General features: G+C 72.8%; 158 protein-coding genes. 42 read left to right on the plus strand and 116 right to left on the minus strand.

The window, feature by feature from the left end; translation table 11 throughout:
• Both M1L56_RS12910 and tyrS read right to left on the minus strand, forming a co-directional pair.
• Positions 1–1,620: CoA transferase (locus M1L56_RS12910; RefSeq protein ID WP_248599543.1), on the minus strand; the 1,620-nt coding region annotated here is incomplete at its 3' end.
• A gap of 6 nt (positions 1,621–1,626) precedes the next feature.
• Positions 1,627–2,928, minus strand: coding sequence for a tyrosine--tRNA ligase (tyrS, locus tag M1L56_RS12915; protein ID WP_248599544.1), 1,302 nt, complete (start codon positions 2,926–2,928; stop codon positions 1,627–1,629).
• A 123-nt stretch (positions 2,929–3,051) separates the two neighbouring features.
• Between tyrS and M1L56_RS12920 the strand changes: the two genes are divergently transcribed.
• Both M1L56_RS12920 and M1L56_RS12925 read left to right on the plus strand, forming a co-directional pair.
• Positions 3,052–3,735, plus strand: coding sequence for a DNA-binding protein (locus tag M1L56_RS12920; protein ID WP_248599545.1), 684 nt, complete (start codon positions 3,052–3,054; stop codon positions 3,733–3,735).
• Between the two features lie 60 nt (positions 3,736–3,795).
• On the plus strand, positions 3,796–4,392 hold the full coding sequence (locus M1L56_RS12925; protein ID WP_248599546.1) for a hypothetical protein: 597 nt from the start codon (positions 3,796–3,798) through the stop codon (positions 4,390–4,392).
• 39 nt (positions 4,393–4,431) lie between these two features.
• Here M1L56_RS12925 and M1L56_RS12930 read toward each other — a convergent pair whose 3' ends face one another.
• The 18 genes from M1L56_RS12930 to infC form a co-directional block, all read right to left on the minus strand.
• Complete coding sequence (locus M1L56_RS12930; protein WP_248599547.1) at positions 4,432–5,064, minus strand: DNA-3-methyladenine glycosylase; 633 nt, start codon at positions 5,062–5,064, stop codon at positions 4,432–4,434.
• Between the two features lie 65 nt (positions 5,065–5,129).
• A complete protein-coding gene (argH, locus tag M1L56_RS12935; RefSeq protein WP_248599647.1) occupies positions 5,130–6,572 on the minus strand; it encodes an argininosuccinate lyase in 1,443 nt (480 codons plus the stop codon).
• A gap of 2 nt (positions 6,573–6,574) precedes the next feature.
• The gene (gene argF, locus M1L56_RS12940) at positions 6,575–7,504 is read right to left on the minus strand and encodes an ornithine carbamoyltransferase (protein WP_248599548.1); all 930 of its coding nucleotides are present in this window, start codon (positions 7,502–7,504) and stop codon (positions 6,575–6,577) included.
• 34 nt (positions 7,505–7,538) lie between these two features.
• Positions 7,539–8,744 carry an acetylornithine transaminase gene (locus tag M1L56_RS12945; RefSeq protein WP_374256751.1) on the minus strand — a complete coding sequence of 402 codons (1,206 nt, stop codon included), beginning with the start codon at positions 8,742–8,744 and terminating at the stop codon, positions 7,539–7,541.
• On the minus strand, positions 8,741–9,703 hold the full coding sequence (argB, locus tag M1L56_RS12950; RefSeq protein ID WP_248599649.1) for an acetylglutamate kinase: 963 nt from the start codon (positions 9,701–9,703) through the stop codon (positions 8,741–8,743). Before argB ends, M1L56_RS12945 begins: the two co-directional genes overlap by 4 nt.
• A 17-nt stretch (positions 9,704–9,720) precedes the next feature.
• On the minus strand, positions 9,721–10,878 hold the full coding sequence (gene argJ / locus M1L56_RS12955) for a bifunctional glutamate N-acetyltransferase/amino-acid acetyltransferase ArgJ (RefSeq protein WP_067949185.1): 1,158 nt from the start codon (positions 10,876–10,878) through the stop codon (positions 9,721–9,723).
• Complete coding sequence (gene argC, locus M1L56_RS12960) at positions 10,875–11,918, minus strand: N-acetyl-gamma-glutamyl-phosphate reductase (RefSeq protein WP_248599549.1); 1,044 nt, start codon at positions 11,916–11,918, stop codon at positions 10,875–10,877. The genes argJ and argC overlap by 4 nt, the downstream gene beginning before the upstream one ends.
• A gap of 252 nt (positions 11,919–12,170) precedes the next feature.
• On the minus strand, positions 12,171–12,584 hold the full coding sequence (locus tag M1L56_RS12965; protein WP_067949189.1) for a DUF1801 domain-containing protein: 414 nt from the start codon (positions 12,582–12,584) through the stop codon (positions 12,171–12,173).
• Between the two features lie 114 nt (positions 12,585–12,698).
• Positions 12,699–15,224 carry a phenylalanine--tRNA ligase subunit beta gene (gene pheT / locus M1L56_RS12970; RefSeq protein ID WP_248599550.1) on the minus strand — a complete coding sequence of 842 codons (2,526 nt, stop codon included), beginning with the start codon at positions 15,222–15,224 and terminating at the stop codon, positions 12,699–12,701.
• Between the two features lie 4 nt (positions 15,225–15,228).
• The gene (gene pheS / locus M1L56_RS12975; protein WP_248599551.1) at positions 15,229–16,269 is read right to left on the minus strand and encodes a phenylalanine--tRNA ligase subunit alpha; all 1,041 of its coding nucleotides are present in this window, start codon (positions 16,267–16,269) and stop codon (positions 15,229–15,231) included.
• Positions 16,270–16,336: 67 nt separating this feature from the next.
• Entirely contained in the window at positions 16,337–17,242 is a 906-nt protein-coding gene (locus M1L56_RS12980; protein WP_248599552.1) for an amino acid ABC transporter permease, read from the minus strand.
• Positions 17,239–17,886, minus strand: coding sequence for an amino acid ABC transporter permease (locus M1L56_RS12985; protein ID WP_067949198.1), 648 nt, complete (start codon positions 17,884–17,886; stop codon positions 17,239–17,241). The genes M1L56_RS12980 and M1L56_RS12985 overlap by 4 nt, the downstream gene beginning before the upstream one ends.
• A gap of 103 nt (positions 17,887–17,989) precedes the next feature.
• Positions 17,990–18,856: a glutamate ABC transporter substrate-binding protein gene (locus tag M1L56_RS12990; RefSeq protein ID WP_248599553.1), complete on the minus strand. Its 867-nt coding sequence runs from the start codon at positions 18,854–18,856 to the stop codon at positions 17,990–17,992.
• A 58-nt stretch (positions 18,857–18,914) separates the two neighbouring features.
• On the minus strand, positions 18,915–19,703 hold the full coding sequence (locus tag M1L56_RS12995; RefSeq protein WP_067949200.1) for an amino acid ABC transporter ATP-binding protein: 789 nt from the start codon (positions 19,701–19,703) through the stop codon (positions 18,915–18,917).
• A 69-nt stretch (positions 19,704–19,772) separates the two neighbouring features.
• Positions 19,773–20,576: an RNA methyltransferase gene (locus tag M1L56_RS13000; protein WP_067949201.1), complete on the minus strand. Its 804-nt coding sequence runs from the start codon at positions 20,574–20,576 to the stop codon at positions 19,773–19,775.
• A 148-nt stretch (positions 20,577–20,724) separates the two neighbouring features.
• Positions 20,725–21,111, minus strand: a complete 387-nt coding sequence (gene rplT, locus M1L56_RS13005; protein WP_067949203.1) for a 50S ribosomal protein L20 — start codon at positions 21,109–21,111, stop codon at positions 20,725–20,727.
• Between the two features lie 32 nt (positions 21,112–21,143).
• Complete coding sequence (gene rpmI, locus M1L56_RS13010) at positions 21,144–21,338, minus strand: 50S ribosomal protein L35 (protein WP_067949205.1); 195 nt, start codon at positions 21,336–21,338, stop codon at positions 21,144–21,146.
• A 55-nt stretch (positions 21,339–21,393) separates the two neighbouring features.
• A complete protein-coding gene (infC, locus tag M1L56_RS13015; RefSeq protein ID WP_157356816.1) occupies positions 21,394–22,011 on the minus strand; it encodes a translation initiation factor IF-3 in 618 nt (205 codons plus the stop codon).
• Positions 22,012–22,277: 266 nt separating this feature from the next.
• Here infC and M1L56_RS13020 point away from each other — a divergent pair, with 266 nt between their 5' ends.
• Complete coding sequence (locus M1L56_RS13020) at positions 22,278–22,670, plus strand: DUF1844 domain-containing protein (protein WP_067949207.1); 393 nt, start codon at positions 22,278–22,280, stop codon at positions 22,668–22,670.
• A 13-nt stretch (positions 22,671–22,683) separates the two neighbouring features.
• Here M1L56_RS13020 and M1L56_RS13025 read toward each other — a convergent pair whose 3' ends face one another.
• The 4 genes from M1L56_RS13025 to M1L56_RS13040 form a co-directional block, all read right to left on the minus strand.
• Positions 22,684–23,460 carry a DNA-formamidopyrimidine glycosylase family protein gene (locus M1L56_RS13025; protein ID WP_248599554.1) on the minus strand — a complete coding sequence of 259 codons (777 nt, stop codon included), beginning with the start codon at positions 23,458–23,460 and terminating at the stop codon, positions 22,684–22,686.
• 1 nt (position 23,461) lies between these two features.
• Positions 23,462–28,111 carry a DEAD/DEAH box helicase gene (locus tag M1L56_RS13030; RefSeq protein WP_248599555.1) on the minus strand — a complete coding sequence of 1,550 codons (4,650 nt, stop codon included), beginning with the start codon at positions 28,109–28,111 and terminating at the stop codon, positions 23,462–23,464.
• A 45-nt stretch (positions 28,112–28,156) separates the two neighbouring features.
• Positions 28,157–29,611, minus strand: coding sequence for an aminotransferase class V-fold PLP-dependent enzyme (locus tag M1L56_RS13035; RefSeq protein WP_248599556.1), 1,455 nt, complete (start codon positions 29,609–29,611; stop codon positions 28,157–28,159).
• Between the two features lie 81 nt (positions 29,612–29,692).
• Positions 29,693–31,237, minus strand: coding sequence for an alpha/beta hydrolase (locus tag M1L56_RS13040; RefSeq protein WP_248599557.1), 1,545 nt, complete (start codon positions 31,235–31,237; stop codon positions 29,693–29,695).
• A gap of 244 nt (positions 31,238–31,481) precedes the next feature.
• Here M1L56_RS13040 and M1L56_RS13045 point away from each other — a divergent pair, with 244 nt between their 5' ends.
• From M1L56_RS13045 to M1L56_RS16130, 5 genes are all read left to right on the plus strand, one after another.
• A complete protein-coding gene (locus tag M1L56_RS13045; RefSeq protein WP_248599558.1) occupies positions 31,482–33,365 on the plus strand; it encodes an Hsp70 family protein in 1,884 nt (627 codons plus the stop codon).
• Complete coding sequence (locus M1L56_RS13050) at positions 33,362–35,935, plus strand: helix-turn-helix transcriptional regulator (protein WP_248599559.1); 2,574 nt, start codon at positions 33,362–33,364, stop codon at positions 35,933–35,935. The genes M1L56_RS13045 and M1L56_RS13050 overlap by 4 nt, the downstream gene beginning before the upstream one ends.
• A 228-nt stretch (positions 35,936–36,163) precedes the next feature.
• Positions 36,164–37,252 (plus strand): IniB N-terminal domain-containing protein, encoded by a 1,089-nt coding sequence (locus tag M1L56_RS13055; protein WP_248599560.1) that lies wholly within the window; start codon positions 36,164–36,166, stop codon positions 37,250–37,252.
• A 110-nt stretch (positions 37,253–37,362) separates the two neighbouring features.
• On the plus strand, positions 37,363–39,231 hold the full coding sequence (locus tag M1L56_RS13060) for a dynamin family protein (RefSeq protein WP_248599561.1): 1,869 nt from the start codon (positions 37,363–37,365) through the stop codon (positions 39,229–39,231).
• Positions 39,228–40,892: a dynamin family protein gene (locus M1L56_RS16130; RefSeq protein WP_248599562.1), complete on the plus strand. Its 1,665-nt coding sequence runs from the start codon at positions 39,228–39,230 to the stop codon at positions 40,890–40,892. The genes M1L56_RS13060 and M1L56_RS16130 overlap by 4 nt, the downstream gene beginning before the upstream one ends.
• Positions 40,893–41,321: 429 nt before the next feature.
• Here the strand turns inward: M1L56_RS16130 and M1L56_RS13070 are convergent, their stop codons facing one another.
• The 6 genes from M1L56_RS13070 to M1L56_RS13095 form a co-directional block, all read right to left on the minus strand.
• On the minus strand, positions 41,322–42,128 hold the full coding sequence (locus tag M1L56_RS13070; RefSeq protein WP_248599563.1) for an SseB family protein: 807 nt from the start codon (positions 42,126–42,128) through the stop codon (positions 41,322–41,324).
• Positions 42,112–42,858, minus strand: coding sequence for a bifunctional 1-(5-phosphoribosyl)-5-((5-phosphoribosylamino)methylideneamino)imidazole-4-carboxamide isomerase/phosphoribosylanthranilate isomerase PriA (gene priA / locus M1L56_RS13075; RefSeq protein WP_067949224.1), 747 nt, complete (start codon positions 42,856–42,858; stop codon positions 42,112–42,114). The genes M1L56_RS13070 and priA overlap by 17 nt, the downstream gene beginning before the upstream one ends.
• A 102-nt stretch (positions 42,859–42,960) precedes the next feature.
• Complete coding sequence (gene hisH / locus M1L56_RS13080; RefSeq protein WP_067949226.1) at positions 42,961–43,599, minus strand: imidazole glycerol phosphate synthase subunit HisH; 639 nt, start codon at positions 43,597–43,599, stop codon at positions 42,961–42,963.
• A complete protein-coding gene (gene hisB / locus M1L56_RS13085) occupies positions 43,596–44,210 on the minus strand; it encodes an imidazoleglycerol-phosphate dehydratase HisB (RefSeq protein WP_248599564.1) in 615 nt (204 codons plus the stop codon). Before hisB ends, hisH begins: the two co-directional genes overlap by 4 nt.
• Positions 44,211–44,254: 44 nt before the next feature.
• Positions 44,255–45,352 (minus strand): histidinol-phosphate transaminase, encoded by a 1,098-nt coding sequence (locus M1L56_RS13090; RefSeq protein ID WP_248599565.1) that lies wholly within the window; start codon positions 45,350–45,352, stop codon positions 44,255–44,257.
• Between the two features lie 68 nt (positions 45,353–45,420).
• Entirely contained in the window at positions 45,421–45,759 is a 339-nt protein-coding gene (locus M1L56_RS13095) for a LysM peptidoglycan-binding domain-containing protein (protein ID WP_248599566.1), read from the minus strand.
• Positions 45,760–46,053: 294 nt separating this feature from the next.
• Here M1L56_RS13095 and lexA point away from each other — a divergent pair, with 294 nt between their 5' ends.
• Positions 46,054–46,746: a transcriptional repressor LexA gene (lexA, locus tag M1L56_RS13100; RefSeq protein WP_369798143.1), complete on the plus strand. Its 693-nt coding sequence runs from the start codon at positions 46,054–46,056 to the stop codon at positions 46,744–46,746.
• A 96-nt stretch (positions 46,747–46,842) separates the two neighbouring features.
• Here lexA and metE read toward each other — a convergent pair whose 3' ends face one another.
• The 3 genes from metE to hflX form a co-directional block, all read right to left on the minus strand.
• Positions 46,843–49,188, minus strand: a complete 2,346-nt coding sequence (gene metE, locus M1L56_RS13105) for a 5-methyltetrahydropteroyltriglutamate--homocysteine S-methyltransferase (RefSeq protein ID WP_248599567.1) — start codon at positions 49,186–49,188, stop codon at positions 46,843–46,845.
• Complete coding sequence (locus tag M1L56_RS13110) at positions 49,185–50,171, minus strand: methylenetetrahydrofolate reductase (RefSeq protein ID WP_248599568.1); 987 nt, start codon at positions 50,169–50,171, stop codon at positions 49,185–49,187. Before M1L56_RS13110 ends, metE begins: the two co-directional genes overlap by 4 nt.
• A gap of 283 nt (positions 50,172–50,454) precedes the next feature.
• Positions 50,455–51,984: a GTPase HflX gene (gene hflX / locus M1L56_RS13115; RefSeq protein WP_067949235.1), complete on the minus strand. Its 1,530-nt coding sequence runs from the start codon at positions 51,982–51,984 to the stop codon at positions 50,455–50,457.
• Between the two features lie 41 nt (positions 51,985–52,025).
• On the opposite strand from hflX, the gene M1L56_RS13120 reads away from it, so the two are divergent.
• Complete coding sequence (locus M1L56_RS13120) at positions 52,026–52,637, plus strand: class I SAM-dependent methyltransferase (RefSeq protein WP_248599569.1); 612 nt, start codon at positions 52,026–52,028, stop codon at positions 52,635–52,637.
• A 49-nt stretch (positions 52,638–52,686) separates the two neighbouring features.
• On the opposite strand, the gene dapF is transcribed toward M1L56_RS13120, so the two are convergent.
• From dapF to M1L56_RS13200, 16 genes are all read right to left on the minus strand, one after another.
• Entirely contained in the window at positions 52,687–53,571 is an 885-nt protein-coding gene (dapF, locus tag M1L56_RS13125) for a diaminopimelate epimerase (protein ID WP_248599570.1), read from the minus strand.
• An 83-nt stretch (positions 53,572–53,654) separates the two neighbouring features.
• Complete coding sequence (gene miaA / locus M1L56_RS13130; protein WP_248599571.1) at positions 53,655–54,575, minus strand: tRNA (adenosine(37)-N6)-dimethylallyltransferase MiaA; 921 nt, start codon at positions 54,573–54,575, stop codon at positions 53,655–53,657.
• A 1-nt stretch (position 54,576) separates the two neighbouring features.
• Positions 54,577–56,178: a tRNA (N6-isopentenyl adenosine(37)-C2)-methylthiotransferase MiaB gene (miaB, locus tag M1L56_RS13135; protein ID WP_248599572.1), complete on the minus strand. Its 1,602-nt coding sequence runs from the start codon at positions 56,176–56,178 to the stop codon at positions 54,577–54,579.
• A 22-nt stretch (positions 56,179–56,200) separates the two neighbouring features.
• Positions 56,201–56,956 (minus strand): regulatory protein RecX, encoded by a 756-nt coding sequence (locus tag M1L56_RS13140; protein WP_248599573.1) that lies wholly within the window; start codon positions 56,954–56,956, stop codon positions 56,201–56,203.
• Between the two features lie 17 nt (positions 56,957–56,973).
• A complete protein-coding gene (gene recA, locus M1L56_RS13145; protein WP_067949300.1) occupies positions 56,974–58,044 on the minus strand; it encodes a recombinase RecA in 1,071 nt (356 codons plus the stop codon).
• 260 nt (positions 58,045–58,304) lie between these two features.
• Entirely contained in the window at positions 58,305–58,535 is a 231-nt protein-coding gene (locus M1L56_RS13150; protein ID WP_067949246.1) for a DUF3046 domain-containing protein, read from the minus strand.
• Positions 58,536–58,608: 73 nt separating this feature from the next.
• Positions 58,609–58,923 carry a helix-turn-helix domain-containing protein gene (locus M1L56_RS13155; RefSeq protein ID WP_067949248.1) on the minus strand — a complete coding sequence of 105 codons (315 nt, stop codon included), beginning with the start codon at positions 58,921–58,923 and terminating at the stop codon, positions 58,609–58,611.
• A gap of 145 nt (positions 58,924–59,068) precedes the next feature.
• Complete coding sequence (locus M1L56_RS13160) at positions 59,069–59,608, minus strand: CinA family protein (protein ID WP_248599574.1); 540 nt, start codon at positions 59,606–59,608, stop codon at positions 59,069–59,071.
• Complete coding sequence (gene pgsA, locus M1L56_RS13165; protein ID WP_248599575.1) at positions 59,605–60,207, minus strand: CDP-diacylglycerol--glycerol-3-phosphate 3-phosphatidyltransferase; 603 nt, start codon at positions 60,205–60,207, stop codon at positions 59,605–59,607. Before pgsA ends, M1L56_RS13160 begins: the two co-directional genes overlap by 4 nt.
• A gap of 54 nt (positions 60,208–60,261) precedes the next feature.
• Entirely contained in the window at positions 60,262–63,168 is a 2,907-nt protein-coding gene (locus M1L56_RS13170; protein ID WP_248599576.1) for a DNA translocase FtsK, read from the minus strand.
• A 97-nt stretch (positions 63,169–63,265) separates the two neighbouring features.
• Positions 63,266–63,757 carry a GNAT family N-acetyltransferase gene (locus M1L56_RS13175; protein ID WP_248599577.1) on the minus strand — a complete coding sequence of 164 codons (492 nt, stop codon included), beginning with the start codon at positions 63,755–63,757 and terminating at the stop codon, positions 63,266–63,268.
• Between the two features lie 82 nt (positions 63,758–63,839).
• Entirely contained in the window at positions 63,840–65,516 is a 1,677-nt protein-coding gene (locus M1L56_RS13180; RefSeq protein WP_248599578.1) for a ribonuclease J, read from the minus strand.
• 102 nt (positions 65,517–65,618) lie between these two features.
• On the minus strand, positions 65,619–66,593 hold the full coding sequence (gene dapA, locus M1L56_RS13185) for a 4-hydroxy-tetrahydrodipicolinate synthase (RefSeq protein ID WP_082847209.1): 975 nt from the start codon (positions 66,591–66,593) through the stop codon (positions 65,619–65,621).
• 10 nt (positions 66,594–66,603) lie between these two features.
• The gene (locus M1L56_RS16135) at positions 66,604–67,560 is read right to left on the minus strand and encodes an endonuclease domain-containing protein (RefSeq protein WP_248599579.1); all 957 of its coding nucleotides are present in this window, start codon (positions 67,558–67,560) and stop codon (positions 66,604–66,606) included.
• Between the two features lie 237 nt (positions 67,561–67,797).
• Positions 67,798–68,334 (minus strand): dihydrofolate reductase, encoded by a 537-nt coding sequence (locus M1L56_RS13195; RefSeq protein ID WP_248599580.1) that lies wholly within the window; start codon positions 68,332–68,334, stop codon positions 67,798–67,800.
• Positions 68,331–69,140, minus strand: coding sequence for a thymidylate synthase (locus M1L56_RS13200; protein WP_248599581.1), 810 nt, complete (start codon positions 69,138–69,140; stop codon positions 68,331–68,333). Before M1L56_RS13200 ends, M1L56_RS13195 begins: the two co-directional genes overlap by 4 nt.
• 134 nt (positions 69,141–69,274) lie before the next feature.
• Between M1L56_RS13200 and M1L56_RS13205 the strand changes: the two genes are divergently transcribed.
• The 4 genes from M1L56_RS13205 (at position 69,275) to M1L56_RS13220 (ending at position 71,617) form a co-directional block, all read left to right on the plus strand.
• Positions 69,275–69,736 (plus strand): thioredoxin family protein, encoded by a 462-nt coding sequence (locus M1L56_RS13205; protein ID WP_248599582.1) that lies wholly within the window; start codon positions 69,275–69,277, stop codon positions 69,734–69,736.
• A complete protein-coding gene (locus tag M1L56_RS13210; protein WP_248599583.1) occupies positions 69,717–70,208 on the plus strand; it encodes a DUF4395 domain-containing protein in 492 nt (163 codons plus the stop codon). Before M1L56_RS13205 ends, M1L56_RS13210 begins: the two co-directional genes overlap by 20 nt.
• A 75-nt stretch (positions 70,209–70,283) precedes the next feature.
• Entirely contained in the window at positions 70,284–70,709 is a 426-nt protein-coding gene (locus M1L56_RS13215) for an OsmC family peroxiredoxin (RefSeq protein WP_248599584.1), read from the plus strand.
• A 2-nt stretch (positions 70,710–70,711) separates the two neighbouring features.
• Positions 70,712–71,617 carry a TIGR01777 family oxidoreductase gene (locus tag M1L56_RS13220; protein WP_248599585.1) on the plus strand — a complete coding sequence of 302 codons (906 nt, stop codon included), beginning with the start codon at positions 70,712–70,714 and terminating at the stop codon, positions 71,615–71,617.
• Here M1L56_RS13220 and M1L56_RS13225 read toward each other — a convergent pair.
• Both M1L56_RS13225 and dapB read right to left on the minus strand, forming a co-directional pair.
• Positions 71,589–72,032: a tetratricopeptide repeat protein gene (locus tag M1L56_RS13225; protein ID WP_067949269.1), complete on the minus strand. Its 444-nt coding sequence runs from the start codon at positions 72,030–72,032 to the stop codon at positions 71,589–71,591. The two genes, M1L56_RS13220 and M1L56_RS13225, sit on opposite strands and share 29 nt — an antisense overlap.
• Entirely contained in the window at positions 72,029–72,778 is a 750-nt protein-coding gene (dapB, locus tag M1L56_RS13230; protein ID WP_248599586.1) for a 4-hydroxy-tetrahydrodipicolinate reductase, read from the minus strand. Before dapB ends, M1L56_RS13225 begins: the two co-directional genes overlap by 4 nt.
• Before the next feature lie 88 nt (positions 72,779–72,866).
• Between dapB and M1L56_RS13235 the strand changes: the two genes are divergently transcribed.
• The gene (locus tag M1L56_RS13235; protein WP_248599587.1) at positions 72,867–73,349 is read left to right on the plus strand and encodes a GNAT family N-acetyltransferase; all 483 of its coding nucleotides are present in this window, start codon (positions 72,867–72,869) and stop codon (positions 73,347–73,349) included.
• Between the two features lie 4 nt (positions 73,350–73,353).
• Here the strand turns inward: M1L56_RS13235 and M1L56_RS13240 are convergent, their stop codons facing one another.
• The 3 genes from M1L56_RS13240 to M1L56_RS13250 are packed head-to-tail and all read right to left on the minus strand — an operon-like array spanning position 73,354 to position 76,513.
• Complete coding sequence (locus M1L56_RS13240) at positions 73,354–73,959, minus strand: histidine phosphatase family protein (protein ID WP_067949273.1); 606 nt, start codon at positions 73,957–73,959, stop codon at positions 73,354–73,356.
• Positions 73,960–73,985: 26 nt separating this feature from the next.
• Positions 73,986–75,371: a pitrilysin family protein gene (locus M1L56_RS13245; RefSeq protein ID WP_248599588.1), complete on the minus strand. Its 1,386-nt coding sequence runs from the start codon at positions 75,369–75,371 to the stop codon at positions 73,986–73,988.
• A 47-nt stretch (positions 75,372–75,418) separates the two neighbouring features.
• Positions 75,419–76,513, minus strand: coding sequence for an aldo/keto reductase (locus M1L56_RS13250; protein ID WP_248599589.1), 1,095 nt, complete (start codon positions 76,511–76,513; stop codon positions 75,419–75,421).
• A gap of 206 nt (positions 76,514–76,719) precedes the next feature.
• Here M1L56_RS13250 and M1L56_RS13255 point away from each other — a divergent pair, with 206 nt between their 5' ends.
• From M1L56_RS13255 to M1L56_RS13265, 3 genes are read left to right on the plus strand one after another with little or no spacing between them, the layout of a single operon-like run.
• Positions 76,720–77,478 (plus strand): TetR family transcriptional regulator, encoded by a 759-nt coding sequence (locus M1L56_RS13255; RefSeq protein ID WP_248599590.1) that lies wholly within the window; start codon positions 76,720–76,722, stop codon positions 77,476–77,478.
• A gap of 41 nt (positions 77,479–77,519) precedes the next feature.
• Entirely contained in the window at positions 77,520–78,512 is a 993-nt protein-coding gene (locus M1L56_RS13260; RefSeq protein WP_248599591.1) for an ABC transporter ATP-binding protein, read from the plus strand.
• A complete protein-coding gene (locus tag M1L56_RS13265) occupies positions 78,509–79,306 on the plus strand; it encodes an ABC transporter permease subunit (RefSeq protein WP_067949281.1) in 798 nt (265 codons plus the stop codon). The genes M1L56_RS13260 and M1L56_RS13265 overlap by 4 nt, the downstream gene beginning before the upstream one ends.
• Before the next feature lie 61 nt (positions 79,307–79,367).
• Here M1L56_RS13265 and M1L56_RS13270 read toward each other — a convergent pair whose 3' ends face one another.
• The 6 genes from M1L56_RS13270 to M1L56_RS13295 all read right to left on the minus strand — a co-directional run bounded on the left by M1L56_RS13270 (position 79,368) and on the right by M1L56_RS13295 (position 86,377).
• The gene (locus M1L56_RS13270; RefSeq protein WP_248599592.1) at positions 79,368–80,189 is read right to left on the minus strand and encodes a CoA ester lyase; all 822 of its coding nucleotides are present in this window, start codon (positions 80,187–80,189) and stop codon (positions 79,368–79,370) included.
• Positions 80,186–80,731, minus strand: coding sequence for a MaoC family dehydratase (locus M1L56_RS13275; RefSeq protein ID WP_067949285.1), 546 nt, complete (start codon positions 80,729–80,731; stop codon positions 80,186–80,188). The genes M1L56_RS13270 and M1L56_RS13275 overlap by 4 nt, the downstream gene beginning before the upstream one ends.
• Before the next feature lie 54 nt (positions 80,732–80,785).
• Positions 80,786–81,952, minus strand: a complete 1,167-nt coding sequence (locus M1L56_RS13280) for an acyl-CoA dehydrogenase family protein (protein ID WP_067949308.1) — start codon at positions 81,950–81,952, stop codon at positions 80,786–80,788.
• A 164-nt stretch (positions 81,953–82,116) separates the two neighbouring features.
• Positions 82,117–84,075, minus strand: a complete 1,959-nt coding sequence (locus M1L56_RS13285) for a biotin carboxylase N-terminal domain-containing protein (protein ID WP_248599593.1) — start codon at positions 84,073–84,075, stop codon at positions 82,117–82,119.
• Between the two features lie 4 nt (positions 84,076–84,079).
• Entirely contained in the window at positions 84,080–85,687 is a 1,608-nt protein-coding gene (locus M1L56_RS13290) for a carboxyl transferase domain-containing protein (protein WP_248599594.1), read from the minus strand.
• A 108-nt stretch (positions 85,688–85,795) separates the two neighbouring features.
• Positions 85,796–86,377, minus strand: coding sequence for a TetR/AcrR family transcriptional regulator (locus M1L56_RS13295; RefSeq protein ID WP_067946721.1), 582 nt, complete (start codon positions 86,375–86,377; stop codon positions 85,796–85,798).
• A gap of 56 nt (positions 86,378–86,433) precedes the next feature.
• Between M1L56_RS13295 and M1L56_RS13300 the strand changes: the two genes are divergently transcribed.
• From M1L56_RS13300 to M1L56_RS13310, 3 genes are all read left to right on the plus strand, one after another.
• Complete coding sequence (locus M1L56_RS13300) at positions 86,434–87,162, plus strand: MBL fold metallo-hydrolase (protein ID WP_248599595.1); 729 nt, start codon at positions 86,434–86,436, stop codon at positions 87,160–87,162.
• A 103-nt stretch (positions 87,163–87,265) separates the two neighbouring features.
• Positions 87,266–87,862, plus strand: a complete 597-nt coding sequence (locus tag M1L56_RS13305) for a TetR/AcrR family transcriptional regulator (RefSeq protein WP_067946717.1) — start codon at positions 87,266–87,268, stop codon at positions 87,860–87,862.
• A complete protein-coding gene (locus M1L56_RS13310; RefSeq protein WP_248599596.1) occupies positions 87,841–88,326 on the plus strand; it encodes a GNAT family N-acetyltransferase in 486 nt (161 codons plus the stop codon). The genes M1L56_RS13305 and M1L56_RS13310 overlap by 22 nt, the downstream gene beginning before the upstream one ends.
• Positions 88,327–88,357: 31 nt before the next feature.
• On the opposite strand, the gene M1L56_RS13315 is transcribed toward M1L56_RS13310, so the two are convergent.
• The 5 genes from M1L56_RS13315 to pdhA form a co-directional block, all read right to left on the minus strand.
• Positions 88,358–88,687, minus strand: a complete 330-nt coding sequence (locus M1L56_RS13315) for an Lsr2 family protein (RefSeq protein ID WP_248599597.1) — start codon at positions 88,685–88,687, stop codon at positions 88,358–88,360.
• 145 nt (positions 88,688–88,832) lie between these two features.
• On the minus strand, positions 88,833–89,141 hold the full coding sequence (locus tag M1L56_RS13320) for a 4a-hydroxytetrahydrobiopterin dehydratase (protein ID WP_067946712.1): 309 nt from the start codon (positions 89,139–89,141) through the stop codon (positions 88,833–88,835).
• 107 nt (positions 89,142–89,248) lie between these two features.
• The gene (locus M1L56_RS13325) at positions 89,249–90,706 is read right to left on the minus strand and encodes a dihydrolipoamide acetyltransferase family protein (RefSeq protein WP_248599598.1); all 1,458 of its coding nucleotides are present in this window, start codon (positions 90,704–90,706) and stop codon (positions 89,249–89,251) included.
• Positions 90,703–91,722 carry an alpha-ketoacid dehydrogenase subunit beta gene (locus M1L56_RS13330; RefSeq protein ID WP_067946708.1) on the minus strand — a complete coding sequence of 340 codons (1,020 nt, stop codon included), beginning with the start codon at positions 91,720–91,722 and terminating at the stop codon, positions 90,703–90,705. Before M1L56_RS13330 ends, M1L56_RS13325 begins: the two co-directional genes overlap by 4 nt.
• Positions 91,719–92,840: a pyruvate dehydrogenase (acetyl-transferring) E1 component subunit alpha gene (gene pdhA, locus M1L56_RS13335; protein ID WP_248599599.1), complete on the minus strand. Its 1,122-nt coding sequence runs from the start codon at positions 92,838–92,840 to the stop codon at positions 91,719–91,721. Before pdhA ends, M1L56_RS13330 begins: the two co-directional genes overlap by 4 nt.
• Before the next feature lie 167 nt (positions 92,841–93,007).
• Between pdhA and M1L56_RS13340 the strand changes: the two genes are divergently transcribed.
• The 3 genes from M1L56_RS13340 to M1L56_RS13350 all read left to right on the plus strand — a co-directional run bounded on the left by M1L56_RS13340 (position 93,008) and on the right by M1L56_RS13350 (position 94,478).
• The gene (locus tag M1L56_RS13340) at positions 93,008–93,466 is read left to right on the plus strand and encodes an Lrp/AsnC family transcriptional regulator (protein WP_067946704.1); all 459 of its coding nucleotides are present in this window, start codon (positions 93,008–93,010) and stop codon (positions 93,464–93,466) included.
• A gap of 152 nt (positions 93,467–93,618) precedes the next feature.
• A complete protein-coding gene (locus tag M1L56_RS13345; protein WP_248599600.1) occupies positions 93,619–94,269 on the plus strand; it encodes a transcriptional regulator in 651 nt (216 codons plus the stop codon).
• On the plus strand, positions 94,266–94,478 hold the full coding sequence (locus tag M1L56_RS13350) for a hypothetical protein (protein ID WP_248599601.1): 213 nt from the start codon (positions 94,266–94,268) through the stop codon (positions 94,476–94,478). Before M1L56_RS13345 ends, M1L56_RS13350 begins: the two co-directional genes overlap by 4 nt.
• Before the next feature lie 64 nt (positions 94,479–94,542).
• On the opposite strand, the gene M1L56_RS13355 is transcribed toward M1L56_RS13350, so the two are convergent.
• Positions 94,543–96,825, minus strand: coding sequence for a polyribonucleotide nucleotidyltransferase (locus M1L56_RS13355; protein WP_248599602.1), 2,283 nt, complete (start codon positions 96,823–96,825; stop codon positions 94,543–94,545).
• Positions 96,826–97,122: 297 nt separating this feature from the next.
• On the minus strand, positions 97,123–99,150 hold the full coding sequence (locus M1L56_RS16140; protein ID WP_308198879.1) for a glycosyltransferase: 2,028 nt from the start codon (positions 99,148–99,150) through the stop codon (positions 97,123–97,125).
• A 238-nt stretch (positions 99,151–99,388) separates the two neighbouring features.
• Here M1L56_RS16140 and M1L56_RS13370 point away from each other — a divergent pair, with 238 nt between their 5' ends.
• The gene (locus M1L56_RS13370) at positions 99,389–99,595 is read left to right on the plus strand and encodes a dodecin family protein (protein ID WP_067946693.1); all 207 of its coding nucleotides are present in this window, start codon (positions 99,389–99,391) and stop codon (positions 99,593–99,595) included.
• Positions 99,596–99,669: 74 nt separating this feature from the next.
• On the opposite strand, the gene M1L56_RS13375 is transcribed toward M1L56_RS13370, so the two are convergent.
• From M1L56_RS13375 to M1L56_RS13405, 7 genes are all read right to left on the minus strand, one after another.
• A complete protein-coding gene (locus M1L56_RS13375) occupies positions 99,670–100,299 on the minus strand; it encodes an FMN reductase (RefSeq protein WP_248599603.1) in 630 nt (209 codons plus the stop codon).
• Entirely contained in the window at positions 100,296–101,519 is a 1,224-nt protein-coding gene (locus M1L56_RS13380) for an LLM class flavin-dependent oxidoreductase (RefSeq protein WP_248599604.1), read from the minus strand. The genes M1L56_RS13375 and M1L56_RS13380 overlap by 4 nt, the downstream gene beginning before the upstream one ends.
• 111 nt (positions 101,520–101,630) lie before the next feature.
• Positions 101,631–102,383, minus strand: a complete 753-nt coding sequence (locus M1L56_RS13385; RefSeq protein ID WP_248599651.1) for a fructosamine kinase family protein — start codon at positions 102,381–102,383, stop codon at positions 101,631–101,633.
• An 81-nt stretch (positions 102,384–102,464) separates the two neighbouring features.
• Positions 102,465–104,075, minus strand: a complete 1,611-nt coding sequence (locus M1L56_RS13390; protein ID WP_248599605.1) for a M28 family metallopeptidase — start codon at positions 104,073–104,075, stop codon at positions 102,465–102,467.
• A 132-nt stretch (positions 104,076–104,207) separates the two neighbouring features.
• Positions 104,208–104,831, minus strand: coding sequence for a hypothetical protein (locus M1L56_RS13395; RefSeq protein ID WP_248599606.1), 624 nt, complete (start codon positions 104,829–104,831; stop codon positions 104,208–104,210).
• 47 nt (positions 104,832–104,878) lie between these two features.
• Positions 104,879–105,766 carry an LLM class flavin-dependent oxidoreductase gene (locus tag M1L56_RS13400; protein WP_248599607.1) on the minus strand — a complete coding sequence of 296 codons (888 nt, stop codon included), beginning with the start codon at positions 105,764–105,766 and terminating at the stop codon, positions 104,879–104,881.
• Between the two features lie 9 nt (positions 105,767–105,775).
• Positions 105,776–106,789, minus strand: a complete 1,014-nt coding sequence (locus tag M1L56_RS13405) for a DMT family transporter (protein ID WP_248599608.1) — start codon at positions 106,787–106,789, stop codon at positions 105,776–105,778.
• A gap of 93 nt (positions 106,790–106,882) precedes the next feature.
• On the opposite strand from M1L56_RS13405, the gene M1L56_RS13410 reads away from it, so the two are divergent.
• Complete coding sequence (locus tag M1L56_RS13410) at positions 106,883–107,425, plus strand: CGNR zinc finger domain-containing protein (protein ID WP_248599609.1); 543 nt, start codon at positions 106,883–106,885, stop codon at positions 107,423–107,425.
• A 55-nt stretch (positions 107,426–107,480) separates the two neighbouring features.
• Here the strand turns inward: M1L56_RS13410 and M1L56_RS13415 are convergent, their stop codons facing one another.
• Positions 107,481–108,044: a type 1 glutamine amidotransferase domain-containing protein gene (locus tag M1L56_RS13415; protein ID WP_067946680.1), complete on the minus strand. Its 564-nt coding sequence runs from the start codon at positions 108,042–108,044 to the stop codon at positions 107,481–107,483.
• A 218-nt stretch (positions 108,045–108,262) separates the two neighbouring features.
• Positions 108,263–108,532, minus strand: coding sequence for a 30S ribosomal protein S15 (gene rpsO / locus M1L56_RS13420; protein WP_067946678.1), 270 nt, complete (start codon positions 108,530–108,532; stop codon positions 108,263–108,265).
• Between the two features lie 154 nt (positions 108,533–108,686).
• Between rpsO and M1L56_RS13425 the strand changes: the two genes are divergently transcribed.
• Positions 108,687–109,055 carry a DUF488 domain-containing protein gene (locus tag M1L56_RS13425; RefSeq protein WP_248599610.1) on the plus strand — a complete coding sequence of 123 codons (369 nt, stop codon included), beginning with the start codon at positions 108,687–108,689 and terminating at the stop codon, positions 109,053–109,055.
• Between the two features lie 7 nt (positions 109,056–109,062).
• Positions 109,063–109,527: a hypothetical protein gene (locus tag M1L56_RS13430; protein WP_248599611.1), complete on the plus strand. Its 465-nt coding sequence runs from the start codon at positions 109,063–109,065 to the stop codon at positions 109,525–109,527.
• A gap of 13 nt (positions 109,528–109,540) precedes the next feature.
• Here the strand turns inward: M1L56_RS13430 and M1L56_RS13435 are convergent, their stop codons facing one another.
• The gene (locus M1L56_RS13435) at positions 109,541–110,386 is read right to left on the minus strand and encodes a CPBP family intramembrane glutamic endopeptidase (protein ID WP_248599612.1); all 846 of its coding nucleotides are present in this window, start codon (positions 110,384–110,386) and stop codon (positions 109,541–109,543) included.
• Between the two features lie 100 nt (positions 110,387–110,486).
• Between M1L56_RS13435 and M1L56_RS13440 the strand changes: the two genes are divergently transcribed.
• Positions 110,487–111,599: a M4 family metallopeptidase gene (locus M1L56_RS13440; protein WP_248599613.1), complete on the plus strand. Its 1,113-nt coding sequence runs from the start codon at positions 110,487–110,489 to the stop codon at positions 111,597–111,599.
• A gap of 39 nt (positions 111,600–111,638) precedes the next feature.
• Entirely contained in the window at positions 111,639–111,935 is a 297-nt protein-coding gene (locus M1L56_RS13445; protein WP_067946673.1) for a protealysin inhibitor emfourin, read from the plus strand.
• A gap of 47 nt (positions 111,936–111,982) precedes the next feature.
• On the opposite strand, the gene M1L56_RS13450 is transcribed toward M1L56_RS13445, so the two are convergent.
• From M1L56_RS13450 to M1L56_RS13495, 10 genes are all read right to left on the minus strand, one after another.
• Positions 111,983–112,879, minus strand: a complete 897-nt coding sequence (locus M1L56_RS13450; RefSeq protein WP_248599614.1) for an anti-sigma factor — start codon at positions 112,877–112,879, stop codon at positions 111,983–111,985.
• The gene (locus M1L56_RS13455) at positions 112,857–113,519 is read right to left on the minus strand and encodes an RNA polymerase sigma factor (RefSeq protein WP_248599615.1); all 663 of its coding nucleotides are present in this window, start codon (positions 113,517–113,519) and stop codon (positions 112,857–112,859) included. Before M1L56_RS13455 ends, M1L56_RS13450 begins: the two co-directional genes overlap by 23 nt.
• 48 nt (positions 113,520–113,567) lie before the next feature.
• The gene (locus tag M1L56_RS13460) at positions 113,568–114,257 is read right to left on the minus strand and encodes a class F sortase (RefSeq protein ID WP_248599616.1); all 690 of its coding nucleotides are present in this window, start codon (positions 114,255–114,257) and stop codon (positions 113,568–113,570) included.
• A gap of 5 nt (positions 114,258–114,262) precedes the next feature.
• Positions 114,263–115,096, minus strand: coding sequence for a DUF4397 domain-containing protein (locus M1L56_RS13465; protein WP_248599617.1), 834 nt, complete (start codon positions 115,094–115,096; stop codon positions 114,263–114,265).
• Between the two features lie 169 nt (positions 115,097–115,265).
• On the minus strand, positions 115,266–115,637 hold the full coding sequence (locus tag M1L56_RS13470) for an FKBP-type peptidyl-prolyl cis-trans isomerase (protein WP_067946666.1): 372 nt from the start codon (positions 115,635–115,637) through the stop codon (positions 115,266–115,268).
• 169 nt (positions 115,638–115,806) lie between these two features.
• Positions 115,807–116,223: a DUF779 domain-containing protein gene (locus M1L56_RS13475; protein ID WP_248599618.1), complete on the minus strand. Its 417-nt coding sequence runs from the start codon at positions 116,221–116,223 to the stop codon at positions 115,807–115,809.
• Positions 116,224–116,228: 5 nt separating this feature from the next.
• Positions 116,229–117,752 carry an aldehyde dehydrogenase family protein gene (locus M1L56_RS13480; RefSeq protein ID WP_248599619.1) on the minus strand — a complete coding sequence of 508 codons (1,524 nt, stop codon included), beginning with the start codon at positions 117,750–117,752 and terminating at the stop codon, positions 116,229–116,231.
• 121 nt (positions 117,753–117,873) lie between these two features.
• Positions 117,874–119,169 (minus strand): GAF domain-containing protein, encoded by a 1,296-nt coding sequence (locus M1L56_RS13485; protein WP_248599620.1) that lies wholly within the window; start codon positions 119,167–119,169, stop codon positions 117,874–117,876.
• Positions 119,170–119,251: 82 nt separating this feature from the next.
• Positions 119,252–120,403, minus strand: a complete 1,152-nt coding sequence (locus M1L56_RS13490; RefSeq protein ID WP_248599621.1) for a PrsW family intramembrane metalloprotease — start codon at positions 120,401–120,403, stop codon at positions 119,252–119,254.
• A 10-nt stretch (positions 120,404–120,413) separates the two neighbouring features.
• Positions 120,414–121,820, minus strand: a complete 1,407-nt coding sequence (locus M1L56_RS13495) for an FAD-binding oxidoreductase (RefSeq protein WP_248599622.1) — start codon at positions 121,818–121,820, stop codon at positions 120,414–120,416.
• A 77-nt stretch (positions 121,821–121,897) separates the two neighbouring features.
• Between M1L56_RS13495 and M1L56_RS13500 the strand changes: the two genes are divergently transcribed.
• Positions 121,898–123,445: an AlkA N-terminal domain-containing protein gene (locus M1L56_RS13500; RefSeq protein WP_282573644.1), complete on the plus strand. Its 1,548-nt coding sequence runs from the start codon at positions 121,898–121,900 to the stop codon at positions 123,443–123,445.
• Between the two features lie 89 nt (positions 123,446–123,534).
• On the plus strand, positions 123,535–124,410 hold the full coding sequence (locus M1L56_RS13505; protein ID WP_248599623.1) for a fumarylacetoacetate hydrolase family protein: 876 nt from the start codon (positions 123,535–123,537) through the stop codon (positions 124,408–124,410).
• A 70-nt stretch (positions 124,411–124,480) separates the two neighbouring features.
• Here M1L56_RS13505 and M1L56_RS13510 read toward each other — a convergent pair whose 3' ends face one another.
• Positions 124,481–126,013 (minus strand): aspartate ammonia-lyase, encoded by a 1,533-nt coding sequence (locus M1L56_RS13510; RefSeq protein WP_082846943.1) that lies wholly within the window; start codon positions 126,011–126,013, stop codon positions 124,481–124,483.
• Between the two features lie 155 nt (positions 126,014–126,168).
• Between M1L56_RS13510 and M1L56_RS15985 the strand changes: the two genes are divergently transcribed.
• Positions 126,169–126,303, plus strand: coding sequence for a hypothetical protein (locus tag M1L56_RS15985; RefSeq protein WP_282573607.1), 135 nt, complete (start codon positions 126,169–126,171; stop codon positions 126,301–126,303).
• Here the strand turns inward: M1L56_RS15985 and M1L56_RS13515 are convergent.
• Both M1L56_RS13515 and M1L56_RS13520 read right to left on the minus strand, forming a co-directional pair.
• A complete protein-coding gene (locus M1L56_RS13515; protein WP_248599624.1) occupies positions 126,294–127,679 on the minus strand; it encodes an adenylate/guanylate cyclase domain-containing protein in 1,386 nt (461 codons plus the stop codon). The two genes, M1L56_RS15985 and M1L56_RS13515, sit on opposite strands and share 10 nt — an antisense overlap.
• A gap of 106 nt (positions 127,680–127,785) precedes the next feature.
• Positions 127,786–128,163, minus strand: a complete 378-nt coding sequence (locus M1L56_RS13520) for a DUF4190 domain-containing protein (RefSeq protein WP_248599625.1) — start codon at positions 128,161–128,163, stop codon at positions 127,786–127,788.
• Positions 128,164–128,319: 156 nt separating this feature from the next.
• On the opposite strand from M1L56_RS13520, the gene M1L56_RS13525 reads away from it, so the two are divergent.
• Positions 128,320–129,666: a uracil-xanthine permease family protein gene (locus M1L56_RS13525; RefSeq protein ID WP_248599626.1), complete on the plus strand. Its 1,347-nt coding sequence runs from the start codon at positions 128,320–128,322 to the stop codon at positions 129,664–129,666.
• A 73-nt stretch (positions 129,667–129,739) separates the two neighbouring features.
• Here the strand turns inward: M1L56_RS13525 and M1L56_RS13530 are convergent, their stop codons facing one another.
• The 7 genes from M1L56_RS13530 to M1L56_RS13560 all read right to left on the minus strand — a co-directional run bounded on the left by M1L56_RS13530 (position 129,740) and on the right by M1L56_RS13560 (position 137,681).
• A complete protein-coding gene (locus M1L56_RS13530; protein ID WP_248599627.1) occupies positions 129,740–131,215 on the minus strand; it encodes an NCS2 family permease in 1,476 nt (491 codons plus the stop codon).
• Between the two features lie 106 nt (positions 131,216–131,321).
• Entirely contained in the window at positions 131,322–131,663 is a 342-nt protein-coding gene (locus M1L56_RS13535; RefSeq protein WP_231878523.1) for a peptidase, read from the minus strand.
• A complete protein-coding gene (locus M1L56_RS13540) occupies positions 131,660–132,835 on the minus strand; it encodes an inorganic phosphate transporter (RefSeq protein ID WP_248599628.1) in 1,176 nt (391 codons plus the stop codon). The genes M1L56_RS13535 and M1L56_RS13540 overlap by 4 nt, the downstream gene beginning before the upstream one ends.
• Positions 132,836–132,926: 91 nt before the next feature.
• Entirely contained in the window at positions 132,927–133,424 is a 498-nt protein-coding gene (locus M1L56_RS13545; RefSeq protein ID WP_248599629.1) for an 8-oxo-dGTP diphosphatase, read from the minus strand.
• Between the two features lie 4 nt (positions 133,425–133,428).
• The gene (locus M1L56_RS13550) at positions 133,429–134,460 is read right to left on the minus strand and encodes a 6-phosphofructokinase (RefSeq protein ID WP_248599630.1); all 1,032 of its coding nucleotides are present in this window, start codon (positions 134,458–134,460) and stop codon (positions 133,429–133,431) included.
• 136 nt (positions 134,461–134,596) lie between these two features.
• On the minus strand, positions 134,597–136,720 hold the full coding sequence (locus M1L56_RS13555) for a DEAD/DEAH box helicase (RefSeq protein WP_067945945.1): 2,124 nt from the start codon (positions 136,718–136,720) through the stop codon (positions 134,597–134,599).
• A gap of 229 nt (positions 136,721–136,949) precedes the next feature.
• Positions 136,950–137,681, minus strand: a complete 732-nt coding sequence (locus M1L56_RS13560) for a ZIP family metal transporter (protein ID WP_067945947.1) — start codon at positions 137,679–137,681, stop codon at positions 136,950–136,952.
• An 86-nt stretch (positions 137,682–137,767) separates the two neighbouring features.
• Between M1L56_RS13560 and M1L56_RS13565 the strand changes: the two genes are divergently transcribed.
• A complete protein-coding gene (locus M1L56_RS13565) occupies positions 137,768–137,995 on the plus strand; it encodes a hypothetical protein (protein ID WP_067945949.1) in 228 nt (75 codons plus the stop codon).
• A gap of 21 nt (positions 137,996–138,016) precedes the next feature.
• Here the strand turns inward: M1L56_RS13565 and M1L56_RS13570 are convergent, their stop codons facing one another.
• On the minus strand, positions 138,017–139,921 hold the full coding sequence (locus M1L56_RS13570; protein WP_248599631.1) for a DUF2207 domain-containing protein: 1,905 nt from the start codon (positions 139,919–139,921) through the stop codon (positions 138,017–138,019).
• Between the two features lie 108 nt (positions 139,922–140,029).
• Between M1L56_RS13570 and M1L56_RS13575 the strand changes: the two genes are divergently transcribed.
• Both M1L56_RS13575 and M1L56_RS13580 read left to right on the plus strand, forming a co-directional pair.
• Entirely contained in the window at positions 140,030–140,308 is a 279-nt protein-coding gene (locus tag M1L56_RS13575; RefSeq protein ID WP_067945954.1) for a metal-sensitive transcriptional regulator, read from the plus strand.
• 3 nt (positions 140,309–140,311) lie between these two features.
• Positions 140,312–140,863 carry an O-acetyl-ADP-ribose deacetylase gene (locus M1L56_RS13580; protein WP_248599632.1) on the plus strand — a complete coding sequence of 184 codons (552 nt, stop codon included), beginning with the start codon at positions 140,312–140,314 and terminating at the stop codon, positions 140,861–140,863.
• 25 nt (positions 140,864–140,888) lie between these two features.
• Here M1L56_RS13580 and M1L56_RS13585 read toward each other — a convergent pair whose 3' ends face one another.
• From M1L56_RS13585 to M1L56_RS13615, 7 genes are all read right to left on the minus strand, one after another.
• Positions 140,889–141,767, minus strand: coding sequence for a glycerophosphodiester phosphodiesterase family protein (locus M1L56_RS13585; RefSeq protein WP_248599633.1), 879 nt, complete (start codon positions 141,765–141,767; stop codon positions 140,889–140,891).
• Positions 141,768–141,860: 93 nt separating this feature from the next.
• Complete coding sequence (locus M1L56_RS13590) at positions 141,861–143,357, minus strand: SDR family oxidoreductase (protein WP_248599634.1); 1,497 nt, start codon at positions 143,355–143,357, stop codon at positions 141,861–141,863.
• 84 nt (positions 143,358–143,441) lie between these two features.
• Positions 143,442–144,302 (minus strand): aldehyde dehydrogenase family protein, encoded by an 861-nt coding sequence (locus M1L56_RS13595; protein WP_067945962.1) that lies wholly within the window; start codon positions 144,300–144,302, stop codon positions 143,442–143,444.
• Positions 144,299–145,855 carry an aldehyde dehydrogenase family protein gene (locus M1L56_RS13600; protein WP_082846945.1) on the minus strand — a complete coding sequence of 519 codons (1,557 nt, stop codon included), beginning with the start codon at positions 145,853–145,855 and terminating at the stop codon, positions 144,299–144,301. The genes M1L56_RS13595 and M1L56_RS13600 overlap by 4 nt, the downstream gene beginning before the upstream one ends.
• Positions 145,856–145,872: 17 nt before the next feature.
• Positions 145,873–146,880, minus strand: a complete 1,008-nt coding sequence (deoC, locus tag M1L56_RS13605; RefSeq protein WP_067945964.1) for a deoxyribose-phosphate aldolase — start codon at positions 146,878–146,880, stop codon at positions 145,873–145,875.
• 41 nt (positions 146,881–146,921) lie between these two features.
• Positions 146,922–147,866 carry a sugar-binding transcriptional regulator gene (locus tag M1L56_RS13610; RefSeq protein WP_067945965.1) on the minus strand — a complete coding sequence of 315 codons (945 nt, stop codon included), beginning with the start codon at positions 147,864–147,866 and terminating at the stop codon, positions 146,922–146,924.
• 129 nt (positions 147,867–147,995) lie between these two features.
• On the minus strand, positions 147,996–148,586 hold the full coding sequence (locus M1L56_RS13615) for a TetR/AcrR family transcriptional regulator (RefSeq protein WP_248599635.1): 591 nt from the start codon (positions 148,584–148,586) through the stop codon (positions 147,996–147,998).
• Positions 148,587–148,666: 80 nt separating this feature from the next.
• Here M1L56_RS13615 and M1L56_RS13620 point away from each other — a divergent pair, with 80 nt between their 5' ends.
• Complete coding sequence (locus M1L56_RS13620; RefSeq protein ID WP_248599636.1) at positions 148,667–150,130, plus strand: DHA2 family efflux MFS transporter permease subunit; 1,464 nt, start codon at positions 148,667–148,669, stop codon at positions 150,128–150,130.
• A gap of 51 nt (positions 150,131–150,181) precedes the next feature.
• Here M1L56_RS13620 and M1L56_RS13625 read toward each other — a convergent pair whose 3' ends face one another.
• On the minus strand, positions 150,182–151,405 hold the full coding sequence (locus tag M1L56_RS13625) for a CynX/NimT family MFS transporter (RefSeq protein ID WP_248599637.1): 1,224 nt from the start codon (positions 151,403–151,405) through the stop codon (positions 150,182–150,184).
• A gap of 22 nt (positions 151,406–151,427) precedes the next feature.
• Between M1L56_RS13625 and M1L56_RS13630 the strand changes: the two genes are divergently transcribed.
• Positions 151,428–152,102 carry a hypothetical protein gene (locus M1L56_RS13630; RefSeq protein ID WP_248599638.1) on the plus strand — a complete coding sequence of 225 codons (675 nt, stop codon included), beginning with the start codon at positions 151,428–151,430 and terminating at the stop codon, positions 152,100–152,102.
• 26 nt (positions 152,103–152,128) lie between these two features.
• On the opposite strand, the gene M1L56_RS13635 is transcribed toward M1L56_RS13630, so the two are convergent.
• Genes M1L56_RS13635 through truB form a run of 4 tightly spaced genes read right to left on the minus strand, consistent with a single transcriptional unit; the run spans position 152,129 to position 154,834 of the window.
• The gene (locus M1L56_RS13635) at positions 152,129–153,058 is read right to left on the minus strand and encodes a bifunctional riboflavin kinase/FAD synthetase (protein WP_067945895.1); all 930 of its coding nucleotides are present in this window, start codon (positions 153,056–153,058) and stop codon (positions 152,129–152,131) included.
• Positions 153,055–153,549 (minus strand): hypothetical protein, encoded by a 495-nt coding sequence (locus M1L56_RS13640; RefSeq protein WP_067945897.1) that lies wholly within the window; start codon positions 153,547–153,549, stop codon positions 153,055–153,057. The genes M1L56_RS13635 and M1L56_RS13640 overlap by 4 nt, the downstream gene beginning before the upstream one ends.
• 26 nt (positions 153,550–153,575) lie before the next feature.
• Positions 153,576–153,944, minus strand: a complete 369-nt coding sequence (locus tag M1L56_RS13645) for a hypothetical protein (protein WP_248599639.1) — start codon at positions 153,942–153,944, stop codon at positions 153,576–153,578.
• On the minus strand, positions 153,941–154,834 hold the full coding sequence (gene truB, locus M1L56_RS13650; protein ID WP_374256824.1) for a tRNA pseudouridine(55) synthase TruB: 894 nt from the start codon (positions 154,832–154,834) through the stop codon (positions 153,941–153,943). Before truB ends, M1L56_RS13645 begins: the two co-directional genes overlap by 4 nt.
• A gap of 58 nt (positions 154,835–154,892) precedes the next feature.
• On the opposite strand from truB, the gene M1L56_RS13655 reads away from it, so the two are divergent.
• Positions 154,893–155,945: a 2-dehydropantoate 2-reductase gene (locus tag M1L56_RS13655; protein ID WP_248599640.1), complete on the plus strand. Its 1,053-nt coding sequence runs from the start codon at positions 154,893–154,895 to the stop codon at positions 155,943–155,945.
• Here the strand turns inward: M1L56_RS13655 and M1L56_RS13660 are convergent.
• Positions 155,884–156,492 (minus strand): hypothetical protein, encoded by a 609-nt coding sequence (locus tag M1L56_RS13660; protein WP_248599641.1) that lies wholly within the window; start codon positions 156,490–156,492, stop codon positions 155,884–155,886. The genes M1L56_RS13655 and M1L56_RS13660 overlap by 62 nt on opposite strands.
• A 133-nt stretch (positions 156,493–156,625) precedes the next feature.
• Here M1L56_RS13660 and M1L56_RS13665 point away from each other — a divergent pair, with 133 nt between their 5' ends.
• Complete coding sequence (locus tag M1L56_RS13665; protein WP_248599642.1) at positions 156,626–157,537, plus strand: A/G-specific adenine glycosylase; 912 nt, start codon at positions 156,626–156,628, stop codon at positions 157,535–157,537.
• Between the two features lie 32 nt (positions 157,538–157,569).
• On the opposite strand, the gene M1L56_RS13670 is transcribed toward M1L56_RS13665, so the two are convergent.
• The 3 genes from M1L56_RS13670 to M1L56_RS13680 form a co-directional block, all read right to left on the minus strand.
• The gene (locus M1L56_RS13670) at positions 157,570–158,973 is read right to left on the minus strand and encodes an adenylate/guanylate cyclase domain-containing protein (protein ID WP_248599643.1); all 1,404 of its coding nucleotides are present in this window, start codon (positions 158,971–158,973) and stop codon (positions 157,570–157,572) included.
• Positions 158,970–160,685 (minus strand): FAD-dependent oxidoreductase, encoded by a 1,716-nt coding sequence (locus M1L56_RS15990; protein WP_282573609.1) that lies wholly within the window; start codon positions 160,683–160,685, stop codon positions 158,970–158,972. The genes M1L56_RS13670 and M1L56_RS15990 overlap by 4 nt, the downstream gene beginning before the upstream one ends.
• A gap of 129 nt (positions 160,686–160,814) precedes the next feature.
• Entirely contained in the window at positions 160,815–162,179 is a 1,365-nt protein-coding gene (locus tag M1L56_RS13680; protein ID WP_248599644.1) for an MFS transporter, read from the minus strand.
• A 125-nt stretch (positions 162,180–162,304) separates the two neighbouring features.
• On the opposite strand from M1L56_RS13680, the gene M1L56_RS13685 reads away from it, so the two are divergent.
• Positions 162,305–163,237: a LysR family transcriptional regulator gene (locus M1L56_RS13685; RefSeq protein WP_248599645.1), complete on the plus strand. Its 933-nt coding sequence runs from the start codon at positions 162,305–162,307 to the stop codon at positions 163,235–163,237.
• 5 nt (positions 163,238–163,242) lie between these two features.
• Here M1L56_RS13685 and rbfA read toward each other — a convergent pair whose 3' ends face one another.
• Both rbfA and infB read right to left on the minus strand, forming a co-directional pair.
• Positions 163,243–163,710: a 30S ribosome-binding factor RbfA gene (rbfA, locus tag M1L56_RS13690; RefSeq protein ID WP_067945915.1), complete on the minus strand. Its 468-nt coding sequence runs from the start codon at positions 163,708–163,710 to the stop codon at positions 163,243–163,245.
• A 77-nt stretch (positions 163,711–163,787) separates the two neighbouring features.
• The coding region (infB, locus tag M1L56_RS13695; RefSeq protein ID WP_248599646.1) for a translation initiation factor IF-2 at positions 163,788–165,755 on the minus strand (1,968 nt) is incomplete at its 5' end.

A 165,755-nucleotide genomic window follows, 5' to 3' on the forward strand; every position in this document is an offset into this window, starting at 1 on the left:
CCCGGTCGCTCGAGGCGGACCGATCAGCCGGGGCTGTTCTGTTCTCCATCCGGTGATCCACTGGGGACCGTTCCGGACGCTTCGAACCCGGACGATCGAGTCGTCATCAGGTTCGGGATTGTTCGTGCCGCTTGAGGAGGAGAAGCTCTCTCGCTTCTCTCGCTCCTGTGGGGCAACGAATGAATACTTTACGTATCTCCGGGGGCTGCTGCAACTCGGCCCTGCATCCCGGGCGTGTCGCCCGTCATTCGGCCCATTCCGGGGCATCCGAGCCCCACGCATGCGGTGGGCTCCCCCACTCCATCGGCCCCGCCGGGGAGGCGATCGCGGGCACCGCGATCCGCTGGGTGCCGGCCGGCCCTGCGAGGTCGACGGCGAGGGCCTCGCGGGCGGCGTCGTCGAATGACCGCGCGCTGGCGGAGCCGTTCCGTCGCGGAAGGCGCAGCAGCTCGGCCGCGGTCCGGCGGAGGAGAGTCGCGCGAGGAGGCTGCCGCCCTCGAGCCGGCGGCGGTCGAGCAGCGAGCAGATCGCCGCGGCGAGCAGGTACCCGGAGGCGTGGTCCAGTGCCTGGGCGGGCAGGGCGCCGGGGGCGCCGTCCGTGCCCTCGATCAGGGCGATGCCGCTCGCCGCCTGGACCAGGCTGTCGAATCCGCCTCGGCGTGCCGCGTCGCCCTCGTGACCCCAGGCCGAGAGCTGTCCGACCACGAGACCCGGATGGCGCGCGGCGAGGCTCGCCGGGTCGAGGCCGATCCCGGCCAAAGAGTTCGGCCGGTACCCGAGCACGACCACGTCGGCTTCGGCGACGAGTGCGTCGAGTCGCGCCGCGCCGTCGGCCGTGCGCGCGTCGAGGAGCGCCGTCCGCTTGCCGGGCCCGCCCTCGAGGTGCTGCCAGCCGAGCTCGGCGGGCTCGGGCGGGTCGATGCGGAGCACCTGGGCACCGAGCAGCGCGAGCGTGCGCGTCGCGACCGGTCCCGCGATCACGCGCGTGAGGTCGAGGACCCGGATCCCCGCGAGGGGCAGCGGGCCGGCCTCCGATCCGGTCGGTGGCCGAACGGGCGCGTCGCCGAGCTGGACGAGCTCGATCAGCGGCCCGGACGCCAGGCGCGCGTCCGCGGCCGGATCCTCGGGCTCGACGACGACGCACATGCCGCCCGCCTCGGTCACCTCGGCGGCGAGCTCGCGGGCCCCGCGCTCGGCGACGGCCGCGTCGACCAGCGCCGGCACCGCGGCATCCGCGTTCGACAACCCGAGGACGCGGCGCAGTGCGGCCGCATGGTGCGGGTAGTTGCCATGCGTGCGCACCCAGCCGTCGCGCGCACGTCGGAACCCGGAGAGCGGTGACCAGACTTCGGGCGCGACGCCGTCGAACCGCGCCACCCGCTCGCTCTGGAAGACGCCGGCGATCCGGTCCCCGTCGAGCCGGATGGATCCCGGCGTGGCGGCGTGCGCCCATCCGGCGAGACTGGCGGCGGCGACGGAGGCCACGGCGAGGGCCGACACGTCGAGCCGCGCGGGGAGCGGCGCGTCGGGCAAGGGCGCGAGCAGCGCCAGTTCGCCCTCGTCGCGGCCGAGCTCGGACCACACCCGTGCGAGAAGGCGATCGGCGGCTTCTCGCGTCATGGCTGCCTACCGGACGAAGACGCCCGCGAGGGTCTTCTTGCCGCGACGGAGCACCGCCATGCCGCCGGACGCGACGCGGTCGGCGATGGTGGCGGCATCGTCGTCGATGCGCGCGTTGTCGAGCGAGACGCCGCCCTGCGCGATCGCGCGCCGGCCCTCGCTGAGGCTCGACACGAGCCCGGTGTCGACGAGGAGCTGCGCGACGGAGGCGCCGGGCTCGGCCTCGACGTGCGGCAGCTCCCGGAGCGCGGCCTCGAGCGTGCCCCGGTCGAGCGCAGCGAGGTCGCCCTGGCCGAACAGCGCCTGGGATGCGGCGACCACGGCCGCCGTGGCATCCGCCCCATGCACGAGCGTCGTCACCTCGTGCGCGAGCACGCGCTGGGCCTCGCGACGGAACGGCTCGGTCGCGACCTTCTCGGCGAGTTCCTCGATGCGTTCGCGCGTGAGGAACGTGAACACCTTGAGCCGCGAGATCACGTCGGCGTCGTCCGTGTTGAGCCAGAACTGGTAGAAGCGGTAGGGGCTGCACATGTCGGCGTCGAGCCAGATGGCGTTGCCCTCGCTCTTGCCGAACTTGGTGCCGTCGGAGTTCGTGATGAGCGGCGTGCCGATGGCGTGGACGTGGACGCCCTCGACGCGATGGATCAGGTCGGTGCCGCTCGTGAGGTTGCCCCATTGGTCGCTCCCGCCCGTCTGCAGCACGCAGCCGTACTGGCGGTAGAGCTCGAGGAAGTCGTAGCCCTGGAGGATCTGGTAGCTGAACTCGGTGTAGCTGATGCCCGCCTCGGAGTTGAGGCGCGAGGCGACCGCATCCTTCTTCAGCATCGTGCCGACGCGGTAGTGCTTGCCGATGTCGCGGAGGAAGTCGATGGCGGAGAGGTCGGCGGTCCAGTCCAGGTTGTTCACCATGCGGACCGCGTTCTCGCCCTCCGCCGAGAGGAACCGGCTCACCTGCGCCCGGAGCCGTTCGACCCACTCGGCCACGGTCTCCTTGGTGTTGAGCGTGCGCTCGGCCGTGGGACGCGGATCGCCGATGAGTCCCGTGGAGCCGCCGACGAGGCCGAGCGGCTTGTGCCCCGCGAGCTGGAGGCGTCGGAGCGTCAGGATCTGCACCAGGTTGCCGAGGTGCAGGCTGGGCGCGGTCGGGTCGAAGCCGCAGTAGTAGGTGATCGGGTCGCCGGCCAGCAGCTCCTTGAGGGCCGCCTCGTCGGTGGACACGTGGACCAGTCCGCGCCAGCGCAGTTCCTCCCACACGTCGTCGAACGTCGGGTCGTTCTGCTGCTCGGCGAGGATGGCGGGGTCGGACACGACTGCAAGGGTAGCAGCGCGGCTCTCCTCGTCCACGAAGCCCCTGGGCTTCACTCGACTCGGTGAAGTCTGCATCCTTGATTGGATCAGTTGAAGTCTGGTACCTTCGGGTAAGGAGGCGCCATGTTCGTGATCACCGCAGACCAGATCGGCAGCCGAGCCGACATCGACCGCTCGGCGGCGATGCAGGAGGAGCTCCAAGCCGAATACGGCGACCGCCTCGCCCTCCCCGTCGACCAGACCGCCGGTGACGAGGTGCAGGCGATCACGGCCGATCCCGGCACGGCGCTCGAGCTCGTCCTCGCCCTGCACCGAGCCGAGCGGTGGAGCATCGGCCTGGGCGTCGGCGACGTCCGCGAGCCGCTGCCCGACGCCGTGCGCAAGGCCGCCGGCCCCGCCTTCATCGCCGCGCGCGAAGCGGTCGACGCGGCCAAGCGAGCCGACGCGCGCTTCGCGCTGCGTGCCGCCGACGATCGACCCGGCACGCTCGACGCCGCCCAGGTCGAAGCGCTCGTCCGGCTCCTGCTCCTCCTCCGCGACCGGCGCACGCCGCAGGGCTGGGAGGCGGTCGACCTGGTCCGCGACGGCCGCACGCAGAAGGACGCCGCGCGGCTCCTCGGCATCTCGGATGCCGCGGTCAGCCAACGCCTCCGGGCCGCGCAGTGGAACGCCGACGGCGACGCGCTGCCCGCGCTCGTCCGCCTGCTCGCCGAGCTCGACCGCCGCGGCGCCGGAGCCGACGGTGACGGCGACGGCGACGGCGACGCTCCGCTCGCGGAGGCCCGCCATGACGGACCGGCTCGCTAGGCTCGTCGGGCGGCCGTCGACCCATCCCGTCCGGATCCGGACGGCCCAGGAGGAGGACCCGTGAACCTCGTCGAGGCGATGTCGGCGCTCGGCTGGGCCGTGATCATCGCGGCGCTCGCCGGCGCCGGCGTGCTGTCCGTGCTCGCGTACCTCCGGCCGCGGCCGATCCTCCTCTGGCCCGCCGCGGGCGCGGTCGTCGTCTCGATCGTCGCCGCCGCAACCGTGCCCGACCCGGTCCCGACCGTCGCGGCGCCCCTCGTCGCACTGCTCGGCATGGTCGTCGCCGTGTTCGGCGGCAGCCCGGCAGCCGCCACCGCGCTGCAGCTGGCCATGGGTTCGAGCGCGCCGCCCGGCGCGCACGGCGGCATCCTCGTCGCGGTGAAGTCGGATCAGCCGGCCGTCGCGGGCGTTGCCGCGCCCCGCCGCGAGGTGCTCCGCGGAGGCCTCACGATCGGCGTGCTCGAGCGCCTCGGCGCGGCCGGCTCGATCATCGCCGGCTTCCCCGAGGGACTGGCCATCGTGGTGGCGGTCAAGGGCGTCGGCCGGTTCACCGAGCTGGAGGCACCGGAGGCGCGCGAGCGGTTCATCATCGGCACCTTCGCGAGCCTCATCTGGGCGTGCGCGGCAGCGCTCGCCGTGCATCTGGCGACCCGCTGAGCGGCGACCCGGTCATCGGCGGGCGAACGGCGTCCGAGGTCAGTGCGACCGCGGATGGCGTCGGTACACCGAGACTCCGGGGTCGCCGGGGAGCCAGAACCGCCACGGGTAGTCGACCGCTCCCCCGGCACCGCTGATGCCCGTCCGCGGGCCGGTCTCGTGCGGCAGCGCCGCCGCCGGCACGCGCAACTCGAACGGCGGTGCGAGCAGGTCGGCACCGTTCCGGGCCAGGGGCACGCCGAGGGCCTGCGCCAGACGTGCCGGGCCGCGAGCGAGATCACGGTCGGTCGAGCGGCCGCGACGAGCGCGCGCGAGCTCGACGCCCTCGACGATCGTGCCGCCGCGCAGCAGTACGCCGGCGGACCGCCCGGCCCATCCCGCGACGATGTTGATGCACACGTGCATCCCGTAGGTGAAGTACGCGTAGAGGTGCCCGCCCTCGCCGAACATCACCGCATTGCGCGCGGTCATGCCGCGGAACCCGTGCGACCCGGGATCCTCGCCGACGCCCCGGTAGGCCTCCACCTCGGCGAGCCGGACGGCGACGCGCCCCTCGTCCGTCTCGTGCGCGAGCACCGCACCGAGCAGCAGCGGGGCGAGCTCGACGGAGTCGCGGGCGAACCACTCCCGGTCGGGTCGCACGAGGTGGTCGCCGCCGACCGGCGCCGACATCCGCTCACCCGAGCCCGAGCCCGAGCCCGCACCCGAGCCCGCGCCCGATCGATCCGGCGACACGATCAGGCGTCGCCGCCCGGCAGGGCCTGCACGAGGTGGCGCACCCGATCGGCGAGCGCGGCGAACTGCGCGTCGACGCGGACCGGCGCGGTGCCGCCGACGCCGTCGCGGCTCGCCACGGAGCCCTCGATCGTCAGCACCTGCCGGACCTCCGGCGTCAGATGCGGCGAGACCGCCGCGAGGCCCGCATCGTCGACCTCGTGCAGTTCGAGCCCGTGCTGCTCGGCGTGCCGCACGAGGGCGCCGGTGATCTCGTGGGCGTCGCGGAACGGCACGTGGCGCTGCACGAGCCACTCCGCGACATCCGTCGCCAGCGAGAAGCCGGCGGGGGCCAGCTCGGCCATCCGGTCGGTGTGGAACGTGAGCGTCTCGACCATGCCCGTGAACGCCGGCAGCAGGACCTCGAGCGTCTCGACCGAGTCGAACACGGGCTCCTTGTCCTCCTGCAGGTCGCGGTTGTAGGCGAGCGGCAGGGCCTTGAGCGTCGCGAGCAGGCCGGTGAGGTTGCCGATGAGTCGGCCGGACTTGCCGCGCGCGAGCTCGGCGATGTCGGGGTTCTTCTTCTGCGGCATGATCGACGACCCGGTCGAGTACGCGTCGTCGAGGGTCACGAAGCCGAATTCGCGCGTGTTCCAGAGGATGATCTCCTCGGAGATGCGCGACAGGTCGATGCCGATCATCGCGGCGACGAACGCGAACTCGGCCACGACATCGCGGCTCGCCGTGCCGTCGATGGAGTTCTCGGCCGGTGCGGCGAGTCCGAGGTCGCGGGCGACGGATGCCGCATCGAGCCCGAGCGTCGATCCGGCGAGCGCGCCGCCGCCGTAGGGCGAGACGTCGGCGCGCTTCAGCCAGTCGACGAGGCGCTCGAGGTCGCGCGACAGCGCCCAGCCGTGCGCCAGGAGGTGGTGCGCGAGGAGCACGGGCTGCGCGTGCTGCAGGTGGGTGCGGCCGGGCATGATCGCCGTGCGATGGGCGTCGGCCTGGGCGGCGAGCGCGTCGATGAGGTGCACGAGCTGCCGACCGATGGTCGCGGCGTGGTCCTTCAGGTAGAGGCGCACGAGGGTCGCGATCTGGTCGTTGCGGCTGCGCCCGGCGCGGAGCTTGCCGCCGAGCTCGGGGCCGACTTCGGCGATGAGCGCGGCTTCGAGCGCGCCGTGCACGTCCTCGTCGGAGTCGGCGGCGACGAGCTCGCCCGCGAGGAAGCGGGCCTCGAGCGCGTCGAGTCCGGCGAGCATGCGGTCGAGCTCGCCGGGGTCGAGGTAGCCCGCGGCGGCCAGCGCCCGGGCGTGGGCGCGCGAGCCGGCGAGGTCGTAGGGCGCGAGCTGCCAGTCGAAGTGCGTGGACTTCGACAGCCGCTGCAGTTCGGGCGACGGTCCTCCGGCGAAGCGGGCGCCCCAGAGCGATCCCTCGTTGGTGCCCTGCGTGCCGTGCGCGTCGGCCATGCTCACGCGTCCTTCCTGGCGAGGAGCCAGACGAGCAGCGCCTTCTGCGCGTGCAGCCGGTTCTCCGCCTCATCCCAGATGATCGATTGCGGCCCGTCGATGACGTCGGCGGTGACCTCGTAGCCGCGGTCGGCGGGCAGGCAGTGCATGAAGACCGCGTCGGGCTTGGCGAGCGACATCAGTTCGCGATCGACCCGGTAGCGGCCGAACGTCGCGACGCGGTGCGCCTTCTCGTCCTCCTTGCCCATCGAGACCCAGGTGTCGGTCACGACGACGTCGGCACCGGCGGCGGCCTCGGCCGGGTCGGTGTACAGCGTCACCGAGCCGCCGGTGCCGGCGGCGATGCGGTCGGCGTCGGCGACGACGGATGCCGCGGGCGCGAACTCCTCGGGCGACGCGACGCGCACGTGCATGCCCGCGGTCGCCCCGGCGAGGACGTACGACTGCGCCATGTTGGAGGCGCCGTCGCCGAGGAAGGCGACGGTGAGGCCGTCGAGCCGGCCCTTGTGCTCCCGGATGGTGAGGAGATCCGCGAGGAGCTGGCACGGATGGAAGTCGTCGGAGAGCGCGTTGACGACCGGCACCGTGGTGCCGGCGGCCATCTCGTCGAGCCCGGACTGCGCATAGGTGCGCCAGACGATCGCCGACACCATCCGCTCGAGCACGCGGGCGGTGTCCGACGGGGTCTCCTTGCCGCCGAGCTGGCTGGACGCCGTCGAGATGACCAGCGGCGAGCCGCCGAGGTCGGCGATGCCGACCGCGAACGACACGCGCGTGCGCGTGGAGGACTTGTCGAAGATGACCGCGACCGTCTGCGGCCCGGCCAGCGGCTGCTCCGACCAGCGGTCGGCCTTGAGGCGCACGGCGAGATCGAGGATCTCGGACTGCTCGGCGGGCGTGATGTCGTCGTCGCGGAGGAAGTGTCGCGTCATGTGGTCTTCCGTTCGTGCGCCTCGGCGCAGGTGGTCAGCGGCGCGGTTCGGACACCGTGGCGAGGGCCCGGGCGAAGCGCGCCTCGAATTCGTCGAGTTCGCCGTCGCCGATGATGAGCGGCGGCGCGAGGCGGATGGTGGAGTCGTTGGCGGCGTTGACGATGAGTCCGGCATCGAGTGCCGCCGCCGACAGGGCCGGGGCGACCGGTTCGGTCAGCGCGATGCCGAGGAGCAGTCCGCGGCCGCGCACGCCCCCGACGAGCGGCGATCCCATGGCGAGCACGCGCTCGCGCAGTTCGGCGCCGCGGCGGGCCGCGTTGCCGACGAGGTCGGCGCGTTCGATCTCGTCGAGCACGGCGCCGGCGACGGCGGTCGCGAGCGGGTTCCCGCCGAACGTCGACCCGTGCTGTCCCTTCGAGTACAGCTCGGAGGCGTCGCCGAACGTGACGAGCGCTCCGATCGGGATGCCGCCGCCGATGCCCTTCGCGACGGTGATCGCATCGGGCACGATGCCGGCGTGCTGGAACGCGAACCAGGCTCCGGTGCGACCGGCACCGGTCTGCACCTCGTCGATGATGAGGAGCGCCCCGTGCCGGCGGGTCAGGTCGCGAGCCGCCTGCAGGTAGCCGTCGGGCAGGTCGAGCACGCCCGCCTCGCCCTTGATCGGCTCGAGGATCAGGGCCGCGACCGACTCGTCCATCTCGGCCTCGAGCGCACCGATCGTCGACGGCAGGTGCTGGACGCCCCCGGGGAGCGGCTCGAAGCCGTCGCGCATGGCGGGCTTGCCGGTCAGCGCGAGGGACCCCATCGTGCGGCCGTGGAAGGCGTCGACGAGCGCGAGGACGCGCGTCCGGGCCCCGCCGGAGTTGTTCAGCCGTGCCAGCTTGAACGCGGCCTCGTTGGCCTCCGCGCCGGAGTTGCCGAACCAGACCCGGCCGGACTCCCCCGCGCCGCTCAGCCGGACGAGCCGGTCGGCGAGTTCGAGCGCGGGCGCGGTGGCGAAGTAGTTCGACACGTGCGCGAGCGTCGCGGCCTGCCGCGACACCGCCTCGACGAACACCGGGTGGGCGTGGCCGAGCGAGTTCACCGCGATCCCGGCGAGGAAGTCGAGGTAGCGGTTGCCCTCATCGTCCTCGACCCAGCAGCCCTTGCCGCGCTCGAGCTTGGCCAGCGGCATCCCGAGCGTGCGCATCATGCGACGGCCGAAGCGGTCGCGCCAGTGCTCCGTCGCCGCGCTCACGAGCGTGCCCCCGTGGCATCCGTCGTCGTGCCGGCAGCGGATGCCGCGGCATCCGTCGCCGCGACCACCTCGGTGCCGATGCCCTGCTGCGTGAAGATCTCGAGCAGGATCGAGTGCGGGACGCGGCCGTCGATGATCGCCGCCTTCGGCACGCCGCCCTCGACCGCCTCGAGGCACGCGGCCATCTTCGGGATCATGCCCGACTCGAGCGAGGGCAGCAGCGCCTCGAGCTCGGGCGCCGTGATCTCGGAGACGAGCGAGTCGCGGTTGGGCCAGTCGCGGTACAGCCCGGCCACGTCGGTGAGGATCACGAGCTTCGCCGCGCCGAGCGCGACCGCGAGCGACGCCGCGGCCGAGTCGGCGTTGACGTTCAGCGACAGGCCCGGCTGGTCGAGATCCGGGGCGATCGAGGAGACGACGGGGATGCGCCGGGCCTCGAGCTGGGCGAGCACGCCCTCCGGGTCGACCTCGACGACGTCGCCGACGAGCCCCAGGTCGACCTCCTCGCCGTCGACGACCGCGCCGCGGCGGCGGCCCCGGAAGAGGCCGGCATCCTCGCCCGAGAGGCCCGCGGCCAGCGGCCCGTGCTCGTTGATGAGGCTCACGAGCTCGCGGTTGACCTGGCCCGACAGCACCATCCGCACGACGTCCATCGTCTCCGGGGTGGTGACGCGGTAGCCGCCGCGGAACTCGCTCGGGATGCCGAGCCGCTCGAGCATGGATGAGATCTGCGGGCCGCCCCCGTGCACGACGACCGGCCGGATGCCCGCGTACCGCAGGTAGACCATGTCCTCCGCGAAGGCGCGCTGCAGCTCGGGACTCACCATCGCGTTGCCGCCGAACTTCACGACGATGATCTCACCGTGGAAGCGCTTCAACCACGGCAGCGACTCGATCAGGGTCTCGGCCTTGCGGGCGGCGGCAGCGGCATCCGCTCGGGCGTCGCCGTCGGGGGTCATCTGCTCCTCGCTCATGCTCAACTCGAGTACGCGCTGTTCTCGTGCACGTAGTCGTGGGTGAGGTCGTTCGTCCAGATCGTCGCGGAGGCCTCGCCGGCGTGCAGCTCGACGAGCACGTGCGTCGCGCGCGGCGTGAGGTCGACGGCGTCGCGCGGCCGGTCGGGGCGACCGGCGTGGCAGACCCGGACCCCGTTCATGGTGACGTCGACGAGGTAGGGATCGAACGGCGCCCGCGTCGTGCCGATCGCGGCGAGCACGCGGCCCCAGTTCGGGTCGTTCCCGAAGATCGCGGCCTTGAACAGGTTGTTGCGCGCGACGGACCGGCCGACCTCGACCGCGTCCTCCTCGGTGACCGCGCCGCGGACCTCGATGGCGATGTCGTGGCTCGCGCCCTCGGCATCGGCCTGCAGCTGCAGCGCGAGGTCGCGGCAGGCGGTCGTGAGCGCCTCGGCGAACGTCTCAGGATCGGGGACGACGCCCGACGCCCCCGAGGCCAGCAGCGTGACCTGGTCGTTCGTCGACATGCAGCCGTCGGAGTCGAGGCGGTCGAAGGTCACCCGCGTGGCCTGGCGCAGCGCGGCATCCAGCTGCGGCGACGGCACCTCGGCGTCGGTCGTGAGCACGACGAGCATGGTCGCGAGGCCCGGCGCGAGCATGCCCGCGCCCTTCGCCATGCCCCCGATGCGCCATCCGTCGACCTGGAGCTCGACCGTCTTCGGGCGGGAATCGGTGGTCATGATCGCACGGGCCGCATCGGCGCCCGCCGCGGCGTCGGCCGCGAGCCGGTTCGCGGCCGACAGCACGCCCTCCTCGAGCACCTCGCCGTCGAGCTGGTCGCCGATGAGCCCGGTCGAGCAGACGAGCACGTCGCCCGCCGAGACGTGCAGGGCGGATGCCGCGGCCTCGGCCGTGCGATGCGTGACCTGGAACCCCTCGGGCCCGGTGAAGCAGTTCGCGCCGCCGGAGTTCAGGACGACCGCGGCGACGGTGCCGTCGGCGATGACCTGCTCGGACCACAGGATCGGGTTCGCCTTGGCGCGGTTCGAGGTGAACACGGCGGCCGCGTGCTGCTTCGGACCCCGGTTGACCACGAGTGCGAGGTCGAGCGCGCCCGTGCGCTTGATGCCCGCGGCGATGCCCGCCGCCTCGAAGCCCGCCGGCGCGGTGACCGTCACGGCGCGACCCCGTTCACGGGCAGGCCAGTCGTCTCGGCCAGGCCGAGCGCGATGTTCGCCGACTGGATCGCGGCGCCCGCGGTGCCCTTCACGAGGTTGTCGACGGCGGTGACGACCACGACCCGGCCCGCCGCCTCGTCGACGGCGAGGCCCATGAGCGCCGTGTTCGCCCCGAGGACGTCGGCCGTGCGCGGGAACTGCCCGGCCGGCAGGACCTGCACGAACGCTTCGCCGGCGTACGCGTCCTCCCACGCCGCCCGCACCGTGGCGGGATCCGTGCCCGGCACGATGCGCGCGGTCGACGTCGCGAGGATGCCCCGCGACATCGGCACGATCACCGGGGTGAACGACAGCGTCGGTTCGGCGGCGCCCGCCCAGCGCAGCGCCTGCCGGATCTCGGGGAGGTGACGGTGGGTGCCGCCCACCGCGTACGGGTTCGCCGAGCCGAGGATCTCGGACCCCAGCAGGTGCGCCTTCAGCGCACGCCCGGCGCCCGACGGCCCGACCGCGAGCACCGCGACGATGTCGCGATCCTCGATGACGCCCGCACGGATGCCGGGGGCGAGCGAGAGCGACACGGTCGAGGCGTTGCAGCCCGGGGCCGCGATGCGGCGCGTCTTCGCGAGGCGCGTGCGCTGCGTGCCCGACAGCCGCGGCAGCTCCGGCACGCCGTACGCCCAAGCGCCGTGGAAGTCGCCGCCGTAGAACGCGGCCCAGTCGGACTGCTCCTCCAGGCGGTGGTCGGCACCGCAGTCGATGACGAGCGTCTCGTCGGACAGCTGCGCCGCGATCGCGCCGGACGCGCCATGCGGCAGTGCGAGGAAGACGACGTCGTGCCCGCCGAGCGTCTCGGCCGACGTCTCCTTCAGGGTGAGGTGCGTGTAGCTGCGCAGGTGCGGCTGCACCGCCGTGAGCGGCTGTCCGGCGTTGGAGTGCGCCGTGACCGTGCGCACGTCGAACTGGGGATGGTCGGCGAGCAGGCGCAGCAACTCGCCGCCCGCGTAGCCGGACGCGCCGGAGACGGCGACGGTATACGTCATGGATTCCACCTTATGGGCTGATCGGTCGGGTGAGACGGCTCCGGCGACGCCCGGGACGGCGGGATCAGCCCGTCGCGGGGGTCGCCTGGATTCGGCGCTCGCCTCGCCGTCGACCGCGCACCGCAGCGGCACGCCCGAGGCGTGCGCGGGTGACGGGGCGACCGGTGGACATGCAGCGACCCTACCGACCGGTCCGCGACCGTCGCAAACCGGATGACGCCGGATGCCGGTCGTCGCGCCCCGGCTGGCCGCTCAGAGGTCGTCGCCGCGGGTGCGCACCCACGCCCGATCCACGAGGGACTCCAGCACGTGGCGGTCGATCGTGTCCAGGCGGCCGATCCAGAGGCAGCCCGCGCCGACCTTGACCTTGCCGAGGCGATCGATGAGCTCCTCGGCGCCGGGCGTCTGGAGCCCGTAGAGCGAGATCGACGCCTTCCGCGGCGAGAACCCGACGACCGGCCAGTCGCCCTCGCGACCCGACGCGTAGCGATAGTGGTGCAGGCCGTAGCCGACGATCGAGGGCCCCCACATCACCGCGTCGGTGTCGGTGACCCGATCGAAGAGCTCGCGCAGCTCGAAGCCGTCGTCGCGGCGCCCGGCGGGTTCGACGGCGGCGAGGAACTCGGACACCGATGCGCCGGTCGGCTGGGTCTTCGCTTCGGCCATGCCCCACGGTACCGCCGCGGCTGGCGTCGCGGCACCCCCTCATCCCGCATCGACGGCGACGGGGCGCCCGGCGCTACCGCCGTGACGCCCCGTCGCGTGGGTCGTCGGATGCCGCTACTCGCGGATCGCCGCACCCGTGCGCTCGGCGGCGACCGCCGCGCCCGCGAGCTTGGCGTCGCTGGCCTCCGCCGCCGTCAGCGTGCGGTCGACGGCGCGGAAGCGGAGGGCGAAGGTGAGGCTCTTGGCTCCCTCGGGCACCCCGGTGCCGCGGTAGTCGTCGACGAGGCGCAGCTCCTCGAGCAGCTCACCGGCGCCCTCGCGCACGGCGTCGGCCACCGCGGCGGCGGGCACCTCGGCGTCCACCACGAGCGAGAGGTCCTGCGTCGCGGCCGGCAGCGTGCCGATCGTCCGGGCTTCGACGGCCGGGTCGGTGAGCGCGATGATCGCGTCCAGGTCGACCTCGGCGACGGCGACGACGCGCGGAAGGTCGGCCTCGGCGGCGAGCGCCGGGTGCAGCTCACCGGCGTAGCCGACGACCTGCCCGGCCACCCGGACCTCGGCGGTGCGTCCGGGGTGGAGCGCGTGGTGCGCGCCCTGGGCGAACTCGACCCGGGCGCCGGCGGCGTGGGCGACGCGGCGCACCGCGTCGAGCGCGTCGGCGATGCCGGCCGGCTCGGCCGGTCGGCCGGGCTGCTTCGGGGACCGGTCGCCGGTGAGGAGCACGGCGAGGTGCCGCGGCTGCGCCGGGATGCCGGCGTCGAGCCCGCTCAGGACGTCGTCGGCCGGACGCTCCCAGCCGATCGGGAGGTCGGCGACGCCGTACTCGCGATCCTCCTCGGGGAGGAAGACGAGTCCGAATTCGAACACGTCGAGGTCGGTGAGCCCGCGCGAGAGGTTGCGGCGGGCGACCCCGATGAGGCCGGGCAGCAGCGAGCGGCGCAGGAACGGCGTCGAGGCGTCGAGCGCGTTCGCGAGCTTCACGCTCGCCACGGCCGAGCCGTCCGTCGAGCCGAATTGCGCGTTCTCGGCCTCCGTCACGAAGGGGAAGGCGAGCACCTCGGTTGCTCCCGCGGCGGCGAGGGCGTCCGCGACCGTCCGGCGCACCCGCTGCGACCGCGTGAGGCCGCGCCCGGGCGGGGCGACCGGCAGCACCGACGGGATGCGGTCGTAGCCGAGCAGGCGCGCGACCTCCTCGGCCAGGTCGGCCTTCGCGGTGAGGTCGGGACGCCAGCTCGGCGGTACCACGGCGAAGCCGCCGTCGACGCGGGAGACGCGACCGCCGATCTCGGCGAGGGCGTCGTGCACCTCCGCCTCGGTGTACTCGACGCCGATGAGCCGGGTGACGTAGCCGTCGGGCAGCAGGATCGCCTCGCGCTCGGGTGCCGCGTGGATGAGCGACCCCGCCTCGTCGGCGGTGCCACCGGCGAGGTCGACGAGGAGCTGGGCGACCCGCGCCGCCGCCGCCCCCGCGATCGCCGGGTCGACGCCGCGCTCGAAGCGCTTGGACGCCTCGCTCGGCAGCTTGTGCCGGCGGGCGGTGCGGGCGATGGACACCGGGTCGAAGTTCGCCGCCTCGATGAGGACGTTGCGGGTCTCGTCGCCGATCTCCGTGTCGGCGCCGCCCATGACGCCCGCGAGCCCGATGGCGCCCCGGTCGTCCGTGATGAGCAGGTCCTCGGGGTCGAGCGTGCGGACCTTCCCGTCGAGCGTCTCGAGCGTCTCCCCCGGTTGCGCGCGACGCACCACGATGCCGCCCTGCAGCGCGTCGAGGTCGTAGCCGTGGATGGGCTGGCCGAGCTCGAGCATCACGTAGTTGGTGATGTCGACCGGCAGCGACAGCGAGCGGATGCCGGCGAGCTTGAGCCGCGCCACCATCCACGCCGGCGTCGGTCTGGTCGCGTCGATGCCGCGCACGATTCGCGTCGCGAAGACGCTCGCGCCGACGCGGCCGCGGATGGGCGCGTCGTCGCTGATCTCGACCGGGAACGCGTCGGCCGCGCCATCCGCTGCCGCCACCTGCTCGGCCGGGTCGCGGAAGACCGCACCCGTCGCGTGCGCGTACTCGCGCGCCACGCCGCGGATCGAGAACGCGTAGCCGCGGTCGGGCGTCACGTTGATCTCGACCGCCGCGTCGTCGAGGCCGAGCAGCGCGATGGCGTCGGTGCCGACGGGCGCGTCGATGCCGAGCGTCGACAGGCGCAGGATGCCGTCGTGGTCCTCGCCGAGGCCGAGCTCGCGCGCCGAGGCGATCATGCCGTCCGAGACGTGGCCGTAGGTCTTGCGGGCCGCGATCGGGAAGGGTCCCGGCAGCACGGACCCGGGCAGGGTCACGACGACCTTGTCGCCGACGAAGAAGTTCCGGGCCCCGCAGACGATGCCGTGCACGGCGTCGCCGCCGTCGGCCGCCGGCTCGCCGTCGGGTGCCACGCGCACCTGGCACCACCGGATGGTCTTGCCGTTGGACTGCGGTTCCTCGACGAACTCGAGGACCTCGCCCACCACGATCGGGCCCTGGAGGTCGAACGTGTGCACGTCCTCCTCCTCGAGCCCCACGCGCACGAGCGCCGCGTGCACCTCCTCGAGGGAGGTGCCCGGGGGCAGGTCGACGTACTCGGCGAGCCAGCTGAGCGGCACTCGCATATCTCTAGACCACCATTCCGAACTGCTGCGAGAAGCGGATGTCGCCCTCGGCCATGTCGCGCATGTCCTGGACGCCGTTGCGGAGCATGAGCCCGCGCTCGATGCCCATGCCGAAGGCGAAGCCCGTGTACTCCTCGGGGTCGATGCCGGCCGCGCGGAGCACGTTGGGGTGCACCATGCCGCAGCCGCCCCACTCGATCCAGCGGGCGCCGCCCTTGAAGGTCGGGTGCCAGAAGTCGAGCTCGGCCGACGGCTCGGTGAACGGGAAGAAGCTCGGGCGCAGGCGCACCTTGGCGTCGTCGCCGAAGATCGACTTCACGAAGTGGTCGAGCGTGCCGCGGAGGTGCGCCATGGTGAGGCCCTTGTCGACGGCGAGACCCTCGAACTGCATGAAGACGGGCAGGTGCGTCGCATCGAACTCGTCGGTGCGGTACACCCGGCCCGGGGCGAGCACGTAGATCGGCACCTCCCGCTCGAGCATCGAGCGCACCTGCACCGGGCTCGTGTGGGTGCGCAGCACGAGGTGCGACTCGGGCGGGTCGACGAAGAAGGTGTCCTGCATCGCGCGCGCCGGGTGGTCGGCGTCGAAGTTCAGCGCGTCGAAGTTGAACCACTCGCTCTCGAGCTCGGGGCCCTCCGCGATCTCCCAGCCCATGCCGGTGAACACGTCGCACACGCGGTCCTGCAGCAGGGTGAGCGGATGGCGCGCACCGGGCGTGAAGCGCGACGGCAGGGCCGTGACATCGACTGACTCGGCGGCGAGCTGCGCCTCGGCCTCGGCGGCGACGATCTCGGCCTCGCGCGCGGCGAAGGCCTGGTTGACGCGGCCTCGGGCGGAGCCGACCAGCTTGCCGAGTGCGGCCTTCTGGTCGTTCGGCACGCTGCGCAGCGACGCGTTGAGGCGCGCGAGCGCGGACTTCTCGCCGGTGTGGTCGGCGCGGACGGCCTTCAGCGCGGCGGAATCGCCGGCCGCCGCGATGGCGGCGAGGGCCGCGTCGACGGCCGCGTCGACCGCGGCTTCGGTGATCTGGAGGGGCTCGGACACGAAGAACGAGTCTAGTCGTGGCCCGCGGATGTCGTGTCCCGCCGGAGACGCGGTCGAACGCCGACGCCTATGCGCCCTGCCCGCTCTGCTGGGACTCGGCGATCGCCTTCGCCCGCAGCAGCTCCTGGTCCTCCTGGTCGGGGTCCGGCGCGGGACGACCCGTCTTGCTCGCGGTGCGACGCGCGACCCACCGCGCGAACCACGACAGGAGCAGGTTCATCGTGAGGTAGAGCACGAGCGCCACGACGAAGAACGAGAAGAGGTAGTAGTTGCCGTAGAACGTCGCGAGCTGGTTCATGGTCACGCGCAGCAGCTCGACGTACCCGACGATGTAACCGAGCGAGGTGTCCTTCAGGAGCACCACCAGCTGGGCGATGATGATCGGCAGCATCTGGCGGAACGCCTGCGGGAACTCGATCAGCATCTTGGACTGCATCGGCCGCATCCCGAGGCTGAGGCCCGCTTCGCGCTGGCCCCTCGGCAGTGACGCCAGTCCCGCACGGAGCGCCTCGCCGATGAGCGCCCCGTTGTAGAGCGTGAGCGCGGCCACGACCGCCCAGAACGTGCCGGTGTTCAGCACGAGCAGGATGAACAGCATCATGAGCAGCACGGGCATGCCGCGCACGAACTCGAGCACCACCGCAGTGGGGATCCGGATCCAGGCGGTCTGCGCGCTGCGAAGCAACGAGAAGACGATCCCGAGGATGATCGCGAGCACCGAGGCGGTCAGTGCAGCGCTCAGCGTGCCCCAGACCCCGACGGTCAGGATGCGCTGCCACACGATCGGCTCGGCGAGCGGCTCCCAGCGCGTCGGGTCGAAGTACCCCGGCAGATTGCCCTTCGGCGCGGCGAGCGTCAGCACGACCCACGCGAGCCCGGCGAGGATCACCGCAGCACCGATGACGGAGCTGATCAGGGACCGACGGCGGGCGACGGGGCCCGGAGCGTCGAAGAGGACGGACGAGCCGGTCATCGCTGCACCACCCAACGGCGTTCGAGGCGCGCCGCGAGCAGCCCGAGCGGCACGGTGATGAGCAGGTAGAAGGTCGCGACGCCGAGGAGGATCGGAATCACCGCGTCGCCCCGCGCATTCGCGAGGATGCGGCCGGTGGCGAAGAGGTCGACGACGAAGAAGCCGCCCGCGACCGACGTGTTCTTGGTCAGCGCGATGAAGACGTTGATCAGGGGCGGCACCGTCATCCGGAACGCCTGGGGCAGGACGATGAGGCCGACCGTCTGCGCGAACCCGAACCCGACGCTCCGTGCCGCCTCGGCCTGGCCGACCGGGACGCCGTTGATGCCCGAGCGCAGGGCCTCCGCGATGAAGGGCGACGTGTAGACGGAGAGCCCGATGATCGCCGCCGTCACGTAGTCCAGCCGCGAACCGAGCAGGGGCAGCACGATCGCCGTGAAGAACAGGACGAGGGTGAGCGGGGTGTTGCGCACCAGGTCGGTGTAGCCGGTGGCGAACCAGCGAAGCGACGGAACCGGCGAGATTCGCATCGCCGCGATCACCGTGCCGATGATCAGCGCGGCGATCCCCGAGACGCCGAGGAGCAGCAGCGTCATGCCGAAGCCCCTGAAGTACGCGGGGAGGTTCTCGATGACGGCGTCCACGCTCCTCCTTCTCTCAGTGGACGGGCGCCCGACGGCCGCTCCGGGCGGTCAGGCGGTCGTGGCGGGGTCCGGCTGCACTTGGCGCCGGACCCCGCACGACGGATCAGTACCGGTCGACGGCCGGCGGATCGCGGAACTCGAGGACGGCTCCGGCGGTGGAGTTCCAGGCCTCCTCGTACGTGCCGTCGTCGTACGACTCCTCGAGCACGTCGTTGATGAAGTTGCGGAAGTCGTCATCGCCCTTCTGCAGGCCGATGCCATACGGCTCCTCCGTGAAGGGGTCGCCGACGACCTTGAACTCGCCCGGGTTCTGGTCGACCAGGCCGGCGAGGATGACGTTGTCGGTCGAGACGGCGACGACCTGACCGCTGCGCAGCGGCTCGAGGCAGTTGCTGTACGTGTCGGTCTCGAACACCTCGGCACCCAGGTCGCGCAGGTTCGCCGCGGGGGTCGATCCGCTCACCGAGCAGACCGGCTGACCCACGAGGTCCTCTTCGCTCTGGATGTCCTCGTTGCTCTCGAGCACGAGGATGGACTGGCCGGCGAGGAAGTACGGGCCGGCGAAGTCGACGACCTGCTTGCGGTCGTCGTTGATCGTGTACGTCGCGATGACGATGTCGACCTCGCCGTTCTCGATGAACGGCTCGCGGTTGGCCGAGACGGTCTCGACCCACTCGATGTTCTCCGGTGCGATTCCGAGCTTGCCCGCGATGATCTTGCCGATCTCGACGTCGAAGCCGACGGGCACGCCGTCGGGGCCGACGAGGCCGAACAGGGGCTGGTCGAACTTCGTGCCGATCGTGATCGAACCCGCGTCGGCGAGCTCGGCCATGGTCGTGCCCTCCTCGAACTCGGGAGCCTCCTCGACCGTCGGCTCCGCCGCGTCGTCTCCGCCGTCGCCGGCGCAGCCGCTGAACAGGAGTGCGCTCGCGGCGGCCGCCGCGACGAGTGCGATTCTGCTGCGTCTCATGTCGTGCCTCATCTCTCGTGGTTCGTTCGGGTTCCCCGCAGCTCGTGGCCGCAGAGGCTCAATGCTCGAGGATCTTCGAGAGGAAGTCCTTCGCGCGATCGGTCTTCGGGTGGTCGAAGAACTCGGCCGGGGTCGCCTCTTCGACGATGCGCCCGTCGGCCATGAACAGGACGCGGTCAGCCGCCTTGCGGGCGAACCCCATCTCGTGGGTGACGACGATCATCGTCATGCCCTGCTCGGCGAGGCCGACCATGACGTCCAAGACCTCGTTGATCATCTCCGGGTCGAGCGCGCTCGTCGGCTCGTCGAGCAGGATCAGCTTGGGGTTCATCGCGAGCGATCGCGCGATGGCGACGCGCTGCTGCTGGCCGCCGGACAGCTGCGCGGGCATCTTCTGCGCCTGGTTCGCGACGCCGACGCGCTCGAGCAGCTCCATCGCCTTCGCCTCCGCTTCCTTGCGGGGGATCCGGCGCACCTTGATCGGTGCGAGCGTGACGTTCTCGAGCACGGTCTTGTGCGCGAAGAGGTTGAAGGACTGGAAGACCATGCCGACGTCGGCGCGGAGCTTCGCGAGGCCGGCGCCCTCCTCGGGCAGCAGGTCGCCGTCGATCGTGATCGTGCCGGAGTCGATGGTCTCGAGCCGGTTGATCGCGCGGCACAGCGTGGACTTGCCGGACCCCGACGGACCGATCACCACCACGACCTCACCGCGATTCACCACGGTGTTGATGTCGTTCAGGACGTGGAGCTCGCCGAAGTGCTTGTCGACATGCTCGATCACCACGAGCGGTTCGCCGCGGCGGACCGAGATGTTCGACGTTCGAGGTGCGGTGTCGGCCGGAGGCATACCCATCAAACTAGGGCCCGCGGGCATCACGCGGCCACCCGCGCGCCCGCGGGTTTACCGATTCGTGACCTACCGGTCGCGCTGCGCGAACGCGCTCTCGTAGAGGCAGACGGATGCCGCGGTCGCGAGGTTCATCGACTCCGCGTGACCGTAGATCGGAACCGTCACGACGCGGTCGGCGAGCGCGAGCTTGTCGTCGGGCAGCCCCCGGGCCTCGTTGCCGAACAGCCACGCCGTCGGTCGCTCGAGCAGGCCCTCACGGCGGGCCGACAGGAGGTCGTCACCCTTGACGTCGGCCGCCAGGACGGTGAGCCCCGCTTCCCGCGCCCGCGCGAGCACGTCCTCGAGCTCCGCGCCGACCGCCACGGGCAGGTGGAAGATCGACCCCGTCGAGGACCGGACCACCTTGGGGTTGTAGAGGTCGACCGCGCGGCCGGTGAAGACGACGGCGTCGGCGCCCGCGGCATCCGCTGCCCGGACGATCGTGCCGGCGTTACCCGGGTCGCGCACCTCCTCGAGGATCGCGACGAGCGTCGGCTTCGACGCGAACACGTCCTTCACGGCGGTCGGGAACTGATGGCACACGGCTACGAAGCCCTGCGGCGTGACGGTGTCCGCCATCGCGTTCAGCACCTCTTCGGAGACGTACTCGACGTCGACGCCCGCATCGATGGCGGTGTCGCCGATGTCGCTGTACCGCTCGAGCGCCGTCGGCGTGGCGTAGAGTTCGACCACGAGTTGCGGGCGGAACGTCAGCGCCTCGGCGACCGCCTGCGGCCCCTCGAGGAGGAACATGCCCGTCTCGACGCGTGCGGGCTTCTTCGCGAGCTTCGCGACGGCCCGCACTCGCGGCGACCTGGGGTTCTCGAGCATGCGGCAAGTCTACGGACCGCGGGCCCGGCCGACGGCCGCCCCGCCGAGCGGGGCCGCGCGCGCGAGTCGAGCCGGCGGCATCCGCCCGCAGACGGCGAACGGCCCGGCATCCGCAGGATGCCGGGCCGTTGCAACCGGAGGACGAGGCCTAGGCCGCGTTCTTCGGGGCGTTCACGTCGCTCGGGAGGGCCTGCTTGGCGCTCTCGACGAGGGCGGCGAACGTCGCGGGCTCGTTGACCGCGAGGTCGGCGAGGATGCGACGGTCGACCTCGATGCCGGCGAGGCCGAGGCCCTGGATGAGGCGGTTGTAGGTCATGCCGTTCTGGCGCGCAGCGGCGTTGATCCGCTGGATCCAGAGGCGACGGAAGTCGCCCTTCTTCGCACGACGGTCGTTGTACGAGTAGACGAGCGAGTGGGTGACCTGCTCCTTCGCCTTGCGGTAGAGGCGCGACCGCTGACCGCGGTAGCCCTCGGCGCGCTCGAGGATGACCCGACGCTTCTTGTGCGCATTGACTGCGCGCTTCACTCTTGCCATTGCTCTGTTACTTCCTTATCGGGTCTCGTCGCTCAGCGACCGAGCAGCTTCTTGATGACCTTGGTGTCGGGCGCCGAGGCGACCTTGTCCTGGTTCAGACGGCGGGTGCGCACCGAGGACTTGCCCTCGAGGTTGTGACGCATACCGGCCTGCTGCTTCTTGATCTTGCCGCTGCCGGTGACCTTGAAGCGCTTCTTGGACCCGGAGTGGGTCTTCTGCTTCGGCATCTCGTGTTTCTCCTTGGTTCTGCCGCCACTCGGGGATGACGGACGTCGTACTGGCCTAGGCCTCGGTGGCCTCGGCCGACTGCGGCTCGTCGCCCTCGGACTCGGCCGAGGGGCGCTGCTTCGCCGCAGCACGCTGTGCGTTCGCCTCGGCCTTGGCCTCGGACTTGTTCTTCAGGGGAGCGATGACCATCACCATGTTGCGGCCGTCGATCGTGGGGTTGTGCTCGACGGTGCCGTACTCGGCCACGTCTTCCGCGAAGCGCTGCAGGAGGCGGACGCCCATCTCGGGACGCGACTGCTCGCGACCACGGAACAGGATCATGGCCTTCACCTTGTCGCCGGCCTTCAGGAAGCCGACGGCGCGCTTCATCTTGGTCTCATAGTCGTGCTTGTCGATCTTGAGGCGGAACCGGACCTCCTTGAGGATCGTGTTCGCCTGGTTGCGCCGAGCCTCCTTGGCCTTCTGCGCAGCCTCGTACTTGTACTTGCCGTAGTCCATGATCTTGACGACTGGCGGACGGGAGTTCGGCGCGACCTCGACGAGATCGAGGTCGGCCTCCTGCGCGAGCCGCAGTGCCACCTCGATCTTCACGACGCCGACCTGCTCTCCGCCAGGGCCCACGAGGCGGACCTCGGGGACGCGGATACGGTCATTGGTACGCGGATCGCTGATGCGTGTCTCCTCTACTCGAACTGGTTCCAGCTCATCGGGAGACGGATGCCGCCCGACGACGAGAGCGGAAATCCACGCGATGACTCCCGCGGAATCGAATCCGCGGGCCCATGCGGCACCCTTGCTACTCCCCCGCCGGAGCGGGGAAGCGGAGTGCGAACGACCCGGTAACCTTGATGAAGCGGTATGCGCGGGTGGGAGTCTCTCCACTTTCGTACCGGGGACTGGCCCCGGAGCCCGCAGTAGTCTAGCAGAGGAATCCCCCGGTGAGCGACACTTCGCCCGAGCCCACACGTGCGTCCGAGCACGCCCCCGCCGACGAGCACGTCGAGGCCGTCGCCGACGCGACGCGCGACATCGCCGAGGTGCCCGCGGTCGAGGTCATCACGACCGCGGCGGTGCACCTCATGAGCGCGGCGGCCGTCAAGGTCGGGCTCGCCGACGACCCCGAGTCGCAGACCGACCTCGACGAGGCGCGCAAGCTCATCAACTCGCTCGCGGGGCTCATCACCGCCGGGGCGCCGGAGATCAGCGACATGCACGCTCGGTCGCTGCGCGACGGTCTGCGCTCGCTCCAGCTGGCGTTCCGCGAGGCCTCGACCATCCCCGACCCGATCGGCCAGGGCCCGGGCGAGAAGTGGACCGGCCCGGTCACCTGACCCGCTCAGCCGGTCACGGCTGGCAGTGCGGACACCAGTACGTCTCGCGAAGCTCGACGTCGTTGCGTCCGAAACGGCCGTGCACGATGCGCGTGCCGCACCGCCGGCACGGCTCGCCCTCGCGACCGTAGACCCACAGCCGGCGTCCCGGCCGGGTGTCGCCCGTCGTGGTGCGTTCCAGCCGCTCCCGGTTGGCGAAGATCACCCTGCGCGCGAGGTCGAGCGTCGGTGCGAGGTCGACCTCGCCGATCGGGCGGTCGGGGCGGATGCCGCGGAGGAAGCACACCTCGTTGACGAGCACGTTGCCGAGCCCGGCGAGGTTGCGCTGGTCGGCGAGCGCGACCACGGCGGGCACCTCGGGCGTCGAGGCGAGTCGCCGCGCCGCCTCGGTCGCATCCCAGTCGGCACCCAGCAGGTCCGGCCCGAGGTAGCCCATGCGATCGGCCTCCTCGTCCGCCGGGAACAGCTCGACGAGACCGAGGTCGAAGCCGATGGCGGTGGCCTCGGCGGTCTCGACGATCGCGCGGGCGCGGTGCGCCGGGCGCGGCCACTTCTGCCCGGGGCGGAGCAGTCGCCATTCCCCCTCCATCTTGAGGTGCGTGTGCAGCACGGCGTCGCCGATGCGCATGAGCAGGTGCTTGCCGCGGCTCCCGACGGAGTGCACGACCTCACCCGCGAGGTCGACCGTGGCGAAGGCGGGCACGCGCAGGTCGGTCCGCGTCACCACGCGGCCGGCGAGCGCGTCGTCGAGCCGCCTCGCCGCGCGGAACACGGTGTCGCCCTCGGGCATCTCAACCCCTCGCCTCGAACCGGAGCCCCTGCGGGGTCTCGCGGAACCCGGCCGCGCGCAGCGGCGGGTCGAGCACGGAGCCGTGCACGCCCGCGCCGTTCACCGACTCGACGCGGAACCGGGCGCCACGAGCCCGGCCGAGGGCCTCGGCGAGCGCGGTCGCGCCCGCGCCGAGCGCCTCGGCGTCGTCGGTGAAGACCAGGGCCGTCCGCCCGCCGCGTTCGAGGTAGAACACCGCCTCGCCGTCGACGACCGCGACGAGCGCGCCGCCCTTTCGCGCCGGGCGGTGCGTGATCTCCGTGGTGGGCTCGGGCCAGTCGAGGGCCGCGCCGAACGGGTTGGCCGGATCGGTCGCGGCGAGCACGACCGCCCCGCCCGTGGGCGCCTGCCGGAGCCGGTCGACTGCGGCGCTCGTCGCGAACTGGGCGCCGCCCTGTCCGTCGATGAAGTAGCCGCGACGAACTCGTCCCGTCTCCTCGAAGCCCGCGAGCGTGCGGTAGGCGAGCGCGAACCCGCCGAGGTGGTCCTCCGCGACGACCGAGCCGCGGGTCACGACGCCGTACCGCTCGAGCAGCGTCTCGCCGAGCGCGTGCGCGCGCGGCGTGGCGGCGTCGCTGGCCATCGGCAGCACCGACCAGCGGCCCGCGGCGCGGGGCGGCGCCGATCGCGGCGTGCGCGCGCCCTCCGCGGCGGCCGCGGCCGACGCGAGCGCCCTCCGCGAGAGGGAGCGCCCGCGCAGGCGCGCGCGCGGCGCCGAGGCCTTGGTCTTGTGCGCTCCGCCGCCGGTGAGCAGGCCGCGGACCGGTGCGAAGGTGTCGTTGGTGACGAGTCCGGCCCACACGAGTCGCCACAGCGCGTCGAGCACCGGCGCGTCGTCGGTGCCGCCGACCGCGTCGACGAGCTGCCGGAAGAAGTACGCCCCGCCCCCGCCGAGCACCGCGAGCAGCTCGGTCTCGATCGCGTCGAGCGGCTGGTCGGCGGGGGCCGGCATGGTGAGCTTGACGGTGTCGGCCAGGTGCAGGCTGACCCATCCGTCGTCGCCGGACAGCGAGCCCTGCCCCACCCAGAGCACCTCGCCGCTCGCCGTGAGTTCGTCGAGCATGTCGGGACGGTAGTCACCCACCCGGGCGGGCAGGACGAACGTCTCCCAGGCGGATGCCGGGATGCGCACGCCCTCGAGCTGCTCGATGACCGCTGCGACGCCGTCGACGCCCCGCAGTCGGCCGCCGACGTGCTGCCAGTCGGGCAGGAACCGCGCGAACTCCCGCGGCGCGACGGGCTCGACCTCCTCTCGGAGCGCGGCGAGCGAGCGTCGACGGAGTCGTCGGAGCACCTCGGCGTCGCACCACTCGGTGCCGGAGCCGTGGGGCAGGAAGGCGCCCTCGACGATGCGGCGATCGCCGGCGAGGCGCGCGAGCGCGGCCTGCGCGATCGCGACGCCGATGCCGAACCGCTCGGCGACCGCGGCGGTCGTGAACGGCCCGTGCGTGCGCGCGTAGCGGCTGACGAGGTCGCCCAGCGGGTCGGGCACCGCCTCGCCGAACACCTCGGGCAGCCCGGGCGGGATCGGCACGCCGAGGGCGTCGCGGAGCCGGCTGAGGTCCTCGACCGCGACGACCCAGTCGCCGCCGCCGAAGCGGACCCGCGCGGCGCGCCGGGCGGTGACGAGCGCATCGACGGATGCCGCGGCATCCGTCTGCTCGTCGACGCGCTCGGCGATCTCGGCGACGGTGATGGGCCCGAGCTCGCGAAGCAGGTCGGCCACGCCCTCCTCGCCCTTGGCGAGCCGGTCGGGATGCCGCCGCTGCAGCATCCGCTCGGTATCTTCGACCACGGCCGGGTCGAGGAGCTCGCGCAGCTCGACGGTGCCGAGCAGCTCGGCGAGGAGGCCGGGGTCGAGGGACAGCGCCGCGGCGCGCCGCTCGGCGAGCGGCGCGTCGCCCTCGTACATGAATGCGCCCACGTAGCCGAAGAGGAGGCTCGCGGCGAACGGGCTCGCGGTCTCGGTGGCGACGTCGACGAAGCGGATGCGGCGCGCCCGAATGCGCTCGGCGATGGCCGTGAGCGCGGGCAGGTCGTAGACGTCCTGCAGGCACTCCCGCACCGCCTCGAGGACGATCGGGAAGTCGGGGAAGTCGCGCGCGACCTCGAGCAGCTGCGACGCCTTCTGCCGCTGCTGCCAGAGCGGCGACCGCTTGCCGGGGTTCTGCCGGGGCAGCAGGAGCGCCCGGGCCGCGCACTCGCGGAACCGCGACGCGAACAGCGCGGAGTCGCCCACCCGTTCGGTCGCCAGTTGCGCGAGCTCGGCCGGCTCGAACTCGAACAGCTCGCTGCCCGGGGGCTCGTCGGCCGTGTCGGGCAGGCGGAGCACGATGCCGTCATCGCTCGCGACGGCGTGCGACTCGAGGCCGAACCGCTCCTGCACCCGCGCATCCACCGCGAGCGCCCACGGGGCGTGCACGCGCATGCCATAGGGCGAATGCAGGACGATGCGCCAGTCGCCGAGCTCGTCGCGGAAGCGCTCGACGACGAGGCTCTGATCGTCGGGCACGACCCGCGTCGCCTCTCGCTGATCGGCGATGAAGCGGACGAGGTTGGCGCCCGCCCGCTCGTCGAGACCCGCGGCGGCGCACCGCTCGAGCGCCGCGGACGCGTCGGCGCCGGCGAGTTCGCCGATGAACCCGCCGATCGCCTCGCCGAGCTCGGCGGGACGGCCGATGCCGTCGCCCTTCCAGAACGGCAGGCGGCCCGGTTCGCCGAACGCGGGCGAGACGAGCACGCGGTCGTGCGTGATCTCCTGGATGCGCCAGCTCGTGGCGCCGAGCGCGAACACGTCGCCCACGCGCGACTCGTAGACCATCTCCTCGTCGAGCTCGCCAACCCGGCGCCCCGGACCGGCGTCGCCGATCATGAAGACGCCGAACAGCCCGCGATCGGGGATGGTGCCGCCCGAGGTGACGGCCAGACGTTGCGCGCCACGGCGACCCGTGATGGTACCCGCGTCGCGATCCCAGACGATGCGCGGCCGCAATTCGCCGAACCGGTCGGACGGGTACCGGCCGGCCAGCAGGTCGAGCGTCGCGTCGAACACGGAACGCGGGAGGGCGTGGAACGGCGCCGCGCGTCGGACCACGTCGAACCAGTGCTCGACCTCCCACTCGTCGACGGCCACCGCGGCGACGGTCTGCTGGGCGAGCACGTCGAGCGGGTTCGCCGGGATGCGGAGCGGTTCGATGCCGCCCGCGACCATGCGCTCGGCGACGACGGCGGAGTGCAGGAGGTCGGCCCGGTGCTTGGGGAACATGAGTCCCTTGGAGACCTCGCCCACCTGGTGGCCGGCTCGGCCGATCCGCTGCAGGCCGCTCGCGACCGACGGCGGCGACTCGACCTGCATCACCAGGTCGACCGCGCCCATGTCGATCCCGAGTTCGAGGCTCGACGTGGCCACCACGCACTTCAGGCGACCGCCCTTGAGATCCGCCTCGACGAGCGCGCGCTCCTCCTTGCTGACCGAGCCGTGGTGCGAACGGGCGATGACCGGTTCGGCGCCGGCCGTGAGCCCGGATGAGCCCACGAGCTCGGCCGGCGGGCGCCGCGGCGTCGCCGGGGCCGGGCCGAGTGACGAGGCCGCGCCGGTCGAGGCCACGGCGACGGATGCCACTGGGACCTCGGCACCGACGAGCCCGTCGCCGGCCGCCCCGTCGTCGCCCTCGCCCTCGGGCGGCGCCGTGCGCTCGGCCCAGAGTTCGTTGAGCCGGGCCGTCAGCCGCTCCGCGAGTCGGCGGGAGTTCGCGAACACGATGGTCGAGCGATGCGCGAGCACCTCGTCGAGGATCGCCTCCTCGACGTGCGGCCACACCGAGCCGCCGTGGTCGCCGGAGAGGTCGGCGAGGTCGTCGACGGGCACGGTCACGCGCAGGTCGAACCGCTTGCCCGACGGCGGCGCGACGATCGACACGGGCCTGGTGCCCGAGAGGAAGCGCGCCACCTCGTCGTGCGGCCGGACCGTCGCCGACAGGCCGATGCGCTGCACCGGCCTGGCGAGCAGCTCGTCGAGGCGCTCGAGCGACAGGGCGAGGTGGGCGCCGCGCTTGCTGCCGGCGAGCGCGTGGATCTCGTCGATGATGACCGTCTCGACGCCGGCGAGCGTCTCGCGCGCCTGCGAGGTGAGCATCAGGAACAACGACTCGGGCGTCGTGATGAGGATGTCGGGCGGACGCTTCACGAGGGCCCGCCGATCGGCCGGCGAGGTGTCGCCCGACCGGACCCCCACGGTCACCTCGGGCACGTCGACGCCCATCGCGGCGGCGGTGCGCGCGATGCCGACGAGCGGGGCGCGCAGGTTGCGCTCGACGTCGACGCCGAGGGCCTTGAGCGGCGACACGTAGACGACGCGCGTGGCGCGGGGCGCGGCATCCGTCACCTCGCCGGTCGCCGCGTCGACCGCCGGCAGCGGGGCGTGGTGGAGTCGGTCGATGGCCGAGAGGAACGCCGCGAGCGTCTTGCCCGACCCGGTGGGCGCCACGACGAGCGCGTGCTCGCCGCGGGCGATCGCCCGCCACGCCGCATCCTGCACGGCCGTGGGCTCGCGGAACGACTCGGTGAACCACGCCCGCGTCGCAGGCGCGAACTCGTCGAGTGCGCCGGTCATCCCACCATTCAAGCGGATGCCACCGACACCGTCGCCGGGTTGCGCTCAGCCCGACGCGCGCACCTCGGCGAGCGCGCGCTCCACGGCCGCGACCGTGCGGCGCGCCTGCGCGGCATCCGTGCCCCAGTTGCTGACCGAGAAGCGGACCACAGCGCGGTCGTGCCACCGGGAGGTCATCGCGAGGACCTCGCCGTCCAGGAGCAGTCGCGCGCTGAGCGCCTGCGTCGCCGCGTCGTCCTCGAGGGCGATGCAGACCTGGGTGAACGCCACCTCGTTCAGCACCGAGACGCCCGGGAGCCGCGCGACGCCCTCGGCGATGATCCGGGCGGAGCCGGCCAGTCGGTCGATGAGGTCGGCGACGCCCTCGCGACCGAGGTGGCGCAGCACCGCCCACGTCGGAACGCCGCGCGCCCGCCGCGACAGTTCCGCGACCTTCTCGTGCGGGTCGGCGCCCTCGGTCGTGGCCTGCAGGTAGCTCGCGTGCATGGTCAGCGCGTGCCGCATCGCGGCGCCGTCTCGCACCATCGCGATGCCGCAGTCGTACGGGACGTTGAGCGTCTTGTGCGCGTCGGTCGACCACGAGTCGGCGTCGGCGAGCCCCTCGGTGAGCGGGCGCAGCCGGGGGGATGCCGCAGCCCAGAGGCCGAACGCCCCGTCGACGTGCACCCACGCGCCCGCCTCGTGGGCGACGCGGCACGCCTCGGCGAACGGGTCGAACGCGCCGGAGTGGATGTTGCCCGCCTGGAGGCACACGATCGCCGGTCCCTCCCCCGAGGCGAGCACCTCGCGGAGCGCCTCCGGCCGCATGCGACCCTGCTCATCGGCGGCCGCCTCGATCGGCGAGCCGAGACCCAGGTACCGGCCCGCGAGGTCGATCGTGCCGTGGCGTTCGGCGCCGACCACGAAGCGGACGCGCGGACCTCCCGCGAGCCCGTCGCGCGCGACGTCCCAACCGGCGCGCCGGAGCACCTCGTCGCGCGCCGCGGCGAGGCACGCGAACTGCGCCGTGGTCGCGCCCGTCGCGAAGCCGACCTCGCTCTCCGCGGGGAGGCCGAGCAGCTCGAGGACCCAGGCCGCGGCGATCTCCTCGACGGCGGCGGTGCCGGGCGTGACGTTGCGGAGGCCGTTGTTCTGGTCCCAGGTCGAGACGAGCCAGTCCGCCGCGAGCGCCACGGGCTGCGTGCCGCCGATGACCCACCCGAAGAATCGCGGCGAGCCCATCGCCATGAGGCCCGGCTCGATCCGATCGGCGAGGCGTTCGATGACCTCCGCGGCCGGTTCCCCGTGCTCGGGGAGGTCGCGTCCGAGGGCGTCGCCGATCTCGTCGACCGTCGCCCGCGGAGGGATCGGCCGCTCGGCGAGCCCGTCGAGCCAGTCGGCCGCGCGTCGGTGCGCGAGGGCGAGGAGCGCCTCGTCGTACGGCCGGTGCGCCGCTCCGCCCGCTCCGTCGGACGGCGTCGTCCGGGCAGTCGCGGAGGTCTCGTCGAGTCGATCGGGCATGGTCCACCTGGATTCCGCGCGTACCGCGCACCCCGATCATGCTCCCGGTCGCCGCGCGAGTCAACGCCGGTCCGGGCCGCCTCAGGCCGCGGGGCAGGTGACGTCGGCAGGCGGGACGACGCCGTCGACGAGGTACTGCTCGACCGCGGCATCCACGCACGTGTCGCCCTTGTTGAAGGCCGTGTGGCCCTCGCCGGTTCGCGTGACGAGGACGCCGCTCTCGAGCTGCGACGCCACCGCGACCGCCCAGGCATGCGGGGTGGACGGGTCGCCGGTCGTGCCGAGGACGAGGATCGGCGCGGCGCCCGGTGCGGTGATCGCGACGCGTTCGAGGTCGGACTGGTACGGCCACGACAGGCAGGACACGTCCCCGAACGAGAAGTAGACGCCGATGTGCGGCGCCGCCTTGCTCAGCTGCCGTGCCTCCTCTTTCATCACCTCGACGTTGTTCTGTGCCGTGTGGTCGAGGCAGTTCACAGCGCGGATCGCCTCGGGCAGATTGCCGGAGTACTCACCCTCCGGAGTCCGCCCGAAGTACCCGTCCACGACGGTCAGCGCGACCTCCGCCTGTCCCGCCAGCACCGAGGTGAAGACGGTGTCGAGTATCGGCCAGGTGTCCTTCAGGTAGAGCGGCGCTGCGATCGCGATCAGCAGCGTGTCGACGCTGAGGACTCGCCCGTCCGTCGATGGGATCGGGTTCTTCGCGACCGCATCCAGGATGTCGCGGACGATCGGCAGCGCGTCATCGGGGGTGCCCTGGAACGGGCAGGTGGCCGCGGGGATGCAGGCCGACAGGTAGGACCTCAGCGCCGTCTCGAAGCCGGTGGCCTGAGCGAGCGTGATGGCGGCTCGGTTCAGCGTCGGGTCGATCGGTCCGTCGAGCACCAGCCGTCCCACCCGATCCGGGAACAGCCCGGCGTACACCGTGCCGAGGTAGGCGCCGTACGAGTACCCGAGGTAGGTGAGCTGGTCGTCGCCGAGCGCCGCCCGCAGCATGTCGAGGTCTCGCGCGGTGCTCGCGGTGTCGACGTTGGCGAGGAGATCACCGGTGTTGCGCAGGCACGCCTGTCCGAATCGGTGGGTGAGCTCGTTCTGCGACGTCAGCCATTCGTTGGTCCCCCGCACGCCGCGCGCCGGTGCGTAGAGGAGCTGATCGAGTTCCTTCGGCGTGAAGCAATCGACCGCAGAGGATCGTCCGACGCCGCGTGGGTCGAACCCGACGACGTCGTAGCGCTCCTGCAGCGTCTCGCTCACGGCGACGTCGAGCGAGGTCGCCACTGCGTCGTATCCGGAGACCCCCGGACCGCCGGGGTTCATGAGCAGCGAACCGAGGCGTTGGCCGCTGGCGGGCTGGCGGATGAGCGCCAGTTCGATCTCGCCCGCCGATGGGGTGTCCCAGTCGAGTGGAGCGGTGGCCGTCGCGCACTGGAACTCGCCGCACTCCTCCCATTGGAGGACCTGGCCGTAGTACGGCTCCAGCGCGGCATCCACCTTCTCGCCGGTCGGCGTCGACTCGTCGACCACGGGGAAGAACGTCGACATCCCGCACCCCGCCACGCCCAGGGCGATGCCGACGGATGCCGCCACGGCGGCCGCGAGCACGCCCCCCTTCGGTGCTCGACCCATGGCCGCTAGTATCCACGGAAACCGTCGCGCTGATGACCCCCGTACTGGGGTGATCGTCGGAACCCGCCGCTGTCCCCCGGCCGAATCCGCGCGAACTCGGGGATCTGGGGCGAGCGCACGCGAATGTCCCCCGAACCGGGGCGTCCCCGGCTGTTGCCGCTGCCGGAAGCGAAGAGGACAATCGACCCGTCGCGGCACGGACTCGGACGGCTGACACCGGTGTCGCGCAGGGGGGTAAGAGTCATTGAACTCGTACGCGCTCGGAATCGACATCGGAACGACCTACACCGCCGCCGGCATCGCCCGGCGGGGCACCGGCGGTGCGCTCAGCACCTCGACGCTCGAGCTGGGCTCGCGCAAGGCGGCGATGCCCACGGTGGTCTACCTCGCCGAGGACGGCGCCGTGGTGGTCGGTGAACCTGCGGAGCGTCGGGCCATCGATGCGCCCGACCGCGTGGTCCGCGGGTTCAAGCGGCGCATCGGCGACGAGACGCCGCTCATCGTCGGCGATCTCGCCGTCGCACCCGAGGAGCTGTTCGCGCTGCTGGCCCGATGGGTCGTCGAGCGGGCCGAGGCGCAGGAGGGCGAACCGCCGGCCTCGGTCACGCTGTCGCACCCGGCCGCGTGGGGAACGCACCGCGTCGAATCCATCCGCAGCGCACTCGACGCCGCCGGACTCGGCCACGCGGAGCTCGTGAGCGAGCCCGAGGCGGCCGGACTCAAGTACCTGTCCGAGCACCACCTCGATGACGGCCGCGTGATCGGCGTCTACGACCTCGGCGGCGGAACGTTCGACGTCGCCCTCCTTCGGCGCGGGGAGGATGACGGGCTCGAGCTCGTCGGCACGCCCCGGGGCATCGACCGTCTGGGCGGCACCGACTTCGACCAGGTCGTCTTCGACCACGTCCGCTCCGCGGCCGACGACGCCTTCTCGGGTGCCGATGAGGACGCCCCTGACGCCGTGGTCGCGCTCGCCCGGGTGCGGCGCGAGTGCACGGAGGCGAAGGAGGCGCTGTCGTTCGACGCCGAGACCGCCGTCCCGGTCGTGCTCCCCAACGGCCACGCCCGGGTGCGGCTCATCCGAGCCGAGTTCGAGCAGATGATCGAGACCGACCTGCGGCGCACGGTCGACACCCTTCGGGAGGCGATCGACGCGGCCGGGCTCGGCGTCGACGACCTCGAAACCGTCCTCCTCATCGGAGGATCGTCCCGCATCCCCGCCGTCACGCAGCTCATCACAGCCGAACTCGGCCTTCCGGTCGCCATCGACGCCGACCCGAAGGCCTCCATCAGCCACGGTGCCGCCATCGCGGCGGCGCGACACCTCGAGACCGCGCCCGAGGACACCGCGACGTCGGTCGCCGAGGCCGACGGCGACGTGACCCCCGCGGATCCGGCCGAGGACCGGCTCCGAGCGCTCCCGGCCTGGTTGCGGCGTACGCCGGATGCTCCCGGACTCTCCATGGGGCTCCGCACCACGCTGCTCGCCGGCGCGGCCGCGGCGCTGCTCGGCATCCTCGTCCCGATCACGCCGTTGGGTGCGGGCGGGGAGCAGGGCGAGGCCGCCGACGGCGCGGCCGAACTCGAGGCGTCCGGCACCTACGCCGCGGGTCGATACGTGGCGGGCGACGGCGCGACGGGGCAGCCCGGATCGACCGCCCGGCCCCCTGCGGACGACCCGTTCACCCGGGTCGACGAGTCGGAGCTCGAGCAGTCGACCGGCCCGCTGAAGCCGGGCAAGTCGACGAGTAGCGGTTCGAAGGCGCCGTCCGGGTCGACCGGATCCAAGGGCAGCCCGAGTGGCGACACCACCGCCTCGGGTGCCTCGCCGGGTGGCTCCTCGACGCCTCCCACGACCGGTTCGTCACCGTCACCGTCCCCGTCACCGTCCCCGTCCCCCTCACCGTCCTCGGACCCGGATCCGTCGCCCTCCCCCAATCCCGCACCGTCACCCGAACCCTCACCGGACCCGTCGCCCGCGCCCGACCCCGCACCGGACCCGTCGCCCGCGCCCGACCCTGCACCGGACCCGTCGCCCGCGCCGTCACCGGACCCGAGCCCGGAGCCCGCGCCCGAACCCCAGCCCACGGCGACGTCCGAGCCCACGGAGCCCCCCGCGACGCCATGAGTCCTACCGCGCACCGCTCCCACGATCCGCACCCGTCGCGCAGCATCGGCTGGTCCGACGGCGACGCGCTGGTCCGGCGCATCCTGCACGGCTCCGCGCGCGTGCTGGCGGGGATCAGCGGGCCCGGGGGATCCGGCAAATCCACCCTCCTCGAACGGATGGCGGACGAGCTGCGTTCCGGCGGGGCAAGGGTGGTGCGCGATGCCGATGTCCCGTCGCCGTCCGGCGGTGACGCGTCTAGGCCCGTCGTCGTCCTCGTCGACGACGCGGAGCAACTGTCGCCTGGTGAGGTCGCGACGATCGAGCGGATCATCGCCGACGATGTCGCGCACCTCGTCGTGGCGTTCCGCCCGTCGCCGGGTGCCCCGGTCGTGGAGGCCCTCGACGGCGCCGGGCGTCGGCACACGACCGTCACGCTGCATCCGCTCTCGGACGCCGGAGTGAGCGCACGCGCGGGCGAGGTGCTCGGCGTCGTGCCGGAGGACGACCTCGCCTCCCGCATCCTCGAGTTCACCGGCGGCAACCCGCGACTCGTCGACCTCGCCCTGTACGCCCTTCGCGACGACGACTGGGACCTCGACGCCGACCGACTTCCCTCGACCATGCTCACGCGCATCACTGACGAGCTCGACGCCTTGGACCGGCGGACCCGTCAGTTCGCGCTCGCCCTCGCGGTCGGGTTCTCGGCATCCGGACCGGCACTCGCGACGGCACCGCGCTTCGCGGACACGGACACCCTTTCGCTCATGCAGGCCATCCGAGCCGCGGGCCTGGCGCACCCCGACGGGCGACTCGCGGCCGTCGTCCGTACGGCCGTGCTCCGTGCCGCGATGCCCGACGAGGCGTGGTCTCTGCGTCGAGAACTCGTCGACGCCCTCGAGTCGGCGGGGATGCCCCTCGACGAACCGGCGATGTCGCTGGCCGAACAGGGGTTCCGCGATCCTCGGATCGCATCGGCGCTGGAACGCGCCGGTGACGAGCTGCTCGCGGTCGACGCGACCCGCGCTGTCCTGCGCTACCGCGCGGCGGTCGACGCGGGAGCCGACCGCGTCGCCCTGGAGGCCCGTCGCGCCCACGCCGCGTGGGCAGCAGGAGACGTCCGCGACGCCGAGCGACTCGTCGACCGATTCCTCGCCCGTCCTGACGCTGCCGACGTCTGCCGCGGCGTCGCGGTGGCCGCCGCCGTCTGGGCGCGACAGGGGCTCCTGCGCCGCAGCGCCGACGCGTATGAACGCCTCGCCGGCGAGGAGTGCGCCCTCGCTCCGCTCGCCGTGTTCGCCCTCGCCGCGACCGGCGAATCCGCCCGTGCGCGGGCGCTCCGGGCGGGCGGGCGGCGCATCGCGTACCCGACGTCGTCGCACATGGCGGTCGACCTCATGGCGGACGGCTTCCTGCAGATGCTCGACGGCGACGCCGACCGAGCTCTCGGGACCCTGCTCACGGCGTCGAGCGTCATGTCGGAGGCCGGTGCGGCGATCCCGCTGCCGGAGGTCCCAGCGGTGCTGGCCGCGCAGGTCGCGCTCTCCACCGGCGAGCTCCGCATCGCCGACGAGGTGCTCTCGTCGGCGATCGCCGCGGGCCAGGGCGGTCCGGCCTTCTCAGCGCGGCTCCAGCTCATGCGTTCCCTCGTCGCCCTTCGCGCCGATCGACCGCTGCACGCGCGCGAGCACCTCGCCGCCGCGAGGGCGGATGCCGCCACGCGCCCGACGGGGCTCCGCGACGAGTTGCTCGCGAGCGCCGTCCGGGTGGGCCTCGCACGCCACCAGGGCGACATCCCGGACCTGGTGCGGGCCTGGGAGGCCGCGCGCCACGCCATCGCCGGCATGCAGCCGGATGTGATGACCCTGCCGGCCCTTGCCGAACTCGTCGTCGCGGCCGCCCGCTTGGGCGAGCCCCACCTGGTGGCCCCGCATCTCGCCGCGGCTTGGGAGTTGCTCGACCGCGTCGGCGACGCCGCACCGCTGACGACCGGGCTGCACTGGACGGAGATCGAGTCGGGCCTGCTGCGGAACGATCCCGCCGCGGTGCGACGCCACGCCGAGGCGCTCGAGGCACGGGTCGGAGACCGCACGGCGCAGCGCCTCGGGCACGCCGCCCGGGTGTGGGCTGCAGCGCTCGCCGGCCAGGTGGTCGTCGAGGCGGTCGAACGCGCGGCGCGGGATCTCGAGGCCGCCGGATATCCGTGGGATGCCTCGCGCATGGCCGGCCACGCTGCGGGTCGCGCCGCCGAACATCAGGATTCGCTCCGTCTGCTCGCCCTCGCGCGGAGCCTCCATCCCGATGAGGTGAGATCGGCCGGGGTCCCGTCGCCGGCCGATCGCATCGATGCGGAGGCCGGTGCGGCGCCGTTCGCCTCGCGTGACGACAGCCGCCTGAGCGCCCGCGAGAGCGAGGTGGCGCGGCTCGTCCTGGAGGGCAAGACCTACGCGGAGATCGGCCAGGCCATCTTCATCTCGCCGCGCACTGCCGAGCACCACATCGCCCGCATCCGGCGACGCCTCGGCGCCACCAATCGCTCGGACCTCATCGCGAAACTCCGGGCGGCCCTCGAGAGTGACGACTCGCGGTGAATCCCCGCCGGTGGGACGGGTGCCACGGGCCTGGCCCGGGCTCCCCCGACGCGGCCTTCGACGAATCCCCTAACGCTCCCCGGCCGCATCCCCTAATCCCCCATCGGACCGACCGGAAGAGCGGGGATCCCCCCCGATGCCCGCGGGCTCGACCACGACGAAGCTTGTTGACGGGGGGCCGACGCGGATGTCGGTCATCGCCATCTCAACGTATGGAGGAGATCGATCATGTCGAACATCACGACCGCGCTGCTGGACTTCCTGATGGGCCTGCTGCGCGACCCGGAGGCCGCTTCGGAGTTCCGGGCCGACCCGGACAGCGCGCTGACCAACGCCGGCCTGAACGGGATCTGCGCGGCTGACGTCGACGCCGTCCTGCCCGTCGCGCTCGACTTCTCGCCGGTCGGCAACCGCGAGTACAACACCGGCGGCAACAGCATCGACAGCGGCGCCTCCGGCGGAGCCTGGGGCGGCGGCTGGGGCGGCGGCGGCGGCGGCGGAAGCTGGGGCGGCGGCGGCCACCACGGCGGCGGCCACCACGGCGGGGGCGGCCACCACCACGGCGGCGGCGACGGCGACTACTACTCGGCCGTCCAGAAGATCATGAGCGTCGTGAACAACTACTCGTACATCGACGACCGCGACGTGATCAACGACCAGTCGGTGAACACCAACGTCTGGGCGAACGACAGCCTGGTCGCCGTCGAGAACAACGTGGAGAACAACTCGACCACGGCTTCCGGTGACGGCGCCATCGCCGCCAGCGGCAACGCCGTCGTCGACGCGTACAACACCGACATCGACGTCGACATCGAGGACTCCTTCAACGAGGAGACCGAGATCGACATCGAGGACTCGTTCAACGACAACTCCGACAACTCGGTCGACAACTCGACGACCAACATCGCGGTGGACTCGTTCAACACCGAGAACGAGCTCGACGTCGAGATCGAGGACTCGTTCAACACGGACAACTCGGTCGACAACTCGGTCGAGATCGAAGACTCGTTCCAGGACAACTCGACGGACATCGACGTGGACATCGAGGACTCGTTCAACGAGGACAACTCGGTCGACAACTCGATCGACAACTCGATCGAGGTCGACATCGAGGACTCGTTCAACGACAACGAGATCGGCAACACCGACAACTCGGTCGAGGTCGAGGTCGAGGACTCGTTCAACGACAACGAGATCGGCAACACCGACAACTCGACCGAGGTCGAGGTCGAGGACTCGTTCAACGACAACAACCTCGAGGTCGGCCCCGGCGACCTGACCGATGTCGACGTCAACGTCGAGGACGTCGCTCTGTGACGACCATCTGAACCGGTGATTCGGCCCGGCGCGAGTACCTTTCGCGCCGGGCCGAATCCGCCCGTCAGCCAGGGGAACCAACCGAAGATCGTCGAACGGGAAGTGCAACGGTGCAGCAACTCATCGAACTCGTGGACCGGGGCATCGCCCTCGCCGGAACCGGAGAGCGGCCCGACCTGCGCCGCCGCCTCGAGCAGACCCGTGATCGACTGCAGGACCCGAACATCCGCGTCATGGTGGTCGGCGAGTTCAAGCAGGGCAAGAGCCAGCTCATCAATGCCCTCGTGAACGCCCCGGTGTGCCCGGTCGACGACGACATCGCGACCGCGGTGCCCACGACGGTGCGCTACGGCGAGCGCGCCTCGGCCTCCGTCCTCTCCACCAGCGCGATCGGCGGAACCCTCGAGGCGGACGGCCGGTCGCAGCGCACCGAGATCCCGATCACCGAGCTCGCGAAGTACGTGTCCGAGCGGGGCGGGCGGGGCACCGAGACGGATGTCGCCTCGGCCGAAGTCGTGCTTCCACGCAAGCTGCTGAAGAGCGGGTTGACGCTCATCGACTCCCCGGGTGTCGGTGGACTGAACTCGGCGCACGCCATCACGACGCTCGCGACCCTGCCCTCGGCGCACGCGATGCTGTTCGTCTCGGACGCATCGCAGGAGTTCACCGAGCCCGAGATCCAGTTCCTCCGCCACGCGATGCGGATCTCGCCGAACGTCGCGTGCGTCCTCACGAAGATCGACCTGTATCCGCAATGGCGCCAGGTGGAGGAGCTCGACCGCGCGCACTTGGCCTCCATCGACCCGGACATCCCGATCTTCCCGATCTCGTCGAACCTGCGACTCACGGCGCTGCAGGGTTCGGACGCCGAACTCAACGCCGAGTCGGGCTTCACCGAGCTGATCGCCTACCTCCGGCGCGACGTCGTCGGCAAGGCGGAGCTGCTCCAGCGTCGCTCGGCGGCCGCAGACCTCGTCTCGACGACCGAGCACCTGCGGCTGTCCATCGACTCCGAGCTGAGCGCCCTGCTGAGCCCGGAGAAGACGCCGGAGATCGTTGCGAAGCTGGAGACGACGAAAGCGCGGGCCGATGAGCTGCGGCGCAATTCGTCGCGCTGGCAGACGACCCTCAATGATGGCGCCACCGACCTCATCGCCGACATGGAGCACGACCTCCGTGACCGGCTCCGCACGATCCAGCGCGAGGCCGAGGAGGCCATCGACGAAGGCGATCCGGGTCCGATCTGGGACGAACTCGTCGACTGGTTCGAGCAGCGCGTCTCCTCAGCCGTCACCGACACGTTCGTGTGGACCCAGGAGCGCGCGCAGTGGCTCTCCGCGAAGGTGGCTCGCCACTTCAACGAGGAGGAGGTCACGCTCCCCCAGATCCACGTCGACGACACGCATGAGGTGCTCGACGCCGTCGACGACATGTCGCAACTCGACCCGGGCCGGCTCGGCCCGATGCAGAAGTTCTACATCGGGCTCCGCGGTTCGTACGGCGGCGTGCTGATGGTGGGCATCATCACGAGCATCGTCGGAATGTCGCTCATCAACCCGCTCTCGTTGGCGGCCGGTGCGGTCATCGGCCGGAAGGCGTACAAGGAGGACGTCGAGAACCGGCTCCAGCGCCGCCGTGCCGAAGCCAAGACGCTCATCCGGCGGCAGGTCGACGAGATCATCTTCCAGGTGGGCAAGCAGCTGCGCGACCGCCTCCGGCTCGTTCAGCGCATCACCCGCGATCACTTCACCGCGATCGCCGAGGAGCACCATCGCTCCCTGGCCGACTCGGTGCTCGCGGCGCAGAAGGCGGCGAACATGTACGCGAGCGACCGCGAACGACGCATTCAGCAACTGCGCGCTGACCTGAAGCAGGTCGACGCCCTCTCGAGCAAGGCGAGGTCGATCGAAGGCGTCACCGACCCGAGTCGCGCGCGGCATGCGACGTCCTCCGCCGCGGCCGGAGGTGGCCCGGCGTGAGCGCACGCCTCCTCGATCAGGCGGACGACCTCCTCGACCTCGCGGCGGAGCACTACGCGGGGGACGCGGCGGCACTCGCCCGCATCGGGGAGCAGCGGTCGCGGCTGCACGAACCGCTGCGCGTGGCGATCGCGGGCATGGTCAAGGCAGGCAAGTCCACCCTGCTGAATGCCGTGATCGGCGAGGAGATCGCTCCCACGGATGCCGGAGAGTGCACGAAGGTCATCGTCTGGTACCGGCACGGGACCGCGCCCAGCATCACGGTGCACCTCCGAGACGGAGGCGTCCGCTCCCTCCCCGTCCGGCGGGTGGACGGGCGGCTGCTGATCGACCTCGAGCCGTCCACGCCCGACGAGGTGGATCGCGTCGTCGTCGAATGGCCGTCCGGCCGGCTGGAAGACGTGACGCTCATCGACACGCCCGGCATCGCCTCGCTCTCGTCGGACATCTCGGCTCGGTCGGCTGCCTTCCTCACGCCCGAGTCCACGCCGTCGGAGGCCGATGCCATCGTGTACCTGACGAGGCACATGCACTCGGCGGACGTCGGTTTCCTGTCCGCATTCCACGACACCGCGGTGGCGCGGTCGCGCACGGTGAACGCGATCGCGGTGCTCTCGCGCGCCGACGAGATCGGCGCCGGACGCATCGACGCGCTGCTGTCGGCGCGCTCGATCGCCGAACGCTACCGAAGCGACGGATCACTGCGCTCGCTGGCGCTCGACGTGGTGCCGATCGCCGGGCTGCTCGCCCAGTCGGCCCGGACGCTCCGCGAGCACGAGTTCGACGCGCTCCGCCGTCTGGCGCGGCTCGGCCGGAGCGACCGGGAGCGGATGCTGGTGTCGGTCGATCGCTTCGTCCGCGACGACGCCCCCATCGACGTGACGGCGGACGAGCGGCGCAACCTGCTGCAGCGCTTCGGGATGTTCGGAATCCGCATGGCCGCGGTCTCGATCCGCGCCGGCCACCACGATGCGACCGCGCTGGCCGATGAGCTCTACCGACGTTCCGGGATGGACGACCTCGTCCACCTGGTCGGCGGGCAGTTCCGGTCCCGCGCCGACGCGCTGAAGGCCAGCTCCGCGCTGGCTGCCCTTCGGGCTCTGATCGGAGAGCGCCCGCCCACCGCGGCGTCCCTCATCGAGCGTTCGATCGAACGGCTCGAGTCGAATGCGCACGAGCTCCGCGAGCTCGCCCTGCTCTCGGCGGCCCGAACCACGGGACTCGGCCTGGGACCGGCGGAGTCGGCCGAAGCAGAACGCCTGATCGGTGCCGCCGGCACGAGCGTCGAGGACCGCCTGGGACTGCCGCCCGACGCACCACGTGAAGACGTCCACCGGGCGGCGGTCGCCGCGCTGCAGCGCTGGCGGGCCCTCTCGGGCAGCCCGCTGCTCGACGGCGCGGCCGCGGAGGCCTGCGATGTCGTCACTCGCAGCTGCGAAGCGCTCGTGATCGCGGCCGGTCCGACCTCAGTGGAGCGTCGCCGGTTGCACCTCGCCCGCAGTGCGGAACCAGTGGGCGGCGCTGGGGAACAAGCCGGCGATCCACCCGGCGAGGGCGCATCCGAAGCCGCCGATCAGCAGCACCTCCACGAGGAGCCCGAACTCCGTCACCGTGAGGAAGGCACTGCCGACGAGCGCCACGCCGGCGTGCACCAGGAGTAGCACCAGCTGACCCCAGCGAGCCCCGCCACGACGGTTCAGGATCATCGCGAGGAGGATCGCCTCGAGGGTCACCACCACCCCGAGCCCGGCGATGCACGCCCAGTAGATCACGTCGACCAGGGTCGAGATCCGTGATTCGTCGTACCCCGGGGAGAGCCGTAGCAACGTCTCCTCGAGCTCCGCCGCGATCGACTCGTGGGAGAGGAACGCGATCAGCATGGCGGCGGCGGCGGCCGTGAAGCTGATCAGCCACAATGCGCGCGAGACCCGCACCGATCGCGGCGGCGGCACGGCCTTGAGCACCGGCGGGCGCCGTTCGTCGACGAGCGGCGGACGTTCGGGCGGAGCCGGCTCGTCGGCGCTGCCGCGCGCATCGTCGGTCTGCGGTGGACGCTCGTTCCCCCCGGAGGCGTCGGTCATGTCGTCAGCCTACGGCAGGCTCCCCGGCGACGGGGGCTCCGCCACGTCGCCCGTCAGTCGCACGGTGAGCGAGTCCACGCCGGTGGCGATCGCGTCATCCGCTGCCCATCGGCGCGCGAGCCGCGTGGTGACGGCGTCGAGCTCGGCGCGGGTGAGGCCGGCCACGAGCCGCAGCCTGACGACCAGCTCGGGGCCGCGCAGCCGCGCGTCCGCGTCGCCGGCCAGGAGGTCGACCCCGACCACGGCGAGTTCCCCGGACACCGAGCGCTCGAACGCCTCGCGCACGTCGGCCGATTCGAACGGCGGCCGCCACGGCTGCTGCTGCGCGACCGCCCAGACGGCGGGTCGGCGCAGGACGAACTCGGTGGGGCTCCCCGGGTCGAGCACGACGAGCTCGGTGCCGTCGTCGGCGGCCGCCAGCGCGACGCGAACGCCGTCCGCCGGGACGGGCCGGGCCTCGGGATTCCAGCGCGACATCGCCTCGACGGACCCGAACACGGGAAGGACGCGCCGACCGTCGGGGCCCTCGACCGTGACGATCGAGAGCTCCTGGCTCTTGTCGACCGCATGGCCGTGGGCGCCGACCTCGGTCCCGCCGTCGCCGAGCTCGGCGAGCAGCGGGATCAGCAGGCGCGAGCCGCCGAACGCGGCGACCACGTCGGCCTGCCCCCCGTCGCCCGAGCGGAAGCGCTCGAGCGCGGCCCCGAGTTCCGGCGGCATCCGCCCGTCATCGCCCGCATGCGGGTTCGACTGGAACGACCGGCCGGCCCACGGGCGCCCGGCCGAGTCGGCGGCAGGGTCAGTGGGATGCGACATCCAGCGCCTCGGGCAGCGTGAACGCGCCCGCGTAGAGGGCCTTGCCGATGATGGCGCCCTCGAGGCCCTGCGGCACGAGCTGGCGCAGCGCGGCGATGTCGTCGAGGCTCGAGACGCCGCCCGACGCGATGACGGGCCGGCGCGTGCGCTCCATGATCTGCTGGAGCAGCTCGAGGTTCGGCCCCTGCAGCGTGCCGTCCTTGGTGACATCCGTCACGACGTAGCGCGCCGCGCCCGCCTCCTCGAGGCGATCCATGACGTGCCAGAGGTCGCCGCCGTCCTTGGTCCAGCCGCGCGCCGCGAGCGTGTGCCCGCGAACGTCGAGGCCGATCGCGATGGCCTCGCCGTACTGCGCGATGACCGACGCCGCCCACTCCGGGTTCTCGAGGGCGGCCGTGCCGAGGTTGATGCGCTTGGCACCGATCGCGAGCGCGTGCTCGAGCGACCGGTCGTCGCGGATGCCGCCCGAGAGCTCGACGTTCACGCCGCGGACCTGCTTGATCACCTTCTTCAGGACCGAGGCGTTCGACCCGCGACCGAACGCGGCGTCGAGGTCGACGAGGTGGATCCACTCGGCGCCCTGGTCGGCCCAGTCCGCCGCGGCGTCCACGGGGTCGCCGTAGCTGGTCTCGGTGCCCGCCTCGCCCTGCGTCAGGCGGACCGCCTTGCCCCCTGCCACGTCGACTGCGGGAAGCAGTACCAGGCGGGGGCTCTTGCTGAACTCACTCATCACTGTCCTCGAATCGGATGCCGCGAGAATCGCGACTTCGGCACAGTCACAGCATCCTAGCCCGCTGCGTGCCGGTCATGACGAACCGAAGGCCCACCGCCGTCAGGCGAACGAGCCGATCCAGTTCGCGAGCAGTCGGATGCCGGCATCCGACGACTTCTCGGGATGGAACTGCGTGGCCGACAGCGGGCCGTTCTCGACTGCGGCGAGGAACCGCCCGCCGTGCTCGGCCCAGGTCAGCCTCGGCTGCGGGAACGGCGGCATGACGTCGAGGTGCCACTCCTGCGCGGCGTAGGAGTGCACGAAGTAGAAGCGCTCGCCCTCGAGTCCGCGGAACAGCACGGACCCCTCGTCGGGTCGGACCGTGTTCCACCCCATGTGCGGCAGCACCTCGGAGGGCAGCTCGCGCACGGTGCCCGGCCACTCGCCGAGCCCCTCGGTGTCGACGCCGCGCTCGACGCCGTGCTCGAACATCACCTGCATGCCCACGCAGATGCCGAGCACCGGGCGACCGCCGGCGAGGCGCCGGTCGATGAGCTCGTCGCCCCGGACGGCCCGGAGCCCGTCCATCACGGCCGCGAACGCGCCCACGCCCGGCACGAGCAGCCCGTCGGCCTCCATGACGGCGCGCCGGTCGGCGGTGAGCTGCACCTCCGCACCCGCGCGCTCGAGGGCCTTCGCGGCCGAGTGCACGTTGCCCGAGCCGTAGTCGAGCACCGCCACGCGAGGGGTGCGGCTCACAGCGCGCCCTTCGTCGAGGGGATGCCGCTCACGAGCGGATCGTGCGCCTTGGCCTGCCGGAACGCGCGTGCGAACGCCTTGAACTCGGCTTCGGCGATGTGGTGCGGGTCGCGCCCGCCCAGCACCGTCACGTGCACCGTGAGCCCCGCGTTGAAGGTGATCGCCTCGAACACGTGCCGCACCATCGACCCGGTGAAGTGCCCGCCGATGAGGTGGAACTCGTATCCGGCCGGCTCGCCCGTGTGCACGAGGTACGGCCGCCCCGAGATGTCGACCACGGCCTGGGCGAGCGCCTCGTCGAGCGGGACGAGCGCGTCGCCGTAGCGGGAGATGCCCCGCTTGTCGCCGAGTGCCTGCCGGATCGCGGTGCCGAGGACGATGGCGACGTCCTCCACGGTGTGGTGCACGTCGATCTCGACGTCGCCCTTCGCGCGCACGGTGAGGTCGGTCAGCGAGTGCTTCGCGAACGCCGTGAGCAGGTGGTCGTAGAACGGCACGGTGGTCTCGATGTCGCTGCGGCCGGTGCCGTCGAGGTCGATCGAGAGGTCGATGCTCGACTCGCTGGTCTCGCGCTGCACGCGCGCGGTGCGCGCGGGGCGGTCGGTGGTCATGCGGTCATCCTATTCAGGCAGCCCGTGCGATGCCCGGGCGGTGGTCAGGGGGTCGAAGCGGATGCCGGCGGCGCGAACGCCGCCATCGCCTCGAGGAACGCGGTCGTCTCCGCCTCGGTTCCCGCGGTGACTCGCAGGCAGCCGGGCAGCCCGATCTCGCGGATCAGGATGCCGCGCTCGAGCAGCGCCTCGAACACGGCGTGCGGGTCGTCCACGCCGCCGAACAGCACGAAGTTCGCGCCACTGCGGTACGGCCGGTAGCCGAGCGCCGTGAGTTCGCGGGTGATGCGATCGCGCTGGGCGCGGATCTCGTCGACCATCGCCAGCATCTCGTCGGCGTGGGCGAGCGCCCCGAGGGCGGCCGCCTGGGTGAGGGCCGACAGGTGGTACGGCAGGCGCACGAGCCGGAGCGCATCGATGACGGCGGGGTCGGCGGCGAGGTAGCCGACGCGGGCCCCGGCGAACGCGAAGGCCTTGCTCATCGTCCGCGAGACGAGCAGTCGCGGCCGCCCGGGCAGCAGGGTCAGCGCGCTCGGCGACCCGGGATCGGCGAACTCCTGGTAGGCCTCGTCGACGACGACCACGCCGCGCGCCGCGTCGGCGACGGCTTCGATCGTCTCGAGGGTGAGCGGCGTGCCCGTGGGGTTGTTCGGCGAGCAGAGGAGGACGATGTCGGGGTCGTGGCGCTCGATGGCCGCGACGGCGGTCTCGGGGGTGAGCTCGAAGTCGGCGTCGCGGTCGGCGGTGATCCACCCGGTGCCGATGCCCGACGCCAGGAGCCCGTACATCGAGTACGTGGGGCCGAAGCCGAGCGCCGTGCGCCCGGGTCCGCCGAAGGCCTGCAGGATGTGCTGCAGCACCTCGTTGGACCCGTTCGCCGCCCAGAGCTGCTCGGGCGCGAGGCCGTGGCCGAGGTACTCGGCGAGTGCGACGCGGAGCCGGCTGAACTCGCGGTCCGGGTAGCGGTTGAGCCCGATGATCGCAGCGGCGACCCGGGCGACGATGTCGTGGGCGACGTCCTCCGGGATCGGGTGGGTGTTCTCGTTGACGTTCAACGCCACGGGCACGTGCTTCTGCGGCGCACCGTACGGGGACTTGCCGCGCAGGTCGTCGCGGATGGGCAGGTCGTCGAGACTCGTCACCGATCAATGCTATCCGCGCGCCGATCCCGGAATGCCGAGTGCGACCGCCGGTGACGCGGCGCCCGGATTCAGTCGACGACGGGCAGCGCGAGTTCCTGACCGGGCTGGACCACCGCGGTCGCCAGGCCGTTCAGCCGCATGATCTCGAGGATCACCTCGCGGGGGTCCTCCGACGGCGCGATCGTCTCGGCGATGCCCCAGAGCGTGTCGCCCGCCCCGACGACGATCGTCTCGAAGGCGACGGGCGCGCCCCCGTCGTCGATGCCCGCGACGGCACCGCCGGAGGACAGCGCCCCGACGAGCACGGCGATGACGATCGGCACGGCGGCGAGCCCGGTCAGGACGACCCGACCACGACGCGTCAGCCGGAGCCGCGTGCGCACGCCGGATGCGCCGAACGCTGGCACCGACGGACCACCGGTGGGCCTCATGACCACTGCACTCATTCCGCACCTCCTCGGGAGAGCCCGCATCCGGCCCTCGGCCGGGAGGGCCGGATGCGAAGCTGTGTTCCGAATATATCTTCGAACATTCGCACCTGCAAGGACCGTGGGTGGGAGTTTCGGCCCCGAATCGCGCGACACACTCGAACGGATGTTTGTCGCGAGCGCATCAGGCGGATACAGTTTCGAATGTCCGACGACAGTCGAACACCGACCACCGACATCCGGGCCACGGCGGCCCCGACGAGAGGCCACGACGTGAGCATCGACATCGACCGGGCACCGGGCGCGAGCGGTCGATCGCGGCGGCGCAAGGGGCTGAGCGCCAAGCAGCTGGCCATCCTCGAGGTCATCCGCGGGTCGGTCGCCGAACGCGGCTATCCGCCGAGCATGCGCGAGATCGGCGACGCGGTCGGCCTGTCGTCGCTCTCGAGCGTCACGCACCAGCTCAACCAGCTCGAGCTCGCCGGCTACCTGCGCCGCGACCCCAACCGTCCGCGTGCGCTCGAGATCCTCATCGACGCCCCGGGCACCGAGTCGCGCCAGCCCACGGTCGCCGAGGCGCCGTCGGTCGGCGACGCCACGATGGTGCCGCTCGTCGGGCGCATCGCCGCAGGCGTGCCGATCACGGCCGAGCAGCAGGTCGAAGAGGTGTTCCCGCTCCCCCGCCAGCTCGTCGGCAAGGGTGAGCTGTTCATCCTCAAGGTCGTCGGCGACTCGATGATCGATGCCGCGATCTGCGACGGCGACTGGGTCGTCGTGCGCTCGCAGCCGACGGCCGAGAACGGCGAGATCGTCGCGGCGATGCTCGACGGCGAGGCGACCGTCAAGGTCTTCCGCCAGCGCGACGGCCACACCTGGCTGCTCCCCCGCAACACGGCGTTCGAGCCGATCCTCGGCGATCAGGCCGAGGTGCTCGGCAAGGTCGTGGCGGTCCTGCGGGCGGTCTGAGCTCCGACCCCTCCGACGTCGGTCGCGGCCCGGCACCGGGCATGGCGAGGGGCGGATGCCGCAGCGCGCGCCGCGGCATCCGCCCCGCTGCTCCGCTCAGCCGGCGGTCGCGCCGACCGCGACCCCCTCGCGCACCGCGCGCGTGGCCTCGACGATGTTCGCGAGCGACGCCACCGTCTCGTCGTACCCGCGGGTCTTGAGCCCGCAGTCGGGGTTCACCCACAGGCGACCGGCCGGCACGCCGTCGACGGCGCGTTCGAGCAGCGAGCGGACCTCCTCGACGCTCGGCACCCGCGGCGAGTGGATGTCGTAGACGCCCGGGCCGACGCCGTGGTCGAAGCCGCTCGCGGCGAGGTCGTCGACGACCTCCATACGGCTGCGCGCCGCTTCGATCGAGGTCACGTCGGCGTCCAGCTCGCGGATCGCGTCGATGACCACGCCGAACTCGGAGTAGCAGAGGTGGGTGTGCACCTGCGTCGCGGGCGCGGCGCCGCCCGTGGCCAGCCGGAACGAGCCGACCGACCAGTCGAGGTAGGCGGGCTGGTCGGCGCGCTTCAGCGGGAGCAGCTCCCGCAGGGCCGGCTCGTCGACCTGGATCACGCGGATGCCGGCGGCCTCGAGGTCGGCGATCTCGTCGCGCAGCGCGAGGGCCACCTGACGCGCGGTGTCGCCGAGCGGCTGGTCGTCGCGGACGAACGACCACGCGAGGATCGTCACGGGACCCGTGAGCATGCCCTTCACGGGCTTGTCCGACAGCGACTGCGCGTACGCCGACCACTCGACCGTCATGGGCGCCGGACGCGACACGTCGCCCCACAGGATCGACGGGCGCGTGCACCGCGAGCCGTACGACTGCACCCAGCCGTGCTGCGTGACCGCGAAGCCGTCGAGCAGCTCGGCGAAGTATTGCACCATGTCGTTGCGCTCCGGCTCGCCGTGCACGAGCACGTCGAGGCCGAGGTCCTCCTGCAGGCGGATGACGCGCGCGATCTCCTCGCGCATGAGCTCGCGGTAGGCGGCATCCGTCAGCTCGCCCTTCACGAGCCGGGCGCGGGCGCGACGGATGTCGGCCGTCTGCGGGAACGACCCGATCGTCGTCGTCGGCAGCGCGGGCAGGTCGAGGTCCTCCTGCGCGGCGACGCGGGCCTCGTAGGCGGCGCGGGCGAAGGCGCCGGCGTCGAGGGCGGCGAGGCGGTCCCGCACCGCCGGCACGCGCACGCCCGGGGCGGCGGCGCGGTCGGCGAGGGCGACGGATGCCGCGTCGAGCTCGGCCGCGATCGCGTCGCGGCCCTCGGCGAGGCCGCGCGCGAGCACCGCGACCTGGGCGACCTTCTGGTCGGCGAACGCGAGCCAGCTCACGAGGCGGGCGTCGAGCGCGGACTCGTCCTCCACGTCGTGCGGCACGTGCAGCAGCGACGTCGACGTCGACACGGCGACGGAGCCGGAACGCGATCGGAGCGCCTCCGCGCGCTCGAACGCGCGCTCGAGGTCGCCGCGCCAGATGTTGTGGCCGTCGACGACGCCCGCGACCAGGGTCTTCCCGGCGAGCGCCTCCTCGGTGACCCCGTCGAGCCGGTCCGGCAGGTCGCCGCGGACCAGGTCGAAGGCGATCGCCTCGACCGGGGTCGACGCGAGCGCGGGCAGGGCGTCGTCGAGCGACCCGTACGGGGCGGCGACGAGAATCGCCGGGCGGTCGTCGCGCGCGCCGAGCGCGTCGTACGCGATCCCGACCGCCTCGAGGACGCGTTCGCGCGGCTCGTCGAGGCTCTCGCTCACGAGGGCGGGCTCGTCGAGCTGCGCCCAATCGGCACCCGCGCGGGCGAGCTCGTCGAGGAGCCGCTGGTACACGGGCACCAGGTCGGCCAGGCGATCGATGGGGCGGAAGCCCTCGGGCGCGTCATCCGCCGCCTTGGCCAGGAGCAGGAACGTGACCGGACCGACGAGGACCGGCCGGGTCGCGAACCCGGCCTCGCGGGCTTCGCGGACCTGCGCCACGAGCGCCTCCGCGTGGGGCGCGAACGCCGTGTCGGGGCCGATCTCGGGCACGAGGTAGTGGTAGTTCGAGTCGAACCACTTCGTCATCTCGAGCGGAGCGTCGGCGCCCTCGCCGCGCGCGACGGTGAAGTAGCCGGCGAGGTCGAGACGTCCGTCGGCGTCGAGCAGCCGGTGGAAGCGCGCGGGGATCGCCCCGACCGCGACCGCGGCGTCCAGCACCTGGTCGTAGTACGAGAAGCTCTCGGGGATCGCCGAGTCGGTGCGGCCGAGGCCGAGCGCGGCGAGTCGCTCGCGCGTGGCGGCGCGGAGCCCGGCGGCGGTGCGCTCGAGCTCGTCGGCGTCGATGCGGCCGGCCCAGAACGCCTCGACGGCGTGCTTGAGCTCGCGGCGCCGCCCGATGCGGGGGTAGCCGAGGATGGTTCCGGCGGGGAAGGCGGGTGCGGTCATCGTTCTCTCGTGTTCCTCTCGGTGCCCGCGTGGGCGGGGGTTCGGATGCCGAGCCGGTCCAGGACGGCGAGCACGGCCTCGTGGCGGTTGAAGGTGTACAGGTGCAGACCGGGTGCCCCGCCGTCGAGCACCTCGCGGGCGAGGTCGGCGGCGAAGTCGACCCCGAGGTCGAACAGGGCATCGGCGTCGGGCTCGATCTCGAGCGGGATCGCGAGCTCGCTCGGCGCGGGCACGCCCGTGAGCTCCTGCAGGCGGGACAGTCGCCCCGGCGTGGTGACGGGCATGATCCCCGGCAGGATCGGGATGGTCACGCCGCCGGCGCGGGCGCGCTCGACGAAGCCGAGGTAGTCGTCGGCGTGCCAGAACAGCTGGGTGATCGCGAGGTTGGCGCCCGCGACCTCCTTGGCGAGGAGCACGTCGACGTCCTGCCCGATGCCGCGCGATCGCGGGTGCCCGGTCGGGAACGCCGCGACGGCGACCCGCTCCGGACGCGGGCGGTCGAGGATGCGGGTCGCCCCGGGGATCCCGGGGATCCCGACCTGGCCGAACGGCTCGCGCTCCTCCTGCACCCGGTGGATGAGCTGCACGAGCTCGGCCGCGCTCCGCAGGTCGCCGAGACCCGTGTCCGGTCCGGCGCCCACGGGCGGGTCGCCGCGCAGCGCGAGGAAGCTCGTCACCCCGGCATCGAGGAACTCGCGGACGAGCCGGTTGGCCTCGGCGTGGCTCGAGCCGACGCACGTGAGGTGGGCCATCGGCTCGACGTCGGTGTGCTCGAGCATGTACCGCAGCACCGTGAGCGACCGGTCGCGGGACGACCCGCCCGCACCGAACGTCACCGAGATGAACGCCGGGTCGACCTCGGCGAGCCGGTCGATGGTGCGGCCGAGGGCGAGCGCGGCGGCGTCGGTCCGCGGCGGGAAGAGCTCGAACGAGATCGGCGGCCGAGGCCGACGGTCGCCGTCGTCGGGTCCGGTTCCGGTCATGGTGCTCCAGGTGACGGATGCCGCACCGGTCGGTCGGACGCACGGCACGCCGCGCCCGACCGGCCGTCACGGCGGGTGGGTCTCGCGGGCGGGTGCCGGGCTCGGCGGTCGCTCCAGGCGGGCGGCATCCGGCCGCTCGCCACGATCTGGTGCGACGATACGCCCGGCGCGCGGCATCCGCCCGGGTTGTTACGACGCGTGACCGGTCGGCCCCGCATCGCCGCCGACACGACGACGGCCCGGTCGACGCGATGGTCGGACCGGGCCGCCGGGTGAGCGGATGCTACGCGAGCGCGCCCATGCGGAACTCCGCGAGCTGCGCGGCCTGCTCGGGCGAGGCCAGCGCGCGGATGCGCGTGCCGTCCTCGACGTACTCGGTGGAGAGCACCCGGCCGGTCTCGTGGAGCGTGGACACGATGTCGCCCCGGTCGTAGGGCACCAGCAGGTCGACCTCGACCGCCGGATCGGGCAGCATGCGGCTGATCGCCTCGAGCACCTCGGCGACGCCCTCGCCCGTCCGCGCGGAGGCGAACACGGCGTTCGGCTCGAGCCCCTGCAGCACGAGGCGGTCCTCGGGCGTGATGAGGTCGGCCTTGTTGAAGACCACGAGCTCCGGGATGTCGCGTGCGCCGACCTCGCCGATGACGTCGCGGACGGTCGCGATCTGGCTCGCGGGGTCGGGGTGGGCGGCGTCGACGACGTGCACCACGAGGTCGGCGTCCGCGACCTCCTCGAGGGTCGACCGGAACGCCTCGACGAGCTGGTGCGGCAGGTTGCGGACGAAGCCGACCGTGTCGGCGATCGTGTAGACCCGGCCGTCGGCGGTCGTGTTGCGCCGCACGGTCGCGTCGAGCGTCGCGAACAGGGCGTTCTCGACGAGCACGCCCGCGCCGGTGATGCGGTTCAGCAGGCTGGACTTGCCCGCGTTGGTGTATCCGGCGATCGCGACCGACGGCACCGCGTTGCGCTTGCGGTTGGCCCGCTTGGCGTCGCGCGCCGGCTTCATGCCCGCGATCTGCTTGCGCAGGCGCGCCATGCGCGAGTGGATGCGGCGGCGGTCGAGCTCGATCTTGGTCTCACCGGGACCACGGGAGCCCATGCCCGCACCGGCGCCGCCGACCTGGCCGCCGGCCTGCCGCGACATCGACTCACCCCAGCCGCGGAGGCGCGGGAGCAGGTACTCGAGCTGCGCGAGCTCGACCTGGGCCTTGCCCTCGCGGCTCTTGGCGTGCTGGCTGAAGATGTCGAGGATCACGGCCGTGCGATCGATCACCTTCACCTTGACCGCGTCCTCGAGCGCACGCCGCTGGCTCGGCGCGAGCTCGGTGTCGGCGACGACCGTGTCGGCGCCGAGCGCGGCCACGATGTGCCGGAGCTCCTCGGTCTTGCCGCGGCCGAGGTAGGTCGAGGGGTCGGGGTGCGGGCGGCGCTGCAGCACGCCGTCGAGCACGCGGGCTCCCGCGGTCTCGGCGAGCGCCGAGAGTTCGCGAAGGGAGTTCTCGGCGTCCTCGAGGGAGCCTTGGGCGTACACGCCGATGAGCACCACGTTCTCGAGCCGCAGCTGCCGGTACTCGACCTCGGTGACGTCCTCGAGCTCGGTCGAGAGGCCGCCCACGCGGCGGAGCGCCGCGCGCTCCTCGCGGTCGTACTGCTCGCCGTCGTAGCCGTCGCCGTCGCCCGGCCGGTCGAGGCCGTCGCGCTGGATGGCGGTGGCGTCGCCGCCGCCGAAGCGTGCGATGCCGGCGCGCGTCTCGGCGCTGCGCAGCACGCGTTCGACGGCGTCGTCGGAGGTCTCGTGTGCAGCGTCGTTCATCTGGTCCAGCCTACTTCCGTTCGTGCGATAGGTTCCCGTGTATGCCGCAGGAGCAGTACTTCTCGTCGAAGCCCGCCGACGACGGCTCGCTCCGCACCATCCCCGTCCGCCTCGCCGGTCGCGACGTCGAGGTGGTCACGGCGGGCGGCGTGTTCAGTCCCGGCCACGTCGATGCCGGCACGCAGGTGCTGCTCGGCGAGGTGCCCGAGCCTCCGGCATCCGGCCACCTGCTCGACCTCGGGTCGGGATGGGGGCCGGTGGCGATCACCCTCGGGTTCGAGTCGCCGGATGCCACGGTGTGGGCCGTCGACGTCAACGAGCGGGCGCTCGACCTCGTGCGTCGGAACGCCCGACGTCTCGGCCTCGTCAATGTCAACGCCGCGATGCCCGACGATGTTCCCGACGACGTCCGCTTCGCGGCGATCTGGTCGAACCCGCCGATCCGGATCGGCAAGGCCGAGCTGCACGCGCTGCTCCGGCGGTGGCTGCCGCGCCTCGACGTCGGCGCGACCGCGTGGCTGGTCGTGCAGAAGCATCTCGGCTCGGACTCGCTGCAGCGCTGGCTGGCCGAGGAGTTCGGCGACGGGTGGACCGTGGCGCGGGCCGCCTCGTCGAAGGGCTTCCGGATCCTGACGGTCACGCGCGACGCCTGACCGTCGCGTCGGGCGGACGGGCGGCGAGCCGCCGCGGCATCCGCCCGGTTCAGGCGAGGCTCAGCACGCCGTCGAAGACGAGTTCGGCCGGACCGGCCAGCAGGACGTGCTCGCCGTCGGCCTCGGCCGCCATGCGCACGCCGACCACGCCGCCGGCCACCTGCACGACCCACTCGTCAGGGGCACCGCTCCCGGCCCAGTGCCGCACGGCGAGCGCCGACGCGACCGCGCCGGTGCCGCACGAGAGCGTCTCGCCCGATCCGCGCTCGTGGACGCGCATCCGGATGCGGCCGCGACCGCCCTCGACGAGGGGCTCGGCGGGCACGACGAACTCGACGTTCGCGCCGGCCTGCGGCTGCGGCTCGAGGATCGGCAGGTACGCCAGGTCGAGTCCGTCGAGCTCGCTGTCGTCGGCGAGGGCCACCACGACGTGCGGGTTGCCCACGTCGATGCCGAGGCCCGGGCGGGCCACCGGCAGGTTCTTGGCGCGGACGAGCGGCTCGCCGCCGTCGAGGCGCCACGTGCCGAGATCGGCCTCGAATCCGCCGTTGCCGAGCGCCCGAACCCGGCGCACGCCGGCGCGGGTGCCGATGGCGATCCACTCGTCGGGGCCGAGCTCGACGAGGCCCTGGTCGACGAGGTAGCGGGTGAAGACGCGGATGCCGTTGCCGCACATCTCCGACGGGCTGCCGTCGGCGTTCCAGTAGTCCATGAACCACGTCGCCGCCGGGTCCTCGGCGAGGGCGGCCGCGCCGTCGGGCAGGCGGTCCGATCGCACGGCGCGGATGATGCCGTCGGCGCCGACGCCGAAGTGGCGATCGCAGACGGCGGCGATGCGGGTCCGCGTGAGTTCCGTCTCGCCCTCGGGGTCGCTGAACAGCACGAAGTCGTTTCCCGTGCCGTGGCCCTTGGTGAAGCGGAGATCGAACGCCATCGCACCAGTCTAGGGACGCCCGGGGACGGCTCCGGACGACCGCGCCAGGCGTGCGGTGCGCCACCGCCCCGGCCGGAGGCGGCTCAGTCGCCCGCCGCCTGCCGCGCCACCTCGGCCGCGACCGCCGCCCGGTCGTCGGCGTCGACGACGGATGCCGCGGCGTAGCGCCGGAACCAGCCCACCTGCCGGCGGGCGTACGTGCGCGTGAGCGCCTGCGTCTCGGCGATCGCGTCGGCCTGCGGCATCCGCCCGTGGATCTCGGCCAGGGCCTGCGCGTAGCCGATGGCCTTGCGCGCGGTGACCCCGCGTTCGAGGCCGAGCGGGATCAGCGACCGCACCTCGTCGACGAGGCCCGCGGCCCACATGTCGAGCACGCGCGCGTCGAGGCGCTCCACGAGTCGCGCCCGCTCGGCGCGCAGGTGCACGATCCGGTGCGGCCGCCACGGCACGGGCTCGTCGGGAAGCCGCGCGGCCTTGGGTTCGCCCGTCAGCTCGATGACCTCGAGGGCGCGCACGATGCGGCGGCCGTTCTGGGGGTCCACGGATGCCGCGGTCTCGGCGTCGAGCTCGCGGAGCCGACGGTGCAGCAGCCCCGGCCCGACCTCGTCGAGCTCGCGCTCCAGCCGCGCCCGGATCGCGGCATCCGTGCCGGGGAACCGCAGGTCGTGGATCACGCTCGAGGCGTAGAGCCCCGAGCCGCCCGTGAGGAGGGCCACGCCGCCGCGAGCGATGATGTCGTCGACGGCGGCGCGGGCCGCGGGCTGGTAGGCGGCGACGGAGGCCTCGTCGGTGACCTCGAGCACGTCGAGGAGGTGGTGCGGGACGCCCTCGCGCTCGTCGATGCCGAGCTTGGCGGTGCCGATGTCCATGCCGCGGTAGAGCTGCATGGCGTCGGCGTTGACGACCTCGGCGAATCCGCCTCGATCGGCCACGGCATGGGCCACGTCGAGCGCGAAGCGCGACTTGCCGGTGCCGGTGGCGCCGACGATCGCGATGAGGGTCACGTCAGCGCTGGCCGTCGGTCGGGTCGTAGATCGGCATGGTGCCGACGCCGGGGGCGGTCAGCGGCTCGGGACCGACGCGCAGCGTCGGAAGTCCGAGCGAGACCCGGCCCGGGGCGGATGCCGCGCCGCCGCTCGCGGCGGGGACGCCGCAGCTCTCGGCCTGGGCGCGATCCCACGCGTCGCCCGCGCGCGTGCGCCGGATCCGCAGCGGGGTGCCGTCGACGGAGTCGGCGAGCAGGTGGAACGGCGCGGCCTGCGTGATCGTGACGGACACGACGTCGCCCGGGCGCGGCTGCTCCGAACCGGCGGGGACCTCGAAGTGCACCAGCCGGCTGTCTTCGGCACGACCGCTCAGGCGGTGCGTCTCGGCGTCCTTCTTGCCCTCGCCGGTCGAGACGAGGACCTCCACCGCGGTGCCGACGAGCGTGCGGTTCTCCTGCCACGAGATCTGCTCCTGCAGGGCGATGAGGCGGTCGTAGCGCTCCTGCACGACCTCCTTGGGCACCTGGTCCTCCATCGTCGCCGCCGGGGTTCCCGGGCGGATGGAGTACTGGAAGGTGAAGGCGGAGGCGAACCGGGCCGCCTCGACGACCCGGAGCGTCTCCTGGAAGTCCTCCTCGGTCTCGCCGGGGAAGCCGACGATGATGTCGGTCGAGATCGCGGCGTTCGGGATCCGGGCCCGGACGCGGTCGAGGATCCCGAGGAACTTCTCCGACCGATACGAGCGCCGCATGGCCTTGAGGATGCGGTCGGAGCCGGACTGGAGCGGCATGTGCAGCTGCGGCATGACGCTCGGCGTCTCGGCCATCGCATCGATGACGTCGTCGGTGAAGGCGGCCGGGTGCGGGCTCGTGAAGCGGATGCGCTCGAGGCCCTCGATGCCGCCGGCGGCGCGGAGGAGCTTGCCGAAGGCCTGGCGGTCGCCGAACTCGACGCCGTAGGAGTTCACGTTCTGCCCGAGCAGCGTGACCTCGATCGCGCCGTCGTCGACGAGCGCCTGGATCTCGGCGAGGATGTCGCCGGGGCGGCGGTCCTTCTCCTTGCCGCGGAGGGCGGGGACGATGCAGAAGGTGCACGTGTTGTTGCAGCCGACCGAGATCGACACCCAGCCGGAGTAGGTCGAGTCGCGCTTGGTGGGCAGCGTCGACGGGAACACCTCGAGCGCGTCGAGGATCTCGAGCTGCGCCTCGTCGTTGTGGCGTGCTCGCTCGAGGAGGCTCGGCAGGGAACCCATGTTGTGCGTGCCGAACACCACGTCGACCCACGGCGCCTTCTCGAGGATGACGTTCTTGTCCTTCTGCGCGAGGCATCCGCCGACCGCGATCTGCATGCCCTCGTGCCGGCGCTTCACGCCGGCCAGGTGCCCGAGGTTGCCGTAGAGCTTGTTGTCGGCGTTCTCGCGCACCGCGCAGGTGTTGATCACCACGACATCCGGCTCGACGCCCTCGGCGCGGACGTACCCGGCGGCCTCGAGCGAACCGCTCAACCGCTCGGAGTCGTGCACGTTCATCTGGCACCCGTAGGTGCGGACCTCGTAGGTGCGCGGCGCGGCGGGCGCGACCACGCCGTGGGCAGCGTGCGTCGCCTCGTGGATGGTGCTCATGATCGCACCAGTCTACGAGCCGTCACCCCGCGTCGTCGCCGTCGAGGGCCACGCGCACGGCCTCGCGGACGACCTCGCTTCCGTAGCCGCGTCGCAGGAGGAAGGCGGTGAGCCGCCGGTGCGCGACCGCGGGATCCAGTCCGGCGAGCTGGCGGGCGCGCCGCTCGGCGATGAGGGTGGCGTGCTCGAGCTCGACGTCGGGATCGAGCGTCTCGAGCGCCGAGCGTGCGAGCTCGCCGTCGATGCCCCGCCGACCGAGCTCGTGGAGGAGCGCACCGCTCCCCCGGCCTCGCCGCACGCCGTGGCTGTGCACCAGCTGTTCGGCGAGGCGTCGGTCGTCGAGGTACCCGAGCCGCACGTAGCGTTCGATCCACTCCTCGATCTCGTGATCGTCGAGACCGTGCTCGGCGAGGGTGGCGCGGACCTCCGCGATCGACAGCGAGGCCCGGCGCAGGCGCGACACGATGAGTCGATCGATGCGCTCATCGCGCTCGATCCCGGTCTCGGGTGGCGCGGCGTCGCCCACGACGGCCAGACCCCGGGCCTTGCGGCCCCCGCCGCGTTCGACCGGGCGCGACTCGTCGTTCGACGCTCGACCCGAGCGACCGCGCCCGGCCGGATGCCGCGGACTCATGCGGGCCGCCGCCGGCTCGACTCGCTCCTCCGCCTCGGCGGCGCGATCGGGCGCGGCCCTGCCGCCGTCGGGTTCACCCGACGACGGCACGGCCCACGGAAGGTACGTGACCGGCGCCAGCCCCTCGTTCCGTTGCTCGCCCATGCGACCCGGACTCGGACTCAGGCGCCCTTGCGCTTGGACGCGATCGACTCGACGTTGGCCACCGGCGCCACCGGCGCTGCGCCGCCCGCGGCCTGCCCGATGCCGAGCTTGGCGAGGATCTTGCGCTCGATGTCGGCCGCGATGTCCGGGTTCTGGAGGAGGAAGTTGCGCGCGTTCTCCTTGCCCTGGCCGAGCTGGTCGCCGTCGTACGTGTACCACGCGCCCGACTTCTTGACGATGGCCTGGTCGACGCCGTAATCGATCAGGCTGCCCTCACGGGAGATGCCGACGCCGTAGAGGATGTCGAACTCGGCCTGCTTGAACGGCGGGGCCATCTTGTTCTTCACGACCTTCACGCGGGTCCGGTTGCCGACCGCCTCGGTGCCGTCCTTCAGGGTCTCGATACGACGGATGTCGAGTCGCACGGACGCGTAGAACTTCAGCGCCTTTCCACCCGCGGTCGTCTCGGGGCTGCCGAAGAACACGCCGATCTTCTCGCGGAGCTGGTTGATGAAGATCGCCGTGGTCTTGGTCTGGTTCAGGCCACCGGTCAGCTTGCGGAGCGCCTGCGACATGAGCCGTGCCTGGAGGCCGACGTGCGAGTCGCCCATCTCGCCCTCGATCTCGGCCCGGGGCACGAGCGCGGCGACGGAGTCGATCACGACGAGGTCGATGGAGCCCGAGCGGATCAGCATGTCGGCGATCTCGAGCGCCTGCTCACCCGTGTCGGGCTGCGAGACGAGGAGCGAGTCGATGTCGACGCCGAGCTTCTTGGCGTACTCGGGGTCGAGTGCGTGCTCCGCGTCGATGAACGCGGCGATGCCGCCCGCGCGCTGCACGTTGGCGATCGCGTGGAGGGTCAGCGTGGTCTTACCGGAGGACTCGGGACCGTAGATCTCGATGATGCGACCGCGCGGCAGGCCACCGACGCCGAGCGCCACGTCGAGCGCGATCGAGCCGGTGGGGATGACCTCGACCGGCGCGCGCTCCTCGCTCCCGAGGCGCATCACCGAGCCCTTGCCGAACTGTCGGTCGATCTGGGCGAGTGCGGTCTCGAGGGCCTTCTCGCGGTCTGCAGGGGATGGCATCGGGTGCTCCTTCATGGGTCGTTGCGGCTGCCTCTAGGCTGTCGGTCCGCGTGCCGGGCCGTGACCCGGCACGTCTCGCGACAAGGCGTTGGCGGTGTGTTCCGACGCTTCGACCGTATGGCCGGCCACCGACATCCGGCACCCGACCGGCGCCCGATGTGGATGGATGCGACATCCCTCCCGTTCTGCAGGAGCCTAGCGCGACATCCGAACGGATGTTCGACGCCGCGCACGGCGTGTCGAACGCGTCTTCGGGGTGCTCAGCGACGGTCTCCGGGCACGGGGCGGCCGGCGCCGTACCACCGGGACTCCGGCACATCCGTGGCGCGGCACAGCGCGAGCCACACGTCGCGCGGCGCCGCGCCGGCATCCAGCGCCTCGGCCGCGGTGCGGCCGCCGACCTCGGGCAGCACCAGGTCGTTCACGACGACGCTCCCGTACCCCGCGCCGAATTCCTGCTCCACGGCCAGGTTGAACTCGCTCCGCCTCACTGGACCCCTCCGGACATGACTGCGGCCGGTCCGAGGACCGGCCGCAATGATCGAGCTTGGATGGACGTGCGAGTCAGCGGACCATCATGTCCGCGTCGAACTCGGCGACGAGGTCGTCGGGCAGGCTGTCGGGCACCGACGGGGTGCTCAGCCCCTCGAGGACCGCGATGCGGTCGCCGACCTCGTGCATGATCACCGAGATGGGCGTGTCGAGCGCCTCGGCCACCGAGGCGAGGATCTCGCTCGAGGCCTCCTTCTGCCCGCGCTCGACCTCGCTGAGGTACCCGAGCGCAACGCTCGCCTTGCTGGCGACCTGACGGAGGGTGCGGCCCTTCTGCAGGCGGAAGTCCCTCAGCACGTCGCCGATCTCCTGTCGAACCAGAACCATCGGAACCTCCCTCTCAAATGCCTGCGGCCCTCGCGGGCCGGTGCGGGGAGGTCAGTCTAGCGCCTCTTCCCGATGTACCGAGCCTAGCGTCGCACACTGGACTTTTCTTGTGAACCTGACTGCTGTAACAGGCTGTTCACGTCCGCTATTCCGCGGCTCGGGCACCGATCTCGTCGAGCTCCGCGAGCGCTTCGGCGAGGGCGCGGGCCACCGTCGAACGTCTCACGTCCGCACGGTCGCCGGCGAGGGTCAGGCGCACCGAGCGGATGCCGCGGGGCGACGCGATCCCGACGAACACCGTGCCCGGCGCATGGCCGTCCTGCGGGTCCGGGCCGGCGACGCCGGTCGTGCCGATCCCCAGGTCGGCGGGCCGACCGTCCACCGCGCAGAGCGTGCGCACGTGGTCGGCGAGCTGCTCGGCCACCTCGGGGTCCACGGGTCCGCGCTCCTCGAGCAGGTGGGCGTCCACGTCCACGAGGGCGCGCTTGAGTTCCGTGGCGTAGGCGACGATGCCGCCGAGGAACGCGTTCGATGCCCCCGGCACGTCCACGAGCGTCGCCGCGAGCAGGCCGCCCGTGAGCGACTCGGCACAGGCGACGGTGCGGCCGGATGCCACGAGCCGGGTGATGAGCTCCGTGGCATCCGTCGCCGGCGCCTCGGGACCCGCCTCGGCCGGCCCGGTCACCGTGCCTCGGCCCGGTGCTCGCGGGCGAGCCGGAACGCGTCGCGCACGTAGAGGAGCCCCGACCACACGGTGAGCACCAGCGCGAGGATCATGAAGGTCCAGTTGACCCAGACGATCCAGTCGCCCACGAGCGTCCAGAGCGGAGTCAGGAACAGCGAGATCGCGATGGCCTGGGTGAGCGTCTTCAGCTTCCCGCCCGAGGAGGCGGGGACGACCGTTCCGCGACGCAGCTCGACGAGGCGCCACACGGTGATGCCGACCTCGCGCACGATGATCACGAGCGTGATCCACCACGGCAGCTCGCCGAGGATGGACAGGCACACGAGCGCTCCGCTCGTGAGGAGCTTGTCGGCGATGGGGTCGAGGATCTTGCCGAGGTCGGTCACGAGGCCGTTGCGGCGTGCGAGCCAGCCGTCGACCCAGTCGGTCGAGATGGCCACGACGAAGATCGCGGCCGCCCACCAGCGCATCGGCCCGTCGGCCCCCGCGTCGGCCAGGAGCAGCCAGAAGAACACCGGCGCCATCACGATCCGGACCACCGTGATCGCGTTCGGCAGGTTCCAGTTCGCCGAGCGTGCGGGTGCGGCCGGTGAGGTCATGGCCACAGCCTAGTGCGGCGGTCGCCCTCCGCCTCGGGCCCTCCGGCCCGTGACTCAGTCACGGCCGGTGAGCCCCCACGCGTCCTCGTCGGATCCGCCCTCGACCTCTTCGAGACCGTCGGTCGCGCGACCCACGGGGTCGTCGTAGCGGTCGTCCTCCGCCGGCGGCGCGGCGGGTGCGGACGCTCCGGGCACTGCGCCCGGTGCCGCGACCGGCGGCGCCGGCGGAGCCGCCGGGGTGGCGGGCTCCTCGCCGCGGAGCTTCGCCAGCACCCCGGGCAGCTGCTCCGGCGTGACGAGCACGTCACGCGCCTTCGAGCCCTCGGACGGCCCGACGATCTCGCGTGACTCCAGCAGGTCCATGAGCCGGCCGGCCTTGGCGAAGCCGACACGCAGCTTGCGCTGGAGCATCGAGGTCGAACCGAACTGGGTGGAGACCACGAGTTCGGCCGCGGCGAGCAGCAGCTCGAGGTCGTCGCCGATGTCGGAGTCGATCTCCTTCTTCTCGACCGCAGCGGCGACGTCGTTGCGGTACTCCGGCCGCGCCTGGCGGGTGACGTGCTTGACCACCCGGTCGATCTCGGTCTCGGTCACCCAGGCGCCCTGCACGCGGATCGACTTCGACGCCCCCATGGGCAGGAACAGCGCGTCGCCCTGGCCGATGAGCTTGTCGGCCCCGGGCTGGTCGAGGATGACGCGCGAGTCGGTCACGCTCGTCACCGCGAACGCGAGGCGTGAGGGCACGTTCGCCTTGATGAGGCCCGTGACCACGTCGACCGAGGGCCGCTGCGTCGCGAGCACCAGGTGGATGCCCGACGCGCGCGCGAGCTGGGTGATGCGCACGATCGAGTCCTCGACGTCGCGCGGGGCGACCATCATCAGATCGGCGAGCTCGTCGACCACGACGAGCAGGTACGGATACGGCTTGAGCTTGCGCTCCGACCCGGCGGGGAGCACGATCTCGTCGTTCACCACGGCCTTGTTGAAGTCGTCGATGTGGCGGAACCCGAACGACGCGAGGTCGTCGTACCGCATGTCCATCTCCTTCACGACCCACTGGAGCGCCTCGGCGGCCTTCTTGGGGTTCGTGATGATCGGGGTGATCAGGTGCGGCACGCCGGCGTACGGCGCAAGCTCGACGCGCTTCGGGTCGATGAGCACCATCCGCACCTCGGAGGGCTTGGCCCGCATCAGCAGACTGGTGATCATCGAGTTCACGAAGCTCGACTTGCCGGAGCCGGTGGAACCGGCCACGAGCAGGTGCGGCATCTTCGCGAGGTTCGCCACGACGTAGCCGCCGCCCACGTCCTTGCCGACGCCGATCGTCATCGGGTGCTTCGCGTTCACGGCGGCGCCCGACCGGAGCACGTCGCCGAGCGTGACCGTCTCGCGGTCGGCATTCGGGATCTCGACGCCGATCGCCGACTTCCCCGGGATCGGCGAGAGGATCCGCACCTCGTTCGACGCGACCGCGTACGCGAGGTTCTTGGACAGCGCGGTCACGCGCTCCACCTTGACGCCCGGCCCGAGCTCGATCTCGTACTGCGTGACGGTCGGGCCCCGCGAGAACCCGGTGACCTTCGCATCGACACCGAACTGCTCGAGCACGCCGGTGATCTGCCGGACGACCTCGTCGTTCACCGCCGAACGGGTCTTGGCGGGCGCACCGGCGGCGAGCGTCGAGGCGGCCGGCAGGTGGTAGGGACGGTCGGGTTCGATGGCGGGCGGTGCGTCGACGGATGCCGCAGCATCCGCTTGGCCCGCCCCGTCGCCGCCGACGGACACGACCCCGGCCGCCACCGCCGGTTCGAGCCCGACGATCGCCTGCGTCGCCCCCGCGTCGTCGCCGCGGAGGCCCGTGCCGCCGTGCGGCACCTCGCCCGTGAACCGCTGGAGCGCGGACTCGGCGCGCTCGAGGTCGTCGAGCACGCCCGCACCGTAGGCGTCGGAGGTCTCCCGCTCGCCCTCGAGCGGCGAGTCGAAGCTGCCGGCCGCCGACCCCTCGCCGAAGACGTCGGTCAGCGCCTCCACGCCGCCGCCGCCGAACTCCGGATCCTCTTCTCGGTTGGAGGAGTTGCGGCGCCACCACGGCAGCAGCCCGCCGCCGGGCTGCTCGTCGTCGTCGCCGTCGAGTCCGTCGAGCTCGACCTGCTCGGCGCGGTCCTTCTTCGACCGCCGCTTGGGCTTCTCGGCGACCTCGGCCGTCGCGGACTCGGCCTCGCCGTGCTCGGTCGCGCCGAAGAGCCACTCGTAGAGCTGCCGGAACCGCTGCGGGATGCGGTTCGGCGGGGTCTTGGTGAGGATGAGCAGCGACAGCACGCCGAGCGCCGCCAGCACGATGCCCGCGCCGACGTCGGTGATGAGGAAGATGAGCGGCTGCGCGAGCATCCAGCCGAGGATGCCGCCGGCGGTCGCGAGCTCGGGCATGCCCGCGCTCGGGGAGGGTCGACCGCCCAGCAGGTGGCAGAGCCCCGACACCGTGATGAGGAGCATGCCGAGCCCGATGCCGATGCGCGTGTTGTCGTGCACCGAACTCGGGTGGCGGAACAGCCACACGGCGAACATGAGCATGATCACGGGCAGCGCGAACGCCACGCGACCGAACAGGCCGCCGAAGGTGTAGGCGTCGAGCGTGCGAGCGACCGGGTCGTTGATGAGGAACCACTCGACGACCGCACCCGCGATCGCGAGGAGCACCAGGAAGAACGGGAGGCCGTCGCGCCGCTCCTCGCGGGCGAGGGTCTCGGGGCCGAGCGCCCTCGCCGCGGCGCCCGTGAGGTGGGCGAGACCCATCCAGGCCCGCACCAGCAGCCCTGGCTGCTCGGCGGCGGGCGTCGCGGTCCGCGTCGTGCGCGTCGACGACCGCTGCGCCGGCAGCTTCTTGGTGGGCGCGGTGCGCGTCGACGAGCCGCGGCCGGACGCGCCCGAGGCGCGCCCGTTCGACTTGGTGCTCGTAGCCATGCATTCCACGTTACGGCCCGCCGCCGACGCGGCCCGGCAGGCCGGTCGAGTGTCGCCCGGAGCGGCGCGCACCCGCGCGACGGACGGCGGCCGATGCTCAGCGCAGTCGGCGCACCATCGTCACCCGTCCGGCGTCGGCGGCCACGACGGCGAACCCCTCCGACCGGTAGAGGTCACGGGCGAAGTTGTCGTGATCGACGCTGAGCGCCAGCCGGGCGTACCCGTCGGTGCGGGCGTCGTCGGCGAGGGCGCGCAGCAGCGCCCGCCCCACGCCCTGCGCGCGCCACATCGGGCGCACGCCGATGACCAGCTCCGGCACACCGGCCGCGACGAAGCCCATCGAGGGCCGGTCCGCGCCGAACAGGCGGTACCAGGCCGCGCCGACGGGCCGGTCGTCGGCGTCGACCGCGACGACCCCGCGGTCGGCCGGACGCTGCCAACCCGACACGTACGCGGCATGCCGCGCATCGGCCAGCACGACGGGACGCGGCCGGCTCGCGCTCGCGCGCCAGTTCGCCGCCTCGACGACCATGTCGGCGAGGAACCCGCCGTCGGCCGGCGCGGCGGGCCGGATCGTGAACTCCGCCATGCGCGGAGGGTACGCTCGGGGTGTTACGGCGGTGTTTCGGGCGAGCGGATGCCGCGGCATCCGCTCGTCGTCGACGAACGGGCTACGCCTCGATGACGAGCGGCACGAGCATGGGCCGACGGCGCAGGCGCCGGTTCACCCAGCTGCCGAGCGTGCGGCGGACGGTCTGCTGCAGGGCGCGCGGATCGCGCACGCCGTGGTGGGCGGCATCCGCCAGCGCGGCCACGATCTTCGGCTTGACGTCCTCGAACACCGCGTCGTCCTCGGCGAAGCCGCGCGCGTGGATCTCGGGGCCGACGATGACCTTGCCGGTGTTGGCGTCGACCACGATGATGACCGAGATGAAGCCCTCCTCCGAGAGGATGCGGCGGTCCTTCAGGTCGGCGTCCGTGATCTCGCCGACCGTCGAGCCGTCGACGTAGACGAAGCCCAGGTCGAGCTGGCCCGCCACGGTGACGCGACCGTCGCGCAGGTCGAACACCGTGCCGTTCTCGCCGAGGAACGTGCGCTCGGCGGGGATGCCCGTGTCCTGCGCGAGGCGCGCGTTCGCCACGAGGTGCCGGTACTCGCCGTGGATCGGCACGACGTTGCGCGGCTGCAGGATGTTGTAGCAGTACAGCAGCTCGCCCGCCGCGGCGTGCCCGGAGACGTGCACCTTCGCGTTGCCCTTGTGCACGACGTTGGCGCCGAGCTTGGTGAGTCCGTCGATCACGCGGTACACGGCGTTCTCGTTGCCGGGGATGAGGCTCGACGCGAGGATGACCGTGTCGCCCTCCCCCACCTCGATCTGGTGATCGCGGTTCGCCATGCGCGAGAGCACGGCCATGGGCTCGCCCTGAGACCCCGTCGACATGTAGACGATGCGGTCGTCGGGGATGTCGCCGGCCTTCTTGTAGTCGACGAGGACGCCCGGCGGCACGTCGAGGTAGCCGAGCTCGGCGGCGATCGTCATGTTGCGCACCATCGAGCGGCCGAGCAGCGCCACGCGCCGACCGTTCTGGTGCGCCGCGTGGAGCACCTGCTGCACGCGGTGCACGTGGCTCGAGAAGCTCGCGACGATGACGCGACGCGGCGAGCGCGCGATCACCTCGTCGAGCACCGGTCCGATCGCCCGCTCGAGCGGCGTGAAGCCCGGCACGTCGGCGTTGGTCGAGTCGACCATGAACAGGTCGACGCCCTCCTCGCCGAGGCGCGCGAACTCGCGCAGGTCGGTGAGCCGGCCGTCGAGGGGCAGCTGGTCCATCTTGAAGTCGCCCGTGGCGAGCACCAGTCCGGCATCCGTTCGGAGGGCGACGGCGAGCGCGTCGGGGATCGAGTGGTTCACGGCGATGAACTCGAGGTCGAACGGCCCGAGCTTCTCGCGCTGCCCCTCCTTCACCGTGAGGCTGTACGGCTGGATGCGGTGCTCCTTGAGCTTCGCCTCCACCAGCGCGAGCGTGAGCTGCGAGCCCACGAGCGGGATGTCGGCGCGGAGCTTCAGCAGGTACGGCACGGCCCCGATGTGGTCCTCGTGGCCGTGCGTGAGCACGACGGCGACGACGTCGTCGAGGCGGTCGCGCAGGAACCCGAAGTCGGGCAGGATCAGGTCGACGCCCGGCTGGTGCTCCTCGGGGAAGAGCACGCCGCAGTCGACGATCAGCAGCTTGCCGTCGATCTCGAAGAGCGTCATGTTGCGGCCGACCTCGCCGAGGCCGCCGATCGGGATGACGCGGAGCGTCCCGGGGTCGAGCGGTGCGGGGTCGATGACTTCGTCGGGCATGTGCCCTCCTCACGTTCACGGTGTTCAGTTCGGTGCGACCCTCGGGGCCGCGGATGTCTCGGGGCGGACGGCGCGCTCGGACGCGTCGTGCCGGCGCCGTCGTCAGCGCGTGGTGCCCGCCACCTTCGGCAGTGCGCCGCCGGCGGCGGCGTTGCGGTCGGGACGGAAGTTGTGGAAGTCGACGCCGGGGATGCCCTGCACGAGGTCGATCTCGTCCTCGATGAGCGCGGCCTCCCACTCCTCGGGACCGACGAGCGGCAGGCGCACGCGCGGGCTGCCGATGCGGCCGAGGCCGTGCAGGATGTACTTCGCCGCGACCGTGCCGGGCACGTGCGTCATGACGGCCCGCACGAGCGGCTCGAGCCGCTGGTGCTCGGCGGTCGCGGTCTTCAGGTCGCCGCGGTTCACGGCGTCGACGATGGTGCGGTACGGCGCGGGCGCGATGTTCGCAGTCACGCCGATCAGTCCCGTGGCGCCGATCGCGAGATGCGGCAGCACGTTCGCGTCATCGCCCGAGAAGTACATGAGGTCGGTCTGGTTCAGCACGCGGCTCACCTCGCTGAAGTCGCCCTTGGCGTCCTTCACGGCGAGGATGTTCGGGTGCTTGGCCAGGCGCAGGATGGTCTCGTACTTGATGGGCACGCCCGTGCGGCCCGGGATGTCGTACAGGATGACCGGCAGGTCGGTCGCGTCGGCGACGAGCCGGAAGTGGGTCAGGATGCCGGCCTGGGTCGGCTTGTTGTAGTACGGCGTGACGATCATGATGCCGTCGGCGCCGACCGCCTCGCTCTTCTTGTAGAGCTCGATGGCGTGCGCGGTCTCATTCGAGCCGCCGCCCGTTATGATCTTCGCGCGGCCGCCGGCCACGTCCTTCCCGACCTCGACGAGGCGGATCTTCTCGGGGTCGGTGAGCGTCGACGTCTCGCCCGTGGTGCCGGTGACCACGATGCCGTCGGCGCCGGCGACGATCACGTCGTCGATGTGCTTCTCGACGGCGGGCCAATCGACCTCGCCGTCCGCCGTCATGGGCGTGACGAGCGCGACGAGCACCTGGCCGAACGGGTTCTCTGCAGTCACGCCCTACAGGCTATCGGGTGCGGCCCCGCCGGGCCGATTCGGCGCCGTGCCCACCGCGTGCGGCGGCGGCGTCGTGCACAACGAAGGAGATGTCGCGCGGCGCGCCGTCGCCGCTCGGCGCGCCGCTCGACATCTCCTCCACCTTGCGCCGCCGACGGGCTGGCCGGGGGCGAAGGTGGAGGCGATGATCGAGCTTGGCGAGGATCGCGGCCTCCACGAGGTCCCATTCGTGCACCAGCATCGCGTAGTCGAACCGGAGGGTGTCGAATCCGTGGGATGCCGCCACCGCATCACGCACCAGGTCCTTGTGCCGCAGGCTCGCCCCGTCGTGGTTCCGCTTCCCGTCGAGCTCGAGGATGAGCCGGTCGCCGAGCACGAAGTCGACGATGCCCACGCCCGGCACGCGCACCTGCGACGCGAGCTCGATGCCGTGGCGCCGCAGGCGGAGGCGGAGGAGGGACTCGAGGCCGCTGTCCGCGTCCCACCGGGCGAAGTCGACCAGCCATCGGCGGTCGACCGGCATGCCGGCCCGCAGCGTTGCGAGGCACCGCGCGGTGAGGAGCCGCTTCCGCATCGCCGACTCGAGTGCGACGAAGAACTCCTCGGCCCCGAGGCATCCGAGTGCTTGGGTCAACGCGTCGACGAGCGACACCCGACCTGCCCGATGCGGCACGTCGTGCCAGTGGGCGACGCACGCGCAGGACCTGTGCGTGTGAGCGCGGCCGTTCGGGCGCATGGCCACGTGCACCCGCGGGTGCTCGGCGAGCAACCACAACCCGTCGAGCTGCAGGCGCGAGACGCACCCGAGCGCGCCGCCGTGCGCGACGGCCGTCGCGATCGCCGCCGGGACGCCGGGGAGCGCGACCCACCCGGTTCTCAGCCTGACCAGCCGGCCGTCGCGCAAGGCACGGTCGAGGTCTCGTCGGGTGGCGCCTGCGCGTCGCAGGACGTCGGACGTGCGCGCCACGCCGCCGAGATCGTCGCAGGCACGCTGAGTCGGACATGACGGTGGCACGTGCCGAGTGTGGCGCGCCAGCACATCGCGCCACCGGCCGAGGGCGGAGCCGGCCGCGCGAGCGTCGGACGGCGGGATGTGGAGGACGGGTGGGCGGTGCGCAGCGAAGGAGATCCGGGGCGGCGCGCCGTCACGCCGGCGGCGTGTCGACCGGGTTCTCCTTCAGCGCGCGCGGTGACGTGCGGCGGGTCAGCGCTCGTAGGTGAGGAAGCGATAGCGGATGCCGCTCGTCGAGGTGCGCCATCCGTCGGCCGGGTCGGCGGCGACGACGCGCCACTCGGGCCCGCGCTCGGGCGCGACGGTGTCGCCGTCGACGTCGAGGTCGAGCTCGGTGACCACGAGGCGGTCGGCGAGGTCCATCGTGGCGGCGAACAGCTCGGCCCCGCCGATGACCCAGATCCACTCGTCGGCGTCGGATGCCGCGAGCGCGAGCGCCTCGTCGACGGATGCCGCGCGCACGGCGCCGTCGGCATGCCAGTCGGCCTGCCGGGTGACCACGATGTTGGCCCGTCCCGGCAGGGGCCGGAAGCGCGGCGGCAGCGAGTCCCAGGTGCGCCGGCCCATCAGCACGGGTGCGCCGACGGTGGTGCGCTTGAAGTGCGCCAGGTCCTCGGGCACGTGCCACGGCATGCCGCCGCCCGCGCCGATCACTCCCCCGTGCGCCTCCGCCCAGACCAGTCCGATCCGGGGTGCCTCGTCCGCGGCATCCGATTGCGTGGCGCTCATACGGCGACGGCCGCGCGGATGGCGGGGTGGTGCTCGTAGCCGAGCACCTCGAAGTCCTCGAACCGGTAGTCGTCGATCGACTCGGGGCGGCGCGCGAGGCGCAGCGTCGGGTACGGGTACGGGTCGCGGGAGAGCTGCTCGCGCACCTGGTCGACGTGGTTGTCGTAGATGTGGCAGTCGCCGCCCGTCCAGACGAAGTCGCCGACCTCGAGCCCGGCCTGCTGCGCGACCATGTGCGTGAGCAGCGCGTACGAGGCGATGTTGAACGGCACCCCGAGGAACAGGTCGGCGCTGCGCTGGTACAGCTGGCACGACAGGCGCCCGTCGGCGACGTGGAACTGGAACAGCGCATGGCACGGCGCGAGCGCCATGTCGGGGATGTCGGCGGGGTTCCACGCCGACACGATGAGGCGGCGCGAGTCGGGATTCGTGCGGATCTGCTCGATCACCTGGGCGATCTGGTCGACGTGCTCGCCCGACGGCGTCGGCCACGAGCGCCACTGCACGCCGTAGACGGGGCCGAGCTCGCCCGCGGCATCCGCCCATTCGTCCCAGATCGTGACGCCGTGCTCCTGCAGCCACCGCACGTTCGAGTCGCCGCGCAGGAACCAGAGCAGCTCGTAGGCGATCGACTTGAAGTGCACGCGCTTGGTGGTGATGAGCGGGAAGCCCTGGGCGAGGTCGAACCGGATCTGCCGGCCGAACACGCTGCGGGTGCCCGTGCCGGTCCGGTCGGATTTCGGCGTGCCGTGCTCGAGCACGTCGCGGAGCAGGTCTTCGTACGGAGTCGGGATCGCGCTGGCCACGGCGTCAAGGCTACGCCCGGTCGGGCGAGCGGATGCCGCGACGCGGCGACTCCGCGACGGTCCGCCTCGCGGGGCCCCGTCACCCGGCGTCACACGCAGGGTCCTCCGAGCCGCGCGCGCGTACGATCCTGCGCATGGATCTCGTGCCCGCCCTCGTCGCCGGGATCGGCCTGCCCGCCCTCGCGACGCTCATCGGGCTGGTCGTCCGGTCGCGCGACGGCCGCCTCCGGGCGGGTTCGAGCACGCCGGGCGCCTCGGGTGCGGCGGAGGCGCTCGGCCTCGCGCCCGACGTCCTCGGAACCGATGCGACGCTCGTGCAGTTCTCGACGGCGTACTGCAGCCGGTGCCCCGGCACCGCGCGGGCGCTCGGCGACCTCGCCGACGCGCACGACGCCGACGTGCGCCACGTCGAGATCGACCTCACCGACGACGCCGCGCTCGCGGACCGCTTCGACGTCCGGCAGACCCCCACCGTCCTCGTGCTCGACGCGGCCGGACGGCTCGCCGGGCGCATCGCGGGCGTGCCGCGGACCGGCGAGCTCCGCACCCTCATCGACGACCTCACCCGGAGGAACCGTGTCCCCCAGCGCGCCTGACTCGCCGACCGACGGCCCGGCGGCTCCGCCCCGCGGCATCGACCCTCGCGGTCCCCGGTTCGCCGCGGCGCTCACGGCGGTGCTGCTGCTCGTGACCGCGGTGCTCGGCTTCGGCGGTGCGGATGCCGCCGCGCTCGCGCTCCTCGCCGCGATCGCGCTGCTGTTCGCGTGGGGTGCGATCGCCGGGGTGGCGCGGCATCCGTTCGGACTCCTGTTCCGCGCCGCGGTCCGGCCGCGCCTCGACCCGCCGGACGAGCTCGAGGATCCGCGTCCGCCCACCTTCGCGCAGCTCATCGGCCTCATCGTCACCGGGACCGGCGTCGTGCTCGGCCTCGCCGGGCTGCCGCTCGCCGTGCCGGTGGCCGCCGCCGTCGCGTTCCTCGCCGCGTTCCTCAATGCCGCGTTCGCCTACTGCCTCGGATGCCAGGTGTACCTGCTGCTCGTCCGGGCCCGCGTCATCCGTCACGCGTGACGCGCGGCCCGCGGCCACTGCCGCGCGCGGCATCCGCTCGATAGGCTGGAGCACCGGCTCGAGGAGGAGGACCAATTGGCACTGACGAGCGAATCGACCACGGTCTGGACGGGCACGCTCTTCGAGGGATCGGGCACGACGCGCCTGGACTCCTCGAAGCTCGCCGAGTTCGACGTCAACTGGAAGGCCCGCTCCGAGGGCGAGGCCGGCACCACCAATCCCGAGGAACTGCTCGCCGCCGCGCACTCGGCCTGCTTCTCGATGGCCTTCTCCCTGGCGCTGACCGAGGCCGGGCACGCTCCCGAGCGCATCCAGACCACCGCGGCCGTCACCTTCCAGCCCGGTGAGGGCGTCACCGGCAGCCACCTGCTCGTGAGCGCCCGGGTGCCCGGCATCACCGAGGCCGAGTTCGAGCGCATCGCCGACGAGGCCAAGGCCAACTGCCCGATCTCCAAGGCCCTCGCCGGCACCGCGATCACGATCGAAGCGGAGCTCGCGTAGCGGTGCGCGTCCTCGTCGCCGGCGCGTCCGGCTTCATCGGCTCCGCCGTTACGGCCCGCCTCACCGATGCGGGCCACGAGGTCGTGCGCCTTGTCCGGCGACGCGCCACGAGCGACGACGAGGTCACGTGGTCACCCGGATCGGGCATCATCGACTTCACCGTGATGGAACGCGTCGACGCGGTGCTCAACCTGTCCGGTGCCTCGCTCGCCCGGTTACCGTGGACGCGGCGCTGGCGCGACGAGATCCTCGAGTCGCGCGTGGCCGCCACGCGGACCCTCGCCGACGCCATGCGCAAGGCCAGGCGCCCACCGGCGGTCTTCCTCAGCGGCTCGGCCGTCGGGGTGTACGGCGACCGCCCCGGCGAGCTGCTCACCGAGCACTCGAGCCCGGGCGAGGGATTCCTCGCCGACGTCGTGGGCCGGTGGGAGGCGGCGGCGAAGCTCGCACCCGACGAGACGCGCACCGTGCTCCTGCGCACGGGCATCGTCGTGGGACGCGGCGGGGCGATGCAGCGCGTGCGCACCCTCACGACCTTCGGCGTTTCGGGCCGGCTCGGCACGGGCGGCCAGTACTGGCCGTGGATCGCGATCGACGACGAGGTGGGGGCGATCGTCCACCTGCTCGACTCGCAGCTGTCCGGCGCGGTGAACCTCGTCGGTCCGACGCCCGCGACCGCCGACCGGATCATGTCGGCGCTCGCCGAGCGGATGCACCGGCCCTACGGCCTGCCCGTGCCGGAGAAGCTGCTCGAACTGGGCCTCGGCAACGCGGCCGACGACCTGCTGCTGTCCAGCCAGAAGGTCCGCCCGCAGCGCCTCATCGACGACGGCTACCGGTTCCGCCACGTGACGGTCGAGTCGGCCATCGACGCGATGCTCAACCTCGACCGCGCTCCAGCTCGATAGCCCGCCGCACGGCCCGGCGCGCTCGGCGCCGATCCCCCGCCGCGTCGTAGGCCAGGCCGAGCCGGAGCCAGGCACGCCACGAGTCGGGTTCCGCCTCGACCGCGCTGCGGAAGGCGGGGAACGCGTCATCCGCCGCCGCCCGCTCGGGGCGCCCGCTGGGCCGGAGCGGCATGCCCAGGTCGAGCGCACCCTCCGCCTCGAGCTGCCGCACGAGCCGCTGCGAGCGAGCGCCGAACTGGAGTTCGCGCCAGATGGCCCACGCCGCCAGCACCGGCAGCACGATGAGGGCGACGCCCATGACGACGGCGACGGGCTCGCCAGTCTGCACGAACTGCACGGCGCGCCATCCGACGAGCACGAGGTAGACGCCGAGCAGCACCGCCATGACGACGGCGCCGAGCTTCGCTCCGCTCATCGCGCGCCGGGCAGTTCGAGGCCGAGCAGGGCGTCGAGCCCGACCGTCACGCCCTCCGACGTCGCGGCGCGACGGAGCGCGAGCAGGATGCCGCTCTCATAGGCGGACGAGGAGATGGTGGAGTGCGCGATCGTGAGCGTCTCGCCGTCGCCGCCGAGGATCACGCGCTGCTCGGCGAGCAGGCCCGACATGCGGAGGCTGTGCACCGGCACGCCGGAGACGAGCTGCCCGCGCGCACGCTGGTCGGCGTGCGGTGCGGCGACCGGACCGGCGTCGCCGCGTGCGGCCGCGACGAGCTCGGCCGTGCGGACGGCCGTGCCGGAGGGCGAATCGACCTTGCCTCCGTGGTGCGCCTCGACGATCTCGATCGAGTCGAAGTGCTGCGCGGCGAACGCGGCGAACGCGGACCCGAGCACGCTGCCCACCGAGAAGTTCGGCACGAAGACCACGCCGGGGGCCTCGTCGAGGTCGCGGAGTCGGCGCTCCACCTCGGCGATGCGCTCGTTCGACCATCCCGAGGTGCCGACCACGACCGCGGCACCCGCCTCGATGGCCGCCTCGACGATGCCCTGGCTCGCGGCGGGGTGGGTGACGTCGAGCACCACGTCGGCGCCGTCGAGCTCGTCGAGGTTCGACGTGGAGTCGAGCCCGGCGTGCAGTTCGAGGTCGTCGGACTCCTCGATGAGCCGGACGGCGAGCCGCCCCATCTTCCCGGTCGCTCCGGCCACCGCCACCCTGATCGTCACGTCGATCACCCTAGCAATCGCGCCGCCACGGTCCGCCCGTCGTAGCGGGCGGTCCGGTCGCGGGTCCGCGCGGTCGTAGGCTGAGCGGATGCTGCGCTTCCGCGACGCCGACGTGACCGACCCCGACGCGCATCGCCTGCTCGACGCGTACTTCGCCGAGCGCGCCGAGGGCTTCCCGCCCGAGCAGGGCGCGTACCGCCCGACGTGGCCGGAACCGGCCCGGTTCACTCCGCCGGTCGGGGTCTTCCTCATCGTCGAGGACGAGTCCGGCGAGGCGGTGGGCTGCGGCGGTGTGCGGCGGGTCGCGGACGCCGACGACGGCACGGTGCGCTTCGAGGTCAAGCACCTCTGGTTGGCGCCCGCTGGTCGGGGCCGCGGTGAGGGCCGCCGCCTGCTCCTCGAGCTCGAGCGGCGCGCGGTCGGCTTCGGCGCCGGTGAGCTCGTCCTCGACACGAACGCGAGCCTCGAGGCCGCGGGCGGGCTCTACCGGTCGAGCGGCTACGTCGACATCCCGCCCTACAACGCCAACCCGAACGCGACGAACTGGTACGGCAAGCGCGTTCGCGCGTGACCGGTCAGAGCGAGTACAGGTCGGGCAGCCCCGTCCGCATCTCCGGCGGCAGGTGGGCGAGGTCGTTGTGGACCACGAGGCTCCACGGCCGGCCCGGCGCCCGCTGGGTGAGCACCGTCAGGCCGCAGTTGGCCTGGTTGATCGTGACCCAGCGCCACTCGGGTGCGCCGAGCACTTCGCGCACGAACCAGCCGATCACGAAGTTGTGGGTGATGAGCAGGTCGTGGCGGTCCTCGCGGTGGGAGCTCAGGAACTCCGCCCGCGCGTCGGCCATCTGCGCCTGACCGGCCTCGAAGTCGAGCTCCGAGTAGGAGCCGAAGAACGGCGCGTACGCCGAGGGCGTGTCGGGTCCGGGACCGGACGGCACGCAGTCGAACAGCAGGGCCGAGGGCTCCGGGTGCAGGGCCGGGAGCTTGCCCGCGATGATCTTCGCGGTCTCGGCGGCGCGCTGCAGCGGCGAGTGCCACGCGTGGTCGAACGGGATCCCGCCGAGCCGTTCGGCGAGCAGTTCCGCCTGCCGTCGGCCCCGCGGCGACAGCGGCCCGTCGGGGAGGCCGTGCTCGGCGTCGAGCTGTTCGCCGTGGCGGACGAGGTACAGGTGGTGGGGCACGTGGGTTCCTGGGGGTCGGGCGTCGCTCAGGCGACGTCGGTTCGGGGTTCGGGCTGGTCGACGACCGATTGGAACGCGTGCTCGTCGACGGGCCCGACCGCGACGAGTGACACGGGACGCGCGGCGAGGTCGGCCGCGAGGGCCTGCACGTCGTCGGCCGTGACCCGCGCGACGCGACGGAGCGCCTCGTCGAGGTCGGCGAACTCGCCGAGCGCGAGCTCGGCGCGGCCGAGCCGCGACATCCGCGTGTCGCTGTCCTCGAGCGCGAGCGCCGAGGCGCCGCCGAGGTAGCCGACGGCGCGTTCCATCTCGTCGGGCGTGACGCCGTGGTGGGCGAGCCGCTCGAGTTCGGTGCGCATGAGCGCGGCGACCGTGGCGGCGTTGCGCGGCGCGCAGCCGGCGTACATGCCGAACACGCCCGCGTCGGAGTAGCCGGGGGCGAAGGAGTACACGGAGTAGGCCAGGCCGCGCCGTTCCCGCACCTCCTGGAACAGCCGCGACGACATGCCCGCGCCGAACACCGTGTTCAGGACGCTGAGCACGGCGCGGCGGTCGTCGGTCGCCACGAGGCCGGGCACCCCGAGCACGAGGTTCACCTGCTCGTTGGGCTTCTCGACGACCGTGAGCGCGGTGGTGCCGACGGGCGTCGCGGGCCCGCCGTCGCGCCGCTCGACGGGGGCGCCCTCGTCGTCGAGCCGCCACCCGGCTGCGGCGAGCGCGCGGCTCAGGTCCGCGACGACGCGGTCGTGGTCGACGGCTCCGGCGACGGTGACGACGAGGTCCTGCGGCCGGTAGTTCGCGCGGTAGTGCTCCCAGACGGCGTCACGCGTCGCGGCGCCGATCGTCTCCGGGTCGCCGCCGATGGGTCGGGCGAGCGGATGCCGCCCCAGGACGGCCTCGAAGAAGCGCTCGCTCGCGACATCCGACGGGTCGTCGCCCGCCATCGCGAGCTCTTCGAGGATGACGCGGCGCTCGCTCTCGAACTCGTCGGGGTCGAGCAGCGAGGAGGTGAACATGTCGGCCAGCACCTCGACCGCCATGGGCAGGTCGCGGTCCTGCACCTTCGCGTAGTAGCAGGTGTACTCCTTGGCCGTGACGGCGTTGTGCTCGCCGCCGACCGCGTCGAACGCGACGGCGATGTCGAGCGCGGTGCGCGCGGCGGTGCCCTTGAAGAGCAGGTGCTCGAGGAAGTGCGTGGAGCCGAACGTGGCGGGGTGGCCGGAGTCGGACGGATGCTCGTCGCGGGAGCCCACGGCCACCCAGAACCCGATCGTCGCGCTCCGGCTGCCGGGCACGCGCTCGCTGAGGACGCGGATGCCGGACGGCAGGACCGAACGGCGGACCAGGGTGTCGCCGGCGGCGCGGAACTCGAGCTCGGGCAGACCGAGGGGGAGGTCGACGGCGCCGTTCACGCCATCCAGCCTAGGCCACGGCGTGACGGAGGACGCCCGGCTCGCACTCAGGCCGAGGCCCGGTCGAGCTCGACGAGCTCCGACCGGGTGAGGACCAGCGACGCGGCGCGCATGAGGGCGTCCACCTGGTCGGGGCGCCGCACGGCGACGACCGGGGCGGCGACGGCCGGCCGCGCGAGCAGCCACGCCACGGCGACCGCGGCGGGATCGGTGCCGTGGGCGTCGGCGACCTCGCCCAGCACCCGGAGCACGCGGGTCGCGCGGCGCCCTGCCCGGTGCTGGTGCCGTGCCGCGGTCGCGTCGCGGGGCTCGCCGCGACGGTGCAGCCGCCGACCGAGGACGCCGCCCGCGAGGGGCGACTGCGGCAGGACCGCGAGCCCCTGCGCCCGGGCGACGACGCCGAGCGCGCCCTCGAATCCGCGGCGCGCCAGCAGGTGGTACGGGGTCGCGAGCGCCTGGAAGCGGGGCAGCCCGTCGGCGGCGAGCACGCGCGCCTGGATGAGGCGCTCCGGCGAGCAGCCCGCGGCGGCGAGCGCGAGCACCTTGCCGGAGGCGAGGAGGGCGTCGAGTGCGCCGAGGATCTCCTCGAGGGGCGTCTCGGGGTCGTCGTCGTGGAAGGCGAGGAGGTCGATGCGGTCGGTGCCGAGACGTCCGAGCGAGGCATCCACCGCGTCGGTGATCGTGCGGGTCGTGGGCCGGGCGGGTCCGGGGCTGCATCGCACCCGGGTCATGAGGCGCACGCGGTCGCGCGTGCCCCGGGAGGCGAGCCAGGCGCCGACGACGCGTTCGCCCCCGACCGGGGCCGCGGGCCCGTCGGCGACGGCGATGAGGTCTCCGCCCAGTCCGGCGAAGCGGTCGAGGAGGTCGGCGGCATGGGCATCGGCGCCCCGGTCGAGCGCCCCGGTGCTCAGCCCGAGCGAGTGCACCTCGACGCCCGAGTCGCCGAGCTCGACGCGATACGGCACCGTGATGGGACCGGAGACGGGGTTCGTCTGGATCTCCGCGGTGGTGGGCGGCTCCGCGGTGCTGGGCTCCGAGGTCTCGGCCGGCACGCGATCCAGCTCGTCGGCGGCGCACGCCGTGGCGGCGCCCGGCCGGCCCCCGGCCCGCCGTGCTCCGTGCTGTGCGTGCTTCCGCGCCACGCGATCCTCCTCCCCAGGATTGCCTTCGACAGTAGGCGGCGTCTCGGAGCGACCCCCGACGGATCGGGTGAAGCGTTATCGAAACGTTGGTGAACACGGTGCCCGGGGCGGTCCGGAGCCGCATCGTCCGTTCGGTTGACCGCCGCGAGCGCGCGCGAGTCGAGCGCCTCTTGCGGTGCATTGAACAAGCGTTTAGCATCCTGAACGTGCGTTCAATCCCCGCCGCTGACGCGACCACCGTCGCACGCATCCGATCCGCCGCCGTGGCGCGGTTCGGACGCCACGGCTTCGCGCGCACGAGCGTGCGCGAGATCGCGAGCGACGCGGGCGTGAGCCCCGGCCTCGTCATCCACCACTTCGGCTCGAAGGAGGGACTGCGCCGCGCCTGCGACGAGTGGATGGTCGCGCAGCTGATCGGCGAGAAGGCCCGCCTCGGCGACACCGAGGTCGCCTCCACGATCCGGGAATGGCTCGATGACCCCGGACGCTTCCGCGGCTACCTCGACTACGTCGGGATGATGCTCGCCGACGGCACGGGCGGCGGCGACCGGCTCTTCGACCTCCTGCTCGCCGAGACCCGGGCCATGCTCGAGGAAGGGGTCGCCTCCGGCGCCATGCGCGAGAGCTCCGACCCCGAGCTCCGGGCGGTGCTCGTGACCGTGCACGGGCTCGCCCCGCTGCTGCTGCGCGAGCACCTCGCGCGCGTGCTGGGGGCCCCGCTCGACGACCCCGCGACCGTACGGCGAATGACGCTGCCGACGCTCGAGCTCTACACCCACGGCCTCTACGCCGACACCCGCATCCTCGATGCCGCCCGCTCGGCGATCGCCGACGTCGGCGACGGCCACGCGGTGGCCCACCCCGAGGCGGCCGTCCCGGCCGACCGGGTGCGTTCCGACAAGGGCCCCGGCAACCCGAACCAGGACCCGGACCCGCCGACCGGTGACGACGCCGCGCGCCACTGAGGCGCGGCATCCGCTCTCGTCATCGACTCGAAGGGACCTCCATGGACACCACCACCGACGCGGCCGTCACCACGCGCGGCCTCGTCAAGCGCTACGGCGCGAACACCGCCCTGCACGGCATCGACCTCGACATCCCGCGCGGCAGCGTCTTCGGCATGATCGGACCGAACGGCGCCGGCAAGACCACCACGATGCGCCTGCTGCTCGACATCCTGCGCCCGAGCGCCGGCGAGCTGCGGGTGCTCGGCGAGGCGCCGCGCCTCGGCGGGGCCGCACTCCGCCGGCGGATCGGCTACCTGCCCGGTGAGCTGCACCTGGCGACGCGGGTGAAGGGGCGCGAGCTCCTGGCGCACTACGCCGAGATCTCGGGGCCCGTGCGTCCCGGTGCCGTCGACGCGCTCGCCGACCGGCTCGGCGTCGACCTCGGCCGTCCCGTCCGCAGCCTCTCGAAGGGCAACAAGCAGAAGATCGGCCTCATCCAGGCCTTCATGCACGAGCCGGAGCTGCTGGTGCTCGACGAGCCGACGAGCGGGCTCGACCCGCTGGTGCAGCAGGAGTTCCACGCGATGCTGCACGAGGCGAAGGCGAACGGCCAGACCGTCTTCCTGTCGTCGCACGTGCTCAGCGAGGTGCAGCAGACCGCGCACGAGATCGCGATCCTGAAGCAGGGGCGCATCGTCGAGCGGTCCACGGTCGCCGCGCTCCGCGAGGACGCGGTGCGGCACGTCCGGCTCGTCGTGGCCGAAGCGGATGCCGCGGCGGCCCGTGCGACGCTCGACGCGCTGCCCGGCGTGAGCGGTGTGGCCCCGGCGGGCGACGGTCCGGGCACCGTCGCGTTCTCGGCCACGCTCGACGCGCACGTCGACGCCTTCGTGAAGGCCGTCGCCCGGCTCGACGTGGTCGACCTGACGGTGGAGGAGCCCGACCTCGAGGAGATGGTGCTCGCCTACTACGGCACCGACCTCACGGCCGACGCCGACGCCGCCGCCGACGACGACGCCGAGGGCACGACGCGGAAGGGGGCGCGGCGATGAACACGGTCCTCCCCCTCTTCCGGCGTTCGCTCGCCGACGGCTGGCGCGGGCTCCTCGGCTGGACCGGGGGCCTGCTCGTCGCCCTGTTCCTGTACCTGCCGCTCTACCCGTCGTTCGGCGGCAACGGCCAGCTGCAGGAGATCGTCGACATGATGCCGCCGGAGCTCGTGCAGTCGCTCGGGTACGACCAGATCGGCTCGGGTCCCGGATACGTCCAGGCGACGTTCTACGGGCTCATCGGTTTCGTGCTCGCGACGATCGCCGCGGTCGGCTGGGGCACCGGCGCCATCGCGAACGACGAGGAGAACGGCCAGCTCGAGCTCACCCTCGCGCACGGCGTGACCCGCGGACAGCTCTACGCCGAGCGGACGGCCGCCGTGCTCGTCAAGCTCGCGTGGCTCGCGCTCGTGAGCGTCGTCGTCGTCATGGTCCTGAACGAGCCGTCCGAGCTCGGCATCGAGTTCGGCGACCTCGTCGCGACCGCCGTGGCCTACTTCGGCCTCGTCGCCCTGAGCGCCGCGGCCGCCATCGCGGTCGGCGGCCTGACCGGCCGCCGCACCTGGTCGCTCGGCGCGGGCGCGGGGATCGCCGTGTACGGCTACGCGATGAACGCGCTCGGCAACCAGGGCGAGGACGTCCGGTGGCTGCACGACTGGTCGCCGTACAGCTGGGCGTACGCGGACGCGCCGCTCGAGAACGGCTGGAGCGAGCTGACCTGGCTGCTGTTCGCCGTGTCCGCGGTGCTGCTCGTTCTCGGCTGGCTCGTGTTCCGCCGCCGCGACGTGGCGGTGTGACCGAGAACGGATGCCGCGGCGCGCGCCCGGCACACGGGCGTCGCGTCGCGGCATCCGTCGGTTACGCCCGCGCCCGCCGCACGACGGCCTCGGCCTGGCGCATGAGCGGCGCGTCGACCATCTGCCCCCGGAACGAGAACACGCCGTCGCGCTCGCGCACCGCCGCCTCGGCCAGCAGCGCCCGTGCCCAGGCGAGCCGATCCGGGTCGGGAGCGTACGCCTCGCGCACGACCGCGACCTGGTCGGGGTGCACGCACGCGGTCGCCCGGAAGCCGAGCGCTGCGGCGTCCTCCGCCTCGGCCCGGAGGCCTTCGGCGTCGGCGAGGTCGAGGTGGACCGCGTCGATCGCGGCGACGCCGTGCGCGCCCGCCGCGAGCAGCACCTGGGACCTGGCGTGCTGCGCGACGTCGCGATACCGGCCGTCGGCGTGCCGGCTCGACCCGCCGCCGAGCGACGCGACGAGGTCCTCCGCACCCCACATCAGCGCCGAGACGATCGGCACGTGCGCGATCTCCGCGGCGGCGAGCACGCCGCGCGCGGTCTCGCACAGGGCGATCACGTCGTAGCCGTGCAGGCCGACGAGGTCGGCGGTGCCCTCGGCCTTGGCGAGCATCACCGTGCGGTAGGGGGTGCGGCGGAGCGCCTGGAGGTCGTCGACGAGATGCGGTGTCGACGCCGGGTTGACGCGCACGATGACCTTGTCGGGGTCGATCGGGTTCGCCACGAGCGACTCGCGCGCGGCCGACTTGGCCGGTTCGGCGACCGCGTCCTCGAGGTCGAGGATCACCGCGTCGGCCCGCTCGGCCGCCTTGGCGTAGCGGTCGGGCCGGTCGGCCGGGCAGAACAGCAGCGCCGGGCCGAACGGGAACGCGGGGTGGCTCATGCGTCCGCCCCCGCCTGGCGCTCCCCCGCCTCGCGCAACCACATCATGACGTTGCGCGTCGCCTTCGCCACCACCACGCCGTCCTGGTTACGGCCGATGTGGTGCAGCGTGACGATCCCCTGCCCGGGCCGCGACGAGCTCTCCCGCTTGTCGACCACGATCGTCTCGCTGTACAGCGTGTCGCCGTGGTGCAGCGGCGCGGGGAACGCGACCTCGCTGAACCCGAGGTTGGCCACGATGGTCCCCTGCGTGAGCTGGGTCACCGACGCGCCCACGATCGTCGCGAGCGTGAACATCGAGTTCACGAGCCGCTCGCCGAACGGCTGCCCTGCCGACCATGCGGCGTCGAGGTGCAGCGCCTGCGTGTTCATCGTCAGCGTCGTGAACAGCACGTTGTCGGCCTCGGTCACGGTCCGGCCCGGCCGGTGCAGGTACCGCGTGCCGGGTTCGAACTCCTCGAACCACAGTCCGCGCTGCACGACCTCGTTCGTCACCTCGGGGATCCCGGGGGTCTCGTTCGCCGTGGGGGTCGCACCCGCCATCGCCGGCTCCCTTCCGCCGCGACGCGCCGCCGCGGCATCCGCTCGTCTCGAACGCTACCCGGCGAGGCCGAGTTCGCGCGCGATGATCATGAGCTGCACCTCGGTCGTGCCCTCGCCGACCTCGAGGATCTTGGAGTCGCGGTAGTGGCGGGCGACCACGTTCTCGTTGAGGAAGCCGGCACCGCCCCAGATGTGCGACGCGTCGCGGGCGTTGGCCATGGCGGCCTCGCTCGAGATGAGCTTGGCGAGCGACGCCTCCATCTTGAACGGCAGGCCGGCGTCCATCTTGCGGGCCGCGTCGTACCAGGCGAGCCGGGCCTGGTGCACGCGCGCCTGCATACGGGCGATCATGAACTGGATGTGCTGGTGCGTCGCGATCGGCGTGTTGAACACGATCCGCTCCTTGGCGCGGATGATCGCCTGCTCGAGGCAGCCCTGCGCCGCGCCCGTCGCGAGCGCCGCGAACGCGATGCGGCCCTCGTCGAGGCAGCGGAGGAAGTTCGCGTAGCCGCGACCGCGCTCGCCCACCAGGTTCTCCTTCGGCACGCGCACGTTCGTGAACTTCAGCGGGTGCGTGTCGGAGGTGTTCCAGCCGACCTTGTCGTAGCCCGGCAGCACCTCGAAGCCGGGGGTGCCGTTTGGCACGATGATGGCCGACAGCTCCTTCTTGACCGACCCGTCGGGGCGGGTCTCCTCGCCCGTGACGGCGATGATCGTGACGATCTTCGTGATCGGGGTGCCGGAGTTGGTGATGTACTGCTTCGAGCCGTTGATGACCCACTCGTCGCCGTCGAGCACGGCCGTGGTCTCGGTGGCGCCCGCGTCCGAGCCGGCGTTCGCCTCGGTGAGGCCGAAGCCCGCGAGCGCGCGGCCGGCCACGAGGTCGGGCATCCACTTCGCGCGCTGCTCGTCGGTGCCGAAGCGGTAGATGGGCATCACGCCGAGGCCGATGCCGGCCTCGAGGGTGACGCCGATCGACTGGTCGACGCGGCCGAGCGCCTCCACGGCGAGGCAGAACTCGAAGTAGCTGCGGCCGCCGCCGCCGACCTCCTCGGGGAAGGGCAGGGCGAACAGGCCCATCTCGCCCATCTGGTGGATGATCTCGATCGGCAGGCGCCGCTGGGTGTCGTACTCGAACGAGGCGGGGGCGACGACGGTGTCGGCGAAGTCCCGCACGCGGTCGTAGAGGTCCTGCTCCTCGGCGCTCAGGTTGAGGTTCATGCTGCTGCTCCTCGGTGCTGCTCGGTGGGGGCTCGGGCCCGCCGTGGTGTCGATGTCGGTGAGCTGGTCGTCGAGGGCCTGCTCCTCGGCGCTGAGGTTGGGGTTCACCGTGCTGCTCCTTGGTCTCGGTGGTCGGTGGGACCGCCCCTCGTGGGGGCGGGGGTTCAGGGGGCGACGGATGCCGCGGCGCCGGCCTCGACGGGCGCGGCGTCGCCGCCGTCGCCGTCGTGTTCGACGCTCGCCACGACCTGGTCGCGGGCGACCTGGTCGCCGACGGCGACGCGGATGCGGACCACGCCGGGCGCCTCGGCGGTGACGCGGTGCTCCATCTTCATGGCCTCGATCGCGAGCACCGCCTGACCGGCCTCGACGCGGTCGCCGTCGGCGACCAGCACGGTCGTGACGCTCCCGGGCATGGGCGCGCGGAGGTCGGGGTCGGCGGAGCCGCCGCGCTCGAGCTGGGCGAGGCGGGCCGCGAGCGCCGCGCGACGATCCGGGCGCGGGAAGGATGCGGCGCGGCCCTCTGCGTGCACCCAGACGGTCCCGTCGGCGCCGGTCGCGATCACCGCGCGCTCGAGCGCCTCGTCGCCCGCGAGACCTGCGGCCGCGGCGGGCGCCACGCCGCCGACGCGCCAGCCGCGTTCACGCTGCCAGGCGTGCCCGGTCGCCGCGCTCCGGCGCGCGTCGCGCTCGCGCGCGGCGCGGGCGACCGCGGCGAGCGGATCGGCCGCGGCATCCGTCGGCTCGGGGTCGGGCAGTCGATCGATGAGGTTCGTGTCGAGGTGTCCGGCGCGCACGTCGGGGTGGGCGAGCAGGCGGCGGAGGAAGGCGATGTTCGACTCGACGCCGAGCAGCACGGTGCCGGCCAGCGCGGCGTCGAGCCGGTCGAGCGCCTCGTCGCGGTCGGCGCCGTACGCGATCACCTTCGCGATCATCGGGTCGTAGTCGGCCGTGACCTGCTGCCCCTCGCGGATGCCCGCGTCGACGCGGACGCCCTCGCCGGCGGGCGGTCGCCATGCGAGCACCTCGCCCGTCGACGGCAGGAAGCCGCGCTCGGGGCTCTCCGCATACACGCGCGCCTCGACCGCGTGGCCGGTCAGGCGCACGTCGGACTGCGCGATCGCGAGCGGCTCCCCCGCCGCGATGCGCAGCTGCTGCTCCACGAGGTCGACGCCCGTGACGAGCTCGGTCACGGGGTGCTCGACCTGCAGGCGCGTGTTCATCTCGATGAAGAAGAACTCGTCGGGCGCGGCATCCGACACCAGGAACTCGACGGTGCCGGCGCCGAGGTACTCGACGCTGCGGGCGGCGTCGCATGCCGCCTGCCCGATGCGCTCGCGCGTCGCGGCGTCGAGCAGGGGCGACGGCGCCTCCTCCACCACCTTCTGGTGTCGGCGCTGGAGCGAGCACTCGCGCTCGCCGAGGTGGATGACGTTGCCGTGCGCGTCGGCGAGGACCTGCACCTCGATGTGGCGCGGGGTGTCGATGAAGCGCTCGAGCAGCAGGGTGTCGTCGCCGAACGCGGCGCGCGCGACGCGGCGGGCCGCGGGCAGGGCGTGCTCGAGCTCGGACTGGTCGCGGGCGACCTGCATGCCCTTGCCGCCGCCGCCCGCGGACGGCTTGACGAGCAGCGGGAACCCGATGAGCGGCGCGGCGTCGAGGAGCTCGTCGTCGGTCGCGTCCGGCTCGCTGACGCCCGGCACCACGGGCACGCCGGACTCGGCGACGTGGCGCTTGGCCCGGATCTTGTCGCCCATGACCTCGAGCGCGAGCGCGCCGGGACCGACGAAGACGATGCCGGCCTCGGCGCACGCGCGCCCGAAGGCGGCGTTCTCGGAGAGGAAGCCGTAGCCGGGGTGGATCGCCTGCGCGCCGGTGTCGAGGGCCGCGCGCACGATGCGCGCCGGGTCGAGGTAGCTCTCGGATGCCGCAGCCGGGCCGATGCGCACGGCCTCGTCGGCGAGCGCGACGTGCGGGGCGCCCGCGTCGGCATCGGAGTGGACGGCGATGGCGCGGATGCCGAGGCGCTTCAGCGTGCGGATGACGCGCACGGCGATCTCGCCGCGGTTGGCGACGAGCACCCGGTCGAAGGGTCGGGCGGTGGAGGGGGACGGCTGCGTCATCCGGTCACATCCTGAACAGGCCGAAGCGGGGCTCGGGCAGCGGCGTGCGGCTGGCGAGCTCGAGGGCGAGGGCGAGCACCGTGCGGGTGTCGCCGGGGGCGATCACGCCGTCGTCCCAGAGGCGCGACGTCGAGTGGTAGGGGCTGCCCTGCGCCTCGTACTGCTCGCGCACGGGCGCCTTGAACGCGGCCTCGGCCTCGGCCGACCACTCCTCGCCGCGCACCGCCATCTGGTCGCGCTTGACCGTCGAGAGCACGGATGCTGCCTGCTCGCCGCCCATCACGGAGATCCGGGCGTTCGGCCACATCCAGAGGAACCGCGGCGAGTAGGCGCGGCCGCACATCGAGTAGTTGCCGGCGCCGAACGAGCCGCCGATGACGACGGTGAACTTCGGCACGCGGGTGGTGGCGACGGCCGTGACCATCTTCGCGCCGTGCTTGGCGATGCCGCCGGCCTCGGCGTCGCGGCCGACCATGAAGCCCGAGATGTTCTGCAGGAACACGAGGGGGATGCCGCGCTGGTCGCAGAGCTCGATGAAGTGCGCGCCCTTCATGGCCGATTCGGAGAAGAGCACGCCGTTGTTCGCGACGATGCCGACCGGATGCCCGTCGATCCAGGCGAAGCCGGTCACGAGCGTGTCGCCGTACTCGCGCTTGAACTCGTGGAACTCGCTGCCGTCGACGAGGCGCGCGATCACCTCGCGCACGTCGTAGGGCTGCTGCACGTCGACCGGCACGACCGAGGTGAGCGTCGTCGGGTCGACGGCGGGGTCGCGGGGCTCGCGGACCGCCCAGGCGCGGTCGGCCGGTGCCGGGAGCGTGCCGACGATGTCGCGCACGAGCTCGAGCGCGTGCTCGTCGTCCTCGGCGAGGTGGTCGGTGACGCCGGAGTGGCGCGAGTGCAGGTCGCCGCCGCCGAGCTCCTCGGGCGTGACGACCTCGCCGATGGCGGCCTTCACGAGCGGCGGGCCGCCGAGGAAGATCGTGCCCTGGTTGCGGACGATGACCGTCTCGTCGCTCATCGCGGGAACGTAGGCGCCGCCGGCGGTGCACGATCCCATGACGGCCGCGATCTGCGGGATGCGCCGCGCGGAGAGGTTCGCCTGGTTGTAGAAGATGCGGCCGAAGTGGTCGCGGTCGGGGAAGACCTCGTCCTGCTTCGGGAGGAAGGCGCCGCCGGAGTCGACGAGGTAGATGCACGGGAGCGCGTTCTCGAGCGCGACCTCCTGCGCCCGCAGGTGCTTCTTCACGGTCATCGGGTAGTACGTGCCGCCTTTGACCGTGGCGTCGTTGCACACGACCATCACGGGCCGGCCGTGCACGAGCCCCACGCCGGCGATGACGCCCGCGGCGGGCGTGTCGTCGTCGTAGAGGTCGTCGGCCGCGAGCGGCGCGAGCTCGAGGAACGCGCTGCCCTCGTCGAGCAGTCGTTCGACGCGGTCGCGAGGCAGCAGCTTGCCGCGCGCGACGTGCCGGTCGCGCGAGGCCTCGGGCCCGCCCAGGGCGGCCCGGGCGAGCTTCGCCCGCAGTTCGTCGACGAGCACCGCGTGCGCGTCGGCGTTGGCGCGGGCGGCGTCGGAGGCCGCGTCGATCGCGCTCGTGAGGGTGTGCATCCGCTTCCGCTCCGCCTCTCCGTCGTGGCGTGGACCCGAGCGCCTTCGGTGAACGCTCGCTAACCGGGATTCATGTTAGCGACCATTCACCGAAATCCGCAACACGGCTCAGCGTCGAGGGGCGGCGGCGCTGCCGGAGAGTCCGGCCAGGAGGTGCTCCAGCCCGAACTCCCACGCGCGATCGAGGTCACCGCCGAGCCGGAACGCGCCCGCGAGCTCCATCGCGGTGAATCCGTGCATCCACGCCGTCAGGGTGCGCGCGGCATCGAGCGCGTGCTCCTCCCCCGCGAGGCGGCGGGCGACCTCCAGGACGGCGGCGCTCGCGCGGTCGAGGGCGGCGCGATCCGCGCGCTCGGACTCCGGGAGCGGCCCGAACACGAGCGCGTAGCCGTTCGGCCGCTCGTGCGCGAATCGGCGGGCGGCAGCGGCGATCGCCCGCGCCGCCGACGGCGCGTCGGTGGTCGCCGCCACCGCCGCATCGACCCGGTCGCCCAGCTCCCGCGCCACGCCGTCCGCGACGGTCCGCATGAGGTGCTCCCGATCGCGGACGTGCTTGTACAGGGACGGCGCGCGGACCCCGAGCGCGGTCGCGACGGCCTGCATGGTGAGCCCGTCCCGGCCGTCGCGTTCGAGGATCTCCGCAGCTGCCGCGTGGAGCGATTCCGTCGTGATGCGCGTCGGCGTGGGCATGGCGTCCTCCCTCTGGCTATTGACATTAGCCATCATAGCTACGTATCATAGCCGACATGGAACTCCGCACCGGCCTGCGACGCATCGGAAACGAGATCGTCGCCGCCTACCTCCTCCTCGACGACCGCGGCGTCACGGTCGTCGACGCCGGTCTCCCCGGCCACTACGCCGACCTCCTCGCCGAGCTCGAGGCCGCCGGGCGGTCGGTCGACGACATCCGCGCCGTGATCCTCACCCACGGCGACTCCGACCACCTCGGCTTCGCCGAGCGCCTGCGCCGCGAGCACGGGGTGCCGGCGTACGTCCACGAGGCCGACGCCGCGCGCGCCCGCGGCGGCGACAAGCCGGCGACGAGCTTCGGGCGCGGCATCCGGCCCTGGCCGATCGTGCGCTTCTTCGCGTACGCGCTCGTCAAGGGCGGCGCGAAGACCGAGTACCTCGCCGAGGTCCGCACCGTGCGCGACGGCGACCGACTCGACCTCCCGGGCTCGCCCGTCATCATCGGCATGCCCGGCCACTCGCCGGGGAGCATCGCCGTGCACTCCCCCGACCTCGACGCCGTGTTCGTGGGCGACGCCCTGACGACGCGGCACGTGCTCACCGGCCGGCGCGGACCGCAGCCGGCGCCGTTCACCGACGAGCCCGAGGCGGCACTCGACTCCCTCGACGCGCTCGCGGAGACGGATGCCACGTGGGTGCTCCCCGGGCACGGCACGCCGTGGAACGGCGGGGCGGCCGAGGCGGTCCGCCTGGTCCGCGAGGCCGCCGGGGCATCCGCTCGCTGATCGGCCGCACGCCCGGGGCACTACAGGCCGGCGGGGTGGCACGGTTGCCGCGAGACCGCCGGTCGGTTAGTGTGCATTCACCGAATTCCCCCGGAGGTGCACCCTGAGCGACACGCTCACCGACCGCGGCCGCGCCAAGGCCGACCGTCGCGCGGCCCTCCTCTCGGCCGCCGCGCGCCTGTTCGCCGACCGCGGCTACGCGGGCGTCACGCTCGAAGAGCTCGGCCAGGCCGCCGGCGTCTCGGGACCGGCCGTCTACCGCCATTTCCCCGGCAAGGCCGCCGTGCTCGCCGCGATCCTCGCCGACGCGAGCCGCGGGCTGCTCGACGGCGGTCGACGCACCATCGCGGCCGCCGGTGAACCTGCCGGCGCCCTGCGCGACCTCATCCGCTTCCACGTCGACTTCGCGCTCGCGAACGCCGACGTGATCCGCGTGCAGGACCGCGACCTCGGCAGCCTCGACGAGGCCGACGCCCACGAGGTCCGGCGCCTCCAGCGCGAGTACGTCGAACTGTGGGTGGGCGTGCTCGCCCGCCTGAGGCCCGACCGGGCCGAATCGGAGTTGCGGATCCGGGCTCACGCGGCCTTCGGGCTCATCAACTCCACCCCGCACAGCGCCCGCATCCATGGGCGCCGACCCGCGGACAGGGTGGTCCGCGGCATCCTGGAGGACATGGCATGGTCGAGCCTCACGTCGTGACCCTGCGCGCGACCCGCGCCGGCGACCGCGACGAGCTGTTCCGCATCCAACTCGATCCCGAGGCGAACCGCATGGCCGCCTTCACGGCGCGCGATCCGGCCGACCGTGCGGCCTACGACGCGCACGTCGCCCGGTTCTCGGCGCGCGAGGACTACGACGCGCGCACCATCCGCTGCGACGGCCGCATCGTGGGCAGCGTCGCGCGCTGGATCGACGCCGACTCGGGCATGGCCGAGATCACCTACTGGATCGACCGCGAGCACTGGGGCCGCGGCATCGCGACGCGCGCCCTGCGCCTCTTCCTCGACACGCAGCCGCGCCCGATCCGGGCGCGGGCCGCCGCCGACAACGCGGCCTCCGTCGCCGTGCTGCGCAAGCTCGGGTTCGTCGAGGTCGGGCGCGATCGCGACTACGCCAACGCCCGCGGCGAGGAGATCGAGGAGATCGAGTTCGTCCTCCGGTGAACGGATGCCGCGGGCGCGGCGTCGCCCCGCGTCAGCGGTTGCGGTAGAGCTCGAGCAGCGGCGCGGGGATGCGGCCGCGGTCGGACACCTGGTGGCCGTTCGCACGGAGCCACTCGCGCGCATCCTTCGTGTCGCCGGCGGCCCCGCCACCCGACCGCCGGCGCGCGCTGCCACCGGCGCGACCCGACGACGTGCGGCGCGCGGCGTCGACGAATGGCGCGAGCGCCGCCTCGAACTTCTCGGCGTTCGCCGACGACAGGTCGATCGCGTAGCCGTCGCCGTTGATGCTGAATGCAATGGTCCGATCGGCCTCGGATCCGTCGAGATCGTCGACCAGGGTCTCGACAATTCGCTTCGCCATGTGTGCACGCCCTTTCTGCGGGGAATCGCAGTCGAATACGACAGCGGGAACGCGTGTCTGCAGACGAGCATATTCCCGCTGTGAATTCGGGCACGTGAATTGTTCGATGGTTGTGGAGAATTCCCAGTCGACGCGATCGCGGAATTCAGGCGGTCGTCGCGCCGTGCTCGTGCGCGATCACGGCGATCCGCTTCGCCAATTCCACATCGCGGTTCGTCACGCTCTCGACGTCGTGCGACACGAGATCGAATTCGATGCGGCCCCATCCGAGGCGCACGTCGGGATGGTGGTTCGCGGCATCCGCTTCAATGGCCACCGCATCGAGCAGGCGAACGGCGCTTGCGAAATCCGCCGTCCGGAATTCCGCGGTCAGCCGTTCGCCGTCGTGGCGGAATCCGGTTCCGGAGATCTCCGCCGCGACGTCCTCGCGCGAGCGGGGCGTGCGCTCGTCCATGCGCTCATCCTGCACCCGCCACGCTGCGCCCGCACCCTCCTCGGACGCGAATCGCCGGAACTCGCGTCGAGTTCCGGCGATTCGCGTCCGTGCCAGGCGGCGACGGGTCAGGACATGGTGAGCGCGAGGCCCGGTTCCCGGAGGATCCGCCCGATGTCGGCGAGGAAGCGCGAGCCCTGTTCGCCGTCCACCAGTCGGTGGTCGAACGAGAGCGAGAGCGTCATGACCTCGCGCAGCGCGATCTCGCCGCGGTGCTCCCACGGCTGGCGCCGCACGGCGCCCATCGCGAGGATCGCCGCCTCCCCCGGGTTCAGGATCGGCGTTCCCGCATCGATCCCGAAGACCCCGATGTTCGTGATCGAGATCGTGCCCCCGGCGAGGTCGGCCGGCGCCGTCCTCCCCGCACGCGCGGTCTCGGCGAGGGCCGCGATCGCGTCGGCGAGCTCGATGAGCGTCATCCGCTCGGCGCCCTTGACGTTCGGCACGACGAGGCCGCGCTCGGTGGCCGCGGCGATGCCGAGGTTCACCCCGCCGAAGCGCACGATCTCCTGCGCCTCCTCGTCCCAGCGCGAGTTGACCTCGGGCGTGCGGGCCGCGGCGATGCAGAGCGCCTTCGCCACCACGGTGAGCGGCGTCACCTTGTGTCCGGCGTAGGCGCGATCCGAGCGGATGGCGGCGAGGAGCTCCATCGTCGCGGTCACGTCGACCGTGAGGAACTCCGTGACGTGCGGCGCCGTGAAGGCGCTGCGCACCATGGCGGCGGCGGTGTGCTTGCGCACGCCCTTGATGGGGATGCGGGTCTCCGTGGGCGCCGTCGGTGCGGTCGTCGTCTCGGTGACCGTCGCCGGCGTCGCCGGCGCCTCCGGGGCGCGGGTCCCGGATGCCGCGGCCTCGACGTCGGCGCGCGTGATCAGGCCGCGCTCCCCCGTGCCGACGACCTGCTCGAGGTCGACGCCGAGGTCGCGCGCGAGCTTGCGGACCGGCGGGGTCGACCGCGGACGCTCGGGGCGCTCGTCGGCGTCGTGCAGCCCGTTCGCGCCGCCGAGGGTGACCGTGTCGGGCTCGATGCGGTCGTGCTCGGGCGGTGCGGGCACGAGGTCCTCGCGGAGCGCCGCGGGCGCGCCGAGTCGGCGGGCCCGTCGCTTGGGTCCGCGCTCGGCTCCGGCGCCGTAGCCGACGAGGGTCGGCTCGCGCACCTCGACGGGCTCGGCCGGAGCCTCCGGGGCGGTCTCGGCGGGAGCGGCCTGCGCAGCGACCTGCGCGGCGGCAGGGGCCGGCGCCGCGGCAGGGTCCGGCGCCGCGGCATCCGTCACCGCGGCAGAGCTCGTGTCGCACGAGAACAGCTTCTCGCCGACGTTGACGGTCTCGCCCTCGGCGGCGTGCAGCGCGGTCACGGTGCCCTCGAACGGCGAGGGCAGCTCGACGACGGCCTTGGCGGTCTCGACGTCGGCGATGATCTGGTTCAGCTCGACGTGGTCGCCGACCTTGACGCGCCAGGCGACGATCTCGGATTCCGTGAGTCCCTCGCCGAGGTCGGGCAGCGCGAAGTCGCGGATCGTGCTCACGCGTCCACCTCCGAGACGTCGGACAGCGAGTTCGGCCGGCCCATCGCGCGGTCGACGCCGTCGAGGATGCGGTCGAGGTCGGGGAGGTGATGCTGCTCGAGCTTGGCCGGCGGATACGGGATGTCGTGGCCGGTGACCCGCACGGGCGCGGCCTCCAGGAACTCGAAGCAGCGCTCGGTGATCGACGCGGCGATCTCGGCGCCGACGCCGCCCTGCTCGCCCGCCTCGTGCGCCACCACGAGACGTCCGGTCCGGCGGACGGAGGCCTCGATGGTCGAGTAGTCGACGGGCGCGAGCGAGCGCAGGTCGATGACCTCGACGGAGACGCCCTCCTCGGCGGCGGCGGTCGCGGCATCCTTCGCGGTCTGCACGAGCGCGCCGTAGGTCACGAGCGTGACGTCGCGACCGGATGCCACGACCGTGGCCACGCCCATGGGCCGGGCGTCGGCGAGGTTCGCGTCGAGGTCGACCTCGCCCTTCACGTGGTAGCGGCGCTTGGGCTCGAGGAAGACCACCGGGTCGTCGCTCGCGATGGCCTGGCGGATCATGACGTACGCGTCGGCGGGGTTCGAGCACGCGATGACGCGCAGCCCGGCGGTGTGGGTGAAGTACGCCTCGGGCGACTCGGAGTGGTGCTCGGCCGCGCCGATGCCGCCGCCGAACGGGATCCGGATGACCATGGGCATCTTCACCGTGCCGCGCGAGCGGTAGTGCAGCTTCGCGACCTGGGCGACGATCTGGTCGAAGCCCGGGTAGACGAACCCGTCGAACTGGATCTCGACCACCGGGCGGAAGCCGCGGTACGCGAGGCCGACGGCCGTGCCCAGGATGCCGGCCTCCGACAGCGGCGTGTCGACGACGCGATCGCCGCCGAACTCCGCCTTGAGGCCGTCGGTGATGCGGAAGACGCCGCCGAGCGTGCCGATGTCCTCGCCCATGAGCACGACGGTGTCGTCGTCGGCGAGCGCGCGGCGGAGCCCCTCGTTGAGGGCCTTGCCGAGGGTCAGCGTGGTCATCGGACCCCCTCCTCGTCGAACATCGCGAGGTAGCGGGCGTAGCGCGACTTCTGCCGCTCGAGGTGGCTGTTGGGCTCGGCGTACACGTGGTCGAACACGCTCATGGGCTCCGGGTCGGGGATGTTCGTGATGGCCGCGCGCAGGTCGGCGGCGGCGCGGTCGGCGGCGGCCTTCGCGTCGGCGTCGACGGCCGCCATGTCGGCCCCGGATGCCGCGAGCAGCGCGTGCAGGCGGGAGATCGGGTCGCGCTCGCGCCAGGCGGCGAGGTCGTCGTCGGTGCGGTACCGCTTGGGGTCGTCGGCGGTGGTGTGCGGTCCCATGCGGTAGGTGACGGCTTCGATGAACGCGGGCCCCTCGCCGCGGCGGGCGCGGTCGAGCGCCCAGCGCGTCACGGCGAGCACGGCGAGCACGTCGTTGCCGTCGACGCGGATGCCGGGCATGCCGAAGCCGTCGGCGCGACGCGCGAGCGGCTGCTTCGACTGGAGGCCGACCGGCTCGGAGATGGCCCAGCCGTTGTTCTGGCAGAAGAACACGACGGGCGCGTCGAAGCTCGCGGCGAAGACGAACGCCTCGTTGACGTCGCCCTCGCTCGTGGCGCCGTCGCCGAAGTAGCTGATGGCGACGTGCTCGTCGCCCTGCCACTTGGCGCCCATGGCCCAGCCGACGGCGTGCAGCGACTGCGCGCCGATGATGATCTGCGGCACGGCCATCCGCTTCTCGTAGGGGTTCCAGCCGGATGCCGCGGTGCCGCGCCAGACGCTCAGGAGCTCGACCGGCTGCACCCCGCGGAGCCACGCCACGGCGTGCTCGCGGTAGCTGGAGAAGACGAAGTCCTCGTCGTCGAGGGCGCGGGCGGAGCCGATCTGCGCGGCCTCCTGGCCCGCGAGCGGCGGCCACAGGCCGAGCTCGCCCTGGCGCTGGAGCGCGGTGGCCTCGGCGTCGAGGCGGCGCACCACGACCATGTCGCGGTGGAGGGCGGCCAGCGCGTCGGTGTCGACGTCGGCGACCCACGGGTCGAAGTCGGGGTTCGCGTGTCGCGTGCCCGCCTGGTCGAGGAGCTGGACGAGGTCGCCGGGACGGGTCAGCAGCCCGGTCGCCTCTCGGTCGGAAGGGGTCATCGTCGAACCTCCGTGTCGGCTCCGCCGCCTTGTGGGCAGCGTCGCGCCCGGCGCCGATGCCGGATATCGGCAGCGTACGACGATCTGGCAATCGGCTCAAGCAACCCCGGACGAGTTGCGCAGATTGCATGGTGGTGACGGACTTCACGGTGCTAACGTGTGGCGCTATGAACGGCTACGACGCGGTCGACCGAGCCCTGCTCCGGGCACTGGCCGACGACCCGCGGGCCACGGCCGTCGCGCTCGCCGACCGGCTCAAGCTGAGCCGCAACACCGTCCAGGCGCGGATGGCGCGGCTCGAGGCATCCGGAGCCTTCCTCTCGTTCGAGCGCAGCATCGACCCGGCGCCGCTCGGCTATCCGCTCGAGGCGTTCGTGTCGGTCCACGCGCGCCAGAAGCTGCTGTCCGACGTCGTGCGGGAACTCTCGCGGATCCCCGAGGTGATCCAGGCCCACGGGCTGTCGGGCCAGGTGGACCTGCTCGTCCGGGTGGTCTGCCGTGACGCGCACGACCTGTTCCGCATCGACGAGGAGATCCTCGCGATCGAGGGCGTCGAACGCACCGAGACCTCCCTCGCGATGGGGGAGCTCATCCCCTACCGCCTGTCGCCGCTGCTCGCCCGCTGAGCCGCGCCCACCCGCTGCGCCGCGGTCACCCGCCGAACTGCGCCGGCCCACCCGTCGAGCCCGGGTGCCGCCGCTGCGGTCGTCCGCGCGAGCCATGCAAGAGTTGCAAAGAACCCCTTGCAAAGCATTCTTTGCAACGCTATCTTTGCACCATGGACGACACCGACCTGAACGCCTGGCCCAGCAGCTCCCGGCACCCCGGGATCGACCACGTCCTGCCCTCGGAGAGCCTGAAGAGCCTCGCGCACCCCCTCCGGGTGCGGATCTACGACGAGCTCTCGTCCTACGGCCCGTTCACGGCCAGCATGCTCGCCGAGCGCCTCGGCGAATCCAGCGGGGCCACCAGCTATCACCTGCGCCAGCTCGCTCGCGCCGGCCTGGTGCGCGAGGACCCCTCGCGCGGCAAGGGCCGCGAGCGCTGGTGGGAACGCAGCCCCGGATCCATCGCGATCCCCGACGCCCGCAAGCTGCCGCCCGGCAGCGCGGAACGCCTCGCGGTGAAGCTCGTGGAGGACGAGTGGTTCCGCGCCCGCGAGCAGAACTTCCACGAGTTCCTCGCCGAGGGCGAGCTGGTGTTCGACGCCGACTGGCTCGACATCGCCACCTCGGACACGATCAACCTCCGCCTCACGCCCGAACAGCTCCACGGCCTGGTGACCGACATCGACGCCGTCCTGCAGCGCTACATCAGCGCCTACAAGCGCACGCCGTCGCCCGGCTCACGTCCCGTCCAGATCCACGTCAACGCATTCCCGCTCGTGCGCGGCGAACCGACCGCCGACCCCGCGAAGGAGGACCGATGAGCTCCCTCACCCTCTCCCCCGGCTCCGGCCGGCTCGGCGACTGGGCCGTGCGCGCCGGGCTCGCCCTGGCCCGCTGGGGCCGGCGCCGCTCGGCGCGGCGCACCGACCGCGACCGCCTGCTCGCCAGGATGGCCGCCCTCGAGGCGGCCGAGGCCGCCGTCGCCGAGCGCGACCGCGCCATCCGCTCGGCGACCTTCATGCCCTTGTAGGCGACGAGACGACGATGCCCCGCCCGAACGGATCGGGCGGGGCATCGGTGCGACGGGGCGACGACTAGACGTCGGCACCCTCGGCGGGCTCCACGGGGTGCACGCGCTCGGTCTCGGCGGGGGCCGAGTCGGCCTCCTCCGCGATGACGGGCGCGAGCGAGAGCTTGCCGCGGTCGTCGATCTTCGTGATCTCGACGAGGATCTTCTGGCCGACGCCGAGGACGTCCTCGACGTTCTCGACGCGCTTGCCGCCGGCGAGCTTGCGCACCTCGGAGATGTGCAGCAGGCCGTCCTTGCCGGGCAACAGCGAGATGAAGGCGCCGAACGCGGCGATCTTCACGACCGTGCCGAGGAACTGCTCGCCGACCTCGGGGTTGGTCGGGTTCGCGATCGCGTTGACCGCGGCCCGCGCCGCCTCGGCCGTCGGGCCGTCGGTCGCGCCGATGTAGACGGTGCCGTCGTCCTCGATGGAGATCTCGGCACCGGTGTCGTCCTGGATGCCGTTGATCGTCTTGCCCTTCGGGCCGATGAGCTCGCCGATCTTGTCGACCGGGATCTGCACGCTGATGACGCGAGGCGCCGTCGGCGCCATCTCGTCGGGGCCGTCGATGGCGGCGTTCAGCACCTGCAGGATCGTGGTGCGCGCCTCCTTGGCCTGGGTGAGCGCGCCGGCGAGCACCGAGGCGGGGATGCCGTCGAGCTTGGTGTCGAGCTGGATCGCCGTGACGAACTCCGACGTGCCGGCGACCTTGAAGTCCATGTCGCCGAGCGCGTCCTCCGCGCCGAGGATGTCGGTCAGCGCCGCGTAGCGGGTCTCACCGTCGACCGTGTCGGAGATGAGGCCCATCGCGATGCCCGCGACCGGCGCCTTCAGCGGCACGCCCGCGTTCAGCAGCGACAGCGTGGACGCGCAGACCGAGCCCATCGAGGTCGAGCCGTTCGAGCCGAGCGCCTCGGAGACCTGGCGGATGGCGTACGGGAACTCCTCGCGCGACGGCAGCACCGGCACGAGCGCACGCTCGGCGAGCGCGCCGTGGCCGATCTCGCGGCGCTTCGGCGAACCGACGCGCCCCGTCTCACCCGTCGAGTAGGGCGGGAAGTTGTAGTTGTGCATGTAGCGCTTCTTGGTGACCGGGCTCAGCGAGTCGATCTGCTGCTCCATCTTGAGCATGTTCAGCGTGGTGACGCCCAGGATCTGGGTCTCGCCGCGCTGGAAGATGGCGGAGCCGTGCACGCGCGGGATGACCTGCACCTCGGCGTCGAGCGGACGGATGTCGGCCAGGCCGCGGCCGTCGATGCGGATGCCCTCGGAGAGGACGCGCGAGCGCACGACGTGCTTGGTGACCGACTTGTACGCGGCCGACACCTCGCCGTTGGCGGACTCGGGGAGTTCACCGGCCTCGACCTTGGCGGCGATGGCCTCCTTGACGCGCGCCTTGAGCGCGTCGTCGGCGTCCTGGCGCTCGACCTTGCCGGCGATCTGGTAGATGCTCTTGAGCTCCTTGAGCGCGAGCTCCTCGACGGCGGCCTTCGTCGCGTCCTGGTAGGGCGGGAACGTCGGGTAGTCGGCGGTCGGCTTGGCGGCGGTCTTCGCCACCTCCTGCTGCGCCTCGACGAGCTGCCTGATGAACGGCTTCGACGCCTCGATGCCCTGAGCGATGACGGTCTCGTCGGGCTTGACGGCGCCGGCCTGGATCAGGTTGAAGGCGTTGTCGGTGGCCTCGGCCTCGATCATCATGATCGCGACGTCCTGCGAGCCGTCGGCCTCGGTCACGACGCGACCCGCGACGACCATGCTGAACACGGCGTCCTCGAGCTGCGAGTGCTTCGGGAAGGCGACCCACTGGCCGTCGATGAGGGCGACGCGCACGCCGCCGATCGGGCCGGAGAACGGCAGGCCCGACAGCTGCGTCGAGAGCGACGCGCTGTTGATGGCGAGCACGTCGTAGAGCTCGTCGGGCTCGATCGCGAGCACGGTCACGACGACCTGGACCTCGTTGCGGAGGCCGTCGACGAACGAGGGACGCAGCGGCCGGTCGATGAGGCGGCAGGTGAGGATCGCCTCCGTCGAGGGGCGGCCCTCACGGCGGAAGAACGAGCCGGGGATGCGGCCCGCGGCGTACATGCGCTCCTCGACGTCGATCGTGAGCGGGAAGAAGTCGAAGTGCTCCTTCGGCTGCTTCGACACCGACGTGGCCGAGAGCAGCATGGTCTCGTCGTCGAGGTAGGCGACCGCCGAACCCTGCGCCTGCTGCGCGAGTCGGCCGGTCTCGAAGCGGATGGTACGGGTGCCGAAGCGACCGTTGTCGATGACGGTCTCGGCGAACGTGATTTCAGGACCTTCCAAGAGGTCTCTCTCCTTTGTTTCGACTCGCACGCCCGTGTGGCGCGCGAGGTGGACAAGGAGCAGGGAACAGGCAGATCTCAGCGCGTCATCCGACCCGCCAGCGCTGGCCACCAGTAGAAGTCCACCAAGCTCGTGCTTGGTAAGCCACCACAGGGGACCAGCTTCCTGCCGGCCTGCTCCGTTGCGCGCCCGTGGATGGGCGCGAGCTCATGTTGAGTTGAGCGGGTGCCGCACGGGCACCCTCGGCGAGCCTACCAGCCCGGGGTGTCGTGGCCTAGCGGGCGCCGCCGCGGCGGCTCACGCGGTGGTCCGGCTGCGCCGCGCGGCACGGTCGGGCGGCGGGATGTGCACCAGGTCCGCGTGCTTCGGGGAGCGCCCGTCCCCCGCGGTCCGGCCGAGCAGGCGACGGCCGGCCCAGGGCACGGCATGGCGGCGCAGCCACTCGCCCGTGGGCAGCGGCGGGGCATCGGGCTCATCGGCGTCGCCGTGCAGCGCCGCGTCGAGTGCGGCGAGCGCGGCGGCATCCGGCACCCCGAGCACCGATGCGGCGGCGTAGGCCAGCGCCCGGTGGCCGGAGGAGTTGAGGTGGACGCGGTCCTCGGCCCAGACCCCGCGGGCGGTCAGCCCGTCGTGCGCGGCCGCGTCGAGCACGAGCACGTCCGTGCCCTCGAGCCGGTGCCGCATCCGCTCGCCGAACCGCGCGAATCGGGCTCGGACGGGACCCAGGCGCTCGTGCGCCGGGACGAACGGCGTGACGACGAGCACGTCGCACCCGGTCGCGCGCACGGCGAGCACGGCGTCGGCGAGGCGATCGGCGAGCGCCTCCGGCCGGGCGTCGATGCGGACGAGGTCGTTGCCGCCCGCGAGGACCGTCACGAGGTCGGCGCGCAGGCGTATGGCGTGCGGGAGTTGCACGCCGACGACGTCGCGCACGCGGCGGCTGCGGACGGCGAGGTTGGCGTAGCCCACCCCGCCGCCGGTCGCCGCGAGCAGCATCGCCAACCGGTCGGCCCAGCCGCGGTACTCCCCCGCGGCCATGCGGGACGAGTCGCACAGCCCCTCGGTGACCGAGTCGCCGACGGCGACGAACCGCTCCCAGCGTCGCGCGGCGGCCGGTGCGGGCGGCGTCGGCCGCGCCGTCGCCGCGGGTGCCGGTTCGGCGTTCCGCCGCGCCGTGATGGCGTGGCCGGTGACGGCGGGGCTCGCGACCACCCCCGAGCGGATGCGAGCGGCCAGTTCGTAGTGCGCGAGCAGCTCGTCGCCGAGGCGCTCCCAACTGCGCTCCGTGACCCCCTCGCGCGCCGCACGGCCGAACGCGCGCCGCTTCGCGTCGTCGCCCGCGAGGTCGCGCACGCGGGCGGCGAGCTCGCCGAGGTCCCCGGGCCGGTACAGCCAGCCGTCCCGGCTCGAGTGCACCAGGTCGAGCGGACCGCCGCGGCCGGTGGCGACCACCGGGACGCCGCTGGCCAGCGCCTCCTGGACGGTCTGGCAGAACGTCTCGCTCTCGCCCGGGTGCACGAACAGGTCGAGGCTCGCCACCGCGGTCGCGAGCTGCTCGCCGCCGAGGAACCCGGTGAAGCGGGCGCCGGGCAGCGCGGCTTCCAGCGCAGCACGCGACGGCCCGTCTCCGACGACGACGAGGCGCACGCCCTCGATGCCCGTGAGCGCCCGCAGGTCCTCGACCTGCTTCTCCGGCGCGAGGCGGCCGACGTAGCCCACGAGCACCTCGTCGTCCGCCGCGAAGCGACGACGCCACGCCGGATCGCGGCGCGCGGGGTGGAACCGATCGGTGTCGACCCCGCGCGCCCAGCGCCGCATCCGCTCGACGCCGTAGCCCTCGAGCCGCGTCGCCGCCGCCGAGGACGGCGCGAGCGTCAGGGTCGCGCGACGGTGGATGCGGGCGACGTGCCGGGCGAGCACGGGCTCGGCGCCGGCCACCCCGTACCGCTCCGCGTAGGCCGGCACGTCGGTCTGGTAGACGGCGACGGATGGCACGGCCAGGCGCTCGGCCGCGAGCACGCCCTGCCACCCGAGCACGAACGGCGACGCGAGGTGTACCACGTCCGGCCGGAAGTCCCCGAGCACCCCGGTCAGCCGGCGCACCCCGCTGAGCGCCACCCGCAGCTCGGGATACCCGGGCAGCGGCGCCGACCGCAGGAACTCCGCGCAGGCGCCGTGCAGCCCGTGGTCGACGGGTCCGGAGCGCGGGGCGATCACGAGCGCCTCATGCCCTCGACGCTCGAGGTGTCGAAGCACCTGCAGCAACGAGTGGGTGACCCCGTTCATGTGCGGGAGGAACGATTCGGCGAGGAGGGCGACTCTCACGGTGACAGCGTGTCCGCTCGTCCCGTCTCGCCGCGCGCCGCGACGCCGGAGGTCGACCAGGGTTCACCGAGTCGACGGACGCCGTTCCCGGGGCGGTCGCGCCCGGGTCATGCCGCGGGCCGGGGGCAGCCGGGTCGCGACATCCGTTCGCGCACCCCCTCGCGGTCGGCGCCCGAGACGCGCAAGATGGGCACGGGGGCATCGTCCGGTGCGCCCGGAACGTTCGAGGAGGAACGCCATGTCATCCGTCGCACGCGTCACCACCATCACCGCCTTCTCCGAGACGAGCTTCGAGGACGCCGTCGCGGTCGGCATCGCCCGCTCGGCCCAGACGCTCCGCAACGTCAAGGGCGCGTGGGTCAAGGAGCAGAAGGTCAAGGTCGAGGGCGAACGCATCGTCGAGTGGTCGGTGACCCTCGAGGTCACCTTCGTGCTCGACGACTGAGCCCGCGCCGCAGGCGCGGCCGCGGCCGGGCGGAAGGTGCGTCACCTGCCGCCCGGCCGGGCCCGGTCGTGCGCCTACTCCCCCGCCAGTCCGCCCAGCAGGTGGCCCATCGGCCGGACGAGCGAGAACGGGTCGTTCACGCGCTCGCTGCGGTCGGTGCGCTCGACGAGCTCGGCGAACTCCCGAGCGCCGCGGAAGATCCGCTCGGGCAGCGAACGCACGCCGTCCCCGCCGCCGCCCCAGTCGCCGGTCGCGGCGAAGACGCCCGTGGTGACGGGGATCGCGTGGAGGTAGGTGAACAGCGGCCGGATGGCGTAGTCGATCGCGAGCGAGTGCCGCGGCGTGCCGCCGGTCGCGCCGATGAGCACGGGCAGGTCGGTGAGCGACTGCGGGTCGATCACGTCGATGAACGACTTGAACAGGCCCGCGTAGCTCGTCGAGAAGATCGGCGTCACGGCGATGAGGCCGTCGGCCGTCGCGAGCTCGTCGAGCACCTCCTGCAGCTTCGGCGGGGCGAAGCCCGTGAGCAGGTGGTTCGTGATGTCGTGCGCGAGGTCGCGGAGCTCGACGGTGCGCACCTCGGCCTCGACGCCGCGTTCGCGGAGGACGTCGACGGCGTCGGAGGTGAGCCGGTCGGCCAGCTGCCGCGTCGAGCTCGGGGTGCTGAGCCCCGAGGAGACGACGACGATGCGCTTGGCGCTCATCGGGCACCCGCCGTTCCCGCGGACGCGAGTCCGAACGCGGCGCCGCGACCGGGAGCGGTCCCGGCCTCGGCGTCCTGGTAGGGCGATCCGGCCGTCAGGTTGTCGCCGCGATTGGCGCGCGGGGTGGCCTGGCGGGGCGCGCCGTCACCGTACTTCGCCTTCACGAGCGACGCGTGCGTGGGCGCGTCGGGCACGTCGGCCGGACGGTTCTTCGCGAACTCGCGTCGCAGCACGGGGACGACCTCCTCGCCGAGCAGGTCGAGCTGCTCGAGCACGGTCTTGAGCGGCAGGCCGGCGTGGTCGATGAGCCAGAGCTGGCGCTGGTAGTCGCCGACGTAGTCGCGGAACCCGAGCGTCTTGTCGATGACCTCCTGGGGGCTGCCGACGGTGAGCGGGGTCTGCTGCGTGAAGTCCTCCATGCTCGGGCCGTGGCCGTAGACCGGCGCGTTGTCGAAGTACGGGCGGAACTCCTTCACGGCGTCCTGCGAGTTCTTGCGCATGAACACCTGGCCGCCGAGGCCGACGATCGCCTGTGCGGCGGTGCCGTGGCCGTGGTGCTCGAAGCGCTGCCGGTACAGCGCGATCATGCGCTGGGTGTGCGACGCGGGCCAGAAGATGTGGTTGGCGAAGAAGCCGTCACCGTAGAAGGCCGCCTGCTCGGCGATCTCGGGCGTGCGGATGGAGCCGTGCCAGACGAACGGGGGCACGCCGTCGAGCGGCCGCGGCGTCGACGTGAAGCCCTGCAGCGGCGTGCGGAACTTGCCGGACCAGTCGACGACGTCCTCCCTCCACAGGCGGTGCAGCAGTTCGTAGCTCTCAATCGCGATCGGCAGGCCCTGGCGGATGTCCTTGCCGAACCACGGGTAGACCGGGCCGGTGTTGCCGCGGCCGATCATGAGGTCGGCGCGACCGCCCGACACGTGCTGCAGCATCGCGTAGTCCTCGGCGAGCTTCACCGGGTCGTTGGTGGTGATCAGCGTCGTCGCGGTCGACAGCTGGAGCGTGGAGGTCTGGCCGGCGATGTAGGCCAGCGTGGTGGTCGGCGAGGAGGACCAGAACGGCGGGTTGTGGTGCTCGCCGAGGGCGAAGACGTCGAGCCCGACCTCCTCGGCGTGCTTGGCGATCGTCAGCGTCGCCTGGATGCGCTCCGCCTCGCTGGGCGTGCGACCCGTCGTGGGGTCCTCCGTGATGTCGCTGACGGTGAAGATTCCGAACTGCATGTCTCTCGCCCTCCTGGGCCGATCGGGTTTTGCATACATTCGCATGCAATTGATCCCAACGGATGCCACGCCCACACTATTCCCGGCCCACCCCGCCCGGTCCGCCGGGCGTCAGTCGAGGGCGAGCACCGCCTCCGCGGCACCCGCCAGCGCGACGCCGTACGACCGGCCGTGCCCCGCGGCGTGCACGGCGAGCGGATGCAGCTGGTGGAGCGGCACGCGGTCGCGCCAGCCGGCACGCAGCGGCCGCTCCCGCTCGTATCCGTCGAGTACCTCGGCGAGGAACGGGCAGCCGAAGAGGTGCAGCATCGCCAGGTCGGTCTCCCGGTGGCCGCCGTGGGCCGCGGGGTCGATGAGCACGACGCCTTCGGCCGACCACAGCACGTTCCCGTTCCAGAGGTCGCCGTGGAGGCGCGCGGGCGGGTCGTCGTCGTCGAAGGCGCCCGAGGCCACGACGGCCGCGGCCCGTCGGACGAGCTCGGCCTCGGCCGGGCTCACGTTGCCCGCCGCCTCGGCGATCGGGAGGAACGCGAGCACCCGGTCGCGGGCGTAGAACCGACCCCACGACGTCTCGGCTGCCGCGGCCATGGGCCGGCGGCCGATGAAGAGCGGGCCGCTCCAGCCGTCGGGCGGCGCACCGAACGCGGAGGCTCCCGCCGCATGGGTGCGGGCGAGCGCCGTCCCGAACTCCCGGGCGGACACGCGGTCCGGCCGGACCTCGGCGATGTGCTCCAGCTCGATCCAGCCCGGTCCGACCTCGGCGACCCGCGCCGTGCGCGCCCCGCCGGCCGCGGCGAGCCACTCGAGCCCGGCGGCCTCGGCCTCGAAGAACCGCTCCGGAGCGTCGCCGCGCCGCTTGGTGATGGTCTGCACCGGTCCAGTCTCGTGCACGAGCACGGGGCCCGCCGCTGTCGCGACGGGCCCCGCAAGTTCGATCGATCCGGACTACTCCGTCTCGGTCGGCTCGTGGTCGTGGTCGTGGTCGTGCGCCAGACCGCCGCCGCCAGCGCTCCAGGACTCCTCCGGACCGCCGGGCGCGGGCAGGTTCAGGCCGCCCGGGATGGCCTTGCCCTTCACGCCGTTCACGGACTCCGTGGAGTACGAGTAGGCGAGGATGGCGAGGGCCACTGCGTCGGCGTTCACGTCGAGCGCGTGGAGGCTCAGGTTGCCGAGGTCGTCGCACGCTTGGTGGTAGCACGGGTCGAACGAGACGCCGGCCGTGCCGCCCCAGATCGCCTGCTGCTCCGGGCTCTTGATGACCTCGGCGCCCGTGAACAGGCCGCCCGCGGGGATGCCGTTGTTGATGAACGCCTGGTAGTCGCTGCGACCGCTGAACTCGGCGTCGTCGTAGGGCTCGCCGATGCTCGTGAAGTAGCTCTCGAAGAGGTCCTCGATCTGCACCGAGCCCTCGGGCACGACCACCGGAGCCTCGAAGCCCGACTCGTCCCCGTCGTAGATCATGAAGATGTAGTTCGGCGACGCGATCATGTCGAAGTTGAGGTAGAGCGCGATGCGGTCCTTCTCGGCCTGGCTGAGCTCGGCGACGTACTCGCGCGAGCCGATCAGGCCGCTCTCCTCGGCACCCCACCACGCGAGTCGGATGGTGTTCTGCGGCTTGTGCTTCGAGAGGTTCTGCGCGATGTCGAGCAGGGCCGCGGAGCCGCTGCCGTTGTCGTTGATGCCGGGGCCGGCCTGGACCGAGTCGAGGTGCGCGCCGGCCATGACGACGTTGTCGTCGTTCTTGCCGGGCAGCTCAGCGATCACGTTCTTCTGCGGGCGCTGCTCGGGGGCGGGGACGAACACCTTCGCCGTGCTGCCCGCCTGCGACAGCGCGACGCCCTGCTCGTAGCTCGCGCCGACGACCGGGATGTCGACGATGTCGTTGCCGCCGAGGGTGCCGACGATCAGCTCGTTCCGGTCCGCCGTCGTGGTGTTGCCCTGGTTGAAGATGATCACACCGGCGGCACCGGCGGCCTCGGCGTTGATCGCCTTGTCGCCGAAGGGGCAGGTGCCGCGCTGGACGAGGGCGATGTTGCCAGCGGGGAAGCCGGCGAAGTCGGCCGCCTCGCAGCCGCTGCTGCTCGTGTTGCCGACTCCGAGCTGGAGGTCGACCGCGGTCACGGCTGCCGTGACGTCGCCCGCCCCGCTGCCGGTGTACGGCCCGGTCGGGTAGTCGGCGTTGACCGGGGTCAGCTGCTGGAGCGTCGAGGGCCCGACGAACGTGTACGGGAACTCGTCGATCGACACGTTCCATCCGGCGGCCTCGAGGGTCTCGACGACGTAGTCGACGCTGCCCTCGTAGCCGGGAAGACCCGCGGCGCGATTGCCGCCGTTCGCGTCGGCGATGGCCTGGAAGGCCTCGAGGTGCTCCATCGCACCGTCGGCGCTGACGCACTCGAGCAGCTTGGCGATCGTGTTGTTCGTGCGCTTGTCGCACTTGTCGGTCGGCGGTGCGGCCAGGGCGGCACCCGCGGGTGCCAGCGCCAGTGCACCGACCACGGATGTCGCGGTCGCGAGCACCGCGGCGCGGCGGGAAAGCCTTGCAGATCGATACATCGTCTCTCCTTCTCGGGCGCGTCCTCGTCGACACGCCTCCAGCGGGAACCCTATGCGGAGCGACTCCCGAAGAAACAGACTTGACTTTCCCTCGGTGTACCCCGTATAGGCGATACCCGAAGGGGTGGCGATTCAGCCCGGCGCGTCGGCGCCGTGCTCGCCGAGCGCTGCGGGCAACCCGCTGAGATCGAGGTCGACGCGGAAGGGCCGCGACGCGCCCTCGATGCGTGCCGGCACGCGCACGAAGCGCCGCTTCGCGCCCAACTCGTCGAGCCGGTCGCGCCACGTCGCCTCGGCGGACTCGGCGACGAACCCGGCATGGCGCGGCCGGCCGTCGCCGACGAGTTGCACGCCGATGCGGAACCGCGGCGAGAGCCACCGACGGGCGCGGGGCACGAGCACGGCATGCTGCTCGGGGCCGCCGTGCAGCCTCGCGAGGTCGATCGCGGCCTGGTGTCGCTGCACGTCGATCACGGGCACGACCGTGCGCAGGTCGCCGCGCGCGGACGGCGCATCGAGGAGGTCGAGACCGTCGAGGGTCGTGAGGTCGCCCATGGTGTCGGGGTCGCGCGTGCGGCGCTCGCGCAGCAGCACGGCGGCGAGCCACAGCCCGGCGAGCACGATCGCCGCCACGAGCGCCACGAACGCCGGCCCGGACTCCGGCCGGACGACCCCCGTGAGCACGAGCAGCACGACGAGGACGAGGAAGGGCAGCGGCTCCCAGCGGAGGGGGTGGACGTATCGGGGGGCGGACACCACGACAGGCTACCGGCGCACGTGCGGGCCGGCGTCCGCGGCATCCGTCACCGCAGTGCGTCGAGCCGCGACCCGATCTCCTCGAGCACGGCCTCGCTCCCGGCGTAGAGCCCGTGCTCGCGCGGCCGGTGGGCGACGACGTCGGTGAAGCCGAGCTCGCGGGCACGGCCGACGGCGTCCTCGAAGGCATCGACGCTCGCCATCGAGTAGCGCCGGTCGTCGTCGAGCGACAGGACGCGGTCGAGGTCGGCCGGGTCGCGTCCCTCGGCGGCGCACGCCTCGTCGAGTCGGGCGGCGAGGTCGGCCGTGCCGGCCCACCACGCGGCATCCGTCTCGGCCTGGGGACCCGTCGTCACCCACCCGGACCCGAAGCGCGCGGCGAGCCGCATCGACCGCGGCCCGTTCGCCGCCATCAGGAACGGCATGCGCGGCCACTGCGCCGGCTCGCCCACCATGCGCGCCGCGTCGGCCGAGAAGTGGTCGCCCCAGTACGAAATGCCCTCGCCGGATCCCCGCTCGAACCGGAGCAGCAGGTCGAGCGCCTCGGTGAACTCGCGGAACCGGTCGTACCGCTCGCGCGGGCTCAGCTCGCCCTGCCCGAGCACGCGCGCGTCGAAGCCCGTGCCGCCCGAACCCAGCCCGAGCACGAGGCGCCCGCCCGCGATCTGGTCGAGCGTCGCGACGTCCTTCGCGAACGGCACCGGGTGACGGTAGTTCGGGCTCGCCACGAACGTGCCGAGCCGGATGCGCTCGGTGACCATGGCGGCGGCGGTCAGGGTCGGGACGGTCGCATGCCACCGCTCCCCCGCGAGGCCGCGCCACGACAGGTGGTCGTAGGTCCAGGCGTGGTCGAAGCCGAGCCGCTCGGCGTCGCGCCAGAGCCGGGCCGCGTCGGGCCAGTCGTACTGGGGAAGGATGACGAGTCCGAAGCGCATGGCCGCAGCCTACGCGGGCTCGCCGACGCGGGCCGGACGCGGGCCGGCGGGCGGGTCCACGGGGGTGCCGTCGGGCATGGGCACGAGGTCGATGTCCAGCGCGACGGTCGCCACGGTCCGCTCGCGGCGCTCGAGGCGCACCAGCACGATGCCGCCGAGGATCAGGACGCCGCCGAGCACCTGGAGCGGCCCGAGCGACTCGCCGAGCAGCACCCAGCCGATGATCGCGGCGAAGATCACCTCGGACAAGCCGAGGAACGAGGACAGCCGCGAGCCCAGGAGGCGGATGGCGGCCACGCCCGCCGTATACGCGAACGCGGTCGAGACCGCGCCGACCGTGAGCAGCGGCACCCACCACGGCGCCGTGCCGCCGAGGAAGGACACGTCGGTGAAGGCGGCCTCCATCGGCATGATCCCCACGAGGCCGGAGAGGCCGAGCGCGACGGCACCGACCACGAAGCCCGCGGCGAGGAGCGCCACCGGCGGCAGCTGCTCGGTCGCGCGCTCGCCCACGGCGTAGTACACGCACACGCCGACCATCGCGATGCCCGCGAAGAGGAGGCCGAGCACGTCGAGGTCGCCGCCGCCCGGGCCGATGACGAGCACGAGACCGGCCATCGCGAGCACCGAGCCGCCGAGCACGATGAGCTGCGGCATCCGTCGCGTGCGCACCCAGGCGAAGAGCACCAGGGCGATCGGGGCGAGGTACTCGATGAGCAACGTCATCGACACCGGGATGCGCTCGAGCGATGCGTAGAAGGCGACCTGCACGGCGGCCACCGCGACGAGGCCGTAGAGCAGCACCGTCCACCGGGCGCGCCACAGCGGTCGCAGGTCGAAGCGCAGGGCGATGAGCGCGGGCACGGCGAGGAGCGCCGCGGCGATGGAGATGCGGGCGAGGACCGCCGCGCCGGGCGACCAGCCGCTCTCGAGGAGCGGCTTCACGAAGACGCCGCCGGCCCCGAACGCGAGGCCCGCGCCGAGTCCGAGCGCGATGCCGACGATGCCCCGTGATACGCGCACGAGCCCCCTCCTCCACAGATCGCCGGATCCGGCCACGTCAGGACCGAACACCGTTATGCTCGTGACGGTACTCGCACGGATGTCAGGAGTCAAATGATTTTCACCGCTGACACGTCCGCGGCCCTCGGATTCATGGCCGCGGTGGCCGACACCGTGCCCGGCGCGTCGGAATCCGGCGAGGACGAGCTCGCGACGACCGCGCAGCTGCGCACCCTCCTCGACGACTGGGGCTTCTCCGGACGACGCGACGGCGACCGCCGGGAACTCGACGAGGTGCGCGCCGTCCGCGACCGCCTGCGCGCGCTCTGGACCCTCGACCGCGACGACCTCGTCGACGCCGTCAACGGCATCCTCGAGGAGACGAACGCCACCCCGCGCCTCATGCGGCACGACGGCCTCGACTGGCACATCCACGCCGTCTCGCAGGAGTCGCCGCTCGCCGAGCGCATGCTCGTCGAAGGCGCCATGGCGCTCGTCGACGTGATCCGCGCCGACGAGACCCGGCGGCTCGCCCGTTGCGACGCCGACGACTGCACGGGCGTGTTCGTCGACCTGTCGAAGAACGCCTCCAAGCGCTACTGCAGCACCCGCTGCGGCAACCGGATGGCCGCCCGCGCCCACCGCGCGCGGACATGAGGATGCCGCGGGCAACCCCATGCCCGCGGCATCCGCTCGGTGCCGGCCCGACCGATCAGGCGGTCTGCCCGGCGTGCTCTCCCTCGGCGATCTCCTCGATCGCCTTGTCGATGAAGGCCGGCAGGTCGTCGGGATTCCGACTCGACACCAGGCCCTGGTCGACGACGACCTCCTCGTCGACCCAGTCGGCGCCCGCGTTGCGCAGGTCGGTCTGCAGCGACGGGTAGGACGTGAGCGTCCGCCCGCGGACCACGTCGGCCTCGACGAGCGTCCACGCGCCGTGGCAGATGACCGCGACGGGCTTGTGCTGCTCGAAGAAGGCGCGTGCGAACGCGACCGACGCGTCGTCCATGCGCAGGTGGTCGGCGTTGACGACGCCGCCCGGCAGCACGAGCGCGTCGTACCCGTCGGCCGACGCCTCCGTCACGAGGCGGTCGACGTCGAACGTGTCGCCCTTGTCGATGTGGTTCATGCCGAGCACCGTGCCCTCGGTGGGCGACACGAGGTCGACCTCGGCGCCGGCGCCCTTGATGGCGTTCCACGGCTCCGTCAGCTCGACCTGCTCGAACCCGTCGGTCACCAGGAAGGCGACCTTCTTCCCGTCGAGTCGTTCTGCCATGCGCTGTTCCCCCTTCGTCGTCGGACCCGGCCGACGCTACGGGGGGCGCTGTCGGCGCTCAACCGGGTTGACAGCCGAGGCGGCGCCATCCGCTCGTGCTCCCCGGCCCCGCGGGCCGCCCCGCACATGACGAAGGCCCCCGGCGGGCTCGGGATGAGCCGGCGGGGGGCCTTCGCAAGAAGTTCGCGGTGTCGTCGAGAGCCGCGCGGGAACTGCGCTTAGCGGCGCAGCCCGAGACGCTCGATCAGCGAGCGGTAGCGGTTGATGTCGACGTCGGCGAGGTAGCCGAGCAGACGACGACGCTGGCCCACGAGGAGCAGCAGGCCACGACGCGAGTGGTGGTCGTGCTTGTGCTCCTTGAGGTGCTCGGTGAGGTCCTTGATCCGCTTGGTGAGGATCGCGATCTGGACCTCGGGGGATCCAGTGTCACCGGGGTGCGTCGCGTACTCTTCGATGATCGCCTTCTTGGTATCTGCATCCAGTGCCATAGATGGGATCCCCTTCCTTCTCGTTGCGCGCTGCCCGGGGCCTTGTGCCTGGGCTCTCTTCATGCGCGGCCGGTTCACGGCAACCTCAATACTCTAGCAGAGCGGATGGCTCCCGCCCGACGTGGGCGGGCGTCCCCGGGTGCAGACTGGGCCCATGGGGTTCGCGATGAAGCGCGTGTACGAGCCGGCCGCGGCATCCGACGGCTACCGGGTCCTGGTCGACCGGCTCTGGCCACGCGGCATCTCGAAGGAGCGCGCCGAACTCGACGAGTGGGCCAAGGACGTCGCCCCCTCCCCCGAGCTGCGCGCCGAGTGGCACCGCGCGGACGGCGATCGGTTCGCCGAGTTCGCCGCGCGGTACCGCGCCGAACTCGACGACAACCTCGCCGCCGGAGCGCTCCTCGCGGCCGGGCGCGAGCGCGGGCGCGTCACCCTCCTGTTCGGCGCGCGAGACGAGCGCGTGAACCACGCCGCGGTGCTGCTCGGGTGGCTCGGCGACCGCGGGGCGGACCTGGAGGAGTGATGCCGGCGTGAGTGCGGCACGAGCACGTGACGTCGAACGGGACGGCACCCCGCCCCCCGCGGTCACCGCCGCCGTGCTCGCCGTCCTCGCCGTGCTCCTCGCCGCCTGGACGGTCGCGGCGGTGGCCGAGACCGCCGCGCGGGCGTCCACGGCGAGCACCCCGGTCCAGGCCGTCGTCGTGGACGAGCGCGTCGAGGAACGCGTGGTCGGCGACCGGCGCGGCAGCCGGCCCGCGCCGTTCCGCATCGTCGTCGTCGAGCTGCCCGAGGGCACGCGCGCCGACCTGCGGAGCGAGGACCTCGCGGTCGGCGCGGAGGTGACCGTGCACCGGGATGACGCGGGCCGCGTCTTCGCCCGGCCCCCGGCAGCCCCCGGGCTCCTCGAGTGGTCGCTGTGCACCGCGCTCGCCGCGTCGTCGGTCCTGCTCGCGGTCGCGTCGCTGCGGGCGGCGGTGCGAGCGCGCCGACCGTAGGACGCCGCGCGCCCTACCCGCCGGGCACGAACGGGAAGATCGCCGGCCAGCCGTTGTGCGCGTACACGATCACGGCGAACACGACCGCATCGAAGATGAGGTGCACGATGAGCACGTACGTGAGCGACTTGGTGAGCTTGAAGGTGTAGCCCTGGATGAGCGCGAACGGGATGGTGAGCAGCGGGCCCCAGGCCTGGTAGCCGAGCTCCCACAGGAACGACACGAACACGAGCGACTGCAGCAGGTTCGCCTGCCAGGCCGGGAAGTGCCGCTTCAGCAGGGTGAACACCGTGCAGATGAAGAACAGCTCGTCCCACGTGCCGACCGCGTTCACGCCGACGAACAGGCGCGCGATCTCGTTCGGCGTCTCGACGACCGGCCAGTTCGTGTAGACGCCGGAGGTGATGAAGTAGAACGGCAGGATGAGCCATCCGGCGAGCGTCACGAAGATGAGGTAGAGCCACTGGGTACGCGTCCAACGGCGGCCGGTGCGCCACGGGAAGCGGATGACGCGCTCGCGGTAGACGAAGCGCGAGATCACGTACGGCACGATGACGGCGAGCCCGAGCACCACCGCGAAGCGCACCATGGCGGCATCCGTCAACTCGGCCTTGAGCGACATCGTGGAGATGATGACCTGGCCGATCGCGATGAGGAGCAGGTCGGGCGCGAGGCGCTCGGTGCGGCCCGACCGGTCGACGAACCAGGCGATCACGAGCCCCGCCGCGAGCAGCGCGTAGCCGGGCAGCTTCTCCTGGAAGCCGAAGAGCGACACCGCGGCCACGCACACGAGGAAGGCCGGCACCAGTCCGATCGGATGCGTGCGCACGTCGGTCGGGGCGGGAGCGGTGGCGGTCACCCGACCAGCCTGCCATGCCGCGACCCGCGCGCCCGGGACTCGCAGGCGACTCGCGGTCCGGAGCACCGATGCTGTCGGCGGCGCGTGCGAGCATCGTCGCATGACCCGGATGCCGCCCTCCCCCCGCTCGCGCGACGCCCGACCGCGCGCGGGCATCGTGCCGCCGTGGCTGCTGCTGCGCGTCGCCGAGGCGACCGATCGGTTCGACGTGGCGGCGGATGCCGCGCAGCGCTCGCTCCGCCACGACGTGCCGTTGCGCGAGCTCCGCGCCGAGGGCGGGCATCCGTCGTTCGGGGCTCCGCCAGTGCCGCGCGAGCAGCCGTCGCTCCGGCCGGGCGCCGAACCGGAGCCGGACCGTCGCATCTCCGACGCCGGCGGTGCGCAGACCCTGCCCGGCCGCCTCGTGCGCCGCGAGGGCGAGCCCGCCACGGGCGACGAGGCCGTCGACCAGGCCTACGACGGCCTCGGCGAGACCTACCGCCTCTTCCAGCGCGTCTTCGGGCGCGACGCGATCGACGGCGCCGGCGCGCCCCTCGAGGCGACGGTGCACTTCGGCGACCGCTACGACAACGCCTTCTGGGACGGCGAGCGGATGGTGTTCGGCGACGGCGACGGCGAGGTGTTCCGCGGGTTCACCCAGTCGCTCAGCGTGATCGGGCACGAACTCGCGCACGGCGTCACCGAGACCACCGCGCGGCTCCGCTACCGCGACCAGTCGGGGGCGCTCAACGAGCACGTCTCCGACGTGTTCGGCGCACTCGTCGAGCAGTACGCGATGGGGCAGGATGCCGGGGCGGCGACGTGGCTCATCGGCGAGGGGGTCTTCACCGACCTCGTCGAGGGCCGCGCCCTGCGCTCGATGATCGAGCCGGGCACCGCGTACGACGACGACGTGCTCGGCCGTGATCCGCAGCCGGCGCACTTCCGCGATTACATCCGCACCAGCGACGACAACGGCGGCGTGCACCTGAACTCCGGCATCCCCAACCGGGCGTTCGCGCTCGCCGCGGTCGAGCTGGGCGGCTTCGCGTGGGAGCACGCCGGCCGGGTCTGGTACGACACCCTGACCGCAGGCACCCTGGGGCCCGACGACGGCTTCGCGGTGTTCGCCGCCGCCACGCTCGAGTCGGCGCGCGCCCGGTTCGGCGCGACCTCGGCCGAGGTGCGGGCGGTGGCGAGCGGATGGCGCACGGTCGGCCTCGACCCGGAGTAGCCGGCGACGGGGCCCGACCCGCGGAGTACCATCGGCCTCATGGAGGTCGAGGTCATCCGCAGCGGCGGCATCGCCGGGCTCCGCCTGACGTGGAAGGTGCACGTCGAGGACCAGCCCGACCCCGAGGAGTGGGAGCTGCTCATCGAGCGCCTGCCCTGGGGCGAGACGCCGCCCGCGCCGCCCGAGCCGGATCGGTACCAGTACCGCATCCGGTGCGAGCCGCACGAGGCGACGCTCGCCGAGCGCCAGGTCACCGGTCCGTGGCGCGACCTCGTCGAACGGGTGCGCGAGCGCGCCGAGCCCGAGCGGGGTCGCCCGCCGGCGCGCGACGCCTGATCCGGGCGGCGCCGGTCGGCCGGGAGCCGAACGCAGGCCGCCCGATCTCAGGTGCTGCGGAGTTCCCCGCGCACGATCGAGTCGCCCGAGTGGGCCGGGTCGCCGTCCACGGGCTCGGCGGAGACATCGACGAGCGTGTATTCGTCGAGGTCGATGCCCTCGGGCACCACGAACCGGCCGCTCGACCCGTCGAGCAGGCCCAGGCTCACCAGCCCGGAGGCGTCGGAGCGGATGAGCCACACCTCGCGGACCTCGCCGGCCGGGACCGTCGCGTCGAGGTCGACGACGACCGTCCTGGTGCCGTCGAGTTCCTCGACCGTGGCCGAGCCCACCGCGTCGTCCCATCCCGGGAAGGAGTCGAGCTCGGCGCTCGCGAGCACGACCGCCGGGTCGGGTCCGGTCGTCCCGCCGCCGGTCCCGCTGGCCCCGAGGAGCCAGCCGAGTCCGATGCCGGCGAGGATGCCGCCCGCCGCGGCGACCACCGCGATGGGCAGCCAGGCGCTCCGCCGGCGGGTGCCGTCCGGCCCGTCGGACGCGAGCGCCGGGCGACGCGACCGGCGCCGAGGCGCGACGTGACCCGACCCCTCCCCCGACGCGGGACCGGGCTCGCGGCCCGGCGCGGCCTCGGCGTCGGCCGATGCCGCTCGCGCGGCCTCCGGTGCCGGAGCCACCGCCACCGCAGCCGGCGCGCGACCGACAGTGGGGTCGGCGGCCAGCTCGGGCGCGAGGTCGAGTTCGGCGTGGATCGCCGCCCACACGGAGGACGGCGGCGCTTCGAACGCGTCATCCGGGGTGCCGCGCCCCAGCGCGACGGTCCGGACGAGCGTGTCGTACTCGGCGAGGCAGTCCGGGCAGGCGTCGAGGTGGGCTCGGACGGCTGCGTCGGGCTCGCGCCCGTCGAGGGCGAGCACGGCGAGCTCTTCAGGCTCGATGTGGTCCATCATCCACCTCCCATCGCGTGCGCAGCCTGGCGAGGCTGCGTCGGACATGGCTCTTCACGGTTCCGATCGGCAGGCCGAGGGTCTCGGCGATCTGCGAGTGGCTGAGCTCGTCGTAGAACGCGAGCTGCATCACCCGGCGCGGCACGGGCTCGAGCCGTTCGAGCTCCTCCGCGACCATGACGCGCTCCGCGAGGTCGTCGTCGACCGCCTCCGGCGCGGTCGACGCCTCGGCGACCAGCGAATCCTCGAGGCGGCGGGCCCGGGCACGGGCCTCGTGGGCGTCGGCGATGCGGTGCTTGGCGATGCCCACGAGCCAGGCGCTGAGGCTCGAGCGCGTCGCGTTGAACGTGTGCCGGCCCCGCCACGCGGAGATGTAGACCTGCTGCGTGACGTCCTCCGCGTCGGTCCGGTCGCCGAGCGACCGGAGCGCGAGCCGGAACACGAGCGGCGACCATCGCGCGTACGCCTCGCGCAGGGCGCGCTCCTCCCCGGCGGCGAACTCGTCGGCCAGGGCGCGATCGTCCAGCGTGTCGAAGGCGGTCGCGCTCACGGTTCGGCGTTCACCCCTTCTTCGGATCGGGAGGAGCCGCGCGTCGGCGGCGACCCGCGGCGGCGCCGCGATCGTCGCGTGCGGCGTCGGCATCAGCATATCCATCCTCCCTTTCGCTTCGGCGGAACGCGACCTCGCGGGTCAGCGCGGTGTGGCGGTGAGCACCAGGTTGCTGAGGTACGTGCGGTTGACGTAGTCGAACTCGCCTCCGCAGGTGATCAGCGTGAGCCTCGACGCGCCCGAGCGGTCGAACGCGGCGTCCCAGTCGACGACACCCTTCTCGATGACCTCGAGCGAGTCGACGCCGAACGAGTGCCGGGTGCCCGCGGCATCCGTCACGACCACGAGCGTGCCGGGTCGCGCGTCGCGGAGCTTCGCGAACGGGAGCACGGCGTACTCCAGCGAGTCGACGTGCGCCGCGATCACGGTGGACCCGCTGCCGCTCGCCGGCGCCGGGCCCCACTGGTACCAGGCGGCGACGGCCGGGTCGTCGAACAGGGCCATGTTCCCCTGCGCGTCGAGCCCGACGGGCCGGACGGCCATGTCGATGCCGAGGGCCGGCACCTCGATGCGGGTCGGGGCGGGGGGTTGCGCGCGCCGCTGCTCCTCGAGCGAGGCGGACTGGCGCGGGATCTCCGGCACGCTCGCGGGCGGTGCGGCCGCCGCGGGCCGGGAGGCCGGGTCCGCCCCGGGCGACGCGGTCGCCGACGGCGCGACGGTCGCGGCGCCGCCCCCCGACGGCGCCGCGACGCACCCGGCCAGGAGGCCGAGCGCGGCGGAGACCGCGACCAGGGACCCGATCACCCTGGCCGCGGCCTCCGTGCCCTTCATGCGGATCAGCGCTCCGCCTTCGCGGTGATCGCCTTGCGGGCCGCGGCTGCGGCGAGCGCGATCGCGGCGAGGATCGCCAGGCCGGCGGTCGCCCAGATGCCGAACTGCTGCTCGGGCGCGTTCGTCGCGACGAGGCCCGCGGAGCCGGCCGGGACGCCGTCGGGGCTCGAGTGCATGCCCGAGATCGTCTGGACGGCGAGGTCGAGGTTCTCGTCCTCGAGGCTGCCCCAGGCGTAGACGATGGTCAGCGTGCCCTCGGCGACGTCGACCGGTGCCGGGCCGAGGACCGGGTCGGTCGTGCCGGTCGCGGCCACCGAGGCCTCGACGGTGCCGGCGGGCAGGTTCAGCGTCTGCTCGTCCGGGTTCGCCAGGTTCGAGATCACGGCCTCGCCACCCGCCAGGATGTCCACGGGCGGCGCGGCGGCCACGTGGCGCACGGTGAGGCGACCCTCGCCCGCGGCGATGTCGGACACGTCGTTCGTGAACAGGTTCGCGGTCGGCGCGCCGTCGGCGTCGAGGTGGGCGACGGCGGTGTAGTTGCCGCCCGCCTCGAGCGGCAGGTCGATCGGCCCCAGGACCGGCTCGGACGCGTCGGTCGAGTCCGGGGCGGCGAGCACCACGGAGTACGTGCCGGCGGGCAGCTCGAGCGGACCGGCCAGGTCACCCGGCTGGAAGTCGTCGAGCGTGAGCTCGTCGTTGACGTAGACGTCGACGGGCGTGTCCGGGATGCCGTGCAGCACGGAGAGCATGGCGTTCTGCTCGGATGCGGTTGCCGGGGCGACGGCACCGAACGCGACGAGCGCTCCGGCACCGATGCCGGCGATGAGGATCTTCTTCATGATTCCCTCTCAGGTCAGCCCCGCGGGGCGGAGCGGCGTTTCTTGCCTTCACCACCTACTTCCGGCCACGCCCCCCGATCGGATGCACCTGAATGGAAAAACTTCGCCGAACATGACGAAGGCCGGCGGACCCGAGGGTCCGCCGGCCGTGAACGCCGTGGTCGTCGGCTCAGCTGACGCCGAGCAGGTCGATCACGAAGATGAGGGTCTTGCCGGAGAGCTGGTGCCCACCGCCGGCGGGACCGTAGGCCTTCTGCGGCGGCACGATGAGCTGGCGACGTCCGCCGACCTTCATGCCGGGGATGCCCTCCTGCCAGCCGGCGATGAGCGCCTGGAGGGGGAAGTTGATGGACTGCCCGCGGCTCCACGAGGAGTCGAACTCCTCGCCCGAGTCGTACTCGACGCCCAGGTAGTGCACGTCGACCGTCGAGCCGGGCGCCGCCTCGGGGCCGTCGCCCACGACGATGTCCTCGATGACCAGGTCCTCGGGGGCCGGGCCCTGGGGAGCGTCGACCTCGGGCTTGCTGTTCGTATCAGTCATCCCCCCATCAAAACGGATGCCGCGGGCCGGGGCAATCCGGGACGCCCGTCCGCGGGGGTCTTGCGCCACGGGCGAACATCTTGCAGTCTGAAGCCCTCAAGGACTCGTCGCCCCGTCGAGATGTCGGCATTGCCACATCCACAGGGCGACGAGTTCTTCCGTTCCGGGATCACTCCTCCATGAGGCGCGAGCGGATGAGGAACCGCACCCCCTCGGGCGCCTCGAGCGAGAAGCCGCTCCCCCGGCCGGGAACGACGTCGACCGTCAGGTGCGTGTGCCGCCAGTACGTGAACTGCTCGGCCGACATCCAGAACGGCACGACCCGGCCGGATCCGAGATCGAGTTCCCCGAGCAGCACGTCGGCGGCGCTCTTCGCGAACTCGCCCGCCGGGTAGCACATCGGGGCGCTGCCGTCGCAGCATCCGCCGGACTGGTGGAACATGAGCGGGCCGTGGGCGGCCCAGAGCGTCGCGAGCAGGACGCTCGCCGCGGGCGTGAGCTCCACCCGCGGCGAGACGTCGCCCTCGATCGTCACGGACGCGACCACGCGGCCCGCGAGTTCGTCGATCGACATGGCTCGTGGCATCCGGATCAGAAGAACCCGAGCGGGTTCTCGCTGTAGCTGACGAGCAGGTTCTTCGTCTGCTGGTAGTGCGCGAGCGCCTGCTTGTTGTTCTCGCGGCCGATGCCGGAGGACTTGTAGCCGCCGAACGCGGCCCCCGCCGGGTAGGCGTGGTAGTTGTTCACCCACACCCGACCGGCCTGGATGTCGCGCCCCGCCCGGTACGCCTCGTTGCCGTTGCGGCTCCACACGCCGGCGCCGAGCCCGTACAGGGTGTCGTTGGCGATGCGGATCGCGTCGTCGTAGTCTCGGAAGCTCGTCACGGCGACGACTGGGCCGAAGATCTCCTCCTGGAAGAGCCGCATGCGGTTCTCGCCCTCGAAGATCGTCGGCGCGACGTAGTACCCCTCGCTGAGGTCGCCGCCGAGGTCGACGCGCTCGCCGCCGAGCAGCAGCTTCGCGCCCTCCTTCTTGCCGATGTCGATGTAGCTGAGGATCTTCTCCAGCTGGTCGTTCGAGGCCTGCGCGCCGACCTGCGTCTCGGTGTCGAGCGGGTTGCCCTGTCGCGCCTGCTTCGTGCGTTCGATCGCGTCGTCGAGGAACGTGTCGTAGATCGACTTCTGGATGAGCGAGCGGCTCGGGCAGGTGCACACCTCGCCCTGGTTGAACGCGAACAGGCTGAACCCCTCGAGCGCCTTGTCGTAGAAGGAGTCCCGCCGGTCGGCGACGGACTCGAACACGATGTTCGGGCTCTTGCCGCCGAGTTCGACGGTCGAGGGGATGATGTTGTTCGACGCGTACTGCAGGATGAGCCGGCCCGTGGTCGTTTCGCCCGTGAACGCGATCTTCCGGATGCGGTTGGAGGACGCGAGCGGCTTGCCGGCCTCGACGCCGAAGCCGTTGACGACGTTGAGCACGCCGGGCGGCAGGAGGTCGGCGATGAGCTCGACGAGCACGAGGATCGACACGGGCGTCTGCTCGGCCGGCTTCAGCACCACCGCGTTGCCCGCGGCGAGCGCCGGCGCGAGCTTCCACGTGGCCATGAGGAGCGGGAAGTTCCACGGGATGATCTGGCCGACGACGCCGAGCGGCTCGTCGAAGTGGTAGGCGACGGTGTCCTCGTCGAGCTGGGTGAAGCTGCCCTCCTGCGCGCGGATGAGGCTCGCGAAGTAGCGGAAATGGTCGCTCGCGAGCGGGAGGTCGGCGTTCAGCGGCTCGCGGATCGACTTGCCGTTGTCCCAGGTCTCGGCGACCGCGAGCAGCTCGCGGTGCTGGTCGATCCGGTCGGCGATGGCGTTCAGGATGCCGGCGCGATGCGCGGCGCTCGTGCGGCCCCAGGCGGGCGCAGCCCGGTGGGCGGCGTCCAGCGCGGCCTCGATGTCGGCGGCCGTGCCCCGGGCGACCTCGGTGAACGGCTTGCCGTTGACGGGCGAGATGTCCTCGAAGTAGGCGCCGCCCGCGGGCTTCACCCACTCCCCGCCGATGAAGTGCTCGTAGCGCGGCTTGAACTCGATCAGTGCGCCGGCGGTGCCGGGCGCGGCGTACACGGTCATCGTGTCTCCTCGTGACGTCGTCGTCATGCCCTCGGAGTGGGGCGGACGCCACGGTAGGCGCGCGGGCGTTGCGGACCGGTTGCCCTCGGGTTGCAACCCCGTTGCAGTCCACGCAGCGCGGTCAGCGCAGCGCGGACTCGATGCGCTCGAGGTGGGCGACCACCGACGCGCGACGCGGGGAGCGCGCCGGCAGGACCTGGAGCAGCGCGCGCCAGAGCGCGGCGTCGTAGCGGTGCTCGTCGCGCTCCGCGAAGGCGAGCAGCAGGTCGGGTGCGGCGTCGGCGAGCATCGACTCACGGAGGCGGCCCGCGAGTTCGTCGCGCAGCTCCACGATGCCGGGCGCGGCGGATGCGGGGAGCACCGGACCGGCGTAGTGCTCGAGCGCCTTGCGGAGCGCCCCCTGGCCGGCGAGCTTCGCCACGCGGGCGGCATCGAGGTCGAGCTCGCGGCCGAGGCGGTACGGGCGCGACTCGAGCGGCGGCTCCCCCGCCGCCTCGAGCACGCGGCGGAGCCGGGCGATCTCGGCGCGCAGCGTGACCGGCGAGGGGTCGCCCTCGTACACGAGCGCGGCGAGCCGCTCGGCGCCGAGCCCGCTCGGATGCCACGCGAGCAGGGTGAGGATCTCCGCGTGCCGCGGGCTGAGCTCGACGTCGCCGAGCCGCGGGCGCCGCTCGCCGAGCACCGTGAGCGCGGTGCGCGAGGGCGCGGGGACGGCGCGCAGGCGCGAACGGCGGATGGTGGCGTGCACGGCCGTCTCGAGGTTCGCGATGCGCAGTTCGGCCTCGACCGCCGCGACGGTCGCCGAGACGAGCGAGAGCGCGTGCGGGGCGACCGCGAGGTCGGTGCCCGTGATGTCGATCACGCCGAGCAGCGCGCCCGTCGCGGGGTCGTGCACGGGCGCGGCGGTGCAGCTCCACGGGTGCACGATCCGGTTGTAGTGCTCGGCACCGCGGATCTGGACCGGGCGATCCAGCTGCAGGGCGGTGCCCGGGGCGCTCGTGCCGACGCTCGACTCCGACCAGTCCGCGCCGGCGACGAACAGCATGTCCTCGGCACGGCGACGCAGGTGCGGGTCGCCCTCCACCCAGAGCAGCCGCCCCTGGGCGTCGCCGACGGCGACGACGAGCCCCGCGTCATCCGCCCCCTCGACGAGCAGCCTGCGGATCACCGGCATGACCGGCGCGAGGGCGTGACCGGCGCGGTACGCGCGGAAGGCGTCGTCGTCGAGGTCGATGGTCGGCAGCGCCCGGTCGGGGTCGATGGCGCCGCGGATGGCGCGCTCCCACGAGTCGCGCACGACGGGACGGAGGCTGAGCGGCACGACGCCGGTCGCGATGGCGTCCTCCTGGGCGCGCAGCAGCCGATCGCGCAGGTCGCGCGCGTCGCGCTCCCGCGGGTCGTGGCCTGGACTGCGCACGCCGACTCCGATCGCCGTCGATTCCGGATGCGGACAGCATAGACCTCCTCGCCCGGGCGTCGGCCGGTCGCCGACGGGACGGTCAGGCCGAGATGGCGGCGCGTCCGCGGGTGACGGCGTCGAGCAGCACGCGCTCGTCCTCGAGCCGGCGCACGTCGCCGCGCCCGGTGACGAGGGCCTGGCGCGTGAACGCCAGCCGCGTGGCATCCGCGATGAACCGCTGCACCTGCGCGGTGCGCGGCGGATGCTGCGCGCGGGCCCACGCGAGCGCGGCCCGCCGGCCCGACGGCGTCGAGAGGCCGGAGACCTCGTCGGGACTGAACCAGCCCGCGGCCGCGTACTCGGCGAGGCGGGTCCGAGTCACGCGCTGCTCCTCTCGGCGCAGCAGGATTGTCACGACGATCGCGCCGATGAAGATCGGGACCTGCACGGTGAAGTAGAGCGCCAGGGCGTCGGCGAACGCGAGCGAGCCGTTCCAGAACGCGTGGAGGAGGATCGCGGCGACCAGGCCGAGCAGGAACCACCCGATGACGCCCGCGCCGCCGCGGCGGGCGGCGATGCCGATCGCGATGCCCGTGCAGGCCGTGAAGAGCACGTGCGCGAATGGGGAGAAGATGCCACGGACGACGAACGTCGCCCCGAGCTCGCCCGCGCCGCCCTCGATGAGCGCCGCGCCGAAGTAGAGGATGTTCTCGGTGAAGGCGAAGCCCGCCGCGACGGTCGCGGCGTAGACCAGGCCGTCGACCGGCCCGTCGAAGTGCGACTTCGAGAACGCGTAGATGAGCAGGACGCCCACGCCCTTCGCGAGCTCCTCGACGATCGGCGCCTGCACGACCGCCTGCATGGTCGCATCGGCGCCGGCGCCGGCGGGGCTCGTCACCGCCACGAAGAGCTGCACGCCGAGGTCGACGATGAGCGCGATCGCGACCGAGACGGCCGCGCCCCAGAGGAAGGCGAACCACAGCGCCCACCGCGGTTCGGGCTCCCAGCGGTCGATCCACCGGACCGCGAGGAGCACGATCGCGAGCGGCACGAGCGCGACGAGCGTGCCGACCACGAGCACCGAGATGCCGAACGAGATCGCGAGGTAGGCGAAGACGAGCAGGCCCGCGAGCACCGCGACGGCGCTCAGCACCACGATGCCGGCGCCCGCGCCCCGCCGGGGCGGTGCCGCGGCCGGCCAGACGTGCAGGTGCGGTTGGGGTCCGGGCGCTGGCGTCGGCGTGAAGCTCACGCGGTGCAGCCTACCGAGCGGTGGCGGGTGCGGGCTCGAACATCACGCCCGGGTTGAGGATGCCGGCCGGGTCGAACACCTGTTTGATCCGGCGCTGGAGCTCGACCGACGCGTCGCCGAGCTCCTCGGCCAGCCAGCGCCGCTTCAGCAGGCCGACGCCGTGCTCGCCCGTGAGGGTGCCGCCGAGCCGCACGGCCGCACGGAACATCTCGTCGGCCGCGGCCCACACGTGCTCGGGCACCTCGTCGCCCTCGAAGACGAAGTTCGGATGCAGGTTGCCGTCGCCCGCGTGGGCCAGGGTGGGGATCTCGACGCCGTAGCGCTCACCGATCTCGGCGATCGCGCGGAACATCTGCGGCAGGCGCGAGCGCGGCACGGCGACGTCCTCGATGAGCACCTTGCCGCGCGATGCGAGCGCCGGGTGCATGGCCCGCCGGATGCCGAGGAGCCGTTCGCCGGTCGCGGCATCCGTCGATCGGGTCACGCGACCGCCGGCCTCGGCGAACGCGCGGGCGATCACGTCGGCCTCGGCGGCGGCGTCGCCCGCATCCGTCTGGGCGAGCAGGAACGTCTCCCCCGGTGCGAGGTCGGCGATCGGCGTGCCCGCGAGTTCGTCGGGCCCGAGGAACTCGGCGACGCGCCCGAGGCCCACGGCGTCGACGAGCTCGAGCAGGGCGGGGCGGATTCGTGCGGCGGCGACGCCCGCGGCGGCGACGCCGGCCGCCTCGACGTCGGGGAACGCGGCGGCCACGGTGTGGGTCTCGCCCGCCACGACGGGGCGGAGGCGCACGGTGGCCTCGACGATCACGCCGAGGGTGCCCTCGGAGCCGGTGAGCAGGGCGGTGAGGTCGTAGCCCGTGACGCCCTTGACGGTGCGGTGGCCCGTGCGCAGCAGCGTGCCGTCCGCGAGGACCACCGCGAGGCCCAGCACGCTCTCGCGCGTCACGCCGTACTTCGCGCAGAGGAGCCCGCCCGCGTTCGTGGCGATGTTGCCGCCGATCGACGAGATGGCGCGGCTCGCGGGGTCGGGCGCGTACCAGAGGCCGCGCTCCCGCGCGGCGCGGTCGAGGTCGCCGTTCAGCACGCCCGCCTCGACGACGGCGAGCTCGTCGACGTCGTCGAGCTCGAGGATCCGGTTCATCCGCGTGAGGTCGAGGACGATCGCGCCGCGGCTCGCGAGGGCCCCGCCGGCGAGGCCGGTGCCCGCCCCGCGCGGTACCACCGGGGTGCGCGTCTCGTGGGCCAGCCGCAGCACCTGCTGCACGTCGTCGACGGATGCCGCGTGCACGACGGCGAGCGCCGGGTGCTCGCTCACCCATCCGGAGCGGTCCTCGCGGACGGCGTCGAGGGCGGGGCCGCTGGTGACCACGGCGTCGCCGAGCGCGGCGGTGAGGCGGGTGAGGACGTCGTCGTGCATGCCGTCAGCGTACCCAGCGCAGCCATGTCCGATTTCCGCTATCCGGCGACGGCGGGGCGTGCGAGCCTTGAGGGGTGATGACCCCGACCGCCGCCCCCGTTCGGCCCCGCGACGCCGACCCGCTCGGCGACCCGGCGTTCGCCGAGCGCTACCGCGCCATGCTCGCGCGCGACGCCAGGTTCGACGGGCAGTTCATCACGGGCGTCCACTCCACGGGCATCTACTGCCGGCCGAGCTGCCCGGCCGTGCCGCCGAAGCCCGCGAACGTGACCTTCTACCGCACGGCGGCCGCCGCCCACGAGGCGGGCCTCCGCGCGTGCAAGCGCTGCCTCCCCGATGCCGTGCCGGGCTCGCCCGAGTGGGACCTCGACGACGACCTCGCCGCCCGCGCCATGCGCCTCATCGCCGACGGCGTCGTCGAGCGCGACGGCGTCCCGGGCCTCGCCGCCCGGCTCGGGTACACGCCGCGGCACCTGACCCGGGTCCTGTCCGCCGAACTCGGAGCCGGGCCGCTCGCGCTCGCCCGCGCCCACCGCGCGCAGACGGCGCGCACCCTGCTCGTGTCGACCGCGATGCCCGTCGCCGACGTCGCGTTCGCCTCGGGCTTCGGCAGCATCCGCCAGTTCAACGACACGATCCGCGCGGTGTACGAGCGCAGCCCGCTCGAGCTCCGCGCAGCGGGCGCGCGGGCGGCGGATGCCGCGACGGCCCTCGCCGCGGCCGACGCCGGCGTCGTGCGCCTGCACCTGCCCGCGCGTCCGCCCTTCGACGCGGCCGGCGTCTTCGCCTGGCTCGCGGCCCGAGCCGTCGACGGCGTGGAGGTCGCCGGCCCCGACCGCTTCGAACGCACGCTGGCGCTGCCCTCCGGTCCCGCCTCCGTCCGCCTCCGCGCCGCGGCGCGCGGCGCGGGCGTCGAGGTCGAGGTTCGTCTCACGGCGCTCGCCGACCTCGCGCCGCTCGTCGCCCGGGTCCGGCGCCTGTTCGACCTCGACGCCGACGCCGTCGCGATCGACGAGGCGCTCTCGGCCGACCCCGCGCTCGCCCCGTCGGTCGCGGCGGTGCCGGGCATCCGCATGCCCGGCGCGCTCGACGCGCACGAGCTCGTCGTGCGCGCACTGGTGGGCCAGCAGGTCTCGGTGGCCTCCGCGCGCACCGCCCTCGGCCGGCTCGCCGCGGCCCTCGGCGAATCGGTGGGCACCACCGGCCGACCGGGTCCGGCGCCGATCGACGCCGACGGACCCCGGCGGCTCTTCCCCACGCCGGCCGCGATCGCCGCCGAGGGCGCCTCGGTCCTGCGGGGACCGGCCGCCCGCATCCGGACGATCGTGGACGTGTGCGCTCGCCTGGCCTCCGGCGACCTCGTGGTCGCCCCCGAGCGCGAGCGCCACGAGCTCCGGGCCGACCTGCTCGCCGTGCCGGGGATCGGCCCGTGGACCGCCGGTTACCTGGCCATGCGCGTCACCCGCGAGCCCGACGAGCTCCTCGTGTCCGACCTCGCGCTCCGCAACGGCGCCGCGCGCCTCGGCCTGCCGGCCGACCAACGCGGGCTCGCGGAGCGCGGGGCGGCGTGGGCGCCGTGGCGCAGCTACGCGTCGATGCACCTGTGGCGCGCGGCATCCGCCTGACCCGCGTTGTCGACGTCACGGAGCATCGGAGCCCGGTCGTTGTACATCTCGCACAGCCGCCCGGCTGGACCGGTGGATAGTCTGGGGTGGTGAAGTTCGCGCACCTCCGAGTCGACGGCCAGCCCACCCCCCGACTCGCGACGGTGATCGGCGACGACGCGCTCTTCCTCGACGACCTCCTCCCCGACGCCCCGCGCGACCTGCAGGACCTGATCGAGCGCGGCCCCGACGCCCTCGACGACGTGCGCACCGCGGTCGCGACGGCCGTCGACCGCGGGGCGCCCACCACCCCCGTCGCCGAGCTCCGGCACTCCTCCGCGGTGCTCCGCCCCGCCCAGGTGCTCGCGATCGGCGCGAACTACGCCGCGCACGCCTCGGAGCTGAAGCTGCGCTCCGAATCCGCGATGACCATCTTCTCGCTGTGGCCCAACTCCCTGACCGGGCACGGCCAGACCACCGAGTGGGCCGGCGACGTCGCGACGCAGGTCGACTACGAGGCCGAGCTCGGCGTCATCATCGGCACGGCCGCGAAGGACGTCTCCCCCGTCGACGCCCTCGACCACGTCTGGGGCTACACCGTGGTCAACGACATCACGGCGCGCGACATCCAGTTCAGCGAGGCCCAGTGGTCGCGCTGCAAGTCGTTCGACGGCTTCACCCCCACGGGCCCGGTCGTCGTCACCGCCGACGAGATCGCCGACCCGCAGGACCTCTGGCTCACCACGAACCTCGACGGGCACATCCTCCAGGACGCGTCGACGAACGAGATGGTGCGCAGCGTGGCCGAGATCATCTCGTACCTGTCGAAGACCGCGACGCTCCCGCCCGGCACCCTCATCTCGACGGGCAGCCCCGGCGGCGCCGGCTACAGCCGCAACCCGCAGGTGTTCCTGAAGGACGGCTCCACCGTCACCGTCAGCATCGAGGGCATCGGCTCGCTCACCACGCACTGCCGCGTGGTCTGACGCGCCGCACGCAGCGACGGTGAAGGGAGCGGATGCCGCGGCATCCGCCCCCTTCACCGTCGCCGCGGACTCAGTCGCTCGGCTCGCCCTTGCGCTCGATCGCCGGGATCGCCTCGGTGATCGGGTGCACGCCGGACAGTCGCGACGGCGAGAGCTGCCGCGTCACGTCCTCGCGGGTCATGAGGCCGGCCTCCACGACGAGGTCGGCGACCGGGCGACCCGTGGCGAGCGCCTGCTTGGCGAGCTTCGCCGCCTCGGTGTAGCCGATGAACGGGATGAGGGCGGTGATGACGCCGACGCTCGAGGCGACCTGCGCCTCGAGTCGCTCCGTGTTCGCCGTGATGCCGTCGACGCAGTTCACTCGCAGCGTCCAGCACGCCTGCCGCATCCAGGTGATCGACTGGAGCAGGGAGTGCGCGATGACCGGCTCGAACGCGTTCAGCTGCAGCTGGCCGTTCTCGGCGGCCATCATGACCGTGACATCCGCCCCCGCGACCGCATAGGCGACCTGGCTCACGGCCTCGGGGATGACCGGGTTCACCTTGCCGGGCATGATGCTGGAGCCCGCCTGCTTCGGCGGGAGGTTGATCTCGGCCAGGCCCGCCTGCGGACCGGAGGAGAGCAGGCGCAGGTCGTTGCAGATCTTCGAGAGCTTGATCGCGCTGCGCTTCAGCGCACTCGAGAAGGTCATGAACACGCCGGTGTCGCTCGTCGCTTCGACGAGGTCGGGCGCGGTCTCGAGGTGCTGCCCGGTGATCTCGCTGAGATGGCGCACCACGGATGCCGCGTAGCCCGGGTCGGCCGTGATGCCGGTGCCGATCGCCGTGGCGCCGAGGTTCACCTCGGAGAGCAGCTTGATCGTCTCGCGGAGGCGAGCGATGTCCTCGCCGAGCGTCGTGGCGAAGCTGTGGAACTCCTGCCCGAGCGTCATCGGGACCGCGTCCTGCAGCTGGGTGCGGCCGACCTTCAGCACCTCGTGGAACTCGCGGCCCTTGCGGCCGAATGAGATGCGCAGCTGGTCGAGCTGGATGAGCATGGTCGTCAGCGACGCGGTCATCGCGAGCTTCAGCGCGGTCGGGTACGTGTCGTTCGTCGACTGGCTGCGGTTGACGTCGTCGATCGGGTGGAGCACGTCGTAGCGCGCCTTGCCGTATCCGGCGATCTCGAGCGCGACGTTGGTGATGACCTCGTTCGCGTTCATGTTCGTCGACGTTCCCGCGCCGCCCTGGATGACGCCGACCACGAACTGGTCGTGGAACTCGCCGTCGATGATGCGCTGGCAGGCCTCCTCGATCCACGCCTGCTTCTGCGGCTCGAGCGCGCCGAGTTCCTTGTTGGCGCGCGCCGCCGCCTGCTTGACCTGCGCGAGGGCGACCACGAGCTCCGGGTAGACCGAGATGGGTCGCTTGGAGATCGGGAAGTTCTCGAGCGCGCGCATGGTGTGCACGCCCCAGTACGCGTCGGCCGGAACCTCGACCGAGCCGAGCGAGTCGGTCTCGGTGCGGGTCGGGCCCAGGTGGTTCGCGGTGATCGCCGGATCCTCAGCGGATTCGCTCACGGCGGTCGGGTGGGATGGTCGGATCGTCGACACGTATGGCTCCATCGCCTCTTCGGGTGCGCGGGATCGCCGCGCAGGGTCGATTCGAGCCTACTCGCGGGGCCCGCGGCGCCGTTCGCAGCGGCCCGGCGCTTCCATGCGTGGCCGAGCGGTCGGTGCAGCTTTCGTGCGCCGCCCGTCCGGTCGATGAGCATGACCGCGTGCACGATCGCGATGGCGGTGATCGCGGGCACGAACGTCGGGCGCCCGGAGGCGGACATGATGCCCTGCCGCGAGGCGAGCAGGCCGAGCACCTCGAGGGAACCGAGGCGCTGCTCCGCGGCTTCTACGGCTGACCGGAGTCGATGCCGGCGACCTCGAACAGGCGCCATCGGCCGGGCACGCCCTTCAGTGCGTGCTCGCCGCGGTCCTCGAACCGGATCGGCGATCCGACCACGAGGTCCTTCACCGTCCCCGAGACGAGCACCCGACCGGCCCCGGCCAGCGCCATGACCCGCGCCGCGATGTGGACGGCGATGCCGGCGACGTCGCCGTCGTGCAGTTCGACCTCGCCGCTGTGCAGCCCGGCGCGGATGTCGATGCCCAGCGTCCGGACGGCACTCGCGATCTCCGATGCGCAGCGCACGGCGCGCGCGGGCCCGTCGAAGATCGCCAGGAAGCCGTCGCCCGTGGTGCCGATCTCCCTCCCCCGGTACCGCTCGAGCTGCGTGCGCACGAGCGCGTCGTGCGCGTCCTTCAGGTCCAGCCAGCGGCGGTCGCCGAGCCGGGCGGCCGCATCGGTCGAGCCGACGATATCGGTGAAGAGCACCGTGGCGAGGACCCGGTCGTCGACGGTCTCCGCGCGATCGCCGGTGAGGAACTCCCCGATGCGGTCGAGCACCGGATCCGCGTCGACGAAGGGCGGGTACCAGTCGGCGCCAGGCAGCTCGGCGTACGTCGCGCCCGGGATGTGCTCGGCGAGGTACCTGCCCATCGCCACCCGGTAGTGCCGGTTGCCCGCGCGGTGCAGCACGAGCGTGGGGACGTTGATGCTCGGCAGCACCGACCGCACGTCGAGGTGGAGGACCCAGCGGTAGATCCGCGTCGCCGTCGCCGGCGACGCCGACAGGCGCATGTAGCGGCCGGCCCAGCGCTGCATCTGGGGGTCGTCGGCGACGCCCGGAGCCGAGAGCGGCAGGACGACGTCGCCGCGGCCCCAGCCCCGCTCCCACTCGACGAGGAGCTTCTCGGAGGTCTCCTCGGGCATCCCGATCGGGTAGTCGGGGGCCCGGAGCATCCGAGCGAACGTGTTGACGAGCACCAGGGCGCGCGTGCGCTGCGGGTACGTGGCCGCGAACGTCATCGCCATCGGGCCGCCCTCGGCGTCGCCGAGGAGCGCGGCGCTCCCGGAGCCGACGGCATCGAGCACCGCGCGCGCGTCGTCCATCCAGTGCTCGAGCGTCGGCAGCGCGTTCATGGGCACCGGATCGGAGAGGCCGGCGCCGCGCTTGTCGAAGCAGATGACCCGCGCGTAGCGGGAGAGCCGGTCGAGGTAGCGGGCCATCGACGGGTGCTCGGTGATGACCTCGATGTTGCTCGCCCAGTTGCCGATGACGAGGAGGTCGAGCGGGCCGTGCCCGAACACGCGATAGGCGACGTAGCCGTCCTCGGTCGCCGCGTACCCGGGCTCGTCGGGTCGCGCCGCCCGGATCGGCCGCCCGTGCTCGCGCATCGTCCTCCTCCGAGCGCCAGACTACGCCCGCACCGCCGCGATGCGCCGGTGGCCGACACAGCCGACGCCCCGGTCGCGTGGACCGGGGCGCCGGGCGGATCGCGGGTCAGATGAAGGCGAACGGCACGAACGGCAGCAGGAACAGCCCGAACGCGACCGTGGCGAGGGCCGCGATCGCGACGCCGGCCAGGACCACGGCGTTCAGCACGATGCCCCAGATCGCCATCGTGCGCGCGGCGGGCTCGCGCTTCAGCGCGAGGATGCCGAGCACGAGGCCCGCGGCCGGCACGACGAAGGTGAAGCCGGCGACGAACGAGACGAGGCCGAGCACGAGGCTCGAGATGGCGAAGCCGCGCTGCTCCTCGACGACGGGCGCGGATCCGACGGCGTAAGGCGACGCGTCGTCGCCGGCGTAGGGCGACGCGTCGTCGCCGGGCGACGACGTCGCGGTCGGAGTGGTCATGGGATCGGTTGCGGTGGTCATCGCGGGGTTCTCCTGTTCGAGCGGATGCCTCAACGCTACGGAGCCCTCCGGAGCCGCGGTATGGGGTGAACCCCCGGATCCGCGGGGCGGCTGACGCGAGGGCGGCCTCACCGGGTAGCATCCGTGCAGCCCCCACCACGACCCGATCGGAGCCCTATGCCCCTGCCCTGGACCCTGCACGGCGACGGCGCCCACGTCGCGCCCGGCGACGTCGTCGCCCCCGGCGAGCGCCTCTCCTGGCCGCGCACCATCGGCCTCGGCGCGCAGCACGTCGTCGCCATGTTCGGCGCGACGTTCCTCGTGCCCATCATCACGGGCTTCCCGCCCGCCACCACCCTGTTCTTCTCGGGCATCGGCACGATCCTGTTCCTGCTCGTCACGGGCAACCGGGTGCCGAGCTACCTCGGTTCGTCGTTCGCGTTCATCGCGCCGATCACGGCCGCGATGGCCGCCGAGGGCGTCGCCGATCCGATGGGGGCGGCGCTGTTCGGCATCGTCGTGGTGGGCGTACTGCTCGCGGTGGTCGGACTCGTGGTGCAGTTCGCGGGCTCGCGGTGGATCGACGTCCTCATGCCCCCCGTGGTGGCCGGCGCCATCGTGGCGCTCATCGGCCTGAACCTCGCCCCCGTAGCCAAGGCCAACTTCCAGGAGGCCCCGCTCACGGCCCTCGTGACCCTCGTGGCGGTGCTCGTCGCGAGCGTCGCGTTCCGCGGCATCCTCGGGCGCATGTCGATCCTCCTCGGCGTCCTCGTCGGCTACGCCGTCGCGGTCGTGCAGGGCGAGGTGGACTTCGCCGCGGTCGGCGAGGCCGCGTGGGTCGGGCTGCCGCAGTTCCACCTCCCCGCGAACCCGCTGGCGGATGCCGCGGTCTGGGGACTCCTGCCGGCGTTCCTGCCCGTGGTGCTCGTGCTCGTCGCGGAGAACGTCGGCCACATCCGCGGCGTCGCGCAGATGACCGACCAGCGCGTGAACGCGTACACCGGCCGGGCCCTGTTCGCCGACGGACTCGCGACGACCCTCGCCGGCTTCTTCGGCGGCTCGGGCACCACGACGTACGGCGAGAACATCGGCGTCATGGCCGCCACGCGCGTGTACTCGACCGCGGCGTACTGGGTGGCCGGGTCGTTCGCGGTGCTGCTCGGCCTGTCTCCGAAGGTCGGCGCGATCATCAACACGATCCCTCCGGGCGTGCTGGGCGGCGTGACGACGGCGCTGTACGGGCTCATCGGCGTCATCGGCGTGAAGATCTGGGTCGACAACCGCGTCGACTTCACGAACCCCGTGAACCAGTTCACCGCGGCGACGGCGCTCGTCATCGGGATCGCCGACTTCACGTTCAACGCCGGCGAGGTCGTGTTCAACGGCATCGCGCTCGGCACGATCGCCGCGATCGCGATCTACCACCTCATGAACGGCATCGCCCGGCTCCGCGGCACCGCGGCACCGGCGGAGCAGCCGGTCACGGGCGCGAGCGCGACGCCCGCACCCGACGCCCGCCACTGAGGCGAGACGACGAACGGCGGATGCCGCGGGGCGAGGTCCCCGCGGCATCCGCCGTTTCCGGTACTGCGTGCGGCTAGCCGGCGATGAGCGTCTCGACCGGGCCGCGCGTGAAGTAGATCACGAAGCCGACGGCCACGATCCACAGGAGCGGGCTGATCTCACGCGCCTTGCCCGACAGCGCGCGCACGACGACCCAGCTGACGAAGCCCGCGCCGATGCCGTTGGCGATGGAGTACGTCAGCGGCATGACCGTGACCGTGAGGAACACGGGCAGCAGGACGCTGAAGTCCGACAGGTCGATGCCGCGGATCTGCGACATCATCAGCGCGCCGACGATGACGAGGGCCGCGGCGGCGACCTCGGACGGCACGATCGACGTGAGCGGGGTCAGGAACATCGCGAGGAGGAAGAGGACGCCGGTGACGAGGTTCGCCAGGCCGGTGCGCGCGCCCTCGCCGATCCCGGACCCGGACTCGATGAAGACCGTGTTCGACGAGCTCGACGTGAACCCGCCCGCGACCGCGCCGACGCCCTCGACGACGAGCGCCGAACGCAGGCGCGGGAAGTCGCCCTTCGCGTCGGCGAGGCCGGCCTCCTTCGACAGGCCGGTCATGGTGCCGAGGGCATCGAAGAAGTTGGTGAACACGAGCGTGAACACGAGCATGAGCGCGGCGAGCACGCCGATGCGCTCGAAGCTGCCGAGGCTCACCTGGCCGACGAGCGACAGGTCGGGCAGGCTCACCCACTGGGCGGGCAGCTCGGGCACCGACAGCCCCCAGCCCTCGGGGTTCACCGTCCCGTCGGCGCCCGCCTTCGGGCCGAGGTCGAGGATCGACTCGAGCACGAGCGCGAGCACCGTGCCCGAGAGCAGGCCGATGAGGATGCCGCCCTTCACCCGCAGCGCGACGAGCACGCCCGTCGCGAGGAGCGTCGCGACGAACACGAGCGTGGGGATGGTCGAGACCGATCCGTCGACCCCGAGGCCGACGGGCGGCGACGCGGCGCCGGTCGCGGTGACGAAGCCCGCGTCGACGAAGCCGATGAAGGCGATGAACAGGCCGATTCCGACGGTGATCGCGAGCTTCAGCTGCATCGGCACGGCCTCGAAGATGAGGCGGCGGAGGCCCGTCGCGGCGAGCAGGACGATCACGAGCCCGTTGATGAGGACGAGGCCCATCGCCTCCGGCCAGGTGACCTGGCCGACGACGGACACCGCGAGGAACGAGTTGATGCCGAGCCCGGCCGCGAACGCGAACGGCAGCCGCGCGACGACGCCGAACAGGATCGTCATGACGCCGGCCGTGAGCCCGGTGACGGCGGCGACCTGGGCGAAGTCGAGGTTGTCGCCCGCGACGTCCGTGCCGCTCGAGAGGATGATCGGGTTGAGGATGACGATGTAGGCCATCGTCACGAACGTGACGATGCCGCCTCGCACCTCGGCGGAGATGCTCGAGCCGCGCTTCGTGATCTCGAAGTAGCGGTCGAGCGCGCCTCCGGCGCGCGACGGCGATTCGGGTTCGGGTCGGTGTTCGGTCTCGGTCGCGGTCATGTGGTCCCCGGGTCGGGAGGCGCCGGTGGGGCGCCTCGGCTGCGGTCCGCTCGGGCGAGCGGGGGTCGGAGCGGGACGACGGCGGCCCGGACGAGGTGACGGCGGCTCAGCCGCCCGTGCCATGCAACGCCGGCACGATCAGATAGATTCCGAACAGCACGGCCGAGCCGCTCAGTCCGAAGCATATCCACGCCGCGACCACGGCCGCGCGCTTCTGCGCATCGGTGAGCGGGCTCTTCCTGGCGGCCTTCTCGGCGCGCCTGGCGGCCTTCGCGGCCTGCTCGGGCGTCACGACCGTGATCGCGTCGGTGAACGTCGCGGGCGCCACCACGGGCGTGCGGCCGCCGACGGTCAGCAGCCGGAGGCCGAGCGCGTAGAGGCTGACGACCACGCCCGCGCCGAGGAGCGACGCGGCGAGCACGATCACGAACGCCATCCAGTCGATCACCTGGCCACCTTCTTCGGCTTCGGGTCGCGCTTGATCTTCACGGCGCGACCGGAGTCGGCGACCTCGCTCAGCACGTTGTGGTGCGACACCTCGTCGCGGCGCGACCACAGGTAGATGCCGCCGATGATCGCCGCGGCGCCGAAGGCCGCGATGAGCACCCCGGTGACCCCGGTCTGGGCGATCAGCGCGGCGAGCGCGCCCACGCCGCCGGCTGCCGGCAGGGTGAGCAGCCACCCGACGCCGATGCGACCCGCCGTGCGCCAGCGGACCGTGGAACCACGCCGGCCGAGGCCCGATCCGATCACCGAACCCGAGGCGACCTGCGTGGTCGAGAGCGCGAAGCCGAGGTGGCTGGACGCGAGGATCGTCGCGGCGGTGGAGGTCTCGGCGGCGAAGCCCTGGGCGGGCTTCACGTCGGTCAGGCCCGTGCCGAGGGTCTTGATGATGCGCCATCCGCCCATGTACGTGCCGAGGGCGATCGCGACGGCGCACGTCACGACGACCCAGAACTCCGGCCCCGAGCCGACCGGCTGCATGCCCACCGAGATCAGGGTCAGCGTGATGACGCCCATCGTCTTCTGCGCGTCGTTCGTGCCGTGCGCGAGCGCCACGAGGGAGCTCGAGAAGATCTGCGCGTACCGGAAGCCGTCGCGTCCGTCGGGCTTGCCGTCGTGGCGGCGCGTGATCGCGTAGGCGAGCTTGGTGGCGGTGAACGCGACGAGTCCCGCCGTGAGCGGGGCGAGCAGGGCGGGCAGGATGATCTTCGACATCACCACGCCGCCGTCGATGGCCTGCAGCCCGAAGCCGACGAGCGCGGCGCCGATCAGGCCGCCGAACAGCGCGTGGCTCGACGACGAGGGCAGGCCGAGCAGCCACGTGATCATGTTCCACGTGATCGCCCCGATGAGGCCGGCGAAGATGAGCTCGGGCGTGATGAACACGCCGCCCTCGCCCTCGCGGATGAGCCCGCCCGAGATGGTCTTCGCGACCTCGGTGGACAGGAAGGCGCCGATCAGGTTCAGCACCGCGGCCAGGCCGACGGCGACCTTCGGCCGGAGCGCCCCGGTGGCGATGGGCGTGGCCATCGCGTTCGCCGTGTCGTGGAACCCGTTCGTGAAGTCGAAGAAGAGCGCCAGCGCGATGACCAGCACGACGATGAGAGTGAGATCCACCGGCGTCTTTCCGTGAGATCGGGTGAGGGATTCACCTGCTGTTCACGCAGGAGGGGTTGCGGATGTCGGCGAGCGCCGAGCCCCGATGATCCTACGCGACGTGATCCCGGTGATCCACCACGCTCGCGAGGTCGGCGCCGAAGGTGAAGGTGCGTCGCACGCGGCCGCCGGCGAGCACGCCCGGCAGCCAGTGCTTCGCGTCGTCCCACATCTCCGCGAGCGGCACCCGGTCGACGTCGAACCACTCCGGGTCGAGCTCGTCGGATGCCGCGGGCACGCCCGTGAACGTGCGCGTGACGAACACGCTCGACTCCTGGCTCCACGCCTCGCGATGCGGGAACAGGTACGTCAACCGCCCGCGCGCCTCGAGGTCGGCGGCGCGGACGGTGACGCCCGACTCCTCGTGGACCTCGCGCACGGCCGCCTCGACCGCGGTCTCTCCCGGCTCGAGCTTGCCGCCGAGCCCCACGAAGTACCCGCGTCCGAGGCCGTGCTTCTTGCGGCCGAGGAGCACCTGGGTGCGGCCCTCGGACTCGCGCAGCAGGTAGCAGACGCAGACCTGCGGCAGCGGCATCCGTGGTTCGGTCATCGGCTCAGCCGAAGAGGATCTTCGCCTCGTCGTAGCGCGACTGCGGCACCAGGTTGAGCCCGCCGGTCGCCTCGGCGATCGTGACCCGGGCGATGTCGGTTCCCCTCAGGGTGACCATGCTGCCCCACGCCCGGTCGACGGCGGCGTCGACCGCGGCCATGCCGAGCCGCGTCGCGAGGACGCGGTCGTACGCCGAGGGCGCGCCGCCGCGCTGGATGTGCCCGAGCACGGTGTGGCGCGACTCGATGCCGGTGCGCTCCTCGATCATCGGCGCGAGCTTCTCGGCGATGCCGCCGAGACGCGGACGGTTGAACGCGTCGAGCCCGAGGTGCGAGTGCGCCTCCTCCATCGTGTCGAGCTTGAAGCCCTCGGCGACGACGATGAGGGGCGCGCGGCCGCGGTCGCGGACCGACTCGACGTAGTGGCAGATCTCGTCGATGCCCATGGGCTGCTCGGGGATGAGGATGGCGTGCGCGCCGCCCGCCATGCCCGAGTGCAGCGCGATCCAGCCGACGTGCCGGCCCATGACCTCGAGGACCATCGCGCGGTTGTGCGACTCGGCCGTGGTGCGCAGTCGGTCGATCGCCTCGGTCGCGATCTCGACGGCCGTGTCGAAGCCGAAGGAGTAGTCGGTCGCGGCGAGGTCGTTGTCGATGGTCTTGGGCACGCCGATCACCGGGAGCCCGCCCTCGTCGACCAGTCGCCGGGCGGCCGTGAGGGTGCCCTCGCCGCCGATCGCGATGATCGCGTCGATGCCCTCGGCCTCGAGCATGCGACGGATGTTGTCGGGTCCGCCGTTCTCGCCCTCGAACGGGTTGGTGCGGCTCGAGCCGAGGATGGTGCCGCCCTGCTTCGACAGGCCGCGCACGTCGTGGCGCGTGATGGGCATGATGTCGCCCTCGACGACGCCGCGCCATCCCCACCGGAACCCGACGAACTCGGCCTCGTGCGTGATGACGCCCTTCAGGACGGCGCCGCGGATGACCGCGTTGAGGCCGGGGCAGTCGCCGCCGCTCGTGAGAATGCCGATCTTCATGACCACTGGTTGACTCCTCGTGAGGTGGACGTTCGCGGGGATGCCGCTTCATCGAGGCGCGAACGTCGAGGAGTCTAGCGGGGCCCGCGGCATCCGTCCGCGCCGATGACGGGGAGCGGACGCCGCGCGACCGCCGCTACAGGGCGCCGTCGAGCGCCTGGCGCAGCAGGTGCTGCAGCGCGTCGAGCTGCACCGAGTCGGCCGAGCCCGGCTCCACGTCGAGCCCGTCGAGCGCCCGCAGGGCGAGGCCCTGCTTCTGGTCGATGAGCTCGGCGATACGCGCGTCGACCGTGTGGGCGGCGATGATGCGCCACGCGGTGACGGGCTCGTCCTGGCCGATGCGGTGCACGCGGTCGATCGCCTGCGTCTGCTCCGCCGCGGTCCAGCTGAGCTCGGCGAGCACGACGTTCGACGCCGCCTGGAGGTTCACGCCGACGCCCGCCGCGGTGAGCGAGGCCACCGCGATCGAGACCTCGGGGTCGGAGTTGAACGCATCGATCGCGTGCTGGCGGGCGATCGCGGTCTGGTCGCCGCGGATCGACACCGTGCGCAGCTCGCGGGCGGCGAACGCCGCCTCGGCCTGGTCCATGACGTCGATGTGCTTGGCGAAGAACACGACCTTGCCGGCCGAGCGGGCCAGCTGGGCGGCGTAGTCGGCCGCGAGGCCGGCCTTCGCCTGGCCGATGCGACGCACCATCGTGAAGACGTTCTCGCCCGACTTGGCCGACTTCGACTCCTCGAGCTCCGAGAGGGCGACCGCGCGGATGAACTGGTCGCGCTCGAGCTCGTCGAGGTCGCCGACGCGGAGCTTGCGCGACTCGACGAGTGCGCGGAAGCGGTTCGCGAGGCGGTGGCCGAGCTCGCGCTCGGCGGCGCGGATCGACCGGCCGACCTCGTCGTCGAGTTCGACGGGCAGGTCGGCGATGCGCTTCTCGGGCAGGTCGGCGGCGACGTCGACCTTGCGGCGGCGCACGATGCCGAGGTCGATGACGATGCGGCGCGCCTCGGCGTAGAAGCCCTGGTCGGCCGGCGTCAGCCCGGTCTCCTCGAGCCTGCCGAGCAGCTCGGGCGACGGACGGTCCCCGTCGATCCAGCCGAGGAACTGCCAGATCGCACGGAAGTCGTCGACGTCGTTGATGAGCGGGGTGCCGGTCAGGGCGAGCAGCAGCGGGTCGCCGCCCGGGGTGTTCCGGCGGATGCGGTCGGCGAGCGCGAGCACGTTGCGCGAGCGCTGCGACTGCAGGTTCTTGATGAAGTGCGCCTCGTCCACGACCATGCCGCGGAAGCCCAGCGTGGACAGCCACGCCATGTGGCGGTCGAGCACGTCGTAGTTCACGACGATCACGTCGGCGAAGGCGTCCACGCCGTCGCCGTCGCCGTGGATGACGGTCGCGCGGCGGTGCGGGGTCCAGCGCTCGACCTCGCGGGCCCAGTTCATCTTCACGACGTTCGGCACGACGGCCAGCAGCGGGTAGGCGCCGGCGACGGAGGCCGCGAGGACCGACTGCGCGGTCTTGCCGAGTCCGGGCTCGTCGGCGAGGAGGAACCGCCGGTGACCCTGGCGTGCCGCCTCGACGAACCGCGCCTGGTGCGGCATCAGCTCCAGGCCGCGCGGGGCGAGCCGGTCGATCCGCGGCGGCTCGGGCAGCGCCATGGACGCGGCCTGGCCGCCGGAGCCGGACTCGAACGACTTGAACAGGGGCCCGAGCAGCTCCCAGTTCGCGAGGCGCCGGACCGGGACGGTCGGCTGCGCGGTGCGCGAGAAGTCGGGCGCGAGGAACGGGCTGGCCAGCTGGCGCGCCTTGACCGAGCGCGGGATCACCTGGTTCTCGGCGATCTCCGGCCGCGGCTCGGGCTCGCGGACGATGATGAGCTCGTCCTCGCTGAGCTCGGCGCCCGACTCGAGCAGCCAGTCGCGGCGGAACCGCTGCGCGACCGTGGAGATCGAGGCGTCCGGCTCGAGGAGCGTGATCAGGCTCGTGTCGCGTGCCGCGGTCTTCGCGAGGATCTGCGCGATGCCGTCGAGGCGCTTCAGCAGCTCGGCGCGCGCGGCGTCACCGAGCTCGGCGTCGCCCTTCACGCGGGCGCGCTCCTCGCGCATGAGCAGCGCGATGACCTGGAACTTCGTGCGGTTGGTGGGTCCCAGCTTGTTCTTCTGGGCCTTCTGCTCGACCTCGCGGACCTTCCGCGCGAGGATCGGGATGATGGGCGCGTCGTCGTCACGCGAACGCGTGCGCTGCCGCTGCCTCGTCTGGGCCAATGGTCCTCCCCTGTCTGGGCCCGATGCGAACGGGCTCCCCCGACCACCGGCGTGGTGGCCCGCACCGCCGCCGGACGGGCTCGATCGTCGAGGCCGTCGTCGCGGTGCGCCGAATCCGGAAGCCGAGCATGGCGGGGCGAGTTCCCCCAGCCGTCGGACCGAAGAACGGATCCGTCGGGCGCCTCGCACATTCTACGCGTCGTCGAGGGGTCCGCGCCAATGGGCGCGTTCAGACGCCCTGGTGCACCGCGTAGCCGGCGAGGAATCCGAGCGTGGCGAGCAGTCCCGTGAACTCGTGCGCCGTGCGGAACGCGTCGGGGATCATCGTGTCGCAGATCATCGCGAGGATGGCTCCGGCGGCGATCGCGGTCACGAAGGCGGTCACCGCGCCCGAGGCGTCGTCGAGCACGACGAACCCGCCGATGGCCGCGAGCGCGCAGGCGAGCGCGATCCCCGCCCACAGCAGCATCGTCCAGCGCGCCGACCGCCCCGACGCCTTGAGCTCGGCGGTCGAGCTCAGCCCCTCGGGCACGTTGGAGATGACGATCGCGAGGAGGACCGGCACGCTCACCCCCGACCCGCCCACCATGCTGAGCCCCAGGACCGCCGACTCGGGGATGCCGTCGAGGAGGGCTCCGACGGCGATGCCCGTGCCGGTGCCCGGTGCCTCGCCGCGCCCGCGCGGGTTGCGCTGGTCGAACCGGTCGAGCAGCCGGTTGGCGAGCACGTACGCGATCGCCCCCGCGCCGAAGCCGAGCACGGTCGGTCCGAGGCCGCCCTCGGCCTGCGCCTCGAGCACGAGGTCGAACGCGAGGGCGGAGATGAGGACGCCCGCGCCGAAGGCCATGGTGCCCGCGACGATGCGGCGGGGCACGTCGACGAGCCAGGCCACGACGGCGCCCGCGAGCAGCGCACCGCCCGCGGCGAGCCCGGCCAGTGCCGCCCATCCCCACTCCGGCATGGCCGCAGCCTACGCCGCCGGGCCCCTGCGACCCGGGACGACGTCCCGCCCTGTCGCCGTGCGCCGCCGGGGGCTAGGCTCGCAGCATGGACGAGTCGACGCAGTTCGGCGAGGGCCTCGCCGACGATCACGAGTTCGAGGTCGCACAGGACGGCGAGATCCCCGCCGAGGCCGATCTCGACGCCGCAGCCGCGGACGCCGACGAGCGTCCGGTGGGCGACGACACCGACGACGAGGTCGTCGGCATCGACGAGGAGCGCCGCGTGCCGCTGCCCGACGAGCCCGGGCCGGGTTCCTCCGCCGACGAGGAGTGACCGCCGCGGCGGCCGGCGCGGTCAGACGCCGCCGCCTCCACCGCCGCCGCCCCCGCCGCCGCTCGAACCGCCGCCGCCCGAGCCGCTCGAGGACGAGCTCGACGACGATCCCGACCAGCTCGAGCTCGACGCGGTGGTGAACGAACTCACGCTCGAGGCGAACACGGCCGCGTTGAACCCGCTGCGGCCCGCGTACCAGCCGGGCTGCTCGCCCCGCTGCGCGTAGAGCGCGGCGAGCTCCTCGCTCCATTCGCGCTCCTGCCCGAACAGCACCGCGTACGGGAGCAGCCGTTCGGTGATGCGCAGCACCGCGTCGGGGTCGAGGCCCGCGGATGCCGCACCCGCGGCCGGTGCCATGGGCACGCGCTCCGCGCCGGTCGGGCTCTGCAGCATCCGCAGCCGGTCGGCCTCGGCGAGCCGGATGTACAGGCGGAGCCCCTCGAGGTGGTCGCGGAGCTCGCGGCCGCGCTCGGTGAGCGGACGCACGTCGGCCACCATCCACACCGCGGCGACGGCGAGCGCGGACGCCCCGATGATCGGCAGCCATGGCCACGCGCCGCCCATCCGCGCGTCGAGCGCGGCGATGCCGAGGATCACGGCGAGCGTCGACGCGACGATCGCGAGCGCCGCGAGCAGGATGCGCAGGCCCACGTCCGGTCGGCGGCGGAGCCCCTCGCGGGCGACGCGCGAGTGCACCTGGCGGCGCAGGTTCATCAGCTTGGTGCCGAGGGTCGTGTCGCTCGTCTTGAGGTTCCGGCGCGCTCCGGGGCGGGCCCCCGGGCCGAACAGGGCCGAGAGCACGCGCGTCGCGTCGCGGTCGGCGCCGCCCGCGTCGCCGGTGAGCTCGACGGCGTACTTCTTCCGTCCCGTCTCGACCACGCGTACTCGTCCGGCGACGGCCTCGCCGAGGATCGTCGCCGTGATGCCCTTGCCTGGGGCGCGCACGAGGTCCGCGGCCTCCATGAGCGACGGACGCTCGGGCGGCTCGTACTGGGCGATGACGATGCCGCGTCCGGGGTGGTCGCGCCACCGCGTCGCACGGAAGACGCCGGCGAGGATCGCGACGGTGAGCGCGGTGAGCGCCGCGGCGGCCGAACCCATGGCGGCCGGCGACGAGGTGAACCGCTCGTCGCGCGGCTCGAAGGTCCCCGGGTCGAAGCCGACGGCCAGGGTCAGGTTCTCGTAGGGGCCGAGCGCCGCGGCCTCGGCGACGACGACGCCCTCGGCGGCGTCATCCGCCCGCAGCGTCTCGCACGGGGTGCTCGAGCCCTCGTACCCCCGGTAGCACGCGGCGTCGCCCGTGAGCGCGTCGGCGAGACCGTCCTCGAGCCGCAGCTCGCCCCGGACGACGCCGAAGGGCTGCGCCCAGCCCGTGCCGTTGACGTCCCAGTAGAACTCCTGGATGTCGCGGTCGTCGGGTTCGAAGGTGACGTTCCGCTGGTGGTACGTGATCACGTACGTCTGCTCGCCGTGGACGTAGTCGTCGGCGGCGATGGTGACCAGCTCGAACTCGCCGTCCTCGCTCCGCTCGGTCTCGAAGCCGCGGGGCTCCCCCTCGGCATCCGTCACCGAGACCACGCGGATGTCGGTCGGATGGCCCTCGTAGGTGCGCGGGATCGCGCGACGGATGCCGCGGTTCTGGTCGTACTCGGGGAACACCGCGACGAGCGTCTCGGTCGTGAGCAGCTCCGAGCGCCGGTCGGCGTCGCGGCCCAACCGGTAGACCGCGTCGAAGCCGGCGAACGTGAAGTCGTCGACGTCGCCGGGCACGGCCCGCACCGGCGGCGGTGCGGCCGGCCGGTCCGCGGCGACCGCGGCCGTGGCGGAGGCGGCGGCGCCGAACGCGGCGATGAGGAGCGCTCCGGCGAGCGCCGTGAGGGCGGCGGGGCGACGTGGCCGGCGGGCGCGGGACCGGGTGGCGACCATGCCCTCACGGTAGCGAACCGGCCGCCCCGCGTCATCCGTTCGCGCGCACGCGGCGCCGCCTCGACGGAATACGGACGGGGGTATCCCCCGCGGGCGTATCCTTGCAGGGTGATCGAGGACATCAAGAAGCGCGCGCTCCACCGCACGAAGATCATCGAGGGCCAGCTGCGCGGCATCGAGAAGATGATCGAGAACGAGGACTACTGCGTCGACATCATCACCCTGTCGCTGGCGGTGCAGAAGTCGCTCGGGTCGCTGAACAAGCTCCTCGTCGAGAACCACCTGCGCACCCACGTCTCGCATATGTACGAGGAGGGCGGCGACCGGCGCGAGGAGGCCGTGGCCGAACTCGTGCGCATCTTCGAGCTGTCCAACAACCGGGCCTGACGGATGCCGCGGATCGAGCTGGTCACCGGCGACCTCACGCTCGAGCGCGTCGACGCCATCGTCAACGCGGCGAACTCGTCGCTGCTCGGCGGCGGCGGCGTCGACGGGGCCATCCACCGCGCGGGCGGGCCCGAGATCCTCGCCGAGTGTAGGGCCCTGCGCGCCGGCACGCTGCCCGACGGACTCCCGACCGGCGAGGCGGTCGCGACGACCGCCGGGCGACTGGCCGCACGCTGGGTCGTGCACACCGTCGGCCCGGTCTGGCCCGGCGACGGACCCGAGGCGGACCGGCGCCGCCGCCTGCTCGAGTCGGCGTACCGGAACGCCCTCGGTCTCGCGGCACGGCTCGGTGCGGCATCCGTCGCGCTGCCCGCCGTGTCGGCCGGCGTCTACGGATGGCCCGCCGACGACGCCGCCACCGTCGCGATCGGCACCGCGGCCGTCGCCCGCGAGACGCCCGGCCTCGTGCGGTTCGTGCTGTTCTCGCCGCCGATGCACGCCGAGTTCGTCGCGGCCGCGGAGCGCCTGGGCGTCGACGCCGTCGCGGACCGCTGACCTGCCGGCCGGGCCGGCGCGTCGCTCACGTGCCGGGCGCGGTCGCGGCGATCCACGCGTCGAGGTCGCTCGGCTGGTCGGTGATGATCCCGTCGACGCCGAGCTCGCTCACCTGCGCCCACGTGTCCTGCGTGTTCAGCGTGTAGCAGAGCACCGCGATGCCCGCCGCGTGGGCCGCGTCGACGGCTCCGGGCGCGGCGGTGACCGACGCGGCGGTGGTGCCGAACCCGATGACCCCGAGCCACTCGGCGAGCGGGACGGGGTCGGCCGGCAGCTCGCGGATGAGCATGATACGCGGCGTGGTCGGGGCGACGCGCTGCACCGACTGCAGCGTCTCGATGCTGAAGCTCTGCAGCACGACGCGGCCGCGGAGGCGGTGCCGCTCGATGAGGTCGACGACGAGGCGGACCTGGGCGGGCGTCCAGTCGGCCTTCAGTTCGACGAGGGCGCGCGCGTCGTCGCGCTCGGCGAGCTCGGCGAGGAACGCCTCGAGCGTGGGGATCCGCTCCCCGGCGAACTCGTCGGAGTACCACCGACCGACGTCCAGCCGCGCGAGCTCGGCGAACGTGCGGTCCTCGACCCGACCCTCGCGCCCGGCGACCCGTTCGAGGTCGGTGTCGTGGAAGAGCACGGGGACGCCGTCGCGGGTGAGGCGCACGTCGGTCTCGACGTAGGCGAGCTCGTCCATCGCGAGTTCGAGCGCGGGCATGGTGTTCTCGGGTGCGAGCGACCGGTCGCCGCGGTGGGCGATGATGGCGGCGGCCTCACCGGGTTGACGCAGCGCGCCGAACACGTCGATGGCGTAGACGTCGGTGGGGGTCGCGGCGGTCCACAGGAGCGAGGCGGTCGCGATGACGCCGGTGGCGGCGAGGGCGATGCGGACCGGACGGGGGGCGTGGGGCACGGGTCGGGACCTTCCTCGGTGCCGCGCCTCCTTGCGCGCACCGTGCAGGCCACTGTAGCAACGTCGTTACCGTTTCGTTACCTTCTTGCGCGGTCAGGTGCCGACGGATGACGCATCCGTCCGCGATCCCGCCCGGGCCACGGTCTCCGCCTCGACGGCGATCCGGTTCGCCATGCCCGCGAACACGATGCCGTGGATCGGCACGATCGACCACCAGTAGAGGCGCCCGGCGAGTCCCTTCGGGAAGAACACCGCGCGCTGCCGGTAGACCGACCCGCGACCGTCCGCCTCGGCCGACATCTCCAGCCAGGCCCGGCCCGGCACCCGCATCTCGGCGCGGAGCCGGAGGAACCGGGGCCGCTCGATCGCCTCGACCCGCCAGAAGTCCACCGCGTCGCCCGGATACAGCGTGTCCGGGTCCCGGCGGCCGCGGCGGAGCCCGACGCCGCCGGACAGCTTGTCGATCCAGCCCCGGATCGCCCAGGCGAGCGGGAACGAGTACCACCCGTTCTCGCCCCCCACGCCCTCGATGACCGACCACAGCGCCTCGACCGGCGCATTCGACCGGCGCTCGCGGTGATCGACGTAGACGGTGTACCCGGCCCAGTCCGGGTCGCTCGGCAGCGGATCGCTCGGGGCGCCCTCGACCTCGGCATTGCGCCAGCTGGTCTCGACCTCGCCCGAGCGCTCCTTCTCGAGCGCCAGGCGCACCGAGCGGCGGTACCCCACGAGCCCCTCGGGCGGCGGCGGGATGACGGCGTCGATGTCGTGCTCGCGCATGACGCAGTCGAACTGGAGCGACTCGATGATGGGGACCGCGAGCCGCCTCGGGATCGGCGTCACGAGGTTCACCCACTGACCGGCCAGCCACGGGGTGAGCACGGGCAGCGCCGCGATCGGCCGCTGCCGGAGGCCCGCCTCGACCGCGTAGCCGTTCATGAGCTGCCCGTAGCGGAGGACGTCGGGCCCGCCGATGTCGAACGCGCGGTTCACCTCAGGCGGGAGCTCGGCGGCCCGGATCAGGTAGTGCAGCACGTCGCGCACGGCGATGGGCTGGATGAAGTTGCGGACCCAGCGCGGCGCCGGCATGTACGGCAGGACCTCGGTCAGGTGCCGGATCATCTCGAACGACGTCGAGCCGGACCCGATGATGACGCCCGCCTGCAGCACCACCGTGGGCACGCCCGACTCGAGCAGGATCTCGCCCACCCGGACCCGCGAGCGCAGGTGGCGCGAGAGCGTGCCGCCCTCCGGGTGGAGTCCGCCGAGGTAGACGATGCGGCGGACGCCGGCCGCCCGCGCGGCGGCGGCCACGTTCCGCGCGATGCGGAGCTCGGACTGCTCGAAGTCCCCCCGGCCGCCCATGGAGTGGACCAGGTAGTAGACGACGTCGATGCCGCGCATCGCCCGCGCGACCGCCGCGGCATCCGTGAGGTCGCCGTCGACGAGGTCGACCCCCGCGGCCCACGGCACGTCGCGCAGCCGCTCGGGACGCCGGACGACGACGCGGACGTCATGCCCTTCGTCGAGCAGGCGCGGCACGAGCCGCCCGCCGATGTAGCCGGTCGCCCCGGTCACCAGGATGCGCATGGCCCGACCCTAGCCCGCGCGGTGCGGGCCGGGCCGGGCCGGTGCTGTGAATCCTCCGAGGGCGCCCGAAGCGCCCTCGAGCCGCTAGCGCAGGCTCTTCGTGTGCCAGACCGTCTTCGTCTCGGTGAACGCCGCGATGCGGTCGAGCGTCGGCGCCGCGGCATCCGGGCCCTGCTCGGGTCGGAGCACGCGTTTCAGGGTGTCGGCCGCCGCGATCTCGAGGTCGATCCAGTCGAGGTCGCCCGCGCCGACGAGGTCGATCGCGTTGACGTCGGCGTGGCTCGCGAGCCACGGGGCGATCTCGGCGGGCGAGCCGGTGAGCACGTTGACGACGCCCTTGGGCACGTCGCTCGTGGCGAGCACCTCGGCCAGCGAGATCGCCGAGAGCGGGAACCGCTCGCTGGCGACGACCACGACCGCGTTGCCCGCGACGAGCGCCGGGGCGACCGCCGAGACGAGGCCGACGAGCGAGGAGTCCTGCGGGGCGATGATCGCGACGACGCCGGTCGGCTCGGGCACCGAGATGTTGAAGTACGGGCCCGCGACGGGGTTGGCGTTGCCCGCGACCTGGGCGAACTTGTCGGCCCAGCCGGCGTACCAGACCCAGCGGTCGATCGCCTCGTCGACCTGGGCGGCGGCCTGGGCGCGCGTGGCGCCCTCGGCATCCTCGATCTCGGCGATGAACTGGGCGCGACGGCCCTCGAGGAGCTCCGCGATGCGGTACAGCACCTGCCCGCGGTTGTACGCGGTGGCGCCGGCCCACCCGCCGACCGCGCCGCGCGCGGCGACGATCGCGTCACGGGCGTCCTTGCGGGAGGCCTTGGCGGCGTTCGCGAGGAACCCGCCGTCGGCCTTCACGACCTCGTAGGTCCGGCCGGACTCGCTGCGCGGGAACGCGCCTCCGATGAACAGCTTGTACGTCTTGGGCACGGCGAGGCGGCTCACTTCGCGGCTCCCTTCTTCGCGGGCTTGGGCGTTCGGCGGCGACGGGCGGGCCGCTCCTCGGCGGAGGCCGCGGCGGCCTCGACCGCGCGGGCGCCGCCCCGGGAGACGGAACCGGCCGTGGCGGGCGCGAGGTACGCGCCGAGGCCGTGGCGGCCGCCCTCGCGGCCGTAGCCGGACTCCTTGTAGCCGCCGAACGGGCTGGCCGGGTCGAACCGGTTGAAGGTGTTGGCCCAGATGACCCCCGCGCGGAGCTGGTCGGCGACCGCGAGGATGCGACTGCCCTTGTCGCTCCAGATGCCGGCCGAGAGGCCGTACGGGGTGTTGTTCGCCTTCGCGATCGCCTCCTGCGGCGTGCGGAAGGTGAGGACCGAGAGCACCGGCCCGAAGATCTCCTCGCGCGCGATGCGGTTCGAGGTCTGCACGTTGGTGAAGATCGTCGGCGCGTACCAGAACCCGTTCTCGGGGATCTCGCACGGCGCGCTCCACCGCTCGGCACCCTCGTCGACGCCCGCCTCGGCCAGCTCGTTGATGCGCTCGAGCTGCTCGGCCGAGTTGATGGCGCCGATGTCGGTGTTCTTGTCGAGCGGGTCGCCGAGCCGGAGCGTCGACAGGCGCTGCTTCAGCCGCTCGACGACCTCGTCATGGATGGACTCCTGCACGAGCAGGCGGCTGCCGGCGCAGCAGACGTGGCCCTGGTTGAAGAAGATGCCGTTGACGATGCCCTCGATCGCCTGGTCGACGGGCGCGTCGTCGAAGACGATGTTCGCGGCCTTGCCGCCGAGCTCGAGCGTCACCTTCTTGTTCGTGCCGGCGACCTGCTTGGCGATCGCGCGGCCCACGGCGGTCGAGCCGGTGAAGGCCACCTTGTCGACGCCCTCGTGCGCGACGAGTGCGGCCCCGGTGTCACCGGCGCCCGTGATGATGTTCACGACGCCGGGCGGCAGGTCGGCCTGCTGCACGATCTCGGCGAACAGCAGCGCCGTGAGCGGCGTGGTCTCGGCGGGCTTCAGCACGACCGTGTTGCCGGCGGCGAGGGCGGGCGCGATCTTCCAGGCGAGCATCAGCAGCGGGAAGTTCCACGGGATCACCTGGGCGGCGACGCCGAGCGCGCGGGGGTTCGCGCCGAGGCCCGCGTGGTCGAGCTTGTCGGCCCAGCCCGCGTAGTAGAAGAACCAGGCGGCCACGAGCGGCACGTCGACGTCGCGCGATTCCTTGATGGGCTTGCCGTTGTCGAGCGATTCGGCGACGGCGAGCTCGCGGGCGCGCTCCTGGATGAGCCGGGCGATGCGGAAGAGGTACTTGCCGCGGTCGCGGCCCGACATGCGCGACCAGGTGCGGTCGTACGCGCGCCGGGCGGCGGCGACCGCGTCGTCGACGTCGGCGGTGTTCGCGGCGGCGATCGTGGCGATGCGCTCCTCCGTCGCGGGCGACGAGGTGGTGAACGGCGTGCCGCGGCCGTCGACGAACTCGCCGTCGATGAAGAGGCCGTAGCTGTCGCGGAGCGAGAGGATCGCCCGCGACTCGGGTGCGGGGGCGTATTCGAGGAAGCTCATGGTTCTCGGTTCTCGATTCAGTCGATCGTGACGTAGTCGGGGCCGGAGTAGTGGCCGGTCGTCATCTTCTGGCGCTGCAGGAGCACGTCGTTCAGCAGGCTCGACGCGCCGAACCGGAACAGGTGCGGCTGCAGCCATTCCTCGCCGACCGTCTCGGCGACGGTCACGAGGTACTTGATCGCGTCCTTCGACGCACGGATGCCGCCCGCGGGCTTCACGCCGATGCGCTGCCCGGTCATGAGGTGCCAGTCGCGGACGACCTCGAGCATGAGCAGCGTGACGGGCAGCGTCGCGGCGGGCTGCACCTTGCCGGTGGAGGTCTTGATGAAGTCGCCGCCGGCGAGGATCGACAGCCACGAGGCCCGGCGGACGTTGTCGTAGGTCACGAGCTCGCCGGTCTCGAGGATGACCTTGAGCGAGGCGCTCGTGCCGTCTGGGCGGCGGCAGGCCTCCTTGACGGCGGCGATCTGGTCGAACACGAGGCCGTAGCGGCCGGCGAGGAACGCCCCGCGGTCGATGACCATGTCGATCTCGTCGGCGCCGTTGGCGACGGCCTCGGCGGTGTCGGCAAGCTTGATCTCGAGCGAGGACCGGCCGGACGGGAAGGCGGTCGCGACCGCGGCGACCGCGATGCGGCCGTCGTCGGGGTCGCCGTGCAGGGCACCGAGCGCGTCGACCGCGTACGGGACCATGTCGCCGTACACGCAGACGGCCGCGACACGGGGGGTCGTGGCATCCGCCGGGTCGGGCACCATGGCCTTGGCCACGAGCGAGCGGACCTTGCCGGGGGTGTCGGCGCCCTCGAGGGTCGTGAGGTCGACGAGCGAGATGATGCGGTCGAGCGCCCACTTCTTGGACGTCGTCTTGATGGATCGGGTGCCGAGCGCGGCGGCGCGCTGCTCGAGGCCGACCGCGTCGACGCCCGCGATGCCGTGGAGGTACCGGCGGAGGGTGGCGTCGTCGGGCTCGCCGCCCAGCACGGCGAGCGCGCGCTCGCGGGCGGTGACCAGTGAGGTGCCTGACATGTGTTCCTGGCTTTCGGTCGTGACGGATGCCGCGGCGCGGCTCAGCCGTCGAGGAGGTGGAGTGCGGTGGCCTCGTCGGTGACGAGGACGGAGCAGAGGCCGGAGCGGACGACCGCGTCGGCGACGGGGTGCTTGGACTGCCCGGCGATGACGGCGATGCGCAGCCGGCCCTCGCGGAGTTCCTCGAGGGTGAGGCCGACGGTGCGCGCGTCGAGCGCGGGGTCGACGATGTTGCCGTCGGAGTCGATGTAGCGGCCGACGACGTCGCCCACGGCGCCCTTCTGCACGAGGAGGTCGACGTCGGCGTCGGTGAGGTAGCCGCTCTCGATGTGCACCGAGGAGTGGTCGGCGGGGCCGGCGCTGAACAGGTAGGCGTCGGCGGATCGGGCGAGTTCGATGACGCCGGCGACGACGCGGTCGGACTCGATGGCCTCCTTGGTCGCGAGGTGCTCGAGGATCGCGGGGCTCGGAAGCAGGGTGGCGTTGCCGCCGCCCTTCTGCGCCATCGCGACGGCCGTGGCCGCAGCGGTGCCGGCACGGCGGTTCAGGCTGACGCCGCCGTTGATCTGCACCACGTTGACGCCGGTGGCCCATCCGCTGCGCAGGTGCTGCGAGATCTCGAAGAGCGTGCGCCCCCAGCTCACGCCGAGGGTGCGCGGCACGGGCCGGAGCGCCGTGAGGTAGTCGGCCGCGGCCTGGGCGGTGCGCGCCTGCAGCTCGTCGGCGGAGCTGACGCCCGCGGACGAGACGACGATCGCGTCGTCGAGGCCGCGCTCCTCGCGGAGACGGCGTTCGATGGGCAGCCGTCGGGCACGCGGGTGCAGGATCTCGATGCGGATGAATCCGCGCTGCTTGGCCTGCGCGAGCAGGCGCCCGACCTTCCAGCGCGTCAGGCGGAGCGCCTGGCCGATCTCGTCCTGCGTCTTGTTCTCTTCGTAGTAGAGCTCCGCCGCCCGGATCGAGAGGAGTTCGTCGGTCTCGTCCATTCGTCTCCTTCCGCCGTCTTCCAGCGTAGGCTCGCGGTGCGCGCGCGGCAACATGCGCGGGCGGTTCTGCTCATATGAGCAGTCGGTGCTGGATGGTGCGCCCGTATGCTGGCGGGGCCGACGGCCGGGTCAGCTGGAGGCGCGCGCGAGCACCTCGCCGACGCGCTCGCCGAACGTGCACTCCATCAGGTCGGCGGCGTCCCGATCGGTGGCCGCATCGACGCCGATGCCGGTCGCGAGCAGCGTGTTGATGAGCATGCCGTCGGCGAGGAACCGGTGGATCTGCTCGGGCGCGAGGCCGGCCTCGTCGCGCAGCATCCGGAACACCTGGAGGAACCCGTCGCGCGCGACCGGCCCGATCCCCGGGTCGGATCCCAGCATGAACCCGTGCAGCAGGGTGAGCAGGACCCCGCGGTCCTCGACGAGCCTGAGGTACGCCTCGCCCAGGCGCTGCTCGACCGACGCCTCCTCGGCGTCGACCGGGAGCGCGGCGCGGAAGGTCGCGAGGAGTCGCTCGAGCGTGTGCCGGAGCGTCTCGATGAACAGCTGCTCCTTGGTGCCGAACAGCCGCACGACGTACGGCTGGCTGATGCCCGCCGCGCGCGCGACGCGGTCGGTGCTGGTGCCGGCGTAGCCGAACTCCCCGAAGACGGCGATGGCCGCGTCGAGGATCTGCTCGCGCCGCTCGTCGGCGGAGATGCGGTCGGAACGGGTGCTCATGCTTGACATGTTATCAGTCGATTACTACTCTCCCTGTTGTAATCATTCGATTACTTCATCCGACCGCAGGAGCGCACGCCATGTCATCCGTCCGCAGGGCCCCCGTCTGGCTCGTCCTCGTCGCCACCTCGCTTCCGATGTTCATGGCGACCCTCGACAACCTCGTGATCACCAACGCGCTGCCCGTGATGGCCGCCGACCTCGGCGCCGACATCGAGCAGTTGCAGTGGTTCCTCAACGCCTTCACGCTCGCCTTCGCGACCTTCATCCTCCCCGCGGCCGCGCTCGGCGACCGCGTCGGACGTCGCACCGTGTTCGTCGCCGGCATCGCCGTGTTCAGTGCCGCGAGCATCCTCACCGCGCTGAGCACGGAGCCGTGGATGGTGATCGGCGCCCGCGCCGTGCAGGGCATCGGCGCGGCGGCGATCATGCCGCTCTCCCTCACGCTGCTCGCGGGCGCCGTCCCCGCGCGCCTCCGGCCTGCCGCGATCGGCATCTGGGGCGGCGTCTCGGGGCTCGGCGTCGCGCTCGGCCCGCTCATCGGCGGGCTCATCATCGAGGGCTGGAACTGGCAGACCATCTTCTGGATCAACGTGCCGATCGGTGCGGTCGCCATCCCGCTCGCGCTCGCGGTGCTGGCCGACGCGCGCGGCGAGCGACGGCCGATCGACCTGGCCGGCGTCGCGCTGGCCGGTGTCGGCGTGCTCGGGCTCGTCTACGGCATCGTGCGGGGCAACGAGGCCGGCTGGGCGAGCACCGAGGTGGTGGCCTCGCTCACCGCCGGCGCCGTGCTCCTCATCGCGTTCCTCGTGTGGGAGACGCGAACCGCGTCGCCCGTGCTCCCGCTCGGGCTCTTCCGCGACCGCAGCTTCAGCGTGGCGAACGCGGTCGGCCTCACCTTCAGCTTCGGCATGTTCGGCTCGATCTTCCTGCTCGTGCAGTTCCTCCAGGTCGTGCAGGGCCGGTCCGCGCTCGAGGCCGGGCTCATGACGACCCCCTGGACCATCGCCCCCATGGTCGTGGCCCCGCTCGCCGGGTTCATCGCACCGCGAGTCGGGACCCGAGCGCTCATGGTCGCCGGACTCGGCGCCCAGTCGATCGCCCTGTTCTGGATGGCCGGCATCCTCGATGCCGACGTGGCGTTCGCCACGCTCGTCCCGCCGTTCGTGCTGGCCGGGATCGGCATGGGGCTCGTCTTCGCCCCGATGGCGACCGCCGTGCTCGCGCACATGCCCGAGCGACACCACGCGAAGGCCTCCGGGACCAACTCGACCCTCCGCGAGATCGGCGGCGCGCTCGGCATCGCGGTGCTCACGGCGGTCTTCACGGGCGCGGGCGGCGCACTCACGCCCGACCGGTACGTGGATGCCGCGATCCCGGCGATCGCGACCGGTGCCGCCGTGCTCGCCGCGGCGTTCGCGCTGGCCCTCCTCCTCCCGGCCGGTCGAGCCCAGCGCGGCGACGTCGCGCTCGACCCCGTGCCTGCCGGGCACGACGACGCCGTTCCGACGCCGACCCCGGTCGGCGCGGGCGCGGCCGCCTGAGCTGGGACGGGCGGGGCGGGCGCGGTCCCGCCCCGCCCGTCGCGCCGCCGTTCAGTCGGGGGTTCGGGCGCCCTCGTCCTCGAAGAACCTCGGGCGCGCCACGATCGCCCCGCCGATCGCCGCGGGCACCGCTGACGCGAGCAGCAGCAGGAGCGGCACGGTCCAGGCGCCGGTCGCATCGTGCAGCAGGCCGACCGCGAGTGGCCCGACCGCCACCGCCACGTACCCCACCGACTGCACGAAGCCGCTCAGCGCGACGGCGCCCGCGTGCGTGCGGGTGCGGAGGTTGATGAGCACGAGGGCGAGCGGGAAGAACAGCGGTCCGATGCCCGCCAGGCCGACCCAGAGCCACGTGGCCGTCGCCGGCGCCAGGATGAGCCCGAGGTACCCGAGGACGATGCCCGCGGACCCCACCGCCACGAGGACCCGCACGGCGCCACGGCGCGCGGCGAGCACCGGCACGGCGAGGGCGGCCGGCAGGCCGGTCGCGGCGAACAGCGACAGCAGCGCCCCCGCCTCGAGCGGCGAGGACCCGGCCGTCTCCTGGAGGATCACCGGAAGCCAGGCGAAGAGCGCGTACGCGTTGAAGCCCGAGACGGCGAACACGACCGCGAGCGCCCACGCGAGCGGCGACCGGAACGCGCGCCGCAGCAGGCCGGGCTCCGCCTCCTCGGGGAACTCGGCCGGGACCTCGCGGCGCGGGTGCACCAGCAGGGCCACCCACGGCACGATCGAGAGCAGGGCGAGCACCGCCCACGACGCCAGCGAGACCCGCCAGCCCGCGGCATCCGCCACCGGCACCGCGACGAGCGGCGGCAGGAACGTGCTCACCGACATCGCCGTGACGTAGACGGTCGTCATGAGGCCGATGCGCTCGGGGAAGTAGCGCTTGACGAGCGGCGGGAGCAGCACGTTGCCGACGCCGATCGCGGCGAACGTCAGCGCACTCGCGGCGAGCAGCAGCCCGGCCGACGGCGCGAGCCCGCGCCCCGCGAGCCCGACCACGAGCGCGGCGAGCGCGGCGATGAGCGTCACCTCGAGCCCCGCGCGCCGGGCGAGCACGGGCGTCACGATGCCGAACAGCGCGTAGCACAGCGGGGGCAGCATGCCGAGGAAGCCGACCGCCACCGCCGTCAGCGGGATGTCGCGTTCGAGCTGCACCAGGATCGGCGACAGGGAGGCGACCGCGGTGCGGAGGTTGAACGCGACCGCGACGATGCCCAGGAGCGCGAGCGCGCGCCCCGCCCAGAGCGGGCGGAGGGGGGCGTTCGTCACCCGCCGAGTCTAGGCTGGTCGCGTGGCCGACCTCTCGCGCTACCTTCCGCTCAGCCGACGCCCCGACGCCGACGAGTCCGGCGTGACCGCCGACCGTCGCGCCGAGACCGCCGAGGTGCTCATCGCGCTGGCCGCCGTGCTCCGCTCGAGCGACGGCGAGGCCTGGACCGCCGGCACCGCGCGGCCCGGCTGGCAGGTCGCCGAGGTCGCCTCCGAACTGGTCGAGGACTTCGGGCGCTCGCGAACGCGGCGCGCGCTCGACGCGGCCGACCGGATCGCGCGCGGCGGCGAGGCCCGCCGGCTCGCCGAGCTCACCCGGCTCCCGGGACCGGTCGAGGCCGCCGACCGCATCGCCCTCCGCGCCGGCGAGGTGCGCGATCGCGCGAAGCCCACGAACGTCGTCGAGCTCGACGACGCGGTCGTCGCCGCGCTCCTCATCGGCGACGCCGTCGGCGCCGTCGTGCCGATCTCGCCCCGCGCGTCCGGCGCCGTCGCCCTGCGTCGCGCCGCGGCCGCGCCGACCGAGATCCGCGCGGTCATCGCCGGGCACCGCCTGCGGGCGACGGATGCCGGATGGGAGTTCGGCCACGGACCGGCCCTCGTCGACACCGCCGCGGGGCTGCTGCGGTTCCTCACCGGCATCGGCACGGTCGCGCCGCATCGGCCGCGGCCAGACGAGGCCGGCGCCGTCGACTGAGGCGCGGCGCGGCCCGCCGGCCGACGTCAGGCGACGAGCTCGCGCACGCGCTCGACGTCGAGACCCATCTGCGCGATGAGCGCGTCGACGCCGTCGAACTTCTCCATGCCGCGCACCCGGTGCGCGAACTCGATGCCGACGACGTGGTCGTACAGGTCGAGGTCGCGGTCGAGCACGTACGCCTCGACCTGCTTCTGGCGCACGCCCTCGAACGTCGGGTTGTCGCCGACCGAGATCGCGGCCGGATACCGCACCCCGCCGTCGACGAGCCAGCCGGCGTAGACGCCGTCGCCGGGGATGAAGCCCTCGGCGTCGGGCGCCAGGTTCGCGGTCGGGTAGCCGAGCTCGCGCCCGCGCTTGAAGCCGTGCACCACGAGCCCGCTCATGGTCGGCACGTGACCGAGCAGCTCGGCGGCGTGCTCGACCTCGCCGGCCTCGAGCAGCTCGCGGATCCACGTGGACGACACGCGCCGCCCGCCCTCGGGCACCACGTCGTCGACCACGACGACCTCGAAGCCGAGCTCCTCGCCCTGACGTCGCAGCAGCCCGACGTCGCCCTCGTTGCCGCGGCCGTAGCGGAAGTCGTGGCCGACGAGCAGCACGCGCGCGCCGAGCGCCTCGACGAGGTAGCGGCGCACGAACTCATCGGCCGTGTTGGCGGCCAGCGCGGCGTCGTAGTGCAGGAGCACGGTCGCGTCGAGCCCCGTCGTGGCGAGCAGCTGCAGCTTCTGCCGGGTGCTGATGAGCTGGGGCGGGCACCGGTCGGGTGCGTGGAAGGCGGCGGGGTGCCGGTCGAAGGTGATGGCGACGGCCTCGAGCCGTCGCTCCTCGGCGATCTCGCGCAGCTTCGCGATGACCGCGCGGTGCCCCTGGTGCACGCCGTCGAACTTGCCGATCGTGACGGCCGAGGGCCCGTAGCCGTGCGGGATCGCGTCGAGCCCGTCGAAGGTCCTCACGAGCGGCCTCCCGAGGCGGCGCGACGGGCATCGGATGCCGCGCCAGGGGCCGGCGCCGCGGCATCCGTTCGCGGCGGGTGGGTGGCGAGCCACCACATGCCGAGGGGCGGCAGGACGAGCGGGATGAACAGGTAGCCCATGCCGAAGAACGACCACACGGTCGCATCCGGGAAGAGGTCGGGGCGGATGACGCTCAGCGTGCCCACGACGATGACGCCCGTGAACTCGAAGACGATCGTGACCCACGCCACCCGGTACGAGGTGCGGCCGGGGCGGACGAGCGCGATCGTCGCGATGACGTAGACGACCGCGGCGAGCGCCGACAGCGTGTACGCGAGCGGCGCCTCGTCGAAGCGCTGCACGATCTGGGTGAAGCTGCGACCGGTGGCCGCGAGCGCGAGCACCGCGTACACGGCGACGAGGACGCGGCCGATGCCGCTCATGCGGCCCGGCTTCGCGGCGGGCTCGGTGGTGCTGCGTGCGTCGCTCATGTCCGTCGATTCTCCCAGACCGTGCCTCACGCCTGCTGCACGGTCCAGATCTGCAGCATGCGGTACACCATCACCGCGACGGCGAGCGCGGCGACGCCGCAGACGACCGTCGCCCAGCGGCTGCGCTCGAGCAGTGCCCAGAAGGCGGCCGCGGGCGGCAGCAGCAGCGCGCTGATGAGGTACACCCAGAACTCGAGGAGGCTCCCCGTGGGCGGGTTGCCGGCGCCCGGTGCGATGATCGCGACGACGACCTGCACGACGAGCAGCAGCTCGACGAGTGCGAGCACGCCCAGAACGAGGTCGTTGGGCACGCGCTTCGCGAGCCCGAGCACGACGCAGAGCAGGCCGCCGACGACGGCGACCGCGACCTGGACGTAGGCGAACCACTCGATCATGCGCCCTCCTCGGCGGGGAATCCGGTGACGACCTTCAGCTGCGGCCCGCGGCGCTCGACGATCGCGACGAGCACGCCGCCGGGGCCGATCGCAGCGAGGGGCCCGTCGCCCGCGTCGGCGGGCGCGTCGATGCGCTTGCCGTGGCGGAGGTCGCGGGCCGCGTCGTCGTCGATCACGACGACGGGCAGGGCGCGGCGGGCCGCCTCGGCGGGGGCGAGTCGTCGCGCGGCGACGTCGAACCCCTCGAGGCTGCCGGCCTCGGCGACGTCGAACCGGCCGATCCGGGTGCGGCGCAGGGCCGTGAGGTGGCCGCCGACGCCGAGCGCGGCGCCGAGGTCGCGCGCGAGCGCGCGGACGTAGGTGCCCGACGAGCACGCGACGCGCACGTCCAGGTCGAGCCATCCGTCGCCGGCTCGCGTGTCGAGCAGCTCGAACGCGGTGACCGTGACCGTGCGGGCCTTCAGCTCGACCTGCTCGCCGTCGCGCACGCGCTGGTAGGCGCGCTTGCCGTCGACCTTGACGGCGCTCACCGCGCTCGGGACCTGCTCGATGACGCCGGTCTGCTCGGCCATGCGCGCGGTGATCGCCTCGCCGGTGACGGCCGCGATCGCGTAGGCGGGTGCGGCGGCGAGGGCCTCGCCCTCGGCGTCGTCGGTGGTCGTGCCCCACCCGAGCCGCACGGTGGCGAGGTACTCCTTGTCGAGACCGACGAGGTGGTGCAGCAGGCGCGTCGCGGAGTCGACGCCGATCACGAGCAGCCCGGTGGCCATGGGGTCGAGGGTGCCGGCGTGGCCGACCTTGCGGGTGCCCGCGAGGCGCCGGATGCGGGCGACGACGTCGTGGCTGGTCATCCCCCGCGGCTTGTCGACGAGGAGGATGCCGCTGTTCACGCCGTACAGGCTAACAGCGCGAGCGGATGCCGCCGCCCGAGCGTCCTACGCTGGACCGGTGAGGATCGGCATCATCGGCGCGGGCGCGCTCGGCGGCACGTTCGCGGCGCTGCTCGCCCGCGCGGGCCACGACGTCGAGGTGACCGCACGCGGGGCCGGGCTGGAGGCGATCCGCGCGGGGGGGATCCGCCTCTCGGGCGGCTACGGCGACGCGCACGTGCACCCCGCCGCGGGTGAGCGCCTCACCGCGCGGCCCGATCTCGTGCTCGTGTGCACCAAGGCGCAGGACGCGGAGGCCGCGATCGCGGCGAACGCGGACACCGTCGACGGCGCGACGGTCGTCGTCGTGCAGAACGGCCTCGACGGCGTCGCCACCGCCGAGCGACTGCTCCCCCGCTCGACCTGCCTCGGGATGCTCTCGATCATCGCGGCGAACTACACCGAGCCGGGCTCCGTCCGGGTCACGACCACCGCCGCGAGCTACCTCGGTCGCGGCGACGGCGAGCCCGACGAGGAGGTGCGGCGCGTGGCCGCGCTGCTCTCGGAGGCCGTGCCGGTGGTGGCGATCCCGAACTTCCGGGGCGCGCAGTGGACGAAGCTCGTCGTCAACATGCTGAACGCGGTGCCCGCGATCGTGGGCCGCAGCGTGCAGGACGTCGTCGACGACCGGGCCCTCCGCCGCGTGGTCGCCGCGTCGATGCGCGAGACCGTGCGGGTGGGCATGGCCCGCGGCATCCGCTTCGGGTCACTGCAGGGGCTCGGCGACCGGCGGCTCAGGTTCTTCGCACGGCTCCCCCTGGCGCTCGGGCAGCTGCTTCCGTGGTCGATGCGCGTGCGCATGGGCGACGTGCCGAACCTCGGCTCGACCCAGCAGAGCCTCCGTCGCGGGCAGCCGACCGAGATCGACTTCCTGAACGGCGCGGTCGTGCGCGAGGCGGAGGCCTCGGGCCTGGACGCCCCGGTCAACCGCGCGCTCGTCGCGCTCGTGCACGAGGTCGAGCGCGCGGGCGCCCCGCTGCCCGCCGAGCGCGTGACCGCCGTGCTCGCCGCTAGCCGCCGGAGCCGGCGGAACCGCCCGGCCGGGGCCGCGCCGGGTCGCCGAGGTCGATGACGACCTGGGCCTGCTCGCGCGGATCGGACTCGCCGTAGGCGATGACATCCGCGGGATCGACCGGATCGCCGTCGACCGCGATCCGCACGTCCCACAGGTCGCGCAGCCGGCGTCGGAGCAGGAACCGTCCGTCGAGCACGAGGAAGGCGTCGGCCGGGCCGGTGCGCCACTTCGGCTCCACCCACGCGTCGCGGACGAGGTCGAACGCGCTCGTGACGAACGCCGTCGACCCCGCCATGCGGAACGGGTCGACGAGCGTGCGCCGCAGGGCGGACTCGTCGATGCCGTAGCCGAAGTACCGCTCCGGGGTGTCGGGGCCGAACTCGGCCTGCGCCTCCCGCGAGCGGTGGAAGTCCTCGACGCTCGCGCGGAACACGGCGAGGTCCCGTTCGCGCAGCACGTCGGCGAGGTCGTCGCCGAGCTGCGTCTTGCCGCTGCGCACCGGGCCGTCGATCGCGACGATGACCCGGCCGCGCCCCGTGTGGGCGAGGAATCCGTCGGCCACCCGCCGGAGGAACGCGACGCGCGGGGTCGTGACCAGCTCCATGCTCCGAGCGTACGCCCGGGTCTCCCGTTCGAACCGGGTTCGCGCACTCGAACCGGTCCACTCCGTCGTTCGGAGGCCGGACGCCGGTTCCGGCGGAGGCGCTCGGGTCGGCAGCGGCGAATAGGCTGAGCGGATGCCGCAGCCCGCCGCCACCGGGGACGCCCCCGACCCGGACCGCCTCGCGCCGGCGGTCGTCGAGTGGTTCGCGCACGCGGCGCGTCCGCTGCCGTGGCGCGCGGCCGACGTGTCGCCGTGGGCGGTGCTCGTGAGCGAGTTCATGCTGCAGCAGACCCAGGTGAGCCGCGTGCAACCGCGCTGGGAGGCGTGGATCGCGCGCTGGCCGACCCCCGCGGCCCTCGCGGCCGAGCCGCCCGCCGAGGCGGTGCGCGCGTGGGACCGGCTCGGATATCCGCGGCGGGCGCTGTGGCTGCACCGCGCCGCGACCGAGATCGTCGAGCGCCACGGCGGCGAGGTGCCCCGCGACCTCGACGACCTGCTCGCGCTGCAGGGCATCGGCCCGTACACGGCGCGCGCCGTCGCGGCGTTCGCATTCGGCGACCGACACCCGGTCGTCGACACCAACACGCGACGCGTCATCGCCCGCGCCGTCGACGGGCGTGCCGAGGCCGGTCCCCCGGCGACCGCTCGCGAGCTGGCCGCGATGGAGCGCCTGCTGCCCGCCGACCGCGACGCCGCGCACCGCTTCAACGCGGGAGCCATGGAACTCGGGGCCACGGTGTGCACGGCGCGGGCGCCGCGATGCGACGCCTGCCCCGTCGCCGACCTGTGCGCCTGGCGGGCTCGCGGGTACCCCGCCTACGACGGACCGCGCCGTACCCGGCAGGCGCGGTTCGCGGGCAGCGACCGCGAGGCGCGCGGCCTCGTGATGCGGGAGCTGCGAGCGGCCCACCGCCCAGTCCCCGCCGAGGAGTTCCGCCGCGTGCTCCCCGACGACCCCGAACGGTTCCGTCGCGCGCTCGAGGGTCTCGTCGCGGACGGCCTCGCGGTCGCCTCGCCCGACGGGTACGCGCTCCCGCACGCCTGATCCGGGCGCGGCCCGCGCGCCGCGGCATCCGCTCAGCCGGCGAGCCCGACGAGCAGGTGGGCCTCGACGGGCGCGTCGCGACCAGCGACCTGCAGGTCGCCGAGCGGCTCGGTCACCGCCGCGTCGCCGAGGCGCGCCCGGGTGGCGGCGGCGATCGCCACGCCGCCCACCGGCGCGCGGTGCTCGATGCGCGAGGCCACGTTCACCGTGTCGCCGATCACCGTGTACGTGCGCCCGCCGCCCGTGCCGAGGATGCCGACGTTCGCGGTCCCCGAGTTGACGCCCACGCGGAACCGCGGCCAGTCGGGATGGGCGGCCGCCACGGCGCCCGTGGCCTGCTGCAGCGCCAGGGCGGCGCCCGCCGCGCGGTGCGCGTGCGATGGCCCGGATGCGGCATCCGCTTCGAAGACCGCCATGACCGCGTCGCCGATCAGCCGGTCGACGCGCCCGCCGAAGCGCTCCACGAGCGGCGGGATCGCGTCGGTGAAGTACGTGTTGAGCATCGCCGTCACCTCCGCGGGGTCGTGCGACTCCGAGAACCGCGTGAAGCCGGCGAGGTCGGCGAACAGCACCGACACGTCGCGCTCGCCGGCGGCCGTGTCGTGGGTGTAGAGGCCCGCCCACCGCTCCTCGCGCCACGACCGCTGCGCCGCGACCGCGATGATGACGAACGCGGCGAGCATGAGCACGTGCCATTCCCACCACGACAGGTGCCAGTTGCGGCCCAGGGCCACGGCCACCTCCGCCTCGGCGAGCAGCGTGAACGCCGCGGCGAAGGCGAGCGGCAGCGGCGAGGCGGCGTGGCGCGGCATCCGCAGGTAGCGGACGACCGCGACGCCGTAGAGCACGAGTCCGAGCACGGCGAGCGCCGCGAACGGCACGGCCATGCGTTCGGGCGGCGCCGCGGCATCCAGGGGACCCAGCCGCAGCAGCGACACCGCCGCCCAGCCGAGCATGACGACGACGAGGCCGCCGACCAGCCACGGCGCGAGCCGCACCACGCGTTCGCCGCGGGCACCGTCGAGGTCGAGGCTCGACCACGCCGCGAACACCGCGGCGACGGTGAGTCCGACGGGCGTCGCGAGGGCGAACCCCGTGTTCGACGCCTCGAGCAGCACGCCCGGCGTCGCGAGCGCGTGGAGCGCGAGGAACCCCGCCGCGGCGAGGAACGACAGCGACACGAGCACGAGGCGCGCGTCGCGCCGCAGTCGCGCGGCCGAGCCGACGGCCCAGGCCAGGGCCGCGTTGATCGCCCCGGCGGCCAGCACGATCCAGAAGTGCGCGGGCTGGTGCTCCCACTGCAGGTCGAGCGCGGGCCGGGCGATGAGGAGCCAGAGCCCCAGGAGGGGCACGGCGAGGATGGCGGCGACGAGCGCGACGCGGCGCCCGGTCGGCGGCGGGGCCACCGGGCCGGTCCCGGGCGCGATGCGGGTCATGCCGCCCCGCTCTGCTCCCCCTGCGCCCGCGCCTCGGCGAGGTGCGCGTGCACCGCGGACACCACGACCGATCCCTCGCCGACCGCCGAGGCGACCCGCTTGACCGAGCCGCGGCGGGCGTCGCCGACCGCGAACACCCCGGGCAGGCTGGTCTCGTGCGCGCCCGGCTCGCGATCGAGCGGCCACGCGCGACGACCGCCCTCCGCGACGACGTCCGGGCCCGTGAGCACGTACCCCCACCGATCGCGGAGCACCTCGGGCGGCAGCCAGCCGGTCCGCGGCGCCGCCCCGATGAGCACGAAGAGGCCGCCGCAGGGCTCCTCGCTCGTGGTTCCCGTCTCGCGGTCGCGGACGACGATGCGCTCGAGCACGCCGTCGCCGCCCCCGCCGACGACCTCGGCGCGGGTGCGCACCGCGACGCCCTGCGCGGCGAGCTGGTCGATGAGGTACTGCGACATGCTGTCCGCGAGCGATTCGCCGCGCACCAGCAGGGTGACGGATGCCGCGTACCGGGCCAGGTGCAGCGCCGCCTGCCCGGCCGAGTTGCCGCCGCCGACCACGAAGACGGGCCGGCCCGCCATCCCCTGCGCCTCCACGGCGGACGCGCCGTAGAACACGCCCGCCCCCTCGAGCCGCTCGAGTTCGGGCACCCCGAGCCGGCGGTAGGACACGCCCGTGGCGAGCACGACGCTGCGGCACCGCACGGCGAGGTCGGGCGCGATGCGGACGACGTAGCCCTCGGCGTCGCGTTCGAGCCCCGCGACCTCGCGCGCGTGCGCGAACCGCGTACCGAACACCCACGCCTGCTGGTACGCGCGCTGGGCGAGCTCCGAACCCGAGATGCCGCGCGAGAAGCCGAGGTAGTTCCGGATGAGCGAGCTGGATCCGGCCTGGCCGCCGATCGACTCCCGCTCGACCACGAGCACGTCGAGACCCTCGGATGCCGCGTACACCGCCGCGGCCAGGCCCGCGGGTCCGGCCCCGACGACCACCACGTCGGCGACCCGGTCGACGTCGACGGAGGTGTCGAGCCCGTAGGCGGCGGCGAGCTCGGCGTTGCCCGGGTCGACGAACGCGCGCCCGTCGAGCATGACCACCACCGGCACATCGGGCACCTCGTCGATCCCCGCTCGCTCCAGGCGCTCCCGCGCCCGGACGTCGGCGGGTTCGAGCCAGTCGTGGGGCACGCCGCCGCGCGCGAGCAGGCTGCGCAACTCGTGCGTGCGCGCCAGGCCGGCCCGGCCGATCACCGTGACCTCGCGGGGCCGCAGGCCGATCGAGCGTTCCCACTCGAGCAGGAACTCGGTGATGGTCCGGTGGAAGTACTCGTCGGGCGTGTGCCACGGCCGGATGACGTAGTACTCCAGTTCGCCGGCGGCCATGAGCGCGAGGATCTCCTCGCGCACGCCCGCATCGCCCCACTGCCCCCACTCGATGAGGCGCCCGCGCCGCACGTCGGGGAACCACGACCGCGCGACCGCGAACACGCTCCGCCCGCCGATGTCGCCCGCGCGGTCGGCGAGGATGAGCGCGAGGGGGCCCGCGCCGTCGACCAGCCGTTCGATCCGGCGGGCGGCCTCGTGCTCGTCGGCGACCTCGTCGATGCGGTAGTCGGCGCCGTAGCGGCGGGCGAGCTCGGCGACGACGGCCGAGCGCGCGTCCGCATCCCGTGCGACGACGAGGATCACGGGTGGTGCTGTCGCAGCCGACATGCGCGCCTCCTCCGCTGCTCCGGGCAGCGATCGGGGGCAGTGTACCGCCGGGGCCACGCGGCGGACAGGGGCGAACGGATGCCGCGGGGCCCCCGCCCCGCGGCATCCGTTCGCCGTCTCGCCGCCTCGTCAGCTTGCGGCGGCCTGCACCCGCTCGCGGTCGGCGTCGTCGACGTCGCGGAGGTCGAGGCCGCGCGTCTCACGGGCGGCCCACACCGCGACGAGCGTGATCGCACAGGCGACGGCGACGTAGACGGCGACGGGCACGCTCGAGCCGTACTGCGACAGCAGGCCCGTGGCGATGATCGGGGCGAGGGAGCCGGCGAAGATCGAGGTGACCTGGTAGCCGAGGGAGACGCCCGAGTACCGCATGCGGGTCGGGAACATCTCGGCCATGATCGCCGGCTGGCTGGCGTACATCGCCGCGTGGAAGGTCAGGCCGAGGGCGATCGCGAGCCAGATCACGACCGGCTCGCCCGTGTCCATCATCGGGAAGGCGAAGAACGCCCAGGTCGCCCCCGCCACGGCACCGAACGCGTAGATCGGGCGACGTCCCACCCGGTCGGAGAGCCGGCCCCACAGCGGGATCACCACGAAGTGCACGAGGTGCGCGCCGACGAGCATGAGCAGCGTGTTCGAGGTGCCCTCCTGCACGACCTGCGTGAGGTAGACGATCGAGAAGGTGACGACGACGTAGTACAGGATGTTCTCCGCCACGCGGAGGCCCATCACGGTGATCACGCCGCGCGGGTAGCGCTTGACGACCTCGAACACGCCGTACGAGGTGGCCTTCGCGGCTTCGCGCTCGGCCTGCATCTCGAGGAAGATCGGCGCGTCGGTGATCTTGGTGCGGATGTACCAGCCGACGAACACGATCACCGCCGAGAGCCAGAACGCCACGCGCCAGCCCCAGCCGAGGAACGCCTCCTCGGTGAGCGTCGACGACAGGACGAACAGCACCAGGGTCGCGAGGAGGTTGCCGACGGGCACGGCCGCCTGCGGCCAACTCGCCCAGAAGCCGCGCGACTTCGCGGGGCTGTGCTCGGCGACGAGCAGCACCGCGCCGCCCCACTCGCCGCCGACCGCGAAGCCCTGCAGGAACCGCAGGACGACGAGGAGGATGGGCGCGAGGATGCCGATCTGCGCGTACGTCGGCAGGCAGCCCATGAGGAAGGTGGCGACGCCGACGAGGATGATGCTGAACTGCAGCAGCCGCTTCCGGCCGTACTTGTCGCCGAAGTGGCCGAACACGATGCCGCCGAGCGGACGCGCGATGAAGCCGACCGCGTACGTGAGGAAGGCGGCGATGATGCCGTCGAGCGCGCTGCCGGTCTGCGCGAAGAAGACGGTGCCGAAGACGAGCGTCGCCGCCGAGGCGTAGAGGAAGAACTCGTACCACTCGACGACCGTGCCCGCCATCGAGGCGGTCACGACGCGGCGGAGGCTCGACGCGGTCGGGTTCGCGCTCGCCTCCCGAACGGGTGCCTGGGTCATTCGATGCTCCTTTGCATGGACCACGGGGGATGTGGACGCGGTTCGCGTCACGGCCGAGTCTGGCCTGCATCGATACGCAGAGCCAATGGCGAGATCCGCATCGCAGATGTGCGAAACTGCACACCATGTCGCTGACGACTCCCCGCCGCGCACCCAGCGCCGACGACCTCATCGTGCTCCTCGCCGTCGCCCGCGAGGGCCGCTACACGAGCGCCGCGAGCCGCCTGGGGCTGAACCACACGACCGTCGCGCGCCGCATCGAGTCGCTCGAGCAGGCGCTCGGCGGCCGCGTGCTCGTGCGCGGCACCGCGGGCTGGGTGCTGACCCCGCTCGGCGAGCACGCCCTCGCGGCGGCCGAGGAGGTCGAGGCCGCCCTGCGGCGCCTCTCCCCCGATGCGCCGGCCCTCGGCGGCGTCGTCCGGCTCTCCGCGACCGACGGGTTCAGCGGGTTCATCGCCGCGCCGGCGATGGCCGCCCTCCGGGCGCGGCATCCGGATGTCTCGCTCGAGATCGTCGCGGCGACGCGTCGCGCCGCCCAGCAGCGGGTCGGCGTCGACCTCGAGGTCGTCGTCGGCCGGCCGCACGTGCAGCGCGCGGAGGCGATCCACCTCGGCGACTACGTGCTCGGGCTCTACGCGAGCCGCGCGTTCCTCGAGAGGAACGGAACGCCGGAGACGCTCGACGACCTGGCCGGCGGCCCGCTCGTCTACTTCATCGAGTCGATGCTGCAGGTCGACGCGCTGGATGCCGCACGCCGGTCCACGCGCGGCATGATCGACGCCGTCTCGAGCACCAACGTGTACGTCCACGTGGACGCGACCCGGGCGGGCGCCGGGTACGGGCTGCTGCCGGCCTTCCTCGCCGATCCGCACGAGGACCTCGTTCGCCTGTTCCCCGATCGGATCGAGGAGCGCCTGCCGTACTGGCTCGTGTGCCGACCGGAGGCCCTCCGGCAGCCCACGGCCGTGGCCTTCATCGCCGCCCTCCGTGCGCGCATGGCCGAGGCCGCCGACGCCCTGCTCGGGCGGTCGGCGGCCTCGTCGTCTGCGGACGACTGACGCGGTCAGCTCGCCGCCGGCGCGTCGCGGTCGTCCTCGTCCCGCTCCTCGGCCTCGCGAGGCGTCAGGTACGGGTCCGGGTCGCCGGCGTACTGCGCCGACGCGGCGAGCGTCGAGGTCTCCGCGTCGCGCTGGCGCGCCTCGCGGAGGAGCTCCTCGATGTGCTCGGCGTTCTCCGGGATCGCGTCGGCGATGAACTCGAGCGTCGGGGTGAGCCGCGCGGTGATGTTGCGGCCGACCTCGCTGCGGAGCATGCCCGTCGCGGCCTTGAGCGCGAGCGCGGAGTCGCGCCGCTCCTCGTCGGTGCCGTAGACGGTGTAGAAGATGCTCGCGTGCTGCAGGTCGCCCGTCACGCGCACGTCGGTGATGGTGACGAATCCGAGTCGCGGGTCGCGCAGGCCCTTGTCGAGCCGCTTGGCCACGATCTCCTTGATGCGGTCCGCCAGCTTCCTGGCGCGCTGCGGATCGGCCATGATTCCCTGCCTTTCGTCGTGGGGAAGGGGACGGGGCCCCGCTCATCGCGGTGACGAGCGGAGCCCCGTGCCGTGGGCTAGGCCCGCGGCTTCTCGCGCATCTCGATGGTCTCGATCTCGTCGCCGACCTGGATGTCGTTGTACTTGCCGAGGCCGATGCCCGCCTCGAAGTCCGTGCGGACCTCGGTGACGTCGTCCTTGAACCGACGCAGCGACTCGATCGCGAGGTTGTCGCCGACCACCACGCCGTCGCGGATGACGCGGGCCTTGGCGTTGCGCGTGATCGTTCCCGACCGCACGATGACACCGGCGATGTTGCCGAACTTCGAGGAGCGGAACACCTCGCGGATCTCGGCCACACCCGACTGCACCTCTTCGAACTCGGGCTTGAGCATGCCCTTGAGCGAGTTCTCGATGTCGTCGATCGCGTTGTAGATGACGTTGTAGAAGCGCACGTCGACGCCCTCGCGGGCGGCGCGCTCGCGCGCCTTCACGTCGGGGCGGACGTTGAACCCGATCACGATCGCGTTGTCGATCGTGGCCAGGTCGATGTCGCTCTCGGTCACCGCACCCACACCGCGGTGGAGGATGCGCAGCTGCACCGAGTCGTCGACCTCGATCTTCATCAGCGACTCCTCGAGCGCCTCGACGGCACCCGACACGTCGCCCTTGATGATGAGGTTGAGCGCCTCGACCTTGCCCTCCTCCAGCGCACGCGTGAAGTCCTCGAGCGAGATGCGCTTGCGGGCCTTCGCCAGCTGCGCGTTGCGCTCGGCGGCCTCGCGCTTCTCGGCGATCTGGCGTGCCGTGCGGTCCTCCTCGGTGACGAGGAAGGTGTCGCCGGCGCGCGGGACGCTCGAGAGGCCCTGCACCTGCACCGGGCGCGACGGCGTCGCGGCGGTCACCGGGTCGCCGTTCTCGTCGCTCATCGCGCGGACGCGGCCGTAGGCCGTGCCCGCGACGATCGCGTCGCCGACCTTGAGCGTGCCCGACTGGATGAGCACGGTCGCCACGGCGCCGCGGCCCTTGTCGAGCTTGGCCTCGATGGCCACGCCTCGGGCGTCCTTGTCGGGGTTCGCGCGCAGGTCGAGTCCGGCGTCGGCGGTCAGGAGCACCGCGTCGAGCAGTTCCTGGATGCCGATGTTCTCGCGCGCCGAGACGTCGACGAACATGACGTCGCCGCCGTACTCCTCGGCCACGAGGCCGAACTCGGTGAGCTGCTGGCGCACCTTGGCCGGGTTGGCGTCGGGCTTGTCGATCTTGTTCACCGCGACCACGATCGGCACGTTCGCCGACTGGGCGTGGTTCAGCGCCTCGACCGTCTGCGGCATGATGCCGTCGTCGGCCGCGACCACGAGGATCGCGATGTCGGTCACCTGCGCACCACGGGCTCGCATGGCGGTGAACGCCTCGTGACCCGGGGTGTCGATGAAGGTGATCGCGCGGTCGATGCCCTCGTGCTCGGTGTGCACCTGGTACGCACCGATGTGCTGCGTGATGCCGCCGGCCTCGCCGGCGACCACGTTGGCACTGCGGATCGCGTCGAGGAGGCGCGTCTTTCCGTGGTCGACGTGGCCCATGACGGTGACGACCGGCGGACGCGGCATGAGGTCCTCGTCGGTCTCGTCCTCGAGCTCCTGGTCGAGGTCGATGTCGAAGCCCTCGAGCAGCTCGCGGTCCTCGTCCTCCGGGGACACGACCTGGATCTTGTAGCCGAGCTCGGCGCCGAGCACCTCGAAGGTGGCCTCGTCGAGCGACTCGGTCGCCGTGGCCATCTCACCGAGGTGGAAGAGCACGGTGACGAGCGAACCGGGGTTCGCGTCGATCTTGTCGGCGAAGTCCGAGATGGACGCGCCGCGACGCAGGCGGATGACGGTGTTGCCGTCGCCGCGGGGGACGCTCACGCCGCCCAGCGACGGCGCCTCCCGCATCTCGAATTCCTGCCGCTTCGTGCGCTTCGACTTGCGGGCCTTGCTCTTGCCGCCGCCACGACCGAACGCGCCGGCCGTGCCGCCGCCGGGGCCGCGACCGCGACCGCCGCCACC

It is taken from the genome of Agromyces sp. C10, from assembly GCF_023217995.1.
GTDB classification, from domain to species: domain Bacteria; phylum Actinomycetota; class Actinomycetes; order Actinomycetales; family Microbacteriaceae; genus Agromyces; species Agromyces indicus.

What these genes read in the sequence shown, in the direction of transcription:
- rpsO (WP_067946678.1), bottom strand. Translation starts at nt 108,532, where the DNA reads ATGGCACTGGATGCAGATACCAAGAAGGCGATCATCGAAGAGTACGCG.
- pgsA (WP_248599575.1), bottom strand. Translation starts at nt 60,207, where the DNA reads ATGACCTCACCGGCCGCACCCGCACGCTCGGCGAACTGGAACCTGCCG.
- M1L56_RS13270 (WP_248599592.1), bottom strand. Translation starts at nt 80,189, where the DNA reads ATGAGCCACCCCGCGTTCCCGTTCGGCCCGGCGCTGCTGTTCTGCCCG.
- hflX (WP_067949235.1), bottom strand. Translation starts at nt 51,984, where the DNA reads ATGAACGACGCTGCACACGAGACCTCCGACGACGCCGTCGAACGCGTG.
- hisB (WP_248599564.1), bottom strand. Translation starts at nt 44,210, where the DNA reads ATGACCACCGACCGCCCCGCGCGCACCGCGCGCGTGCAGCGCGAGACC.
- M1L56_RS13070 (WP_248599563.1), bottom strand. Translation starts at nt 42,128, where the DNA reads ATGTCGCATCCCACTGACCCTGCCGCCGACTCGGCCGGGCGCCCGTGG.
- M1L56_RS13550 (WP_248599630.1), bottom strand. Translation starts at nt 134,460, where the DNA reads ATGAAGATCGGCATTCTCACGAGCGGCGGCGACTGCCCCGGCCTCAAC.
- M1L56_RS13410 (WP_248599609.1), top strand. Translation starts at nt 106,883, where the DNA reads ATGATTTTCACCGCTGACACGTCCGCGGCCCTCGGATTCATGGCCGCG.
- M1L56_RS13265 (WP_067949281.1), top strand. Translation starts at nt 78,509, where the DNA reads ATGAACACGGTCCTCCCCCTCTTCCGGCGTTCGCTCGCCGACGGCTGG.
- M1L56_RS13425 (WP_248599610.1), top strand. Translation starts at nt 108,687, where the DNA reads ATGGGGTTCGCGATGAAGCGCGTGTACGAGCCGGCCGCGGCATCCGAC.
- M1L56_RS13685 (WP_248599645.1), top strand. Translation starts at nt 162,305, where the DNA reads ATGTCGCTGACGACTCCCCGCCGCGCACCCAGCGCCGACGACCTCATC.
- M1L56_RS13320 (WP_067946712.1), bottom strand. Translation starts at nt 89,141, where the DNA reads ATGGACGAGCGCACGCCCCGCTCGCGCGAGGACGTCGCGGCGGAGATC.
- M1L56_RS13380 (WP_248599604.1), bottom strand. Translation starts at nt 101,519, where the DNA reads ATGCAGTTCGGAATCTTCACCGTCAGCGACATCACGGAGGACCCCACG.
- M1L56_RS13225 (WP_067949269.1), bottom strand. Translation starts at nt 72,032, where the DNA reads ATGAGCGGAGCGAAGCTCGGCGCCGTCGTCATGGCGGTGCTGCTCGGC.
- M1L56_RS12930 (WP_248599547.1), bottom strand. Translation starts at nt 5,064, where the DNA reads ATGTCGGCGCCGGTCGGCGGCGACCACCTCGTGCGACCCGACCGGGAG.
- M1L56_RS13280 (WP_067949308.1), bottom strand. Translation starts at nt 81,952, where the DNA reads ATGAACCTCAACCTGAGCGCCGAGGAGCAGGACCTCTACGACCGCGTG.
- M1L56_RS13680 (WP_248599644.1), bottom strand. Translation starts at nt 162,179, where the DNA reads ATGACCCAGGCACCCGTTCGGGAGGCGAGCGCGAACCCGACCGCGTCG.
- argF (WP_248599548.1), bottom strand. Translation starts at nt 7,504, where the DNA reads ATGACGCGACACTTCCTCCGCGACGACGACATCACGCCCGCCGAGCAG.
- M1L56_RS13315 (WP_248599597.1), bottom strand. Translation starts at nt 88,687, where the DNA reads ATGGCGAAGCGAATTGTCGAGACCCTGGTCGACGATCTCGACGGATCC.
- M1L56_RS13040 (WP_248599557.1), bottom strand. Translation starts at nt 31,237, where the DNA reads ATGGGTCGAGCACCGAAGGGGGGCGTGCTCGCGGCCGCCGTGGCGGCA.
- M1L56_RS13500 (WP_282573644.1), top strand. Translation starts at nt 121,898, where the DNA reads ATGACCCCGACCGCCGCCCCCGTTCGGCCCCGCGACGCCGACCCGCTC.
- M1L56_RS13445 (WP_067946673.1), top strand. Translation starts at nt 111,639, where the DNA reads ATGGAGGTCGAGGTCATCCGCAGCGGCGGCATCGCCGGGCTCCGCCTG.
- M1L56_RS13670 (WP_248599643.1), bottom strand. Translation starts at nt 158,973, where the DNA reads ATGACCCGCATCGCGCCCGGGACCGGCCCGGTGGCCCCGCCGCCGACC.
- pdhA (WP_248599599.1), bottom strand. Translation starts at nt 92,840, where the DNA reads ATGACCCCTTCCGACCGAGAGGCGACCGGGCTGCTGACCCGTCCCGGC.
- M1L56_RS13440 (WP_248599613.1), top strand. Translation starts at nt 110,487, where the DNA reads ATGACCCGGATGCCGCCCTCCCCCCGCTCGCGCGACGCCCGACCGCGC.
- M1L56_RS13390 (WP_248599605.1), bottom strand. Translation starts at nt 104,075, where the DNA reads ATGTATCGATCTGCAAGGCTTTCCCGCCGCGCCGCGGTGCTCGCGACC.
- M1L56_RS13155 (WP_067949248.1), bottom strand. Translation starts at nt 58,923, where the DNA reads ATGGTTCTGGTTCGACAGGAGATCGGCGACGTGCTGAGGGACTTCCGC.
- M1L56_RS13510 (WP_082846943.1), bottom strand. Translation starts at nt 126,013, where the DNA reads ATGGAGCCATACGTGTCGACGATCCGACCATCCCACCCGACCGCCGTG.
- M1L56_RS13140 (WP_248599573.1), bottom strand. Translation starts at nt 56,956, where the DNA reads ATGGGCGAGCAACGGAACGAGGGGCTGGCGCCGGTCACGTACCTTCCG.
- argC (WP_248599549.1), bottom strand. Translation starts at nt 11,918, where the DNA reads ATGACGTATACCGTCGCCGTCTCCGGCGCGTCCGGCTACGCGGGCGGC.
- argB (WP_248599649.1), bottom strand. Translation starts at nt 9,703, where the DNA reads ATGACCCCCGACGGCGACGCCCGAGCGGATGCCGCTGCCGCCGCCCGC.
- M1L56_RS13025 (WP_248599554.1), bottom strand. Translation starts at nt 23,460, where the DNA reads ATGCCCGAGGGCGACACCGTGTTCCGCGCGGCGAGGCGGCTCGACGAC.
- rbfA (WP_067945915.1), bottom strand. Translation starts at nt 163,710, where the DNA reads ATGGCCGATCCGCAGCGCGCCAGGAAGCTGGCGGACCGCATCAAGGAG.
- M1L56_RS13170 (WP_248599576.1), bottom strand. Translation starts at nt 63,168, where the DNA reads ATGGCTACGAGCACCAAGTCGAACGGGCGCGCCTCGGGCGCGTCCGGC.
- metE (WP_248599567.1), bottom strand. Translation starts at nt 49,188, where the DNA reads ATGACCGCACCCGCCTTCCCCGCCGGAACCATCCTCGGCTACCCCCGC.
- M1L56_RS13665 (WP_248599642.1), top strand. Translation starts at nt 156,626, where the DNA reads ATGCCGCAGCCCGCCGCCACCGGGGACGCCCCCGACCCGGACCGCCTC.
- M1L56_RS12920 (WP_248599545.1), top strand. Translation starts at nt 3,052, where the DNA reads ATGTTCGTGATCACCGCAGACCAGATCGGCAGCCGAGCCGACATCGAC.
- M1L56_RS12965 (WP_067949189.1), bottom strand. Translation starts at nt 12,584, where the DNA reads ATGGCCGAAGCGAAGACCCAGCCGACCGGCGCATCGGTGTCCGAGTTC.
- M1L56_RS13345 (WP_248599600.1), top strand. Translation starts at nt 93,619, where the DNA reads ATGGACGACACCGACCTGAACGCCTGGCCCAGCAGCTCCCGGCACCCC.
- M1L56_RS13480 (WP_248599619.1), bottom strand. Translation starts at nt 117,752, where the DNA reads ATGACCGTGTACGCCGCGCCCGGCACCGCCGGCGCACTGATCGAGTTC.
- rplT (WP_067949203.1), bottom strand. Translation starts at nt 21,111, where the DNA reads ATGGCAAGAGTGAAGCGCGCAGTCAATGCGCACAAGAAGCGTCGGGTC.
- M1L56_RS13640 (WP_067945897.1), bottom strand. Translation starts at nt 153,549, where the DNA reads ATGAGCGACGCACGCAGCACCACCGAGCCCGCCGCGAAGCCGGGCCGC.
- M1L56_RS13195 (WP_248599580.1), bottom strand. Translation starts at nt 68,334, where the DNA reads ATGAGCGCCACGCAATCGGATGCCGCGGACGAGGCACCCCGGATCGGA.
- M1L56_RS13615 (WP_248599635.1), bottom strand. Translation starts at nt 148,586, where the DNA reads ATGAGCACCCGTTCCGACCGCATCTCCGCCGACGAGCGGCGCGAGCAG.
- deoC (WP_067945964.1), bottom strand. Translation starts at nt 146,880, where the DNA reads ATGTCAGGCACCTCACTGGTCACCGCCCGCGAGCGCGCGCTCGCCGTG.
- M1L56_RS13400 (WP_248599607.1), bottom strand. Translation starts at nt 105,766, where the DNA reads ATGCGCTTCGGACTCGTCATCCTTCCCCAGTACGACTGGCCCGACGCG.
- M1L56_RS13660 (WP_248599641.1), bottom strand. Translation starts at nt 156,492, where the DNA reads ATGGAGCTGGTCACGACCCCGCGCGTCGCGTTCCTCCGGCGGGTGGCC.
- M1L56_RS13235 (WP_248599587.1), top strand. Translation starts at nt 72,867, where the DNA reads ATGCTGCGCTTCCGCGACGCCGACGTGACCGACCCCGACGCGCATCGC.
- M1L56_RS13285 (WP_248599593.1), bottom strand. Translation starts at nt 84,075, where the DNA reads ATGACGCAGCCGTCCCCCTCCACCGCCCGACCCTTCGACCGGGTGCTC.
- dapF (WP_248599570.1), bottom strand. Translation starts at nt 53,571, where the DNA reads ATGGCGTTCGATCTCCGCTTCACCAAGGGCCACGGCACGGGAAACGAC.
- M1L56_RS13310 (WP_248599596.1), top strand. Translation starts at nt 87,841, where the DNA reads ATGGTCGAGCCTCACGTCGTGACCCTGCGCGCGACCCGCGCCGGCGAC.
- M1L56_RS13260 (WP_248599591.1), top strand. Translation starts at nt 77,520, where the DNA reads ATGGACACCACCACCGACGCGGCCGTCACCACGCGCGGCCTCGTCAAG.
- M1L56_RS13030 (WP_248599555.1), bottom strand. Translation starts at nt 28,111, where the DNA reads ATGACCGGCGCACTCGACGAGTTCGCGCCTGCGACGCGGGCGTGGTTC.
- M1L56_RS13560 (WP_067945947.1), bottom strand. Translation starts at nt 137,681, where the DNA reads ATGCCGGAGTGGGGATGGGCGGCACTGGCCGGGCTCGCCGCGGGCGGT.
- M1L56_RS13590 (WP_248599634.1), bottom strand. Translation starts at nt 143,357, where the DNA reads ATGCGCATCCTGGTGACCGGGGCGACCGGCTACATCGGCGGGCGGCTC.
- M1L56_RS13180 (WP_248599578.1), bottom strand. Translation starts at nt 65,516, where the DNA reads ATGCCCGACGAAGTCATCGACCCCGCACCGCTCGACCCCGGGACGCTC.
- M1L56_RS13565 (WP_067945949.1), top strand. Translation starts at nt 137,768, where the DNA reads ATGGACGAGTCGACGCAGTTCGGCGAGGGCCTCGCCGACGATCACGAG.
- M1L56_RS13375 (WP_248599603.1), bottom strand. Translation starts at nt 100,299, where the DNA reads ATGAGCGCCAAGCGCATCGTCGTCGTCTCCTCGGGGCTCAGCACCCCG.
- argH (WP_248599647.1), bottom strand. Translation starts at nt 6,572, where the DNA reads ATGGCCGACGCGCACGGCACGCAGGGCACCAACGAGGGATCGCTCTGG.
- M1L56_RS13610 (WP_067945965.1), bottom strand. Translation starts at nt 147,866, where the DNA reads ATGGACGAGACCGACGAACTCCTCTCGATCCGGGCGGCGGAGCTCTAC.
- M1L56_RS13340 (WP_067946704.1), top strand. Translation starts at nt 93,008, where the DNA reads ATGAACGGCTACGACGCGGTCGACCGAGCCCTGCTCCGGGCACTGGCC.
- priA (WP_067949224.1), bottom strand. Translation starts at nt 42,858, where the DNA reads ATGAGTGAGTTCAGCAAGAGCCCCCGCCTGGTACTGCTTCCCGCAGTC.
- M1L56_RS13370 (WP_067946693.1), top strand. Translation starts at nt 99,389, where the DNA reads ATGTCATCCGTCGCACGCGTCACCACCATCACCGCCTTCTCCGAGACG.
- M1L56_RS13035 (WP_248599556.1), bottom strand. Translation starts at nt 29,611, where the DNA reads ATGCCCGATCGACTCGACGAGACCTCCGCGACTGCCCGGACGACGCCG.
- M1L56_RS13465 (WP_248599617.1), bottom strand. Translation starts at nt 115,096, where the DNA reads ATGAAGAAGATCCTCATCGCCGGCATCGGTGCCGGAGCGCTCGTCGCG.
- M1L56_RS13300 (WP_248599595.1), top strand. Translation starts at nt 86,434, where the DNA reads ATGGAACTCCGCACCGGCCTGCGACGCATCGGAAACGAGATCGTCGCC.
- M1L56_RS13545 (WP_248599629.1), bottom strand. Translation starts at nt 133,424, where the DNA reads ATGACCGAACCACGGATGCCGCTGCCGCAGGTCTGCGTCTGCTACCTG.
- M1L56_RS13205 (WP_248599582.1), top strand. Translation starts at nt 69,275, where the DNA reads ATGGATCTCGTGCCCGCCCTCGTCGCCGGGATCGGCCTGCCCGCCCTC.
- M1L56_RS13530 (WP_248599627.1), bottom strand. Translation starts at nt 131,215, where the DNA reads ATGACCGCGACCGAGACCGAACACCGACCCGAACCCGAATCGCCGTCG.
- M1L56_RS13475 (WP_248599618.1), bottom strand. Translation starts at nt 116,223, where the DNA reads ATGCCACGAGCCATGTCGATCGACGAACTCGCGGGCCGCGTGGTCGCG.
- M1L56_RS13495 (WP_248599622.1), bottom strand. Translation starts at nt 121,820, where the DNA reads ATGCACGACGACGTCCTCACCCGCCTCACCGCCGCGCTCGGCGACGCC.
- M1L56_RS13330 (WP_067946708.1), bottom strand. Translation starts at nt 91,722, where the DNA reads ATGACCACGCTGACCCTCGGCAAGGCCCTCAACGAGGGGCTCCGCCGC.
- M1L56_RS13055 (WP_248599560.1), top strand. Translation starts at nt 36,164, where the DNA reads ATGTCGAACATCACGACCGCGCTGCTGGACTTCCTGATGGGCCTGCTG.
- M1L56_RS13415 (WP_067946680.1), bottom strand. Translation starts at nt 108,044, where the DNA reads ATGGCAGAACGACTCGACGGGAAGAAGGTCGCCTTCCTGGTGACCGAC.
- miaB (WP_248599572.1), bottom strand. Translation starts at nt 56,178, where the DNA reads ATGAGCACCATCCACGAGGCGACGCACGCTGCCCACGGCGTGGTCGCG.
- pheT (WP_248599550.1), bottom strand. Translation starts at nt 15,224, where the DNA reads ATGCGAGTGCCGCTCAGCTGGCTCGCCGAGTACGTCGACCTGCCCCCG.
- M1L56_RS13290 (WP_248599594.1), bottom strand. Translation starts at nt 85,687, where the DNA reads ATGCACACCCTCACGAGCGCGATCGACGCGGCCTCCGACGCCGCCCGC.
- M1L56_RS13450 (WP_248599614.1), bottom strand. Translation starts at nt 112,879, where the DNA reads ATGATGGACCACATCGAGCCTGAAGAGCTCGCCGTGCTCGCCCTCGAC.
- M1L56_RS13620 (WP_248599636.1), top strand. Translation starts at nt 148,667, where the DNA reads ATGTCATCCGTCCGCAGGGCCCCCGTCTGGCTCGTCCTCGTCGCCACC.
- M1L56_RS13455 (WP_248599615.1), bottom strand. Translation starts at nt 113,519, where the DNA reads ATGCCGACGCCGCACGCGACGATCGCGGCGCCGCCGCGGGTCGCCGCC.
- M1L56_RS15990 (WP_282573609.1), bottom strand. Translation starts at nt 160,685, where the DNA reads ATGTCGGCTGCGACAGCACCACCCGTGATCCTCGTCGTCGCACGGGAT.
- M1L56_RS13515 (WP_248599624.1), bottom strand. Translation starts at nt 127,679, where the DNA reads ATGCGCGAGCACGGGCGGCCGATCCGGGCGGCGCGACCCGACGAGCCC.
- M1L56_RS12980 (WP_248599552.1), bottom strand. Translation starts at nt 17,242, where the DNA reads ATGACCGGCTCGTCCGTCCTCTTCGACGCTCCGGGCCCCGTCGCCCGC.
- M1L56_RS13460 (WP_248599616.1), bottom strand. Translation starts at nt 114,257, where the DNA reads ATGAAGGGCACGGAGGCCGCGGCCAGGGTGATCGGGTCCCTGGTCGCG.
- M1L56_RS13570 (WP_248599631.1), bottom strand. Translation starts at nt 139,921, where the DNA reads ATGGTCGCCACCCGGTCCCGCGCCCGCCGGCCACGTCGCCCCGCCGCC.
- M1L56_RS13110 (WP_248599568.1), bottom strand. Translation starts at nt 50,171, where the DNA reads ATGACCGGAACCGGACCCGACGACGGCGACCGTCGGCCTCGGCCGCCG.
- M1L56_RS13470 (WP_067946666.1), bottom strand. Translation starts at nt 115,637, where the DNA reads ATGACTGATACGAACAGCAAGCCCGAGGTCGACGCTCCCCAGGGCCCG.
- recA (WP_067949300.1), bottom strand. Translation starts at nt 58,044, where the DNA reads ATGCCATCCCCTGCAGACCGCGAGAAGGCCCTCGAGACCGCACTCGCC.
- M1L56_RS13600 (WP_082846945.1), bottom strand. Translation starts at nt 145,855, where the DNA reads ATGAGCTTCCTCGAATACGCCCCCGCACCCGAGTCGCGGGCGATCCTC.
- M1L56_RS13000 (WP_067949201.1), bottom strand. Translation starts at nt 20,576, where the DNA reads ATGCTCGAGAACCCCAGGTCGCCGCGAGTGCGGGCCGTCGCGAAGCTC.
- M1L56_RS13350 (WP_248599601.1), top strand. Translation starts at nt 94,266, where the DNA reads ATGAGCTCCCTCACCCTCTCCCCCGGCTCCGGCCGGCTCGGCGACTGG.
- M1L56_RS12990 (WP_248599553.1), bottom strand. Translation starts at nt 18,856, where the DNA reads ATGAGACGCAGCAGAATCGCACTCGTCGCGGCGGCCGCCGCGAGCGCA.
- M1L56_RS13295 (WP_067946721.1), bottom strand. Translation starts at nt 86,377, where the DNA reads ATGCCCACGCCGACGCGCATCACGACGGAATCGCTCCACGCGGCAGCT.
- M1L56_RS13525 (WP_248599626.1), top strand. Translation starts at nt 128,320, where the DNA reads ATGCCCCTGCCCTGGACCCTGCACGGCGACGGCGCCCACGTCGCGCCC.
- M1L56_RS12995 (WP_067949200.1), bottom strand. Translation starts at nt 19,703, where the DNA reads ATGCCTCCGGCCGACACCGCACCTCGAACGTCGAACATCTCGGTCCGC.
- M1L56_RS13050 (WP_248599559.1), top strand. Translation starts at nt 33,362, where the DNA reads ATGAGTCCTACCGCGCACCGCTCCCACGATCCGCACCCGTCGCGCAGC.
- M1L56_RS13275 (WP_067949285.1), bottom strand. Translation starts at nt 80,731, where the DNA reads ATGGCGGGTGCGACCCCCACGGCGAACGAGACCCCCGGGATCCCCGAG.
- M1L56_RS13120 (WP_248599569.1), top strand. Translation starts at nt 52,026, where the DNA reads ATGCCGCAGGAGCAGTACTTCTCGTCGAAGCCCGCCGACGACGGCTCG.
- rpmI (WP_067949205.1), bottom strand. Translation starts at nt 21,338, where the DNA reads ATGCCGAAGCAGAAGACCCACTCCGGGTCCAAGAAGCGCTTCAAGGTC.
- M1L56_RS13645 (WP_248599639.1), bottom strand. Translation starts at nt 153,944, where the DNA reads ATGATCGAGTGGTTCGCCTACGTCCAGGTCGCGGTCGCCGTCGTCGGC.
- M1L56_RS13580 (WP_248599632.1), top strand. Translation starts at nt 140,312, where the DNA reads ATGCCGCGGATCGAGCTGGTCACCGGCGACCTCACGCTCGAGCGCGTC.
- M1L56_RS13520 (WP_248599625.1), bottom strand. Translation starts at nt 128,163, where the DNA reads ATGACCACCGCAACCGATCCCATGACCACTCCGACCGCGACGTCGTCG.
- M1L56_RS13175 (WP_248599577.1), bottom strand. Translation starts at nt 63,757, where the DNA reads ATGGCGGAGTTCACGATCCGGCCCGCCGCGCCGGCCGACGGCGGGTTC.